The organism is Paenibacillus senegalensis JC66 (assembly GCF_000285515.1).
Lineage (GTDB): Bacteria > Bacillota > Bacilli > Paenibacillales > NBRC-103111 > Paenibacillus_L > Paenibacillus_L senegalensis.
In genome coordinates this window covers 594,858-825,543 of record NZ_HE610957.1, presented here as the reverse complement: position 1 = coordinate 825,543, position 230,686 = coordinate 594,858, and the positions used below count along the sequence as shown (strand labels likewise).

Sequence of the window (230,686 nt, the reverse complement as noted above, 5' to 3'; positions counted from 1 at the left end):
TAAAATGGATTAGATTGAGCTTTTGACTAGATAAAACAGGTTGTGATGAAATGAAACCTTTTGTATATGATTTAACTTTTGAAGAATGGCAGCAATGGGTGAAGGAGCAGGGTCAGCCTTCTTTTCGCGCTGGTCAGATCTTTGACTGGCTGTATGTAAAAAGGGTAGGGTCCTTTGCGGAAATGACGAATTTGCCCAAGCCTTTGCGTGACCTGCTGGCTGAGCAATTTCAATTTGTAACGCTGAAAGAAATTACGCAGCACCAGTCCAAGGACGGCACGGTCAAATTTTTGTTCGAGCTTCAGGATAAGCATGCGATCGAAACCGTAATTATGAAGCACAGCTACGGCAACAGCGTATGTGTCACGACCCAGGTCGGATGTCGGATCGGCTGCACCTTCTGTGCCTCTACATTGGGAGGGCTGAAACGCAATTTAACGGCAGGCGAAATTGTAGCCCAGATAGTACAGTCGCAAAAAATGCTGGACGCATCCGGGGAACGGGTAAGCAGCATTGTCATCATGGGCATTGGCGAGCCTTTTGAGAACTACGAGGCGATGATCAGCTTTTTGAAAATTATGATCCATGATAAAGGCTTGAATATCGGCCAGCGCCATATCACAGTATCGACAAGCGGCATTGTCCCAAACATTTACCGTTTCACCGAGGAGCGGACGCAGATCAATCTGGCGATTTCCATTCATGCTCCGAATGATGCGCTGCGCTCCAAGCTGATGCCGGTCAACCGCCGCTATCCGTTTGCTGATCTGATCGCGGCCTGCAAGCATTATGTAGAAGTGACGGGAAGAAGACTGACTTTTGAATATGCTTTAATGGGCGGGGTTAATGATCAGCCGGAGCATGCGGAAGAGCTTGCGCAGGTGCTCAAGGAAATTCCGCTGTGCCATGTGAATTTGATTCCCGTGAATTTCGTGGTGGAGCGCAATTTTGTGCGGACGGAGCGGGATGACATCTTTACTTTCCAGCGCATCCTGGAGAAGCACAAAATCACCACCACCATACGCAGGGAGCAGGGCAGCGACATTGCCGCTGCCTGTGGACAGCTGCGGGCCAAACATTTGGAAGCGGGTAAGAGGTGAGCGTCTATGAGAATGGCAAATAGAAGCGATGTCGGCTTGATTCGCATGGTCAATGAGGACCGCGCTGCAGCGATTCCCGATTATAACGGTTACTCCCTGGCGATCGTTGCCGACGGAATGGGCGGACACCAGGCAGGAGACACGGCCAGTCAAATGGCTATAGAGACGGTTCAGGAGCAGCTGCAGGCCGCTCTTAAGCCGGGTATGGATGGTCAGGCCAGGGCGGACGCCATCGAGCAGGCAGTGCTGATGGCCAATAAGAGAATTTATGAGGAGGCCATGAGCAAGGAGCATTTAAAGGGCATGGGAACTACCGTTGTGGTAGCGGTAGCCGATCCGACCGATCTGGTCATCGGCAATATTGGCGACAGCCGCGCTTATTTATTTGATCCCGAAGGAATGAAGCAGCTGACAGAGGATCATTCCTTCGTCAATGCGCTTGTAAAATCAGGCCAGCTCTCGCAGGAGGAGGCGGACCAGCATCCGCGCCGCAACTTTCTTACCCGGGCTCTCGGCACGGATGAAGAGGTGGCGGTAGATATCGTTCATCGTACATGGCGGGAGCACGATATCGTCATGCTTTGTTCCGATGGGCTGAGCGGGGCCGTTCCGCAGCATCGGATGGAATCTATTTTGCAGTCAGACATCGATCTCAACGATAAGGCGCAGCAATTAATCGACGAGGCTTTAAAAGCCGGAGGAGACGATAATATAACGGTCGTGCTGTTGGAGAACGAATCCATGACAGCTCAAGAAACGAGGTGATGGGCGGATGACTGGACAGGTTCTCGGCGGAAGATACGAAATCCTGGAAAGAGTAGGCGGGGGCGGCATGGCCATCGTTTACAAAGCTCATGACCTGCTTCTTAACCGTCATGTGGCTGTAAAGATTTTGCGCCAGCAGTATGTTCACGATGATGAGTTTATCCATCGGTTTGGTTGGGAGGCGCAGTCGGCGGCTTCCTTGTCTCATCCGAATGTGGTCAGTATTTATGACGTGGGCCAGGAGGATGAAATTCACTATATCGTTATGGAATATGTGGACGGCATGACGCTGAACGATCTGATCAAGCAGCGCGCTCCGCTTCAGGTGGAGGAGGCGGTCCATATCGCATCCCAGATTTGCGATGCGCTCGAGCACGCCCATGCTAATGAAATTATTCACCGCGATATTAAGCCGCACAATATTTTGATGGGGCGCGGCGGCCGTGTGAAAGTAACCGATTTTGGCATCGCCCGTGCGGAAACATCTACCGGGATTACGCAGACAGGCTCCGTTGTCGGCTCGGTCCATTATTTCTCTCCGGAGCATGCCAAGGGCGTGGCGGCCGGCGCCAAATCGGACTTGTACTCCTTGGGCATCGTGCTGTATCAAATGCTCACCGGCAAGCTTCCATTTATCGGCGAAAGCCCGATTAGCGTTGCCTTGAAGCATTTGCAGGAGCATGTTGAAGACCCGCGCAAGGTTAATCCGATGATTCCGCAGAGTGTGGAGAACATCATTTTGAAGGCACTGCGCAAGAGCCCCGAGCACCGCTACCAGTCGGCAGGGGAAATGCTTAAGGATTTGGAGACCTGTCTTCTGCCGGAAAGAAGGCATGAACCTAAGCTGCCAGCGGAAGGCTCGGAGCACGATGACGATGATTTCGATCATGAGAAGACGAAGGTCGTTCCGGCAATTCGTGCCTCACAGATTGAGGCTGATGATTATGAAGAGGATGAGGATGAATATAAACCGAAAAAGAAAGGCGGCTGGAAAAAGCCGGTTTTGCTAACGGTTATTTTCCTTGTTATCGTTGGTTTATTGCTGGGAGGTATAGCTTACTTACGGGAAAATATGATTCCGAAAGATGTCAAAGTTCCCGATGTAATTAACAAGCATGTCGCTCAAGCGGAAGCGGAGCTGAATGCGCTTCAGCTGAAGGTAGAAGTGCTGCAAGAGACCCACCCTGAGACTGAGGTGGATCATGTATTTGAACAATCTCACCGCAATATTACGGTTAAAGAGGGCACGACCATCACCTTGAAGGTCAGTCTGGGTGTCGAGCTGGCAACCATGAACAGCTATGTCGGCCAAAAGTGGGATGATGTCGTCGTTTTGTTGAATGAAATGGGAATCGGCGAGGACCAGATCGAACTGGATATGCGTAATGATGAATCTTCCGAAGGGACGATTCTCAATCATTCTCCGCGGCCTGGCGAGCAGTATGATCCTGCAGATGTGCAGTTTAGTTTTACCGTGAGCGAAGGCAAGGAGAAATTTCTGATGCCGGATTTGACCGGTCAAACTATTGAAAGCGCCGATGCGCTGCTGCTGAAGCATGATCTTAGCCGTCTGCAGGGGGATGAAGGCATTATCCGCCAGCCGTCGTTTCAACAGGAAGAAGGCAAAATTTTCGATCAATGGCCGTACAAATCCGGCCAGCTGGTAGAGAAGGGTACGAGCAATATTATTTATTATGTGAGTACGGGGCCGCCTGAAGACGCAGCGCAAATGCTGGTGACTCTTCCGGTGCTGCATCCCAAGGAGGAAGGAACCAAATCAGCGTTCAAGATCATTATCACCGATGCGCAGTATGACAATTATGAGTATCGGGCGTTTGAAATTTCCAAGCCGGAGACGCTGAACGTACCGGTAATCGTGACCCGGGAAAAGAATGCGGTCATTCAAATTTTCCGCGATAATGAAAAGTATGACAATGAGACGGTAACCTATAGCGATTATGAGAACCAGAACCAGCACCAGAATCAGAACCAGTCGCCGCCTCCGGATGAAGAGGAACCAGTAGAATCCCTTCCTCCGGATCCGGGCGCAAACGAGGAGGATGAGGACTCTGAACAGAACCATGGTTCCACTCAAGGTGAGGGTGGAGATGAGTAAAAGCCTATGAGCCAAGGAACGATCGTAAAGGCGCTGAGCGGATATTATTACGTTCTGCCGGACGGCCAAGGGCCGGGCGATCCCCGGATCCAGTGCCGGGGGCGCGGAATATTCAAGAAGAAAAAAATTACGCCGCTGGTCGGAGACAGGGTGGAATTTGCCTTAACCGAGAACGGGGAGGGGACGGTGACCGAGATTCTGCCCCGCAGCTCGGAGCTGATCCGGCCGCCGGTGGCTAACGTAGAGCTGGCCGTGCTCGTTTTTTCCATCGCGGAGCCCAGCCTGAATCTGCAGCTGCTGGACAAGTTTTTGGTTCATGCCGAGCATGCCGGTCTGGACGCGCTGCTGGTTCTGTCCAAGCACGATTTGCTGTTATCCGGACACGTAGACGTAGAGCTAGAAGAGGTGGAAGCGATTCGGACTATGTACGAAGCGATCGGCTATCGGGTGGTGATTTCCAGCTCCAGCGAAAGCCGGGGACTGGATGAGATCCGGGAGTATCTGAAGGGCAGGATCAGCGTGTTCGCAGGACAATCGGGTGTAGGCAAGTCTTCGCTGCTTAACGCGATCATACCCGGCTTGTCCCTGGACACGAATGAAATTAGCCAGAAGCTCGGGCGAGGCAAGCACACCACCCGTCACGTGGAACTGATTGCCCTGGAGCCCAGCGGCTGGGTGGCCGATACTCCGGGCTTCAGCCAGCTTGACTTCAGCCCCATTGAAGCGGAAGATCTCGCAGCCTGTTTCCCGGAGATGGCTTCCCGTGCTCCCGGCTGCCGTTTTCGCGGCTGCCTACATCTCAATGAGCCGGGCTGCAGCGTGCAGGAAGCGGTCGATGCGGGAGTCATTCCCGCCACCCGCTATGAACATTATCAGCTCTTCCTAGCGGAAATCAAAGAGAGAAAAAGGAGGTATTAATTTGTCCGAGCTGCTTATTGCCCCGTCGATTTTGTCCGCCGATTTTGCCAAGCTGGGAACAGAAATTCAAGAGGTCGAGACAGGTGGAGCGGACTGGATTCATGTCGATGTCATGGACGGTCACTTTGTCCCCAACCTGACACTAGGGCCGCTCATTGTGGAGGCGATTCGCCCGCATACCCGGCTCCCGCTGGACGTTCATTTAATGATCGAAAAGCCGGAGCGATACATAACCGATTTCGCCAGGGCCGGTGCCGATTACATCACCGTGCACGCAGAAGCGTGTCCCCATCTACACCGCACTCTTGGGCAAATCCGAGAGACCGGTGCGAAAGCGGGGGTGGCGCTCAATCCTTCCACGCCGCTCAGCACGATCCGTTATGTTCTGCAGGAGGCTGACTTGATTCTGATCATGACGGTCAATCCCGGATTTGGCGGCCAAAAATTTATCTCTGCCATGCTGCAGAAGCTGCAGGAGCTCCGCCGCATGATGGCGGAAGCCGGAATTGACGCCCGCGTGGAAGTGGATGGCGGCATAACCGCTGAAACAGCGCCTCTTGTAGCTGAAGCGGGCGCGAATGTGCTTGTGGCCGGCAGTGCTGTATTTGGCCAGGACGACCGGGCGGCTGCCATTTCGGCGATCCGCCGGGGGAGGGCTGCCCATGGCTAAGTTCAAGCTTTTTTTGTTTAGTGTCGCCGCAGGGATTTTGATGTCCATATTTGTTTTGTTGAACACGGGAGTGTTCCGTCATTTTTTTTCTCTTGGAGCGGTGCTTATCGGAATTTATGTGTTCAAGACCTATGAAGGCAAGTGGAGCCGGATTTCATTTATTTTGCTAACGATCGTTTTTTCATTCTTTTTCCGCCGATCTATGTAGTTCTCGCTTATGCCTATGGATGGCCTGTAGATCCGCAATTTTTTGACGGCATTGAAGACGCCGTTCCCTAGACGGCCCCGTATGGACAGCGGTCCAGCATAATTCCTATAAGCCTCGAATAGACTAAAGTTGCAAAGCGAATGCTATTGCAGCTTTTTTCATTTTTATGCTGAGCAAGCAGCCCCCCGCAAGTATGTGCACCGCTGCAAAGCCAGGCTCCGCTTAACGGGTAATTTTATTAAGAAAATAGATTAGGCCAGGCACTTTTTGAGCAGCTAGGGAATAGAGTAATAGTAATGGATGATTGGAAATGGGGATGCCTTGCCAAGGATGAATAAGCGATCTGCTTCGGGGAGGAATGCCGTAGAACTGAAGCACATTTTTGTTAGGAGGGGTAGAAAAAATGAAATTTTACACTATTAAGCTGCCGAAATTTCTGGGAGGGTTTGTCAAAGCGATTTTGAATACGTTCAGTAAAAACTAGATAAGCAGGTAGATACTACAGACAGCTCATCCCCGGCTAAGAATGAAAAAAAAGCACCTCTTGGCCAGGTGCTTTTTGTTTGCGACATTCGTAATCAACGTTCTTAAACGCGGGTTACTTTACCCGATTTAAGAGCACGAGTGCTTACATAGACACGCTTGGGTTTGCCGTCAACGAGAATCCGTACTTTTTGAACGTTAACTCCCCAAGTTCTTTTGTTCTTGTTATTGGCATGGGACACATGGTTCCCGGTCTTGGGAGCCTTGCCAGTGATATAACATTTACGAGCCATGAACATTCCACCTCCTCCAAAACAATCAACAGCACACAAATGCTATTGCTCCAGTAACAAACACACCATACTATAATAGCACAGAAAAAAGAAATCAGTCAACGATGCGAGCGGCGAAAAGATGCCGCGGAACGTTAGAAAAACAGCGATTTGCATTTATTTCTCTGTTTTATTATAGTACAATGAGACTTAGTCCCTATACTTTTGTGAAAAGGGTGGTAGCACGTGTCAATTCAAATGGCAAATGAGTACGGCAAAATTTATGTTGGCGATGAAGTGATTGCGGTCATTGCAGGTTCAGCCGCTTTGGAATGTTACGGTTTGGTCGGCATGGCTTCACGTCAGCAATTAAAGGACGGAATCGCCGAGTTATTGGGACGCGAAAACCTGGGGCGCGGGGTGGAAGTACGAAGGCTGAAGGATGATGCGATTGACATCGACCTTTACATCATTGTCAGCTATGGCACCCGGATTTCAGAAGTGGCCCATAATGTGCAGAATAGGGTTAAATACGTATTAAGCGAGATTGTAGGTCTTCAAGTGGAACACATTCATATATTTGTGCAGGGAGTTCGCGTAACTCGGTAGTCAGGAAGGAGAATTTGTTTGAGTAAGCGCTTTAATACGATTGACGGTGCAGATTTCATTCATATGATGACAATGGGTGCAGCACGGCTGGAGAGTCAGGTGGAGCAGGTGAATGCTCTTAATGTATTCCCGGTACCGGATGGAGATACCGGAACGAACATGAATTTAACGATGTCGTCCGGAATCGATGAATTACATAGGAAGCCAAGCGAGCACTTGGGTAAAACTGCAATGGCCCTTTCCAAGGGGCTGCTTATGGGCGCGCGCGGAAATTCGGGTGTCATTTTGTCACAGCTTTTTCGCGGCTTTGCCAAGTCCGTGCAGGAAGAGAATGCGATTCATCCCCAGCAGTTTGCGGCCGCCTTGCAGCAGGGAGTGGATACCGCCTATCAGGCGGTGGTCAAGCCCGTAGAGGGCACTGTGCTGACGGTTGCCCGGGAATCTGCCAAGGAGGCCACTTCCTATGCCAGGAAAGCCGGCGATATTGCCGACCTGCTGGAGCATACGCTGCGGAAAGCGGAGGAAGTGCTGGCGAGAACGCCGGACATGCTGCCTGTGCTTAAACAAGTCGGGGTCGTAGATGCCGGCGGCAGGGGGCTCGTCTTGATCTATGAGGGGATGCTGCAGGCCTTAACCGGAGAACAGCCGCCGCTGCCGGTTGCGGAGACGGCTAAGCCGGCAGCCATACCCCAGCAATCGCTGCATGATATGGTCAGCGCCCAGGCTCATATGGCTACGGAAGATATTGAATTCGGTTATTGTACCGAATTTATGGTCAAGCTGTCCCCAGATAAAGTCCCGGGACTGCAATTCGATGAAGGGGACTTCCGCCATGAATTGGAGAAGTTCGGCGACTCCCTGCTGGTTGTGAGCGACGAAGACCTGGTCAAAGTCCATATACATGCCGAATATCCGGGCGAAGTTATGAACTACGCGATGAAATTCGGAGATCTGACCCGCATCAAGATCGAAAATATGCGTGAGCAGCATGAGCATATTATCCAGGCGGAGGAGGCCGGTCGTGCCAATGCATACCTGCACGCTCCCGCCATACAGGAACAGCCAGCGGTGCCGGAGGAGCAGGAAGTCGAGCTTAAGCGCTTCGGCTTTGTCACGGTATCGGTAGGGGACGGAATCAGCGAAATTTTCTCCAGTCTCGGTGTTGATCAAGTGATCGCCGGAGGTCAGACGATGAACCCGAGCACGGAGGATATTGTCAAGGCGATTATGAAGACGCCCGCTGATACGGTGTATGTTCTCCCGAACAATTCCAACATTGTAATGGCGGCTGAGCAGGCCAGAGAGCTGGTAGAGGAGAAGCAGGTCATTGTAATCCCTAGCAAGACGATTCCCCAGGGGATGGCCGCTCTGCTGGCATTTGTCGACAATGCCACCTCGGAAAGCAATACAGATGCGATGACTGCGGCGCTGCAAAACGTCCGGTCAGGACAAATTACCCAGGCAGTCCGCGATTCCTCAATTGATGGGATGGACATTAAGGAGAATGATTATCTTGGCTTGATGGACGGGCGAATTGCTGTAGCCATCCCGGATTTGTCCGCAGCGTGTCAGCAACTGCTGGATCAAATGATTGGCGAGGACGGAGAAATTGTAACGATTCTCGCTGGTGAGGAAGCGGTGGCGGAGCAGACTGCCGCGATTGAAGCCTACCTGGCCGAGCACCACCCGAATGTCGAGGTGGAGGTTCATAGTGGAGGACAGCCGCTCTATGTTTACCTGTTCTCGGTAGAATAGTTCGGGATTTAATTTATAGTGAGGTGATCGGGTTGAGCAAGATTCGTATCGTTACGGACAGTACTGCAGATATTCCCGCGGAGATTCGGGAGAAGCTTGGAATTTCCATGGTTCCATTAAAGGTTCATTTCGACAAAGAAACCTATATCGATTCGGTAACGATTCAAGCCGACGAGTTCTATAAGAAGCTGGCGGCTTTCTCCGGCCTGCCTACAACTTCACAGCCATCGCCAGTTGATTTCGTGGATATTTACAAGGACATTTTGAAGGATGATCCGGACACTCATATTATTTCGATCCATTTGTCTGCCGCGATGAGCGGAACCTATCAGTCGGCCGTGCTGGCCAAGTCGCTTCTTGAGGAGCAGGGGGAGCAGGTCACGGTAGTGGATTCCAAGTCGGCTTCCTACGGCTTCGGATGGCTCGTTGTGCTTGCTGCAGAAGCGGTAAATGAGGGCAAGAGCAAAGAAGAAATTTTGGATATCATTTATAAAAACCGAGAAGAGATGGCGCTCTATTTTCTAGTCGATACGCTGGAGTATTTGCAAAAGGGAGGACGGATCGGTAAAGCCGCTGCTTTCCTGGGAACTTTGCTCAATATCAAACCGATTTTGTCGATTGATGACGAGGGTGAAGTAACGTCGGTTGAAAAGGCAAGAGGCCAGAAAAAAGCGATGAATCGCTTGATTGAGCTGACAAGGGCCAAGCATGGCGATAAGGAAGTGAATGTCATTATCGCGCATGCCGCTTCGCTGGGAACAGCCGAGGAGCTCAAGGAGCTGGTACAAGCCCAATTGAAAGTGAAATCAGTATCCTTTACTACGGTTGGGCCTGTAATCGGCACGCATGCCGGTCCGGGTACGATTGCCATCTTTGCTCTTCCGGGGTAAGGTCCGATGAAGCTGAGTGAGATTGCAGTTAAGCAAATCAAGGGTGTTGGCCCTAAAAAGGCGGAGGATTTGGAGCAGCTCGGCATTCATACCGCCCAGCAGCTGCTCGAATATTTCCCGTTTCGTTATGAAGATTACCGGATTCGTGATTTGGCTCAGGTAGCGGATGGAGAGAAGGCGACTGTAGAAGGGAAAATATACGGCACCCCTTCGCTGCAAATGTACGGCCGCAAAAAGTCCCGCCTGACCTGCAAAGTGGTCGTGAACGATGTAATGGTCACAGCCGTATGGTTTAACCGGCATTTTATTAAGGATCAGCTGCAGCCGGGCGAAACTATAGTCCTGAATGGAAAGTGGGATTCCCGGCGCCAGCAGCTTACTGTTTCCGAGCATGAGTTTCCCGCCAAAGCCAGCCGTCAGGGACCCCGCAGCGGCACTCTGCAGCCCGTCTATTCCGTGGCTGGTCCGATTAGTCAGGCCTGGATGCGTAAAACGATTAAGACTGCGCTGGAGCGTTATGGTTCTTACGTAGAGGAGCTGCTGCCGGAGGAGCTGCTCGGCAAGTACAAGCTGATTTCCCGCAAAGAGGCTGTGGCTCATGTGCATCGGCCGGACAATTTCGAGGATGGCCGGCAAGCTCGAAGACGGCTTGTTTATGAGGAGCTTTTTCTTTTTCAACTGAAAATGCAGGCATATCGCGCCCTGAACCGGGGCAGAACAGACGGGGTTGCCCATGCACTGGATATGGAAGCGATCCGCTCCTTTATCCGTTCCCTGCCGTTTGAACTGACCGATTCACAGAAAAAGGTGCTCGCTGAAATTTTCCGCGATTTGAAGGAGCCCTATAGTATGAACCGACTGCTGCAAGGCGATGTCGGCTCGGGCAAAACGGCCGTAGCGGCCGTTTCTTTGTTTGCTGTAGTCAAGGCAGGCAAGCAGGGGGCGCTTATGGTGCCTACGGAAATATTAGCCGAACAGCACAAGCGGTCGCTTGAGGAGATGTTTGCCCCATTTGGCATTCAAGTCGCTTTGCTGACGGGCAGTCTGCGGGAGAAGGCGCGCCGCGAAACATTGGCCTCCTTGCAGATGGGACTCACAGATCTGGTGATCGGTACTCATGCACTCATTCAGGAGGACGTGGTGTTTCGCAGTTTAGGGCTGGTCATTACCGATGAACAGCACCGGTTTGGCGTCAATCAGCGCGGCATCCTTCGCAGCAAGGGGCTTAACCCCGATGTGCTGACGATGACGGCTACGCCAATTCCGCGAACCCTGGCGATTACAGCATTCGGGGATATGGATGTTTCTACGCTAACGGAGCTGCCTAAAGGGCGCAAGCCGATCAAAACATACAGCGTCTCCCATGATATGCTGCCGAGGGTGCTCGGCTTTATTCGCAAGGAGGTATCCCAGGGCAGGCAGGCGTATGTGATTTGTCCGTTGATTGAGGAATCGGACAAGCTCGATGTGCAAAATGCGATAGATGTCCATACGCAGCTGGCCCAGCATTTCCCGGACCTGAAGATCGGTCTCCTGCATGGCCGCCTGACCAACATGGAGAAGGATGAAGTGATGCAGCAATTTAAGGACAACGATGTGCAGGTCCTTGTTTCCACAACTGTCGTGGAGGTGGGGGTGGATGTGCCGAACGCCACATTAATGATCGTCTATGATGCGGTTCGTTTCGGACTGTCCCAGCTTCACCAGCTGCGGGGAAGAGTGGGCCGCGGAGCGCACCAATCGTACTGCATTCTGCTTGCCGATCCGAAGAACGAGGTCAGCAAAGAGCGGATGAAGGTCATGACCGAAACAAACGACGGCTTTGAGATCGCGCGGCGTGATCTGGAGCTGCGGGGACCGGGGGATTTTTTCGGAACAAAGCAAAGCGGGCTTCCGGATTTTAAGCTGGCGGATCTGATGAGCGATTACGAGATCTTGGAAAAGGCCCGTGAAGACGCCGCTGCCCTCGTGCAGGAGCCGGACTTTTGGACAGCAGCCCGCTATTTGCCGCTGCGTGATTACCTGCAGCAGCAGCAGGTATTCCGTGCGGGCCGCTTCGATTAAATACGCTAAGCCGGGTATTTTTCTGCTAATAGACACATTCCCCCTCCGATTCTCATAGACTAGAGAATGAGGGTTCGGAAAAGGGGTGGATACATGAGCTATCAGCAGTACGGCATTGACCCCGGACTGGTGGAGCGGATTAAACGGAAAATGAAAAACCCGCTCACGAAGGAACGGATTAAGGCGATGCTTCACGGAGTCAGCAAAGCGGATTTACAAAATCCGGCCAAGGTTCGCTCGCTTCTTAACCGGGCAGCCAAGGTGCTGGGCGAATCATTAACAGAGCGGCAATCGGCTCAAATTGTACAATTTGTGATTGCTCAAAAAATCGATCCTAATAACACGTTTCATCTCTTAAAGCTATGGGGGATGTTCCGCTAGCGCTAAGAGCGCGTACTAAAAAACACCGGGTGCTGGAATAGCCTTCCGGTGTTTTTTAGTATACCTTAGTTTTGGAAAAACGCGCGGTTTTTCTCGATAAACTCTTGCTCGTCCGCAGGAACATCATCTTCTTGGTAAATAGCCGCTACGGGACATACCGCTTCACATGCTCCACAATCAATGCAAATATCCGGGTCAATATAGTATTGATCTTCCCCTTCTTTAATGCAATCGACCGGACAGGCCTCTACACAATCTGACGCTTTCTCCCCAATACAAGGCGATGTGATAACAAAAGCCATGTGAGAACCTCCTTTGCTCAGTAATGAATAAGTAAGATGGTATGAGAAAAACTCCTTAGTCAAAACTATGCGGGAACAAGCCCGTTCATTCTGACACCCTATCGTCCTGATCTGATCAGGGCGGAGTCCTTCGGGGATAGCGACCGCTTTCAAGCAGCTGGTCGAGTTCTGTTAGTTGCCGTTATCCGCAAGTATAACAGGGGTTAAGCAACATAGCTTGACCGCCTGTCCTTCAAGATGAAACAGCAGCTGCTCTACCGGCACAATCCTACGTCCATTATCACTTTTTTTTCTTCACAAATCAACTGAAAGATTGTCCGGGTGCGACAAAACCCCCTCTGCTTTCCCCGCATTCTACTATAGCTCCCGGCTGGTATTTACTCTGCCCGCAAATATGTGATTAAATATCGATTCCCATCCATGGCTCCGCTTGTGGGAGTATTTTACATAAATACTAAATGCTCTTAAACTGTGACAAGCCCCAGCATTTAGGCAAAAAAAGAGATATTTTTCCACTTGAAACGGGAATAAATGTTCTTATAATTAATAAAATAAGAACATATGTTTCCTGTGTGCATAATTCCTTAGTTTGGGGTGATTGTGATGGCATGTCCGACTGAGCGGACGATTATGCTGGCGGATTGTTTATCGTTTTACGCCAGTGTGGAAAAGACAGCTCATCCTGAGTTCCGCGACCGCCCGGTTGTTGTAGCGGGAGATCCTGCACGCCGCAGCGGCATTATTTTGGCAGCTTGTCCAGTGGCTAAAGCCCAGGGAGTTAAAACGGCGGAAACATTGGGCGAGGCGATGGGCAAGTGCCCACAGCTGATCGTTATCCGTCCGCGAATGCAAACCTACCTGCAGGTTTCCTTGCAAATTACGGAAATTTTGGAGCAGTTCAGCGACCGCGTGGAACCCTTCAGCATTGATGAGCAGTTTATTGATGCAACTGGAATATGGCCCCGTTATGGATCGCCCGAGAGAATGGCTGCTCAAATTCAAAGATACATTATGCTGCAAACAGGGATATGGGCTCGCTTAGGCATCAGTTCGACCAAGGTGCTGGCTAAGATGGCCTGCGATATTCATGCGAAGAAGAATGAGAGCGGGATTTTTCATTTGCAGACTGCGCAGATTGCCTCCCAGCTATGGCCCAGGCCGGTGCATAACCTGTTTGGGGCAGGCTCGCGTATGACTCGCCATTTTGCCCGTATGGGGCTGTACACAATAGGCGATATTGCGCAGACCCCGCTGCCTCGCCTGAAGGAGATGATGCGGGCACGCATGGGCAAAAACAGCGATATTCAGGCTGAGGTCTATTGGCGTACCGCTAACGGCTTGGACGATAGTCCGGTAACGCCGGGCACTCATGATGTCCAGCAAGCGGTCGGCCACCAGATGACACTGCCGCGCGATTATCGCACCCCGGCCGAAATCGATCTGATTTTGCTGGAGCTCAGCGAAGAAGTGTGCCGGCGCTGCCGGTCCAAGGGGTACGCCGGATGGGTGGTGTCGGCAGGCGCCCAAGGGGCGGACTTTGACCGGCCCAGCGGGTTTTACCGGCAGCAAAAACTGCCTGATCCGACTAATATTACGCGGGAGGTTTATACAGCTGCGCGCCGTTTGTTTTACCGGTTTTGGGACGGTCAGCCGATCCGCCGGGCGGGCGTGACTCTGTCCCAGCTAACCGATGCCAGCAGCTATCAGCTGACTTTATTCGGCAATCGGGAAAAAGCTCGCAGTCTGGAAAAAGCAACGGATGCGATTAAAAACCGTTTTGGCAGCACCGCGATTTTGCGTGCCTCGTCTTTAATGGAGCCGGGGCAGGCCAGGGAGCGCAGTGCGAAAATAGGAGGGCATTATAAGTGAATACGAAAGCCAGGGAAGGAGGGGTGACATATGGGCAAGAAGCTGAGCGGCAACGGCTTATGGGAATCAAGCCGAATGATGCTTCCCGAGCACCGGGAGATACTTGTTGAGCGGAGAAAGTACCCGGCGGCAAACGACGAGGGAGCTTTGCAGCCGGCCGACCGGCGGCTCGTCCGGCAATCGGTTGTACTTCCGGTGGCGCTATCGATTACCCGGGGTAATTTCAAGCGCCTCAAGGCATTTCCCACTCCTCTGCACAAGCTGTATGTTCAGGCGACTATGCTCCTGATCGATTGTCTTCATCGGGATGAGGTGAAGATAAGGCAGGAGCTCGCTGCTAAAGGAATCGAAGTGCGGCAGGAAAGCGCGGAAGATGCGCTTCACTGCCGCTGGATGTATCGTGGGGCTGAAGAAAGCTTCACTTTTACCCGAGATGCGCTAAGACAAGAGGTGGCGCTGCAGCTGCAGAATTATATTACGGCGCTGTTTTCTTCCGCCAATGCTCGCCAGAGCTAAAGACGCTCTTGCAGCAAAGAAGGTTTTTCGTCTATAATAGGAACATATGTTCTATTATGTCTGGAGGCGGACAGGTTGAGAAATGTGCCAACGAAGGAAGAGCTGGAGATGATCCGGGACTATTGCTTGCTTCCGATTATGCTCGCGATTGTGGAGAACAGCCGCAAACAGATTGAATATTCGGTAGCGCTGTCGATCAAGCAGCTGTATTTGGCAGCAACTGACGCTTTGCTGTACCGGATTCGGGCTGACTTGACCGCGGTGAAGAGCGGCTTGCGTGAGCACGGTATCAAGGTGTTCGAAGACGAACGGCAGGACAAGAACGGCCGGTATTACCGGTTTGTTTGCCGCGGATACGAGGATAAGTTTGCGTTGATTCGCGACCTGATCCGGGCTGAGGTAAGTGTCCGTCTAGGAAGCTATATTGCTGAAGTGATCAGGGAGGCTGGCCAAACAAGCAAGACCAACTAAACAAACAAGACTTTTTCAACGGCCGATGCCCTGGAGCACGGTTCTTCCGTTAGAAAAGTCTTGGTCAAGGTAAAACGTTCATATAAATCGTCTCTTTAAGTGGCCAGCCGGCGGCCGTCATGCTGCGAAGCCCGTGCGCCGGGAGCTGGCGTGTGTGTGAAGACTTGCCGTCTGATTAACTGCTCTGCAAACGCTGTACAATTTCAAGCACAGAGGTGCGGCTAAGCTTGCTCTTACCGGCCGCCAGCGCTTCCAGAGTTCCTGAAGCGAGCGCCAGCGGGATGCGGCAGAAGTCCAGCACCGGCCCTGGCTTCAGATCCTCAATATAGGCTTGTCCTAACTGCAGGTTGCGGCGGGTGTAAGCGAACATATCCTGCAAGTCCCAGCCATCCGGGAAAAAGTCGACGCCCCGCTCCAGGTCTTCCTTGCGGTTGCGGACGATGTTCACGGTTTGCAGGCCGCGGCCAAATCCGGTTGCTTCCTCATAGTCGGTTTCCGTGCCATCGTACCAGTTCCAGATGTCAGATAACAGGACGCCGACCGCTCCGGCTACGCAATAGGTGTAATCATCCAGATCCTTCTCCGTTCGTATGACCCAGTTTCTCTCGACCCAGTCTGCCATGCCTGCCGCCATCTCGGCAGTGGCTGCCCATACGGTCGGGGCAATGGTGCTTGGGCAAAAGAGTGCCCAATCGGCGAGCTTCAAGGTTACTTTGGGTAAAGATTTTTTGTAATTAGCAAAAATAACTTCCGCTTCCCGGGGATCGAGCTCTGCGTTTTTTAAGAAAACAGCGACTTGACGCAGCAGTTTGATTTTATCCGGAGCGGGCAGATGCGGGTCGTCTTCAATTTCGTCTATCGCGCGCATACAAAGGTAGGCCGAGGCTACAGCTTCCTGTAATCCGGGGACCAACCGGCTGATCGGGATGTAGAAGGTGCGGCTTGTAGCGGCCAAAGACTTCATTGCTTCTTTGTGTTGTGCGGATTTACCCATGAAAAAATACCTTCCCTTCTAGTTGACTAAACCTGACTGAACGATATGGACTAATAGTAAAAAGTATACCCTTCCGGGAAGCAGAAGTAAAACCGCAGAGTATCAGAAAACATAATATTTAGGATAGTTCCTTGGCAATAAAACTAGGGAATTAGCAAGCTGGTAACAAAAGGGGGCATCCGGTACGCCGGAGACGTAATCATTCCTTCGTTCACGGTCAGTAGCTGTGGGCGTTTTTGATGTTCTTGTTATATTGACAACAACATAAAATCAAATCATAATCGTAGTTGTAAAACAATTGCAATACAGGTTCCAGACGTATACCTTTTTGTCACATGGTATGTCGGATTCGAATTTGTTGAGAGGGGTGTTACCGTGCCAACAACATACAGCGAGATCGGACAACCGTGCAGGAATTTCAACATTTTGGCGACAGAAGTTCTGACTGATCCTTTGGATGGAAAGGATAAGTTCGTGTTATCCAATTTTGCGATGGGAGGAACCGGGAGTATTATTCTAATTGATGCGGCGACGGGGGAGGGGGAAACATTTGAATTGCCCGTAGGAGCCGGGGCCTGGGGATTGGTGAACTGGAGAAATGAGAAACTGGTTGTTGGCACATGTGTGCAGCAGGCTTATTTGCACGTGTTTGATTTGAAAGCGCGTTCTTGGGCGAAACCGCTGCAGTCTCCGGGAGAAGAGTACTTTTGGAAGATGGCGCTGGGCTCTGATGGAAAAGTGTATGGGGGAACCTACCCCGGTTGTGCTTTAATGCAATATGATCCGCTCACGCATTCGCTTATCCGCCTCGGACGGGTATCTGACAATGAGAAGAATTTATACAGCCGCCCGGTTTGGGGAGAGGCGGAAGGCCGCATTTTTGTTCAATATGGCTTTGAGACGAACGGCAACAAAGTATACGACATTGCAAGCGGTGAGTTTGCCTCTTTTGCGAGCCCTGGCGAAGAGATCAAGGAAGTATGCAATGAATTTGTGTGCACGCAACAGGAAGGCCGGTTGCGCTTTTACGATCCGCAGACACTGCGGCCGCTCGATCCGTCAGGTCTGGAGCAGCGTCTTGAGTTCACTGCGATCGAACTGGCGAATGGCCAGAAAATCAGCGTAAAACGCCTTCCTTCGGGCAAGCTGGCGGGGGTGAGGGGACAGGACTACTTTATCATCGAAGCCCCGTCGTCCGCCGCTAACTGGCAGCAGCCTTTGGAGGTGGAATTGAAACGAATTCCATCCGAAGCCCCGCCGACCTCGATACATACTTTGCAAACGGATACAACAGGAAATGTATGGGGTGCGAGCGGTTTTGGACAAACGATTTTCCGCTTTACCCCTCAAAACGGGCAGTTTTGGAATTCGCCGGCTGTTTGCAATCGCGGCGGTGAAGTATACGGTATTGTAAGTACGGAGGATAGATTGTTTTTTTCCAGTTACGTTGGCGGCGATCACATCGTCTACGATCCTTCCGCACCCTGGGATCAGTTGAACAATGTTAATCCGCAAACACTGCGCTCTGTTGCGCCGCAGCTGATCCGTCCCGAAGGGCGAAGCGTATTAGGGCCGGACGGTGCTGTCTGGACCGGATGGTCGGCGAAATACGGCACGTATGGCGGCGGTCTGTCGAGAGTAGACCCGCAAACGCTGGAAGTAACGAGCTGGTATGATCCGATACCTGAGCAGCAGGTGGCAGGCATAGCCGCAGACGATGAATATATTTATTTTACGACCAATGGAGGGGCCAGCGGCCTTGCCTATCGCGACGTAGACTGTCATCTTGGCGTATGGAAGCCGGGAACGGGAGTGATTCATCAGGAAACTTTTGAACCCGCTGAGCGCACGGGAAAAGCCATTATTGCGCTGGGCGGTGAAGTTCTTTTCGGGGTAGGGAAAACGCTGCGTATTTTTGACAAGCAAAAATTAGAGCTGACAGAGACGATTCCTTTACCGGCACCCTGCAGTTGGCTGGTGGCTGTGGGTGATCGCAAAGCGGCCGTGTTCAGCGGGAATAGGCTCGGAGAAATAGATATGGACAGTCGGGTCATTACATGGGCGGCAGAGCTGCCCGGCCAAGTCCATGCCGCGGCGGCGGCTGATTCAGGAGAATTGTATTTTGCGGTAGGCTCTACATTGTTTGTTACGGATAATTACAAATAGAAATGAAGCAGAGCAAACGGCAGGCACAAACGTCCTGCCGTTGTTTTGTATAGCAGGTTCGAAAGGGGGAATATATTTTGACATGGTTTAGTCGCCTGACGCTCGCTTCCAGCAAAAAGCGCAGAAGTGTGTTCCTGATCATTCTATCTTCCTATTTTCTTGTCCTGCTGCTGCCGCTGTTAATCGGCAGCTTGCTCTACATAAGAGTTCAATCGGTTATGGTAGAAAATGCTTCGCATGCGAATCTCGGCTTGCTGGAACAGATCAAGCAGGCTGTGGAGAAGGAATTGGAAGAAATCGACCGGTTAACGGTTCAAATTTCGGTTCACCGAAGCTTAACTGGCTGCTTGGAGCAAGCAACGAGGAAATGCAGCACGAGCCATTTCAGGTGATCGATTTTACAAGAGAGTTGAGAAACTATCGGAATATTAGCAGCTTGAAAAGCGATTTTTATATTTATCTTGAGCAGCAAAATGTCGTCATTAGTTCTACCGGCAAAACGGATGCCAACAATTTTTTTCAAAATTTAAGAACCTACGAACAGATGTCGGTCGATGATGTTTATAACTCTATGCTCTCTGGTGTGCGGCAGCAGGCATATGTGACGACAGACCGGGTAAACGGAAACCGCAACATCATTTTTGTGCAGTCGCTGCCAATATGGAGCCGGACGAATGTGCAGGGCTATTTGGTCATTCATTTCGATGATAGTCATTTAAGAAGAATGCTTGAGCGGCTGAATGGAGTGTACGGCGGGGATATCCATATTTTCGATCATGAAAACAAAGTGATTGTCAGCAATGATGCCTCAGCTGGGGACGGCATGTTTTTGCAGCTGCCGGAAGATATGGGGTACGAAATGATCCATCACGGAGGAGAAAGCAAGATGCTTTCTTACACCCATGGCAAAAACGATTGGAAGTATGTCTCAGTCGTTCCGCGGGACACTGTGATGAAGGATGTTGACGAAATTAAAAACCGGGTGCTGCTTGTCATCGGCATTGGCCTTTTGATCGGGCTGGCAACGGCGCTGATCATGACTTACCGGCATTACACCCCGATTAGAACGGTCGTCAACGAAATTTTGAAGGTCGAAAACAACAGCGAGAAGGATGTTGTCAACGAGTTGGAGTTTATCCGGCAATCGGTCAGTCGTTCGCTGAGCAAGGAAAAAAGCATGAAACGAGTGCTCGAGCGCAATCAGCCGATGATTCAGGCTCATTTTTTGAGCCGATTTATGAAAGGATACTTAAAAATTGCCGATGTGACCGAAGACTCGCTGGGATTTATGGATGTGAGGCTTGATAAAGACGGTTTATTTGCCGTTGTGCTGATCGAGCTGGACGAGGGAAGCGATTTTTTTCACGGCGATTCGGAGAAGGAGTGGGGACTCGCTCGCTTTACCATCTCGAATCTGGCTTATGAGCTTATACAGGAGAACGGTTATGTGATCGAGATGGAGCGTTCCCGTCTAGCGATTCTTTACGCGGACGAAGGTAAGGCAGCCGATGTCGCTGCTGCGCGCGATCAATGGATTCGTTTGCTGCAGGATACGCTTCATCAGCGCTTTCGCATGAACGTCACATTGGCGGTGAGCGGCATCAAAGCAGGGCTTGAAGAAATCCCGCAGTGCTATCGCGAGGCTTTAATGGCGATGGATTACCGGATGATTTACGGGACAAATGCGGTCATCCATTATGAAATGGTTGGCGATATTGGCCAGCAGACATATCAATATCCGCTGGAAACCGAGGTGCAGCTGATCAATCATGTGAAGAGCGGTGACTGCGAGGAGATGCAGAAGGTGCTGCGGCGAATTTATGAAGTGAATTTTGTTACGCATAATATTTCCCCTGAAATGGGCAGGTGTTTGTTTTTCGATATGACAGGCACCATCTTGAAGCTGATGAATGGACTCCATATAGACAGCGAAACGCTGTTTGAAGACGCCGATGATCCGCTCAAGACTTTGTCCGACAGCTTTACAGTGGAGGAGATGTTCGCGCACACGACAGCGCTTTATACAAAACTGTGCCGGTTGGTAAGGGAGGGACGCACGGATCGCAGCGAGCAGTTGTATCGGGACATAGTCCATTATATAGACGAGCATTTTGGCGACAGTAATCTCAGTTTATCCTCTATGGCTGACCACTTTGGCATAACACCGCAATATCTTTCTACCTTTTTCAAACGACATAGCCGGCAAAACTTGAACGATTACGTGGCTCAAGTGCGCATCCGGGAAGCAAAAAAACTGCTCGAGAACACTTCCCAGCCTTTGGCGCAAATTGCCGGGCGGATAGGCTACGCCAACGATATCGGATTTATTCGCTTGTTTAAAAAGCACGAAGGGATTACTCCCGGCAGCTACCGCAAAAATAAAAAGCGCCAGCAATTTGAGGAAAGCTGACAAACCAGGGCACTGTTTAAGCTTAGATAGTCAAGATGAAAAGCAGATAATTGCGGGGAATCTTACTGCCGCACCGTTTTCCATAACTTGTATAGTCGATGTGTAGGATAGGCAATAGGCAAATGGCAGACGCAATTCCTACAGTAAAAGAGCAAGGAGATCACCTCAGCAGAGAAAGGAGATATGGTCAATGTACGCAAAAAGAAAGTCGCTTCACGCTTTGCTCGCACTGCTTCTGTCTTTAGCCCTGCTTGCAGCATGTTCGTCAAACAAGGGACCGGTCAGCGAAGGGGGAGGAACAGAAAATGGAGTTGACGATGGAATACCCGAAGAAAGAAAAACGCTCAGCATGTTTATGATCAATTCGGGTTTGGCGCACCCGGACAATGTTGACCCTTCTGACAATCCGTTTATCAACATTATTGAAGAGGAAGCGAATGTCGATCTAAGGCTGGATGTTCCTGCCTATTCGGACTGGGAAACGGTGTTCCGGCTGATGCTGGCGTCTGGTAAACTGCCCGACATCGTTCATTCTCCCGGGCTTCATTCGGAAATTTATCAGGCTGCAAATGAAGGCGCTTTCATTGATTTAAAAGAATATTACGACAATTCGCCGATCGTCCAGGCGGTCATTTCTCCGGAAATGATGGAGCTCGCCAAGGATATGGACAGCGGGCACTATTGGCGCATTCCGATGAATTATGAATCTTCTCCGCCAGGGTCAGGCTTGTTTACACGCTATGATTTGGTGGAGAAATATAACGATGGCATATGGCCGAGGTCGGTCGATGAGTGGGTGGACCTGATGCGCAAGATCAAGGCTGACGATGAGAGTGCGTTGATCTTGACGACCCGGCCGGTAGGAGACCAGCTATTTCATTATGGGGGCAGGGTTATTTACGATATGTACGGTGCGGATCCGTACGGTTGGCGTGTGATGGATGGCGAAATTATCCCTAATGTATTGCTTCCTGAATATCGCGCGGCTACGCAAAAAATGCGGGAGCTGTATGCGGAAGGCTTGCTTGATCCGGAATTTGCGACTAATGATTCGGCCATTTACTTTCAAAAACTGCAAAACCAAGGCATTTTAATGCAGTGGAACACTGCCGATCAGCTTCCAAATTTTGCAAGACAATATTTGGTCAGCCCCGATTACGCTGATCAACGCCATTATAAGTGGGTATTCGCGCCGCCACTAGAGGAATATCCAGCAGAGCTGGCTGATCCGAAATACGCCGCAGGACCGAAAGGGTCTCCGATTACCGGGCACGGTCTGTACATTTCTGCTGCTGCTTCCGACCCGGATCGCGCCTGGAGAGTCATTGAAGCGTTCGCTTCGGAAAGATTGTACGAGGCGATTTTCTGGGGAGAGGAAGGAGAAACCTATACGGTTGTAAACGGGGAGAGAGTGCCTGACGCGGATGCTTTGGCGAGCCAGGACCGCAGGTGGACCCTGCATCTGGCACTGCTGTGGGGCTTCCAGAACGGTCAGGAAGTCCAGCGGGCGATTAACGAGCAGGTGCTGGGTGAGGATTATGCGAAGCTGGTCTATGACTCTTTAGATGTATTGCAAGAAAAAGCCGAAGAAAGAGGACTTCATCAGTTAATCGGGTATAACGCCTCCGGTGAGGCGGCAATGAAAGGATCAGAATCGATGCAGGCGATTAACCGCTTTACTGTAGAGGCGATTACCGGACGCATCTCCATGGAGCAGTTTGACGCCGAGGTGCAGAAATGGGAGCAAACTTACCGCAGCATTATATATGATCCGATGCAGCGCTACATGGATGAAAATAAGGATTTCCTCCGGTCTGTTGGCTTCAAGGCAGTGGACTGGTAATTTATACGAAATAAATGCATGCCGGGAACGGGATATCCGTCGGGAGTGACAGCCGGACGGATATCTCTTCATTAAGCTGATGAGGAGGAGACTGATGAACCAAACCATACCCAAATCTCCGCTTGAACTGGGAACTTTCCGCAAAAGAGGAGTGCGCCGCAAAGTACCTTTCAAAAAATGGTTTCCTTTATACTTGCTGCTGACTCCGACAATCGTGTCCTTGTTTGTGTTTAACTATATCCCCATGTACGGAATCATCATTTCCTTTCAGGATTATTCTGTATTCCGCGGTATTCTTGGCAGTGAATGGGTGGGCTTGAAGCACTTCATCTATTTTCTCAACGATGCGCGCTTTTGGATGGTCATGCGAAATACACTGATTATTAATTTTTATGACCTGATCTTTGGCTTTACAGCGCCGATTCTCTTTGCTCTCTTGGCCAACGAAATTCACCAGCGCATGTTCAAGCGTGTGATTCAGACGGTGTCTTATTTACCGCATTTTTTATCCTGGGTCGTCGTCGCAGGGATTTTTTATCAGTTTTTGGCGCCGCATACCGGTTTGTTTAATATTTTTATGTCCAACGTATTCGGCATGACGCCCATTGATTTTATGACCGATAAAAGCATGTTTCGCGGGCTGCTGGTCATTGCCGACATTTGGAAAAGCACAGGCTGGTCGGCTATTTTATATTTTGCTGTAATTGCAGGCATAAACCGCACTTATTATGAAGCGGCCTGGATCGATGGAGCAAATCGTTTTCAACAAGTACTGCACATAACACTGCCGCATATGACACCGATGATTGTGCTTTTGTTTTTGCTAAATTTGTCTCGCATATTTGGCATCGGTTTTGAACGGGTGTTTTTGATGCAAAATCCGCTTGTTTACGACGTATCCGATGTTATTTCAACTTATGTTTATCGCGTCGGTCTCGAGCAGGCTCAATACAGCTTTACGACCGCGATCGGATTGACTCAGAGCATTCTCAGCTTTGCCCTGCTGGTCGGGTCGAACTGGCTGTCGAAAAAATGGGTGGGCATGGGCCTGTACTAATCACAGACTGGAGGCGTTGACATGAAGCAGTATCGCACCCCGTCCCGGACGGTGTTTCAAATTTTCAACTACAGCTTTTTCATTCTTTTTTCCATTACGATTCTCGTTCCGTTTATAAATGCAGTTGCCATCTCATTCAGCAGCTCCGCAGCCGCCAGAAGCGGCTCGATTGGATTATGGCCGGTCGACTTCCAATTAGACGCCTACCTCATGCTGATGAATAGCGCCACTTTTATCCGTTCGTTTGCCAATACAGTGTTTTTAACCGCCATTAACACTATCCTGGTGATTATCGTTTCGCTGTCGACTGCTTATGCATTATCGAGCAAAAATATGGTGATGCGCAGGACGGTGTTCTATTACATTATTTTCACGATGTTTTTCAGCGGAGGATTAATTCCCACCTATCTTCTCGTGAACAATCTGGGGATAACGAACTCTTACTGGGCGCTGATTTTGCCCGGAATTGTAAACGGCTTTTATGTCATTGTGTTCAAAAATGTAATTGACCAATTGCCGGGAGAACTGCTGGAAAGTGCGGAGATAGACGGAGCGGGAGATTTTCGCATGCTGTTCCAAATGGTGCTCCCGTTGGTGCTGCCGATGACGATGGCTTTTACGATTTTCAGCGCAGTCGCCTACTGGAATGAATGGTTTGGCGTCTTGCTGTATATACGCGATTCCCAATACTGGACCCTGCAGTTCCAGCTGCGGGATATTTTGGTCACGTCCACGGTGTCTCAAGATTTCAACACGGATTTGCGGGAGCAATTCGGACTCGCTGTCCACCCCGAAAATTTGAAAATGGCAGCTTTAATGATTACCGTGCTGCCGATCATTGCAATTTATCCGTTTGTGCAAAAATATTTTATTCACGGCCAGCTCGTTGGCGCGGTGAAAGGATAATGAGATGAAAACAAGGAGCACATATTACACGCCAAGGAAAAAGGCCGCTGCCCGCAGCAAACTGCAGCATGCAATGTGGGCCCGCAAGCTGCGTGATGAAGCTGTGAGCAAGGCGGAGGCTTATTTGCGTCAGGGGCATGACTGGCTGTGGAGCCTGGTCACGTCCCAATCGCTGCCGCGAAGCATCATGGTGCATCTTACTTTGGGCTCGCCGGGCTCCGGGCCTGAATTGACCCGGCTTTATGGCAACTACGGATGGCTCGCCGATCCGTTGAATGATCCGTGGAAGCTAACCGACCCGGTTAGCGGCATGCGGTTTCCGAGCAACGACTTTGCTTCCTATTATGCCAGCGGCCTTAACGCCAAAGGAGAGTTCAACGCCGCGCTTGCCGATCCGCAGTTTCTGGTCAATGAGCTGTATCCGCACAAAGGAGAGCATTGGGCGGTTGACGACGGCTATGGCTGGATCGACGACCAGGGAGAGCGCTGGGGCTTTATCGCTTACTACAATCACTGGCATCTCTGGTATGGAAAAGGGATGATTGTGGATGCGCTTGTCTCCTTTAGAGACGCTTATTTGCTTACCGATGACGCCCGATATGGGGAAGCGGGAGTCATTTTGCTGGATCGCGTGGCGGATGTGTACCCGCAAATGGACATCTCGGCTTATCGCTGGGATGACGGCTACTACAATTCGCACGGCTTGAGCGGCAAAGGCAAAGTGGTCGGCTGCATCTGGGAAACGGGCTTGGCCAGTGATCTGCTGACCTGCTTTGACGCCTTTTTCCCGGCGATAGAAAGCCCACGAGTGCGGCAATTTTTGCAGAATAAAGCCAGCCGCTGGCAGCTTGGCAGCGAAAAAAGCACAAGTGGAATGATTCGCGACAATATCGAGCGGGGCATTGTGCAGCAAGTTTATCCGGGTGTGCTGGACGGCAGCATTAGAGGAAACTTTGGCATGCATCAAAAGGCATTAGCCTTGGCTGCTGTCATCTCTGACGACGCCGAATCGGCCCGCCGGTGGATCGGCTGGATTTTGCAATCCGGCGGAACGGTGGCCGAAGATTCAATACCGCGACAGACAGGCGGCAATGTGCTTGCCGCTTTGGTTGATGAGGTCGATCGGGACGGCTTCGGCAATGAAGCGGCACCCCATTACAATGGACTGTGGCTGTCACAAATGAGAGTCTTGGCCGAAGTGCTGGAGCTTTCTGAGCTGGAAGATGTTAATTTGTCGAAGCACCCGAAATTTCGCAAGATGTTCCTTACGCCTATCGAGCTGCTGATCGGAAGGTGTAGTATTCCCGCAATTGGAGATTCCTGGCGCACAGGGAATTATCGGATCCCCGGCACAATAGACGATCATTTGTTCGCTTATGAGCGATATGGAGATCCGAAGTTAGCCCAGTACATTTATTTCTTGAACGGCAGCACTTTGGACGGCTTGCCAGGTGATTTGTTTTCACCCGATTCGGACCGGCTGGAGGAAAGCATTGCTCAGGTGCTGCAGCGATGCGGTGAGCTGAAATGTGAGAGCGTAAATTTGACCGGCTACGGCTTTGCCGCGCTGCAAATTGCAGGCGACCTGGCGGGAAGCCCGAACGCTGTGCAAGCGGCGGAACATGCACGATCTAAAGGAGCTGTGCAGGCCGTAAACCATGCTGCAGCAGGCAAAAGCACGGCGGCAGCTGCCGAATTCTCCCGGGCTGTATGGATGTACTATGGCCGCACTGGCGGACATGGGCATAAGGATGCGCTCAATATCGGCATGTTTGCTTTCGGCCATGATCTGCTGCCGGATAACGGCTATCCGGAGAAGGCGGACTGGAATCCTAAGCGGTTAGAATGGGTTGAAAATACGGTCAGCCACAATACAGTGGTCGTGGATAGAGCGAAACAGCAGGCGATCTGGGTAGGACGACCGCTTCATTTTCACGGGGAAGGTCCTGTTCAACTTGTTGATGTGGAGGCGCCGGGTGCTTATCCGCATGTTGACTTGTATCGCCGAACAGTCGTGTATGTGCAGGTGGATGAGATAAACAGCTACGCCATTGATCTATTCCACGTGCATGGCGGGCAGCAGCATCATTACAGCTTTCATGCGGCAGAGGGCGAGGTCAGTACCGAAGGCCTGCGGCTGAGAAGACAGGAAAAGGGCACCTATGCCAGCGAGCAGATCGAATACAGGCCTAGCACGGCAGGAAATGCTCGCGGCTACCAGGGAAGCGGCTTTCATTATTTGTTTAATGTGCAGCGTGATGAGAGTCCCGCCTCGGCGTTCAGTGTCGACTGGCGCATCAGGGAAGAACAATCGAGCGGGGAAGGGGAGCTTCACTTCCGTCTGACGATGCTGGGCGAGTATCACGAAGCCGCGCTGGCTAACGGTGAGCCCCCGCAGGTGCCGGGCAACCCGGATCGATTGAACTATGTGCTCGTGAACCGCCGCGGGAACGCTTTGCGCAGCCGGTTTTTCGCCGTATTGGAGCCGTATCGCCATCATCGCTTTATTCAAAGCATCGATCAGGTTGCGGTGCCGGATGGCGTGTCCGCTGTTAAAATTACGCTGGCCGACGGCAGAGTGGACTATGTCGTTCAATCGCTGAATCCCGACCAATGCTATGACATTGACGGCGTGTTCAGCTTTCAAGGCTTTGCCTGCGTCTATTCGTATCGGATGGAGAATGGCCGGAAGGAGCCGGAAATGGTGTTCGCTCACGGCGCCGCCAAACTGCAGGATCGGGATGTGACGTATATGGATCAGCCGTCCGGTTACGTAACGGGAGAGGTGCTCGATTTTACGAAAAATCTGTCCCTGGACAATTCGATCCGCATTCGAATCAACAGGGATGAACCTAATCAGAACATCCGTGCAGAGGATTTGACGGGCAAGCGGATTTACGTGGAAGACGATGGAGAGAGAAATGCGGTTTACAAAATACATGCGTTGACCATGACTAGTGAGCAGGAGGCCGTTATCGCCATCGGGGACCAGACGCTTATCCGATGCTACAGAAGCAAGGAGGATTTGGCGGCCGGTTTTGTATACGATATCCGTGAGGGAGCGCGCTTTAACATTCCTTTGTCCTTTGTATGGAAGAAGTGAAGGAGTGCATAAAATGAACGATTCTGCTTAAAGCAGCATGGGAGTCGAAGCAGCATAAGAGCGAATGCGGGCTGCCGGCTGTTTGTTGAACGTTTTTCTTAAAATGGAGTAGGTATAGAAATAAATCGGGCGCCCCTTTCGGGACGCCCTTTTCATGGGAGAGGAGAAACCGGATGAAGAACTTATGGGGAAACGTAAGTCTTCTCCACGGTTGTCTACGACATTCTCTAATGTCGATAATTAAAGGATGGCCTTAAATTGTCATTCTTATACATATATGCGGATAATTTTTTTGCGCAGCGGATAACAATGTGGGATAATAAAACACGGATAAGACATGATGAGGATACGAACTATTACAAAGAAGCATAAAAGGCTCGAAGAAGCACTGAAAAGATTCAAAACACAACAAAAAACACCAAAACGCACGAAGAACTACATACAATAACAACGTGTCTGAAGCATGCCGACTTTTAATAGCAGAGCAGGAGGGCAGCCCGTGAGAGTCATTTCAGGTACAGCCCGGGGCAGACCATTGAAGGCCGTTCCGGGGGAGGGGACACGGCCAACTACCGATAAGGTGAAAGAGGCCGTGTTCAGTATTCTTAACCCTTATCTACAAGGAGGATGGGTGCTCGATTTGTTTGCGGGCACAGGCGGTCTGGGCATTGAAGCGTTAAGCCGGGGGATGGACCACGCTGTCTTCATAGATCTGGAACGCAAAAGCGTGGAAGTCATTCGCCATAATATAGATACAGCCGGATTTAGAGAACAAGCGGAGGTTTACCGAAATGAGGCACAGCGGGCGCTTAAAGCGCTAGCGAAAAGAGAGGTCAAATTCGCGCTTGTGTTTTTGGATCCGCCTTACCGGCTAAAAACGATGGAGGAATTGCTGCTTAAACTGGTCGGCTACGAGCTGCTTGAGCCTGAAGCAATAATAGTGGCCGAGCACGACCGGAGCAACCGTTATCCAGAAACGGTGGATGGACTTCAACAGATCCGAAGGGCTGATTACGGGGATACGGCTATTACGATTTACCAGTACCGGGATGCTCCGTCAGCTTCGGTCTGAAGAAAATCCCGCACGGGTGAAATAAAGATATAAGACGAGTGGGAAACATCGGACAAGCCTGCCCGAACCGAAAAGAGGAGCTGAACAAGCATGAAAAAACCAACAATGGAAGCCAATATTGCGGTATGCCCGGGAAGCTTTGATCCCGTAACGTATGGTCATTTGGATATTATCCAAAGGGCCTCCCAAGTATTTGAAAAGGTAATCGTGGCGGTGCTCAAAAACTCAAGCAAAACGCCCCTGTTCAGCATTGAAGAGCGCAAAGCGATGCTGGAGCAGGTAACTCAGGATATCCCTAATGTGGAGGTAGACAGCTTTAACGACCTGCTCATTAATTATATGAATGAACGAAACGCACATGTCATTGTAAAAGGATTAAGGGCCGTCTCCGATTTTGAATACGAGCTGCAGATGGCATCCTTGAACCGCAAGCTGAGCGATCGGATAGAAACCTTTTTTATGATGTCTAGCAACCAGTACTCATATTTAAGCTCAAGCATCGTCAAGCAAATTGCTCAATTCAATGGCCCGGTTTCAGATTTGGTTCCAGATGTTGTGGAGCGGGAATTGCGGCGTAAATACAGCAAAGGATGAATCCGGCCACGAGAACATAACAGGCTGCAGCTGCGCAAGGAAGATGAGATTAGAGCTGGCGGCGGCGGAGTTTTCTTGTGCACAGGATTAACAGTGATGCTAACAGAAGAAGGCCTAGTGCTGTTAAATAAAATTTCCCCATCCAGGGCCAGATGGATGCCGATGAAGGAAGCCAGAGCGCCGACCAGCCGACAGGGGCCATGGAAGAGACAGAGGCGGCGTCTAATGAGTCTGCGCCCAAGAGAAGCATTGCCGGCTTCCACAGCGCAATGGTCAGTACCACAGCCCATCCGGCATGGAGAAGACGCGCCAGCATGAATGGCGGATAACGCAAGCCGGCAGGGGAAGTCAGACTGCGCGCTTGGGCATGCAGGGACAGCCCGCTCCAGCCTAGAATCGCTCCAATCAAGGCGGTCTGGAACAACGCGGAGCTTGTATAATGAGCTGCTGCATACACGCCCAGATGCGGCTCCAGCAGCCCGGCTAACAGCACCTGCAGCAGCTCGGAGGTAAGCCAGGGCTCAATAATGATTTTCACGATTTGGTGAATGACTGAGAATAGCATGATAAATCCGCCCAAGCTGAGTAAGGTTTGGGCGGTTGTCGTCACCGAATCGCCCAGCAGCTTGCCGAAGGTCCGGCCATCCTCGCGCCTTGCTGTGGTCAGCGTGTTCGCTGCGCTTGCCCAGAGGCTGGGATAGACAGCGTTTGACAGCTGGCGCGTCGGGTTTGGCTTCTGTAATGATGAGCGCGGAGCAAAAGCAAGCAGAACCAGAGCGGTTGCAACCGCAGCGGCATAATGGATGACAGCGATAAAAAAGCCTCGCTCCACGCTGCTTAAAAAACCGACGCCAATTACCGCAATCATCAGCATGGGGCTGCATAAATGGCTGACCGACCATAGCCGCTGAGCTTCTGCAGGCTTTAGCTGACGCTGCTTGACGAGCTTGCCGGTGACGCTCGAGCCAGCCGGAAAACCTCCAGCCATGCCCAGCGTGAATGCCCACCCGGCAGCGCCAGGCAAGCGGAAGACGAGCCTCATCCAAGGCTCCAAAAACGCTCCGAGAGCGTGAATCACTCCGAGACCGAGCAAAATTTCGGACAGCATCAGGAAAGGGAACAGGCCGGGAAAGACAAAATCCCACCACAGCTTCAAGCCGGCCAAGGAAGACTGAAATACCTCGTCGGGATGTATAATAATAAAAGCAATTAGAATGACGGACAGCGCGCCAACTAAAAGAGTAAAGGAACGGCTTTGCGGATGGAACCAGCTGGCCATCAGCTTCTCCTCCAATCGTACAAGGTATATTTTTAAGTTTACGCTCACGTTTTCTAATTAGACCAAGCTCTTCCCCCAGCAGAAAGGAGAGAATGGGAGTGGATGAACATAAGCACAACAAAGCCGACGAGCCGAATAATCGGGTGGATGTCAGCCAGGATCATAGAATAGGCTTTCGGCCCGGGCAGGCTTCCGGCAGCTCTCCTTCGCGGTTTTTATGGCCGCTTCTTGTCGGAGTTATCGTTTTTTGCGCCCTTTACTTAATTCCGCTGCCCCTGTATACGTACAAACCGGGCACAGCCGAACCGGTAGGACCGATGGTCCGCATGGAACAGAACTCGGAGACATCAGGCTCTTTCTTGCTTACAACGATTGGATTGAGCGATACCAATCTTGTTGGATTTATTTATGCGAAGTTAAATAGTGACTTGTATGAGCTTCGTCCAAAAAACCAGGTGCATCGTGACGGAGAGTCGGAGAGCGAGTATAACCAGCGGCAGGTATATAACATGAGAGCCTCGCAGAGCAATGCCATTCAAGCCGCTTATGAGTTGGCCGGAGTTTCTTATGAAGTTGTCAATACCGGAGTGCTTGTCCTTCGGGTGTCGGAGGATATGCCCGCTTACGGGAAGCTGAGGGCGGGGGACACCATTCTTTCGATAGATGGTCAATCCGCGAGCCATTCTACCGAAATGCTCGATTATTTGAGCAGCAAGCAGCCCGGGGACCGGGTAGTGGTCGAGATTGAACGGTCTGGAGGCCATCAGCAGATGGAAATCGAGCTGGCCGAGCTCCCCCCCCAGCCAGGGGAAGCATCATCCCGGGCAGGGCTGGGTGTATCGATAGCCAACAAACAGGAAATCCAGCCGGAGGATGAAAAATTCGCAGTTAGTGTGGAGGCCGGTCAAATTGGCGGTCCGTCGGCGGGACTTATGTTTGCCCTGGAAATCTATAACCGGCTTGTCGGGGAAGATATTACTAAAGGGTACACTATAGCGGGTACAGGAGAAATCGATCCCGAGGGCAATGTGGGAGTTATTGGCGGTATTCAGTTCAAAGTGGTCGCAGCAGACCGCGAGGGTGCTGATATTTTCTTTGCCCCGAACGACTTGTACCCGGAGGCTGACGATCATTTTCAACCTATTCTTAATGCCACAATAGCAGAGGAGCAGGTGCGAAACATCAAATCGGACATGGTTGTCGTACCTGTCGGGACAATTGAGGAAGCATTGGAATATTTGCAGTCTCTGCCCCCTAAAGAATCGGACTCTTAGAATTTTTACTTTAGCAAGGTTCCAATAAAAACTTTGGTTTAGCCGGAAGCAGCATACGCACCCTATAGATGAAGAAGGAGGCTGAAGCCTCCTTCTATCTGCCAGCTGCAGCGGACTGTATCGGAGGGCGGTAGTGGTCCTGCAGCAGGTCCTCCCTAGTAGGGACATCATAACCAAGCGCATAGACAGAGGCAGCGCGAATATCCATTTCCAAAAATAGGGATCGATTCCGCGGCAGCTTGACGATGGGCTCGAGTCTTGACTCTGTTCTCATGCGCTTCAACAGCTCCCGACCTTTTGATGAGAAAGCGAGGACGCGCGCATAATCAGGCCCGGCAATCAGCGCTTCACGGCTCAATTCGTTTTTGCGATGACCAAGCAGCAAACGGACAAGCATTCTTTGCAGCTTGGTGCGGGTATAGCGTTTTGTTTTGAGGAGGTCCAGCCAGGACTCGAAAGCTGATGGGCTGCCGGCTCCACCTTGCGTAAGTGCATGCCCGGCGGGAAATTGCCGTAAGGTATGCTTGAGACGGTACTCGAGGCCCTCGCTGAACTCGTAAATCTGTTCCAGCTGCTGTTCAGTCTGGCTGACCACGGTATGAAGCAGCGGCTGCATGAAGCGGTTCCAGTCGATAGGCGCACGGCCCAGTTCCAGTTCACGCTGCAGGATGGAGAAGGTGGATTCCGGGACATATGGCCTGAGAGCCGCAGGATCCCCGTCCCCAATCAGCTTTTGCCGCAGAGCAGTAGCACTGGCAATTCGCCGGTCCGAGAAAGATGTATCATGAAATCCGCTTTTATGGCGGGCAACCGTATATGGAGTAATCTTGCTTTGCAGGCGCTGCAGGGCGATTAAATAATGCAGACCTAACGTATTGTTAGGAGCGGTTAGCTGACCCGGCGAATGCGCGGACTCGCCGAGCCATTCCTGAATGGCCCGGCTGTAAGCGGCAGGGTAACTGATTCCGCTGCTCATATGGCTGTTCAGCAGCGATTGAAAGCCGGAGCTTTCGTCAGCTAAAGACTTGGCCAGCCCGGTGAGCCACCGGATATCACCGCTTTCGCTGCCAAAGCAGAGGCTGTCGACAACACCGATCCGGTCCAGGGTATATACCGCTCCATAGGCAAACCATTCGGCAGCTTGCGCAGAATAAGCTACAGGAAGCTCCAAAACCAAATCAATGCCGGCGGCCAGTGCCATCTCGGCACGAGCCCATTTGCTCAACAAGGCGGGTTCTCCACGCTGCAGGAAGGGGCCGCTCATGACGGCGACAACGGCATCAGCTCCGGTTATTTGCCTGGACTGCTCCAGGTGATAGACATGGCCGTTGTGCAGCGGATTGTATTCGACGATGACGCCAACGGTTTTCAAAGGCGTTCCCTCCTTTCACAAAAAATAGGCCTCCCTGCGGAAACGGCGTTTCGCCGGAGGAATGCCGGGAATTCTTTTTTTACTATAGCATGAACCACACCTGACATGCTTGCTAATTCATGAGCAGACGAGTTAGGGTAAGGCGATCGCTACAAGCAGAAAATGTTGACAAAAGATTGATCCTATCGTTATAATAAACTTTGTTTGTCTGGAGTGAAAATCATGCAGCTCAATCTGAAGGAACTAATCGCTAAAGAGAGCACCGTTCGCTTGAAGGAAACGCTGGACGTATCCGATTTGTTGAAGGGACGCCAGGATTACAACGGTAGCGGCCCCCTTGAAGCGGATTTGCAAGCAACAGCGTCATCGGGTGTGGTCGAGGTTTCGGGCCAGCTGACAATCGATGTCGATATGGCCTGCTCCCGCTGCTTGGAGTCAGCTAGGCAGACACTGCATATTCCTTACCGGGAGTGGTTTGCTGAACGCGAGGAAGCCTTGTCTGAGGAACAAGCGGAAGAAGCCCATGTTGTTGCTGAAGATAGATTGGATCTGAAGCCTTATCTGGTCGAAGCCGTGTGGTTTCAGCTGCCTGTCGTTCCGTTATGTCAAGAAGATTGTGAAGGGTTATGCCCGCAGTGCGGCATTAACCGCAACGAACATACCTGTCAATGCTCGACGGAACGCATCGATCCGCGCTTGGCCGGATTAGCCGACTTTTTTAAAGAAACGGATGCTAAAGAGTAAAGCCGGGCAGCCGGACTTAGAATGCAACCATTTGATTTTGTGAAGGGGGTGGAAATCCATGGCAGTACCTCAAAGAAGAACTTCCAAAACCCGTCGTGACAAACGCCGGACTCACTTTAAATTGGCTGTTCCTGGCATGGTTAAATGCGAGCAATGCGGCGAGTTGAAAATGGCGCACCGCGTTTGCAAAATTTGCGGAACCTACAAGGGTAGAGAAATCATCAGTCAATAAGGCAAGGCCAGCAGCGTTCCATCTTACTAAGAGATGGCACGCTGTTTTTTTAATGCTAAATAATTTGCATAATCATCAACCAGGGCGAATGTTCGTCCGGAATTTTCGGGGTCAGCGGTTTGCTCGGATGAAATTGCAAGTCTTCATTAGGAGATTTAGCTTTCCTTTCTTTGCGCTTTTAGGGTAAAATGAGAAAAGCTATAAATTAGCACCTGGTAATATCATTAAGTATCAATATCCATCGCTGTAAAATCGATTTCACTCTTTGCAGATGGGCATGCATAATTCGAATTCATCTACAAACAGTGTTTCTTGCAGAAAGAATTGAAGAAGGCGGTGCGGCATTATAGAACGCATACCTAAGAGGCTCAGGCAGCAGCAGCTGAGCCAAGTGATAGAGGACAACCCATTTATGACCGATGAGGAACTGACTCAGCGTTTTGGTGTGAGCATCCAGACGATCCGTCTTGATCGGATGGAGCTTGGCATACCTGAGCTCAGGGAAAGAATTAAACAAATGGCAGAGCAGTCGTATGATCAGGTACGCTCGCTTCAGCTTGATGAAGTGATCGGAGATATCATTGATCTTCAGCTGGATAAAAGCGGAATCTCGTTATTTGAAATCCGGGAAGAGCATGTGTTTGCGCGCACTAAAATCGCCAGAGGGCACCATATTTTTGCCCAGGCGAATTCACTGGCTGTGGGTGTCATTAATGATGCCATCGCTTTGACCGCTTCAGCGGAGATTCGCTTCGTGCGGCCGGTTATGCTGGGAGAGAAGTGCGTGGCCAAAGGCTATGTGCGTTCAGTCACAAGAGGCACGGCCAAAGTGGATGTAACCACCACCGTTAATAATGAAATCGTTTTTGAAGGCAGCTTTGTAATCTTTCATTCCAAAAAAGAACGAGGAGAAGGAGGGGCTCCCGATGCGAATAGCGATTGATGCCATGGGGGGAGACCATGCTCCGCAAGCGATTGTTGAAGGAGTGCTGCTGGCCGCCAAGGAATGGAGTGACAGCGAGCTGATTCTGGTCGGGGACTCGGCCAAGCTGGATCCGCTGCTGGCCGCCAAACCTGATAATGTCAAGGTTGTTCATGCTCCCGATAAAATCGAGTCGACTGATGAACCGGCGAAGGCGGTGCGGCGCAAGAAGGATTCTTCTATGGTGGTGGCCGGACGTCTGGTGAAAAACAAGGAGGCCGATGCGCTGATTTCCGCCGGAAATACGGGGGCCTTAATGACTACGGGTCTGCTCGTAATCGGCAGAATACGCGGTATTGACCGCCCTGCGTTAGCGCCGGTCATTCCCAGTATGAAAGGAGCAGGGACGCTCTGTCTTGACCTGGGGGCGAATATGGATTCCTCTCCGGAAAATTTATTGCAATACGCGATTATGGGCAGCATCTACCGGACCAAGGTGAACGGTATGGAGAAGCCGCGTGTAGGCCTGCTCAACGTAGGCACGGAGGAGCAGAAGGGCAATGAATTGACGAAAGCGGCTTTTCCGCTGCTGGCCAATGCTCCGATACATTTTATAGGCAATGTCGAGGCTCGGGATGTTCTTGAAGGCAGCTGTGATGTGCTCGTATGTGACGGCTTTGTCGGCAATGTGCTGCTTAAGGCGCTGGAAGGAACGGCAGGCACAATTTTTTTGGTGTTAAAACAGGAGTTTACCCGATCCTTTGCCAGCAAACTGGCCGCTGCGGTGCTGAAGCCGGGCTTGACGAGGTTCAAAAAGAAGCTGGATTATACAGAGCATGGCGCGGCCCCGTTCCTTGGCATTGACGGGCTCGTATTGAAAAGCCACGGGTCATCCGATGCCAATGCGATTAAAAATGCTGTGCGCCAGGCGCGGACGGCTATAGAGGCGGAACTCGTATCAGCAATTTCCGCAGAAATCAGCAGGAAGTGAGTGGGAATTAGATGAATATATTACCGGTTGGAATTATCGGAACAGGCAAATATGTGCCCGATAAAGTATTGACTAATCAAGATTTGGAACAAATGGTGGACACTAATGACGAGTGGATTTCTACTCGCACAGGGATTAAGGAGCGAAGAATTGCTTCGTCTGAGCAGGCATCCTCGGACCTTGCCTATCAGGCTGCGCAAATCGCTTTGGAGAATGCGGGAATAACCGCACAGGATCTTGACCTTATTATCGTGGCCACGATCACGCCGGATATGGCTTTTCCTTCCACTGCCTGTGTCCTGCAGGAAAAGCTTAATGCGAAGCAGGCAGCTGCTTTTGACCTGTCGGCCGCCTGCTCAGGCTTTATTTACGGGCTGGCTAACGCGGCTAATTTTATTGCTACCGGCACCTATAAATACGCGCTGGTGATAGGCGCTGAATGCTTATCCAAAATTACGGATTATACCGACCGCAATACATGCATTCTGTTTGGCGATGGTGCAGGTGCAGCTGTGCTCGGCGTTGTGCCGGAAGGAAGGGGCTTCCGCTCCTTCGAGCTTGGTGCAGACGGCTCCGGCGGGGAGCTGTTGAAAATTGCCGGGGGCGGCTCACGCAATCCATCTTCGCCGGAATCTTTAGAGCAAAAACAGCATTATATTTATATGGCAGGACAAGAAGTGTTCAAGTTTGCGGTCCGCATTATGGGCTCCGCAGCAGAAGAGGCATTGCGCAAAGCGGGAATGGATAAGGGGGACGTGGATTTGCTCGTACCCCACCAAGCGAATATACGCATTATTCAGTCGTCCCTGAACCGGCTGGAGCTGCCGGAAGAAAAATGCATGATTAACTTGCATAAATATGGAAACGTCTCCGCTGCCTCGATCCCTATTGCATTGGCCGAGGCTGTGGAGGAAGGAAAAGTGAAAGAAGGCGATTGCCTGGTCATGGTCGGTTTTGGAGGCGGATTGACCTGGGGGGCGTCTGTGCTTGTCTGGTAAAGAAGAAAACGAACGAGGACTGAAAATGGTTAACGATATAAAGGAGTCGAACGTATGGGAAAACTCGCATTTGTTTTTCCTGGGCAGGGGGCCCAGGCAGTAGGAATGGGACGCGATCTGTATGATGCGGATGCCCGAACGCGCGAAAGATTTCAGCAGGCTGACGAGGTGCTGGGGTATGCGCAGAGTGAATTGATTTTTAACGGACCGGAGGATCAGTTAAAGCTGACCTATCATACACAGCCTGCGCTGCTTACGACAAGCGTTGCTTTTCTGGAGGCATTAAAGCCTTGCGGAATTCGCCCTGATTATGTGGCAGGCCACAGCCTGGGGGAATATAGCGCGCTTGTTGCTGCTGGCGTGCTCTCCTTTGAGGATGCGCTGAAGGTAGTTCGCCTGAGAGGCGAATACATGGACTCCGCGGTGCCGTCCGGACAGGGAGCAATGGCCGCTGTGCTTGGCTCTGAACGGGAGGTGCTCAGCACCTTGTGCGCCCGCATTAGCGAAGAAGGCTCTGCTGTCGAGCCGGCTAACTTGAACAGTCCCGGACAGATTGTCATTTCCGGGACGAAAGAGGGGGTTGACGCCGTGATTGCAAGGGGCAAGGAGGAGGCCGGAGCCAAGCGGATTATACCGCTTGAGGTCAGCGGTCCGTTCCACTCCTCGCTGATGCGGCCGGCGGCTGACCGGTTGGCGGATGTGCTCAGTCAGACTCCAATGAAGCCGGCTGCTGTACCTGTAATAGCGAACGTGACGGCAAGAGCGGTCGTCGAGCCCGAGCAAATTCGCACTCTTCTGGTGGAGCAGGTATATTCCCCGGTACTATGGGAAGACAGTATCGAGTGGCTTATTCAAGAAGGCGTGGATACGTTTGTTGAAATTGGTGCAGGCTCGGTGCTCGCCGGGTTGATTAAGAAAATCAACCGCTCTGTCCAGGTCGTATCGGTAAACAATGTGACCAGCCTGGAAGCAGCAAAAGCACAGTTTTCAGCTTGAGTCAATTCAATCTGGCGTACATGAATCAAGGTGTACATGATTCAAGAGGAGGTAGGATATGTTAAAAGGTAAAGTGGCCCTGGTTACAGGAGGCTCTCGTGGAATTGGCCGGGCGATAGCTCTGCAGCTCGCCGAAGCGGGGGCGGATGTGGCAGTCAATTATGCAGGAAGTGAAGCCGCTGCCGCCGAGGTAGTCCAAGCCATTGAAACGATGGGGCGCCGCGCTATAAGCCTCAGAGCAGATGTCAGCAGCTCGGAGCAGGCTGATGAGCTGGTGCAGCAAACTATCAGCCAATTGGGGCGTATCGATATTCTAGTGAATAATGCGGGAATAACTAGAGATAATTTGTTAATGAGAATGAAAGAAGAAGATTTCGATGCGGTTATTGCGACCAATCTTAAAGGCGTATTTAACTGCGTGAAGGCGGCTACCCGGCCAATGATGAAGCAGCGCTCGGGCAGCATCATCAATATTTCCTCTGTCGTCGGAGCGACAGGTAATGCCGGACAAGTTAACTATGCCGCTGCCAAAGCGGGAGTAATTGGCTTAACCAAATCAGCTGCCAAGGAATTGGCAAGCCGCGGGATTACCGTTAATGCGGTGGCCCCAGGTTTTATCGTAACGGACATGACCGACAAGCTCAACCAAGAGACAAAGGATGCGCTGCTCGGGCAAATTCCGCTTTCCCGTTTAGGCCGGCCTGAGGAGATCGCCAAAGTGGTGCTGTTCCTGGCCTCGGATGCAGCTTCTTACATGACAGGACAAACGCTTCATGTTGACGGCGGTATGTATATGTAGGCTTCCGGCCGCATGGAGAAGGGCTTTTTAGGATTGTATGGCATTTTATATTTAATTCTCGTATAATACCAAAGAGGAGGTGAACCGGATGTCCGATGTATTGGATCGTGTGAAAAGGATAGTTGTCGATCGCCTTGGGGTGGAAGAGTCAGAAGTAACTCCCGAAGCGTCGTTTAAAGATGATCTTGGCGCTGATTCCCTGGATGTAGTGGAATTGGTTATGGAACTTGAAGATGAATTCGATATGGAGATTTCTGATGAAGACGCAGAGAAAATTTCCAGCGTGGGTGAAGTTGTTGCCTACATAGAATCTCATAAGCAGTAATAAGTTAAGTCCCGTTTTCACATAACGGGACTTATCCTCATTATTTTAATAAGTGATGTCATATATAGAGGTGAGTCCATGGCACAACGAGTGGTTGTAACAGGTTTGGGGGTTATGACTTCACTAGGGCATGATCTGCAAACGTTCTGGAACCATTTAATGGAAGGCAAATCTGGGGTTTCCTTAATTGAAAGCTTTGATGTCAGCGAGTATCCTACACGGATAGCTGCTTCCATTAAGGATTTTTCTCCTGAGGATTATATGGACAAGCGCGAAGCCCGTCGGATGGACCGATTTGTGCAGTTTGCCGTAGCCGCCAGTCAGTTGGCGCTCAAAGATGCCAATTTGGATATAAGCCGGGATACCGATCCGGAACGTGTGGGCGTATTTGTAGGCTCGGGGATTGGAGGGCTGATCACTTGGGAAGAACAGCATAAAATCTTGCTGGAAAAAGGACCTAAGCGAGTGAGTCCTTTCTTTATTCCGATGATGATTGCCAACATGGCTTCTGGTCAAATCTCGATGATGACGGGCGCCAAAGGACCAAACAGCACAGCCGTCACAGCATGCGCTACCGGTACGCACTCGATTGGAGATTCGTACAAGATCATTCAACGCGGTGACGCTGATGTGATGATCTGTGGAGGGGCGGAGGCTACGATCAGCTCGACCGGCATGGCAGGCTTTTGTGCTCTTAGGGCTATGTCAACACGCAACGATGAGCCGGAAAAAGCGAGCCGCCCATTTGATACGGGACGCGATGGCTTTGTGATGGGAGAAGGCTCGGGAATTCTCGTGCTTGAATCTCTGGAGCATGCTCAAAAGCGTGGAGCGACCATCTATGGAGAAATTATTGGTTATGGGATGAGCGGTGATGCTTACCATATGACTGACCCTGATCCTGATGGAGCAGCCCGCTGCATGACCAAGGCGATGAAGGATGCGGGCATCCAAGCGGAAGACGTTGACTATATTAACGCACACGGCACTTCCACTCCTGTAGGGGATATTTCGGAAACCACCGCAGTCAAAAAAGCTTTTGGGCAGCATGCGTACAAGCTGGCTGTCAGTTCGACCAAATCGATGACCGGCCATTTGCTCGGGGCTGCCGGAGGCGTTGAAGCTGTAATTTGCGGGCTAACGCTCAAGCATGGAAGAATTCCTCCGACAATTAATCTGGACAATCAGGACCCGGAATGCGATTTGGATTACGTGCCTAATGTGCCGAGAACGGCAGATGTGCATGTGGTCATGTCCAACTCCTTCGGCTTCGGCGGCCATAATGCGACTATCATCATGAAGAAATTTACCGAATAGGGTTTAGGGCAGAAATAACCTTTTATGAAGCAGGTGTATTTGGATGAACCGGGAGTTTACACAGCTGCAGTCCGCTTTGGGCATAGAATTTCATAATCTGAAGCTCTTAAAGCAGGCCTTCACGCACTCCTCGTATGTTAATGAGAACAGGGTGTCGGGAAGCAAGGACAACGAACGCCTGGAATTTCTGGGCGATGCGGTGCTGGAGCTGACCGTTTCTGAATACTTATATGATATTTTTCCTAATCGGAGTGAGGGAGAACTGACGAAGCTGAGGGCCTCGATTGTTTGTGAGCCTTCTCTAGTCACCTTTGCCGAACAGCTGCAATTTGGCCGCTATGTTTTATTAGGTAAAGGCGAGGAGCTGACCGGCGGGCGCAGCCGCCCGGCTCTCCTCGCGGATGTGTTCGAATCGTTTATCGGCGCGTTGTATCTGGACCAAGGCCTTGAAGTGGTGAAGGCGTTTTTGCAGAAGCATATGTTTCCTAAGCTGTCTGCAGACGGCAAGCCTAGAATTCTTGATTACAAGACGCAGCTGCAGGAATACATTCAACAGCATGGGATGGGAATTCTGGAATACCGGATTGTCGAAGAAAAAGGCCCTGCCCATGAGAAGGAATTTGTGGCCGAGGTCGGTATGGGCGAGCGCCTGCTCGGCCAGGGAACCGGCCGCTCCAAGAAGGAAGCGGAGCAGCAAGCCGCTGCCCAGGCCCTTTCCCGCTTGAATGTGACGATCAGTTAACCCAGGCCATAAAAGGATAGAGAGCAAGACAGTGAAGAGCGAACAGGAAGCAGCCCCAAGGGCTTTTCTGTCCGCTTTTTCTGTGTAATCGTTCCGGGTGCGAGCACTTTTCAATGCCTATAGTTGTGATACAATAGCTATGAGGTGAGACCATGTTATTAAAACGGATTGAATTGTCCGGATTCAAATCGTTTGCCGATAAAACCGAGCTGGAATTTGTGCGGGGAATTACGGCAGTTGTCGGGCCCAATGGCAGCGGCAAAAGCAATATCTCCGACGGGATTCGCTGGGTGCTGGGCGAGCAGAGCGCCCGCTCTTTGCGCGGTGGCAAGATGGAAGATGTCATCTTCGCCGGGAGCGACGCCAGAAAAGCGGTTAACTACGGGGAGGTTTCTTTGACCCTGGACAATACGGATAATGCTTTGTCCCTGGATTTCAGCGAAGTAACCGTGACCCGTCGTGTACATCGCAGCGGTGACAGTGAATATTTCATAAATAAGCAGCCCTGCCGGCTTAAGGATATAACCGAGCTGTTTATGGATACAGGCATTGGCAAAGAGGCCTATTCTATCATTGGCCAGGGACGAATAGAAGAAATCCTGAGCACCAAATCAGAGGACCGCCGCGGTATTTTTGAAGAAGCATCGGGTATTGTCAAATACAAATCCCGCAAGCGCGAAGCTGAAAAAAAGCTTGGGGAAACCGAACAGAATTTACTGCGTATCCATGATCTTGTCGCTGAATTAGAGGATCAAATGGAGCCGTTGCGGGATCAGGCGGAGAAGGCGCGGCAATTCAAAAGCCTGAAGGAAGACTTGAAGCAAATCGAAATATCAGTCTATGTCCAGCAAATCGAGGATTTACATAAGCAATGGACCGGGATGAAGGAGCATCACCAGCAGCTTTCTACCCGGCAGCTGGAATTGGCGCGAGTAGTCAACCAGCATGATGCTTATTTGGAAAAGCACCGCTGGGAAACCCAGCGGCTGGAGCAGGAGCTGCAGCAGCTGCAGGAGCAGCTTTTGCAGATCAGCGAGGAGTTTGAAAAATGCGAGGGCCAAGGTGAGGTGCTGAAAGAACGCAAATCGCACACCCAGTCCTCTATTGCCCAGCTGGAGGAATCACTGCGTCTGCAGGAGCAGCGTCTGGAAGCCAAGAAAGATGAGCTGCGTCAGACGAAGGAAAGCATCGTTGCTGTTTCTCAGCAGCTGGAGGATTGCCGGGATAAGCTGACCGAGGAAGAGGACCGTTTGTTAGGGGTTTCCGGGGGCATCAGCAGCCAGACCGAAGAGGACTTGAAAGCCGAGCTGCTTGAAACGCTCAACCGCGCTGCTCAAAGCCGGAATGAAATCCGATATACGGAGCAGCAGCTGGAGGCGCTGGCCAAACGGGAGAACCGGCTCGATGAAGAGCAGAGCAAGTGGTCCTCCGAGCAGCAGCGTCTGCATGCAAGAAAACAGGAGCTGGAAGCTCTGCTGCAGGAAACCGGCAAACAGCTGGAGCAGTTTCGCGCCCGGTTCGCCGAGCTGACTCAGAGCCAGCGCAAGCGTAATGAACTGCTGGATCAAGCGCAGGCCACGGTTCGCAAATGGGAGCAGAAGCTCGATGCTTTAACCTCCCGGCGCGACACGATGAAGGAAATGCAGAATGACTATGATGGCTTTATGCACGGTGTCCGCGAGGTGCTGCGCGCAGCCAAGCGCCCGGACGGGCTGCAGGGCATCCATGGGGCGGTGGCGGAACTGCTTAAGGTGCCCAAAGAAGTGGAGACGGCCGTGGAGACCGCCTTGGGCGGCGCTTTGCAAAACATAGTCGTGCAGAGTGAAGCTCATGGCCGGCAGGCGATCGCCTTCTTGAAACGGAAACAGTCCGGGCGGGCAACCTTTTTGCCGCTGGACGTTATACGCGGACGATCCATTTCGCATACAGACCGCCGTTCCATTGAAGAAGTCGCGGGATTCGTCGGCATCGCCAGCGAGCTGGTGAGCTTTGATCCCCAGTATGAGGCGATTATGTCCAGCTTGTTAGGACATGTTATTATTGCCGAGTCGTTGGAGCAGGCCAACCGGATCGCTGCCCGCTGCCAGTATCGCTTCCGCGTCGTTACTCTCGAAGGCGATGTAGTTAACCCGGGGGGCTCCATGACCGGGGGAAGCCAGCATAAGAAGACGACCAGCCTATTGGGGCGCAAGCGGCAGGTAGAAGAGCTGGATAAGGAGATTCGCCAGTCTCAGGCCCAATTGACGGATTTGATGATTAAGGTATCCGAAATGAAAAAGGAGCTTGCCGCAGAAAATGAGCAGCTGGAGAAGCTGAGGGAAGAAGGGGAGCAGAAGCGGATTGAGGAAAGACAATATGCCGCCGAGCTGGCTCCCCTAACGAATGAGGCGAAGAAAACAGAGGAGCATGTTGTTCTGTATGAACAGGACAAGCAGGTTCTGCTTGAGGAGCACGAGCAGCTCGTCCATCGTCAGCAGCGGGCCGAGCAGGAGCTTGAGCGGCTGGTGGCCAAGGAAGCGGAATTGCAGCAGTCAATCCGCCAGGCTGAACTGGCCCGCAAGGCGAGCGAATCCGAGCGCGAGGAATTGCTGGAGCAGTTGACTGAGCTTAAGGTGAAGGCAGCTTCTTTCGGGCAGGAGAAACAGTCGCTGGTTGAGCATTACCGGAGACTGCAAAGCGATTTCCAGCAGGCTGAACAGGAACAGGAGCAGGCTAATGCCCAGCTTAAGGAGCTGCGGGAGAGAGACAAACAAATCGCTGAGCAAGAAGTGGAGCAAATCGAGCGGCTTAACTCCCTCAAATTAAAGAAGCAGCATTGTTCTGAAACGATTGAGTTTAAACGCGCTGAGCGTGCCGATTGGATGGAACAGCTGGACAAGGAAGAGAGCAAGACGAAGGAGCAGCGGCAGGCCTTAAAGCAGGTGGATGAGGAGCTTCATCAAACCGAGGTGAGGATGACGCGGCTCGATGTAGAGCTGGACAATCTGCTCAAGAAGCTTTCGGAGGATTATGAAATCAGCTATGAGCTCGCCAAGGAAAGATATCCGCTGCCTGAGGATATGACAGAGGCGCAAAATAATGTTCGTGAGTTAAAGCGCCGTATTTCCTCGCTTGGGGAGGTTAACTTAGGCGCTATAGAGGAATTTGCCCGGGTAAGTGAGAGGTTTGAATTCTTAACTTCCCAGAAGGATGATCTGACCGAGGCCAAAACGACGCTGTACCAGGTTATCCGCGAGATGAACGAGGAGATGTCCAAGCGCTTCCGCACCACCTTTGAAGCGATCCGTTCTCATTTTGTAGTCGTGTTCGCCAAGCTGTTCGGAGGTGGCCGGGCGGATTTGATCCTGTCCGAACCTAGCCAGCCTCTGGAGACGGGTATTGAAATCGTGGCACAGCCTCCAGGCAAAAAGCTGCAAAACCTGCAGCTGCTTTCCGGGGGAGAGCGGGCTTTGACCGCTATAGCCCTGCTGTTCGCTATTCTCCGGGTCAAGCCCGTTCCATTCTGCGTTCTGGACGAGGTCGAGGCGGCGCTGGATGAAGCTAATGTTACCCGGTTCGCCGAGTACTTGAGAGAGTTTTCTAACGAGACTCAATTCATCGTCGTTACTCACCGCAAAGGGACAATGGAGGAAGCGGACGTCCTTTACGGGGTTACGATGGAAGAAGGCGGAGTGTCCAAGCTAGTTTCGGTAAAACTGGAAGAGGACGAGCCGGTATCTGCTTAAGACCGGGGCATTGGGGTTAAGGTATGAAGATAAAAAGCGGTATAAGAGGGAGGCCAGCAGATGAGCTTTTTTAAAAAATTAAAAGAGAGCATTTCCAAGCAAACGGAGGCCGTCACCAACAAGTTTAAAGACGGACTGAGCAAAACAAGAGATGCTTTTATCGAAAAAGTGGAGGATTTGATCATCCGCCGCAAAAAAATTGACGAAGAATTTTATGAAGAACTGGAAGAAATCCTGATCGGCGCTGACGTTGGCGTGACAACGGTAATGGATTTAATTGATGATTTGCGTGCCGAGGTACGCAAACGGAAAATCGAGGATGCTGCCGAGCTTAGACCGGTTTTATCCGAGAAGCTGGTTAATCTGCTGCGCGGAGACCAGGATAGTTCGGTGCGAATGTCCGATAATGATCTTACGATCTTTCTGTTTGTCGGCGTTAACGGGGTCGGCAAAACGACTTCCATTGGCAAGCTGGCACATCGCTACAAGCAGCAGGGTAAAAAGGTGATGCTGGCAGCAGGAGATACATTCCGCGCCGGGGCGATCGAGCAGCTGGAAGTGTGGGGAGAGCGCGCCGGTGTAGAGGTCATCAAACAGCAGGCGGGATCGGATCCGGCTGCGGTAATGTTTGATGCGATTAAAGCGGCGAAAAACCGGGGAGTCGATATTTTGCTATGCGATACAGCTGGACGCTTGCAGAACAAGGTCAATTTGATGGAGGAGCTTAACAAAATTTATCGCGTCATTCAGCGTGAAGTGCCGGATGCGCCTCATGAGGTTTTGCTCGTTCTGGATGCTACCACTGGTCAGAATGCACTGAACCAGGCTAAGCTGTTTGGTGATAAAACAGGCTTGACCGGGCTCATCCTGACCAAGCTTGATGGCACAGCCAAAGGCGGGATTGTCATTGCTATCCGCCAGGAAATGAATATTCCGGTTAAATTCGTCGGACTTGGTGAAAAAATCGACGATCTCGAGCCGTTTAACTCGGAGCAGTTTGTGCACGCTTTGTTTGCCGGACTTGTCACAGAGGAAATAGCAGAAGGGCAGGAGCAGTCCTGATCAGGCTGTGAAAAGTTCAGGTCCTAATTTCACGATGCCATTCCCCATTCACCAAATTATGGAGAGGGCAAAAACCGTTCCCGCGGGCTGTGTGGGAGCGGTTTTTCTAATAAGGAAGGACATGTCTGAAAGGTGTGGGAAGAAAATTGGAGCAGGATATTTACATTTCGTCCACTCCACAAGGAGAGAAAAATCATATAGTAGAGAGAATCATAAAGTAATATAAACAAAGATTGAAAATTTGAGAAAATTCCAGGTCTGGACGATACTAGTCACAGTTGGCAGCATCTTGCCTCGTTTAAAAAGGAGATGAGAACATGCAGAATGGACCCGTTGTTTGGTTTACAGGCTTGTCAGGATCGGGCAAGACAACACTAAGCCGGGAAGTGGAGAAAATGCTGCACGCGCTCAGTATTTCAGTTGAAGCTCTTGACGGAGATACGTTTAGAAAACATCTGGCCTCTGACTTGGGATTTACCCGGCAGGACAGACATACCAATATAGAGAGGGCGGCTTATGTGGCAGGTTTGTTGTCACGGCATCGGATAACGGTGCTGGCCTCATTTATAACGCCCTACCGCTCCATGCACAGTTATTTGAGAGAAAAACTGGATCCTTATATCGAAATTTATGTAAAAAGCTCATTGGAGGAATGCATAAGGAGGGACGTTAAGGGCCTCTACCGCAAATCACTTGCAGGGGAGATTCAAGCCTTCTCCGGCGTAACGGATCCGTATGAGGAACCCGAGCATCCGGATTTAATTCTGGACACAGAGCAGTGCACGCCTGAGGAAGGAGCACGTGAAGTGATAGCTCTGCTGCAAAGGAGACAACTGCTTTACACCGGATCAAAGTCTTAATGGAGGGGTTAGTATGAACGAGACGAAACTGATTGTCTATATTCATATTCCGAAAACTGCCGGAACCACACTTCGTGAGATTATTAAACAGCAATATCCGGAAGGAGTAGCTAGTCTCGAGGTTATGGATCCTGCTGCTTTTCCAGCCCAGCTGCCTCCATTTGTCGATCAGATCACTTCCCCGGGTTCTAAAATCAAGTGGGTAAACGGTCATCTTTCTATGGAAGTAAAGGACTATCTTCCTAAGTCAACGAAGTATGTGACCATGCTCCGAAAACCAACCGAGCAAGTTATCTCTCACTATCATTACATTCGCCGCCAACCTGGACATCCACTTCATAAGCTAGTTCATCCTATGACATTATCTGAATTTATCGAGCATCCGATAACACACTGGAATATTTGCAACCCGCAAACGAGGCAGCTTTCAAGAATGAGGAAGACCGATTTGCGGGAAGCAAGAAGCAATCTCAACCGCTATTTTGCTGTTACCGGCATAGTTGAGCGATTCAAGGAAAGCGTGTTTCTGATGAAGAAAAGCTTCTCCTGGGGTAGAGTTCACTTTAAAAATTACAATGTCACTCCATCCAGACCAGCAGCAGACAGCTACCCGAGTGAAGTTATCAGCCGGATTCAATAGCTGACCGACCTGGATCACCTCTTGTACGAAGAGATGCTGCAGCAGCTGGAGGAAAAACTGGATGCTCTGGGCCGGCTGGAAAAGGTTGAGTTTGAGCGCTTTATGAAAAAGAAGCCGTAACTATTTGCTTATGTCTGTATTTATGCTCGCATCTATGTTCAGCAGCTGCGGAACTGTGACCAATTCATAGTTGTCTTTCTGCAGGCTTTCGATGATGGCAGGCAGCGCTTGAACGGTAGCAGACAAATCCTGGCCATGGCCGCCTGCGGAATGTTGAAGCACAATAGCGCCGGGATGAACGTTGTCAAGCACGTTGGCTTTAATTTCATCCGGGTGAAGTCCTTTCCAATCCAAGGAATCTACATCCCAATTAACGACAAGAAAATGTTTGGAGATGGCCCATTTCAACTGCTCTTCATTGATCGCTCCATAAGGCGGCCTAAGCAAACTGGGCTCATAACCGATCAAAGAGCTCAAAATAGATTGGGTCCGCTCAGTTTGCTGCTCAAATAAAGATGTTGGCAATTTTGGAAAATTAGGATGATTATAGGAATGGTTGCCTATAATGTGTCCTTCTTCTTGAATCCGGCGAACGATTTGGGGATTGTTTTCTGCCTTATAGCCAATAAGAAAGAAGGTAGCCTTCACGTCGTACTGCTTTAGGATATCAAGCACCTGCGGGGTAAAGCGTTGATCAGGACCATCATCGAATGTTAATGCCACCTGCTTGTTGTGGGCCGGACCGCTAAGGAGAAAATCGGTCGGATATTTTGCCCTTAATTCACTTATCGTTTGTTCTGCTTCTTCATTTTTTACTGTCGGTTCACTCTTTGGCTTAGCTTGAACGGTGATGACGGAATTCTGACTTGGCTCAAGCCATGGCTTACCGGTAAAGACGGCAGTGATTATGAATAGCAGCAGTGCAGCTGACCACACGAGACGCTTCGAAAAGTATTTCATTGAACATGGTTCCTCCCTCAAAACCCGGCTTTCCCTTACAAAGCTGTATTTACGCACTGCAAGTACTTATTGTTGTCTAGCTCCACCCGCCAATAGACTAACAATAAAGGGAAAGCATTCTTTTCCTTAGTTTGGGAAGGAGGGGATGTTTTTATCCCTTACTTGACGATCATAACCGGACATCGGACGTGTTTTATTACTTTTTGACTCACGCTCCCGAGCACCAATTCCTTAAGCGAGCCCAGACCTCTGCTCCCCATTACAATTAAATCGAAGCTGTTTTGTTCGGCGTGTTCAATAATAATGGGACCCGCTTCCCCATGCAAAAAAAGAGTCTCGCAAGTAATGCCTTTTTCCCTGCCGAGTTTGAGAAAAGGCTTCATGATAGCCATCATTTCGTCAAGCAGCTCAGTGGACACCTCACCCTCGAGCCCTTCGCGGATACCTATCACATGAAGCAGATAGACGGTAGCTCCCGGAAAACGTTCTGCCAGCTCCAGCGTGTGCTCACATGCTTTCAAAGAATGGTGCGATCCATCAATGGCAACCAAAATTTTTCTATACATATTAAGAGCCTCCCTGAGTACTAAAATAGTCAAGTTACGGATAAGCAAAACCCTTCGCGAGTTATTTTTGGGGGTCCCGCAAAGTACCTGTATTAAGCTTCTGTGCAAATAGCGTGTGCCTTTCGAGGTGATTTTCGATGGAAACCCTGATGCTCACTTTGCAGGGTTCTTTTAGTATGGAAAGAAGTTTGCAGTAATAGACGTTCATTTTTTAAAAAAAGCTGTCAAGGAGAAGATGTTGACACGGCAGAAGTTGTAAAGTAAAATAGTTGAGGTCAGTGTCAAGTGTTTTACCTTAACGGGGGTATGCTGAATGCCCGATATGAATCCATTGGATAAGACAAACCGAATGAATCTGTTATTCGATTTTTATGCCGGATTGTTGACAGAAAAGCAAAGAACTTTTCTGGCCTGCTACTTCCGTGATGATTACTCACTTGGAGAGATCGCTGCGGAATACAGCATCAGTCGTCAGGCTGTATATGAACATATTAAACGCGCCGAGCAAATGCTGGAGGACTATGAGAGCAAGCTTCATCTCCTGCACAAGCACGAACAGCGCGGGCGCTATCTGGAACAGCTCGCTAAAGCAATTGAGGAAGCTGACCCGCTTATGCGCAAGCGGGTTGAACCGCTCTTACAACAATTGTACACTATAGACTAACGGATTGAATCAATCTTCCTTACCCGCAGGATAGACATTTAACAAACAGACAAGCAGTTATAGTTTCGGGAGGTGGGATGGTGGCATTTGAGGGACTTACAAGCCGACTGCAAAATGTTTTCAGCAAGCTGAAGGGAAGAGGCAAGCTGACAGAGGATGACGTAAACGAAGCCCTCCGTGAAGTTAGACTTGCTTTACTGGAAGCAGACGTAAACTTTAAAGTAGTCAAGCAGTTTATAGGCAAAGTAAAAGAGCGTGCCATCGGCCAGGAAGTGCTCAAGAGCTTTACTCCGGGCATGGTCGTTGTTGAAATTGTAAATAAAGAATTGACCGAGCTGATGGGTGGAACCCAGAGCAAGCTGGCAAGGGCGAACAAGCCGCCGACGATTATTATGATGGCAGGGCTGCAGGGTGCCGGTAAAACAACGCTGACAGGCAAGCTGGCCAAAATGCTGCAGAAGCAAAATCATAAGCCGCTCTTAGTAGCTTGTGACATTTATCGGCCGGCTGCAATCAAGCAGCTGCAGGTGCTTGGGGAACAGCTCAACGCCCCTGTATTTACGATGGGAGATCAGGCCAATCCGGTTGATATTGCCCGCGAAGGCGTGCGTCAGGCGAAGGAAAACGGCCACGATTATGTCCTTATTGATACCGCCGGACGGCTTCACGTAGATGAAGCGCTGATGACAGAGCTGAAGCAAATCAGTGCGGAAGTGGAGCCTCATGAAACCTTGCTCGTAGTGGACGCGATGACAGGGCAGGACGCAGTCAATGTTGCCGAGAATTTCCATAAGGAGCTGCAGCTCACCGGAGTGGTGCTTACTAAGCTCGATGGGGATACCCGGGGCGGAGCGGCAATTTCGATCAAGGCTGTTACAGGTTGTCCGATCAAGTTCGCCGGTATCGGTGAAAAGCTTGACGGTCTGGAGCCTTTCCATCCTGACCGGATGGCCTCGCGGATTCTGGGCATGGGCGATATGCTTACTCTGATCGATAAAGCGCGCTCCACTATTGATGAAGAAAAAGCTAAGGAAATGGAGAAAAAGCTTCGCAATGCGGAGTTTACGTTTGAGGATTTCCTTGAGCAGATGGATCAGATGAAGAAGCTTGGCCCTCTGGATCAGATTATGGAGATGATCCCCGGCATGAACAAAGTGAAGGGGATGAAAGATGTCAAGATTGACGATCGCAAAATGGCTCGTATTGAGGCGATTGTCAAATCCATGACGACCGAGGAGAAACGCCAGCCCGAATTGCTGAACGCCAGCCGCCGCAAAAGGATTGCTCTCGGCAGCGGCAATTCCGTTCAAGAAGTGAACCGGCTGATCAAGCAGTTTGAAGACATGCGCAAAATGATGAAGCAGCTTTCCGGAATGATGGGACCTAAGGGACCAAAGGGCGGAATGAAGGGCTTGAAAGGCAAAATGGGCAAAAACTTCAAATTTCCTTTCGGTTAATAGCATCTGTTCGGCTCCGGTTACAGTATAGATCAATCCAATATTATAAGATCATTCTTATGATGGTCATAGAATACCCGATGAACTTTGGCAAGGAGGTGAAAGCAGACATGGCAGTACGTATTCGTTTGAAACGGATGGGAGCCCACAAGGCGCCTTTCTATCGTCTCGTCGTTTCCGATTCCCGCTCTCCGCGTGATGGACGTTTTATCGAAGAGATCGGAACTTACAACCCGCTTACTCAACCGGCTGATGTAAAAATCGACGAAGAGAAAGCTTTGAAATGGCTTCAAAACGGTGCGCAAGCATCCGACACTGTACGCAGCTTGTTCAGCAAAGCAGGGATCATGACTAAATTCCACGAGCTTCGGCAGCAGAAATAATTCTGTTCGGAGGTAACGCTATGAAAGAGCTCATATCCGTTATTGCCAAGGCACTGGTTGATCATCCTGAAGACGTTTCGGTGAAAGTGACCGAAGCAGAACACGCAACGGTTTACGAGCTTTCTGTCCATCCTTCCGATGTGGGCAAAGTGATCGGAAAGCAGGGACGGATTGCTAAGGCTTTACGAACCGTTGTAACATCTGCAGCTGTGAAAGAAAATAAAAGGGTGTCTGTCGAGATTGTTTCTTGACAGACCGTCCCCAGATGAGAAAAGGGAAGGGTACACAACCTGACCCTTTTCTTCGTGTTGGATTAATTTTTTAAGCATAGCTGTTTGGTGTACAATAAATAATTAAGCAGCGCTTAAATGCGTGAGGTTCGGAAGAGGCCAGTGCGATATACATATAGCTTGAAGAAAAGAATTTGTACCACTTCAAATGAATAAATCCGGGAGGCAAGAAGCTAATGGAAAGCAAATTATATAATGTAGGCAAAATTGTGAACACACATGGCATTAGGGGGGAGCTGAAAGTCGTTCCTTCTACCGACTTCGCCGACATTCGGTTTGCAAAAGGCAGCAAGCTGGTGTTGACTGATGAGCATTCAGACCAACACATTCCGGTTGAGGTGACGTCTGCAAGACAGCAGAAAAACGTCTTTCTCATCAAATTGAACGACTGGAATGATATTAATGAGGTGCAAAAATATAAGGGTTGGCGATTAAAAATTGCCGAGTCGGAGTTATCCGAGCTGGAGCCGGGGGAATACTATCATCATCAAATTATAGGCTGCCGTGTCCTTACAGAAGATGGCGAAGAGCTGGGGCAGGTTAGTGAGATTCTTTCCCCGGGCGCCAATGACGTATGGGTAGTCGAGCGTACCCAGGTGTCTCCGGGAGGAAAAAATAGGCCGCTGCTTATCCCTTACATTGATGATGTTGTGCTTGACGTCGATTTGCCGCAGCAGGTCATTACTATTCGGCTGATGGAAGGTTTGTTGGACTTATGAAAATAGATGTACTAACGCTATTTCCGGAAATGTTTACCGGCGTCTTTCAATCAAGCATATTAGGAAAAGCCAGCGACAAAGGACTCGTGAGCTTCCAAACGGTTAACTTCCGCGATTATGCCCATAACAAGCACAATACCGTTGACGATTATCCTTATGGCGGAGGGGGCGGTATGGTGCTTAAAGCGGAGCCGGTTTTTTTGGCTGTAGAGGCATTGACCGCAGGGGACGGGGAAGCCCCCCGGGTTATTTTGATGTGCCCGCAAGGCGAGACCTTTAATCAAGCTAAGGCGGAGGAGCTCGCCAAGCAGGAACGGCTTATTTTTATATGCGGCCATTACGAAGGATATGATGAAAGAATACGTGAGCACTTGGTGACAGACGAGCTGTCCATAGGAGATTATGTGCTTACCGGAGGAGAAATTCCGGCAATGGCTGTCATTGACAGTGTTGTCCGGCTTCTTCCCGGTGTGCTCGGCAACGAATCTTCGGCGCAGACTGATTCTTTCAGTACCGGACTGCTGGAATATCCTCACTATACACGGCCGGCCAAATTTCGTGATTGGGAAGTGCCGCCAGTACTTCTGTCCGGTCATCACAGTCAGATTGAAGCGTGGCGCAGGAAGCAGTCCTTGTATCGCACATTCAAGCGCCGCCCGGATCTGATTCGCCCTGAGCGCTTAAATGATGAGGAAAGGCAGTGGCTGGAGGAGTGGCAGGCAAATGAACAGGATTAACACCCATTGCCAATCATTTTTCTCACCCGAAACAGCACTGTTTTAAAGGCCGCAAGCACTACTTTTTAAAAATTATCACAGCGGTAGAGGGTTTTTGCTGGTTTTATTCATGCACTTAGTGAATCTTTCCGGCAACAGAGGGTAATAATAAATCGCGAGTTATTCACAATTTATTTAGGACAAGCATCTTGCAGAAATCGACAAAATCCGATATTATTATCTGTATAGAGAGGTTTTTTTCAAAAATAATAAAATAATTGAAGAAAAATTCCGATCGAAAATTTCATTTTAAAAAAATGTTCTAAGGGGGAATCAAGCTTGAAACTGAGGAATGTAAAAGCAATGAGTGTCCTGGCTGCAACCGCTTTATTCGTCAGCGCGTGTGGCGGTGGCGGAGGCGGCGGAGGCGGAGGTTCCACAACTCCTGAAGGCAATGGCGATAATGGAGGGTCTAACGCACAGAAGGAAATTACTTTCTGGACCATCTCCTTGAGCCCGGACTTTGATGATTACATCAACGGTGTGATCGATGCTTTCGAGGATGAGAACCCAGGAGTTACCGTGAAGTGGCAAGATATTCCTTACGACACAGTTGAGCAAAGAACCTTGACTGCGGCTGCTTCCGGCGGTCTTGCTGATGTCATGAACCTGAACACTGATTATCTGAAAAAGCTTTCCGCTCTCGGAGCGATTGCTAACATGGATGAGCTGCTTCCAAACGCTAAGGAAGACTTTTTTGAAGGGGTTTGGTCAGCCGGCCAATTTGAAGGCGTAACTTACGCATTGCCTTGGTACTTGTCTAACGGCGTTGTCCTTTACAACAAAGAGCTTCTCGAAAAGGCAGGATTTACTGAGCCTCCGGCTACAGAAGAAGAGGCCTGGGAAATGTCTGCAGCGATTAAGGAAGCTACAGGAGCCTACGGCAATACAATCAAAGATATTCATCTCTATTTGCCTAGACACGGAATTAACATTGTAAGCGACGATTTCAAATCCGCCGCATTTAACGTACCGGAAACGGTAGAAATTTTCAAAAAGTTCAAGGAAAGATATGATGCCGGACTAATTCCGGAAGAAATTTTATTGAATCAGGCCAAGCCGCCAGAATGGTTTGCGCAAGAAAAAATTGCTTTCTGGGGAACCGGACCGCAATTGTTCCGTCAGGTTGAGGATCTTTCTCCTGAAGTCTATGCAAAATCCGATGCAACCGCTGCTCTGACTGGTACTACAGGACTTTCTCACGTGGCCATTATGAACATCGCCGTATCTGAGAAAAGTCAGCATAAAGAAGAAGCGGCTAAGTTTGCTCAGTTCATTACCAATGCAGAGAACCAATTAGCTTTCGCTAAAATTGTAGCTATCCTGCCTTCAGTAATTGAGGCGGCTCAGGACGAGTTCTTCACCCAAGGCGCGGACTCCGATGATCCGACAGAAAAGGGACGTTACCTGGCAGCAAAACAGCTGGAAACTTCTGTTGATATGCTTGCACCGGTTGAAAACGTAAGCTTGATTAACAAAGCAATTAACGAAGAGTTCCACAGAGTTCTGCTTGAAAACAAAGACCCTGCACAAGCTGTTGCAGACGCTGAGGCAGAAGTCAATTCCCTTCTGGGACAATAAGAGCTATATTGCATTGAATTCATCTAGCTGTGCTCACTTGCAGCTAGATGAATCTTTTCCGGAGGTGTATGATGTACAAAACTAGACACGCATGGCTTTTCTTAACGCCGACTTTGCTGCTTCTATTTACGTTTAGCTTGCTGCCTGCAATAATGGCCTTCGTATTGAGCTTCAGTACGTATAATGTATTCCAGCCGATTGACTGGATCGGGTTCGATAATTATTTGCGCGCTTTTAACGATGCGCAGTTCTGGAATGCAATGAAGAACACATTTATTTACTGGCTTCTGGTTACCCCGGCACTGATCGTTTTGCCGATCTTTATCGCGATTTTGGTTAACCAGGCACTCATTGGAATCAAGCTTTTCCGTCTTGTCTATTATTTCCCTGTCCTGGTTTCCGTTGTTGTGACCGCATTTTTATGGCAGTGGATGTTCCAAAGTGACGGAATCTTTAACTATGTTCTTAGTTTGTTTGGCGTTAGCCCGGTTAAGTGGTTGACTAGCACCAGTATGGTTTTGCCTAGTTTGGCTATTGTTACCATATGGCAAGGATTAGGCTATTACATGCTGTTTTATCTTGCAGGGTTGCAATCAGTTTCAAACGATCTTTATGAAGCGGCGGAACTGGACGGCGCGGGATTTATGCGTAAGCATTTGTCCATCACACTTCCATTGCTAAGACCGATTATTTTCTTTGTTGCGGTAATGTCCACAATGTCTGCTTTCAAGGAATTTACATTAATGCTGACGATGACCGAGGGCGGCCCGCTGCGGGCATCTACAACGGTTGTTTATATGGTGTTCGAAAAGGCCTTTACCAGTCTGGAAATGGGTTATGCCAGTGCGATTTCGTTTATCCTGTTCGCTGTAATTCTGATTCTTTCCATTTTGAACCGAGTCTTGATAGAGAAGGAGGATTGATGTAGTGATGGTCAAAACAAGAATACCTAAGCGCAAAATTATTCACAGAACCGTTTCGTACTTTTTTCTTACACTCTTGGCTGTCATTACGATCGTCCCTTTTCTCTGGACCGTTTCAACTTCGCTGAAAGGTCAGAACGAGACGATTTTTTCCATGCCGCCCCAGTTTATTCCAAGTAATTTTACGTTTGAGAATTACTTAACTGTATGGAACTCGCTGCCTATTCCTCTTTACTTGTGGAATAGTGTGATTCTGGCATTCTTTGGTGTCATTTTACCCTTGATTTTCTGTTCGCTAGCTGCTTTTCCACTAGCTAGGATGAAGTTTAAAGGTAGAGAAATTATCTTCTACCTAATAATTGCGACAATGATGATTCCAGGTGAGGTCACCATGATTCCGATCTACCTGATCTTAACTGAATTAAATTTGTTAGGCAGCCATACCGGGGTTATTTTGCCGGGTGCAGTGTCTGCCTTCGGGATTTTCTTGATGCGTCAAGCATTTGTAGGAATACCTAAAGAAATTGAGGAATCGGCTATTATGGACGGAGCCAGTGTTGGAAGGATCTGGTTTTCAATCTTGCTTCCGATGGTGCTGCCGATGATGGCTACATTGGGAATTCTCAGCTTTATCGGCGCCTGGAATAACTTCCTATGGCCTTATCTGGTCCTGGAGGACTCCAGTTTATATCCATTGACTCTTGGATTATATGAACTGCAAGGTACATTTGTGACCAATACCCGACTGGTAGCTGCAGGTACGATGATTGCTTTGATTCCTATTCTGCTGGTCTTTGTATTCTTCCAGCGGTATTTTATTCAAGGTGCATATTCAAGTGCTGTAAAAGGCTAGGCAAATCCAGAGGATCCTTGTTAATCTAGTTAATCTATGGTTACGGGATCCTTTTTGGTGCTGCGGATGAAACCTTGAATTTATGCAGTATACATCTAACAGATTGGCAAGCGGACAACCATTGTATTTCGTGGTTGGATATGGTAGAATATCTCTTGTTGTGTTTTGTTTGACTAAGGTGGTCCTCTACGCTCAACACCGTGTGCAATGATTGGCGGAATGAACACCTGTTTGGAAGGAGGGAGTCAAGTGAGTATTATTCAAGAAATTACGAAAGAACAGCTGCGTACTGATCATCCTAGCTTTCGTCCCGGAGATACTTTAAAGGTGCATGTTAAGGTTATCGAGGGAAGCCGTGAACGTATTCAGGTATTTGAAGGCGTTGTGATCAAAAGACGCGGAGGCGGAATTAGCGAAACCTTTACGGTTCGCAAAATTTCTTACGGTGTTGGAGTGGAAAGAACGTTCCCTCTGCATACTCCGAAAATCGATAAAATCGAAGTGGCCCGTCGTGGTAAAGTCCGTCGCGCCAAACTTTACTATCTGCGTAACCTGCGCGGTAAAGCAGCTAGAATTAAAGAAATCCGTTAAACACATGGGGGGGCTTAAACACAAGCCTCCCTTTGTTTACCGCAATAGAGTGTAAGGTGCCGGATAATTCCGGAAACCGCAACATCATACAGTAGAGTCAAACGATTTAGGGTTTATATCTTGCACCACATGCCGATGAAATTTGAATTACACCCAATGTTTGCTACAACGTTTGAACGTAAACGGTTGGTTGGATACTCCCGAAAGCTGCACGTACTGAAATATAGAAAGCGGGTGCCCGAACGTGGAACAAGAAAAGACTTCGGATAGCCCAAATCCGGTAAAAAACGAAATTTGGGAGTGGGCCAAAGCACTAGTTATTGCAGCGGTCCTCGTGTTGCTGATACGCTGGTTCATTTTCACCCCTTTTATTGTCGATGGGCCGTCTATGCAGCCTAACTTCCATTCGGGAGAACGGCTGATTGTCAATAAAATATTGTACACCTTCCGTGAGCCACAGCGCGGAGAGGTTATTGTATTCCATGCTCCGCAGGGAAGGGATTACATAAAGAGGGTCATCGCTCTGCCTGGAGAGACAATAAAGATTCAAGATAATCAAGTCTATATCAACGGAGAAGAGTTGGAAGAAGAATACATCCGCGAAGCGGTTGAGGCGGCTTTGCAGAATGGCTATTCCTACAATAGTGATTTCGCTGAGCTAACGGTACCGGAAGGTCATGTGTTTGTCATGGGAGACAACCGGGTAAACAGCCAGGACAGCCGTGAGCCGTCCGTAGGTCCTGTGCCTTTTGACAAGGTGGTTGGCCGGGCCGATGTTATTTTTTGGCCGCTGCCGCAAATCAGCATAGTGAAGCATCATTAAGCTTAACTTCTGATCTTGACCGGCTCCGATCCAGACAACGGAGGGTATTTCTATGACCATACAGTGGTTCCCGGGCCATATGACCCGGGCCAGAAGACAAATCGAGGCCAAGCTGAATATCATAGACATGGCGATAGAGCTAATGGATGCTAGAATTCCGCTCGCAAGCCGCAATCCGATGATTGATGATATTTTACAGCGCAAGCCGCGTCTAATTTTGCTTAATAAAGCTGATCTTGCGGACGCCCAAGTCACTGCCCGGTGGGTCAGCTTTTTTCAGGAGCAGGGAATAGAAGCCTTGCCGGTTGATTCGGTATCAGGAACACGTGTCAAGGAGATAGTTCCGGCATGTAAAGCACTGCTGGCAGACAAGATAGAGGCGCAAATCCGCAAAGGAATGAAGCCGCGTCCGATAAGAGCTCTTATTGTCGGCATTCCTAATGTCGGCAAATCCACGCTCATCAATCGGCTGGCAGGACGCAAAGCTGCGATTACCGGAGACCGCCCCGGGGTAACTAAAGGTCAACAGTGGATTCGCATTGGCGGAGAACTGGAATTACTGGACACACCAGGCATTCTTTGGCCCAAATTTGAGGATCAGCAGGTCGGAATTCGTCTTGCCGCTACAGGAGCGATAAAGGATGAGCTCTTGCACCAGCAGGATATTGCGTTTGTCATCATCCGCGATATGTTGGGCACTTATCCTGGCCAGCTGCAGGAGAGGTATGGCCTGGAGTCCCTTCCGACCGATCCGGAGGATAACGAGCAGGTCGTGACAGTTATGGAGCAGATCGGGCGGAAAAGAGGCTGCCTGCAAAGTGGAGGCAGGGTTGACTTGGACAAGGCTTCCACCTTGTTTCTGAACGATCTGAGGTCAGGAAAGCTGGGACGCATCAGCCTGGAATGGCCCTAATGCTCAGGAAAGCGGAAGGCAAAGCTATGCTGCTTTTTAAACTTTGTTAACGGCTGGAGATTGCGATCATTTTTTCCAAAGGTAAGATACAGACGAGGGCTGCCGATAAAGTCCATTTCGAGTAAATAACACGAAAGTAAACCCCAGGAATGTTGATATTACAGCATTCTTGGGGTTTGCTTATTTGGTTATACGGCTGAACCGCCACTGCCCGGACAGTCCCATATTTTTGTTGAAGCTGAGCGGGAGACAGGATTTTGGTTTAACAGGACTGGAAGTCGCCGTCTTTAGAACGTTATACTATGGAGGAGAGGAGGAGCTATAACGTTGTTAACCTACGAAAAAAGCTTATGGGATCGTGGCTACCGCTTGATCGCAGGTGTTGACGAGGTGGGTCGCGGCTGCTTGTTCGGGGATGTAGTAGCGGCGGCTGTTATTTTGCCTCAAGGACTGCTAATTGAGGATATAAACGATTCCAAGAAGCTGTCAGCCAAGAAAAGAGAGGAACTGTACGAGGTCATTTGCAAGGAAGCCGTCGCAGTAAGTACAGGACAGGTTAGTTCGGAGATGATCGATCAGATTAATATAAAGCAAGCAGCCAGACTGGCGATGAAGCAGGCGGTTGAGGGATTGTCAATTATGCCGGATTATTTGCTGATTGATGCTGAACGAATAGATGTGAATATGGAACAGATGGCTGTGATTCACGGAGACGCTTTAAGCCAATCGATAGCGGCAGCCTCCATTATTGCCAAGGTTACCCGCGACCGGATGTGCTTGCACTGGGATCGAGAGTATCCGGAGTATGGAATTGCTATACATAAAGGTTATGCGACCAAACAGCATCGCGAGTCTATTCTGCAGTACGGCCCGAGCCGTCTGCATAGGCGGTCTTTTCTGAGTAAGCTGTTAAATCAGCAGCAGCAATTTCCTTTTTAACAAAGAACGGGTTCATTTATAAAGCTAATTTTCCGATATATACGTCAATCGACCAATTATGAAAACCTTAATTCATAGTGCGGATTATGAAAGCTACTTCATGGTGCGGATTATGGAAACTCTGCTTCATAATGCCGGACGTTTGGCGGACAACTGGCGCATGATATATGAGCAATGGCGCTACATAGGTGTATGAAGTCGAACAGAAGGGTATCTTGGGGGGAAATGAAAGTGAGTGTAGGTCAACTGCTGAGCAGCTTGCTGCAAGGGGCTCAAAGCACTAAGCTGGCTGCCGATGTTGTGGAATTGAAGCCTGGTCAGGTCGTCAGAGGGACTGTGCTTCGATTGATCAGCAACCAAGAAGCGCTTCTGTCTATTCAAGGAGTCAAAGTTCACGCGAAGCTGGAAGCACCTCTTCAGCAGGGAGACTCTACCTGGCTAACTGTGCTTGCGGATAGGGGAGACGGTCAAATCCGTCTAAAGCCGGTTGCGGGCGTACGCTTACAAGGCAGCGGACTCACTGAGCTGCTGAAGGCTCTCGGCCTTCCGGATACGCCTAACAACCGCCAGCTCGTTCAGCTTTTATCGCAGTCGGGACTGCCAATTACGAAGCAAAGTATCGCTTCATTGGCTGCATTATCTGCCCAGCGTTCTGCAGACATCGATGCCGAGCAGTGGAATCAGGCGGCAATTCTTGCGCTTAAACGGGGACTGCCCGCAGAGGCTTCACACGTTGGCGCTTTGCGGCAGGCTATTTATGGCCAGCCGCTTCACCAAATGCTGCTGGACGTCCAGACTTCTCTTGCCCAGCTATTGTCCCGTGCAGGGGCCGGTTTGTCGGCGAACACAATGAAAGCGCTCAGTGATGCCCGCTCTTCTATAGATAATGTCATTCTCCAAAGCAGAGCGCCCAGCCTCGCTGCTTCTCAACAACTAACAGCTTCTCCGCCACTCGCAGCTTCTTCACAGCTCACAGCATCTCCGCCACTCGCAGCATCTCCACAAGCGGTGAGCGGGGGCGCCAGCTCGAATATACAAATAGCGGCCAATTATCAAACAAAAGCTCTCTCGGCTGTGCCCGCAGATCCTGCATCCGTGAATTTGGCAGTATCTGCATTAACTCAGGAAGGCGCATCGCTTTCGGCAGAGCCTTTCCCTCGAGGCGAACGGAGCAGCCAGGGGCATTTGGCAAACCAAGCTATCAATCCGCTGCTCCTGAATGAGGGGGCGGTAAAGCCTGCAGCAGGCCATGCGCTACAGTCCGCGGATGATGAGGGGAAGCCGCTTAATTCGAGCCAGAACGCTTCAGGAGTATCCGCTGTGTCCGCGGCTTCATCTGCCAATGCGGCAGCAGCTTCTCAGGTCGGGAGCGGAATGGCCGCAGCTGCCGAAGGCTGGGTAGCGAAGCTGTTTAAATCCCTTGGGCTTGACCATGAATCCGCTCTGTTGAAAGCAGAAACTCAGCCCGAAGAGTCCGCGAGATCAGCAGGAGGAGGCAAAACGTTCACGGAACAGGATGGCGGAGCAAGATCAGTGCAAACCTTAACTCGCGAGCCGACAAATGGGGGAGCCGGGACCCACTCCCAGCTTTATGGTCCATGGACAGCATCAGCCGAACGGATAGAGATTCCGACATTGAAAGCAGCACTGCTTTCTCTGCTGGCGAATGGAGATTTGCCGGAACCGGTGAGGGAAAGTGTGCAGCAAGTGGTCCAGCAATTGACAGGGCAGCAGCTGCTGCTCGGCGGGGATCGTTCTTCACCGATAACCTATTTTACCCTGGCAATTCCGCTTTTTTCGGAGGGCCATCAACAAACCGCTTCGGTCCATGTTCAATCAAGAAAGACGGCGTCAGGAAGTATTGATGTCGATAACTGCAGACTCTGGTTTGATCTGAACTTGGCTCATTTGGGACACACGCTTCTAGATGTGCAGGTCCTCAACCGGGTGGTCAGCATAACGGTTCATAGTGATTTTGAGCAGCTGGACACGCTTCTCGCCGGTTCCCGGGAGGATTTGAATGAGCGCTTGCAGGATATGGGCTACTCCATGTTGACCATGAAAGTGCAGCCGCTCCCGGAGCGGGCTGCCGCTGCTGACGCCAATTCGCCGGATCTGCAGATGAAAAGCGCTTATTATGATACAAAGCCTTATAAAGGGGTTGACTTACGCGTATGAACTTACCCAGGCCGGCTACAAAAAAAGCGGTTGCACTAACCTATGTCCCCGAACAATCGGCCGCTCCGGTCATATCGGCCAAAGGAAGCGGCGAGGTTGCCGAAATGATTCTTAAAAAAGCGAGGGAGCACGGAATCCCGGTCCAGGAAAATGCTTCTCTCGTAGAAGTGCTGGCACAGCTGGATTTGGACCAGCAAATTCCACAGGAGCTGTACTCGCTGGTTGCTGAAATTTTAACCTTCGTCTACCGCTCAGATCAAAAGGCGGGCGGCTATGAATATTGACATGAAAAAGAATGCCCGGCAGCTGACTGGGAGGATTGGCGAACAAGCAGCAGAGAGGTATTTGCTGCTTAACGGCTACGAAATCGTGGATCGCAACTGGAGATGCAAAACTGGCGAAATCGACTTGATTGTGAGTAAACCAGGCCTCCTGATTTTCGTTGAAGTGCGAAGCCGGCATCAAGGAGACTCATTCGGCACAGCAGCGGAGTCGGTAGATGAGCGAAAGCAGCGAAAAGTTCGCCATACAGCTGAATTTTATCTTCGCCGCTATAACCGTACAGATTCGGCTGTCCGCTTCGATTTGATTACGGTCGAGCTTAATGCGCGCAATCAGGCGGTGAAGCTTGATCATTATCGGAATGCCTTTTAACTTTACTGCTTACTGGGTTATAGGCATGCTTTATTCCTCTGCTAACCGCGCGTTATGAGCAAGCTTAATTCCTCTGCCTCTGCTAACTGCATTATGGGCATGAGTTATTAGCTGCTGGCTGCAGTAACAGTTGAACGTTTAAGTTGGATTCGCGTCTTGTCCTGCTTAAGTTCGGCCTGTCTCGTGCTTAATTAGTGCCTGATCCCTGCTTAATTTCCATTTGATCTCCTCGATCTCCTCGAACTGCTTGATCTCCTTGATCTCCTTGATCTTCACATGATTCCCGATTGTTCCCATAGGGGCCATCAACCGGGATATAAAAAACGGACTGGAGCAGAAAAGCAGGCTAGAGCTGGTTCCGCTCCTTTTTGCGCATGGCCATCTAGACACAGAGTGTATGGAATACCTCTCTCTTATTGGAGCTAAAAAGCCCAGAAAACCGCGATCTGAGCAAAATAAGGACCGTGGCAAACGTTACATTTTTTAACCCCCTGATTTTGCTTAAATAAGGAGCGCTGCGAGCGTTCAATTTTGAAGCAGGCTGCAAACAGCCTTACTCCCTGCTGCACACTTTTAATCACAGATAATCGCGGCTTCACCGAGCGTTAGAATTTACAAACCCCTGATTTTGTTCAATTAATACTACTGTGAGCGTTAAAATCCAGTTCGGACAGAAAGCAGGCAAGTAAGCGGGATATAGGGATGCAGCCTGCAATCTGGTGAAACGATCAGTAAGAGAGATGTGACGGCAACCGGGCTGCAAAGGTCAGTAAGAGAGATGCAGGCTGCAATCTGGCCGGAAGCGGTCAGTACAGGGTTAAAATCAGGCCGCCGTGATGAAAACAAGTACAAACCATGCTCTGTGTACAGCGTTAGAGGTATTTGCGCTGCTAGGCAGCGATGAGCATTCCCGCAGGGTTTCACCAGACTTCCAGTGGGCGCGATGCTTATTCTGGTTTGCGGTCAAGGCTGCGATATTGCAGCGCTTCTGCCAAATGGTTGACGGTTATGGTAGCAGCGCCGTCCAGGTCAGCGATCGTTCTCGCCAGCTTAACAATCCGGTCGTGGGCACGGTAGCTTAACTGAAGCACGTGCATCGATTGCTTCAGCAGCTGCTCGCTAGCTTCATCGAGCGGACAATAGCGTCTTAACAGCCGCCCGGATAGCTGAGAATTCCAGCTAATTGCTGTACCGGCATAACGCTTTTTTTGCTGCTGCTGTGCTTGAAGTACTTGCTCCTTCATTTCGGCAGATGACAGGGCCGCTTGCGGTAATTGCCGCTCGCTGCCTATGCGCGGAACATCGACATGCAGGTCGATGCGGTCCAGCAATGGAGCCGAAATCCGGGCGCGGTATTGGGCGCGCTTGGCAGCGCTGCACGTGCATGGCGATTCGAGCGTTTCAGCCCCATACATGCCGCAAGGACAGGGGTTCATCGCTGCGGCAAGCACAACATCGGAAGGGAATGTATAGACAGCCTTGGCGCGGCTGATCGTAACTTCCCCGTCCTCAAGAGGCTGTCTCAACACCTCGAGCGCGGCTCGCGAGAATTCCGGCAGCTCATCGAGAAATAAAACTCCGCGATGGGCCAGACTAACCTCCCCCGGCCGGGGAATGGCCCCTCCTCCAACCAATCCGGCTGCGGAAATTGTATGATGCGGGGAACGGAATGGGCGTTCGCTTATCAATTGAGCCTTCTTTAACTGCCCGGAGGCGCTATAGATTTTTGTCACCTCGAGCGCTTCCTCATCCCGCAATGGCGGCAGAATCGTAGGCCATCTTCTCGCCAGCATCGTTTTTCCGGTGCCCGGCGGACCAATCAGCAAAATATTGTGCATACCAGCCGCTGCGATCACCAGTGCTCTTTTGGCATGATGCTGCCCGATCACATCGGCAAAGTCCACATTACCGTATTCACTGTTGTTTTGCCCCGGCATTGTTGACCCGCTGGAGGGAGCAGCAGCCGCACGGCGGTAGACTATACAGCGGCTAATGTCCTTTAGATCCGTCAGCCTAGTGACGGCAAACACTTGAATGCCTTCGATCAGCAGTGCCTCCTCTGCGTTCGCTTCCGGCACGATGACATAAGGATAGCCCATCAGCTTGGCTTGGTGTACCATGGGGAGAACGCCTGGCAGTGCCCGCACTTCCCCGTTAAGGGCGAGCTCGCCTATCAACAAAGTTGAATCAGCATGCTCAAGCTCCAATTGTCCGCTTGTAACTAGCAAAGCGGCGGCGATTGCCAAATCAAAAGAGGATCCTTCCTTGCGTAAATCTGCTGGTGAAAGATTAATCGTGATACGATCCATCGGAAATTGAAAGCCGCTGTTTCGGATTGCCGCTCTTACCCGTTCGGTAGATTCCCGCACAGCCGCGTCAGGAAGACCGACCAAATGAATTTGCGGGATTCCTCTGCTAATATCCACCTCAACCTTGACCATTACTCCATCGATGCCATACATGCACGCGCTGAATACATGTCCAAACAAAAAAAGCACTCCTTTCCGCCATAAGGCATGCCATTAATCAGCTTGGGAAAGGTGCTTCCTTATCTCCAAAAATGTTAGCTTCCTAATATTGTAGGAAACATATACAGTGCAAAAAGCTTAAATTTCGCAATATGCATACACAGTTTCAAAGCTTAACATTTGCACTTGCAAGAAGCTCAAGCTTCGCAAGATGCGTCTACTTTGCAAGAGACTCATACTCTAATTCTAGATAAAAAAGAAAATCCCTGCCAGCCCTCTCATAAAAACAGCGCAAGCGGAACATACTAACAGTGAGGTGATAAATAATGGAAAACAAACCTTATTTTTGTCCCAATTGCCGTTCAAACCGGGTGAAATTCAGCCAGATCACGAAATATTCGCAAAGCTTTATAAAGGATGCAATTACAGGAGAAATCGTAGAATCCGGCGAAGCGGTTCCGATTGCCCAATCCGAACCGGAAATTGAATGCTTGGTCTGCCGCGTATCGGGTAATGAAATGAGGTTTATCAAGCAAGCGGAGAGAGAGCCGCGGACGACGACTCCTACAACTCCGACTTATGTATAGCACGCTAAAGTGGATTTGCACCGGCGCACTGTTCTTTCTGGATCAGCTGCGCTATTTTTCTTAAATCTAAGCGAAGGCCGCGGACGTCAAACTTTTCAAAGCTGCCTAAACTCACTGATTCCAGAGTATCCTCATCACTGATCTCAGAGTAACCTCATTGTGATCAACAACCAGCAAGAATTCCGCTTTGTACCGAAAAATGTGCCAAATTAATTACAGTTCATTCATTTTTGTACAAAAAATATGTGAACTAATTACGAAAAATTAAGGAAAGGCTCGAAAAAAAGTGGTACAATAGTTAAGGCTTGTCGAGCGGTGAGACGCGAAACTACATAGGACAAGTGTTTTTTCGGGTGGATAAAACACAGCTTGATTCCTTGAACGTCCAGTAGTTTGAAGGCTATCTTGAATGCGATAGTAAGAAGACTGATAGGAGGAAGTATAGAATGAATATCCATGAGTATCAAGGGAAAGAAGTCCTGAGACAATATGGAGTCGCGGTTCCGGAAGGAAAAGTTGCTTTTTCCGTTGACGAAGCGGTGGAAGCTGCGAAGCAGCTGAGCACTCCTGTTGTCGTTGTTAAGGCGCAAATCCATGCAGGTGGACGCGGTAAAGCGGGCGGCGTAAAGGTGGCCAAAAACCTTGACGAAGTTCGTACATATGCTAGTGAAATCTTGGGCAAGGTGCTCGTCACTCACCAGACAGGTCCAGAAGGTAAAGAGGTTAAGCGCCTGCTGATCGAGCAGGGTTGTGATATTAAGAAAGAGTATTATGTCGGTGTTGTAGTGGACCGCGCTACCGGTCGTGTCGTTATGATGGCATCGGAAGAAGGCGGTATGGAGATTGAGGAAGTTGCTGCCAATACACCAGAGAAAATTTTCAAGGAAGTAGTAGATCCAGCCGTTGGCCTTCAGCCTTTCCAAGCGCGCAAGCTGGCGTATGCGATTAACATTCCTGGAGAACTGATCAACAAGGCGGTCAAGTTTATGATGGCGCTGTATACAGCTTTCGTAGAGAAAGACTGCTCCATTGCAGAAATCAACCCGCTAGTTGTAACCGGTGACGGTGATGTTATGGCTTTGGACGCCAAATTGAATTTTGATTCCAACGCATTGTTCCGCCATAAGGACATTCTGGAATTGCGCGATCTGGAAGAAGAAGATGAAAAAGAAATCGAAGCGTCCAAATATGACCTCAGCTACATTGCGCTGGATGGAAATATTGGCTGCATGGTTAATGGTGCCGGTCTGGCTATGGCAACCATGGACATCATTAAATACTACGGCGGCGAGCCGGCTAACTTCCTTGATGTTGGGGGCGGCGCGACTACAGAGAAAGTTACCGAAGCGTTCAAAATTATTCTTTCCGACAGCAACGTAAAAGGAATTTTTGTCAACATTTTCGGTGGTATCATGAAGTGTGACATTATTGCTAACGGTGTTGTTGAGGCTGCTAAACAGATCGGATTGGACCGTCCTTTGGTCGTTCGTCTGGAAGGAACCAATGTTGATCTTGGCAAAAAGATCCTTAACGAATCCGGCTTGAACATTGTAGCGGCAGATTCCATGGCTGATGGCGCTCAAAAAATCGTAGCGCTTGTTAAATAAGCCTTTTGAACCATACCTTTTAGTTTTGAACCATGCCTTTTTAGTTAGGTGCATGGCTTCTGATATGTACGGTCGTTTTTTTAAAATTAGTAGAGGATGTGAATAATCACCATGTCTATTTTGGTTGACAAAAATACTAAAGTCATTACTCAAAACATGACAGGTAAAACAGGCATGTTCCATACATTGGGCGGTCTGGAATACGGCACACAAATGGTTGCCGGTACAGCTCCAGGCAAAGGCGGAACCCAAGTCGACTTCACGCTTGAGAATGGTTCCACCGTAACCCTGCCAGTATACAATACGGTTATGGAAGCCAAAGAAGCTACCGGAGCTACAGCTTCCGTTATTTACGTTCCGCCTGCATTCGCTGCTGATTCCATTATGGAAGCGGTTGATGCAGAGCTGGATTTGGTTATCTGTATAACAGAAGGCATTCCAGTGCTCGATATGGTCAAAGTAAAACGCTATATGGAAGGCAAGAAAACCGTGCTTATCGGTCCTAACTGCCCAGGCGTTATTACACCTGGCGAATGCAAAATCGGTATTATGCCTGGCTATATTCACGCACCCGGCCATGTTGGAGTCGTTTCCCGAAGCGGAACGCTCACCTACGAGGCGGTACATCAGTTAACAACCCGCGGAATTGGCCAATCCACGGCAGTAGGGATAGGTGGAGACCCAGTTAAAGGCTCCGAGTTCATCGATATTTTGAGCCGTTTTAACGATGATCCGGATACTTACGCTGTCATCATGATTGGGGAGATTGGCGGAACAGCGGAAGAAGAGGCTGCAGAGTGGATCAAGGAAAACATGACGAAGCCGGTTGTTGGCTTTATCGGCGGAAAAACCGCTCCTGAAGGTAAGCGCATGGGTCATGCCGGCGCCATTATTTCCGGTGGCAAAGGTACTGCTACTGAAAAAGTCGCAACTATGGAAAGATGCGGAATTAAAGTTGCCCCCACGCCTTCCGAGATGGGCTCAACCCTCGTTAGCGTTCTTGAGGAAAAAGGCTTGCTGGAAAAATGCACTACCATTAAGTAAGCCATTCATTTTATAGAAGCTGCATATATAGCTTTGCCGAGAAAGGTAAGCAACCTTCTCGTTCCTTAATGGGATGAGGAGGTTGTTTTTTATTTTAAGTTAGAAGTTGTCCAATCCAGTATGAAAGGCGGGACAAAGTGGATATTCGTCAAATTGTTATAGCTTTAAATGAAACCAAAGGGGTAGGATGGCGTACGATAAATCAACTTGAATCTTATCTGGGAGAAGCAGCACAGCTTGCTGCAGCAGATATTCCTTCGTTTTTGGCTCAGCGGCTGCCGCCGAAGCAGGCTGCGATCGTCAAAGAGGAGCTCCAGCTGGGAGCGGCATTGGAGAAAAGGCTCGAAAGCTATCGCCGGATGCAAATCCGCATCGTTACGAAGTGGGATGAAGCCTATCCTGAGCAGCTTAAACAATCCTCTCGACCTCCCTGGGTTCTTTATGCGATGGGACGCAGTGAGCTTCTTAACTGCATGTCCATAGCTATTGTCGGGACGAGAACGCCAACAGCATATGGCAAAAAAGCAGCGGCCACGATCGCAGAGGACCTGGCTCGGCTAGGAATTGCCGTAATTAGCGGACTAGCCCGCGGCATTGACAGCTCAGCTCATGCAGCAGCACTGCCACATCCAGGAGGGACGATCGCTGTTCTTGGCCATTCAATGGAATATGTGTATCCCGGGGAGAACAAAGTTCTATTCCAGCAGATAGCCAGGGAGGGGCTATTGATATCCGAATTTCCGCTTGGGACGCCTCCTCATCCAGGATTATTTCCTCAGCGAAATCGAATTATAGCCTCGCTAAGTTTGGGTACCCTAGTGGTAGAAGCCGCATTAAAAAGCGGTTCCCTTATTACCGCTGACCTGGCGCTGGAAGAGTCCAGGGATGTATTTGCTGTGCCGGGGCCGATCTCTTCACCCAAAAGTGCCGGAACCCATGCGCTTATCCAGCAGGGAGCAAAGCTTGTCACCTCTTTTAGAGATATTCTCGATGAATATTCAGAACGGCTTAATTTCCCTTCACTTGCTGTGGGAAGCTCTTCTGAGGCGGATAGCTCTTTGCAACAGAACGTGCTTTCCGACGAGGAGAGGCGAATTTTGAACCTGATTTCCGTAGAGCCGGTAACAGTTGATGAGTTGTATCAAAAAGCAGAAACAAATTTTGGACATTTGCATACAATTCTGTTATCTTTACTTATGAAAAAAAAGATTGTTCAAATAGCTGGTTCATCTTATGTGCTGAGTTAGCTATAGACCAGCAATGAAATATAGAGGCAAAGTTGACCAGAGGGGAGGAAGATGCACATGGCAGATTCGCTAGTTATTGTGGAATCACCCGCTAAAGCCAAAACCATAGGCAAATATTTAGGCAGTAAATATATAGTTAAAGCATCGATGGGCCATATACGTGATCTTCCTAAAAGCCAAATTGGCGTTGAAGTGAAGCGCAATTTCGAACCGAAGTACATCACGATCCGGGGTAAAGGTTCGGTCTTAAAGGAACTGAAAGATGCTCGCAAAAAAGTGAAAAAGGTTTATCTCGCAGCTGACCCTGACCGCGAAGGGGAGGCGATTGCCTGGCATTTGGCTCATTATTTAGAGCTAAGCGATAGTGAACCTTGCCGGGTTGTTTTTAATGAAATTACCAAACAAGCGGTCAAGGATGCGTTTAAAACGCCAAGACCGATTAATAAAGATTTGGTGAATGCTCAGCAGGCTAGAAGAATTTTGGACCGGCTCGTTGGTTACAAGATCAGCCCCTTGCTTTGGAAGAAAGTGAAAAAGGGCTTGTCTGCAGGAAGAGTTCAGTCCGTAGCGGTGAAGCTAATTAACGACCGGGAGAATGAAATCAAGGGATTTGTGCCGGTTGAATATTGGTCTATTACAGCCCAGTTAAAATCAGGCAAGAGCAAATTCGAAGCCAAGTTTTACAGTCTTGATGGCAAAAAAACCGATTTGAACAATGAGGACGAAGTAAATCAGATTCTGAAAGTGATTGACAAGGAAAGCTTTATTGTTCAGGAAGTCAAGGAGAAGGAGCGCCAGCGCCATCCTTCTGCGCCTTTTATTACCAGTACGCTGCAGCAGGAAGCAGCACGCAAGCTGAATTTTCGGGCAGCCAAGACGATGTCGGTAGCCCAGCAGCTTTATGAAGGCATAGAGCTCGGTAAAGAAGGAACCGTGGGTTTAATCACGTATATGCGTACTGACTCTACTAGAATTTCCCCTGCCGCCCAGGAGGAAGCAAAGCAATTTATCGAGGGCAAATTTGGGGCCGAATTTGTTCCTTCCACTCCCCGCGTGTACTCCAAGAAAAACAGCAACACCCAGGATGCGCATGAAGCGGTGCGGCCAAGCTCGGTTCTTAGGCAGCCAGACGAGATCAAGAGCTTCTTAAGCCGAGACCAGTACCGGCTTTACAAGTTAATTTGGGAACGTTTCGTGGCCAGTCAAATGACTTCTGCAGTGCTGGATACGATGACGGTCGATATAGCTGCTGGAAGCGCGGTATTCCGGGCGGTTGGCTCCAAGGTAAAGTTTCCTGGTTTTATGAAGGTGTATGTTGAAGGCAATGACGATGAGACGACTGAGGAAGACCGCCTGCTGCCGCCATTAGGCAAGGGAGACGAGGTGAATGCTGAACAGATCGAACCGAAACAGCATTTTACTCAACCGCCTCCCCGTTACACGGAAGCCAGACTCGTTCGCACACTTGAGGAATTGGGGATTGGCAGACCAAGCACCTACGCTCCAACCTTGGAAACCATTCAGCGTCGCGGCTATGTTGCCCTGGAGGAAAAGAAGTTTGTACCTACAGAGCTGGGCGAGCTGGTTGTGGAGCTGATGGAGGAATTCTTCCCGGAAATCTTGGATGTGGAGTTTACAGCCAATATGGAGGAAGAGCTTGATCACGTGGAAGAGGGCAAGGAAAATTGGATCAAGGTGCTCGATGAATTTTACCAGTCCTTCGAGAAACGTCTGGAATATGCCGAGGAAGAAATGAAGGAAATAGAAATTCAAGACGAGGTCTCGGATGAAATCTGTGAAAAATGCGGTCAGCCAATGGTTTATAAGATGGGGCGGTTTGGCAAGTTTTTGGCTTGCTCCGGCTTCCCGGACTGCCGCAATACGAAACCGATCATTAAAGACATTGGAGTAGCCTGCCCCAAATGTTCACAAGGAAGAATAGTCGAGCGGAGAAGCAAAAAAGGCAGGGTGTTTTTTGGCTGCGACCGTTACCCGGAATGTGATTTTGTTTCTTGGGACCGTCCAGTTGAGAAGCCATGTCCGAAGTGTGATTCCATGATGGTAGTGAAAAATAGTAAAGCGGGTGCCAAAATTCATTGCACCCAGTGCGATTACAAAGAGGATGCCCCGGAATAAAAAGCTCTGGCAGGAGTCTGTCCGAAAAGTGGCAGTTCAGCCTAATAAAAGCAAATCCGAAGAATGCTGTAATATCAACATTCTTGGGTTTTAATTTTCAGTTTGCTTGAATATGGATTTCCTGGACAGACCCTGGCTATCCTTTCTATGAGATGCTTCGAGGGTCAAGGCGTCAACAATTTCGTCTCTTCGCTCGCAGAAATGTATGCGAAAACCGCATACATTTGCCGCAGCAGCGGGCCTCGAGGCGATTTGTATGCGAAAGTGTATGCGAAAACAGTCATGTCATTGAATTCTCAGGCACAAATCCAGCATGAAGATAGCCAAGGTTGGCGGGGCTCAAGGGCTGCGCGGGCGGCTTTAAGCTATTAAGGAGCTGCAGCCAGTGTTCCATACGAAAATTCGTAAAAGCTGCAGCGGACTCCAAGACCAACTGTATGCGGAAAACCGCATACAGTTGCCGCAGCAGCGGGCCGGAGCGAATTGGGCTGTCCAGAATTATTGGACAGCCCCTTGCCCTTGTGTGGGGAGCTTCAGCCTACCGTAGCTTCAACCTTGTTTCAGCCTGCCGTAGGTATATTAAAAGGAAAGTTGAGCACTTGCCGAGATTCTAGCTGTATCTGTTATCGAGCAAGATTTAGATTAAAAGTGTTCAGTTGCCCATATCTTGTTTTGTTCGACGAATTGCCAGCAGGAGGTTGTGGAGAAGTGCTGATATAGAAAGGAAGTAGGTTGCTATGAGTATACAGCAGAGGGTTACGGTCATTGGAGCCGGTTTAGCCGGCAGTGAAGCTGCTTGGCAAATCGCCAAGCAGGGAGTGCCTGTCACTCTGTATGAAATGCGCCCTGTGCGCAAAACGCCTGCGCATATAAGCGATAAATTCGCCGAATTGGTGTGCAGCAATTCCTTACGGGCTAATGGGCTCACCAATGCGGTAGGGGTGCTTAAGGAAGAGATGCGAATTATGGATTCACTGATTTTGTCCAGTGCGGACAAGCATGCAGTTCCCGCTGGAGGGGCACTGGCTGTTGACCGCGATTTGTTCGCTGGAGAGATTACATCCACCTTGGAGAATCATCCGCTGGTAGAAATCGTGAGAGATGAAGTTACAGATTTGCCCGAAGGAATTACGGTCGTTGCAACGGGGCCGCTCACTTCTCCGGAGCTCTCTGCTAAGCTGCAGGGGCTTATGGGAGAGGAATATTTATATTTCTATGACGCTGCAGCTCCAATTGTAGAGAAGGAATCTATCGATATGGACAAAGTATTCGTTGCTTCCCGGTATGACAAAGGGGAGGCGGCTTATATTAATTGCCCTATGACAGAGGAAGAATTCAATATTTTCTACGAAGCACTTATTCAGGCAGAGGTGGCCCCGATCAAAGATTTTGAGAAAGAAATCTATTTTGAGGGCTGCATGCCGATAGAAGTAATGGCTAAGCGGGGCAAAAAGACGGTTCTCTTTGGTCCTATGAAGCCGGTAGGACTGATTGATCCTCGAACCGGCAAACAGCCTTACGCGGTCATTCAGCTGCGTCAGGATAATGCCGCGGGAACCTTGTATAATCTGGTAGGGTTTCAGACCCATCTCAAATGGGGAGAACAGAAAAAAGTATTTTCTCTCATACCCGGATTAGAGCATGCGGAAATTGTTCGATACGGCGTAATGCACCGCAATACGTTTATTAATTCACCCAAGCTCCTGAACCAGACCTACCAGTTCAAGCGCAGGGACAATTTGTTCTTTGCAGGTCAAATGACCGGGGTGGAGGGCTATGTAGAATCAGCGGCATCGGGATTGATTGCCGGCCTGAATGCGGGACGAATGGCACGGGGAGAAGAATGTCTCGTGTTCCCTGAAGAGTCTGCGCTCGGCAGCATGGCGGCTTATATTACTACAGCGGATTTCAAGCATTTTCAGCCAATGAATGCTAATTTTGGCCTGTTTCCGCCGCTTGCGGAGAAGATTCGCAATAAAAAAGCAAAGAATGAAAAGATAGCTGAAAGAGCGATTCGGAGTATTCAGAATTTTTTACACAAAACAGGCTCTGCGGCTTGTAACTAAATCATGTCCTATGGTACGATAGTACTGCTATATAGCGGAAAAAGCACGGGGACCGGTATAAATAAATATGCCGTTCCCTGTTTGACTGCTCTCGCCCTTATTTTAATTTCGGGCGCTGCAAGCACCATTACGTAGCAAGTTGTCCGCCGGGTAGAGCGGTTAACGCAAGTTCTTTTTTATACGAAGGAGTGAGCAAATGAGCGAATTTCATGCCACAACGATATTTGCCATTCGACATAAAGGCAAGGGGGCCATTGCCGGAGACGGTCAGGTCACGTTTGGCAACAGCATGGTAATGAAAAGCAAAGCTAAAAAAGTCCGCAGATTATACCGGGGAAAAGTTATAGCCGGATTTGCCGGTTCGGTAGCGGATGCGATTACCTTGTTCGAAAAATTTGAAAGCAAGCTTGAGGAGCATCACGGGAATTTGCAGCGAGCGGCTGTGGAATTAGCAAAAGATTGGCGTTCGGATAGAGTGCTGCGCAAGCTGGAAGCCATGATGATTGTGATGGACTCCACGGGCTTGTTATTAATTTCCGGAAATGGAGAAATCATAGAACCGGATGATGGCATTCTGGCTATCGGCTCTGGCGGAAGCTTCGCTCTTGCAGCGGGCCGTGCACTGCAGCGATATTCACCGGACATGGAGGCTGCAGCGATAGCTAGAGCGGCACTGGAAATGGCGGCAGAGATTTGTGTATTCACGAATCACAATATCATTTTGGAGGAAATGGATTGAAGATACATATAAGAAAAACATATCGGATTGGGAGGTAGTTATGACCAGTTCTTCCTTGACACCTAAACAGATCGTTGCCGAATTGGATAAGTACATTGTGGGACAAAAGAAGGCAAAGAAGTCAGTCGCGGTAGCTTTGCGGAACCGCTTCCGGAGAAGCCTATTGGATGAGTCGATTCGTGATGAAATCGTCCCTAAAAATATATTAATGATTGGTCCTACCGGCGTGGGAAAAACGGAAATAGCACGCAGGATCGCGAAGCTGGTCAAGGCTCCTTTTGTGAAGGTGGAAGCGACCAAATTTACAGAGGTTGGCTATGTGGGCCGGGATGTGGAATCTATGGTGCGGGATCTTGTAGAAACGGCTATCCGCACGGTAAAAAGTGAAAAAACAGAATCGTTAAAGGATAAAGCGGAAAAACTGGCGAACGAAAGAATCGTTTCGATTCTGGTGCCGTCCGGCAGCAAGTCCAAGTCCCAGCGCAATCCGCTGGAAATGCTCTTTGGCAGCCAGAACCAGGCTGAGCAGGAGCCGCAGCAGCAGGAGCCGGCAGAGCAAAGCAAACGGGAAGAAGTGAGAAAACGGCTTTTGGCTGGAGAGATGGAGCAGGAGATCATCGAAATTGAAGTGGATGACCATAGTCCCTCCATGCTGGATATGCTGGCCGGGCAAGGCAATGAGCAAATGGGCTTTAACATGCAGGAAATGTTCGGCAGCCTGCTGCCCAAAAAAACAAAAAAGCGGAAATTGCCCATTAAAGAAGCAAGAAAGGTGCTTATCCAGGATGAAGCCAATAAGCTGATGGATATGGATGAGGTCATCCAGGAGGCGGTGAAAAGAGCCGAGCAATCGGGGATTATCTTCATTGACGAAATCGATAAAATTGCCAGCGGTAACCGCGGAAGCGGTCCTGATGTATCGCGTGAGGGAGTGCAGCGGGATATTTTGCCTATCGTTGAAGGATCTACAGTAATGACCAAATATGGGCCTGTGCATACGGATTTCATTCTGTTCATTGCTGCCGGTGCATTTCATACGGCAAAACCATCAGATCTTATTCCCGAACTTCAGGGCAGGTTTCCAATCCGGGTCGAGCTCAGTAATTTATCGCTGGAAGATTTCGTGCTGATTTTGACTGAGCCGCAAAATGCGATAACAAAGCAATACACAGCCTTGCTGGAAACCGAAGGCATCAAGATTACATTCTCCGAGGAGGCTATACGTGAGTTAGCGGCTATCGCGGTCGAAGTTAATCAGAACACCGATAATATCGGTGCGCGAAGGCTGCATACCATTTTGGAGAAATTGCTGGAGGATTTGTCCTTTGAGGCGTCGGATATTAATCTGGAAGAGCTGGTCATTACTCCGGAATATGTGCGGGAGAAGCTGGCGGATATCGCCAAGAACAAAGACCTGAGTCAATATATTTTATAAGTGAGTGCTAAGTAGTAAGCCCTACTTTTAATGGAGGCCTATGAAATGACGTTGTTAGCTAAGACAAGAAGATTAAACCGGCTGCTGCAAAAAGCAGCCGGCAAACCGGTAAGCTTTATGGAAATGGCTGAAGTTTTGAGAGATACGATCCAGGCTGATCTTTATGTGGTCAGCCGCAAGGGGAAAATTCTCGGCTTTGCCAAATTTGAAGCGGACGAATCCGATCGTCTAAGTCAAATGATTTATGAGGACAAACGGTTTCCAAGCGATTTTAACAACCTGCTGCTCAAGATTGAAGAAACCACCTCCAACCTGGAGAAAGACAGCTTGTACTATTCATTTGTACAGCAGATTGAACATGAATTTCATCACCGGCAGCTGACGATCATTCCCATCGTAGGGGGAGGAGACCGTCTCGGCTCGCTTGTGCTTACCCGCAAAGACAATCCCTTCGTGGATGATGACTATATCCTTGCGGAGTATGGTTCAACGGTTGTGGGGATGGAAATTCTGAAGGAGCGCGCCGAGGAAACCGAACAGGAAATGCGCAGCAAGGCTGTAGTTGACGTAGCTGTTGGCTCTTTATCCTATAGTGAATTAGAAGCAGTAGAGCATATTTTTGAAGAGCTGGATGGTAAGGAAGGGTTGTTGGTTGCCAGTAAAATAGCCGACCGGGTAGGAATAACCAGATCGGTGATTGTAAATGCACTGAGAAAATTAGAAAGTGCCGGAGTCATAGAAACTCGTTCTTTAGGCATGAAAGGGACCTATATCAAAATCTTGAATGATCAGTTAATGATTGCTTTAGAAAAAGTAAAAGTTTGACTATTTTTTGTTGAAAAACAGTTCTAAAGGATTATTAAAATAGTCATATATAACTATATTTAGGAAAAGACCTGTCAAAGATAGGTCTTTTTTCTTATTGTCAACATTTCCATTTATATTCAATATAAGAGATGTTTTATGAGATCGAATTTTGTCAGATTTTTCACATACGGTTCAAAAAAATGTCGAAGAGGAGGAAGGATTTGCATATTTTTTGTTGAATACCTTAATCTAAATCTTTGAGAGAGTAGGGAGTGTTAATGATTTTGTTGAATTCACCGACTTTTAACCTAGTCGCCCGTTCTCTTGACGCAGCATCAACTAGGCATCAAGTAATCTCTAACAATGTTGCCAATGTAGACACCCCATATTTTAAAAGGTCCGAAGTAAGGTTTGAAGAACTACTTCGTAGAGAAATGGACCCATCTTTTACTGTGCAGGGCTTTCGCACTGATCCAAGGCATTTTGAAATAGGGCAACCCAGCAATCCGGTCCCGCAAATTATTAAGGACGGTGATTCTACGATGAACAACAATATGAACAACGTAGACATTGACCTGGAAATGTCTTTACTGGCCAAAAACCAGTTGAACTATTATATTTTATCGCAGCAGATCAATCATGAGATCAAAATGGCTCGCTCGGCAATGGGGGTGAGTAACTGATGAAACTGACTAGTGCGTTTGACATAAGCACATCCGCTCTTACTGCCCAAAGAATGAGGATGGATGTGATTTCCTCCAATATTGCCAACGCAGAGACAACACGCACAAGGTTCGTTAACGGCAGATGGGAGCCTTATACTAGGAAGATGGTTGCATTGGAGCCCCAGGCTAAACCGTTTGCACAGCATTTACAGTCAGCGATGAGCGGCGTTTCCGGTGAAGGAGTTAAGGTTACCAGTATTGTAAACGACCCTACGCCCCATAAGCTTGTTTTCAACCCCTCCCACCCGGATGCGAATGAAGAAGGATATGTATTGATGCCCAATGTGGATATTTTGAAGGAAATGGTTGATATGATTTCGGCCACTCGCTCGTATGAGGCGAACGTAACAGCATTGAATGCATCCAAAGCAATGGTCATGAAGGCGTTGGAGCTTGGCGGCAGATAAGGTCGTAAACAAAGCTTGTTGAAAACATAATGAGTAAAAGCGGAAAGTATGTTGAAAAATGGATGAGCCGCAAGACCTAGTTTGTAGAAATTACTGTTAAGGGAGTGGAGAAGAAATGGTTGAAACATTGGCTTCTACAGGACTACAGTCTCTAGGACCAGTACAAAATACCCGGATTAATGTGCCTAGGGAAAATGCAATCGAGCTTTCCGGAAAATTCAATCAGATGGTCAATGACGCGATAGCTAATTTGAATAATCAGCATCACCAGGTTAATCAGCTTAACGAGCAGTTTGTCAGGGGAGAATTAAACGACGTTCATCAGCTGATGATCGCTTCAGCCAAAGCGGAATTAGGCCTGCAGTTAACCGTGCAGGTTAGAAATAAGGCGATTGAGTCTTATCAGGAAATTATGAGAATGCAAATGTAGTTCTTGCTAGTTTTGCTAACGTAGTGGATGAGGTGACGAAGTGAACGAGACGGTTCTCCAATATGTAAACCGGACCAAAGAGATATGGGGGAGGTTCAGCAAAGGACAAAAAATCACATTCATTGCGACGATAGTCCTGCTTATCCTGACACTGATCCTGGTCACATACAACTTTTCCAAAACTGAATACGCAACAGCGTTTACCGAGCTTCAGCCAGGCGATGCGGCAGCGATCAAGCAATATTTGGAAAGCTCCAATATTCCGTATCGCTTAAGTGATGACGGTCGATCTATAGGAGTGCCGAGAACTCAAGTAGCCGCCGTTAAGATTGATGTGGAATCCCAAGGCTTGAACACTAACGGAAGTATTGGTTATGGGGCTTTTCGCGAAAACAGCATGTTTGGGACGACAGATAACGAGTTTAGTATCAAAAAGCTGGATATGATTCAAGGGGAGCTGCAGCAGTTAATTAACTCCAACACAGCAGTAGCCAGCTCTAAAGTTGTCATTACTCTTCCGGAAGATACCGTTTTCCTCCGTAATGAACAAGACCAGCAGTCTACAGCCTCGGTGGTCGTTCACCTTAAACCGGGATATTCCCTGGATCAAAACAAAATAGACACCATGTATCAATTGGTTTCTAAAAGTGTGAAAAACCTCCCGGTGGAGAATATCACAATTTCAGACCAGAGCGGCGATCTGTTGCCCTATTCAAAAAACAGCAGCCCGCACATAGCATCGGCGAATGCAGCAGCGATGCAATTTGAGATTAAGAAGCAGTTCGAAGAAGATCTCCGCAAGGAAATTAAAGCATTGCTCGGAGGCATTCTCGGTCCGGAAAAAGTAATTCCGATGGTTATTGCCACGATGAACTTCGACAAGAAAAACCGGGTGGAAAACTTGGTTACTCCTGTTAATGAAGAAGAGCAGCGCGGTATTGAAATCAGCGTACAAGAATTACAAAGATCCTATACAAGCAGCGGAGCTGATGCCGGCGGCATTGCAGGAACAGGTGCAACCGACATCCCGAATTACCCGGCCTCTTCTGCAACGGGTACAGGTGAATCCGAAGAATTACATAGAACAGTTAATTATGAAGTCAATAGAATTACGCAACAAATTGAATCGAGTCCATTCACTGTAACTGATTTAACCATTTCCGTAGGAATTGAACCACCTGATCGCAATAATCCTGAATCCTTGACACCAGAAATGCGAAACGCGGTTGAAAATATACTGCTTTCCGTAGTGAGTTCCTCGCTTGCTAATAGCGATAAAACGTTTAGCGCTGAAGAGATGGCTTCGAAAGTGAATGTTTTTGACTATACGTTTGCCGCACCCGAGCCTGTAACATCTGCAACCAGTATTAATTGGTTTTGGGTAGGGGGCATCGCAATCGCCGCATTGATGCTGGCAGGACTAGGCGGTTATATGGTGTACCGCAGGAAGAACGGGACTGTCGAAGAAGACGAGGAGCTTCCGGAAGCCGTTCCTATGGAGTACCCTACGATCGATTATGAGAATGTTTCTAAAGATCAACAGGTTCGCAAGCAATTGGAAACTTTGGCTAAGAAGAAGCCGGATGAGTTTGTAAACTTGTTGAGAACCTGGTTGGCTGACGAATAGAGGTGGTCATAAATTGGTAAAAGCCGTATCTTCCCAACCATTAACAGGTAGACAAAAAGCCGCCATACTTCTGATCAGTCTAGGACCTGAAGTATCCGCCCAAGTTTTTAAACACTTGCGCGAAGAAGAAATTGAGCAGCTCACGCTTGAAATAGCAAACGTCCGAAAAGTCGAATCGATTGAAAAGGAATCTATCCTGAATGAGTTTCATCAGATCTGTCTTGCCCAAGAATATTTATCCCAGGGCGGGATCACTTACGCCAAAGAAATATTGGAAAAGGCTCTGGGTTCGCAAAAGGCGATGGATATTATCAACCGTCTGACAGCCACGCTGCAAGTCCGGCCATTTGATTTCGCCAGGAAAGCTGATCCGGGACAGATCTTAAACTTTATTCAGAACGAAAATTCGCAAACGATTGCTCTCGTTCTTTCCTATCTCGAGCCTGAACAATCTGCTATTATCTTATCCTCGCTGCCGCAGGACAAGCAGGCGGAAGTGGCCAAAAGGATAGCAATAATGGACAGCACTTCACCAGAGGTCATCACCCAGGTGGAAAGAGTGCTGGAGCAAAAGCTGTCAGCAACCGTGACTCAAGATTATACTTCCGCCGGTGGTATTGAGGCGATCGTTCATATTCTGAACGGTGTCGATCGCGGGACCGAAAGAACTATACTTGATTCGCTTGAATTTCAAGACCCCGAGCTGGCAGAAGAAATCAAGAAGCGGATGTTCGTCTTTGAAGATATTGTTAATCTGGACAACCGTTCCATTCAACGAATTATTCGAGACATTGAAAACCACGATCTTCAACTCGCCCTCAAAGTTGCCAGCGATGAGGTTAGAGAATCGATCTTTCAGAACATGTCCAAGAGAATGGCAGACACGTTCAAGGAAGAAATGGAGTACATGGGTCCTGTCAGGCTGCGTGATGTAGAGGAAGCACAGACAAGAATTGTAGCCACCATCAGAAGATTGGAAGAATCGGGAGAAATCATCATCGCACGCGGTGGAGGAGATGATATCGTTGTCTAGGTTAATCAAGCCTGAACACTACATATCCGTCGAACAGAAAAAGGTGGTCGAATCACTGTTGGAAGTTGCCCGCTCCAACGCGGCCCGCTCCGGTTCTACGAAGGATTCGTTATCCTTCGAAGAGGCACAGCAAATTCAAGAAGCAAGCGAGCTTAAGGATCAGATTCTTAAAGATGCAGAACAGCTAGCTGAGACTCGCATCCGCCAAGCCTCCGAAGAAGCCGAGAAGCTTAAAGCAGAAGCTAAGCGCGAGATTGATGAGTGGTGGAGCACCCGCAGGGAACAAGACGCGGATGCCGCTGCACAGGCCAGGCAGCTTGGCTATGACGAAGGCTATCAGGCTGGCCTTGTTGAAGCCGAGACAAAAGTAAACGAGCAGTGTGCACGGCAGATAGCGGAATCTCGCGTGCTGCTAGAGCAAGCCTACGAAACGAAACAGCATATCATTAATGAAGCCGAGCCGTTCCTGCTAGAGCTTAGCTGCAGTATTGCCGAAAAGATTGTACAGCGCCAGCTTACGGTCACGCCGGAATGGATTGGATCGATAACGAAGGAAATGCTGGCCCGCAAACGAGAGCGGGGAGTCATTACCTTGTGTGTTGCACCTCAGCAATATTCTTATATGCAGTCGATGCATGAGGAACTGGCACAGGTCATTGACTCGCAGGCTGAATTGCGCATTGTACCGGACTTGACGGTCAAGGATCAGGGCTGTGTGATTCGTTCTGAGCTGGGCAGCATCGATGCTAGAATCCAGACTCAATTAAACGAGATCAAACAAGCTATGCTCCAGTTAGCCGCCGCAGCAGATCAGAGTGTATCGGATGAGCGTTATGCTTAATGCGGCTAAGTACACGGAACTCCTTCAGCAAATGGATCCGGTGCCCATTCTCGGTAAAGTTACGCAAGTTATCGGTCTGACTGTTGAAGCGGAAGGACCGGAGGCGAGTATCGGCGATTTGTGTTACATCTATCCATTCAAGCATGAGAAGCCTTTGCAGGCTGAAATCGTAGGTTTTCGCGGCAACAAGGTCATTCTAATGCCGCTTGGCGAGCTTCATTCCATCGGACCCGGCTGTGATGTGGTCAGCACGGGAAGGCCATTAACGGTACAGGTAGGCCAGGAGCTGCTGGGCAAGGTGCTGGATGGACTGGGCAACCCGCTCGACGGTTCCAAATTATCTGCGAGATTGACGCCTTATTCCACTTACAATAAGCCGAGCAATCCTCTAACCAGACCGCGTGTTCTGCAGCCTATCAGTGTTGGTGTTCGCTGTATTGACGGGCTGCTGACGATCGGCAAAGGCCAGCGCGTTGGGATTTTCGCCGGTTCCGGTGTCGGCAAAAGCACCCTGATGGGCATGATCGCCCGAAACACGGAAGCCGATGTCAACGTTATCGCTCTAGTAGGCGAACGCGGCCGGGAAGTTCTTGATTTTATCGAACGCGATCTGGGACCGGAAGGCTTGGCTAAGTCAGTCGTTGTCGTAGCAACCTCCGATCAACCGGCCTTGATTCGCATTAAAGGAGCCATGATTGCTACGAGCATTGCAGAATATTATCGCGATAAAGGCATGAACGTTATGCTCATGATGGATTCAGTCACCCGCTATGCGATGGCTCAAAGGGAAGTAGGTCTTGCGGTCGGCGAGCCTCCCGCAACGCGCGGCTACACCCCTTCGGTTTTTGCGAATCTGCCCAAGCTGCTGGAGCGTTCCGGAACTGGACCGAAAGGTTCGATCACCGCCTTTTATACCGTATTGGTAGACGGCGATGATATGAACGAACCAATAGCCGATGCGGTGCGCGGAATATTAGACGGCCACATTGTCCTGGATCGCAAACTAGCGAACCAAGGGCAGTATCCGGCTATCGATATTTTGGCCAGCATCAGCAGGGTCATGAAGGAAATTGTTCCGGGCGAACAGCAGGAAGCAGCCAATTTTCTAAAAAGAATGCTAGCTATTTATAGATCTTCGGAAGACCTGATTAATTTGGGGGCGTATCAAGCTGGAACAAATCCAGAAATTGACCTTTCTTTGCAATATATTTCTGCGATTAATGAGTTTATCCGCCAAAAGACCGATGAAAAAGTCACTTATGCAGAAAGCACGGAGCGGTTAATCGATCAATTTTATAAAGGGTGATCATGCGTTATGGCTTTTCGATATTCCTTTCAGAAAATTGTGGATTTGAAATCAAGCGAAAAAACTCAGGCGGAATGGACGCTCTCCACAGCTGTAGGCAGATTGAAAATGGAAGAAGAGGATTTGCAAGGGCTGAGAAGAGAAAGGCAGGCACTACAAAACCAGATTCTTAATGCTGTGGGACAGCAGGTTACGGTATCCGAAATGTTAATTTATCAAAATTATTTATCTCACATTGATTCTCGCATCTCTCGCAAGCGAGAAGAGGTACAAGCTGCCAAGCAGCATGTTGACCAGAAACAGGAAGTGCTTTCGGCGAAAGTGTTGGAGGAAAAAAATTTGGGTGAAAGCACGGGAAAAAGCACAGCGGCAGTTCTTGGCGGAGATGAATAAGAAAGAGCAGGACGCTTTGGATGAATTGGCCTCTACCAGACATCGCAACCTGGTCTGACGTCTTGTGAGAGGAGTGAAGCAGGGTGGAGACGGAACTCGAAAAGTCGGAGACAAGCAATTTTGAACGATTCTTCTATTGGTTTTTAATGCCGGTGGTATTCATAACCGTATTGGCGCTGATTTATTTATATGTATTCGACGAGCCCTTCAAAGAGAAAATGCAGCGCGCTGTCGCTTCCGTACCGTTCGTAGGAGCCTGGTTTGAACCGAAGGATTCAGAAGAATTGCTCCCGGCTTCGGAACCCGGGCAGCAGGAAGCAGATGAGCTTGCTGCTCTGCAGGAGGAACTGCAGGAGCGTGACACGCAAGTAGCGGAACTGCAGGCTATGCTTTCGGAAAAGGAAACGGAATTAGCGGAATTAATGCTTCAAATGGAGTCCTTCACCGAACAGCAGGAGCAGGAAATTGCCAGCGACGAGGAATACCGGCAGCAAATTAAGCAGATCAGCTCCTTGTATGCGAGAATGATGCCCAGTAAGGCGGCTGCTATTATGGAGAGCTTGACTCCGTCGGAAAGAGTGCTTTTTTTGAATGAAATGAGGGCGGATGACAGAAGTAAAATTTTGGAAAAAATGGACCCGGAGCTGGCTGCTGAAGCAACTGTCGGCTTGAAAGACCAGGTAAGCGCTAAGGATCTACAGATTGCAGCACTGCAGGAAAGGCTGCAGCAGACAGAGACGGACACATCCGCTCGCAGCTCAGTGCTTAACGAGGACGACTTAGGCGCTACTTTTGCAAGCATGGCGCCTGAACAGGCGGCTGCTATATTACTGGCCATGAACTCTACTCACCCGCAAAAGGTGCTCGATATTCTTCAAATGACCTCGAATGAGGCGCGTTCAAGAATTGTAGCGGCGATGTCGGAGGAGGATAATTCGCAGACTGCCGCGTTGGTGGCAAGGCTGGCCCCTTAGATGATGAGATGGTCTGTCCTCGCGAAATCGGCTTATACGAAAGGAGGTGAAACTTAACCATGAGCACAATTGCTCCAATGTTGTTTTTTACCATTCCTTCAGATGGCCGTCAAGGATACTCCCCTTTGTTAAACACCAATGACGGAAAGTTTGCTGACGTGCTTAACGATGTCGTCGGCGGCAGAGAAGGAGGACAAGCAGAAGAGCTTGCTGATTCAAGCTTATTGCTTCCATTATTGGCTGCTCTGCGGCAGACCTCTGAATCAGAGGGTAACCTTCCGCTAGCTGAGAAGCCGGCTGCAGAACAGCTGCTGAGAGACTTAATTCAATGGTTGAATGATCCGCAGCTGCTGGAACCAATGACCCGCTTGGAAGGGTTTGAGGAATGGATCGTTCAGACAAATGCTTTGCTTGCAGCATCAGGCTGGATGGAAAGTATTGCTCATAGTGTTCCCGAGATGGAAGGGAGTACGGACAAGCCTATGCAGGTTCAAGCTCAAGCCCAAGTCCAAGCGATACCCCTGGAGATCTCGAGGCAAACTTTGCAGCATTTCTTGACTGCATTGGAGCAGCAGCCAGAGAGCGCCTTGCTGGCCCAGCTGAAAGATAAGTTGGTCGACCTGCTTAGCTCCCTTCCTCGTGAATCAGTTCAAACCGCCGCAGCCCGAAGCGAACTTGGCATGCTGACTGGGGACACCAAAGCCATGGGAGGGAATAAGGTGCAGACACCGGAGATGCCGCAGCTATCTGCCAGCGACGTTTCCAAGTCATCATCAGCTGCAGGGAAAAATGGAGCTGAACCGGCTATCGCTGGGCAGCTGCGGACAACTTTGGAATTAGCTCAGAAGACGGACATGCTGGCTCGACTGGAGGCTCTGTCCTACAGAAACGGGGTTGCGGAACGTCTGTCCACAACCGAAACCGCAAGCTCTTCAAGCACCAGCTCTGCTGCGATGGACACATTATCGCTGAATGGTCCGGCTGCTTTAGACGCTTTCCAGTTGACCTTGTCCAAGCCAGCCGCGCAACCGGCTCAGCCATTACCTACGCTTCCAACGATGGAGCGGTTCTATGGTGATTTGCAAGGATTTGTGCTGCGCAGCTTGTTAACGACTAAAGGCAACGGAGTCTCTGAAGCCAAAATTGCACTCTATCCTGAACATTTAGGACATGTCGATGTCAAGATTACTTTGGCGAATGGACAGCTTACTGCGCAGTTAACCGCCCACACGATGGCCGGAAAAGAAATACTGGAGACACAGCTGGCGCAGCTGCGGGCAAACCTGCAAAACCAGGGGATCCAAGTCGAACGTCTCGATGTCACTCACGCCGACAACAATCTGTCCCATGCCTTCCACGAGCAAAGACAGCAATCGTCTCAGCAGTTTAGCGGTTCTGGCAGCAGAAGAGCTGCCGACAACGATTTTCTGGAAGGGGAATTATCATCAGTTGCGGAACTGGGCAGCATTCAAAAGGAGCTTTACGGTAATGAATTTAATGCAACCGTGTAAAGCAGCGTGAAGAATGAAGGAGTGAGCGTTCATGCCCGATGCAGTAAACACTAGGGTCGTTTGGCCTAATTATGCGGAGCACAATGTTAATCGGCAGCGAGAGCACCAGGAAACGTTAGGCAAGGATGACTTTCTGAAAATTTTATTGACACAGCTCGCCAACCAGGATCCCATGCAGCCGATGCAGGATCGTGAGTTTATAGCCCAAATGGCACAGTTTACGTCGGTCGAGCAAATGACCAATATGGCCAATGAAATGAAGCTTTTGCGCCAATCGATCGGCATGTCACCGGGGCTAATTGGTAAAGAAATACACTGGGTGGAATGGACGACAGGCGGAGATGCCATAAACCGGAAAGCCATTGTTGAAGGGCTGACGTTTAAGGATGGACAGCAGTATGCCGTAGTCAACGGCGACACCGAAATTTCGATGGATCAGATCGTCCGCATTGCAGAGCCTGCTGACAATCCGGGAGTAGTAACGCCTCCGGATGGTGTTGAACCGGAAGCTCCGGAAAGTCCAGAAAGCCCAGAAGGTCCAGAAGGTCCGGATAACGGTTCTGAAGCTCCTGGCGAAGATGACGGTGAAACGGATGGTGGAGCTGTGGAGGAAAGACAATGACCGACCGAATTTCTTTAGGTCAATTGTACCCGCATTCCGTCCATTCTTCTATCCACAGAGCTCCTGGCCATAAACCGGCAGTATCCGCACCAAGGCTGAATACAAGCTTTCAGGAGCTGCTTGACAAGCAATCTGTAAAATTTAGTCATCATGCGGAGACGAGGTTGAAGCAGCGGGGAATTAACATAGGTCCGGATCAATTATCTAAGCTGGCGAATGCGGTGGACAAGGCAGCTGCCAAAGGAGCTAACGACTCCTTGATTCTGATGGGTAATTTGGCACTGATTGTTAATATTCACAACCGCACGGTAGTGACAGCCATGGATCAGGCTAGCATGAAAAACAATGTGTTCACTGATATTGACAGTGCCATCATAGTAATGCCTTAGGCTGGCCCTCAACGAGGAGGCCTATGACTGCTGACCGATTGATGCAGTCTGTGAAAGTGCAGCACAAATAGGTGGCAACATTCGAATTTAGGAGGCCAATTCACATGATAAGATCACTGTACTCGGGTATTTCGGGAATGAGAGGGTTTCAAACCAAACTGGATGTTATCGGTAATAACATTGCCAATGTCAACACGGTCGGCTTTAAAGCTGGAAGAGTCATGTTCGAGGACATTTTGAGCCAGACCATTTCCGGAGTGACTGCACCAATTGAGGGTGAGCGCGGTGGTGTCAACCCGAAGCAAGTCGGACTAGGTGTGGCGATAGCTGCCATTGATACTATGCATACGCCCGGCAGCGCCATGACCACGAACTATCCGCTCGATTTGAGAATTAATGGCGACGGATTTTTCGCTATCAAGCTGACTGAGGATCAGGAAGTGCCGTTCTTAACCCGTGCAGGAAACTTCACCCTGGATGGTAACCGCAATCTTGTCACTAAAGACGGTATGTTTGTGACAGGCGTTGGTGGCAACATCATTCAGTTAGATGAGGAGATCGACTCCTTTATGATTGGTCAGGATGGCCGGATTCTGGCGATTAATGCGGATGGGGATGTCGAAGAAACCGATTTACAAATAGGCGTAGTTAAAGTAGCTAATCCAGGCGGGCTTGAGAAAATTGGCGGCAACCTGTATCGCGCTACTCCGAACGCTCATCCTGAAGATATTGACGTAATGGAGGCTGGAAGTGATGAGAATGGCACAGGCGCCATTATAGCCGGCCAGCTCGAAATGTCCAATGTTGACCTGACTTCCGAGTTTACCGAAATGATCGTTGCTCAGCGTGGATTCCAGGCTAATTCCAGAATCATTACAACTTCGGATGAGCTGCTCCAAGAAGTTGTCAACCTGAAACGATAATACTATCACTACTTAGGAGCTGAGGGGCGTTAACCCGCCCCGGGCTCACTACGGAGGGAACGCCTTGATTACCGTAACCCGTTTGAACGGCAAGCCGATTACGGTTAACGCCCTGCTCATTGAAACGGTGGAAGAAACACCGGATACGATGATCACTTTGACAACAGGTAAAAAAATGACCGTTCTGGAAAGCAGACAAGAAATTATTGAATTAGTCGCCGAGCACATTCGGACGATTGGCTGGATCAACAGCAGTATACATATAACGGATAAGGGGGGGACATAGGTGCTGAAAAGCAAAGTTTTTCAAATCGTTGTAGCCATGCTTATCGTTGTTACCTTGATTCTTACCGCTTCCGTATTGGTGTGGAACCTTCTGGATCAGAAAAATTCGCGTGCAGACTCAGAAGTGCCTGCTGCCGCTTTACCCTCTGAAGTTAAGGAAATGACTTACTTCATGGATGATATCATTACGAATCTTTCGGGCAGCAACCGCATAGTTAAAGTCGGCTTTGCTTTTGAAATGAGCACGTTGAAGGCCAGGGAGGATTTTGAGCATCTGGACTTCAAAGTGAAGGGGATTATTAATCAGACTCTGGCTGATTTAACACCTGATGATATTAATGGGAGCGAAGGACAGGAAAAGCTGACATCGCTGCTCGCTGACCGCATTGCTCCTATTCTGCCGGAAGGCAGTATAACGAATATCTGGATTACGGAGCTGGTTTTTCAGTAACCTGAGCCCGTTTGGATATAAAGGGGGTGCTTAAGATGGTAGAAGTGCTTTCACAACATGAGATTGATACTCTGCTGGCGGCGTTATCGTCGGGAGAAATGGATGCGGAAGAGCTAAAGAAGGAAGACGCCCAGAAAAAAATCCGCATCTATGACTTTAAACGGGCCACCCGCTTATCCAAAGATCATTTGAGAAGTCTGACCAGAATCCACGAGAATTTTGCCAGGTATTTGACCACTTATTTCTCTACACAGCTCCGCACTTTCGTGCAGATCAACGTGGTTCAGGTAGAACAGCTGCCGTATGACGAATTTATTCGTTCCATACCGAAAATGACCATTTTGAACATTTTCGAGGCTGATCCTCTGGAAGGAAGGATGGTACTCGAGGTTAACCCGAATGTAGCCTACGCCATGATTGACCGCCTGCTTGGAGGAATGGGAAATTCACCAGCCAAGATTAGCTCATTAACGGAAATTGAAAACATGATCATGGAAAGAATGTTCGGTCGTGCCTTGGATACACTTCAGGATGCCTGGAAAACGGTTATCGATCTGCAGCCGAGACTTGAAACATTGGAGACCAATCCCCAATTCATGCAAATCGCATCGGCCAATGACACGATTGCCCTGATCTCCATGAACACTCGGATTGGAGATACAACTGGAATGATCAATCTTTGTATCCCGCATGTGGTCATTGAACCTATTATGCAGCGTCTTTCTGTGCATCACATGTTTGTGACCCAGAAAAAGGCGAAGTCGGAGGAAGAATCAGAGATTCTGCACGCGAGACTGACGCAAGCCAAGCTTCCCGTGATTGCCGAGCTCGGACACTCGCAATTATCGGTTGAGGAATTCCTCAGTCTTGCCCCGGGTGATGTCATTACATTGGACAGCCTGGTTGGCGATCAGCTGGCTATCCGCATTGGCGGAAAAGTGAAATTTTTAGGAAATCCGGGCACGTTGAAAGGCAAAGCGGCCGTTCAAATTACAGAGGTTGTCCATGAAGGAGTGGAAGAAGAGGATGACGAATAAAAAAGATTTTCTGTCTCAGGAGGAAATAGATGCGCTGTTGAATCAGACCTCTAGCTCTGGCCTAAACAGTCCTTCCGAAACTCGGGTAGAAGACTATCTGTCCACTCTGGAGCAGGATGCATTAGGGGAAATTGGAAATATTTCATTTGGTAGTGCAGCAACGGCATTATCGACATTGCTAGGCCGAAAGGTGGACATTACTACACCTCAGGTGAGCGCTATTTCCAAGGAACTGTTAAAGGAGGAATTCCCCAAGCCCCACGTTGCCGTGTCGGTTAATTATGTGGAAGGATTTCATGGTGTCAACCTGCTAGTCATTAAGACCCGTGATGCTCAAATCATTGCCAACATCATGATGGGGGGCGATGGGCGAGTGGAGGAAGCCGAGCTTAATGATATTCACATTAGTGCTGTGCAGGAAGCTATGAATCAAATGATGGGTTCGTCAGCAACATCGATGTCTACGATTTTTAATAGGTTCGTCAATATATCCCCGCCAGGGATAGACATTATGGACCTTGCTAATCAAAATGGCAAAGACAGCGTGCCGGATGAGGAAGTGTTTATTAAAATATCCTTTCGCCTGACTATAGAGGATTTGATAGATTCTACCTTAATGCAGCTATTGCCTGTCTCGTTTGCTAAAGATATGGTCAGGACTCTCGTAGGCAGCGGCGGGGAAGAAGCAGCGCCGCAGCAGCCGGAAAGTGTATCAGCAGACCGCATCGAGCCTGCTGCGGTTATAGAAGAGACGCAGAGTCCGATTGAGGACAACACAGCAAGTGCCAGTAGCGATAAGCCTGCAGAGCCGACCTCAGCTCCTGCACCTAATCGTTACGGAACCGCACCAGTCCGCAACGTAAATGTACAACCCGTACAATTCAGCAGCTTTGAAGCGGGGGCGCAAGCTCATGCCGATGACACTAATCTTAATTTGCTGCTGGATATTCCTCTTAAGGTAACGGTTGAGCTGGGGCGGACGCGCAAGGCGATCAAAGATATTCTCGAGCTGTCGCAGGGATCTATTATTGAATTGGACAAGCTGGCCGGTGAGCCGGTTGACATTCTCGTTAATAACAAGCTGATTGCCAAAGGAGAAGTTGTTGTTATCGATGAGAACTTCGGGGTTAGGGTAACTGATATCGTTAACCAGTGGGATCGCATTCCCAAGCTTTAAGAGCAATCATATGCTTCAATGAATCTGTAGTTTATAGCCATCCAGGTTGAAATCATTTTATGAAATGGAATCGGACAACATGCGAATATAGTGGGAGGACTGTTGGACTATGTCAAATCGAATTTTGGTAGTGGATGATGCAGCATTTATGAGAATGATGATCAGAGATATTTTGAGCAAGAATGGCTATGAGGTTTGCGGGGAAGCCAATGATGGCAATCAGGCGATTGAAAAATTCAAGGAGCTCAAGCCCGATCTTGTAACGATGGATATTACGATGCCGGAGATGGATGGAATTCAGGCGTTAAAAGAAATTAAAAAGATGGATCCGGATGCAAAAGTGATTATGTGTTCGGCTATGGGGCAGCAGGCGATGGTTATTGATGCCATACAAGCGGGAGCCAAGGATTTCATAGTCAAGCCGTTTCAGGCGGACCGTGTTATTGAAGCAATCAAAAAAACGATGGGATAGCCTCTAGTGAAACTAATTAATGCATTCTATAAACGATCGTTGGTGGGAAGGTTCAGTTGGATGCTCGGATTAGTTTCCTGCGTATGGGCTGCCCCGGTCTCCGCCATGTCGGAAAGCGGCGAGCCACCGTCCAGCATGGCGGGGATGCTGTTTCAGGTTATTTTGTACCTTGCTGTTATTATCGGCTTATTTTTACTTGCAATTAAGCTTTTAGCCAGAAGAAATACAATTCAGCCGGGCCGCACTATTAAATTATGGGGGGGCACGGCCCTTGGCCAAAACAAGTCTGTGCAGATTGTGGAGATCGGCCGTTCCTTGTATGTGCTGGGCGTAGGAGGAGAAATTCAACTGCTGGATAAAATCAACGATCCGGAAGAGATCGAGTATATCCGCAGCCAAAGTGCGGAAGCGCCGGAGTCATTCAAGGGATTCGGCTGGTTGAAAAAACGGCCAGAATCCGAAGCCCAGCCTGCCCCGCAACAGGAAGGGAAATCTTTTCAACAAGTGTTCCAGCAGCGGATGACGCATTTAACCGGACGCAGTAAACAAGTGGAGCAGTGGATAAGTGAGGAAGAGTATGCCAAACGTGCGGAGAATGATTATGAAAAGTAAAGTCCTAGTTCTGTCCGGGACTGCAATTCTTTGTCTGCTGCTAGCTGCCAGCCCTTACGCAATGGCACAGGAACCGGCTCCCTTGCCTATTCCGAATATCAATATTGACATTGGTTCGAATGATCCGGGAGATCCGTCCGGTGCGGCAAGTACGGTTTCCATTGTCCTGCTCATTACATTATTGAGTCTGGCTCCGTCCTTTCTGGTGATGATGACCAGCTTTGCCAGAATTGTCATTGTGCTTGGCTTTGTGAGGACATCCTTGTCCACTCATCAAATGCCGCCTAATCCAGTGCTGATAGGCTTGGCCTTGTTTCTGAGTTTCTTTGTCATGGCTCCTACCTTCAGTGAAATTAACAGTACGGCCCTGCAGCCATTTCTGAACGGGGAAATCGAGCAGAGTGAAGCGTTAAGCAATGCGGCTATTCCTCTTAAAGAGTTTATGGGGAAGCATACCCGGGAAAAGGATCTAAAGCTTTTCCTGGACTATTCTAACGCGGAACCGCCAGCTACAATCCAGGACGTACCATTAACAGCATTGGTGCCGGCTTTTGCCATCAGTGAACTGAAATCGGCCTTTCAGATGGGTTTTATGATCTTTATTCCCTTCTTGGTGATCGACATGGTGGTAGCCAGCACATTAATGTCGATGGGGATGATGATGCTGCCGCCGGTTATGATTTCCCTTCCATTTAAAATATTGCTGTTTATTTTGGTTGATGGCTGGTACATGGTTGTGAAATCACTATTAATCAGTTTCTCTACCTGACCACTATCCATCCAAGGGAGGGAATAAAACGTGAGTTCAGATTTTGTAATCCGTGTAGCGGGGGAAGCGGTTTACACTATTCTATTAATCAGCGCCCCGATGCTCGTTATCGCTATTGTGGTAGGTTTGATTATTAGTATTTTCCAGGCTACCACCCAAATTCAGGAGCAGACCTTGGCTTTTGTTCCCAAAATTGTTGCTGTGTTGTTGGCTGTTTTGCTGTTTGGTCCCTGGATCCTGACGACGATGGTCGATTTCACCTTTAATTTATTTGACAATTTGCATCAATATATCGGCTAGGAATGATTATGGAGCAAATTTTACTGTATATGCCGAACGCCATGCTTGTTTTTTGCAGAATTACTTCCTTCTTTATAGTAGCACCTGTGTTTACTGCTCGAAATGTGCCGGCGACATTCAAATTGGGACTTTCTTTTTTTCTTACACTAATGGCGCTAGCCGCGGTTGAGGATACTCCGGTTGTCATAGACGGAATGTACATACTGACGATTCTAAGAGAAATTTTGATTGGAGTCTTACTTGGTCTCATTGCTTACTTTTTCTTTGTTGTAGCCCAAATGGCGGGTGCTTTTATTGATCTGCAAATCGGCTTTGCGATAGCTAACGTCATTGATCCAATGACCGGCATGCAAAGTCCGATGATCGGCAATTTTAAATACTTTTTGTCGATCCTGCTTTTTTTGTCTATGGATGGACACCACCTGCTGCTGCGGGCCATTATTGACAGCTATCGATGGGTTCCTTTGAACAATGAACTCTTTGCTCAAATCTATTCGGGTGATGTTTCCAATTTCGTTATTCAGTCGTTCGTGACCGCATTTGCCCTTGCGCTTCAGATGGCAGCGCCAATTGTGGCCTCCCTGTTCCTGGTCGATGTTGGCCTTGGCTTGCTGGCCCGCTCGGCACCGCAGTTTAACATATTTGTGATCGGGATACCGGTTAAAATTTTGATTGGCTTAGTCATGCTCTTTCTGTTTATTCCAGGGCTGTGGAACTTGTTTGCTGAGCTGTTCCAAACCTTATTCGAGCATATGGAAAAACTGCTGGAGCTGCTGGCGGTTCCCTCTGCCTAGTACATGAACTAACAATGATCAATCCAAAAATAAGAGACCAGAATGGGAAGGAGGTTCCCTTCATTGGCTGCCGCTTTCCGATATCGATTGGATTTGCAGACCTTCTCACAAGAAAAGACAGAGCCCGCAACTCCGAAAAAAAAGCAGGATGCCCGTAAAAAGGGGCAGGTAGCCAAAAGCATGGAGCTTCCGGGAGCCTTCGTACTGATGTTTGCCATACTGGCCTTTCTGCTGTTTGGCGCGTTTATGAAAGAAAGATTTTTTCATTTGGTCTCCTTTGTCTTTCAGGATTTCCTGCTTATGAATGTAACTGTGCCCAATGTCAGCGCATTGTTTGGAACGATCATTGCCGATGGCTTGATTATGCTGTCTCCTATCCTGATTTTTGCACTCGTTATGGCATTTATAGGGAATTACCTGCAAATCGGGTTTTTGCTATCAGCGGACCCTCTCAAAATGAAGTTAAACAAACTGAATCCGGTCGAAGGGTTCAAACGAATTTTCGGACTTCGCTCATTGATTGAATTTCTTAAATCGGTGTTCAAGCTGACGATTGTCGGATTAGTGGTGTACTTCATTGTTTGGGGGGAGAAGGAACGGCTGCTTGCCTTATCCCGTTATCCGCTGATCGAAACTTTAGACTACGTGTCGGGCCTAGTAATCAAGATCGGCTTGATAACTGCAATATTGCTGCTGGTTCTCGCGGTTTTCGATTACCTGTACCAGCGATATGAGCATGCCAAGCAATTAAGAATGTCCAAGCAAGACATTAAAGACGAATTCAAGAAGAGCGAAGGGGATCCGCAAATCAAGGCGCGGATCAAAGAGAGGCAGCGCCGGATGGCGATGCAGAGAATGATGCAGGAGATTCCTAACGCTGATGTGATTATTACTAACCCGACCCACTATGCGATCGCCCTAAAATATGAAACTGGAGCGATGGAAGCTCCTAAAGTAATTGCCAAAGGCGCGGATTTCGTTGCCCTGAAAATTAGGGAGAAAGCGAAGGAGCACGGCATAGTCATTATGGAAAACAAGCCATTGGCGAGAGCGCTGTATGATCGGGTGGAGCTTAATGAGACGATACCAGGGGATTTATTTCAGGCCGTGGCCGAAATTCTCGCTTATGTTTATAAGCTTAAGGGAAATGTCAACTAATCGGTAAATGGAGGAACTAACAGTGAAAGTTCGGGATTTGTTTATTCTAATCGGAATCATCGGAATTGTCATGATTATGGTTATTCCGATTCCCATTCCTTTGCTAGATATCCTCCTAATTATTAATATCACACTGGCGCTAACCGTTTTACTGGTAGCTATGAACACAAAGGAAGCTCTGCAATTTTCTATTTTCCCTTCCTTATTGTTAATTACAACTCTGTATCGGTTGTCTTTGAACATATCAACGACCCGAATCATTTTATCTGAAGCAAGAGCGGGTGACGTTGTTGATACTTTCGGTAATTTTGTGTCGGGAAATAACGTTGTGGTTGGGCTGGTCGTGTTTTTAATTCTCGTCATTGTCCAGTTCATTGTCATCACTAAAGGGTCGGAGCGTGTAGCTGAAGTAGCTGCGCGGTTTACGCTGGATGCCATGCCAGGGAAGCAAATGAGTATTGATGCTGACCTAAATGCCGGTTTGATCAATGAAAGCCAGGCGAGGGAAAGGCGTCAAAAAATTGAGCGCGAAGCGGACTTCTATGGGGCAATGGATGGTGCGAGTAAATTTGTAAAGGGGGATGCCATCGCCGGAATTATCATTTTAATAGTCAATTTACTTGGCGGATTGATTATTGGAATGATGTATCACGGGATGTCGATTGCCGAGGCTGCCGAAGTGTTCTCGCGGTTAACGATCGGGGACGGATTAGTCAGTCAAATACCCGCTCTTTTGATCTCGACATCTGCAGGAATTATTGTGACTCGATCCGCTTCTGAGGGCAATCTGGCATCGGATTTATCGGGTCAGCTGCTTAATTATCCTAAACTGTTATACATCGTAGCCGGCACCCTGTTTGTTCTGGGGCTGACACCTATCGGGCTGCTGTCCACACTGCCTATCGCCCTCGTGCTAGTGATCGCTGCCTACCAGATGCAAAAAAATATGCAGCGCAAGCAAGTTGAAGAGCAGCAATTCGAAGAGGAACAGCAAATTGAAGAAGTGCGCAGTCCTGAAAGTGTCATCAGCTTGCTGCAGATCGATCCCATCGAGTTTGAATTCGGCTACGGTCTCATACCGCTGGCCGATGCTCAGCAAGGCGGCGACCTGCTAGACCGCATTATTTTGATCAGAAGGCAGTGTGCCCTAGAACTAGGCATCGTCGTCCCGGTGATTCGCATCCGTGACAATATTCAATTAAAGCCCAATGAATATGTAATCAAAATCAAAGGCAATATTGTAGCCCGCGGCGACCTGCTTCTCAACCATTACCTGGCGATGAGCCCGGGGGTAGAGGATCATACCGTATCGGGAATTGAAACGACGGAGCCCGCTTTCGGCCTTCCTGCCTGGTGGATAGATGAGGAAATGAAAGAGCGCGCCGAGTTGTCCGGCTATACGGTAGTTGATCCTCCTTCGGTTGTTGCCACCCATCTAACCGAAATCATTAAGAAGCATGCTTACGAATTGCTTGGACGCCAAGAAACGAAAGCATTGATTGACAATGTAAGGGAAACTTACCCTGCACTCGTTGATGATCTTATTCCTAATGTCCTGTCTATTGGAGATGTGCAGAAGGTGTTGGTGAAGCTGCTGCGGGAGAAAATTTCGGTACGTGATCTTGTGACTATACTCGAAACGTTAGCAGACTATGGAATGTACACAAAGGACCCCGATATTCTGACTGAGTATGTTAGACAGTCGCTATCCAGACAGATCACACAGCAATATTCCCACGAAGAGGATTCCATGAAAGTGATAACTGTGGGGCCTTCCCTTGAGAAGAAAATTGCGGAGTCTGTACAGCAGAGCGAGCAGGGCTCCTATCTCGCTCTGGATCCTACAGCGTCACAAATGATCTATCATCGGGTAAATGAGCAGGTTAACAAAGCTGTGCAATCCGGGCAGCAGCCCATTATTTTAACCTCACCAACGATACGCATGTATTTACGTCAACTGCTGGAAAGAACACTGCAGGATATACCGGTGCTTTCATACAGCGAGCTGGAGCCTAATGTAGAAATTCAGAGCGTGGGAGTGGTCAACATATGAAGGTGAAGAGATACGTCGTTGATTCCATGCCGGAAGCAATGAGCAAAATTCGCGGGGATTTAGGTAACGATGCGGTCATCCTCAATACGAAAGAGATTCGCCAAGGGGGATTATGGGGCTGGTTCGGCAGCAAAAAAATCGAGGTGATAGCGGCTGCCGATACGGTTCAGGCCACACCTCCTATGCCAGGGAATCGTGGCACTGCCGCTTTCGGGACGGAGGGCTCGCTTGCGCTCCAGCTCTCCAATTCAGAGCCTGCATCCCGGGTAAATGCATTCCCCGTGAATCATGCTCAGCCGGCTGCCAAGAGAGAGGCTTCCGCCCCTGTACCGCAGAAAGCTAATTCCTACCCGGAAGCTCAGCAGCAGCAAACAGCGCTTTATGATGAAATCAGGCAGATGAAACGGCTGGTGCAGCAATTGGCAGAGGCAACGCAGATTGAGCCGGAGCCTTCAGAAGCTTGGCTGGCTATAAAAACACGGCTGCTTGCGCAGGATATGAAGCCGGAGCTGGTCGAGGAAATCATGGAGCCCTTAAAGGAGCAGGAGGCAGATCAGTCAGAAGAGGAGCACAGCGTCCGGATTAAGGTGGAGGAGAAGCTAATCTCGTTATTGGAAAGACCGGGCAGCAAGGCTGTTGAACCGGATACGCAAGTCGTCCATCTTGTCGGACCTACCGGGGTAGGGAAAACAACGACCATTGCCAAGCTGGCGGCGGAGCAAGTTCTGAAGCATAAAAGGAAGGTAGGGCTCATTACTACCGATACGTATCGCATTTCCGCCGTAGAGCAGCTAAAAACTTATGCGACCATTCTGAACGTCCCGTTAGAGGTTGTTTTCTCTCCAGGGGATATGGAAAAGGCGTATGAGCAGTTAAAAGACAAGGACATTATTTTTGTCGATACAGCCGGCAGAAATTATCGCAATGAAATGTACGTTTCTGAATTGAACTCTCTTCTCAAGACAAAAGGGAAATGCGAAACGATTCTGGTTTTGGGCTTAACTGCGAAATATAAGGATATGCAGGTGATTACCTCCCATTTTCTAAATTTCAAGCTGGATAAGGTATTGTTCACCAAATGGGATGAAACCGAATCGTACGGTGCCGTCGTGAATTTAATCAGTGAGTTTCCGCTGAAGCTGTCTTACCTGACATACGGCCAGAATGTACCTGAAGATATCGAGGTTGCAAATGAGCGCAAAATCGTCGCAAGGCTGTTGGGGGAAGCAGAGAATGGATGATCAGGCGCAAGTATTGCGAAGGCTGATGGAAAAAAAATCGTATATTCCTGAAAATCCCCCCAAAAGCACCCGCATCATTACGGTAACGAGCGGCAAGGGCGGTGTTGGCAAATCGAATTTTACTCTGAATTTTGCCCTTGCCTTGCAGGAGATGGGATATCGCGTATTGATTCTGGATGCGGATCTGGGGCTGGCTAATCTGGATGTGCTGATGGGGATCCGCCCCAAGTACAATTTGTATCACATGTTAACAAAGCGGATTTCCGTTTGGGATATTATCCATGAAAGTCATGGTATTCAGTTGATAGCAGGCGGCTCCGGACTATCCGAGCTGGTTGCGATGACCGAGAAGGAGCAGGACCGGTTCGCTGAGCAAATTAGTCTGCTGCATGGACATGTAGATTTTTTGCTGCTGGATACGGGAGCGGGTATATCCGAACAGACGCTTCACTTCGTTTGGTCTTCGGATGAAACGATAGTGGTCACGACACCAGAGCCCACGGCGATAACAGATGCCTATGCGCTGATTAAATCGGCAGCCTTTGGAGAAGGAGCAGCGGCGACAAGCCTTCCATCTATCCGGCTGGTTATCAATCGGATAACCGCCGAGAAGGAAGGCAGGCAGACTGGTGACAAGATGCATTTGGCTGCGAGACGTTTTTTGCAGATGGAGCTGCCCGTTCTCGGATGTGTGGCCGATGATCCATCTGTTGTGAAAGCGGTGAAGCTTCAAACGCCATTGCTGAAGGCTTTCCCTAACAGCAGAGCGGCCAAAAATATTAAGGATCTTGCACTCCGATATACCTCCGCGGCGGGGGCTCACGCTCAAGATAAGCCGCTTCCGGGAGTCAAGGGATTTTTGCAATCGATGATGACCTGGATGAAGGGAGCGGACGGAAATAAGCTGCGGTGATGGACAGAAGGAGGGGGAGACATGCGGGTATGGCGGGTGCTTGTCGTTGACGACTCCATATTTATGCGCAAAATTATTACCGATTTATTGACGAGTCATGCTCAAATAGAGGTGATCGGTGCTGCAGTGAATGGGTTGGATGCTATCGAGCAAGTGCAAAGGTTAAAGCCTGATGTCATAACGATGGATGTGGAAATGCCTGGCATGAATGGTCTCCAGGCGCTGCAAAAAATTATGGAAATACAGCCTACACCGGTGGTCATGTTGAGCAGCCTGACCCATGAAGGCGCGATGGAAACTATTAAGGCACTGGAGTGGGGAGCCGTTGATTTTGTTGCCAAGCCATCCGGCTCCCTGTCCCTGGACTTATATAAGGTCAAACAGGATCTTCTTAGCAAAGTGATAGGTGCCGCACAAGTCCAGGTGAAGAAAATTCATACTGGACCGGCCTTGCAGCCAAAGCGAATACCTGTTTCATCAGCGGAGAAGCAAACAGCTGCCGCGGTATCCCCGGTTGAAACAAAGCATCAGCCGGCAGACCTATTCAAACATTTGATCGCCATAGGGACGTCGACAGGAGGACCAAGAGCTCTGCAGCAGGTGTTAGGCGGACTTCCGGCCGATTTTCCAGCTCCCATAGTAGTCGTGCAGCATATGCCGCCGGTATTTACGAAATCGCTCAGCCAGCGCCTGGATGCAAACTCATCCATAACGGTCGTGGAGGCCAGCGACGGGATGTTAATAGAGGCCGGCACCGCTTATATTGCGGCCGGCGGGTTTCATTTGAAAGTCCTTAAGCAATCGTCCGGGCGGTACAAGCTGAGCTTAACCCAAGAGAGTCCGCGGTCGGGACATCGCCCGTCAGTCGATGTGCTGTTCGATTCACTGGTTTCCTGCAAGGAGCTGAGAAGACATGCCGTACTGATGACGGGAATGGGAAGTGATGGTGCTAAAGGAATGCTGGCCTTAAAGCAATCCGGGGCGGAGTCGCTGATTGCCGAGTCCCAACAAACCTGTGTCGTGTATGGAATGCCGCGAGCTGCGGTGGAATTGGGAGCAACTACTCATGTGCTTAGGGTCCAGCATATTGCCCAAACCTTAAATGCGCTTGTGCAAAGCTAACTTGCGAATTCCATTCACAAACGGTTAAACAATGGAGGTGCAACGTATTGGATGTAAATCAATATTTATCTGTATTTATCGATGAATCTAGAGAGCATCTGCAGGCCATGAATGATCAATTACTCGAATTAGAGCAGCAGCCGGAGGATATTTCTATCGTCCAAACGATTTTTCGCTCGGCACACACCCTCAAAGGCATGTCGGCCACGATGGGGTTTGAGGACATTGCTTCTTTGACCCATGAGATGGAGAACGTGCTGGATATGATCCGCAATGAAAAGCTGTCTATGAACGAAGCAATTTTTGAGGTGCTGTTTCAGGCCGCAGATGCGCTAGAGGCGATGGTAGAAGATATCGTTGAAGGCGGCAGCGGAACATCTGATGTTCAATCTTTGATCGCCGTACTTCAGCAAATAGTCGGTGGCGGAGAGCCGGTTGCGGCAAAGGGAGAGGTGCATCAGACATTGTCACTGGATGAATTCCAGTTGTCTGTTATGCAGCAGTCAATCGCCGCCGGAATGAAGGTGTACCAAATCGAGGTAACGCTTCGCGAGGACTGTGTGCTCAAGGCCGCACGATGCTTTATGGTATTCGGAATCTTGGAGAACAGCGGAGAAGTTGTTGGAAGCGAGCCTAGTGTAGAAGACATCGAACAGGAAAAGTTTGAACAGAAATTTACTGTTTATTTGGTAAGCGAGAGGGATGCTGCCGAGCTGCGCTCGGAAATAGCGAACGTATCCGAAGTCGAGCAGGTCATTCTAGTAAGTGTGACGGAGGAGATGCTGATCCAGGTCAAGGAAGGCCGCAGAGAAGCGGCGGCTGCCAATGCGGCGGCAGCGGTGCAAAGTGAGGAAAAGGCTGCTGCAGGAGCAGTTGGCTCACCCGCCGGCAAAATCCAAAAGACCCAGAAGGATGAGCAGGCGACAGACCGCAAGAATAAAGCGCGAAATGCCAGGGCCTCATCGGCTAACCGCACGATCCGGGTAGATATAGAACGCTTGGACGTGCTGATGAATCTGTTCAGCGAGCTGTTGATTGATCGCGTACGGCTCGAACAGCTTGCAGCGGAAATTGGCAGGGCGGAGCTGTCCGATACGGTCGAACATATGGCCAGAGTTAGCGCTGATTTACAAAACATCGTATTGAAGCTCCGTATGGTTCAGGTAGATACCGTGTTTAACCGCTTTCCACGCATGATCCGCGACATTGCGAAATCTTTGGACAAGAAGGTAGAGCTTGTTATTACAGGCGCAGATACGGAGCTGGATCGCACCGTCATTGATGAGATTGGAGATCCTTTGGTTCATCTGCTGCGCAATGCTATCGACCATGGCCTGGAAGCAACGAACGAACGGATAGCAGCCGGCAAGCCGGAAACAGGGACTATTCAGTTAAGCGCCTTTCACAGCGGCAGCCATGTATTTATTGAGATTGAGGATGACGGCAAAGGAATTAATCGAGACAAGGTGCTGGCTACCGCGATCAAACGCAATGTAATCAGTGAAGAGCAGGCAGAGAAGCTTAGTGACGAGGAAGTGTTCCGTTTGCTGTTCGCCTCGGGCTTCAGTACCGCTGAGCAAATTTCAGATCTATCGGGCCGCGGCGTTGGTTTAGATGTAGTGAAATCCAAAATCGAATCGCTTGGCGGGCAGGTTAGTGTTACTTCCAGATTAGGGCGGGGAACCAAGTTTTCCGTACAGCTTCCTCTTACTCTCTCGATCATTTCAGCGATGCTCGTCCGCATAGGGGTAGAGAAATTTGCGCTGCCTATCAGTTCAATTGTGGAAACGGCCATCGTCTCCCGCAAAGAAATCCGCAAGGTACACGGCAATCAGCTCGTTCCTTACCGAGATCATGTCATACCGGTTATTTTCCTGGATGAGGTACTGGACATCCCTGTGCATGAGGTATCGGCAGACCCTACCTTGGAAATGGTTGTGATTCGCAAAGGAGAGAAGCTTGCCGCTGTTGTTGTCGATGAATTTATTGGTCAACAGGATATTGTGCTGAAATCACTGGGACAATACCTGACTCAATTGTTTGCTGTGTCGGGAGCCACAATATTAGGGGATGGGCAGGTCGCATTAATTTTGGAACCGAACGATTTAATCAAATAGTCATCTTAATGGGGAGGTTGTCGAAATGGCAGAGGATTTAAAAGTGATTGTTTTTGCTCTGGGAAGCGAAAATTACGGTGTCGATGTGGATAAGGTTAAAACCATTGAACGAATGCTGCCCATAACGCGAGTGCCGAAAACACCGCCTTTTGTTAAAGGGGTCATCAATCTAAGAGGTGTTGTTACGCCTGTTATCGATCTGCGCAGCAGATTCGGCTTGGAAGAAAGAGAGTACAGTGAGCAAACTCGGATTATTATTGTCGCTTATCAAGAGATGGAGGTCGGTCTTATCGTCGACTCTGCCAATGATGTCATGGATGTAGAAGGCAATGCGGTAAAAGAGCCCCCGGAAATTGTCGGCGGAATTAAAGCCAAGTATTTGGATGGCATAGCCAAAATCGATGAAGAAAAGCTGCTGGTGCTTTTGAATTTGAAAGAAGTGCTGAATCGGGATGAAATTATCCAACTGGAGAGATTCGAGGTCTAGTGATGAGCTTTATCAATCGCCTGGCAGATTTTCAGATGGACGTTCTTAAGGAAGTTGGCAATATCGGTGCCGGACATGCGGCGACCGCTTTGTCCACTTTATTGAACAAACCCGTCGATATGAGTGTTCCGGCAGTCAAAATCGTATCATTTGAAGAAATATCCGCAAGCGTTGGAGGTCCCGAGCAGCCCGTTGTCGCCGTGTTTTTAAGAGTGGATGGAGAATGCTCAGGAAGTCTGTTCCTGCTGTTTGCGGAGACTTCCGCACGCGTGCTCATGAACCTTCTATTAAATAAGGAAGAAGGCGGGGAAGGAGAGTTTACGGAGATGGAGCTTTCCGTTTTGCTTGAGATCGGCAACATTCTTGCCGGGTCTTACTTATCTTCCTTATCAGAGCTGACCGGGATTCAGCTTTCACCCTCGGTTCCTTCTCTAGCCATTGACATGGCAGGTGCTATTCTCAGCTTCGGGGTGCTTTCCTATGGAGAGATGGGAGATCAGGCTTTATTTATCGATACCGTGTTTTTGGAAGGCGGACATCAGCTTGAGGGCAGTTTTTTCTTTATCCCCGACCCGCATACCTTTTCTCATTTGTTCCAGGCACTGGGAGTACCTGGCTTATGAAGGTGCTCATTAAGGTAGGGATGGCGGACTTGAACGTAGCCGGCCGTGAGGAAAGCTTAAGATCGACCGGTCTGGGCTCTTGCGTAGGGGTGGCTTTGTTCGACCCAAGGGTGAAAGTGGCTGGACTTGCGCATGTTATGCTGCCTCAATCCAGCATTGCGGTGGGCAAAGAGATCAACAAGGCCAAATTTGCAGATACGGCCATCCCGGAGCTGATCCGCTTAATGCAAGAGAAAGGCGCCAAGGCGGAATGCATGGTTGGGAAGCTGGCTGGCGGCTCGCAAATGTTCACATTAGGCAATAGGGAAGATACGATCCGCATCGGTCCCAGAAATGTAGAAACCTGCAAAGCTATATTACAGCAGTATGGGATACCTATCACGGCAGAGGATACGGGAGGAAATTATGGCAGGACAATTGAGCTTGACGGTTCCACGGGAATTCTTCATATCCGAAGTGTTCAACACGGAAGCAGGGAGATTTAAATGATCGGATCCATCCGTTGGAACTTATATATAGGTGCAGCGGCAGCAGTGATCACGTTGCTTTCTTCTTTTTCCAACAATATTTTAACTACTACTTTATTGCGGAGTCTCTATAGCTTTTTATTTTTGTTTGCAATTATGTTTGCATTCCGCTGGTTTATCGGAATGCTGATCGAGTGGAACAGTATGAAACGGGCAGGCTCTGCTGAAGATTCTGCAGGAAAGGGCCAGGCGATTGATTTTACAACACCGGCTGACGAATCGTATTCAAGTACAAGCGATTCCAAGCATGTTTCCGAAGAAAGCCAGGCAATAGAAACCGGCAGACAGGAGGAATCAGGAGATTTCTCTCCGCTGGACCCGCCGAAGCTGACCACCAAAAAGGAGTCTTCTGCTGAAGAAATGGCACAAGCGCTGCGTCATCTTTCAGAAAAATAAGGAAGGTGAATTCAAGTCATGGCACTTCAAAAACAAGCTTCTCATTTATCCAATATGGAAACATGGAGACAATGGAAGGAAGAGAAATCGCCCGAGGCGAGGAAACAACTGCTGGAGAACTATCTTCCACTGGTAGATTACGTGTCTAACCGTTTGGCCAACGGGATGCCGCACAATGTGACCAAGGATGATTTGGCTAGTCATGGAATACTTGGATTAATGGACGCGATCGATAAATTTGACTATTTACGAGGGCTTCAGTTCGAAACCTATGCCTCTTGGAGAATTCGGGGTGCGATTATAGACGGGCTGCGCCAGGGAGATTGGGTTCCACGATCGGTTAGAGAGAAGGCAAAGAAGATTGAAGATGCTTACCAGAAGCTGGAGCAGCAATATTTGCGGTCGGTGACGGATGAAGAGATCAGCCGTTATCTGCAAGTTTCGGAGCATGAGTTCCAAACGATGCTTCAGGATATTACACTGACTACTCTATGTTCTATTGACGAGCCAATTAAAGAAGAAGACTCCGAGACCAGACTATCTCTTTTAATTGATGAAAAGAGCAAAAACCCTGAATATAAAGTGAACGAAATTTTTTTGAAAGAGAGTCTTGCCAAAGCTATTGATCGGTTGACTGAGAAAGAAAGAACAGTCGTCTCGTTGTTTTATTATGAAGACCTTTCATTAAGCGAGATTGCAGAAGTGATGTCTTTATCTCCTTCGAGAATTTCCCAGCTGCATTCCAAAGCCATACTGCGGCTTAGAGGCTCTCTTGGACGATTTAAAATGCAATTATTGAATGAATAGAAGGGATGAGGCCGTATGAACTCATCTTTCGATGGTACTCCATGGCGTATCGAAGTATCTATCTCTTCAGACAAGCTGGAAGCGTACATGGATTTCACTCGATGTGAGGAAACCTTGGAGTGCAGTGTTGATCAGCTGGAAGCGCTTCTGCGCAGCAAGTCGGTCGTATATGGTATCGATTTTGAGCAGCTCGCCCGCATAGCTGCCGATCCCAGGTCATTTCTATCCTCCAAAGTTCCTGTTGCTTTTGGCGAGAAGCCGCAACCGGGAACAGACGGTACGGTAAAGACTACGGTCCAAACTGTTAACAATCGCAAACCTGTGGAGCGGGAGGATGGAAAGGTTGATTATAGAGAAGTCAATACCATGACTAACGTCAAAAAGGGAGAGCGGCTTGCCTTCAGGATCCCGCCGACTGCGGGTGTTCCGGGAAAAACGGTGACTGGAGACAAAATTCAAGCAAAGAACGGGAAGGACGTACGCTTCAAGGTTGGCAAGAATGTGGTGGCCGATGAGGAAAATTTGAATCTATATTCGTTAATTGATGGGGTTGTCAGCATTACAGACAATGGCAAAATCAATGTGTTCCCAATATTTGAAGTGAACGGCGATGTGGATTACAGTATTGGAAATCTTGATTTCGTAGGCACTATCGTGATCCGCGGGAACGTGCTTACCGGGTTTAAAGTGAAGGCTGCCGGTGATATCCGGATCACAGGCGGAGTAGAAGGCGCTGAGCTTGAAGCCGGCGGCTCCATTGTGATTCAGGGTGGAGTGCTGGGCCATAACAAGGGAGTGGTCCGGGCCGGCGGCTCCATTCGCTGCGCATTTGTCCAGGAAGGGCATCTGGATGCAGGTGAGGATGTTGTGATCTCGCAAAGCATCATGCATTCCACGGTGAAGGCGGGGCGGCGAGTGGTCTGCGTCCAGTCAAAGGGGCTGATTGTCGGCGGGAAAATTCAAGCGCGTGAAAGTGTTGCCGCAAGAATTATTGGCAATGCCATATCGACCGGGACCATTATAGAAGTTGGCGTGCTGCCCGAGCTTCGCTCTGAGCTTGCCAATTTAAAAGTGAAAAACAGAAGCTTGGCTGACCATTTGCAAAAAACAGAAAAAGCGTTAAACCTTCTCGACCAGGTTGCCTTGTCAGGCAATCTGTCGTCCGACAAACTGGCCATGCGCATAAAGCTTAATCATACTAAGAAACAATCCTTGGATGAGCAGGAGCAAATACGTGAACGAATTCTGCAGCTTGAAAAATCGCTGGAAGACACGGATAAGGCACGAGTAGAGGTCAATTCCACTATTTACGGGGGAACCCAGCTAGTGCTGGGACGATACCACAGAATGATCAAAGACCCGCTGCAGAAGGTATATTTTCGCATTGAAGGCGGAGATGTCGCTATGTTTCCTCTTTATCCCTGATTGCGGAGCTATTCTTTTCTGCAGGAGGCGAAAGATATGGGCTTTCATTCAATAGATATGCAGCAAGCATTGCACAGAAATCATGATGCTGGTCAGCAGCAGCGGGAATTGCAGCAGAGGCCGATTATGGAGCAAGCGCAGCTCGCCGATCAGACGGCTCGGCTGGCTCAAGCAGAAAGGCACAAAACAACACAGGCTGCTCGATCTAAGGAAGCGGATAACCGTAACCAGGAACATCGAAAGAAGAGAAAAACAGCCGAGCACGGGAAAAACCAAGCAAAGCTGGCCAGTTCATCTGAAGCCAGTCAGCGTCCTGCCCATCCCCCGGCCAAGGGCCGTTACATTGATGTTCAATTATAATGGGTTTCATTTCTTCCTTATCCGAAAAAAAGCAGCTTGAGAAAGGTGAAATTATGGATCAGCCTTGGATCTATCTCGTATTGGTTGGCATCGCCATCATCGTTATGGCCCGATCATTGCCGCAGCAGACCGGTTCGGGCCAGCAAGAGTCTCTGCCGAAGGAAATTGAGGAAACCTTGACTCTGTTTGCAGCAGAAATGGAACAGGACAATGAAAAGCTGCTGCAAACGATTGCCGGGACTAAAAGTGAACAGCAGCAGCATATTCGCGATCTTCAGCTGAAATTGGAGCAGCTGCAGGCCTCCCATGCAAAGCTTGAAAGCAAAGTGGAGTATTTGACGGGCCGAATGGACACCCCTGAAGGCATCGCCAGTCCGGCCATGCTCGCACGTGAGACCCCTGCTCCGGGAAATGCTGACCCTAACTCATCCGGTATGGTGATACACGCTGCAGACGCTGCCGGTTCTGGAGCAGAGGATAAACAGCCTGACGCTATTCGAACAAGATATGCCGAGCTGTTTGCGTTGAGGGAACAAGGAAAATCCGTGGAGAATATTGCTCGAAAGCTGGGCATGAATAAAGGGGAAGTGGACCTTATCATCCAGTTGGCCAAACGGGAGGAAAGCGCATCATGAGCATATGGAAACAGCGTTTCTTTTGGACGGGACTGGGCAGTGGAATAATCGCCGGTGCGCTGCTGCTGCAGCTGATGACGGCCGCGAATAGCCTGCGGCAGCAGGAAAATACGGCACCAGATCTACTGTCTGAGATTCAGAGCTGGAATGAGGAAACGTGGCGGGCTTATGCGGAGCAAGCAGGCTACACTCTTCAGCCGTCGGATACGGTGTCATATTCCCAATCTGAACTGGACGCGGAGATCGAAGCGGCGATAAAAGCGTACAAGGAAGAGATGGCTGCACAGACGGAGAGCGGAGAATCTGACCCATCCACAGAAAACCAGCCTGATCCTGCGCGCGAAGCAGCGGAGCCGGCCATCGTTCAAGTTGGCATCCGCAGTGGAGTTTTAGCTTCTGAAGTAGCGGATTTATTATTCGAACTTGATATTATTGCGGATCGCGATCTGTTCGAACAAAGGATGAAGGATCGGCGGTTAACCCCCAACATACGTACTGGGACGTATGACATTGCGCAAGGAGAAGATATCGACACCATTATCGATCTAATTACGTTTCCCTGACAGGCAGATTTGTCCGAATACGACAAACCTGCCTTTGTTTTCTTCTGAATAAGGAAATACCGTTTAAGAAATGATTAGCTAAAAGGCTTAAACCAGCGTTTTGCGGCGCGAAAAAAGGACGCCGGATTCAGTTGCATAGCCTAATCGATTATGGTATATTTATTGACGGTGTTAAAAAGAACACACGTCTGGTGATCCGGTTAAGGGTGCTCTTTCAGTAGAAGGAGTCTTGTCCGGAGACGACCCGGGCGGAGGGCTTTACCAAAAACCATTTTAGAGGAGGTGTGTGAAGATGGCAGTTATCTCCATGAAACAGCTTCTGGAGGCGGGTGTTCACTTTGGTCACCAAACACGTCGCTGGAACCCGAAAATGGACAAATACATCTTCACGGAAAGAAACGGAATTTACATTATCGACCTGCAAAAAACAGTTAAGAAGGTAGAAGAGGCTTACAACTTTGTGAAGTCTGTTGCTGCTGAAGGCGGTACCTTCATGTTTGTGGGAACAAAGAAACAAGCTCAAGACTCGGTTAAGGAAGAGGCTGAGCGCTGCGGCATGTTCTACATTAACCAACGCTGGTTGGGTGGAACATTAACGAATTTCCAAACTATCCAGAAGCGGATTGACCGCTTGCACGAGCTGGAAAAATGGGAAGAAGACGGCACTTTTGAAGTGCTTCCTAAAAAAGAAGTTATCTTGCTCCGCAAAGAGAAAGAGCGTCTTGAAAAGTTCTTGGGCGGAATCAAACATATGAAAGGGCTGCCTAGCGCCCTGTTCGTAATCGACCCTCGCAAGGAGCGGATTGCTGTTGCGGAAGCCCGCAAGCTGGGAATCCCGATCGTGGGAATTGTCGATACGAACTGCGACCCGGATGAAATCGATTATGTCATTCCTGGTAATGATGATGCTATCCGTGCGGTTAAGCTGCTTACTGCAAAAATGGCCGAAGCCATTATCGAGGCTAACCAAGGCGAGCAAACGACTGCATAATCTAATACAAATTGAAAAAGGGTGGGTTGAAGGTGTAAGAACCTATCGCCGCCCTTTTTTTCACCACAAAACCTAAAAACAGATGCTTGACCACGGCCGGCATCTTGGCTTCCATACATATGGGCGCGGGCCTGGCTAATGGAATTTAATCGAAGCTCTTAATATTGAATAGGAGGAAATGATATGGCCGTAACGGCAGCAATGGTTAAAGAACTGCGTGAAAAAACAGGGGCGGGAATGCTCGATTGCAAGAAAGCTTTGGAAGAGGCTAACGGTGATATTACAAAAGCTTCCCAGATTCTTCGGGAAAAAGGCTTGGCTGCTGCTGCGAACAAAGCAGGGCGGGCTGCTACCGAAGGCTCGGTTCAATCTTATATTCATGCTGGTGGACGCGTAGGCGTTCTGGTCGAAGTAAACTGCGAAACAGATTTTGTGGCTAACACGGATGACTTCAAAGACTTTGTTAAAGACGTAGCTATGCAAATCGCTGCAGCAAACCCTAAATACGTTAGCCGCGAAGAAGTACCACAAGAAGTAATCGCTAAAGAAAAAGAAATTTTGAGAACCCAGGCTTTGAACGAAGGAAAACCTGAAAACATCGTAGACCGTATGGTGGAAGGCCGCATCAACAAATATTACGAAGAGTTTTGTTTGCTTGAGCAATCCTTTATTAAAGACCCGGACAAAACCGTTTCCGCTCTGTTGAACGAAAAAATCAGCAAAATTGGCGAGAACATTTCGATCCGCCGCTTTGCTCGTTTTGAACTGGGTGAAGGGCTCGAGAAGAAACAAGATAACTTCGTGGAAGAAGTTATGTCCCAAGCGAAATTGCAATAGTGATTGGCTTCAATTGTCGGAACACCACTCGTGTTCCTTCTTTTTTAAGCTTTCCGGACAGTCGCTGGTTCCAGCTAAGGCTGGGACCGGCGCGCCGGAGCTAAAAGCCGCTCACATTCTATTTTCAACTGGAGGGACTAATATTGAACGAACCGACCTTTAAGCGAATTGTTTTGAAACTTAGTGGAGAAGCTCTGGCTGGTCAGCAAGGGTACGGAATTGATTCTGCGATGATTTCTTCCATTGCTGAGCAGGTGAAATCCATCCACGAGCTGAATGTGGAAGTAGCTATTGTAGTGGGCGGCGGAAACATTTGGAGAGGCATTGCCGGCAGTGCCAAAGGGATTGACAGAGCAACCGCAGATTATATGGGGATGCTTGCCACTGTGATGAACTCTCTTGCGCTTCAGGACGCTTTGGAGAATGTTGGCGTACCTACCCGTGTGCAAACATCTATCGCTATGCAGCAGGTTGCCGAGCCTTACATCAGACGCAGGGCGATTCGTCACTTGGAAAAAGGAAGAGTGGTTATTTTCGCCGCAGGCACCGGCAACCCTTACTTCTCAACAGATACAACAGCGGCATTACGCGCTGCCGAGATTGAAGCAGAGGTTATCCTCATGGCAAAAAATAAAGTGGATGGGGTTTACTCTGCAGATCCTTTTGTCGATAAAAATGCAGTGAAATATGATACGTTGACTTACTTGGAAGTCATCAGCAATAACCTGGGCGTTATGGATACAACAGCGTCTTCCCTATGCATGGACAATAACATCCCGCTGATTGTCTTCTCTATTACAGATGATCAAAACATTAAGCGAGTGGTGCTTGGTGAAAAAATCGGTACCTTGGTGAAAGGAAGTGTATAGCATGCCTCAGACGATCAAAAAAAATGCGGAAGACCGCATGGAAAAAGCGATTGCTGCGCTGCAAAAGGAGCTGGCTTCCCTGCGTGCAGGGCGGGCTACCCCGGCTCTTCTCGACCGCGTGCTGGTGGAATACTACGGAACGATGACGCCGGTCAACCAGCTGGCTAACATTACAACTCCGGATGCCCGTTCCCTGTACATTCAGCCATGGGACAAAAGCTCGATAGGCGCTATTGAGAAAGCGATCATGAAATCGGAGCTCGGGTTAACTCCTTCTAATGACGGCAGCGCTATTCGGATTGTGCTTCCTGCTTTGACTGAAGAAAGAAGAGCGGACCTGGTGAAAATGACCCGTAAATACGGCGAAGAAGCAAAGGTTGCGATCAGAAATATACGCAGAGATGCTAATGATGAGATCAAAAAAAGAGAGAAAACAGATATTTCTGAGGATGAATCCCGCCGGCATCAGGATGATATTCAAAAGCTGACTGACAAGTATGTAGCTGAAGTCGATAAGATTTTAGCTGTGAAAGAAAAAGATATAACCGAAGTGTAACCGACTGTCCATGTACCCCCTTGGTGGAGGGGGCTTTTGGTTTTTACGGTTTTCTAATCCTTTATGGAGGAAATAAGCATGTCACTGAAGAAAACTTGGTTTGGCAGAAAAAAACGGATTGACAGTCCAGAGCAGTTGATGCACGGTCAAATCCCTCAGCATGTTGCTGTCATTATGGATGGCAATGGCAGATGGGCCAGTAAACGGGGGTTGCCAAGAGTCGCCGGGCATCATTCCGGAATGAAGAATGTCAAGAAAATTACAATTGCTGCCGACGAACTTGGAATTAAGATATTGACGTTGTATGCTTTTTCTACTGAAAATTGGAAGAGGCCAAAGGATGAAGTCGATTATATCATGGGACTTCCTGTCGAATTTTTCCCGCTTGAGATCGAGGAACTGGTGCAAAAAAATGTGCATATTCGGATGACTGGCTGGAAAGAAGGCGTTCCTCCGCACACGCTGGAAGCGGTTGAGAACGCCATCGAACGGACACGTCATAATACAGGTCTCATTTTGAATTTTGCCTTTAACTATGGGAGTCGTAAAGAAATGACGGAAGCGCTCCGCGGAATCGCCCGCGACGTCAAACAAGGAGTGCTTGACCCCGAACAAATTGATGAGCAGGAATATGCCAAACGGCTTAAAACCTCCGATCTTCCTGATCCCGATTTGCTCATTCGCACAAGCGGTGAGCTGAGAATCAGTAATTTTATGCTGTGGCAGCTGGCGTATACGGAACTGTTTTTTACAGATTTGTATTGGCCGGAATTTACGGAAGGCCATTTTTATGAAGCAATATATGAATATCAGCAGCGAATTCGCAGATATGGGGGATTGTAGTTAAAGGGCTGGGGGATGAGCTATGAAAAAAAGACTGTTGACGGGTGTTGTCGCAGGGGCCTTATTTCTGGCAATGCTCACGTTGGGAAGATACTGGTTTGCCGTAACCATTACAGTCATGGCCTGGATTGGCTTTGAGGAATTCATGCGTATGTTCAAATTAACAAAAGTACGTCTGTTGATGTGGACAGGGCGAATTTTTTTACTGCTCTACGTTTTCGTATGGAATATAGGGGAAACCCGACTTAGCGCCAATTTTTCTGTCCTTGTGTGGACTCTGCTTCTGCTATTATTAGTTTATACCGTTGTTTCCAAAAACCGCACAACGATTGAACATGCCGCTTTTACATTCATTGGGCTCATTTATATTGGCTTCGGCTTCCACTATATGATTTTCTCGAGGAATGTGGAGGAAGGATTATACTGGACATTATTGATTTTTGTTTGTATTTGGGCAGCGGATTCCGGGGCTTATTTTTCGGGACGTATTTTCGGCCGGCGCAAGCTTTGGCCGCAGATCAGTCCTAACAAAACGGTGGAGGGAGCCATCGGCGGGATCGCTCTTTCCATCATAGCTGCTATTGGATTTGCCATTTACAATCCGGAATTGCTCTCTGCCGGCTATGCAATTCTGCTGGGAGCCGTGATTTCCGTAGTTGGACAAGCGGGCGATTTGATCCAATCCGCATACAAACGAGTTAAGAATATTAAAGATACTGGCCAGCTGCTGCCCGGTCACGGCGGAGTGCTGGACCGGACCGATAGTTGGTTAATCGTATTCCCGTTCGTTTATCTGTTTTCTCTTATCCCATACTAACGGGAGGAACCTTGATGACACAAAAAATAGCGATTCTAGGCTCAACCGGGTCCATCGGAACGCAGACCTTGGATGTGATTAAGCATAATCCGGACAGCTTTCGGGTAGAGGCGCTGGCAGCGGGCGAGAATTTGACGCTGTTGGCCGAGCAAATACATACGTTCAAACCGAAGAAGGTATCGGTGGCTACAAGGGATTTGGCTGAACAATTGGGGCTGATGGTTAATGAGCCTGTGGACATTTTATACGGACCGGAAGGATTGGCGGAGGTTGCTGCTGCAACCGAGGCGGATACGGTCGTGACTGCTGTAGTAGGCAGCCAAGGCTTAGGTCCAACCTTGCAGGCGATCGAAGCTGGCAAGACGATAGCCATTGCGAACAAGGAGACGCTTGTCAGTGCGGGCCATTTGGTTACGCAGGCTGCCGCCAAGCACGGTGTCAGCTTGCTGCCCGTGGACAGCGAGCATTCGGCCATCTTTCAGTGCTTGAATGGAGAAGAGCGTGCCGCTGTGGCAAAAATTATTTTAACGGCTTCCGGCGGCTCTTTCCGTGACAAGACGCGAGAGGAGCTTGAAGGCGTTACTGTAGAGGATGCTCTAAAGCATCCGAATTGGGCGATGGGCGCCAAAATTACGATCGATTCCGCTACTATGGCCAATAAAGGCTTGGAAGTGATTGAGGCGCATTGGCTGTACTCCATTGATTATGATCGACTGGAAGTACTGCTGCACCCGGAGAGCATTATCCATTCTATGGTACAGTTTGTAGATCACAGCGTGATTGCCCAGCTCGGCAATCCGGACATGAGAGTCCCGATTCAATATGCTCTTTCTTATCCAAACAGAAAGCCTACTCCAACCGAGCCGCTCGATCTGATCAAAATTGGCACACTGCATTTTAAAGAAATGGATTTGCAAAGATTTCCTTGTCTGGCTATGGCGATCGCAGCCGGACGAGCAGGCGGCTCGGTTCCGGCGGTATATAATGCAGCTAACGAAGTCGCCGTTGCGAGATTTCTGGCAGGCTCCATTACTTTCTTGCAGATCGAGGAAACTATCGACAGAGTTTTGGACGCGCATGAGGCTGTTCGTGATCCGAATTTGGATGAGGTGCTCGCCTGTGATCAATGGGCGAGAGAAACCGCACACAATCTTGTTTTTTGACATGCGCAGCGAGTATAAGACATGGATTTGTACATATATTGTCTATAACGGTGACAGCTTGTATTGGAAAAGCAAAACATGTTAATCTTAGAAACATACCGTTAGCTGGGAGGAACTAAGATTGTCGTACGTACAAATCGGATTGCAAATTGTGCTTATGTTCTTTGTGTTGGTCACGCTGCATGAGTGGGGTCATTTTTATTTTGCAAAACGGGCAGGAATTCTGGTCAGGGAATTTGCGATCGGATTCGGCCCCAAACTGGTATCTTTTAGACGCAATGAAACGAAATACACGCTGCGCCTGCTGCCGATAGGCGGATTTGTAAGAATGGCTGGCGAGGATCCGGAAATTGTAGAAGTAACCAAAGGCCAGACGATCGGGCTTACTATTGAAAACGGACAGGTTACCCATATTTATCTGGACAAGTTGGATCAGCGTTCGGATATCATTCTTGGTGAGGTCGCCGAGATTGATATGGAAAGAGAGCTGTTCGTAGAGCTGGCCGCAGAAGGTGACAAAATCCGCTATCCTATTCATCCGCAAGCTATGCTTGTAGCGAGAGGACAGGAGACGCAGATTGCTCCCTGGGATCGCCAGTTTAACAGCAAGCCGGTGAGAAAGCGGGCGATGGCGATTTTTGCCGGACCGCTGATGAACTTTATTTTAGCTTTCGTTTTATTTCTCACCTTTATGTTTCTTAATGGTAAGCCGGTGAACGTGACGATTGGCGAGATTGTACCGGGTTCACCAGCGGAGGCCGCAGAGCTGCAGGCCGGAGATGTGATTGTGCGGGTGAATGGGGAAACGATCGGCATTGAACGGGATCGAATCATGACGTTGATCAGCGAAAATGCGGGTCAGCCCATGACCTGGATCATTGAACGCGACCAGGAGCAGCTGCAGAAAGTGGTGACGCCGCGAACCGAGGACAGCCAAGGAGCTTTGGTCGGGGTAACGCTTGCCTTCGGCACACAGGGCATATCGCTTGGCGAGGCGCTGCCTGGAGCCTGGGACAACATGGTGATGGCCACTGAGCAGATTTTGACCGGCTTTAAGATGCTTCTTTTCGGTCAATTTACATTCGATGATCTTGGCGGCCCGGTGCGTATTGTTGAAGTGAGCGGTGAGTATGCGGCAGCTGGAATCGCACCCATGGTGTTCTGGTCTGCTTTGCTTAGCTTGTATTTGGGGATTTTCAATTTGCTGCCGATTCCGGCATTGGACGGAAGCCGCCTGGTGTTTTTGGGCATTGAAGCGATCCGCAGAAAACCGGTAGATCCGAACCGCGAAAGTCTGGTGCATTTCATCGGCTTTGCCATGCTAATGCTGCTTATGATTGCTGTAACGTATAACGATATTGTCAGATTGATCAAAGGGTGAACGAACGCTTAAACATTATCTCTTAAATCCTAGATGGAATGTTCAGTTTAGCAATAGTTCGCCAGTGAGTTGGGGTGGAGGTAAATATGGCTGAAGACAAACAATTTGTCAAAGAAATTACGCCGCAAAGCGAGGATTTTTCGCGCTGGTATCTCGATGTGATTCGCAAGGCGGATTTAATGAGTTATTCTCCTGTCCGGGGCTGTATCGTTTTTAAGCCGGACAGTTATGAAATTTGGGAGCTTTGCCAGCGTGAGCTGGATGCCCGGTTCAAGGAGACGGGACATCGCAACGCATATTTCCCCCTGCTTATTCCCGAGAGCTTCTTTCAAAAAGAAAAGGAGCACGTTGAGGGCTTTAATCCCGAGCTTCCGTGGGTAACCGAAGCGGCGGGGGAGAAGCTGGAAGAACGTCTCGCGATCCGGCCGACCTCGGAAACGATGTTTGGCCATATGTATGCGGAATGGATTCATTCCTATAGAGATCTGCCTTTGAAAATCAACCAATGGGCGAATGTGGTGCGCTGGGAAAAGAGGACGCAGCCATTCCTTAGAACGAGCGAGTTTTTATGGCAGGAAGGTCATACCGCTCATGAAGATGAAGAGGATGCGCGTAAGGAAACGATGCAAATGCTCGAGATTTATAAGACGTTTGTGGAGGATTTCCTGGCCATTCCGGTTATAGCGGGCAAGAAAACCCCTTCGGAAAAATTCGCGGGGGCAGTCGATACGTTCTCCATTGAAGCTATGATGAAGGACGGCAAGGCGGTACAAGCGGGAACTTCGCATTATATGGGGACGAATTTCGCAGTAGCCTTCGATATTAAATATTTAGACCGCGATAACCAGCAGCAGTTTGTGCACACGACATCTTGGGGGGTGACCACCAGACTTATCGGTGCGATGATCATGGTTCACGGCGATGATCGGGGATTGGTTCTGCCGCCCAAGGTAGCCCCAACTCAAGTTGTCATCATCCCGATCGGGCCGCCCAAGACACGGGATCAGGTGCTGGCGCGGACTAGTGAGATAGCGCAAGAGCTGAAGCAGGCGGGTATTCGCCTAAAAGTTGACGACCGTCCCGATCAAAGTCCAGGCTGGAAATTCAATGAGTACGAGATGCGCGGGATTCCCGTTCGCATTGAACTCGGTCCGCGAGACATGGAGAAGGGACAAGCAGTCCTGGTTTCCCGGGTTAGCGGTGAGAAAAAAATCGTTGATCAAAGCAATCTGGTAGCAGAGGTTCAGCAAATGCTGGAGGATAATCAACGGCAAATGTTCGAGAAGGCGAAGGCTTTCCGCGACAGCAACTTTGCCGCAGTTGATGATCTTGCCCAGATGAAGCAATTTTTGGAGCAGCAGCGCGGATTCGTATGGGCAGGCTGGTGCGGTTCCGCAGCATGTGAGGCCCAAGTGAAAGAAGAAACAGGTGCGACAAGCCGGAACATCCCGTTCGAGGTGCCGGAGGAAAAACCTGTATGTGTTGTCTGCCAAGAAAAAGCCCAACATACGGTTGTCTTTGGAAGGGCATATTAGCTACAATAAAAGGGCAGTGGGTTAACACTCATTGCCCTTTTATTTTGTATCAGGGGGGAGATTATGAGCAGTCAGGGAGACAAGAGGAACCGGTTTGAGCTGTTGATGAAACAGTCGGGAATCTCTCCGGAGCATAAGAACCGCTATTTCGCAGACGGTCACATCGATAAGGTGGAAGTAAGTGCTGCCAATTCGGAGTGGACGATCTATATACATAAAGAAAGTCTCGTTCCGTGTGAGATTTATCGCGAGTTTTGCTATAGAATCAAAAGCAAGTTTGCTCATATTTCTACTGTGCGCTTTGTTTTTCAATATGTTGAAGGATTGGAGCGCTCGCAAATCATTGAAGAATATTGGCCGCTGATGATTGAGTGGCTGCAGCAGCATGTTGTTTCGGTAAACGGTTGGCTGAGCAAGGCCAGTCTAGAAGTTAAGGGCCAGGCCGTCACGTTATGGCTGCTGGACCAGATTGGCCTCGATCTGGCAAAGAAAAAAAATCTGGAGCAGTGGGTTTGCCGCTTCTATGAAGAATTCTTTCAGCTGCCGGTAAAATTATCGTTGGCAGTTAGCGAATCCAAGGAAGAGGAGTATCGCTTGTTCCAGCAAAAAATCGAAGAGGAAGGCAGAACAGTCACCCAGGAGCTGATGGAGAAAGTTGAACGCGAAGAGGAAGAGAGCAGCAAGCCTGATCCTTCTGAAGCGTTAATGATCGGCTATGAAATCAAAGACCAGCCGGTTTCCCTCCAGCTTGTCCAGGAGGAAGAGAAAAAGGTGACGATCCAGGGGATGGTGTTCGATCTTGATCGCAAGGAGCTGAAGAACGGAAGCACGCTTTTCTTGTTTAACCTGACGGATTTCAGCGATTCGATTGCGGTTAAAGCGTTCGCCAAATCGAAAGACGATGTGAAGTTGTACAGCTTGCTCTCCAATGGGAAATGGATAAAAGCGCGCGGCAAGGTGGAGTATGATCGCTTCAGCAATCCGCCAGAGCTGATGTTTGTCCCTCAGGATGTGAATGAAATCAAGCCTCCTCAAGAGAAGCAAGACAACGCTAAAGACAAGCGGGTCGAGTTTCATCTTCACACCAATATGAGTACGATGGACGCGCTGACACCAATAACCGAATACGTAAAAACGGCAGCAAAATGGGGACATAAAGCGATCGCGATTACTGATCATGGAGGCGTTCAGGCATTTCCTGAGGCCAATCATGCGTCCCATAAATTTGAAGATATCAAAATCATCTACGGTCTGGAGGCGAACGTGGTCAATGACCAAATCCCTGTCGTTTATGCTCCCCAGCCGCGGGGGTTGGCGGATGCTACTTACGTCGTATTTGATATAGAGACTACAGGGCTTTCCGTAATGGAGAACAAAATTATTGAGATCGCCGGCGTCAAAATGAAAAACGGGGAAGAGATAGAGCGGTTTACCCGCTTTGTCAATCCGCATGAACGCATCCCGTATCATATTACACAGCTGACGAATATTACGGATGATATGGTGGTTGGCGCCCCCGAGCTCGAGGATGTTTTGCCTGAATTTGTTGAGTTTGTTGGTGATGCCGTCCTTGTCGCCCATAACGCAAGCTTCGATATGGGATTCATTCAGCACAAATTAAAAACAATCGGACATGCGGAGCTTACTAATCCGGCGCTGGATACGCTGGAGATGGCCAGACTTCTCTACCCGGCGATGAAGAACCATCGGCTAAACACGCTGGCGGATAAATTCAAGGTCAGTCTGGAGAATCACCACCGCGCGATTGATGATTCCATTGCCTTGGGGGGCATCTTGTTCCATATGATCAAGGATGCAGCAGAGCGCGAACTTCATGATCTTCCGTCCCTGAATCAGTTCATGGGCCAGAATCTGACCAATACGCGTCCTTTCCACTGCTGTATCTATGCCTTAAACCCTATCGGCAGAAAAAATCTGTATAAGCTGGTGTCCTTATCCCATACGGAGTATTTCCATAGAGTGCCCTGCATTCCGAAACGGGTGCTGGATCAGCACCGGGAAGGGCTGCTGGTCATATCGGGCTGTGAAAAAGGCGAGTTTTTTGAAGCGGTGTTGAATAAATCAATGGAAGAAGCAGAGAGAATTGCCCATTATTATGATGTTCTCGAGATTCAACCGCTCGACTTCTATCTCCATCTCGTGGAAAAGGGACTGGTAGGCAGTAAACAGCAGCTGGAAACGACTATCCGCCGAGTTTGTGAGATTGGCGACAAGCTGGGCAAGCCGGTTATTGCCACAGGAAATGTCCATTACTTGCGGCCGCGGGATAAAATATGCCGGGAGATTACAATACAGGGGATCACCGGCTTCAGTCCGCTCAAAGATATCCGCAAGCCGGATGCCCATCTGCGGACTACGGAGGAAATGCTTCAGGAATTCGCCTTTCTCGGTGAGCAGAAAGCCTATGAGGTTGTGGTCAAGAACACATCCGAACTGGCAGAACGCTTCGAGAAAATGGAGCTGTTCCCGCGCAAAGGCGGTCCTACGGATAACGGGCTGTTCTCGCCAATCATCGAAGGGGCGGATGACGAAATCCGCAACACTTGTTATGCAACGGCAAAGAGCATCTATGGAGACCCGCTGCCGCAAATAGTGATCGACCGCTTGGAGAAGGAGCTTCGTCCTATAATCCAGTACGGCTTCTCGGCCAACTATCTGATCTCGGAAAGGCTCGTGAAGAAATCAAATACGGACGGCTATCTGGTTGGCTCCAGGGGATCGGTCGGATCATCCTTCGTAGCTACGATGTTAGGCATTTCGGAAGTTAATCCGCTTCCCCCGCATTATATTTGCGCGGAATGCAAATACAGCGAGTTTTTTACAGACGGTCGCATCCCGAGCGGCTTTGATCTGCCGGATAAGGAATGCAGCCAATGCGGCGGCAAGCTTCGGGGGGAAGGCCAGGATATCCCGTTTGAAACCTTCCTCGGGTTCAAGGGGGACAAGGTTCCGGATATTGACCTTAACTTTTCCGGTGAATATCAGGCGGAAGCCCATAATTTTACGAAAGAAATTTTCGGTGAAAAAAATGTGTTCCGGGCAGGAACGATTGGAACCGTAGCTGAAAAAACGGCATTCGGCTTTGCCAAGAAGTACGAGGAATTAAAAGGCGCGTCCTGGCGGAACGCGGAAATTCGCAGACTGGCTGCAGGATGTACAGGGGTTAAGCGCAGCACGGGCCAGCATCCTGGAGGCATCGTCGTTGTCCCTGATTATATCGAAGTTGAAGATATCACACCGGTGCAGTATCCTGCGGACGATACTTCCGCCGAATGGAAGACAACGCATTTTGACTACCACGCCTTCGACGAGAACCTGTTGAAGCTGGATATATTGGGACACGATGATCCGACTATGATGCGTATGCTGCAGGATTTAACAGGCGTGGATCCGACTACAATTCCGATGAATGATCCGAAGGTCATGAGCGTATTCCATTCCACCGAAGCTTTGGGTGTGACCCCGGAGCAAATTCGCTCACCCGTCGCCACCTTCGGCGTACCGGAAATGGGGACGAAATTTGTGCGGCAGATGCTTCAAGAGACGCAGCCTTCAACGTTCGCCGATTTATTGCAAATTTCCGGACTGTCGCACGGAACTGGCGTATGGCTGGGAAATGCTCAGGAGTTGATTCGCAACAATACCTGCACGATCAAGACGGTTATCGGTTGTCGTGATGACATTATGCTTTATTTGATCTACAAAGCAGGAATGGATGCCGGGCTCGCTTTCAAAATCACGGAAAGCGTACGGAAAGGTAAAGGACTCACTGATGAGTGGAAGCAGGATATGAAAAAGCATAAAGTACCGCAGTGGTATATAGATTCCTGTGAGAAAATTGAGTACATGTTCCCGAAGGCTCACGCAGCAGCCTATGTCATTTCAGCTGTTCGCACGGCTTATTTCAAGGTTTATCATCCGATTGCCTTCTATGCGACTTATTTCTCGGTCAGAGCTGAGGACTTTGATGTAGAATTGTTCTGCCAAGGCTATGATGCTATACTCCGCAAGCTGCTGGAAATTGAGGAGAAAGGCTTTTCTGCTACTGCCAAAGAGAAGAGCATGATTTCTATTCTTGAAATGGGGCTTGAGATGACGGCCAGGGGCTTTACATTTCGGCCTATTGATTTGCTGCAATCTGATGCTACTCGCTTCAAAATCAAGGAAGATTCCTTAATTCCTCCTTTCTCCGCCGTACAGGGAATTGGAGAAAATGCGGCCAAGCACATTGCTGCGGCTAAAGAGGGCGGCGAATTCTTATCCATGGAAGATTTCCAGGTTCGGGCCAAGGTATCCAAGACCGTGATGGAAATTTTAAACGGGATGGGCTGTTTCCGCGGACTGCCGGAAACAAATCAGCTGTCCTTGTTCTAGGCGGCCAGGGGCGGGAAAGGCCGCCGGGCTAGGCGTGCCTATAGATTTTTCTTGTAAGGAAAACTTTGTTATGCTATAATTTTTTTGGTAATAATGATGATATGCATTCGCTTTTATGAGAGTGGGGAAACCCACTCTTTACATTTTGATATAGCCAAATATCCGCTTAGGACGACCGCAGGCTGTTGAAAGCAAGGGGGGTTGAAGACATGAAGTCATCCATTAAGGATGTAGTTGGAGAAATGGTTACACCTTTTCTGGAAGAAAATCATATGGAGTTAGTGGATGTTGAGTACGTCAAGGAAGGAAGCAATTGGTTTCTCCGCGTGTACGTAGACAAGGAAGGCGGCATCGACATTGAGGATTGCGGCCGGGTAAGCGAATTTCTAAGCGCGCAATTGGATGAAAGAGATCCTATTCCGAGCGCTTATTTTCTTGAGGTGTCCTCACCCGGTGCGGAGCGTCCTCTGAAGAAGCCAAGAGATTACGAGAGAGCGGTAGGCAAACATGTTCTGGTGACCGTCTACGAGCCCGTAGACGGGTTGAAAGAGTTCGAAGGAACGCTAACTTCATATGACGAGACCGGGCTGGCTGTTGCCATTGGCCAAAAAACATACCGGATTCCTGCGGATAAGGTGGCAAGCGCCAGACTGGCTATTGTTTTTTAATATGAAAGGGGGAACAGGGAGTTCATGAACACGGATTTTATAGAAGCGTTGCATGAAATCGAAACAACGAAAGGAATCAGTAAGGATATTCTGATTGAGGCGATCGAAGCCGCATTAATCTCCAGTTATAAGCGCAACTTTAACACAGCTCAGAATGTCAGGGTTGATGTCAATCGTCAGACCGGAGTGATTAAAGTATACGCCCGTAAAACCGTGGCGGAAGAAGTGCTCGATCCTCGCTTGGATATTACGATTGAAGCGGCTAGGGATATTAATCCTAATTATCAGCTGGGGGATATCGTAGAAATCGAGGTAACTCCTAAGGATTTCGGACGTATTGCGGCCCAAACGGCCAAGCAAGTCGTCACACAGCGAATCCGCGAAGCGGAAAGAGGATTAATCTATAACGCTTTTATTGAAAAAGAAGATGACATCGTTACAGGAATCGTCCAGCGGCAGGATACCCGTAATATTTATATCGATCTCGGCAAGGTGGAAGCGGTGCTGCCGTTAAACGAGCTGATGCCTACCGACAAGTTCAAGCATGGTGACCGTATTAAGACCTACATCACTAAGGTGGAAAACACAACCAAAGGGCCGCAAATCTTTTTGTCACGTACTCATCCCGGGCTTTTGAAAAGATTGTTCGAGCTTGAGGTGCCAGAGATTTTCCAAGGTGTTGTGGAGATCCGCTCAGTATCGCGTGAAGCAGGCTTCCGTTCAAAAATCGCCGTGTATTCCCGGGACCCGGAAGTGGATGCTGTCGGTTCCTGTGTAGGACCTAAAGGTGTCAGGGTGCAAGCCATTGTGACTGAGCTAAAGGGTGAAAAGATCGATATTGTTCGCTGGTCGGAGAATGTGGAGGAATATGTAGCAAACGCTCTTAGTCCTTCCAAAGTGATTGAAGTCAATGTCTTTGAAGAAGAGAAAATGTCCCGTGTCATCGTGCCGGACTATCAGCTTTCCTTAGCGATCGGAATTAAAGGTCAAAACGCTCGTCTGGCTGCGAAGCTGACGGGATGGAAAATTGATATTAAGAGTGAAACTCAAGCCGAACAGGAGTTTGGCAGAGAGCGTACATTTTCTGAAGAGATGCCTCAGGATTCGGCCAGCTTTGACTAAGCATTTTACGGCCTAAATCTCTGGGGCTATTCATAAGGCAGTAAAAAAGCGGGTGATAGATATGCGGCCAAGGAAAGTGCCATTGCGGAAATGTGTAGCTTGCCAGCAAATGAAAACGAAGAAAGAACTGATTCGTGTGGTTAAGCCTCCCGAAGGTGAGATCGCAATTGACCTGACCGGAAGGAAAGCGGGCAGGGGGGCCTACTTATGCGGGGCGGTGGATTGTTTCAAGCTGGCTAAAAAAAGCCGGGCGCTGGATAGAGCCCTAAAACAAAGCGTCAGCGATGAGCTGTATGATCAATTGGAACAGGAATTTATCCGGGTGGAAGATGATTTTGCAGCGGGTAAAGGTGATCGCAATGTCGTCGAATAAACTGTTGTCCAACCTGGGGTTGGCGATGCGGGCCGGTCAGCTGGTTACCGGTGATGAAGGTGTGCTTGATGCGATACGAACAGGCAAGGCTTGCTTGGTAGTGCTCGCTGCGGATGCCTCGGAGAAAACGCGTAAGAAGTTTAAGGATAAATGCAGCACGTATCAGGTTCCCATCATCGAATACGGGACTCGGGAGCAGCTCGGCTCCAGTGTCGGTAAAGGGGAACGGGTGATAATGGCAATAACCGATCCCGGATTTGCACGATTGATTGCCAAGCATAAAGCAAATCTAGCGGAGGTGGAGTGATTTGAGTAAAGGCGAAAACAAGGAAAAGTTAAGAGTATACGAATACGCTAAGTCCTTAAATATGAGTAGTAAAGAAATTATTACTATTCTCAAGAGACTGAATATATCGGTGAACAATCACATGAGTGTGATGGAGAACGAGGCGGTCGAAGCGGTTGAAAAATTCTTCCGGGACATTAAAGCCAATGCAGCGGCCAAGCGTGCTTCTGAAGAGCAGGCCGCGATCAGCTCGGCTCCATCCACTCCCAAGAAGCAGGGGGAAAAGCCTTTGGCAGGAGAACAAAAAGAAAGATCGAATCAAAGCAGCCGACAAGGCCAGCAAAATCAACAAACACGACGTAAAACCGGGACAACTGCCAGCTCGAATGCAGGGCAGGGACAGCGTGCAGGCATGGGAGGCCAGCGTGATTCCAAACCGCAGCAGAGCACGCCAAAATCACAGCAGGATAACCGGAATCAGCGAGGCAGGCAGGACTCGGGTGCCGGACGCACGGCTCAAGCTTCGGGTGCAAATCGTCCGGGAGGCCAAGCGAATCGTCCGGCAGGCCGCAACTTCGATGGCAAATTGCCGAAGAGCAATGCTGTGCCGGGTGTAGACGAGCTGGACATTAAGGCTAACGAAGGTGTCAACAATCGTAAGACGAAGCCAAATCAAAGAAGGTTTGACGATAATCGCGTAAGCTCGACCAGAGGCGGCGGCAATCGCAACCAGCGAGGTAATAGAGGGCGGAATCAGCAGCCGACGGTTAAAAAGAAAAATCGATAACACACCTAAGAAAATCATTGTACGCGGCACGATGACCGTAGGCGATCTGGCTAAGCTGCTCCACAAGGATGTGTCGGAGGTTATTAAAAAGCTTCTGTTCCTTGGCGTGATGGCGACCATAAACCAGGAGCTGGATTTGGATACTATTCAATTGATTGCCGATGAGTACAAGGTTGAAGTGGAACTCAAAATCCCTGTAGATGAGGAAAACTTTGAGCTTCAGGAAGAAGTGGATGATGAAGCTGATTTGGAAGTTCGCCCTCCGGTTGTGACCATTATGGGGCATGTCGACCACGGAAAGACGACTCTGCTGGATGCGATTCGTTCCACAAGTGTGACCGAAGGGGAAGCCGGTGGAATTACTCAGCATATCGGTGCATACCAGGTTGAGGCACAGGGCAAGAAGATCACTTTCCTGGATACACCGGGCCACGAAGCGTTCACAACGATGCGGGCACGGGGAGCCCAGGTAACGGATATTACGATCTTGGTTGTAGCCGCTGATGACGGGGTCATGCCGCAAACGGTCGAAGCGATCAGCCATGCCAAGGCAGCTAATGTACCGATCATCGTGGCCGTAAACAAGATTGATAAGCCGGAAGCCAATGCTGACCGGATCAAGCAGGAATTGACCGAATATGAGCTCGTTCCCGAGGAATGGGGAGGGGATACGATCTTTGTTAATGTATCCGCCAAACAGCGGGTCGGACTCGAGCAGCTTCTGGAGATGATTCTTCTTGTAGCCGAGGTTCAAGAACTGAAAGCTAATCCGAATAAGCGGGCCAGAGGTACGGTCATTGAAGCGGAGCTCGACAAAGGCCGCGGCCCGGTGGCGCGCGTACTCATTCAGCACGGAACTTTGAAAGTGGGAGACAGCTTCATAGCCGGGGTATGCTTTGGCCGGGTTCGCGCCATGGTCAATGATAAAGGCAAGCGGCTCAAAGAAGCGGGGCCGTCTACTCCAGTGGAAATTACGGGATTGGCGGAGGTGCCGCAGGCAGGAGACCCGTTCCTGGCTTACGAGGATGAGCGCAAGGCCAGAGCGATCGCCGAGAAACGCGCAATCTCGCTCAAGCAGGCGGAAATTGGCGCCAATACTAGAGTCACCTTGGACGATCTTTACAAGCATATCCAGGAAGGCGAAATGAAAGACTTGTTCGTCATCATCAAAGGGGATGTGCAAGGTTCGGTTGAAGCTCTCAAAGGCTCTCTGGAGAAGATCGATATTGAAGGGGTTAGAGTTAAAATCATTCATACCGGGGTCGGTGCGATTACCGAATCCGATATTATACTGGCTTCTGCGTCCAATGCGATTGTCATCGGCTTTAATGTCCGTCCGGAGCCGCAGGCCAAATTAACTGCAGAACAAGAGCAGGTTGATATCCGTCTGCACAGAGTTATTTACAATGTCATTGAGGAAATTGAATCCGCAATGAAAGGCTTGCTGGATCCTGTATACAGAGAAAATGTTACAGGTCATGCCGAAGTCAGAAACACCTTTAAAATATCTAAGCTTGGTACTATTGCCGGCTGTATGGTGACCTCGGGTAAAATTACGCGTAATGCTGAAGCTCGCCTCATACGTGACGGTATCGTTGTTTATGAAGGCAAGCTGGATTCCTTGAAGCGATTCAAGGATGACGCGAAAGAAGTAGCCCAGGGCTATGAATGCGGGATAACACTGGAGCGTTTCAACGATATTAAAGAAGGAGATATTATTGAGGCGTTCGTTATGGAAACGGTAGAGAGGTGATAAATATGGCCAAAATTCGCACAGGCCGGGTGGCTGAGCAGATCAAGAAAGAGCTCAGCCAGATTCTGCAAAGCGAATTTAAGGACCCCCGGGTCGGGTTTATAACTTTGACCGGGGTGGATGTGACGAATGATTTATCTCAGGCCAAAGTTTTTTTAAGCGTGATGGGAACAGAAGAGCAGAAGGAGGAGAGCTTGCGGACTTTGACGCGCGCCTCCGGTTTCCTGCGCTCGGAATTGGCTAAGAAGATTCGGCTTAGAGTTATGCCGGAATTGTTGTTCAAGGTCGATTCCTCCATCGATTACGGCTCGCATATAGAAAAGCTGCTGCATGAGATTCAAGAAGAGGAACCGGATAAATGAAGGAGTGGCGCAATCTTCCTTATGAGCAGATGCTTAAAGCCGCCACAGCCTTTATCCAAAAGCACGACCGTTTTTTAATTGTTTCGCATGTCAATCCCGATGGCGATGCGATCAGTTCCACTTTGGCTGTCGCCTATATGCTTAAACAGCTTGGTAAAACGTATATAGCAGTCAATGAAGATGACATTCCTGAGCGCTTTCGTTATTTGTGGGGGTATGAGGATTGGCTAAGGACCGAACAATTGCCGCCCGATGCAGTCTACGATGCGGTCATCAGTGTGGATTGTGCGGATTATGCCCGAATCGGGACTTTGAAAGATAGACTTTCCCCTGCAACGCCTCATCTGAATATTGATCATCATTCGACCAATAACGGGTTTGGTTCGGAAGTATTGATTCGCGAAGAAGCGGCCGCAACCGCTGAAATATTGGATGACTTGGCGGATTTCCTTGGAGTGACATGGAGCAAGGATTTGGCGGATTGCATCTATACTGGACTGCTTACCGATACAGGAGGATTCCGGTATTCCAATACAAGTCCCGCTGTTCTCCGCAAAGCCTCCAGGTTGGTAGAGAGAGGAGTTCAAGCGAGCGAACTGGCCCAATGCTTGCTTGAGCAGATTACCTCAGCCCATGTACAGCTGCTGCAAAGAGCATTGTCTCGCTTGGCTTTTGAGTTTGACGGCAAGCTGGCATGGATCTATGTTACCCTTCAGGATATTGCCGAGACAAAAGCATCTAACGAAGACCTGGAGGGACTGGTAAACTACCCTAAAAACATAGAGGGGGTAGAAACCGGTATGCTATTGAAGGAAGTTTCGGAGGGTGTGTATAAGGCCAGTTTGCGCTCGCATGCCATAGTCGACGTGGCCAAGGTCGCCCAGCAATTTGGCGGTGGCGGGCATAAACGTGCTGCGGGATGCACCATTGAAGGGACATTGCAGGAAGCAGCCGAACAATTGGTTAAGGAAGTAGGTTTGGTTCTTAAATGAGTCTTGAAGGGGTATTACCGGTGCTTAAACCGGTAGATTATACTTCACATGATGTTGTTGCCAAGGTTCGCAGGCTTTCGGGCCTAAAGCGGATCGGGCATACCGGTACGCTCGATCCCAAGGTGACGGGCGTGCTTCCTCTGTGTCTGGGCAGAGCGACTAGAGTGGTAGAATATATTCAAGATATGCCCAAAACCTATGAAGCCCAATTAACGATTGGCCTGGCTACGGATACAGAGGATCTTACCGGCGAGATCATTGACAGATGTGAGAAGGTGCAGGTTACCCGGGAGCAAATTATTGAAACGCTGCAAAGCTTCAAAGGTACGATAGAACAGATTCCTCCTATGTATTCGGCAGTAAAAGTAAACGGTGAGCGCCTGTATGATCTGGCCCGTAAGGGCAAGCATGTGGACAGGCCGTCCCGACAAGTTACCTTGTATGATATTGAACTGCTAGACATTGATTTGGAGAAGGATTATCCGGAGATTCGTTTTCGTGTGCAATGCTCCAAAGGCACTTACATTCGAACACTGTGCAGTGATATAGGCAAGAAGCTGGGGTACCCGGCAGTGATGTCTCATTTAGTGCGGACTTCGACAGGCTCCCTTTCTCTTGCCGACTGCTTGACCATAGATGAAATCGAGGCCCATTGTTCTCGTGGAACACTTGGTACAGTCTTGATTGCGACAGATAAGGCGATTCCCCATATCCCGGCCGTTAACGTCACAGATCAACTAGCGGTACATGCCTTGCAAGGAAAGTCGATTTCTGCTGGCGGCTCCTTGGCCGATCCAATCGATCAGGCTTTGTATCGTATCTATTCCGATGCGAACGGTTTTTTGGGCTTGTTCCGCTGGGATGCAGGAAGCGAGCGTCTAGTTCCAGAGAAAGTTTTTAATTGAAACAATGAGCCCAATCAAGCGAGTGGGCTGCTCCGATCTGTCGTCCAGCAGGGAGAGCAGGGAACAACTGAATGGCAGGTGAAAACACTAGATGAATACATTTCCTATTCGTTACCCGGGTGCTCCCTTGCCGCAAGCTGGGATGCCTGAGCAGGTGGTGTTAGCTATTGGTGATTTTGATGGGGTGCATCAAGGTCACCAGCAAGTAATTCGCCGGGCGGTGGAGCGAGCGAAGCAAGCGGGTCTTCCATCCGCTATGATGACGTTCGATCCCCACCCACGGCTTGTTCTCGGGCACACCCAGTACGAAGCTTGTTTGACCCCGTTAACGGTCAAGCTTGAAATCATGGAATCACTGGGACTTGATTATGCTTATGTCGTAGATTTTCACGAGCAGTTTTCCCGGCTGACCGCTGCTCAATTTGTTGAAGAAGTGCTGCTGCCCTTAGGTGTGCATTCTGTTGTCGTTGGCTTCGATTTCTCATTTGGCTATCAAGGCAGGGGAACACCGGATACTTTGGCCGAAATGGGGCACAAACAGTTTGCGGTCGAAGTGATAAGACCCTTTCATCTTCATGGGGAAAAAGTGAGCAGCACACGGGTACGGGAGAATTTGCTGAGCGGACGGGTCAAGGAAGCCAATGAGCTGTTAGGCCGTCCCTACAGGATGAGAGGCAAGGTTGTTACAGGCGAGCAGAGAGGACGCAAGCTGGATTTTCCAACTGCTAATATTGAGCTTGCGGAACCGTATTTTCTTCCCCCTAACGGTGTCTATGCCGTGACCGTTACTTATGAAGGGGAAAAAAGTATGGGGGCCGCCAACTTAGGGATTAAGCCGACATTCTCTGATCAGCGAATTCTTCCCGTATTGGAAGTCCATCTGCTGGACTTCTCCGGAGATTTGTATGGCCAAACATTGGATGTGGAGTTCCATGCTTTTATCAGGAAAGAAAAGAAATTTCCATCTATTGATCATCTGGTCTCACAAATCCGTAAAGACGTTCGGCGGGTAAGGGAAGAGCTGTCCTTTGTGCTGAGCCAGAAGGAAAGCGGATAACAGTTAGGCCATGATCAGAGACTCATTGCTTGCGGCAAGCTTCAACGGGAGTATAGCTGTCTGAAATAATTTTGCTTCGAGCTCTCTGGTGTGATATACTGAGTTGTGGTCATAGGAGCTGGCCTGCTAACCAGCAGGCTCCATTGATCCATGATCGGAACCACAGCATGGAGGCTAGCTGCTCCGGCGGTTTCTGGGCTGTTGGCGATTATTATTGAACGATTAGAGGAGGTGACAGGATGGCACTTACGCAAGAACGCAAACAAGAATTGATTCAAGAACATAAGGTGCACGACTCGGATACCGGATCTCCGGAGGTTCAAATCGCTATCCTTACAGAGAACATTGTCAATTTGACGGATCATTTGCGCACACATAAGAAAGACCACCATTCCAGACGCGGTCTGTTGAAGATGGTTGGTCAGCGCCGTAAGCTCTTGGCTTATTTGAAAAACAAAGATGTCAAGCGCTACAGTGCACTGATTGAAAAGCTCGGTCTGCGCAGATAAATTTAACAGGGGAAAGCAACCTTTGTTTCTTCATGCAGTTCATCTGCATAGATGACAGAAGGTTGCTTTTTCTCATATCCTCGGATAGACCTGACTGGCTGCCGCCAGACAGCTGTCTTTTAAGTTGATGCATGTATTGGATGCGGATGTTTTTGCAAAAACAGACGAATTGCAAAGTATAATTCCTTAAGGAAAGTCAATCGTAGATAGTAAGAAGGAATATAGGGTTTACATGCAGAATGTAGATACATCCCATCATAGCAGGAGGTTTATATGGAGAAAAAAATACATATGGAGCTGGGAGGAAGACCTCTCGTCCTAGAAACCGGGCGATTGGCCAAACAAGCAAACGGAGCGGTTATGGCTCGTTATGGCGATACAGCTGTGCTTTGTACTGTTACTGCTTCATCTGAGCCCAAGGATCTGGATTTCTTTCCTCTAACCGTAAATTACGAGGAAAGGCTGTATTCCGTTGGGAAAATTCCCGGAGGCTACCCGAAAAGAGAGGGCAGGCCGACCCAAAAGGCGATTCTTGCGAGCCGTCTGACAGACCGCCCGATTCGCCCGCTGTTTCCGGAAGGGTTTCGTAATGATGTGCAAATTATGAACATAGTGATGAGTGTCGAGCAGGACTGTTCACCGGACATCGTCGCCATGATTGGCACCTCAGCCGCATTGAGCATATCTGATGTGCCATTCAACGGACCTATCGGAGGCGTTATTGTTGGCCGTGTAGACGGTGAGTTCGTTATCAATCCAACCGTCGAGCAATCGGAGAAGACGGAGCTGTTTGTAGTAGTTGCCGGAACGAAAGACGCCGTTATGATGGTTGAGGCAGAAGCGCATGAAGTACCAGAAGAAGTTATGCTTGAAGCCATCATGTTCGGTCATGAAGAAATTAAGAAGATCGTCGACAAAATTGCTGAATTCGCGGAGGAGAATGGTAAGCCGAAGATGGAAGTTGTTCTCCACGAGGTTAATCAGGAAGTGAACGCTGCAGTTCGCGCCTATGCTTCCGAAAGATTAATTGAAGCTGTGCGCATTGAAGAAAAGCATGCCCGTCAGGATGCGATTGACGCGATTAATGAAGAAGCGATCGAGCATTTCACCACCGTGTACGAAGAAACCCCTGAATATCTTGCCGATGTTCGTGAGGTTCTGTATGACATCGTGAAGGAAGAGGTTCGCCGTCTGATTACTCATGATAAAATGCGTCCGGATGGAAGAAAGCTCGATGAAATTCGTCCGATCGAATGCGACACGGGACTGCTGCCAAGAACGCATGGTTCGGCGTTATTTACACGTGGACAAACCCAAGTATTAAGCAGCTGTACATTAGGGGCTTTAGGGGATGTTCAACTGCTTGATGGACTCGATTTGCAGGAAACCAAGCGGTTCATGCACCATTATAATTTCCCTCCGTTCAGTGTAGGAGAAGCCCGGCCATTACGAGCTCCTGGCCGTCGTGAAATCGGACATGGGGCTCTGGGAGAAAGGGCTTTGGAAATGGTCATTCCTGATGAGCAGCAATTCCCTTATGCGATCCGTCTTGTTTCCGAGGTGCTCGAATCGAACGGCTCCAGTTCGCAGGCCAGTATTTGCGCCAGCACGATGGCATTGATGGATGCAGGGGTTCCAATCAAAGCACCGGTTGCCGGTATTGCTATGGGCTTGATCAAGGATGGCGATCAGTTCTCGATTCTTACCGATATCCAAGGCATGGAAGATCACCTGGGTGATATGGACTTCAAGGTTGCCGGAACGGATAAAGGTGTTACTGCCATTCAGATGGATATCAAAATTGCCGGCATTAACCGGGAAATTTTGCAAGAGGCGTTAAACCAAGCTAAAGAAGGCCGGTTATTTATTCTGAACAAAATGCTGAGTCAGATTGAAAAGCCGAGAACCGAGCTGTCTCCATATGCCCCTAAAATCACTACCTTGCAGATCAATCCGGACAAAATCCGTGATGTCATTGGCGCCGGCGGTAAAATCATTAATAAAATTATTGATGAGACCGGGGTCAAAATTGATATTGAGCAGGATGGAAAAGTGTATATTGCCTCCTCCGATGCTGCCATGAACGAAAAAGCAAGGAAAATTATCGAAGATATCGTTCGTGAGGTTGAGGTGGGAGAAACGTATTTGGGCACAGTGAAGCGTGTTGAGAAATTTGGCGCATTCGTAGAGGTGCTGCCTGGCAAAGAAGGTCTGGTCCACATTTCCCAGCTATCTACAGAAAGGGTTGCCAAAGTAGAGGATGTTGTTTCGGTCGGCGACTCGATTACAGTTAAAGTTACGGAGATTGATTCGCAAGGAAGAATCAACTTGTCACGTAAAGCTACGCTCAACCAATAGTTTGTCACTTAAAACAAAATACGTTAAAATAAAGAGTCAGATCTATCTGTCTCTTTTTTCAATGTTATCGTAGTTTACGCAAAGGATTTCAATTTGCCGGTATTTCCAAATAGGTTCACCTGAGAACCCGCTTCTAAGCTTGACCCTTACCGCATACAATGGGACAAACCGAGTGCTCGTTCTTCTGACAAATTCTAAAGCAGAGGAACGAAACACCAAAACGCATGTCCTGGGGTGAAAGGTATGGGAAAACATAAACCTATGGCTATTTTGTTGTCCTTTACAGCGGCATTATTATTTTTATTCGGACAGCTTCCGTTCATGGACGAATTTTTTGGCCAGCTGAAACCGGGTGAACAGGAGAGCTGGCCCGCTGCGGCTTTAATAACTAATGGCCAGCGGCCAGTGCCTTCTACGGAAAGGGACGCTGTAGACCAGGAGCTTCTTGCAGCAATTCACAAGGAGGCCGAGCGCGGCAACGTGGCGCCAATTGATGCGTCTATTGATCGGGTGTGGAAAGCCATTCCCGGGTATAACGGCAAGGAAGTCGATGTGGAGAGATCTTTACAGCTGTCGAAGGATTGGACTCCGGGAGGTAAGCTGTCGTTGGTATGGAGGGAAGTCAGACCTCAGGTATCATTGGAGGATCTGCCTGTAGAACCAATCTACAAGGGCAATCCTAATAAACCTATGGTTTCTTTGATGGTTAATGTGGCTTGGGGAAATGAGTACCTGCCTTCCATGCTTAAAACGTTGGATGATGAAAATGTCCGGGCTACATTCTTTTTTGACGGAACCTGGCTGAATAAAAATATAGACCTGGCAAAAGAGATTGCCGAGAGAGGCCACGAAGTATCCAATCACGGATATTCCCATAAAGATATGAGCAGGCTGGGCCGTCAGCAGGCGATAGAAGAAATTGCAAAGACCGAAAAGCTCTTAAAAGAGGAGTTAGGGGTGGAAAATCAATGGTTTGCTCCCCCCTCAGGTGATTTTGATCAGGAGACAGTAGAAATTGCCCACGAATTGAAGCTTAGAACCGTATTGTGGACTATCGATACAGTGGATTGGAAGAAGCCGTCTCCAGACAGTATTGTCAATAAAATCAGTCGCAGACTGGAGCCGGGTGCCTTAATTTTGATGCATCCGACAGAATCGTCTTCCGAGGCATTGTCATCCATCATTCGTGAAGTCAAGGCGAGGGACATGGTGCTCGGTACCGTAAGTGAGCTCTTGTCTACGAATCGGGTACCGGACAAGGAAGATCGCTTGTTCTACGGGATTAACAATTAGGAGGAACAACAGTGATAAAAAAGCATCTTTCGAACGGAGTCAGAGTCGTCCTGGAGAAGATTGATTCCTGCCGGTCGGTGTCATTTGGCATATGGGTAAAAACAGGCTCACGCAATGAGAGCCCGGAACTAAACGGGATCTCGCATTTTATCGAACACATGCTTTTTAAAGGAACGGAGCGGTATTCGACCAAAGAGATTGCTGAAGTATTTGATGGCATAGGCGGCAATGTTAACGCATTCACTACAAAGGAATATACTTGCTACTATGCTAAGGTATTGGATGAGCATCTGCCGATAGCGGTCGATGTTCTGGCTGAAATGTATTTCAAATCCGTGCTGGATGAGGGTGAATTAACCAAGGAGCGGAATGTGATTCTTGAGGAAATTTCCATGTATGAAGATACACCGGATGATTTAGTGCATGATTTATTGGCTAAAGCCTCATATGGAACACATTCGTTAGGTTACCCTATTCTGGGCACAGAAGCGAATTTGCAGGCCATGACCTCGGCAACGCTGCGTGAATATATGAGCAAGCATTATACGGTAGAGAATACAGTAATCAGCGTGGCAGGGAATATTGATGATAATATTCTTGATTTGCTGGAAAGCCATTTCGGGTCTTTTGAACCGCATAACTCGGAGAGCGTAATCGTTCCCCCTGTGTTTGTGGCGGACTCCATCTATCACGAAAAGCAGACCGAACAGAATCATATCTGTTTGTCCTTGCCCGGGCTTCCCCTGAAGGACAGCCGTTACTACGGGATGATTCTGCTGAATAATACGATTGGCGGAGGGATGAGCTCCCGGCTGTTCCAGGAAATTAGAGAAAAGCGAGGTCTGGCTTACTCCGTTTATTCCTATCATAGCGCACATCTGGACAGCGGTTTGTTCACTATTTATATGGGGACTGCACCTAAGCAGACCGAGGAAGTACTCAAGGTTACTATGGAGCTGATGGAGGAACTCGTAGCCCGCGGGATAACCGACAAGGAACTGAGAAAGGGCAAAGAGCAGCTGAAAGGCAGCCTGATTCTCAGCCTGGAAAGTACCAGCAGCCGAATGAACCGGCTTGCCAAGAATGAAATGATGCTTGGCGAGCAAACCTCCATAGATGAGGTTCTTGAGCGGATAGAAGGCATTACCCTGGAACAAATCCAGGAAGTGATTACTGAACTATGCTCGCATCCGTTTGCTCTTGCGATGGTGGGGCAATCCGATGCGGCTTTGAGGACGTTTAGGAGGGATCAGCTTGTCAATACACGTACAAATTAAACGACTGCCCGGAAATGAGGATATTCCGCTTCCGAGTAAAATGTCGTCTTTGGCTAGCGGAATGGACATATATGCTGCGGTTACGGACAGTATTACCTTGCAGCCTGGAGAGCGGGGTCTCGTGCCGACCGGTTTTTGTCTCGCTATGCCAGCCGGGCTCGAGGCACAGATTCGTCCGCGCAGCGGGCTTGCCTTAAAGCACGGAATCACATCCTTGAACTCCCCGGGAACAATCGATGCGGATTACCGCGGAGAAGTTAAAGTGCTGTTAATTAATCATGGGCAGGAACCATTTGTCATCGAGCGCAAAGACCGGATTGCCCAAATGGTGTTTCAACAGGTTCCGGATGTAGAATTAATGGAGGTGGAGGTATTGTCCGAAACAGAGCGGGGAGAAGGCGGATTCGGACATACGGGAACGCAATAACGATAAGCGTGCGTGTTGAAAATAAAAGGGGACAAGCCTATTTAGCGAAACGATTATTAGAGCGGGTACAAAGAAACCTTACCCTTAATTCCAGCAAACATCCTGAGCAGATGGCTCAGGGTGTTTTTTTGCTTTCCGGGCAGATATCTTTATAGACTCTTGTACAGTCACCCCTCATTAGGCGCAAGCATAAACTGAGTTATCGAGATTGGAGAGGAAAAGGGTGTTAAACCGATGCTCACCGGATTACAAGTAACCTTTATTGGCGGTGACGCCAGACAGTTGGAAGTGATAGAGCGCCTGACGGAACTGGATGCTACGGTCCAGCTTATTGGTTTTGACAATCTGCAGTCTTCGTTTAGCGGGGTGGTGCGCGCCAAGCTGACGCCGGAAGCCCTTGTTTCCACCGACGCTGTTATTTTGCCTGCTTCAGGAATGGAAGAGGACGGTCAGGTAATGACTATCTTCTCATCGGAAGAACTTGTGTTGAAAACAACACACTTGGAGGCTATTCCTAAAACTTGCAAAATATTTACGGGTATTGCCAAGCCGGCTCTAAAGAAGCTGTGTGAGACTTATTCTATAGAAGTCGTGGAGCTATTCGAACGGGACGATGTGGCGATCTACAACTCCATCCCTACAGCCGAAGGTGCGCTGATGATGGCAATCCAGAATACGGATTTCACCATACACAACTCCAAAAGCATGGTTCTTGGTATGGGGAGAACGGGATTGACCATGGCAAGAACCTTAGCAGGACTCGGTTCCAAGGTGAAGGTTGGGGTTCGCAAGCCGGAGCATTACGCTAGGGCCTGGGAGATGGGCTTTACTCCTTTCTATACAAAGGATTTAGCCGATCACGTCAAGGATATTGACTTGATTTTTAATACTATACCGTCTATGATAATCACAGCGCAAATCATAGCTAAAATTCCTCATCGTGCTTTGATTATCGACCTGGCCTCCAAGCCCGGCGGCACCGACTTCCGTTTCGCGGAAAAGCGGGGAGTCAAAGCATTGTTGGCACCGGGATTGCCCGGAATCGTCGCACCGAAAACTGCGGGGCGTATTATTGCTAACACCCTTGGCCGTCTGTTAATGGAAGATTCGGAAAAGGGAGGAAGATGAGGAATGGATTGGCACGGAAAAACAGTAGGGTTTGCTTTAACGGGGTCTCACTGCACATTTGAAGAGGTCATGCCGCAAATCCAACGTTTTGTCGATTTGGGTGCGAAGGTCATCCCGATTGCATCCAACACTTTAATGACAACGGACACTCGCTTTGGAACTTCACAGGAATGGCAAAAACAGTTGAAAGATATTACCGGGAATGATATTATTTCTACGATTGTTGAAGCGGAGCCGCTTGGTCCGAGCAAGCTTCTGGACATATTGGTTATTGCTCCCTGCACGGGAAATACAACCAGTAAATTGGCCAACGCGTTAACGGAAAGCCCGGTGCTAATGGCCGCCAAGGCTCAGATGCGGAATCAAAGGCCTTTGGTAATCGCCATTTCAACCAATGATGGTTTGGGGCTGAATGCAGCGAATATCGCTAAACTTCTCGTCACCAAAAACATCTACTTCGTACCGTTTGGCCAGGATGCGCCGGAGGTAAAGGCGAATTCACTGGTGTCCCGCATGGATTTGATTGAGGCAACATGCGAAGCCGCTCTACAGGGCAAGCAGCTGCAGCCGCTGCTCATTGAACGTTTCAATTATTAATAGTTGCCTCAGTATTTTGCGCTCCCCGATAGAATTCGTCAGAAGCGTAGGTTGCTGCCAAGCTTTAATGCCGCTAACGCGAATGAAAGACGGCTTTCAAAGCATTTTACCATTGGCGGAAAGGGCGTTTAACTATACAATAGAAATTGATCTCCTAATATGTGGAGGTGAGCAGGGTGCCTGTCTTGGTGCAGAAGTATGGAGGAACATCCTTATCGTCCTTCGAAGCACGCCGGCATGTAGTCCGGCATATCCGACAAGCACTCGCACAAAACTACCGGCTAGTCGTCGTAGTATCGGCTATGGGAAGAAAAGGAGAACCTTACGCTACAGATACTTTATTGGACTGGATCAGCCATAACGGCAACAGCCTGCCCGCTAGGGAAAAAGATTTATTGATGGGATGCGGCGAGATCATATCGGCTGCTACCCTTTGCAGCCTTCTGCATGCTGAAGCTATACCTGCTGTTGTCTTGACAGGGGGGCAGGCGGGGATCCTGACTGATGATATGTTTGGTGATGCAAAAATTGTCGAGATTGATCCTCACCCGATTGAAGAGCAGCTTGCTCAAGGTCATGTAGTCATTGTCACCGGATTCCAAGGCCGCAATGCGGATCATCAGGTAACTACCCTCGGCCGCGGCGGCAGTGACACATCGGCAACCGCTCTGGGAGCTGCTTTGCGAGCGGAATGTGTCGAAATTTTCACAGATGTCGAAGGGATTCTTACAGCAGATCCCCGAATCGTCCGAGAGGCTCGATTGCTGGAAACGGTCACGTATGCGGAAATTTGCAATATGGCCAATCATGGGGCTAAAGTCATCCATCCACGAGCCGTTGAGGTCGCCATGCAGGCGAATATTCCAATCCGCGTCCGTTCGACATTCAGTTCGGAGGCGGGAACGCTAGTTACCCGTCCGCGCACCGAACGCCAGGCGGTTATCGACCGCTGCGTGACGGGAATTGCCCATATGGCCAATGTTACGCAAATCCGCGTATCTATTGCCGAAGGAAGGTATGATGCTCCGAGGGCGATTTTTCAATCGATGGCACAGCACCGGATCAGCATTGATTTTATCAATGTGAATCCATCTGAGGTCATCTACACCGTATATGATCATGTAGCCGAGCTGGCTGTAACCAAGCTGAAGGAATTAGGGCATGAGCCTACAATTTTGTCTCATTGTGCCAAAGTAGCCTTAATCGGTGGTGGAATGAATGGTGTGCCCGGGATTATGGCGAAAATTGTCGAGGCTTTGACTGAGGCTGATGTAACGATCCTCCAGTCGGCCGATTCGAATACAACCATTTGGGTTCTTGTGCCGGGAGAGCAATTGCAGCTAGCCGTCAGGGTACTTCATCAAAAATTCGATCTTCATAAATAACATTATTCAATATAGAAGTTGTAGGAGGAATGGCAGTGGAATTCGGGACATTAATTACGGCTATGGTCACTCCATTTGATGACCAAATGCAGATTGATTGGTCACAAGTAGAGAAGTTGATCGATTATTTAATCGAAGAGCAGGGTAATGACAGCCTTGTTATAAGCGGCACAACAGGCGAGTCACCGACGTTAACCGATGAGGAGAAGCTTCGCCTGTTCGAGGCAGCAGTGCGTCATGCTAGAGGGCGCTGTAAAATAATTGCCGGGACCGGAAGCAACGACACCGAGCATAGCATTCATTTAACCAAAATGGCAGAAAAAGCTGGCGTTGATGGGATTCTCCTTGTGAATCCTTATTACAGCAGACCCTCGCAGGAAGCGGTCTACCAGCATAGTAAAGCCATAGCCGAGTCCACGACATTACCTGTTATGCTGTATAATGTGCCGGCGCGAACCGGATTTTACATGGAGCCTGAAACGACAATAAGGCTTGCGCAAATTGATAACATCGTTTGCACTAAGGAAGCCCATAATAACCTGGAGGATGTTACTGCCATTATCGCTAACGCACCGGATACCTTTAAGGTGTATTGCGGGGAAGATTCGTATACGCTGCCTTATTTAGCTATCGGGGCTTACGGTGTAGTATCAGTAGCTGCCCATGTGATCGGGAAAGAAATGAAGGATATGATTGCCGCTTACCAGAGCGGAGATACGAGGGCTGCAGCTAAACAGCATGGCGAACTGATGCCAGTGTTCAAGGGCATGTTCTTATGTCCGCATCGTGTACCGAGCCCTGCGCCGGTTAAATATGCCCTGTCTCTTAAAGGGATAAATGCAGGAGGCCTGAGAAGGCCGCTGCTGCCGGTGACGGAAGATGAGAAGCGCTTTATTGAGTCATTATTTGACAAATAAGGACAATCGATGCCGCTCGGGCATCGGTTTTCTCTTTTTTGGGGAAAATAGCCCATATGGAATTAGCTTGTAATTTATGTTTTTGATCATGTATAATGATGGCAAGTGACTGGTGCGGTTCTTTTTGATTTGTAAATGTAAAATCGTCGTCAAACTAATAAGGAGGAATAGAATTGTCTAAAAAGAATATGGATAAACTATCGGTTTTTGCCCTTGGCGGCGTGGGTGAGATCGGTAAGAATATGTATGTCGTTCAGTATGCCAACGATATTGTCGTGGTCGATGCAGGCTTGAAATTTCCCGAGGAGGATATGCTCGGTATCGATATCGTCATTCCTGATATCTCCTATTTGGTAGAGAACCGGGATAAAGTGAGAGGAATTGTGCTGACCCACGGACATGAAGATCATATTGGCGGTTTGCCTTATGTGCTTAAGCAGTTGAATGTACCTGTGTACGGCACAAAATTGACGCTCGGTTTGGTGGAAGCCAAACTGAAGGAAGCCAATATGTTAGGTGATACAAAACGAATGCTAATCAATGCGGACTCGGAATTGAAACTTGGAACGATTCGAGCGAGCTTTTTCAAAACCAATCACAGTATTCCTGATTCAGTTGGAGTATGTCTTGATACTCCGGAAGGAACAGTTGTTCATACAGGCGACTTCAAGTTCGATCAGACTCCTGTCAATGATCAGTATGCAGATTTGCACCGGATGGCTGAAATCGGCCGCAAGGGAGTCCTCATGCTGCTGTCCGACAGCACCAACGCAGAGCGCCCGGGATTTACCGGGTCAGAGCGGAGTGTAGGAGCAGAACTGGAAGAAGTATTCCGCAAAGCTAGACAAAGAGTAGTAGTTGCCACGTTCGCATCTAACATTCACCGGATTCAACAAGTTATCGACGCAGCTGAGACAACGAGGCGTAAAGTGACCGTTATTGGTCGGAGTATGGTCAATGTTGTCACCATTGCGTCTGAGCTGGGCTATTTGCGCATACCGGAAGGAATGCTGATTGAACCGGAAGAAGTTAATCGCATGGCAGCAGACCGGGTCGTCATTCTTTCAACGGGCAGTCAAGGGGAACCTATGTCTGCATTGACCCGCATGGCCCGCTCTACTCATCGTAAAGTAGATATTTTGCCTGGAGATACCGTAATCATTGCGGCAACACCAATCCCAGGCAATGAAAAATTTGTGGGACGAACTGTCGATGAATTGTTCCGCCTGGGCGCCAACGTTATCTATGGTCCCGGCTCAGTTTCCGGTGTCCATGTATCTGGACATGGCAGTCAGGAAGAACTGAAGCTCATGCTCAATCTGATGAAACCGAAATATTTTGTGCCTATTCATGGGGAATACCGTATGCTTCGACAGCATGGATTACTGGCTGAATCTGTCGGTGTCAACAAAGAAGATATCTTCATTGTAGACATCGGGGATACCGTGGAGGTCCAAGGCGGCATCGCGCGTAAAGGCTCCAAGGTTCAATCAGGCAATGTACTGATTGACGGTTTGGGAATCGGTGATGTAGGGAATATTGTTCTGAGGGACCGCAAACTGCTTTCCCAGGACGGTATTTTAGTTGTTGTGGTAACCCTAAGCAAAGAACAAGGAACGATCCTCTCCGGACCGGACATTATATCCCGTGGCTTTGTATATGTGCGCGAGTCAGAAGGCTTGCTGGATGAAGCAAATCGGATTGTAACCAGCACACTGAATAAACTAATGAATGAGAACGTAAATGAATGGGCTTCCTTAAAGACCCATGTGAAAGACGCTCTCGGACGATTCTTATATGAACAAACAAGAAGAAGGCCTATGATCCTTCCAATTATTATGGAAGTCTGATTCACGCATTAAGTCACTTACCTCATAAAGAGCCTTGCCGCTACTCCACTCATGGGGGCGCAGGGCTCTTTGTTTCTGTTTCCCGCCTTTTAGTTGTCATCGCTTCAGGAAATGGCTGACGCCAACTTGTTATGAATGAACGTCTGGCTCCATACTCATACTATGCTGTAAATCGATTAAATCTTGTATGAGCAGGAGGAAGCAATTATGAATCCGTCAGATCGAACTTATCGTCAGGCCGGACCTGATCAGCCACCTGTAGAACCGACATCCCCCCCGGTCCAGCCTCCCGTACAGCCGCCGAGCCAGCCTGCTTTGGAGCCGAGAAAAAATGCTCCTTTAGAAAACATCCAACAGCTGGGCCAAACCCAGATTCCCACAACAGAATCCAATGTGTTCTGCTTAACCATTATCGGACAAGTCGAAGGGCATTTAATTCTGCCTCCTCAAAACAAAACAACAAAGTATGAGCATCTTATTCCTCAGCTGGTTGCGGCTGAACAAAATCCAAAGATTGAAGGGATTATGGTCATTCTGAATACTGTAGGGGGAGATGTTGAAGCGGGTCTGGCGATAGCCGAAATGCTCGCTTCTGTATCCAAGCCAACAGTTACTCTGGTGCTGGGAGGGGGACACAGCATTGGAGTGCCGATTGCGGTATCCTCGGATTATTCGGTGATTGCCGAATCGGCTACCATGACGATTCATCCCATCCGCATGAATGGCATGGTCATAGGTGTTCCGCAAACGTTCGAGTACATGGATAAGATGCAGGAAAGAATCATCCAGTTCATTACCCGGCATTCACGCATTACCGAGGAGAAGATCAAGGAGCTGATGTTTAAAACAGGTGAACTTACACGCGATATAGGGACGACAGTCATAGGCCAGGAAGCGGTCACTTATGGCCTGATTGACACAGTAGGCGGTGTAGGAGAAGCAATGTCCGAACTGAACCGAATGATTGAGGAGAGAAGACAAGCCCAGCAAGGGAGTGTTATGCAATGACGATTTACTCTCCAATGCCAGAGGAGCTAATCTTTCAGGGGATGGATGAGGCCAATTATGAATTCCAGCACATTCAGCTTGATGGAATAGACATCCAGGTGCAGATGGTGAACGCAAATCAGGCCAAAATTGTACGAATCTTCAGTCCGATCGCTGATCATTATCTCAACCCTTCCTATTCGCCGGGCACGATCATTACCTTTCCGCCAGCGTATTCATAGTTCCCTGCCTTGTTTACGCCCCCTGAAGCAGCCTGTTCGCTTGCGCCGAGCGGGCTGCTATACTTTGTCCTCACGTGTGTTATAATAGGGGCGGAGGTGGCTTTTGTTGGCAAAACGCAGGAAAAAGAAGGGCGATGGCAAGCTGGCCATTAAATTTGAACTTTACGGGATAGCTATTATCATTTTGTCCGTAATCGCTCTATCTCGTCAAGGCTCAGTCGCTCGGGTCTTGACTTATATGTCACGTTTTTTAATCGGGGTGCTCGACTTTGTCATCCCGCTCATTTGTATTTATGTTGCGGTTTATATCATGATCAATCGTGCCTGGCCGAAGAAATGGACTTCCAAGAAGACGGGAATCCTTCTGGCCATAGTTGGTCTCATATTGCTTAATCATATGTCAATGATGACCATTGTCGAGACTCAGGGCAATCCTGTAAACTCCTCGCTCATTATTACGGAAACGTGGGAGCGTATGATTGCCGGCATTGGAGCTGAGGATGCCAGTCTGCTGTTGACCTCGCCGGTAGGCGGAGGAATGATCGGTGCTTTTCTATATGCCGCCTTACATATGCTGTTTGGAGTTTGGGGCTCGAGACTGATTGTCTATGCCATTTTTGCAGCTGCCTTTATTCTTGTTACGGGGATCTCTTTGGTCGATGTGTTCAAAAAAGGTTCTGCCTGGTTAACCTCAGTGAGAGATAAGCTGATTAAAAGGTTTTCCAAGCCGTCCGGCAGCAAGAAGAAGAAATTAAACACTCGGCAAATTCCTTCCAGCAAGCTGAAAAAACCTGTGGAAGTGATTGTAGCGGACGAGGAGGACGAAGAGGAGGCAATAGAAAGCCCAATTATCGAGCCGGACGAGAAGAAGCCTTCAGTTTTTGTGCAATTATTATCGAAAAAAGAGAAGCCTGCAGAAAGAGACGCCTCCCCTGTGAATTTGGCGGAACAGATGGGAATTAAACAGGAGGAAGAGGCGATTCCGGTTATACGGGATTTCCGGGATCATCTTCAGCAGGAAGAAGCTATTCCTCCGAAGCCGCTGGAAACCAAGGCTAAGCCTGCAGAGACAACGGAAGGAGCCGCTGACCAGGAGGAGCTTGCGTTCAGCAATGCCTCTGAGGAAGCGCGGGAGAAGCCTTACCAGCTTCCCGACTTTGGACTTCTGTCCAAGCCTATCGGTGTTGGCCGAGGTTCAAACCATTTGGATAACAAGGCAAATGCCAAGAAACTGGAAATGACCCTGGAAAGCTTCGGTGTTAGGGCTAAGGTGCTGGACGTAGTTATCGGTCCTGCTGTTACCCGTTATGAGATCCAACCGGATACCGGAGTCAAGGTCAGCCGAATTGTCGGCTTAACAGATGATATTGCTCTCGCTTTGGCCGCGAAGGATATCCGGATGGAGGCGCCGATACCGGGCAAATCGGCTATTGGAATTGAGGTGCCCAATACGGAGGTATCGATGGTGACTTTGCGCGAGGTAATGGAAAGCACCGCTTTTTACGATTCGGATGCTAAGCTGTCCATTTCCCTTGGCCGCGATATAACCGGACAGCCGATTGTCGCCAATCTGGCCAAGATGCCTCACCTTTTGGTAGCAGGAGCTACAGGATCGGGGAAATCGGTATGTATCAATGGGATTATTACGAGTATTTTGTACAAAGCGAAGCCATCAGAGGTCAAGTTTCTAATGATCGACCCGAAGATGGTCGAATTGAATGTGTACAACGGGATTCCGCATTTGTTGGCTCCGGTTGTGACCGATCCGCGGCGGGCGTCCTTGGCCTTGAAGAAAGTCGTTGTGGAGATGGAAAAAAGATATGAGCTGTTTTCCAAGAGCGGAACGCGTAATATCGAAGGCTACAATTCATTGATTGCCGATGAAGCGAGCGATACGAACGGGGAACCGCTGCCTCTTATCGTCGTCATTGTCGATGAGTTGGCGGATCTTATGATGGTTGCGGCTAATGATGTTGAAGATGCCATCATCCGTCTGGCTCAAATGGCCCGCGCTGCAGGAATTCATCTAATTATTGCGACTCAGCGTCCATCGGTTGATGTCATTACCGGGGTTATTAAAGCGAACATTCCATCGAGAATAGCGTTTGGCGTATCATCTCAGGTCGATTCCCGTACCATTCTGGATATGGGAGGCGCGGAAAAGCTGCTGGGGCGGGGAGATATGCTGTTTATGCCTGTTGGAGCATCCAAACCGATCAGGGTGCAAGGGGCATTCCTTTCGGATAAAGAAGTCGAGGCCGTTGTGAAGTTTTGTAAAGATCAGGAGTCGGCTAATTATCAGGAAGAAATGGTTCCGGAAATTGAAGAGGTTGCAGATCAAGGCGAAGAATTCGAGGATGAATTGTTCGAGCAGGCGGTACAGATCGTACTGGAAGCGAAGCAAGCATCCGTTTCTCTGCTGCAAAGAAGGATGAGGGTTGGTTATACAAGGGCTGCCCGGTTAATTGATTCCATGGAGGCCAAAGGAATTGTCGGTCCTTATGAAGGAAGCAAGCCGCGGGAAGTGCTGGTAACTATGGAACAATTTCAACAAAGCCGTATGAGTTCCTAACGCAGTCCATGAATTATAGAAACAAAGGACATTCGGAGAGCATTTCATAGGCCCAACCGCAAAACAAGTGTTCGCTCTCTAGGTCGAATAGATATTGCCGAGGATCGAGCCCGAAAAGCTGCTCATCCTGTATCAAACAAGCTGTTTCCCAAGTCGTTACGGGCTGCGGACAGCTTGTTTTTTTGTGAACGGGCCAAGAAGCAGGCCAGCTGTCTCCTAAGCTTTTGCCATGTACAAAAACCTTATTTTCGGCCAAAAGTGCGACTAGCGCCGGATACTATCTATAGGAGCAAATAGCAGCCAGATACAATCTGCAGGTGCAAATAGCAGCCAAATACCATCTTGTAAGAGTTATAAAAGCAGCTGCTGTATTCTTCATGCATTTAACTTGGGCAGACGTATAGAAGCGACTTGCGTTTCAAATAATAAACTCAACTTACAGCACTTACACAAAACAGAAAGGTTGGGCAGAAATGAATAAACGGCTAATATTTATTACTTGTTTGCTCCTAGTGGCCTTTTTTTGTACCATGGAACTTAAGCCTGAAGCCACGACCGAGGTTTTCAGTCAAAATGTAATTAAATATGGGAATAAAGGCGATGATGTTTACGAGCTGCAGGGCAGGTTAAAATTTCTTGGATTCTATAATTACAATATCGATGGCGATTTCGGTTATCGGACGTTAAAGGCTGTCAAGTGGTTTCAAGGTGAGTTTGGCTTGACAGTGGACGGAGTTGTAGGAGCGAAAACGAAAGATATGCTGTCCCGCGCTACAAAAAATTGGAGCCCTTCCGCACCCGGAGGCGGGGGAGGCACTGCCGGCGGTGGTGAAGCTGCAGGAGATAATGCCAATCTAACGACTTCTCCTCGTGCAAATGTAACAGAAAACGATATTCAGATTATGGCTAATGCTGTCTATGGAGAAGCTCGTGGAGAGCCTTATGTAGGTCAGGTAGCCGTTGCTGCTGTCATCCTGAACCGGTTGAAATCAGCAGATTTTCCCAATACGATTTCAGGAGTCATTTTCCAGCCGGGAGCCTTTACTGCTGTAGCAGATGGACAAATTTGGCTTACTCCTAACGAAACAGCGAGGAAGGCCGTGATGGATGCTCTAAACGGCTGGGATCCATCCAATGGCTGTGAATATTATTTTAATCCCGATACCGCTACTTCAGCCTGGATTTGGACGCGGCAACAGGTTAAGAAAATCGGAAAGCACATTTTCTGTATATAGAATAATCAAAGGATGGAAGCAGCCGGGTCCGGTTGCTTCTTCTCATTACGAAGGAATATAATGGGTATTAGCAAGGGCGATAAGGAATAAAATTGTTGATAGTACGCAATTATTTACGCCCCAGAGCAGAAGGGAGCAAGTATAAAATTGAATCATTCTACCTTTCAACGCAGTGAGATTCAGCAAATCCGACTGCATGTCCTGCCTACTGACCGCTTTAAGACCTATGCGATCAGCGCATTCATAGGTGCTCCGTTAAGAGAAGAACAAGTTACCTCGACGGCATTAATTCCTTTTGTGCTGAGAAGAGGAACACAGTCTTATCCGGAAACAAGGCAGTTCAGACAAAGATTGGATGAATTATATGGAGCCGGGTTTGGCTTTGACATTTATAAGCGTGGAAATTATCAGATGATCCAGTTTCGTCTGGACATCATTGAAGAGCGTTACATTTCCGGATCGGATTCACTGCTGAAACAGGGTCTTGATTTCCTTGGTGAAGTCATTACGCTGCCTGCCGAAGAGAACGGAAAATTTCTATCCAAGTATGTGGACTCGGAGAAACAAACGCTGGAAAAAAGAATAAAATCGATTATTAATGATAAAATCCGCTATGCCGCAGAACGTTGTCTGGAAGAAATGTTTAAAGGAGACCCTTACCGGCTGCATCCGCTGGGCCGGCTGGAGGATCTTCCGGAGCTGGAACCCGATCAGCTGTATCAAGCGTATCAGCAGTGGCTCGCTGAATCGCCTATTGATCTTTATGTCATAGGCAATACGACTCTTGAAGAGGTGGAGGCAATGGTCTCCAAGAGCTTCCAAATTCGGCGCGCCCAAAATCCGGCATACGACATTGCTCCGGCAGAACCAAGAGAACAGCGCGAAATAAATGAAGTGGTGGAAAGGCTCGAGGTAAGCCAGGGTAAGCTCAATATGGGCTTGAAAGGAAGCGTCACCTATGCAGAGGACGGATATGCCGATGCTTTAATGTATAATGGAATATTGGGCGCCTATCCTCACTCCAAGCTATTCATTAACGTAAGGGAGAAGGCGAGTCTGGCTTATTACGCTTCCTCGAGGCTGGACGGCCATAAAGGCATTCTGACCATTCAATCAGGGATTGAGATCGAAAATTTTGAAAAAGCAGTGGATATTATCCGCAAGCAATTGAATGCAATGAGCCAGGGTGAAATCAGTGAACTGGAGATGTCGCAGACGAAAGCGATGATCGTTAATCAATTAAAGGAAATCAAGGATGCAGCATTCGAAATTATCGCCTTTGATTTCAATAATATTTTATCCGGCCGCGAACGCACAGTAAATGAGCTGATTACCGATATCAACGGCAGCACACTGGAATCGGTCCGCGAGGCAGCGAGCCGCATGCAGCTGGATACGATATATTTTTTGCGGGATAAGGAGGGGAAATAACCGATGCAGAAGATCAATTACGAGAGATTGAACGAAACCCTCTACACAGAACAGCTTGATAATGGCCTTAAGGTATATATCCTCCCGAAACCGGGATTCCAGAAAACATACGCCACCTTCTCTACTAAATACGGCTCTATTGACAATCATTTTCAGGTTGAGGGCCAGGACAAAGTGAAGGTTCCCGACGGCATCGCCCATTTTTTAGAGCATAAAATGTTTGAGGAGCCGGAAGGGGATATTTTTTCGCAGTTTGCCTCCCAGGGAGCTTCAGCCAACGCGTTTACAAGCTTTGATCGGACCGTATATTTGTTTTCGGCTACGGGTCAAATCAGTGAAAATCTGGAGACGCTAATTAATTTCGTGCAAAATCCATATTTTACAGATGAAAATGTAGAAAAGGAAAAGGGGATTATCGGCCAGGAGATTAAAATGTATCAGGATCATCCCGATTGGCGGGTGTATTTCGGACTGATTGAAGCGATGTATCATGAGCACCCCGTGCATATTGATATTGCCGGGACCGTGGAATCAATTGCCCAAATAACTAAAGAAACCTTATACGAATGCTACCATACGTTCTATCACCCGGCGAATATGAGCTTATTTGTTGTTGGCGGTGTCGATCCTGAGGCCATCATCGAGCAGGTACGGAGCAATCAGCAAGCCAAATCAATAGCTTCTCAAGGTGCTATTCACCGTTACTTCCCGGTGGAGCCAAGCGAAGTTAAGGAGCAGATAAAGCAAACCCATCTGCCGATATCGGAGCCTAAATGTATGTTTGGCTTTAAAGAACCGGTTACTCCGTTATCAGGCAAGGAATTGCTGCAGAAAGAACTTGCAACTAAAGTTATGCTCGATGTGCTGCTTAGTCAAAGCTCCACGATATATCAAACGTTATATGATGAGGATTTGATTTCGGACAGCTTCGGGTTTAATTACAATATCAGCTCCGAGTATTGCTTCTCCATGATCGGCGGCGATACACCTAACCCGGAAAAGCTAATTGCTCGCTTCAAGGAGCTGCTCGAACCTGTACTGGCAGCCGGATTAGAGAAGTCTGACTTTGAACGCAGCCGGAAGAAAAAGATCGGCAATTATTTGCGTATGCTTAATTCACCAGAGGCGATGGCCAACGAGTTTACGAATTATTTATTTAAGGGCAGCGACTTCTTCGGGATATTGCCAGTGTATGAGAGCCTGACGCTGGAGCAAATTAACGACAGAATGCGGGAGCACTTCCGCTGGGAGCAGATGGCCGTATCGATAGTCAGGAAAGATGAAGAATGAACGGAAAGCCGTTTCCTTCCCAAGCCATACTGATTACAGGGGCAAGCGGAGGAATTGGCGCGGCGATCGCTGAACGCTTTGCCAAATCCGGCTTGAACATCATTCTCCACTATCGCCAGTCGCATGAACAGGTTAATGAGGTCGCTCGTGCATGCATGGCCCATGGAGCCCGTGTGCTGACTGTTTCCGCCGACTTGCGGGACAAGAGCCAAGTGGAGAGAATGAAGGAAAAGCTGGAAAATCACCAGCTGCTGCCGGACATCCTTGTCAATAATGCGGGGGTTTCCCACTACGGACTTTTGGCCGATGTGTCGGAGGAAGAATGGGATGAGGTTATGAGTGTAAACTTGAAAGGTACTTTTTTATGTACTCAAGCATTCATGCCTCACATGGTTAGCCAGAGATATGGCCGTATTATTAATGTTTCCTCCGTCTGGGGAATTACCGGAGCTTCCTGTGAAGTGCTGTACTCGACCACCAAAGGAGGAATCAATGCTTTTACCAAGGCTTTGGCTAAGGAGCTTGCCCCATCTGAGGTGACCGTCAATGCCATCGCTCCAGGCGCTGTGCAGACCGCAATGCTGTCCCGGTTCGACGAAAGTGAGCTTGCAGGGATCAGGGACGACATTCCCGCAGGCAGGCTAGCTCTTCCTGAAGAGATCGCTTCTTTAGTATATTTTCTTTCCTTGCCCGAATCGGGTTACATCAACGGTCAAATCATTAGTCCCAATGGGGCCTGGCTGACTTGACGGAAGCTTGTCACAGCTGTTCTCCGGGCTTCAAGTCTTTTCCTTATGAAGTTTTTCAGCTATGCGTATATTTCCCCGGTTTATTGCAGATATTACGGAATGTCTAGATAAACTTCTTAGGAGGAAATACAATGGAGACAGCTGTACTTAAATCATTTGAGAAGTGGAAAGAATTCCTTTCGGATCGTGTCCAAGAAGCGGAAAACAAAGGGATGAGCGAGGAGACGATTGCTAACCTGGCTTATGCTATCGGAAATTTCCTTGCAGATAAAATTGATCCGGAAAACAAAGAGGAACGTGTTCTTAAAGAATTATGGGATGTGGCCGATGACAGTGAACGCCATGTTATTGCCAAACTGATGATGAAATGGGTTAAACAATCATAAGTTTCTAACTTATAACGGGCCTCCTGTATGGGAGGTTTTTCTTTTGCAACCATGGTATACTAAACTTAGGTCAAAAGCACGATTTGCATGTTGAACGTTACAACTGCTTTTTGTACAATGAATAAGTAATACCGCACGAACGGTGTCGTAATCTGTCACAATAAGGAAGTGCGGTCAGGATGGGTGAGGTGATGGGACTTGGAAATGAAGCAGTGGTACATGGAATACAAAATACATAAAAACCGTCCCGGATTGCTAGGGGATATTGCCTCGCTTATGGGGATGCTGGAAATAAATATTATTACGATAAACGGTGTGGAGGACCGCACCAGAGGATTGCTTTTACAGACTAATGATGAAGAAAAAATAGAAGTCATGGGAAAAATGCTAAGCAAAGTTGATAACATCACGATAAATGCGCTAAGACCGCCAAAGCTGGTGGATATTCTTGCTGTACGGCATGGACGCTATATTGAAAGGGATTCAGATGACCGGAAAACGTTTCGTTTTACTCGGGATGAATTAGGCCTGCTGGTTGATTTCCTCGGGGAAATATTCAAACGGGAGGGCAATCAGGTTATTGGCCTTCGCGGAATGCCGCGGGTAGGCAAGACCGAATCGATTATTGCAGGAAGTGTATGCTCTAACAAGAGATGGACATTCGTGTCATCTACATTGCTTAGGCAGACCGTAAGAAGTCAATTGTCCGAGGATGAGATGAGCCCTAACAACGTCTTTATTATTGATGGCATTGTCTCCACTTTGCGTTCCAATGAAAAGCATTATATGCTTCTTCAAGAAATTATGGCGATGCCTTCAACTAAAGTTATCGAGCACCCGGATATTTTTATTCGGGAATCCCAGTATGATTATAACGATTTCAATGTCATAATCGAGCTGCGCACGACCCCCGAGGAGGAGATTTCCTATGAGGCCATTACTTCGGGCTATGTCGATTTTTAAGTCTTCATAACCTTGCTTCGTATTGTCAAGTGTGCAAGCATGAAGAGACCAGAACAGGGATAAGGCTAAGAACAAGGCTAAGAACAAAGATAAGAACAAGGCTAAGAATAAAGATAAGAGCAAGGCTAAGAACAAAGATAAGGATAATCGGACAACCGGCGGAACATCAGCTGGTTGATTTGTACTATTTTCGGGAGGTGAATTTGTGCACGAGTTGGGTCAACTCCTCAAGGAAGAACGATTGAAAAGAGGATTGTCGCTAGAAGATTTGCAAGAATCCACAAAAATAAGAAAACGGTATTTGGAAGCGATTGAGGAAGGCAACTTCAAGGTGCTCCCGGGAAATTTTTATGTGCGGGCCTTTGTGAAAAATTATGCGGAAGCGGTTGGCCTGGACCCTAACGAACTGCTAAAGCTGTATCATAATGTGCTGCCGTCAACGGAGCCGGAGCTGGCCGCGGAGCCTATAACCCGGAGTCGTGTCAGTACAAAGGCATCGGAGCGCTGGGGAAGAGTGGCTTCGGGCATTATGTTATGGGCTTTTTTAATTCTGATTATTGCGCTGATCTGGTTCTTCGTAAGTAAGTATAACGTTGACAATTCCGGAAGCGGTGAGGATTCCAGGATTACTGATCAGCATACGTCCGATATTAACAATCCGGATTCTACTTATTCTCCGTCACCGTCTACACCGACGCCGAATGTGACGCCTGAGCCTACTCCAACTCCTACGCCTCAGCCAAAGGTTGAATTTGTGAGAAGTGAAGGCGGAAGGGATTACTATGTCGTTAACGGAAGCGATACGATAAAAATCGAGGTTAAAGGAATCGGTAACCGGGAATGCTGGATCGGCTTGGAATCACCAGTTGGCCATACGCTGACTCAGTTTAATCTGGCCGCCGGCGAAGAAAGAGAATGGGAGCTTAATGAATCTGCGTATATCGTGATTGGAGCTCCGCCTGAAGCCCAATTGATCGTAAACGGTACAGAAATTAATGTCGGGGATACTTACAATCCCAAACGAATCCAGTTTGACTTCGCAGAGCAACCTGCCGAAGAGGACAGCCTGGAGGGCGAAGGCGAAGAGCAATCTAATGGCGAGGGACCCGATAACAGCCGCAGCAATACTGCCGAATAGTGCGAAGCCGCCGAATAGCGGAGCTTGCTGAATAGGGAAGCTAAAGCGAAGCTTACCGATTATGAAACTGTCGAATAGGGAAGCTGTCGATGATGGAGAAAGGCGGTTGGGATCGCAGGTAGGCCGCCGCTGCTTGAAGCCAGGTAGGTACAGTGCTGCAGCGAAAAACCGCGCGCTGGGAGCTGAGTGCGGTGCGAAATAACGCATAAGTGACCAGGTTGGCGCGCGAAATGCGCCCTGTTTACAGTCAGTTTGCGTGCTTGAGTGGCCTTGCTTGCAGCACGGTTTGCGGTCAGTTTTTCCGCTGATTGCGGCTAGTTATCGCTCGGTTCGGCTTCTAGCGTTTGCAGGGATGCTCGTATGAGAAGCTTCGCAGCGCTAGCTCGCTTGAGAAGCTCCGTAGCGCTAGCTCGCATGATCTCGCAGCGCTAGCTTGCAGAGCAGCGTATATCGACAATAGTCATTTACATAAATTGGCTGCCTGGCAGTACCTGCAGCTGCTGCAGGCGGGCTTAGCCGTAACAAATAGAATGAAAGGATGATGTCATCATGGCTTCAGAATATTCTTTTGACATTACTTCCAAACTGGATATGCAAGAATTAAACAATGCCATCAACCAGGCGGAAAAGGAGATTGCAAACCGTTTTGACTTTAAAGGCAGCAAAAGCCGAATCGAGCTGCAAAAAGACGAGCTGGTCATCGTTTCAGATGATGAGTTAAAGCTTAAGAATGTTATTGATATTTTACATTCCAAAATGGCCAAACGAGGAATCTCTTTGAAGAATCTGGAGTACGGAAAAGTAGAACCCGCAGCTCAAAGTACGGTCAAGCAAACGGTAACGTTAAAGCAGGGGATCGATCAGCCCAATGCCAAGAAAATCAATCTCCTGATTAAGGAAGCCAAAATCAAGGTAAGCAGCCAAATTCAAGGAGATCAGATTAGAGTATCTGGTAAAAACAAAGATGACCTGCAAAAAGCTATTCAGCTGATCAAGCAGGCCGATTTGCCGCTAGAGCTGCAATTTACGAATTTCCGCTAGAGCCCAATTTACGAACCGTTAGCGCTGCAATTTACGAATTTCCGTTAGCGCTGCAATTTACTAAATATCGCTAGCCCGCAGCCCGCTGGAATTGCCCTTGAATACCAGAGGCTCATAATGAGCCTTTGGACAAGGATTTTTTTTATATGTTTTATGGTCCTGGAAAAGTACTTGATCAGACATTGAAGCTTAAGGCCCCGCTTATTGGGGTTATCTTGCTTTTTTGACACAGCATAATGCATTAGTTATACTTGGAAACAGAAGTCGGGAGCTTGGACGGAGTTTTTCATGTCAGGAAGTGCCCGGCTCAAGCCTAGATAAAACCGAATGCACGGTGTTCCCGCGAAAACAAAACTTGCAGGGTGGGTTCTAAGCAGGTTTAGGGAAGGTTGCGGAATTAAGACTGCAGGCCAGTCAGAACACCTTGCTTCTGAACGTTTAAATTCGTTAGCATCTTAGTGTAGAATTTTGCTTTGAAGTTTATTAATTTGTTAGTCACTGGGGGATTACAGGCATGTCTGAAAAAATTATGGTGGTCACACTTGGGTGTGAGAAGAATAGAGTAGATTCGGAAATCATGTCCGGACTAATTCATGAAAGAGGCTACTCATTAGTCGAAGAGAAGGAAGAGGCCACCGTTATTATAGTCAATACTTGCGGGTTTATTGATGCCGCTAAAGAAGAATCCGTCAATACGATTTTGGACATGGCGGAATTGAAGCAGACGGCCAATTTGAAGGCATTGATTGTATCCGGTTGTCTTACCCAACGCTATAAAGAAGAGCTGATGAAGGAGATGCCGGAGATCGATGGCATTGTCGGTACAGGCGATTTCGTGCGGATTAATGAAATCGTTGACGAGGCTCTGGCCGGGAAGAAGCCAATCATGGTCGGCAATCCGATCTTCAATTACGAGCAGGTTTTGCCTAGACGGATGGGTACCCCCCGCTACACCGCATATGTAAAGATCGCTGAGGGATGTGACAATGCTTGTACATTCTGCAGCATCCCCATTATGCGCGGAAAGTTCCGCAGTCGTTCCATTGAGTCAATCCTCACGGAGGTCGGCCAGCTAGCTGAACAGGGTGTAAAGGAAATCAGTCTGATCGCTCAGGATTCAACTAATTATGGCACTGATCTATACGAGAAGTTCATGCTGCCCGAGCTGTTGAACAAAGTAAGTGAAGTTCCAGGCATCGAATGGGTGCGGCTGCATTATGCCTATCCGGGCTTCTTTACCGATGAGTTGATTGATGTAATTGCCAACAATCCTAAAGTGTGTAAATACGTCGACCTTCCTCTACAGCATAGCGAGGATTCTATTCTCAAAAGAATGCGCCGGCCGGGAAGACAAAAGGATGCGCGTGAATTGATCCGCAAGATTCGTTCAAGAATCCCTGATGTAGCTTTGAGAACCTCTATTATTGTCGGTTTTCCAGGCGAAACGGATGAAGATTTTGCCAATCTGATGGAGTTTGTGCGGGAGATCGAGTTTGATCGTCTGGGAGTTTTCACCTACTCTATGGAGGAGGATACACCTGCTTCCCGTCTGCCAAATCAAGTACCGGAGGAAGTTAAGGAATACCGCGCCAATACATTAATGGAGCTGCAAAGAGAAATTTCCGCAAAGAAAAACGGCAGCCGCATAGGCAAAGAAATAGACGTACTGATCGAAAGATATGATGGCCGCAATGATGTCTATATTGGCCGTTCACAATATGACGCACCCGAGATTGATGGAGAGGTGTTTGTTTCCAACTGCAGCGGCAATATTGGGGAATTGGTCAAGGTGAAAATTTCTCATACATTTGAATATGATTTATCCGGGGAGGCTATAGCATGAACCTGGCCAACAAAATAACACTGGCGAGGATTTTTCTGGTTCCCATCATCGTCTTCTTTTTATTGGTCAACATTCCTTTCCCGGAAATTCAAGTTGAGCAATTCAGCATCACATATAATCAGATAATAGCTGTCCTTATATTTATCATTGCGGCGAGTACGGACAGCTTGGACGGTTATATTGCCCGCAGCCGGAAAATGGTATCGAATCTGGGCAAGCTTCTCGATCCGCTGGCGGATAAGCTGCTTGTATCAGCGGTTCTCGTTTCATTGGTGGAAATGGGCAAGGTGGACGCCTGGATTGTTATCATTATAATCAGCAGAGAATTTGCGGTAACGGGCCTTAGACAAATTGCCGCTCTGCAAGGCTCGGTAATGGCCGCGGACAAATGGGGCAAATGGAAGACGGGCGTGCAAATAACTGCGATTATAGCGCTGCTCATCAACAACTTTCCATTCGCGTTTGTCGGGTTTCCCTTTGACGTGGTAGCCAGCTGGCTTGCTGCGATCATTACGATGTACTCCGGGTTTAATTATTTTGTGAAAAATAAGCATGTTTTAAATATCGATTGAATGATCAAAAAACAATAGGGCAACCTATTGTTTTTTGGGCTGCAGACGGAAATCCGAAAGAGGGAGATGGAAAGATGAAAGCTGAAATTATTGCTGTGGGCACAGAACTGCTCTTAGGTCAAATTGTTAATACGAACGCCCAATTCATATCTCAGCAATGTGCTGCCTTGGGGGTTAATGTTTACTTTCAAACCGTGGTCGGTGATAACGAGGAACGGCTGCAGCAAGCTTTTGCTCATGCAAAAGAGCGGGCGGATCTCATTATTTGCACAGGCGGGCTAGGACCGACTCAGGATGATCTGACCAAGGATGTGCTCGCCGCCTTCACCGGCCGCAAGCTGATTATGCATGAGCCTTCCTTGGATAAAATCAAAGAGCTTTTTTCTAACAGAAATATGCCGATTGCTGAAAGCAGCGCCAGACAAGCGCTTATGCTGGAAGGGAGCGATCCGCTAGCTAACGATGCAGGACTGGCGGTAGGGGTTGCGCTGGAGCATGACGGAACGTTTTTTATGCTGCTGCCCGGACCTCCCAGGGAAATGAAAACGATGTTTGAGCACTATGGTAAAGATTGGATTGCGGGGATTAGCAGGGACAGTGATCCACTGTACTCTAAGATGCTTAAATTTGCCGGAATTGGCGAATCCGCGGTGGAGAAGGAGCTCTTGGATTTGATTGAAGTGCAGAGTGATCCAACGATAGCCCCTTATGCCAAGGAAGGCGAGGTGACTATCCGTCTGACTACAAGGGCGAAATCTCCGGATGAAGCAATACAACGCCTGTCTCCGGTCGAGGAGGAAATCCGGTCCCGATTGTCTGCTTATTTATATGCCGATGAGGATAAGCCGATTGAGGAAATTATCAGTCAACAGTTGATTGAGCATGGAAAAACGCTAGCAGTAGCAGAGAGCTGTACTGGCGGCCTGATCAGTGAAATGCTGACCTGTGCGCCTGAGGGATCAAAGATGTTTAAGGGCGGTGTGGTCTGCTATACAAACTATGTGAAGCATAAGCTGCTCGCTATCCCCATGGAACAATTGGAAGGAGACGGGGCGCCAGGTGCCGTCAGCATACAAACGGCAGAAAGTTTAGCGGCTAATACGCTGGAAATTTTCGATTGCGATTATTCTCTGGCGGTAACCGGAGTGGCCGGCCCCGGAACGATGGAAGGCAAGCCGGTAGGGCTCGTGTACATTGGGATCGGCGAAAGAGGAAAGCCGGTAGAAGTAATTGAAGGCCGTTACTCGGGCAATCGCGATCAGGTTAAGCTGAAAGTGGCGAAAACCGCATTCTATCATTTATGGAAGCGGCTGAACGGTTAATCGGCCGGCATTTGGAAAAGGTCATGGAAGCACCTTATAGGATATAATTCTTATAGACGCAAACCCGAAAAAGGAAGTATACTTCATTTAGTGGAAGAACCGCAGAGAAGATCATTTGCTGCGGTTTTTTTGTTTCCGCTATCAGCATTTCACATGAATCCCGGTGCTGCTTCTTATCCAGCCAAGCTATAGAAGCATATAGTTTTTGCTTCCCTATATCTTGCTAGCGCCTGTGGACGGATTCGAATTATACAAAATACTCTCAAAAAAACGAATGTATGTTCGAAAAATGCTTGGCAGCGGCATGAAAAAAAGGTATCATAGTATTATAATAACAGAAGGAAGTGATTGGATTGTCAGATCGGCGTGCAGCGTTGGACATGGCATTAAGGAATATAGAGAAGATGTTTGGTAAAGGCTCTGTCATGAAGCTCGGAGAATCTACACATATGCAGGTGGAAACCGTCTCCAGCGGGTCCCTGGCATTGGATATTGCACTCGGAATCGGCGGCTTTCCGCGAGGGCGGATTATCGAAGTTTACGGCCCCGAATCATCAGGTAAAACCACAGTAGCTCTGCATGCCATTGCCGAAGTCCAGAAGATTGGCGGACAAGCCGCTTTTATTGATGCGGAGCATGCGCTGGATCCTCAATACGCGAAGAAGCTTGGAATTGATATAGATGAATTGCTGTTGTCCCAGCCGGATACGGGAGAGCAAGCTTTGGAAATAGCGGAGGCGCTTGTGCGCAGCGGAGCGGTGGATATTATCGTGATTGACTCCGTAGCGGCTCTTGTTCCTAAGGCCGAGATCGAAGGAGAGATGGGGGATTCCCACGTTGGACTTCAAGCCAGACTGATGTCCCAGGCGCTGCGCAAGCTTTCCGGGGCAATTAACAAATCCAAAGTTATTGCGATCTTCATTAATCAGCTCCGTGAAAAAGTAGGTGTAATGTTCGGTAACCCTGAAGTAACGCCCGGTGGACGGGCGCTTAAGTTCTATTCAACGATTCGCCTGGATGTACGCCGTGTCGAGACATTAAAGCAGGGTAACGATATGATCGGTAACCGGACTCGGATCAAGGTCGTTAAGAATAAAGTAGCTCCTCCATTTAAACAGGCCGATATTGACATCATGTATGGAGAAGGAATTTCCAGAGAAGGCAGTATTATTGATATCGGAACCGAAATGGACATTGTTGACAAAAGCGGGGCCTGGTATTCATTTGAAAATGAACGCTTAGGGCAAGGCCGTGAAAATGCGAAGCAATACTTACGGGAAAATAGCAAAATTGCCGAGGCCATTGAGAAGAAAATCCGTGAAGCCAGCAACTTGAATCAGCCGGTTATGGTAGAACAGGAAGATGACGACGACGAAGAGGAGTTCCTGTTAACTCACGAAAACGGATAAACCGATTCTGACGCATAGTACTCCGCACCTCACCAGGTGCGGAGTTTTATATTTATAGCTAACCCGGAATTTGCCTTATGTGTTATCATGGGTTTGGATTTACTGATACGCGCAGGATTAACTCGGAAACAGTGAGACCTGGAAACTAAAAGAAGGGAGGAGCATGATTACATTGATTAAAACCATTACCCGCGTGGAACGAGCAAAAAAAAATTCCTCCCGTTATCACATTTATTTGAATGAAGAATACTCATTTTCCATTCATGAGGACTTATTGATTAAACATCACTTATTCAAAGGCAAGCAGCTTGACGAGGCAGAAATGAAATCGATCGTCTATGAAGATGAGGCTCATCGGGCTTATCTGCATGGCCTTCAGCTAATTGGCCGTCGACCGCATGCGGTGCAAGAGCTGGTGACCAAGCTGGTCGACAGAGGATATGGAAAACATACGGTGGATGCAGCGGTCATTCGGTTAAAGGAGCTGGGGTATTTGGATGATCTTGTGTTTGCGAAGCTGTGGACGGAGCATCGTTTAATCCGCCAGCATAAAGGCAAGCAATGGGTAAAACAGGAATTAATGCAAAAAGGGGTTTCTTCCAAGCATATTGAAGAAGCAATGGGCCAATTTGCTGAAGAGGATGAATTCGATGGCGCCATGCAATTGGGGGTGAAGAAATGGCGTCAGGTAAAAGGAGATCACCTGGAGAAAAAGAGAAAAACCTCCGCCTATCTTTGGAGAAGGGGATACAGCCCTGCAATCGTGCAAAAGGTTGTCCGGGAATTGATGGAAGCTGAACGATCCGAGGACTGACTACTAGACGAATTCAAGCTATCGCTGCACAGTACCAGCGGGCTGTAATTTTCCGATAGCGCATTCCAAAGTGTAAAAGAAATTGAAGGTCCAGCAGTTCTTATCGCACGGAAGCGACAGAGGATTAATGACATTAAATATTAATGAAACTAATTAAAGTGTGCCAAGAAGCGGCGTGGCTCCAGGCCTTTTGCATCGCCTTAACAGCTTGCTTGACAAGCTTCTTGTGCAAAAGATAAAATGAACATGTATAATTTTCTTCTTATCTTTGTCCGAGAGATTGTGGATATAAGATATTTGGAAGTAAAATCGCCAATTTTACTTTTGAAACTGCCAAGGAAATGTGTTTAGGAAGAGGACTTTCTAACAGAGGAATCTTCCGCAATAAAGTCCAAACCGCTTATACGCCTTATCTTTTAAACGAAGCGTTTGGGCTTGTACTACTGAACAAACCATTTGGGTTAAAAACCGAATCTACCCCAAGCTAATCCCTTGGAGGAAACAACGGGGAGGTGAACAAGATGGAGGATTCTTGGATCATCTGGGTCGTGATCTCACTCGTTGGTGGACTTCTTCTGGGCGCTGGGATTGGCTATTTTATCCGCAAATCTCTCGCTGAGGCCAAAATATCGAGTGCTGAACACGCGGCAGAGCAGATCGTAGAAAATGCCAAGAAAGAAGCGGAAGCACAGAAAAAGGAATCTATTCTTGAAGCGAAGGATGAAATTCATAAGCTGAGAGCTGAGGCCGAGAAAGAAATACGTGACCGTCGAAGCGAATCAGCACGCCAGGAAAGGCGTTTGATGCAAAAAGAAGAATCGCTGGACAAGAAGCTGGAATCCCTGGAGCGCAAAGAAGAGCAAGTTGCCAATAAAGAAAAGCGAATTGAGGAGACCCAGGTTCAGATCGATCAATTGTATAAAGAGCAGGTTAGTGAACTCGAGAGGATTTCCAATCTGACGATGGAAGAAGCGCGAACGGTTATTCTAACTAGTGTAGAACAAGAGGTTCGGCATGAAACTGCTCAGTTGATTAAGGAGATAGAGCAGCAGGCCAAGGAAGAAGGCGACAAGAAAGCCAGAGAGATCATCACATTGGCTATCCAACGCTGCGCGGCTGATCATGTAGCGGAAACGACCGTTTCCGTTGTGACACTGCCTAATGAAGAAATGAAGGGCAGAATTATCGGACGTGAAGGCAGAAATATCCGTGCTCTGGAAACGTTGACGGGAATAGATCTCATTATTGACGACACCCCGGAAGCTGTTATCCTGTCCGGATTTGATCCTATACGCCGGGAAATTGCCCGCAATGCATTGGAAAAGCTTGTGGCAGACGGACGTATTCATCCTGCACGTATTGAAGAAATGGTGGAAAAATCCCGGAAGGAAGTCGATGAACGAATTCGTGAATACGGGGAACAAGCCACTTTCGAAACAGGAGTGCATGGCTTGCATCCGGATCTGATCAAAATATTGGGACGTCTCAAATTCAGAACAAGTTACGGACAGAATGTACTGAAGCATTCTATGGAAGTAGCCTATCTAACAGGACTAATGGCAGGAGAATTGGGAGAAGATGTAACATTGGCGAAGAGAGCCGGACTGCTTCATGATATAGGAAAAGCTCTGGATCATGAGGTCGAAGGTTCCCACGTAGAAATTGGCGTGGAAATAGGTAAGAAATATAAGGAACACCCTGTAGTCATTAACAGCATTGCTTCTCACCATGGCGATGTTGAAGCAACCTCCGTAATTGCTATGCTGGTAGCGGCTGCGGACGCTTTGTCTGCTGCACGTCCGGGCGCACGTAGAGAAACACTTGAAACGTATATTAAGCGGCTGGAGAAGCTTGAAGAAATTTCGGAATCGTTTGACGGTGTGGAGAAATCCTACGCCATTCAGGCAGGGCGTGAAATTCGGGTTATGGTACAACCGGATAAGGTTGATGACACAGAATCTTTCCGATTGGCCCGTGATATTACGAAAAAAATTGAAAACGAACTGGATTATCCAGGTCACATTAAAGTTACGGTTATTCGAGAAACTAGAGCCGTAGAATACGCTAAATAAGTAATTTCAGGAAAAAAGTGGCTGCAAGAAGCCACTTTTTCCTTATGAATAGGATGAATGTGTGCTGTATCCGAAAGCTGCTAAAGAGAGAGGCACACGCTGGAGGAGGAAATTCCCATTAAAGTTATTTTTATAGGTGATATTTTTGGTTCGGTCGGCAGGCAGGCTGCAAAAGAGATGATCCCCAAGCTCAGAAACAAATACCGCCCCGATTTTATTATTGCCAACGGCGAAAACTCTGCTGGAGGCCGCGGAATTACAAAGGCCATTGCAAACCAATTGTTCGAGTGGGGAGTGCACGGCATTACGATGGGAAACCATACTTGGGACAATAAGGATATTTTTCAGTTTATCGATGAGGAACCAAGACTTATTCGTCCGGCGAACTTCTCGCCAGGCACGCCTGGCAAAGGAGCGATGGTGCTGAAAGAAAACAGGAAAGAGCTGGTTGTCATCAATTTGCAAGGCAGAACATTTTTGCCGCCGGGCGACTGCCCTTTTCGGAAAGCGGATGAGTTAGTAGAACAGTATGCATCCGAACACCGGTTCATCCTTGTTGACTTTCATGCGGAAGCCACTTCGGAAAAAATAGCCATGGGTTGGCATTTGGATGGCAAAGTATCTGCCGTTCTGGGCACTCATACTCATGTGCAAACGAATGATGACCGGATTCTTCCCGAAGGGACCGCTTATTTAACCGATGTCGGGATGGTCGGACCGAGAGACGGTATATTAGGTATGGAAAAAACAGCTGTGCTGCACAAGTTCACTACCCAGCTGCCGGCCCGTTTCGAGGCTGATGGCGGTAAATGGCACTTCCATGCTGTCTATATGGAATTCAATGATTCAAACGGCCGGGCCGTGAAGCTGGAAAAGATACGGATTCAGGAAGAGGATTATTGGATGGAATAGATCATGAATTCCGAAAATTCGGAATTTCTCACCTCGAAAAAGCAGGAATTATCGTGAAGATTCACGAATAAGATGGATACTGGAACCAATCCATCATTCCTGAGGAGGTACTTGTCATGGAAGTATTAAAAGTTTCAGCAAAATCCAATCCAAATTCCGTAGCCGGTGCATTAGCCGGAGTTCTTCGTGAGCGCGGGGCGGCTGAACTGCAAGCGATTGGAGCCGGGGCGTTAAATCAAGCTATCAAAGCGGTAGCTATAGCGCGGGGATTTGTAGCTCCTAGCGGAGTGGATTTGATCTGCATTCCGGCGTTTACCGATATTGTTATTGATGGCGAGGATCGCACAGCCATCAAGCTGATTGTAGAGCCGAGATAAAGCTGAAGTATAGAAGTAAAGCGCTTGAGCGTTCTGCATATATTTCAGGCCTGTTTACTTATGTAAACGGGTCTTTGTTCTTTTGCCGCGAAAAAGCCTATTGAAAAGGAAGGCGGATATTTTAGGAGGGGTTTAAAATGAAAATAATTGATGCGCATTGCGACCTGCTCTACAAAATGTATTTGGATCGAAGCATCTCATTTACTGATAATAAAGACGGGGTAGATGTTACGTTTTCTCGATTAATTGACGGAAATATCGCACTGCAGTGGTTTGCCATCTTTTTGCCCTCAGACCCTAGCTATCACCATTTTGATAATGTGCTAACGTATATCGATCTGTATCGTTCGAGAATCGTCAATCATCCTCAAATGGCCATGATTGAAAGCCGAAACGATTGGATAAAGGCGCTGGCTGAAAACAAGATCGGCGCCATGCTCAGTCTAGAGGGAGTGGAGGGATTGGGCGGACGGCTGGAGTGGCTAAGGATTGCTGCCTATCTGGGCGTGCGCAGCATCGGGATTACGTGGAACCCGGCGAATTGGGCGGCAGATGGTGTCGGGGAACCGCGTAAAGGTGGATTTACTGTACAAGGGAAAAATCTAATTAGAGAATGTAACCGCTTAAAGCTAATGCTGGACGTCTCTCATCTGTGCGAAACGGCCTTTTGGGAGCTTGCTGAGTTATCAAATCGTCCGTTTGCCGCAACCCATTCCAACTGCTATTCGCTTTGCCCGCATCCAAGGAATTTAACGAATGAGCAGATAATGTATCTCGTCCGAAGCCAGGGGAGGATGGGAATTACGTTCGTGCCTCATTTTGTCAGTGAGCGCTCACCCGATCTTACCCGTTTGCTGCATCATATTGATCACGTTTGCTCTCTTGGCGGAGAACATATTTTATGTTTTGGCTCCGATTTTGACGGAATTGACAATAAATTGCCCCATTTGGAGCATCCCGGGCAGTATCAGAATCTGGTGGAGGAGCTGGAAAAGCGCTATACAAACCAGCAGGTTCAGCAGTTTTTGTTCGGAAATTGGCATACTTTTCTTCTGGAACAGCTTCCGGAAGAATAAGATCGAAAAGCGATATGCATAAAAAAGCGATCGATCGCAAATTGATATCTATTTGATCTAAAAATACTATCTATTCATTTGTGCGCTAAAGCTTGCTTTTTCCCTATTAAAGTCATAAAATTTGGTTGAAGCAGAAACTTTAACAAAACTTTAATGTTATACTTAAACTGGTTAACTTAAAGTTAATCATTTTTACTAGTGAAGCGTATAGTTTAAAAGGAGTGGGCATTGTGATCGAACAACTGTCTTGGAAGATCGGGGGCCAACAAGGGGAAGGTGTCGAAAGTACGGACCGCATTTTTTCCACGGCATTGAACCGTCTTGGGTATTATTTGTATGGTTATCGCCATTTTTCGTCGCGTATTAAAGGTGGACATACAAACAACAAAATTCGTATCAGTACGAAGCCGATTCGCGCAATTTCGGATGATCTGGATATATTGGTGGCATTTGACCAGGAAAGTATTGACCTGAATGCCGCTGAGCTGAAAGCTAACGGAGTTATCGTAGCGGACGCTAAATTCAAGCCTACTGTGCCGGAGGGAGTCAGCGCCCGCCTGTTTGCCGTGCCAATTACGGCGATTGCGGAAGAGCTGGGAACTTCCTTGATGAAGAACATGGTAGCATCCGGTGCATCTTGGGCGCTTCTCGGACTGCCGCTGGACGTGTTCAATAAAGCTGTAGAAGAAGAGTTTGGCCGTAAGGGCGCTGCTGTCGTGGAAAAGAACGTGGAAGCCGTTAAACGCGGCGCTGACTTTGTTCTGGAGCAAGCAGGAGGACCACTAAGCGAATTCGAATTAGCACCGGCTGACGGGAAGCAAAAGCTGTTCATGATTGGTAATGACGCTATTGCTCTTGGCGCACTTGCAGCTGGCTGCCGCTTCATGCCCGCTTATCCGATCACACCCGCTTCTGAGATTATGGAATATTTGATCAAGGCCCTGCCGAAGTTTGGAGGAACGGTTATCCAGACGGAGGATGAAATAGCTGCTGTAACTATGGCGATTGGCGCTAATTACGGGGGAGTGCGTTCCCTGACCGCTTCGGCGGGACCTGGATTGTCGCTGATGATGGAGGCTATCGGCCTGGCCGGAATGACGGAAACTCCTGTCGTTATCGTTGATACACAGCGCGGCGGACCTTCTACCGGGCTGCCGACCAAGCAGGAGCAAAGTGACGTATTGGCTATGATTTACGGTACTCACGGTGAAATTCCTAAGGTTGTCTTTGCTCCAAGTACAGTTGAAGAGTGCTTCTATGATATGATTCAAGCCTTCAACATTTCTGAACAGTATCAATGTCCGGTTATTGTATTGACTGATCTACAGCTCAGCTTAGGGAAACAGTCAGCCGAAATACTGGATTACAATAAAATTGTTATCGACCGTGGTGCTCTCGTAAACAGTGTGCCTGAGCGCGAGGACAAAACGTTGTTCAAGCGCTACGAGTTTACGGAGAACGGAGTCTCCCCACGCGTTCTGCCTGGAGTGAAGAATGGCATTCACCATGTAACCGGCGTAGAACATGATGAGGAAGGACGCCCATCCGAAAGCCCGGTGAACCGTCAAAAAATGATGGACAAACGGATGGAAAAACTGAAGCACATCAAGTTTGAAAATCCTATTCATGTGCACCATGCAGATGATCAAGCAGATTTGTTAATTATCGGTATGGGATCGACTGGCGGTACGATTGATGAAGCCAGATCCAGATTGGCTGAAGAAGGAATCAAGTCCAATCACATTACCGTTCGTCTGCTGCATCCTTTCCCAGTAGATGAGCTCAAGCCACACCTGGAAAAAGCTAAGAAAATCGTTGTCGTAGAGAATAACGCCACAGGTCAATTGGCATCTCTGATCAAACTGAACGTAGGCTACAGTGAGAAAATTCACAGCCTGCTGAAATATAATGGTAATCCGTTCCTACCTTCGGAAATTCATAAAGAATGCAAGGGGCTGATCGCATGGCAACACTAAAAGATTTTCGCAACAATATTAAGCCTAACTGGTGTCCGGGATGCGGAGATTTCTCCGTCCAGGCTTCGATTCAAAGAGCGGCTGCCAATGTAGGGCTGGAGCCTGAGCAACTGGCTGTTGTTTCCGGTATCGGCTGCTCCGGAAGAATATCCGGCTATATCAATGCTTACGGCTTCCACGGGACGCACGGCAGATCACTCCCGCTTGCCCAAGGATTGAAAATGGCCAACCGCGATCTGACTGTTATTGCTTCCGGTGGTGATGGCGACGGTTTTGCGATCGGTATGGGTCACACGGTTCATGCTATCCGCAGAAACATTGATATGACTTATATCGTCATGGATAACCAGATTTACGGATTGACCAAAGGACAGCCTTCTCCCCGCAGTGCGGAAGGATTTAAAACGAAAAACGCGCCTCATGGAGCGATCGAGACTGCTCTTGCACCGCTGGAGCTGGCACTTGCTTCCGGAGCCACATTTGTAGCTCAATCCTTCTCCAGTAATTTGAAGCAGTTGACCTCGCTTATTGAGCAGGCGATTCAGCATAAAGGGTTCTCGATCGTTAATGTGTTCAGCCCTTGCGTAACTTTCAACAAAATCAATACGTACGATTGGTTCAAGGAAAACATTGTAGATATTGACGACATAGAAGGTTATGATCCGTCGAACCGTATGCTGGCTATGTCCAAGCTTATGGAAACGAACGGTCTGCTGACTGGTCTGATTTACCAAGACACTCAAAAGAAAAGCTACGAGCAGCTCGTTACAGGTTTCAAAGAGGAGCCGCTAGCACATCAGGACTTGAAGATCACCGAAGAAGATTTTCAAAAGCTGCTTGCTGAGTTCAAGTAATCATGGAACATGAGCTTCGCAAATAGATCATAAAGAGCGACACACAAGTTAGCGGTGTCGCTCTTTTTGCTGTTGGTGTTGGGGGCAGCCGGTTAGCATTGGCATCTGAAAATTCCAGGGGCTAAGTTCACGACTTAGACCTTTGTAATCCTCCTGGCTTCAATGGTATAATGACAAGTATGAGATTTTTAAGAGAGGAAGAGCGGAATGACCCAATCGACCAAAACCGATAAGGACTATTCTATATATTTTCAGCCACCTTCCTTGAAGGATGCTAAAAAACGGGGGAAAGAGGACATTCAGGTTCATTATGATTTCTCGATCCCTGAAGAGCTTCAAGGATTTGGTAAAGATAAATATTACATGATCCGAACTTATGGCTGCCAGATGAACGAGCATGACACGGAAACGATGAAGGGCATGCTTGAAGCGATGGGTTTTCAATCAACGGATGACAAGCAGCAGGCTGATTTGATTTTACTGAATACTTGTGCCATCCGCGAGAATGCGGAAGATAAAGTGTTCGGTGAGCTGGGCCACTTGAAAACGCTAAAAACCGAAAGACCGTCACTGCTTCTCGGGGTTTGCGGCTGTATGTCCCAAGAGGAGGCTGTCGTTAACCGGATTACGCAAAAGCATCCTTTTGTGGACATGATTTTTGGTACCCATAACATCCACCGTCTGCCTCAGCTGTTGAAGGAAGCTTACTTCAGCAAAGAGATGGTCGTTGAAGTATGGTCCAAAGAGGGGGACATTATTGAAAACCTGCCCAAAAAGAGGGAAGGGGTTAAAGCATGGGTTAACATTATGTATGGCTGCGATAAGTTCTGTACTTATTGTATTGTCCCATATACCCGCGGTAAGGAAAGAAGCCGGCGTCCCCAAGATGTGTTGGCGGAAGTGAGAGACCTGGCCCGGCAGGGGTTTCAAGAAATAATGCTGCTGGGACAAAACGTAAACGCATATGGCAAGGATTTTGATGATATTGATTATCGCTTTGGCGATCTGATGAATGACATTAGTAAAATAGACATTCCCAGGGTTCGCTTTACAACCTCGCACCCGCGTGATTTTGACGACCATCTGATTGAAGTGCTCAGCCGCAAAGGCAATCTGATGGAACATATCCATCTGCCCGTCCAATCCGGGAGCAGCGCTATTTTGAAGAAAATGAGCCGCAAATATACCCGGGAGGGCTTCTTGGAACTGGTTGCCAAAATCAAAAAAGCGATTCCGGATGTCGTGTTGACAACAGATATTATCGTCGGATTCCCGGGAGAAACGGATGAACAGTTTGAGGAAACGATGTCTCTGGTGAGAGAGGTCCAGTTCGACTCCGCCTTCACCTTTATTTACTCTCCAAGGGACGGTACACCGGCTGCTGCGATGGAAGATAACGTTCCTGAAACGGTGAAAAAAGAGCGGCTGCAGCGGTTAAATGAGCTGTTGACAGAGCTCAGTCTTCAAAGCAACCAGAAGCTGCAAAATCAAATTGTGGAAGTGCTTGTAGAAGGTCAGAGCAAGAATAACCCGGATATGCTGTCGGCTCGTACGCGTACGAATAAGCTGGTTCATTTTAAGGGCGGGCTCGAGCTGGTAGGCAAGCGTGTCCAGGTTCTAGTTAACGAAGTTCAAACCTGGCTGGTCAAAGGCGAATTAATAAAGAAATCAGACAAGCAAGCGATATGATTATAAAGTCTTTCTGATAACGGTATACGCTATTTGACTACGCTGACAATAAAGGGGAGGATCCATATGGCTAAAGCTAAAGAAGTAAAGCGCTCTGCCTGCGGTATGGAGCAATATGATACAAGGGATTTGATCGTCACAGAGGATATCATGAAAAAAGCGAAGGAACTGGCTCAACTGATCTCCACTTCGGCTGAAGTAGACTACTACAAGCGAGCTGAAAAGCAGATTAATAATAATGAGCATGTACAAAGCTTAATCAAGCAGATCAAGAAAAAGCAGAAGGAAGCAGTAGCTTTCGAGAAAACGTTCAAAAACGAAGAAATGGTTAAAAAAATTGAAGCGGAGATTGAAGCGCTGCAGGACGAGCTGGATAGTATTCCAATCGTCAGCGAATTTCAGCAATCACAAAGTGATCTCAACTACCTGCTGCAGCTGACATTGGGTATAGTCCGGGATACTGTAGCGCAAAAGATAGAGCTGGATCAATCTCAGCCAGAAGAAGAAACGCCTTCTATTCAATAAGGATTCAAAGAACAACTGGCGGTAGAACCGTTAGTTGGTCGTAATAGCGGCACGACGATCAGTAAAACAGCACTTAAGGGGATGAGCGGTTCCTTTAGGTGCTGTTTATTTAACCATCTGAAAGTAAAACGAGCGGTAACAATTTTGTAGAGATAAGGGAGCAAGGCTCATATGGGGAATCCGTCTTCACTGTCCTATAAGCTGAATGATAAACCTAGAGGAACCGTGCTCTTTTTTTCCTCCTTGCAATGGTTTGTTTTTATGTTGGCAAATTTCGTTACTGTACCAGTCGTGCTTGGTCAGGCGCTCGGCTTGGCCGAAGCTGAGCTGGCTTTGTTTGTAAGCCGTACTTTGTTTCTATGTGGTGGGATTGGCGCCCTGCAGGTATTGTTCGGGCACCGGCTGCCTATCCTTGAGGGACCGGCAGGAATGTGGTGGGGCGTCTTTGTCGTCCTCATTGGGTTGCATATGCAAACGGGACTTCCTGCACAAAGCTTAATGCTTGAATTGCAAATGGGCCTTCTCGTTTGCTCTGCTGTCTTCATTCTGCTCGCTCTTTTTAGGCTGCTGCCTAAAGTCTTGCATTGGTTTACTCCAGCTGTTACGGGAACTTTTCTGGTGCTGCTGGCTTTCCAATTATCGCCTAGTTTAGTTCAAGGGGTGCTGGGCATCGGGTACCGGGGCAGCGAACAGGTTATTCCACTTGTTATGAGTATATCAGGGCTGCTCATTGGATTGACAGTAGGCCTGATGCTTAAGGGTCGTGGACTCATTAAAAATTTGGCCGTGCTTATCTCTATAGGGGCGGGCTGGCTAATCTATGCCGCATTGGGTCTAGTGGATCTCCCTGATTCACGCAATACCGATTGGGTAGCGTGGCCGTCCTGGCTTCCTTATGGCCTTCCCCAATGGAATACGGGAGTTGTGCTGACTTGTCTGATTACAGCCGGTATTCTGCTATCTAATCTGGTAGCCAGTATTAAGGTAACGGCAGAGGCTAGTGAAGAGAAGACGGATATGAGTACCTATTCGAGAGGCTCGTTAATCACAGGAGTCGGAACGTTTATGAGCGGGCTGCTCGGAACGGTCGGAGCGGTTCCGCTCACGGCGGCAGCAAGTCTGATTTCATTGACCGGGATTGCTTCCCGGCTGCCGTTTCTGCTTGCTTCCGCTGCGTTTATTGTACTCGGTATGTTCCCCAAGCTTGGACTCCTATTAAGCAGCATTCCTCAGCCAGTCGCTTATGCGGTGCTGTTTGCTGTGTTTGGGCAATTGCTGGGCTTCGGGCTGAGAGACCTCAAGAAGCTTAAGCTGGATCAGAGAGACGTATTCATTGTCGGGCTCAGTCTGCTGGCAGGTGCCGGTGTTTTATTCATCAATGGTGATGCTTGGTCTGTATTTCCTCCTGTAGTAGGTTATTTGGCTGGGAATGGGTTAATTATTGGCGTAGCTTTGGCGATCATTTTAGAGCATGTCATTTTCCGTAATCGTGCAAGCTTAGAAGAAACCAAAGGGGAGGAAAATGAAAATGAATGAGATTCCTGATCATGTAAAGCCAGGATTGTCCATCCTGTTTATCGGGTTTAATCCAAGCCTGCGCTCCGCTGAAACTGGTCACCATTATGCTAACCCTAATAATCGGTTTTACAAGGTGCTGTATGAAGCAGGGCTCACCCCTAGGCTATATACGGCTGATGAAGATCAGGATTTGCTTGAGCTGGGCTACGGCTTTACCAATATCGTAGCGAGACCGACACGAACGGCGGCGGAAATTAAGCCGGAAGAGTACCGGGCAGGGAGAGAAAGGCTGAAGCGGCTAATTGCCGAATGGCAGCCTCAAACCGCCTGTTTTGTCGGTAAAGGGGTGTATCAGCAGTATAAGCCTGCAGCCTCAGCGGCCTGGGGATGGCAGGGGGAGCCGGCCGGGGAAGAAGCCGGACAAACTCGGGAGTTTGTAGCACCATCCACAAGTGGTTTAGTGAGAATGACGGTTCAAGAGATTGCGAGCATTTATCGCCAGCTTCTAAAGTGAAGGAAGTCCAGTGTGAGATTAAAGGAGGAATAAGGAATGAAGCTTGGAATTGTCTCGGACACCCATATGCCGCGAAGCGCAAAAACTTTGCCCAAAGCGCTAGTCGAAGGATTTCAGGATGTCGATAGAATCCTGCATGCCGGAGACTGGCAATCCATGTGGGTTTATGAGGAGCTTAGCCTGCTGGCCCCGGTCGAAGGAGTAGCGGGAAATACGGACGGATGGGATATTGCAGACCGGTTTGGACAGCGGAAAATCCTTACCCTTAATGGGTGGACCATCGGGTTGATCCATGGGGACGGTATTGGGAAAACAACGGAAATGCGCGCTTATGACGCTTTTCAAGGGGATGGAGTCGACCTGATTATTTTTGGCCACTCACATATTCCCTTAAAGGTTGAGCATGGCGGAGTACTGCTGTTTAACCCCGGGTCTCCCACAGATAAGCGAAGACAGCCGCAGTATTCATTTGGTTTGATTACATTGGGAGAAACGATCCAGGCGGAGCATGTGTTTTTTGACGATAAATCGTGACAGGCTGAACTTTAAAGCAGCGACAATTGTATTCCGCCCCGAATCTCCAGGTGGTATAATGGGTTGGAATTCACAGGCAGGATAATTAAAAAGGCAACAAGGGAGCGTGAGTTAGCTTATGGCCCATCATGATGAGTCCATAGTAGGTAATCAGGAACGATTATCGAAAGCTTTTTCCTTGCTGGATGCTGCGGCAGCAGACCGATTGATTCCGGGAGCCGTGGCCGCGGTCCTGCATCGAGGAGAGCTTATAGGCGTATATGCGACGGGCTATGCCGTTGATGATGGGGTATCGCGGATCGATACGTCAATCGACACAATTTATGATTGCGCTTCCTTGACTAAGGTAGCGGTAACACTGCCCCTGCTCCTGATTTGTATAGAAAAGGGCCTGCTCGACTTAAATGAGCCTGTTTCGGCATTTATGCCTTCTTTCGCTGCAGCGGGAAAAGGTGAGGTTACAGTCCGTCATTTGGCCAGTCATACTTCAGGCCTTCCAGGACATCTTCCCATTCATGATATGAACGTTACTCCCCAAGAAGCTGTGGAATATATAGCCGCTCTTTCTTTGGTAGCGCCTGCGGGAACTCAAGTCATCTATAGCGACCTGGGCTTCATTGTACTTGGTCACATTTGCGCTGAGCTGTTGGGGCTTTCTTTACCTGATGCTGCGGCACGGTATGTCTTTGAACCTCTAGGCATGTCCAGTACGGCATTTAATCCGCCTGCGGAATGGAAGAGCCGCATAGCCGCTACGGAATACTCCAATACTCTCGGAAGGTGTTTACATGGGGAAGTTCATGATGAGAATGCTTATGCTCTGGGCGGGGCGTGCGGCCATGCGGGTTTATTCTCCACAGCAGATGATCTGGTTAAGGTGGCGTTGGCTTGGCTTCGGGGCGGGCGTCATGAAGAAGAGAGGTGGCTATCACCTTTAGCTGTCCAAGCGGCGCTCCAGCCGCAAACAAACGGGCTGAACGGCTGCAGAGGACTCGGCTGGGTGCTGCGCGGGGATAGCCAGGACGTTGCCGGAGACTTGTTCAGTTCCTTAGCTTTTGGCCATACCGGCTTTACAGGTACCAGCATGTGGATGGATCCCGTACATCAATTAGGTGTCGTGCTGTTGACCAATCGGGTTCATTATGGAAGGGGGCAGTCCCTCACCCGACTGAGAGCCCGCTTTCACAATGCGGTTGCCGCTTGCTTGGAATACGGGCAGGATCTGCCTTAAGTTATCAATTGCTTGAATTTGGGCGGGGCTTTAAATCCAACAAGATATAGCTCAAACACGATTTTTGTTTGACTATATCTTGTTATCGCGGGCAGGCTACCCGTCTGGATGGGGGGGGCCGCTCTTTTTGCGAAAATAGTTAAAGAAATTTCATGATTTTTTCACATCTTGATAGGGACAATTTACCCGCTAAGCAGTAAAATCAAAATAGGTCCCTGGCAATCTCAGCTAATTACGGTTAGTGACCGGCAGCGGTCAAGAAATTACTTGGACCCGGTGGCTTCCAATCTGACCAATGATCCGGCGGTTTTGTCCGGAAACTCTGAAAAGATAGTGGTAGTCCGGATTCGTGGCCTGGCTCATTAAATATGCGCTCCTGCTGGCCCCCCAGCGCCTGTTCTCATTAAGGATGCGGATAATTTCAGCAGCATTGCGAACACCGATGCCATGGCCGAAATACTGCCCGTTGCTGAGATCGACAACGTTGACGCCCTGCCACTCGATCGTGGCCGGATTTACATCGGGATTGTCAAAATAAAGAACGTCGCCGGGCACGAATTGGCTGGTCCGTACGGTACGTACTCCGAGGTCTTTGTCGAACTCCCAGCTGTACAGATACAGATCAGAGAACAGGGAGTTAAACAGAGGGTCTGGCAGAACATTGAGTACCGCTTTGTAATAAATGATAATAATTGCCGTAGCGCATTCAAATGCATATAGCCAGCCATTCTGGTAAATATCACGAATGGCCGCAGCTGGGGGCACGGAAGGTCTCAGCAGAAATCCGCCTTGGCTGGTCAGCATCCAATAGGCTTCGTTGCAGCGCGCGGCCGGGAAATCTGCGAAGGAAGCACCGCTTTCGCCGAGCTCCAAAGCAGTTTGCATAATCGAATTGCGTAAATTTACTTCAAATTGCAGGGCAGAGAGGTTCGGATAACTATAATTGCTGCTATTTGCAATCATAGCCGACAGAATTTGGCGGGCGTAACCTGCCATTGCCCAAGTACCTTGCAGCTGATTTGGCCCTACGGGTGTTCCGGCAATTGAAATCATAGGCTTCCTCCGGATATAATGATAGTGTTTAACAAATCATATGTGAAACATTAGTGATTCTGACCTGTTTCCTATGATTTTTGCCTGATAATCAATTTTATTTGCTTTACAGGTAACAAACGAGTGCTATTCCTGCACTGCAAACTCATGGTCGTTATTCACGATCATGCGGCTGTCTGCTCTCTAATACTATGTACAGCAGCCTTAATTATGGATATGATTACAGTAAGGGAGGGACAAACATGCACAAATGGGCGATGCTGGCGCTGTGCTCCTTAGCTATTGTATTGGGAGTTACTGCACTGCTTATCGAAGTGAACAATCACTCTAAAGAATATGCGGCAGAGCGAGAAGCTGAAAATGCACCTATCGATGATACTCCGGTTGATCCTGAAGCCGCTGAATCCATCTACAAAGCTTCCTGTCTAAGCTGTCACGGTGTGGATTTAGAGGGTGGCGTAGGACCAGCACTGAATAGCATTGGTTCCGAATTGGATCGCCGTGAAATTCATAATGTCATTATGAATGGTCAAGGCAATATGATGCCGGCTTTCCGTTCTTCGTTATCCGATGAAGAAATTTCCAATTTGGCCGGTTGGCTAGCAGAAATGCAGTAACAACGGCGTACTTACACGAGCAGAGAGCAAAGAGAACATTCCCCCGCTGAATTGCAAGAGGAAATAGGACTTTCGCTAACTCTGCCCGAATCTGTGAAAAAGCGCAAGTTCCGAGGATGGATCAGTCTCGGCGCTTGCGCTTTTTTTACCACGTCAAAAAGTATAATAAAGAGCATAAGCTCATCCTAACTTTGCAGTAGAATTCATGCAGAAAGAACGAGGTGCCTATGAATGTAAACCAATGGTCGGGAGACATGACTGTCATCGAGCGCTGTGATACACCAAGAGGCGAGCTGCAGCTTCGGCAAAGAGGACAGCATTACGAAATTATAAGCAACGGCACATTTTTGATGGCGACCTATAATGGCGATTCCGAACGGCAGCTGGTCAGAGTGCCCTTAGAGGCTTGTTGTGAACCAAAGCGTGTGCTAATTGGAGGCTTGGGCGTCGGATTTTCTTTACAGGAAGCGCTGCAGGATCGTCGGGTCGAGCAGGTGACGGTTCTGGAAATTGAAAGCACGATTATTCGTTGGAACAGCTCCATTCTAGCCTGGGTCTCGGATTATTCTTTGAACGATAAACGGACACGAGTTATTGAAGCAGATTTGGTACAATGGTTGAATGAGACGGATGAGACTTTTGATGTGATCTGTCTTGACATTGATAATGGTCCGGATTGGACGGTCTTTGAACCCAATCGGCAGCTATACACCGCGGAAGGCCTGCTGCAATTAAAGAAGCTGTTGAACGAAGGAGGAGTTTTGGCTTTCTGGAGCGCCGCTTCGTCTCCGCATTTCGCAGAGCGTCTGCGGGAGGTTTTCGGACATGCCCATCAGGTTGCCGTGGAACAGGAGCGGGGAGAGCCTGATTATGTATTTTACGTTCATAAACGAGAATAACTGCTGTAGCCAAACTTAATTCGCAAACTAACAGGATCGCCTAAAAGCCCCGTATAGCGGGGCTTTTCTGTTGTTTGCAGAGAGCACAAAGTATTTTTACCCAAACCTTCGAGCGTTGAAACAATTATTTTTTTTGTTTTATAAACCTCGAGCAATTGGGAGGAAAAGGGAGGATTTGGGAAGAAAAAAAGGCATCTGTCAGGTAATGTTCCCAGGTCATGGCAGAGTGCGATTCTCCCCATCTTAGGCTGGGAGGCTAAGGGTGTGCTCAAAATTTCCCCATGTTACCATAAATAACGTATCCATTACAGAAGGGAGATTGAGATGAAAAAAAATTAGGAATTTGGGTCATGGCAGCTTGTTTAGGTGTCATGGTCGGATGTGGAGATGGCAGCGTTAATGGCGGCAATGGAACAGGAAATGGTGAAGCTGGAGGAGAAAACGGCGGGGATCAGGAACCGACTGTCCAAGAAACGACGCTGGAGAGAGCGCAGAGAGAAGGATATGTGACAGTTGGCTTTGCGAATGAAGCGCCATATGCTTACGCCACTCCGGACGGTACGATTACCGGAGAAGCTGTGGAAATCGCCAGAGTCATTCTGCAAAATCTCGGAATTGAAGAAATGAATGGCATTGTCACGGAATTCGGATCGATGATCGCCGGGCTGAATGCCAACCGGTTCGATATTATTACGGCCGGGATGTTTATTAACGAGGAAAGAGCTCAGCAGGTAGCATTTGCCAATCCGGAATACAGCATCGGAGCTGCGCTTGGTGTAGAAGCAGGCAACCCGTATGGGCTGCACAGCTATCAAGACATCATTGATAACCCGGACGTAACCGTTGCCGTTATGGTTGGGGCCGCAGAACACGGATATATGCAGGAACTGGGTGTGCCGGATAGCCAAATTCTAACTGTACCTGATCAGCCTTCAGCAATTTCTGCCCTGCAGGCTGGTCGTGCCCAAGCCGTCACCATGACGGGGCCGGCTTTGCAAGCCGCTCTAGGATCAGCTAATGATGATAATCTTGAGCGGGTGGAAAATTTCGAGCAGCCGATTATCAACGGGGAAAGTGTGCGCGGATATGGCGCAGCAGCTTTCCGGCATGAAGACGATGACTTTAGAGAAGCCTTTAACGAAGAGCTGGAGAAGCTGAAGGAATCCGGACAGCTGCTTGAAATTCTAGAAGAATTCGGCTTCACAGAGGATGAGCTTCCGGGCGATGTAACGGTGGAGGATCTGGTCGGCGGTTAAGCTGGCGGCTAACCTGAAGTGAAGCGAAAGGGAGTTTAAAAGAACGGTAAAAAAAGCTGCAACAGCTGCAGAATCGTTCTCCCGTGCAAGGGAAGATAGGAAAAGCGGCAACTCAACACGTCATTGAAATTTAGGGAGCGAATAGGAAGGAGTGATTGTCCATCGAATATATAGTTGAATTCATGCCATCGCTACTGCGTGGAGCAGCAGTGACGTTGGAGATCACTCTTTATTCACTGGTAGCAGCGTTTGTATTGTCGTTTATTGCTGGGTTAGCCAGGCTGTCCAAGTGGCGGATCATCCGCTTTATTGCCGCAGCTTATGTGGAGGTTCTCAGAGGAACCTCCCTCCTGGTCCAGCTGTTCTGGATTTACTTTGCCTTGCCCGTGCTGCTCGATATCAATTTGACAGCTATGCAGGCAGGGGTGCTGGCATTAGGTTTGAATTATGGAGCTTATGGGTCAGAAGTGGTTCGCAGCTCCATCCTCGCGGTACCAAAAGGGCAAACTGAAGCTTCAATTGCCCTGAACTTCACCCCATATCAAAGAATGAGGTATATCATTCTGCCTCAAGCGATCAGAAGTATGCTGCCTTCCTTCGGCAACTTGCAGATCGAGCTGCTGAAGGGAACCTCGTTAGTGTATCTGATTACAATTACAGAGCTCCTGTACGCAGGTATGCAATTAAGAACTTATAACATGTCGCAGACAACACTAATCTTTACGTTATTGCTCGTCATTTATTTTGTCATTGCATTTGCGTTCAATACCATCATTCGATTAATAGAACGCAAAGTGTCAGTAGGGAGGTCGTAATCATGTGGGATTGGGATTATGCGATTTCCGTACTGCCTGATTTACTCAAGGTGCTTCCCTTAACAGTTGCTGCTACGTTTATTGGTTTCGGGATATCGGTTGTTTTCGGACTGCTGCTTGCTTTAATGAGTCGATCCTCTATTAAGATGGTCCGCTTTCCGGCCAAAGCTTTTGTCGAGTTTGTTAGGAATACTCCTTTGCTGGTGCAAATTTTCTTTATCTATTTTGTTCTTCCGCTATACGGAATTTCATTATCTGCCTTTACCTGCGGAGTTATTGCACTAGGACTGCATTACAGCACCTACTTGTCTGAGGTGTACCGCTCGGGCATTGAGGCAGTAGATAAAGGACAGTGGGAGGCCTCCACAGCCTTGAACTTTAGCAAGAGCCAAACATGGCTAAGGGTTATTTTGCCACAGGCTGTACCGCCGACTATACCAGTAATGGGCAACTACCTCATTGTTATGTTTAAGGAGACTCCCCTGCTTTCCGCCATTTCGGTTGGCGAGCTGTTGATGACGGCTAAAGGGTTAGGATCAATGTCATTTAAATATGTAGAGCTATACACATTGATAGGCGTTCTTTTCCTGGTACTAAGCTATCCCTGCTCATTGTTGGTCAGGGCTGCGGAGAAGCGCCTGGCAAGGAAATAAATGTAAAGAAACGATTGAGGTACCAAAATATAAACATAAAGAGCATATGTGTAAATATAAATAGCAACTAGAGTTTCAAAATATAACACAGCGGGTAAGGATCGCTGTTATCATTTTACCCAGTAAACCCATAGTTAAAGGGGGAATATCTTTTGGCCACAAGTTCCAACGCTCCGGCCCCGGTTCGGGATGAGATTGATTTTTCGCCGACGGAACACAACGACCCTGCTTCTGAAAAGCAAGCTGGAGCTATCCATGCAGGCTTGGAACCGATAGTCCGTTATCGTGACATTGGTATTTCCTTTGGAGAGAACGAAGTATTAAAGGGAATTAACCTGGATATCGCTCCGGGAGAGAAAGTAGCTGTGATTGGTCCCAGCGGATCAGGCAAGACGACCTTGGCGAGAATATTGATGACCTTGGAGCAGCCCACCCGCGGCACAATCGAAGTGGATGGGGAGCATCTCTGGCATAAAGAAATGAAAGGTCAACTCGTACCTGCTGATGAAAAGCATCTTCATCGGGTCCGTAAAAAAATCGGAATGGTCTTTCAGCATTTTAATTTGTTCCCGCATATGACCATTCTTCGAAATGTAACAGAAGCACCTATTCGAGTACTGGGCGTGCCCAAGAAAGAAGCGGTGACTCAAGCGGTGGAAATGCTGGAGAAAGTCGGCTTGGCCGACAAGGCAGACTGCTATCCTTCACAGTTATCCGGCGGACAAAAGCAGAGGGTAGCTATCGCCAGAGCCTTGGTCATGCAGCCGCAAGTGATGCTGTTTGACGAAGTCACCTCAGCGCTTGACCCTGAACTGGTTGGTGAAGTGTTGAATGTGATCAAGGATATAGCGGCAGAAGGGCGTATGGCTATGCTTTTAATTACGCACGAGATGGATTTTGCCCGTGACGTGGCAGATCGAGTGATTTTTACTGATGGCGGGCTAATTGTTGAACAGGGACCTCCCTCACAAATTTTTGAGAATCCGCAAAGTGAGCGGTTACAGGCTTTCCTGAGCCGTTTTCGCAGCAACGGATTTGGGGGAGCGTACGGATGAAGGGAAGCCAGCATTTAACCATTCATTACCGAAGGCCGGAGCCGGCAGACGGCAGCAGGATATGGGAAGTAGTGCAGAAGACCGGTGTGCTGGATGTCAATTCTGCCTATTGCTATATGATGATGTGTCGCAATTTTCGTGAAACTTGTGTCGTAGCTGAGAAGGAAGATCAGATTGTCGGTTTTGTAACGGCATATGTGCTGCCTGATCAGCCGGACACCTTGTTCGTGTGGCAGATAGGCATTGCTCCCGATGAGCAGGGGCAGGGAATTGGAAAAAACTTGTTGACTCAGCTAGAACAGCAGCTCAGCCATCGCTCCATTTCCTATTGGGAAACTACTATTTCCCCGTCCAATACTGCTTCGCGGGCACTGTTTGCAAGCTACGCCAAGGCGCGGGGGGCGAAGTGGAACGAGCAGGAAGGATTCCGGGCGGCTCTGTTTCCAACGGATGAGCATGAAGAAGAGAAATGGATTCGCATAGGTCCCTTGTAATCCGGGCCTGTTGCTGCAAGTAAGAAATTGCTCAATAAAAACAGGCTCATACCAGGAATAAGTGCTTGCCATCATAACTGTGCAGAAGTGGAGGGGAAGAGGGAGACAGGAGAAGGGAAGCGCTCGCCTTTGTCCCCGGATTTCAACCGTTGAAGTGGTTATCATCAAGAAATCTGGGGTCAACGCTTTCTGGGAGAAAGCGTACTTCGGGAGCATATGCTAACAGCGATCGGAAGACTCCTCATTCCCCGCAGCGGTATCTCTGATGGAAGTCAAGCACTGATTTTTAAGACAGAGCCTAAAAAATGAGACTTATAGGAGGAATGCCCTTACCATGATTTATGTAGCGGAAGAAGAGAAGTCAACGCTGAGTGTGTTTGATCGATTGGAGTCTGAAGTGAGAAGTTACTGCCGCAGTTTTCCAACGGTTTTTGCCAAGGGGAAAAATGAGAAGCTGTGGGACCGGGAGGGTAAGGAGTACATTGATTTCTTCGCCGGAGCGGGTGCTCTAAACTACGGTCATAACAATCCCAAGCTGAAGGAAAAGCTGATCGAATATTTGATGGAGGACCGGGTGACTCACAGCCTGGATATGGCTACAGAAGCCAAGGAGCATTTGCTGAAGCGGTTTAATGATGTGATATTAAAGCCAAGAAATATGGACTATAAAATCATGTTCCCGGGCCCAACTGGAGCTAACTCGGTAGAAAGCGCTCTGAAACTGGCACGCAAAGTAACCGGCAGACAAACGGTCATGTGCTTTACTAATGCATTCCACGGGATGACACTTGGTGCTTTGTCTGTGACCGGTAATAAATTTAAGCGTAAAGGAGCCGGTGTTCCGCTTACCCATACCGTAAGCATGCCGTTTGATAATTATTACGGGGATGAAGTGGATACCGTGGAATATATTGAACGATACCTGGAGGACAGCGGAAGCGGTGTGTCTCTGCCAGCTGCGATTATTCTGGAGACTCTGCAGGGAGAGGGCGGAATTCATGTGGCCAGCACGGAATGGCTGCAAAAAATTGCAGCGATTTGCAAACGCTACAAGATTTTGCTGATTGTAGACGATGTGCAGGTGGGCTGCGGACGTACCGGAACCTTCTTCAGTTTTGAAAAGGCTGGAATTAAGCCGGATCTGATCTGCCTGTCCAAATCTATCGGCGGCTTTGGCCTTCCGTTTGCTTTGACGCTTATTAAGTCGGAGCTGGACATCTGGGAGCCGGGTGAACATAACGGAACGTTCAGAGGAAATAACCTCGCATTTGTAACTGCAGCGGAGGCTCTTTCCTATTGGGAAGATGACAAACTGAGCAGGGAAGTGGAGCAAAAAGGCGAGCTGCTGCGTGAGCGCTTAAGAGAAATGGCGGCTAGCCATCCGGAGCTTATAGCTGAAGTAAGAGGACGCGGCCTTATGCAGGGAATGGCTTTTAAGGATGAAGGCGTGGCGGAGGAAATCTGCGCAGAAGCTTTTCAACGCGGATTAATTATGGAGACTTCCGGTCCGGACAGCGAAGTCGCCAAAGTGATGCCGCCGCTTACGATCGATAAAGCTTTGCTCGATAAAGGTCTTTCCATCTTGAGCGAAAGTCTTGATGCAGTCAAAGCAAGAAAAACAACCTAACTCTAAAACAACTACAAGACAGAAATTTGCAGACATAGATTTGCAGATATGGTCGGGTTTGCAGTATGGATGGGTTCGCAGATATGGATTTGCAGATGCAAGTCAGACAGGAGGAAATGGGAATGATTGTTAGAAGTGTAGAGGATGTCAAAGGAACGGATCATGAGGTAGATACACCTACCTGGTCCAGCCGCCGGATTCTGACCAAGCAGGATGGAGTGAGCTTTTCAGTGCATGATACTATGATCAAAGCCGGCACTGAGAGCTACTTCTGGTATAAATTCCATGTAGAGGCTGTTTATTGTATTGAAGGCGAAGGCGAAGTGGAAGAGAAGGATACGGGAAAAGTGCATTCTATCAAGCCCGGCACCTTGTACTGTTTGAATGGACATGAGAAGCATTACTTGCGAGCTTTTACCGATATGAGAATGATTTGCGTATTTGATCCTCCGTGTTCGGGAAAAGAAGTTCATGATAAAGACGGGATTTATCAGTTAGGTTGATTCAATGAGCATTCTAAACCACTCAATAAAATTATGATTATATCAAGGAGAGTGTAAACAATGAGCCAAGCAAAATCTGCCCTGCACCCTATAACGGAAACTGAGGATATTTATCCATCGAGAGTCAGCGACAAGCCGTCAATTATTAAGCGGAAAGATCCGGTCGTATACCCGGACCAAGGCTACAAAGGGCTTCTGGAGAAGAAGGATCTTGATTTTTACGAGAAAAATGGCTATTTATTCATGGAGAGCTTCTTTTCCGCGGACGAAGTCAAATATTTGAAAAAGGAATTGGCGGCACTGTGGGATGAAGCCCAGGATCGCCGTGTTCCTGAGGTTATCCGTGAGCCTGGCGGTGATGAGGTGCGTTCGATTTTTGCCGTACACCGGGATAATGAAGTGTTCAAGGAGCTGTCCAAGGATCCGCGGCTGGTAGGAGCTATTCAGCAAATTCTAGGCAGTGAAGTGTACATTCACCAATCCAGAATTAATTTTAAGCCAGGGTTTAACGGCAAAGAATTTTATTGGCATTCTGATTTTGAAACCTGGCATGTGGAGGATGGCATGCCGCGGATGAGAGCCTTGAGCTGCTCTATTGCTTTAGAGGATAACTATGAATTTAACGGGCCGCTAATGGTTGTTCCGGGTTCGCACTACGATTATGTCACCTGCGTTGGGCAAACTCCAGACGAAAACTATAAAAATTCCTTGCGTAAGCAGGAGTACGGCGTGCCTGACCACGACAGCCTGACCCAACTCGTCAATAAATACGGAATCGATACGCCTACAGGCAAGGCTGGCTCTGTGCTTCTGTTCGACTGCAACATTATGCACGGGTCTAACAGCAACATTACCCCATATCCGCGCAGTAATGTATTTATGGTATATAACAGCGTGGAAAATAAATTGATCCAGCCATATTCCGGTCAAAAACCGCGTCCGGATTACATTGCTGAACGCGATTAAGCTGAGCTGGGAGCGATCGAGCTGAGCGGAAGCGATGAAGCTGAGCTGGAAGCGAATATGAAGTTAATTTAGCTGCCCCGCAGTCGTAGATTGCAGGGCGGCTTTTTTGTTGTGGGGAATATACGTAGAAGCGGAGGGGAAGAGGGAGTCCAAGTTTTCCGAAGGAAAGCAACTTCGGGAGCGTGGAAGCGTTCGCCTTTGCCACCGGATAATTTCAACCGCTGAGGCGGCTATGATTAAGAAATCTGGGGTCAACGCTTTCTGGAAGAAAGCGTACTTCGGGAGCATATGCTAACAGCGATCAGAGGTCCCCTCATTCCCCGTAGTGATTTCCTCCTTTGTTGTCAACCACTAGTTTAAGTTTTGAGCCACAATTCCGGCATGAAATAGCCAAGGTTGGCGGGGTTCGAGGGCTTGTTGCCTGCGCTTTGTACGAAGTGTCGTACAAAACATGGGTTTGAAGTGCGGTTCCCGGGGATTTGTATGAAACGTCGTACAAATGCAGGGGTTTAAGGGCTTGCAGCCAGCGTTTTATACGACAAATCGTACAAATGCATGGGATTTAAGTGCGATTACCCGAGATTTGTATGACAAATCGTACAAATGCAGGGCTTTAAGCTATTAAGGAGCTCCAGCCAGTGTTCTAGACGAAATATCGTATAAAGTCAAGTGATTGAGACGCGATTACCCGAGATGGCTCATCATGCGGGGTGTTTTATTTTCACAGAAAAACCGCATAGAAAACGCCCGGAGGGATAAGGAGACTGCCTACGCATTTTTCTGCACAATTCCAATATTGAAAATCGAAAAATTGAAATTATTTTAGATGAAAGAAGTGGGCGGAAAAGGGCATGGCCATAGGGAATAAGCCAGTTTTGGAATTTGACGCTTATGGCGTATCTCAGCACATTCTGTTTCACCAGGAAAATCTACCGTTTAAATGCTACATAAGACGATGCAACAACATTCATTTTCCAAAATTCTAAGAAGATAGTAAGGTGATTTCGATGTTAGGATGGGCAGCAGCATTTTTAATTATTGCGATTGCCGCTGGATTGTTCGGATTTCTTGGAGTTGCCTCTACGGCGGCTTCAATAGCTAAAGTGCTATTCTTTGTTTTCCTGATTCTGTTCGTCATTTCTTTATTTTTAGGCAGAGGCGGTCGAACCAAGGTATAGGCGATTACCTCGATTATTAGAATGAAGCATCGCATAAAGGTTATTCTTCAAGGAACTACACATCAAGGATTTCATCACGGCATTAATTCAAAGTAATGCAATTAGGTATGATTTAGGTATTGCATCACGGTATTAATTCGAAGGATTGCTTTTAGGTATTGATCTAGGAATTGCATTACGGTATTAATTCAAGGTATTGCATCAAGTATATGTCAGATTAAGGAGAGTGAGAGAACAATGGCACAGACTAGAATGAAAGATACTACAGTGTTTATCGTGGAAAATGTAAATGACGTTAGGCGAAAGGTTCAGCAGCTAGTAGCCGAAGGATACAGCAAGGATAACATCTATGTTCTGACTCATGACGATGACCGTACCGGCCGCGTTGCAGACGCCACGAACACGGAAACGATCGGAATTGGAGAAGAAGGCTTTGGCACCGCAGTCGCTAACATTTTCCGTAAAAAAGGAGATGAGCTGCGCGCCAAAATGCAATCCATGGGCATCTCCGCACAGCATGCCGCCCAGCTGGAGAAACAGCTGGATCACGATAAAATCGTTGTAATTGCCTGGAGTGGCAATGAATATTATGGAGATGATTATGATTCCAATGTTCGTTACCATCCGCCAATCTTATAAATGAGCCTGAAGAGTGAAGAGTGAAGAGAAGCCCGCACGGTCAATTCAGGACAAGCCTGAATAGTGAAGAGAAGCCCGCTCGGGCCAAGCGAGGAACAAGCCTGAAGAGAAGCTTGTTTCAGCTTAAGCCTCAGTAAGGCTCAAGTACGATACAAACCGCCCATAAATCATGGGCGGTTTGTATTTGGAGGTGAGGTTGTTGCCGAAATCGAATGGTTTCCGTATATTTTATATCATTATTTTTATTCTGCTAATTGTGTTTCTTTCTACTAAAGTTCCTTTTCTGTTTACCCCAATTGCAGCGATGATTAAATATATGCTGCTCCCGATTGCACTGTCGGGCTTCTTTTATTACTTATTCCGGCCGATTATTGATTACCTGTCATCCAAAAAGCTGAACCGCATGTGCTCGGTACTGCTCCTATACTTGACTATCACCTTGCTGATTGGACTGTTTTCTATAGCCGGGTGGCCGACATTGCAAAGTCAGATAGAGATGTTTCTCGCCAATTTGCCCGACCTTATGAATGAGTTTAATCAACAATGGACTAATTTTCAGCGGGAGCCCTTCGTTTTTGGGGTTCTCGGAGATGAAACGGTGATGACCGCTATTACGGAATACTTAAACAGCGGAATTACTAAAGCTACCGATTATGTCGTCAACTTTGTATCAGCGATTACCCGCTTTGTTATTGTAATCGTGACCGTTCCCGTCATTCTGTATTATATGCTTAAAGAAGGGGAGAAGATGATTCCAGCCATTTTGAAAATGATCCCTAAACGCTTTCGAGCTGACGGTCAGGAAGTTATTGAAGAAATGGATGAGATGCTGAGCAGCTTTATCGTAGGCCGGGTTTTGATCTGCTTTCTTCTCGGAGCTATGGTTTTTATCGGCTTTCTGATTATTGGATTACCTTATGCTCTGCTGCTGTCTATCCTGACTGCTGTATTGAATATGATCCCTTATATCGGCCCGATTCTAGCCGCTATTCCGTGTGTCCTTATTGGATTCATCGAATCTCCCTCTATGGCCGTCTGGACACTGGTCATTATTATTGTAGCCCAGCAGATTGAGAATAATTTGCTGACACCCGTTATTTACGGAAAGCAGATGGATATCCACCCGGTAACCACTATCGTTCTGCTGCTGATTGCAGGCGATATTGCAGGGATTCTTGGTATGCTGCTGATCGTCCCGGTTTATATGATGGGCAAGATCATCTTTCTCAAAGTCTACGATCTGTTTATAAAAGAATGGATGGAGAAGCCGGTGTAACGTATTCATCAACCGTCAAATGTGGAATAACAACATATAATCCAAACCCGCTATTGACGTGACAGGTTTTCAATGGTATCATCGTAAAAATTTATATTTTGCGGTACAAAATCAATCTCATATTGCTGAAAAAGGAGGCTGTTTGGAAAATGGCGCAATATTATATGGAGCCGTCCCGGACGTTTAGTGAGTTTTTGCTGCTCCCTAATTTGACGGAAAAAGATTGTACCCCGGATAATGTAGACTTGAAGACGCCTATTACTAAATTCAATAAGGGGGAGAAGCCGGACATCTCTCTCAACATTCCTTTCTCATCGGCTGTTATGCAATCCGTTTCTGACCATAATATGGCAGTGGCGTTAGCGCGATGTGGAGGGATTTCTTTTATATTCGGTTCTCAGCCGATTGAAGAGCAGGCGGCTATGGTGCGTAAGGTGAAAAGCTACAAAGCAGGCTTTGTAGTCAGCCGCTCGAACTTGACACCGGAGCATACTCTTAAAGATGTGCTGGAGCTGAGAGAACAGAACGGTCATTCTACGGTGCCGATTACCGAAGACGGAACTGCCAACGGCAGACTGCTCGGCATTGTAACCAGCAGGGATTACCGCACAAGCCGTGATTCCCTCGACAAGAAAGTGCATGAATTTATGACGCCCTTCGAGAGCATTATTCATGGACGTTCAGGGATCACCTTGTCTGAAGCAAATGATTTGATCTGGGGACACAAGCTGAATGTTCTGCCTATCGTAGATGAAAATCAGAAATTGCAGCACTTGGTGTTCCGTAAAGATTATGATGCGCATAAAGAAAATCCGCTGGAGCTTCTGGATCAGAACAAAAGCTACATTGTAGGAGCTGGAATTAATACGAAGGATTACAAAGACCGGGTACCGGCGCTGGTGGAAGCGGGCGTGGACATTTTAGTCGTCGACTCCTCAGACGGATATAGCGAGTGGCAGAAAGAAACGGTGCAATACGTTAAGGAAAACTACAACGTCAAAATCGGGGCGGGGAATGTAGTGGACCGTGAAGGCTTTTTATATTTGGTGGAGGCCGGTGCCGATTTTGTTAAAGTCGGGATTGGCGGCGGAGCCATCTGTATTACGCGCGAGCAAAAAGGAATCGGCAGAGGACAAGCATCTGCGGTTATGGAAGTCGTTGAGGCAAGAGACCGCTATTATGAAGAGACAGGTACTTATATTCCGGTATGTTCAGATGGCGGAATTGTGCATGATTACCATATTACACTCGCTTTGGCTATGGGAGCAGATTTTGTCATGATGGGAAGATATTTTGCCCGCTTTGACGAAAGCCCGACCAAGAAGCTAAAGCTCGGTAACAACTTTGTGAAGGAGTTCTGGGGAGAGGGCTCTAATCGGGCACGAAATTGGCAGCGGTATGATTCCGGCGGCAAGCAAACCCTGTTATTCGAAGAAGGGGTGGACTCTTACGTCTCCTATGCGGGAAGCTTAAGAGAAAACCTCGACAAAACGATTAGCAAAATTAAATCAACGATGTGCAATTGTGGCGCGAAAACAGTGGAAGAGCTGCATCGCAAAGCAAGGATAACGGTCATCTCGGCAACAAGTCTTGTTGAAGGTGGAGCTCATGATGTGATGCTCAAGGAAAGCAATTTATCTGGAGAATAGACGGTCGGGGCATCCATCTCCAGCCGCGTCTTGTCCGCACTTGCCTTGAGAGCGGATCTTAGGGCAGGCAAGTACTCCCTAAGGCGGACGTAAACTCTTCTGATTGATTGGACAATCTTTTCTTAGTGCAGGGGATAGCTTTAGCCAGGTAGATAGTACTGGCTAAAGCTTTTTCTTCTAATAGAGACCACGAAGCAGAAGCGTCCGGATCATATTGTTGGTGAATATTCCCGCAAAAGCCGAGTGTATCAGCATATTTTCCTGGATGAGATCAATGGGAGGGAAAAATCTCCTTCCAACACCGTGACCGTTGATTGACTATTGAACAGGGAGAGTAATCTCAAAAGTGATTTTGTCAGCGAATACGTTTGCTTCTATCTCCCCTTTCATCGACTTAATAATTTTTTTGCAATATATAAGCCTAATCCCAAATGTCCCTGAGCATCTAAACTCTCTTCCGTATAAAACCGCTCAAATATCTTTTCGGTCTCACTTGCGGCAAGCACAACTCCATCGTTTTCCACACCATGTCTCAATTCTTGGTTAGGCCTGGGGGATAAAGGGTATATAGTTTTTGCGAGAGGATTCCCGCTGCATAATTCGGTATGTTTAAGATTAGGCGTTTTGCAATGACAACGGTGATTTGTTAAAATTTAATTAGTAAAATATTAAACTCTATAACTAAATTGTTTATTTGTTTTGGCAAATCGATTTCTGTCTATATCTAAGATCCGGGATTCCGATAACGGCATAAGCTTTACCTTATTCGAGAGGAGTTTAGCATTAATGGAGCTAAAGGACATCAAAGGCTGGCAAAGGACCATTCATGAATACCGCTTTGCCTTGCGTGAGCTTGAGACTAAAGTCATGATATTGAATACGGAGTGGAAGCTTCGGGATGGATATTCACCAATTGAGCATGTAAAAGTCCGATTGAAAGAGCCAGAGAGCATTATCAATAAGATGAAGAGGAAAAATTTACAGGTCACAGAGGAGAATATTGTTAACCATATTCAAGATATCGCGGGGATGCGGATTGTTTGTGCGTTTGTAAAGGATATTTATCACATCATTGATCATATGAAGCTGCGTTCCGACCTAAGGATTGTGCAGATCAAGGATTATATCGCGGCTCCGAAACCGAACGGCTATCAAAGTGTACACCTCATCGTACAAGTTCCGCTTGTCTTGTCGGACGGAACCCGCTGGGTTTATGCTGAAATTCAGTTAAGAACGATGGCTATGGATTTTTGGGCTAGTCTTGAGCACATTTTGTATTATAAATTTGACAAGCGCGTTCCCCCTCATGTCCAGCAGGAATTAACCGATGCAGCCAAAGCCGCTTATGAGCTGGATGAGAAAATGCTGCAATTGAGGAGAGAAATCATCCAGTTTGCCGAAGAAGAAGAGAAGTCGGTCGTATAACGGTTTCAGTCTGTCCCCTTAAACAAAGTTTAAGTTCAACGATTAAAGCCTCCCAAATTGGGAGGCTTTATTAGCGTTCATGGACCTGTAGGAATCATATGTATCCGTACTGGAAACATATATAACCGTACAGGAAAACATATATAATAGTAGAAAAAGGTTAGTCGTGGTGAGGTAGAGAAGGCGACTTGGGAACCAGCTCGAATATTTTTCCGTTTTCCAATGTGTCTATTAAACGGTCCAGCCAATCATAATAGCTGACGGCTTCCTCCATTTTTTCCACATCTCCCCGAATAGTTTCTTGCAGCAGCTCATCATCAGGATGCTTATCTGCCAGAGCTTTTAATTCTTTAAGTGAACGATTAAGAGCCTGCAAATTGATTTCCAGCGCCATTCTCCATTTAATTACGAAATAGTCGGCGAAATTTTGATACCAGTCACGCTCCACTTCATAAAGATCCTTGCGGGATCCTTTCCCCCAAACTTTCTTTACCATTTTTAAATCCAAAAGTGTGCGCACACCTGTACTCATACTGGTTTTGCTCATCCCCATTTCCTGGCCCATCTCATCTAAAGTCATCGGTTTGTTCTTAAACATCAGCATTCCGTATAAATGTCCCGTAGAAAGGGTTACTCCGTATAGATCCATATTGTTACCAACGGACTCAATGACTCGTTCCCGTGCTTTATCAATGATTCGGATCTGTTCTTCGTTTAGTTGATGCAAGGAGTCCATCATGTCACCTCTTCATTGTTAGAATGCTCAAACATTCGGTAAGAAAAAGCATAAAATCATCGATTTCATTTACAAATTTGTAAGAATATAACAGAAAGCCTTGGGAATTTTTCATAGAAATATAGATCCGAAAAGCCTAAGGTTCACAGTATAAACTAATTGTAGAGAACGAACAATAAATTGTAAAGCTGCCAGAAAGGGAGGAAATAGGAGGATAACGGAGGATTTATATCATAATGAACGTACAGTTTTTTCTGAACAAACTTTACGTACAATATATATCTTTGACTTCATCCATTAGGTAATCTACACTTGAACAGGTACATACGAAAGCGAGTTTTAGAAAGGGGGTGCTGTCATGGCGGTCATATCCGTAAAGAATTTAACCAAAATGTTTGGCCAGGATGTTCAGAAAGCTTTTCCGCTGCTGGAACAAGGCCTGAGTAAAGCAGAGATTTTCGAGAAGACGAAAATTACGGTTGGGGTCAATCGCATCAGTTTTGATATTGAGCAAGGAGAAATTTTCGTCATCATGGGGTTGTCGGGAAGTGGTAAATCAACCTTAGTCCGCCTGCTTAACCGCTTGATTGAACCGACCTCTGGAGAAATCTACATTAATGGTGAAAATATCGTTACGGCCAACCAAGACAGACTAAGAAATATACGACGCAAAACAATCAGTATGGTCTTTCAGAAATTTGCTTTGTTTCCTCATCGTACCGTTCTGCAGAATGCTGAGTTCGGTCTGGAAGTTCAAGGAGCGGATAAGGAGACGCGCAGTGCAAAAGCGAGAGAATCACTAGAGCTTGTCGGGCTGAAAGGCTGGGAGGATAGTTATCCGCATCAGCTTAGCGGCGGAATGCAGCAGCGTGTAGGTTTAGCCAGAGCTTTGGCCAATGATCCCGATGTGCTGTTGATGGATGAAGCGTTCAGCGCATTGGATCCTCTTATTCGCAAGGACATGCAGGATGAATTGGTCGAGCTTCAAGAAAAAATGAAGAAAACGATCGTGTTTATTACCCATGATTTAGATGAAGCTCTTAGAATTGGCGATCGGATTGCTTTGATGAAAGATGGTTCGATTGTTCAGATTGGCACACCTGAACAAATTATGACTAACCCGGCTAACGAATATGTAGAACGCTTCGTTGAAGATGTAGATCTTTCCAAAGTACTAACGGCCGAGCACGTCATGAGAAGACCGGAAATGATCACCCTGGACAAAGGGGGACCACGGGTTGCTCTTCAATTAATGAAGGAAAGCGGCATTTCCAATTTGTTTGTTGTCGATAAATCCAAGAAGCTGCTGGGTGTCATTACTGCTGAAGATGCCTCAAGAGCAGTCAAAGAAGGAATTGGATTAGCAGACATTGTCATCAGCGATGTTCCTGTCGTCAGGCCGGATACGTTATTAAACGATTTATTCGATATCGTGAGCAGTTCAACCGTTCCAGTAGCGGTGACTGGCGATAACGACAGGCTGCGTGGAGTCATCGTGAGAGGCGCCGTGCTGGCTGCGCTTTCCGGCAATGCAGCTCATAATGAGCAAGGGGGTGAGAGTTAATGCCGCGTATTCCTTTATCGGAATGGGTGACCAGTTTTGTCGCTTTCCTTGGTGACAATTTTCAATTCCTGTTTGACTTCATAGCGAAAATTATCGGCGGAATCGTTGGAGCTTTTGCCTGGCTGTTTCACCTCTTCCCGTTTTATATATGGATAGCCATTTTTGCACTAATCGCTTATTGGGTAGCCCGCTGGGGTTTAACCATTTTTACTATAATCGGTTTGCTGTTAATTGAGAATCTGGGATATTGGAGCAAGACGATGGATTCTCTAGCATTAGTCATGACCGCTACAATCATTTCCGTCATAATCGGACTCCCTATCGGAATTTTATGTTCTCGCAGGGACAGCCTCCGGAATATCGTATCTCCGATTTTGGACTTTATGCAAACGATGCCTGCCTTTGTTTATCTCATTCCGGCGGTTACCTTTTTCTCACTCGGTGTCGTACCAGGCGTTATCGCTTCGGTTATTTTCGCCATGCCCCCCACGATCCGACTGGCGAATCTGGGGATACGACAAGTATCCGCAGAGCTGGTTGAAGCCTCCGATGCTTTTGGCTCCACACCTATGCAGAAGCTGTTTAAAGTTCAACTTCCGTTAGCAGCACCTACGATTATGGCTGGAATCAATCAGACGATTATGCTGTCCTTGTCCATGGTAGTTATCGCATCGATGATTGGTGCTCAAGGGTTGGGTGCTGATGTGTATCGGGCAGTTACCCAGTTAAGAATAGGCGACGGCTTTTCCGCAGGGCTGGCTGTTGTTATTCTAGCTGTCTTGCTCGATAGAATTACCCAAAATTTAAATAAAAAATTACAAAGGGGTTAAGAGAATGAAAACCAAAGGCTTAAAAACAGCTGTCACATTGGCTTTAGGATTTGGATTAATTGCTGCAGGATGTTCCAGCAACGGAAATGGAGGCAGCGAAACTCCTGGAAATACAGAAGAGCCGGGTAATGGGGGAACTCCAGCAGCGATTGGCGAACAGGTGGATTATCAAATCATCGGTATCGATGCCGGTGCCGGAATTATGGAGGCTACCGCTGCAGCTATTGAACAGTATGGGCTTAGTGATTGGACTTTGGTTGAAGGTTCCGATGCGGCGATGACGGCTACTCTGGGCAGAGCTTATGAGAATCAAGAGCCGATTATTGTTACTGGCTGGAGCCCGCACTGGAAATTTGCCAAGTATGATCTGAAATATCTGGAGGATCCTCAAGGTGTGTATGGAGGAGATGAGCAAATCCACACCATTGTCCGCTTAGGTCTGGAGGAAGACAAACCGGGAGTATATGCATTCCTTGATAACTTTGAGTGGACACCGGAGGATATGGAATCCGTTATGGTCGACATTTTTGAAGGCATGGATGAAGAAGCTGCTGCCGAGAAATGGGTAAATGAGAATGAAGAAAAAGTGAACAGCTGGCTCGAAGGTGTACCTGAAGATGAAGGCCAGACGGTTAAGCTTGCTTACGTTGCTTGGGATTCAGAGATTGCTTCCACTAACGTCGTCAAGCATGTGATGGAGTCCCGCCTGGGCTATACGGTAGATCTGCTGCAGGTAGAAGCTGCCGCTATGTGGGTAGGTGTTGCGAACGGAGACGTGGACGGAATGGTTGCCGGATGGCTGCCAGGCACTCATCAAAGACATTACGAAATGCATGAGGGCAAATTCGAGGATCTGGGTCCTAACTTAAATGGTACACGGATCGGATTGGTTGTACCTAAGTATATGGACATTACTTCTATTGAAGACTTGAAATAAAGAATCATTAAGAAGATCAGGGGCTGTCCCATAAGTCCACCAAAATAAAAAGTTGGGCGGAGAATATGTTCTCCGCCCAACTTTTTTGTCATGTTGTTTTGTAAAGGAAATAGCGAGGCGGATGCCTGAACAGGCCCATTTTTTTGCTATGAAAAGCATCACTGCTGTGAACAATTTGTTGCCATTAAGGGATAAACATTGTTTCTTGTATCAAGTATTGTTAAAATCAAACCAGTAACTTAATTCTGGATGGAAATTGTCCAAAGGGAGGATCAATTCATTGGATAGTGAAAGACTGTTTAATATTTTTTATCAGATCCATGCTGGTTCCTGGGCTATTCTGGTTATTTTCTTCCTGTTAACCTGCTTCTTGCGCAAGCAAAAAGTGACAGGAATGATTACCAGACTGTTCTACGTCCTGATGCTGGTTTCCGGCGCTGGAATGCTCTATATGCTAGGATTTCCGATGATGTATGTGATCAAAGGAATTTTGGCAGTAGCCTTGATAGCCTTCATGGAAATGATTCAGGGAAGACTCCGCAGAGGAGAACCAACCTTGATCCATTGGGTGGTAATGGTCATTCTGCTTGCTCTCATCGTCCTCATGGGCTTTGGAGTTATTGCATTCTAATCAAACTATAAACGGGGACTGCAACATGTTTCTAAAACGAGTATGGTATCTGTTATGGACCACGTCGGCGATCAGTCTCGGAGCCGGTATGGTGCTTTGGGGGATTTTAAAAACGATTGAACCCAGCTTTATCTTCATGGATGCGCGCTTCAGCCGATACGAGGTGCTGTCGATGATTCTGGGCACCATCACGATCGCCATCATTAGCCTGGTCGGTTTTTTGGCCAATTTGTTCGCCAGATACTACTTCATAGGCATATTTAAAAACCGCAAAGGGGTTTGGACAGGCTTGCAAATCTTCTTCATCCTGTTGGCGGTAGGGGATTTGTTCTATTTAAGATATAAGCACTTTGCCGCTCCCGGCGAGTCCATGACGGGTTACCTGATTATGCCGTTAGCTATTCTTGCTGTGGGAATTATTGTAGCTTTGTGGAAAAGCCAACTGACGAATGGACAGGCTTTCATTCCTACGCTGTTTTTTATGGTCGTGTTAACCATCCTTGAGGCTATTCCGGCTTTTCAGGCCAATGATTTATTTTTTACTTTTTACATGCTCGCCCTATTATTGATAGGGAATGCCTGGCAGATTCTCATTTTTCACAAGCTGGTGGATACACCGGTGCAGGCGCAGAAATCAACGGGTTAGCTTAGCAATTACTTAGCAATTGCCCAAACATTCATAGGAGAAGCTGCTTTGCTTCTCCAATCCAAAGGGGCCGTTTCCGAAAGTTCAATCTCTGATTGCTGCTTAGGAACGCCCCTTTTCTTTGTTTTCTTTGATTTGCGGCATTTTTTTGTTTATGTTGGTGTTTGTTACAAGCTCCGACTGAGCACATTGTTAATGCAGCATCCGGTTCAGCTCTTCATCCAGCTTAGCCAGATTTTCAATCAGCTTAATCGCGCTTTTGTCATCAATCTTGCCGTGATAGGCGTCATCGTTCTTCATTTGTTCATCTAAGCTCTGTTCCTCATAAGCATCAATGCCTTGCTCGGTCGCGTTTTGATAATCCTGCTGCAAATGCCGCTCGAGCTCAACTGCTTGCTGCTGCAAACCGGCTACCGTTTGCTTGAAGGTTTGCAGGGCTGGCTGATCTGCTCCACTGATGGATTGGAGACGGTATTTTTGCTGCTTCAGCTTCTCGGTTAATTGCTCCCACTCGGCCGAATCGGCATTATGAACTTCCATATGATTCAAAATTTGCAGTGAAGCGTCCATTAATTCCTCTACACGATTCCAGGCTGAATCCATCGTTAAATCTCCCCATTCCTACATTATTTATATACCGTCTATTTTTTTCTTTAGCATCGGGTTTTATTCATGTATGCATGACAGGGTGCTTTTTTGCGTAAGGGCAAAGTCAGAAGATAAAGCTTGTAATAGGTTAAGAGTCTTTCGGCAGATGCTGATGAAAACAAAAAACGTTGTATGGTTTTGGGTGAATAGGTATAATGGATTAAGTTGTTCGCTCTATAATTATTTCAATCCCTATTACCAATGCGGATGCTCAAGGCCGCTATACAAGCTGAAAAAGACAGGTGAATGATTCCAATGAAAGCAGCTAAATACGTTGTTTTATATTTAATTGTTTTGCAGTTTTTAATTCCTTATCTTGTGCCTAATGACAAGGTTTATCACAATCGTATGGACTATCCCTTAACGGCTCTAAAGGAATCCAACAATATCGATCCCGTATTGGCTTACATCAAAAGAGAAATTGACGCCAATCCTCAAGATGATTACATAATAATGCTGGGCGATTCTGTATTTTATGGCAGCCCTGGCAATTCGGATCAGAGTCCAAATGTATTTATGGAAGAGAGAGCGCAAGCTGATCCTAATTCTACTATTAAAAGAGTATATAATCTCGCCTTGCCGGCCAACCAGCTAGGAGATCTGTATGCTATGCTGCTGAAGCTGGATCAATATGAAATATCTACGGACAATTTGATCTTTAATATACGCTATCCTTCTTTTATGCCTAGAGAAGGCTGGCCGCCTACTGTGTTTTGGATGCAAAAACAGTTAAGAGCCAGAGATTCCGATACATTTGAGCACGTCAGTGCACAATTAAAAGCAACTAAATACGAACTGCCGCAATCTTGGTATGACCATTATAAATTTTTTATTTATGAAGAAATCATGCAAAGAATTCCAATGTTCCAATATAAGGACTATCTTCAGAAAGCGTGGGAGCACACGAAGCTGCATGTGCAGGGCAAACCGATCCCAGATGATTCATTGGGCGATCCGATGCCATGGTATACGAAGGGTCACTTGTGGGAGTATATGGAAAATGATGAGATCGTAAACAGCTATACGGATAAGCCGTTTGATTTCAGTGAGACAAGCTTGGATGTTTATTTCCTTGAGCAGATTTTGAAGCACCAGCAGGGGAAAAACACAGTGGTCGTCATGACAGGGGTCAATCAAGAGTTGATGCAGGATTTTGTCAGCAAACCGGGGTATCAAGAAAACATGAAGCAGATCGACCGCTTGTTCGAAGGACGCGAAGTCCGGTATATTAACCTGGAAGGCGTGCTCGATGACGATCTATTTTCCGACCATACGCACTTTACCCCTGAAGGTTATGAAGCACTCGGCAATCTATTATGGGATACGTATATTAATCGATAGGAAGGAAACCAATCATGCTGTTTCACACACCCGAATTTATCGTCTTAATGGTGTTTACCCTGCTGCTCTACTATGTGGTTCCTAGCAGAAGAGTCATTATTTTATCGATAGCGAATATCATCTTTTACGCGGTTGCCGGCATTGGTAATTTGGCCGTATTTGTTCTGGTCTCGATCTTCACCTATTACTGCTCGAAAATGATTCGCGGCAGGTTTGGCAAATGGTTTATGATCGCGGCTGTGCTGGTTAATGTATTAAACTTAGTTTTTTTCAAATACACGGTATTTCTAATTCGCAGTGTCGAGCAGGCGCTCAACATGTCGCTCATCACCGATAACTCCTTCTGGCTATCTATTGTTTTGCCCATAGGGATTTCATTTTACACCTTCCAGATGATCGCCTATGTGGTTGATGTGTACAAGCAAAAAATTGAACCCAGCCGATCACTGCTCGATTTCTGGGTATTTATCGCCTTTTTTGCGAGTCTGATCGCCGGACCGATTATGAGAGGACAGGAATTGCTGCCGCAGATAGAGAATATGAAAGCCATTCGTTTCAATACAGCGAATGTGAGACTCGGGCTTGCTCTCCTAGGCCTAGGGATGTTTAAAAAGATCGTGCTGGCCGATTATTTGGCCGGAATCGTCGACGGGATGCTGCATGATCCTGCCGCTCTATCCGGCGGGGAAGCGTGGGTGGCCATTTACCTGTTCGCCTTTCAAATCTTTTTTGATTTCGCCGCTTATAGCGAGATGGCCGTCGGGATCGGCTATTTGTTTGGCATTAAGCTGGTGCTTAACTTCCAAACGCCTTACTTGAGTGCCAGCGGAACCGAATTCTGGCGCAGGTGGCATATTACTTTGTCAACATTTATCCGCGATTATATCTACATTCCATTAGGCGGGTCGCGTAAAGGAAAATCGCGCCAATATGTCAATCTATTCGTGGCTATGACTATTTCCGGGATATGGCATGGAGCGGCATGGACCTTCGTTGCCTGGGGGATGTTTCACGGAGCACTGCTTATCGGGCACAAGTTTTACACAGAAGTTATGGACAAGATTGGTCTGGGCAAGCTGAGAGCCAGCAAGCTTTATCATGTGTTTGCCGTTATAGTATTTTTTCATTTAACTTGTATCGGCTGGGTATTTTTCCGTATTCCCGGAATCAGCGCCTCTCTTTCCATGCTTAAAAAAATGTTTACAATCTCAGATTTGCATATACCGCCGTCTCTATATAAATATTTGCTGCTGGTTGCCGGTTTGTTTGTCCTTCACCTGCTTGAATACTTCGTCTTTAAGCATGCATCGTCTTTGGATAAGTTCTGGCACAAGTGGTTTCCGGCGCCGGTCAGAGCTGTCGTGTATACTGTAATTATAGCTGTATTGGTGGTCTTCCTGCAGACAGAACAGAGCAGCTTTATCTATTTCCAATTCTAAGTATAAAGCACCCTGTAATGGCTTGGCGCTAAATATTGGGGAATGGAGGATTCAAGCTCCACAGGGTTCCGCCATCCCCAATATTCGCTGCACAGTCTGTAACAGGTAGAGCGAGATATAGTGCGTGCCCCAAAACAGCTATTGCTGGGCATTTTGGGACCCGGATCCTCCGTTAGCACCATTGGAATCCGTGCCTTGGTTATTGGTGGCTTTCTGAATAAAATCGCTGGCCCAGTCAATCATGCCATCCATTAAAATCAGAATTAAATTCACAATATCATCCTGGTTTAGTTTCCCGCTGGAGCGTGAAGTGACGAAACTCGAAGTTTTTGATTCAAGAGTAGTAATCATATCCTTGATCTTGACCAGTTCATCAGCAAGCTGGGGAACCTGCTGAGAGCTATTGTTATTAGAATTGCTCTGCTGGCCCTGGGCTCCCTCCGCATTGGAGTTCTGGCCATCTCCTTGACCGCCGCCGTTTGCCGGGCTGCTGGACTGAGTTTGTGCATTGCCATTTCCCATTCCGCTGCTTTGCTGGAATGACTCTTTATTCATCGAAATACCGTTCGACATAGAATTGTTGCCCGCGGTTTGCTGCTGATTGGTATTAGCGTTTGCCGAGAAAGAATTGCTCTGCTGCAGCAGCTCTTTAAGCTGACTCAGTTCATCGAGCACAGTTTTATTTTGTTTGGCCAGTTCATCGACCTGATCTTTTAATTCCTGGACCTTCATCAATGTGATACACTCCTTGGATGATGATTTGAGTTAGGGTATTTATTCCCTTTTTTCCTTAAAAACATGTAAATCAATCATGATCTTGCTTGATCTAGTACAGTTGTGTTTTTATGCAAAATGGTGATTTTAAGCATGTCTGATGTTAATCGGGCAGGGAGGAGAGGACGAGATGAAACGATTTTGGAAGACAAGTGCTATTGCGGCCGGGATCACTGGATTTCTCTTTGCAGCCGCTCCGGAGCATGCGCATGCCCATTGGCTGTTTGATGATATCGACCGGGTGCCATGGGCAGAAAGCAGTATTATTAACAGCTATCAAATGGAAGTTATCGATGGGATGGAGGAGCGCTTATTTTATCCCAACGAGTCGGTAACCGCGGCACAATTTGTGAAAATGTCTGTACAGGTGCTTGAGCCCTCCAGCCAAACCGAATTTGCCAATTATTCGGGGCCTTGGTGGGAGCCTTATGTGGAGGAAGCGGTCAATTTAGGAATTTTTGCAGGTGACGGTTCAGCTGTTCATGAGCCGATGACGCGCCTCGATATTGCTCATATAGCCGCTAAAGTGGTCAATGAGGAGTTAAGGTTTACAACCTTAAAGGATCTGGATGCGGTCAACGAGGTTACTTCCAAAGGAATCCTGCAGGGACGTTCCAAAGATGACCTTGCCTTGGATGAAGTGCTGACTCGCGCTGAAGCGGCCGTTGTCATTGATCGTTTAATGAGCTATTTGGATTTGTATGGCACTTCCTTAGGCCCTCTCAAAATAACAGTGCAGGCTGGAGATTATCTTGACCTTAACGGACTGAACTTGGGGATGTCGCGTCAAGAGGTGCAAGCCGTCTTAGGAGAGCCTATAAGGACCGCTTACGATATGTATGAAATGGATATCTACAAAGAAGTTTATGTTAACTACGATAAGGATAAGGTCGTATCTATTATTTACAAAGCGTTTGACCCGGCATTAGACAGAGGAGAAGCCGAGCTGGCTGAGGTGGCCGCTCTGTTTGAAGGTTTTGACACGACCTACTATTACTTGCAGGCTAGTGAGCAGCTGTTAATGTCCAAAGACAACAAGATCTTTATCGGCAAGGCAGACGGCAATTTTTATTTCCATATCCGTGATGGAGGGATTGCCCCCAAGAATGCAAAAGCCAGAGCGCTGGATTTAGGATAAACCATCCCGCTTTGCTCGCACACCAGCCCAAAACTCGTGACGAACGCACATTTTGCTCGAGAGTCCAATTTTTTTAACGGCAAATGCCATAAGCTGTGATTAGCTGGAGAGGAAAGGAGGACTCTACTATGGGTGGTTACGTTGGAGGAGCCGGCTATGGAAGCTGTGGCTTCGGTTTTACGAGCGCAGGAGTGATCCTGGTCTTGTTTATTTTGCTGGTTATCATCACTCGGGCTTGGGTCTAATTTGCGGATCAGATTCTCTTTTTCAAGACGCAGTAGCAGGGTCATCCACCCTGCTACTTTTTTTTATGAATGATAGATTAGAATGCGACAGCTGTACTCCGCTTCTGGTGTTCCTTTCAACAGGCCCCGGCTTCTCAACAGCATATCAAATTTGTGCAAGTTTTCTTCGTCTACCTCCATTGTTATAATGCTTGTGGATGTGCATAATGATAATGACTTTAAAAAAAAGTACGAACAGGGGGAAGTTCATTGATTCGCGTAACGGTTTGGAATGAATACAGACATGAAAAGGAAAGCGAGTATGTGGCCAGTGTATATCCGGAAGGCATACATCAAGCTCTTGCAGAAGGGTTGGCATCAGATTCCTTCACTATTCGCACGGCAACACTGGATGAGCCGGAGCATGGTTTGACTGAGGAAATATTGAACAATACGGATGTCTTGATCTGGTGGGGACATAAAGCTCACGGCGAGGTTCAGGATGCAATCGTCGACCGGATTCAACAGAGAGTCCTTCAGGGTATGGGGCTAATCGTTCTTCACTCCGGCCATTACTCCAAAATTTTCAAAAGAATGATGGGCACCACCTGCTCCTTATTATGGAGAGAGGCGGGGGAAAAGGAACGTATATGGGTTGCTAATCCTGCTCATCCGATCGCCCAAGGGATAGGTACATACTTTGAGCTGGAACACGAGGAAATGTACGGAGAGTTCTTTGATATCCCCGAGCCGGATGAGTTAATCTTTTTAAGCTGGTTTCAGGGAGGAGAGGTGTTCCGAAGCGGCTGCACCTTCTACAGAGGGCGCGGCAGAATCTTTTATTTCCGTCCAGGCCATGAAACGTTCCCGACCTATCGCAACGAAAATGTGCTAAAGATTATTAGCAATGGAATCAAATGGGCTGCTCCTGATCCGCAGCTGGTCGTTCCGGAGCACCACCGGGGTCCATCGGCACCGGTTGAGCCGCTGCCTGACCCCCTGAACGTCAACAAGTAAGGTTGGCTTGCTTCCAGCTTGTGCAGCGGCGCTCCCAGCGCGCGGTGTTTCGCGGCATGACGTCTGGTCGGTCATTTATATGGCCTTAATTGTAGTTATGGCTGCTATATAAAAGGGAGGACAAAAAAGCGATGTCTGCGTTAAAAGTAGGTGTAGTAGGTACCGGGAATATTTTTAAGTCCGCTCATTTGCCAGCTTGGCTTGCCCATCCGGAAATTGAATTGACCGCTTTCTGTGATATTAATCAAGAAAGAGCCACTCGCCTGGCGGGTGAACATGGAGTCCCTTATGTCTATGAGCATTATCAGGATTTGATTGCCCGCGAAGACATCGATATTGTCGATGTTTGCTCCGCTAATCTGTATCATTCTGAAATAGCGGTAGCCGCCATGCAGGCGGGAAAGCACGTTTTTTGTGAAAAGCCGGATGCGGTAAATCCGGAGGAAGCCTTGAAAATGCAGGAGGCCGCCAGTGCCAGCGGCAAAGTGCTGATGGTCATGCGGAATAACCGCTTCCGTCCGATTTCCAGATTTGTCAAGCAATATATGGACGAAGGCCATGCGGGAGAAGTGTATACCGGTCGCTGCGGCTGGATTCGCCGCAGAGGGATTCCGGGCAAGGGCGGCTGGTTTACGACCAAGGAGCTGTCTGGTGGAGGGCCGCTGATCGATCTTGGCGTACATTATATAGATTTGGCCCTCTGGTTCATGGGGAATCCGAGACCGGTTGCCGTCAGTGGCGCTACATACCGCAAATTTGCGGATAATTCGCTCTCTGATTCGATTCACAGCAGCTTTGGCGAGAAGCAGGAGGACGGAACCTTTGATGTAGAGGACCTAGCTTCAGGCTATATCCGCTTCGAGAATGGAGCCACTCTGCAGATTGAATTCAGTTGGGCCTCCAACATTGAAGCAGAGACTCAATTTCTTGAATTAAGAGGAACCAAGGCGGGGCTGCAAATGATCAATAACGATGTCAAAGTGTTCACCGAAATAGCCGGAGCTTTATGCGATATTAAGCCTAACCTTCCGAAGGAGAAAACCGGGGGACACGCTGAGAACATCCATCATTTCATCGATGTTGTTCAGCAAAGAGCAGAGCCTATATTTGTACCCAGCCAGGGAGTGGATATGATTAAAATTCTAACCGCTCTTTATCAATCCGCTAAGAGCGGCAAAGAAGTTAGATTGTAAGCTCTCGTTACCCGCTATTGTACATTCCCCAACGATCCCTGCTAGGTTGCAGCCGGGAATCGTGCTAATATAGAAGCTGGGGGGTGAAGCCGGTGGTGCATCCATTGCCCAAGGTGACATTAGCGGGTGATTTTATTTTAGCTCCCGATGCGACAGTTGGCCCCAGAGTTATTAAGGAACACGAGCTGATTTATTTCATCAATCCGCGCCGATTTGTTTACCAGCTGGAGGAGGAAATGTACTCTTTAAATCAGCCCTGTGTTGTGCTGCAAAGACCAGGGATCGACCATCATTATTGGGGTGAAGGAGATATTTCTTTAAGACATCAATTTGTGCACTTTACTCCGGGAGAAATGCTGGGGCATATGCTGCCCAATTGGTCAACACAAAGCTACTTTCCTTTGGAGAATAACAGCTTGATTCCGGAATTGTTTAGTGAACTGCTGCACATTGTTTCCGATAAAGGGTATGGCTGGGAGGAACGCTGCGGCGCTTTAATTTTCGCTATGGTTTCTCATCTGCTAGAGGCGGGCACGGATACCGAGGCCCATAAGCTTCCGATTGAGCTCCAGCATGCTATACACTATATTGAAATTCACCTGGCAGACCCGATCCCGGTTAAAGAGCTGTCCAGGCAGGCCAATTGGTCTCATGAGCATTTTACGAGAATGTTCAAACGATATGTAGGACTAAGTCCCATGCAATATATTTTGTCCAGAAGAATTGAACGGGCATGCCGCTTAATGGCTAATAAACCTTATCATATACGGGAAATTTCGGAAATGTCAGGATTTCAGAGTGAGCAGTATTTCTCCAGATGTTTTCGCAAGTTAAAAGGTATGTCTCCTTCGGCTTACCGTCATAAAATAAGAGAAGTACGTCCTGCGGAAACGGACAGGCTCGATAAAGCATGGAAGGGACGGCATCCTTTGAACACGTATTTTGTGCAGTAAGCAAGCCGCTCATTTCGGCGGCAGAGAGCTGTGAAAACATGACCGCATCTTCACTCTGGAGTGGAGATGCGGTCTTCTTATATAAATAGGAGAGTGTTCGGCGGACCTATTTCGTGTGCGGCAAGCAAGAGAAGGTTATGTTATCGGACAGCGCGAACCGGCCGGACCGCGGGCATCTCGACGAAGTCGTCAGTTTTGCAGGTGAAAACAGCCTTTGGTGTTTCTATAAATTCCTTCAAATAATCGCTCAATGCCTCGTAGGCTTGATAATAGGGAAAGAGCTTATGCAAAGCGGTTGTGTCCGTTCCACATGCTTCCACATCAGGCTTTAACGTTTCCATAACCCAGCTCAAATGCGTCTTTTGTCCTTGTACCGATCTTTCCTGTACTTTGATTACGAGTCCTACAGCACGAATTAGCCTTTTTGCTTCATTGTGTTCCAGGTCAGCTTTTTGTAACGCCTTGATCAAATCGCGAACCCTCTCGACCATGGTTTCATAGGTAGTAAACATAAAGCCGGGATCATTGCCCGCCTGCTTGCCCAGCCATTTGTCCTCGTTGACCAATTGGGCGATTTCCTTGCCCTTTTCAATATAGGTGCGGACTTCGTCAATTTGTTGTCTCATTTGAGGCTTGTAGGGCGTCATCCGTTTGGCCTGCAGATCGAGCTGAATATAGTAGAGCAGGGTGCGCAGCATATTTTCTGATTTGGCCAGCAGCACTTCTTCTCTTTCCCGGTGAACCGGTTTACGCAGCATATTGACCATTGTGCCAACCGTCATGCCAACCAGCACAAGCAGGAATTGGTGATAGGCCGCGCTGCCTGACAGGATATCGGCGGTTCCCATCGTATTGATCGCAATAATGACAGCCAGCGTTAGAGAGGCGGTATTGCGTAAGCGGACGTGGATTGCCATAACGACTAGACAAACGAGCGCGATTAAAATAGAGTAGCTGCCAAGCAGCAGGGCGACGGAAATACCCAAAATGGCAGCAAACAAGGCGCTGGCAATATGCGACAGTGTGTGGCGCAAAGAACGGTACACCGAGGGCTGGACGGCGAGCATCGAGATGACCCCGGCAAAATGCGCCGGATCCAAATGAAGCAGACGGGCAATCCAGATGCTGATTCCAATTGCGATTGCTGTTTTAATAACCCGAAAACCGATCATGCTCTGAATCCCCCTTCGAATTAATTGGAATTTGTAACAAAAACTAACATGTATTTGATGGTTCCGGATTGAATTCCCTATTCCATTACATTTTTTCTTTGATTATAATCCTGATCTGCTAAAAAAGGAATAATTGTGTAAGGTATTTTTTTGTTTCTGACATTATTGAGTGAGGTAATCTTACATTTATATCAATGGTTGTTCCTTGCTCTAACTTGATTGCTCAGAGCTAAATTTGCTGTAAAGTTACGGGCTAATGTTGAGAGTTGCGCGATCTAGAGGTAAACTAATACAGAAGACAACTTATGAAGCCGCCTGTGCTTCGACGAAACGTACAGAAAATGAAATGAATAGCAGTTAAGTTAAGGAGGATTACGGGATGGAATTTAGAATTGAGAAGGATACAATGGGGGAAATAAAGGTCCCTGCGGACAGGCTTTGGGGCGCACAAACCCAAAGAAGCAGCGAGAATTTTAAAATTGGAACCGAAAAAATGCCTATCGAGGTAGTGCGCGCTTTTGCGGTTCTGAAGAAAGCGGCAGCGCTGGCCAACCATAAGCTGGGCAAGCTCGATAAAGATAAAGCGGAAGCGATTGCGGAAGCGGCTACTGAAGTTATTGAAGGCAAGTGGGATGATGAGTTTCCGCTTGTAGTATGGCAAACGGGGAGTGGCACGCAATCCAACATGAACGCGAATGAAGTGATTGCGCGACTTGCTTCGGACAAGCTCGCTCAAAAAGGTAGCACTGAACGCATCCATCCTAATGATGATGTGAACCGTTCGCAGAGCTCTAACGATACATTCCCGACGGCTATGCATGTGGCAGCTGTTCTAGCAGTAGAAAGCCGTCTGCTTCCTGCACTTGCCGAGCTGAAAGGAACGCTTCTCGATAAAGAGAAGCAATTCGCCGATATTGTGAAAATCGGCCGTACGCACTTGCAGGACGCAACACCTTTAACGCTAGGACAGGAAATTAGCGGCTGGAGAACAATGCTGGACAAAACAGAAGAGATGATCCGGCAGAGCCTGGAAGGAGTGCGCGAGCTAGCGATTGGAGGCACAGCGGTAGGGACCGGACTGAATGCCCATCCTAAATTCGGTGAGGCGGTAAGCGAGGAAATAACGAAAGAAACCGGCAGTAAATTTGTGTCCGCCGAGAATAAATTCCACGGGTTAACGAGCCATGACCAGATCGTTTATGCTCATGGCGCGATCAAGGCGCTGGCAGCTAACCTTATGAAAATCGCCAACGATGTGCGCTGGCTGGCAAGCGGCCCCCGCTGCGGCATCGGCGAATTGATCATCCCCGAGAATGAGCCGGGCAGCTCGATTATGCCGGGCAAGGTTAATCCGACGCAAAGCGAAGCCTTGACGATGGTAGCCTGCCAGGTTATGGGGGCTGATGCCGTTATCGGCTTTGCGGCGAGCCAGGGAAATTTTGAGCTTAACGTGTTTAAACCGGTTATCATCTACAATTTCCTTCAATCCGTCAGACTGCTTGCTGATGGGATGGAGTCGTTCAACCGCAACTGCGCAGTAGGTATCGAGCCGAATCATGAAGTAATCCAGAAGCATCTTAACCAATCCTTAATGCTGGTAACCGCATTGAATCCGCATATTGGATACGAAAAAGCGGCGGCTATTGCCAAATCTGCGCATAAAGAAGGCTTGACACTGAAGGAAGCTGCTGTCCGCAGCGGTTACTTGACAGCAGAGCAATTCGATGAAGTCGTACGCCCTGAGCTAATGATTCATCCGAAGGAGTGACATCGATTCCCAATGTGTGCAGCAACTATCCAGCGCTGACCGCAGACGGGGACATGGGTATGGCATGCATGTAGACGTCTGATAAGAATACAGGTCAAAAATATCGGGCTATCCGTAAAGTGGCAATTCAGCCGGATATCTAAAAACACCCCAAGAATGCTTGGTAATATCAACATTCTTGGGGTTTTAATTTCGGTGCCCATTTACCCGGAAATGAGATTTTAGGATAGCCTGCAACTGAGCGAACCGCGAGCGGAGTGCAAGCGCCCCGGGGACGAACCTCGAGCGGAGGTTCAAAGGAAGATGTTTTTCAAATTGTTGAAGGCAAGGACGATCAGAACGGCCAAAGCGATGATCGTCAATATGTTGCGGTTAACCGAATTTTTTAAGGTGCCCATTGCCGCCTTGTCATTCGATACTACGATCATGGCGATACCGATGCCCGGAACAACGAATATAGTTACGGCTTGGGCGAACGTTATGAGCTCTAGCGGTACCTGACCGAAGGCCAGCGAGACTACGGCACCGATAGCCATAACGAGCAGAATGCAGATCCGCACCGGACGGTCACTCAGCTTGCTTCCCAGCCCTAAGGAATCGGACAGCAAAGCGCCGCCGATCGTAGCATTTCCGGTTAAAGAAGAGAAAGAGGCCCCGAATAAGCCGATAATGAATACAATGTTGGCCCAGCTTCCGAATGTAGGCTCAAGCGCCTTTCCCATATCGCCAGCCGATTGGACTTGGATGCCTTGAGGGAACAACACGGCAGCCGAGCTGATCATAATCATCGAGGAGATAAATCCGAGTATGATAATGCCCGTAAAGCTTTCTCGCACACCGGCTTTAAGATTTTCTTTCCGCAACCCCTTTTCCCGGACGAGGTAGGACTGGTAGAAAGCTCCGACGACGCTGAAGGTAGTAGCGGTTAAAGAAATGACCAGCACAAGCGACCCTTCAGGAATGGATGGAACCAGGCCCGACACGATGCCGCTCAGACTAGGTTTTACAATCAAGAGAGTAACTAAAAATGAAATGATCATTAAGGCGACCATGACAAGCATGACTTTTTCCAGCACCTGATAGAAATTTCGGGTAAACAATAGAAGCATCCCTAGTAATGTCGTCAAGATTATCCAGAAGGAGATGGAGGTGCCCGTCAGGTCAGCTATGGCCAGCCCGGAGGCGATAGCATTGCCAGCTTGAAACGAAGCGGTTACGAGAAACGCTCCAAGCCCGATCAGGAACGCTGCTGTTTTTCCCCACTTCTCTCGAATAAGGGTCAGCAGCGATTTATCCGTAGCCATTCCAATCCGCGCACTCATTTCAGTGAAGATAAGCATGAAACAGACAGACAGAACCAGTACCCACAGCAGGTCGTAACTGTACAGGCTGCCTATCCGAGAATTTAAAGTAATGCTGCCCGGACCCAAGACGAGAGCGGCCGTAATTAAGGATGGTCCGAGGGTTTTAAACCAGCCTTTGGTATTTCCGCTGTCGGTGGGATTTAGGTTGGGTGATGGTGTTTTCATAGTAGTAGTCCTCCTTGGTATACATAATAAAAGCATGGTTAAAAACAGCAAAACAGTTTGATAAAATACTGCCTAACCGCAAAGGCTAAAAACAGCGCTTTCATTACTACGTAATTTTAGCTGGAACAAATAATTGAGACAAGTCTTTAAAATGTCCCTAAATAGGAATGACAATCATTTTATCATTTTCTCAAGCGGTTTATGGGAAAGCTACACCCGACTGTCAAACTTGGTTAAACAATACATGGGATATTCTAAATGTATTGAGGAAGATGCAGGATAGAACGGTAAGCATGCCCAGTCTAACTTTACTAGTGGAGTGTTGAAGAAGTACTGAAGAAGTATCAGAAGAAGTACAGTAGGAGTATGGAAAGTGCATGGTTACTTTATATCGCTGGATAAATGAGTAACATCTGTGTAAACCTAGAGCAAACTGCGATACGGAGGAGAATCGGCAATGATCATTAAAGGACATCGTGTTTGGCTGAAAAGCGTGGATGCGGGCGATCATGAGCTCCTCCATTCTTTGATTTGTGCGGAAGAAGATCCGGAGTGGAAGCGTTGGGATGCCCCTTATAATCGCCTGGAAAACGTAAGCCTGGAGAAATTCTCCCGGCAACTGCATAGCCGGCTGGCTGAGGAAAAAATTCCGCCGGTTCTGCTGATCCAAATTAATCATGAAACAGTAGGGACCGTGGTTTACTATTGGCAGCACGCCGAATCCTATTGGCTTGAAGTGGGCGCGGCTATATACCGACCTGAATATTGGGGGCAAGGCTACGGGACAGAAGCTTTGAGCTTATGGATCGAATATTTATTTGCTCATCTGCCTATTGTCCGGGTAGGGCTGACTACCTGGTCGGGAAATGAAAGAATGATGAGATGCGCGGAGAAGCTCGGAATGAAACTTGAAGGCCGGATTCGCCAATGTCTGCTGGTTGAGGGTCAGCTGTATGATTCGATCAAAATGGGAATGCTTCGTGAGGAATGGGAAGAGCGGCGGCCTGCTCAAGAATAGCAATTTACGATCTTAAAAATTTCACTTTTATCGTGCCTCTTGGCAGCTAGTGACTTTGGATAGCCGCAGCTGCTTCGGGGCCATTTTTTTCAAGATCATTTCTAGAAAATTGTCTTTAGAAAATCTTTAGCCAATAGAGGGTTGCGCTTGACGTAACGTCAAGCGATATAATTTGAGATGAACCGATCGGTGTAGAAGTTTTTGTCTGCGAAAGGAAGTGTTCCTTTGAATCAAAATGTTGATCATGGTCCCGTAGAGGCGCGGTATTCCATAGGTGAGTTTGCCAAGCTGACTTCCGTTACGGAAAGAACCTTGCGATTTTATGACCGGAAGGGTTTGCTCAAGCCGACAGCCTATAACTCACAAGGGCATCGTCTGTATACTCAGCAGGATTTGTTCCAGCTGCAAAAAATATTAACCTACAAGTTCCTTGGGTTTTCGCTTGAAGAAATCGGGCGGTTGTTGAACAATTCGGAGGAATCGTTGACCGAAACCTTGGCTAACCAGTCGCAGCTGTTAAAACAGAAAAAGCAAAAGCTGGAGCATATGATTGATACGGTCGATCATCTCCTCAATCTTGTTCCCGAGTCACATGACTACAGCAATGATTTGCTGCTGGCCTTAATCCATTCGATTCAGCATGAAGAAGACCAGAAGCGCTGGCTCTCCCAAATATTACCGAATGAAATCATCGATGGATTGTTTCTGGACCCGCAATCTCCGGAGAGATTGATGTACGACCGGAAAATGGCTGGTCTATTAGGAGAACTGCTGAGATATCGCCGTGAGGACCGCCAACCGGACGATCCCCTTGTATCCGAGAAGGCTTTGGAAATAGTGCAGTTAATATCGGAGATTTTACCGAATGGCGCGTTCCAACAGCTTTTTCAGCATCCGTTAGTTCAAGAGGGAGACAACCCGGACGAGCAGCTTGACCCGTTTTTGTTTCCCAGTGGATTTTCACCGGAAGAAGAACAGTTTTTGTCAGAGGTCTTTAAACAACTGGAGCATGACGAGCAGTTTCAGCTGCTGCTGACTGTTGAATCAGACAACAAAAATGAAGGCCAGGGATAAGGGGATAAGGGGATTTGGCCTCGGCCAGAAATTTTGCAGAAAAAAAGAACTTAGGAGGGGAGTTTATTTGGAGAGAGCCGTTGGGTATGGTAAAGAGACTGCAGTTCCGAAGCCGGGAAGCGAAGCAAAGTCGACAGAGCGAGTAAGCTCATCTCTCGGCTGGAAATCGTTCCTGCGCATGGTTGCCGGGCATCGGCCAGCTGCCTGGATCATTGTTGCAGCTCTGATATTGGGGCTTGGTGAAACTATATTATCGCTATTAATTCCGATGCTAACCATGAATCTGGTTGATCAATTATCTAGTGCCGGCCTGCAAGGGGCTACGATCGTCTGGCTTGTCCTTGTATTTGTTGCACAGGCTCTGTTCTCCGGGGTTTCTTATTACGGAATGAGCTATGTAGGGCAGTATATTATAGCCGGTTTGCGTAGACGTTTGTGGCAGCGGGTGCTGCGTTTGCCGGTTCCGTACTTCGACAGATTTACTTCAGGAGAAACGATGAGTCGAGTGACTCATGACACCAATGTCATTAAAGACTTTATAACGCTTCAGGTCATTCCGTTTGTCTCAGGGCTGACTTCCATTATCGGAGCACTCATTCTCCTTCTGGTGATTGATTGGAAAATGACGCTGCTGATGCTGCTTTCGGTACCAGTTGCCCTGCTCATTTTATGGCCGCTTGGCGCTAAAATGTTCGCTATTTCCAAATCCATGCAGGAGGAAACTGCACAGTTTCAAGGAGATTTAGGCAGGGTATTGACGGAGATTCGGCTGGTCAAATCTTCGCTTGCTGAACGAGTGGAGGATAAGCAGGGAGCCACAAGGATACAAAATTTGTTTCGCTTTGGCCTGAAGGAAGCCAAGATTCAGTCGATTGTTTCGCCTGCAATCATGACCTTAATGCTGTTGATTTTGGTGCTGCTGATCGGTTACGGGGGTGTCCGCGTGGCAGAGAATACTTTAACCGCCGGAGCTCTAGTAGCTATCTTGCTGTACATGTTCCAGATCATTATGCCCTTTACTCAGCTGGCAAGCTTTTTCACGCAATTTCAAAAAGCGATGGGAGCCTCCGAACGGGTACAGGAAATTCTGCTTGAGCTCCCGGAGGAGGAGGCGCAGACGCTTGCTGCGAGTGTCGGCTCAAAAAGACAGGCCCAGTCTGAGGAATTATCCTCTGGAAAAATATCTGACGAAGAGTTCCTTCCGGAGAAGGAGCGAATTGGCTCTTCTCTTGTTGAAGTAACGGCCTTTCGGCAATCCATAACGTTTGACCGGGTGCATTTCGCCTATTCGGAAGACAGACCCATTCTGCAAGACTTAAGCTTTACGGCGCGCTCCGGCCAAACGACAGCATTTGTAGGTCCCAGCGGTACGGGAAAGACTACGCTGTTTTCGTTAATTGAGCGATTTTATGTACCGCAATCGGGTGAAATCCGGTACGGGAACACGTTAATAGCCGATATTCCATTGGAGAAGTGGCGCAGCAAAATTGCCTATGTGTCCCAGGAAAGTCCGGTTATGGCAGGTACGATCAAAGATAATTTGCTGTACGGTCTAGGCTCTGTTGATGAATCGAAAATTGACGATGCGCTTGAGCAAGCTAACTTGACTTCGTTCATTGCTTCTCTGCCGCAGCGGCTGGATACGTCTGTTGGAGAAAGAGGAGTAAAGCTTTCGGGAGGGCAAAGACAGCGTCTTGCGATTGCCCGCGCAATCCTGCGCGATCCCGATATGCTCCTGCTCGATGAAGCGACCGCTCATCTGGACAGTGCTTCCGAGCAGCTCGTCCAAGAGGCATTAGCAAAGCTGATGAAGGAACGCACCACACTCGTTATTGCCCATCGGTTATCGACGATTCGGCATGCCGACCAAATTGTCGTTATGGAAGATGGCAGAGTGAGTGGTTCAGGGACGCATGAGCAGCTGATGGAGGAGCATTCGTTTTACAGAAAACTGGTCAAGCATCAATTCCAGGATGAAAATGAATGATTAGGCTAAACGGAGCATTCGTTTGACCCGAACCTGTAGGGGGGTTAAACGAATCAGCCCGCTCAGGCATAAACTGGTGCCCGACTAGCCACTCTAATGGGGACGGGGCCAGTCAGTTGGCCGCCATGGACTTAATGGACAAAAGGAGGTCAACTCAGGTGAAGGCATTGACTTATCAAGGGATGAAGAATGTAAAGGTAAAGCATGTCGAGGATGCGAAGCTGCTTAAACCGGATGATGTTCTCGTGCGGATAACCTCTACAGCGATTTGCGGGTCAGATCTGCATATATACAACGGCGAAGTTCCAAACATGCCCGAGGATTTCGTCATAGGTCATGAGCCGATGGGGATTGTGGAAGCGGTTGGGCCGGATGTAGTACGGGTGAAAAAAGGGGATCGCGTCATTATCCCTTTCAATGTAGCCTGTGGTGAGTGCTGGTTTTGCAAGCATGAGCTGGAAAGCCAGTGCGACAATACCAATGATTTTTTGCATGGGGATACGGGAGCCTATTTCGGTTATTCCGAAACGTATGGCGGATATGCCGGGGGACAGGCCGAATTGCTAAGGGTTCCGTACGGAAATTTCATCCCTTTTAAAGTGCCCGAGGATGCGGAGCTTGAGGATGAGCAGCTGCTGTTTCTCTCGGACATTTTGCCCACTGCTTACTGGAGTGTGGATAACGGCGGAGTTAAGGGCGATGATACGGTCATCGTATTGGGCTCAGGGCCGGTTGGGCTGCTGACGCAAAAATTCGCTTGGCAAAAAGGAGCCAAACGGGTTATCGCCGTCGACTATGTCAATTACCGTCTTGCTCATGCACATCGGACAAACGGAGTAGAAACCTTTAATTTTTTGGAGACGGATGACCTGAATCATCACTTAAAGGAAATGACCGGGGGCGGAGCGGATGTTGTCATTGATTGCGTCGGGCTTGATGCGAAAAAAACGTTGGTGGAAAAGGTCGAAACCGTCCTAAAGCTGCAGGGCGGGGGGCTGGGTGCTTTTCGTATGGCCGCTGATGTTGTGCGCAAGGGCGGAACTATCCAGGTAACCGGGGTATACGGATTGAATTACAATATGTTTCCGCTAGGGGATTTGTTTAGCCGTAATATAACCGTGAAGCTGGGACAGGCCCCGGTAATTCATTATATGCCGGAGCTGTATCGGCAGATTAAAGCCGGAGAGATCGATCCCACAGATATGATTACTCACCGGTTATCGCTCGATGATGCGGAGCATGGTTACAGAATATTTAATAATAAAGAAGAAGATTGCATCAAAGTCGTTTTGAAACCGTAGCGCGTTAACTTTTCCAAATAATGAGCAATGTCAGTCTAACTGTTGACCTATGCCGGGTTGGCAGTTTTTTTTATCCAAACTATGCTAAAATGAGAGGAGATACCAGAAAAAGGGAAGTGGCAGTACGAAAATGTAGTCATGAAATCGAAAATACTTCTCATAGAATTTGAGGTAGATCAAATTAAGAGAGGGGAAACGCAGGTATGAATCCAGAAAAGAAACGCCTTTATTTGCTCCATGGCCTGATGGGTACGGCTGAGAGTCACTTTGTCCATGTGCTGGAGGGAATGTCGGAATGGTTTGAAGTCATCCCCCTTGATCTGCCGGGACACGGAAATAATAAGGTTGACGCATCAACACCCTACTTTGAGGCAGCAGTGCAATGGTTAATAGAGGAAATCACAGATCGCGGCAAAGGCTGCTGTATAGCGCTGTCATTAGGAGCTTCCCTAGTCCTTCACTCCGCACTCCGCAAGCCCGAAATATATGAAGCTATCATTGTAAGCGGGTACACTCCGCATATTCCTGAAAGTATGGAAGGGACCATGCGCCGGCAGTATGATTATTTAATGAATATCCAGAATCATGATCCCAAATTGGCCAGCCGCTTCCGCGAGATGCACGGTGAGCGATGGTTTAACACCCTGACTTCAGTGCTGGAGGATTTTACTTTCAATTATCCGGTATTCACAGATTCTATGATTAAAGAATTGAAAGTGCCCACTCTGATTCTGAATGGGGCTAATGAAAAGCATGAACGTGATGCGGCGAATCAGTTTGCCGACCTCAACCCGAAAATTTCAGCAGGCTTGATTCCTTCTGCAGGCCAAATGGTAAACGCGGTAAGGCCGGAAATTTATAATCACTTGGCATTAAGTTATTTCCGCTCCACTTTGGACCAGCCTAATCAAACAGTTGAATAGGAGTTCCATATAGAAACAATTGTTGACGAGGTCTGATTAGCATGCTATACTTTCACTTATCCGATGAGACAACTGGGTTTTAGCGCTTGAACGTTAAGCTAATTCACGATCGGATTCCGTATAAGCTACCCCGCCAAGGGAGCTCACTGGTCCGTCCGCTTAACTATTAAGGGCAGGCCATATGTTAAGCCTTAATACCCCAGCTCACTTGATTCTACCGGACAGCCGGAGACATCTTTCATTTTCATGATGTCTTCAGGCTGTTTTTTTATTGCTCAGATTGGCCGTTTTAGACGAGGGCTTACCTCGAGGTGAGGAAAAAGGGGTAGCGGCTCGCATTTTCAACTAGGATAGCAGCAGAATTAAGAAGGGGGCATTCTGAATAGATGAAATATAATCGATTAGGCAGAACAGGGTTGAAAATTTCCGAAGTCAGTCTGGGCACGATGGCATTCGGCCGTTGGATCGATGAAGCGGCTTCCGCTCAAGTGCTGGACTGTGCGTTGGATTATGGAATCAATTTGATAGACACGGCTGATGTATACGGCAAAGGAATGGATCTGAATGATCCGACCCGGCACGGCGACTCCGAGGCTATTCTTGGCGAATTGCTCAAAGGCCGCAGAGATCAGGTTTTGCTGGCAACCAAGGCTCATGCCAGAGTCGGGCTCGGTGTCAACGATGCGGGACAAAGCCGGTATCATCTTATTCGGGCGGTAGAGAACAGCTTGAAAAGGTTGCAAACCGACTATATCGATTTGTTCCAGGTTCACCGCTTCGATGCAGATACTCCGCTGGAGGAAACGCTGCGTGCTCTGGATGATCTGATCACTGCGGGCAAAATTCGTTACATGGGCTGCTCCAACTTTGCTGCTTGGCAAATTGCGAAAGCTCAAGGAATTAGTGAGGCTAAGGGGCTTCACCGATTTGAAAGCGTGCAGCCGGAATATAGTTTAATTTCCCGCGAGATTGAAACCGAACTGCTTCCTTTTGCCCGTTCGGAGAAAACCGGTGTTATCGTGTATAGCCCGCTTGGACGCGGAATACTGACCGGTAAGTATAGCGAAGCACAGGAACAGCCCCCGGCAGGCTCTCGACTGGCGGCGGGAGAAGCCCGGCTCAAGCAATTGCTTAGTAAGAATCCGGGGCTTGCTTTAGTTGAAGCCATTCGTCCGCTTGCTGAAAGCCGCGGTTGGACACTTGCCCAGTTTGCTTTAGTGTGGGTGCTCGGCCGCCCAGGTGTAACGTCAGCCATTCTTGGGGCTTCCAAGCGGGAACAGGTGGAGTCTTCCTTGCAGCATATCGAACATAGACTGAGCATTGAGGAGCTGGAAACGATCGATTCGGCGGCACGGGAGTTAGGCATAATAAAGTGAGCAGCTGCCAGCAGCCTAATAGGAAGTGGAGTATGTACTGTTGCTGCGATCAGACCAGCTCTAATCTAGGCATAACATTCCAGAGTCATTTTATTGTTTCAAACCAAGTATTCTCATAAGCAAAATATGTAATAGTCTATGGTTAATTTCGTGCATTCAAAATAAATATAGAGGGTGTTAAACACATGAGTAAATCCGAACGAGAATTGCATCTGGGGCTGTTTTTATTTGCAACCGGCTATCATCCGGCAGGCTGGAGACTTCCGGAAGGCAAGGCGGATGGGGCTTACCGCCCTGATTTTATAGCAGAAGTGGCGCAAAAGCTGGAAAGAGCCAAGTTTGACTATTTCTTTCTAGGCGACCGCCTGTCCAGCAGCCCGGATATGCAGCATATTTTTCCATCACAAATGACACGGCTGGAGCCGTTTACGATGATTGCTTATGTGGCTGCTGTAACGAAGCAAATCGGTTTGATTGCTACGGCCAATACGACTTATGCAGAGCCCTATCATATTGCCCGGCTAACTGCTTCGCTCGATCATTTGAGCGGTGGGCGTGCTGCGTGGAACATAGTTACCGGTGCTGACCCGACAGCCGCACTGAACTTCAGCCGTGAAGAGCATTGGGATAACGCCCGGCGCTATGATTACGCTGAAGAGTTCGTGGATGTAGTCACTAAGCTGTGGGACAGCTGGGAGGATGAGTCCCTCCCCATGAACAAAGAGAGCGGGATGTTCGCTGATGCAGCCAAGGTTCACAAGCTGCACCATAAAGGAGACTTCTTCTCCGTGGAAGGGCCTCTGAATATTGTCCGCCCTGTACAAGGTCAGCTGCCATTAGTACTGGCAGGAACCTCGGAGCGGGGAAGAGATTTGGGTGCGAAGGTGGCGAATGTTATTTTTACCGCTCAGCGCTCCATTGAAGATGGCCAGGAGTTTTACTCCAGCATTAAAGGAAGGCTCCCCGGGTTTGGCCGTACCCGTGATGAAGTGACGATTATGCCGGGACTTGTGCCCATCGTCGGACGAACCTCTGAGGAAGCACGCGATATCTACCGCAGGATGAATGAACTGCTGGTAACGAATTTTGACTTAAGTGAATTGTCCAGGCGGATTGGGGTTGAGTTATCCCCTGCAGCGCTGGACGACGAGTTGAGTGAGGAGATCATAAAGTCAGTCAATCACGATGGCGCCAACTGGATCAAGCTGGCCCAAAAGGCGAATGGAAGAGAGGCGATCACCGTGCGTGAGCTGTTCTACTATTTTACCGTTACGGTGAGAGGGCATCTGCTCGTAGTAGGCAGCGGCAAAGAAATCGCTGATCTAATCGAAGAATGGTTCGTCGGCGAAGCCGCGGACGGATTCAACGTCTGCCCGCCATATATGCCGGGCGGTTTGGATGATTTTCTCGAATTGGTGGTACCGGAATTGCAGAAGAAAGGCATTTTTCGTAAGGAATACAGCGGGAATACTTTCCGTGATCACCTCGGCCTAAGCCGCCCCGAAAACCGATTCCAGAAGGTTGAGAATGCTTAATCTATAAATTCGTCAATTCCCGATATTAGCAAGTTTGATCAAGGGATAAAAAAGGTGGTGATCAGATATGGATCGCAAGCTCGGTTCATCGCAACCGTCGACGGTGCCCAAATCAGCGCCTCATGCGGAATCTTCCGGGGCTCCGCGGTCGGCAGCTCCTTCCTTGCAAGACAATGCGACTGGAGAAGCAAAGGCAAAGGCGGAGCGCAAAAGATCAAACGACCAATCGACAGCTCGCACTGTTAAACGCAAACGGTTGGCCGGACAGCTCGGATTGCTGATCGTATTTCTAGGGATTTGCGAATTTGTTGTTCGTCAGGGGATCGTAAACAGCTTGTATTTGTCCGCCCCCACGGATGTACTGAGTAAAATTGCCGAGCTGTCTACCCAGTCTGCTTTTTATAGTGCGCTTTACGTAACCTTGGCGGAATTTTTTTGCCGGATATAGTCTTGCGGCTGTGCTGGGGATTGCCACCGGCTTGGTGCTTGTGCTGGTTAAAGGAGCTGAAGCTTTTTTCCGCCCCTATCTCGGCGCATTAATGGCTGTACCGAAGGTCACGATCATCCCGCTGATGATGCTGTGGCTTGGAATCGGGATGCCTCATAAAATCGCCATAGTGTTTCTGTTCTGTTACTTTACAATCGCGTTTAATACAATTACCGGCGTCAAGCAAGCGGCAGAGAATCACTTGAAGGTAGCTCGTGTGTTCGAGGCGACCCCTATGCAGACCGTAACGAAAGTGATTTTGCCTTCGGCGGTTCCCGCTATCTTCGCTGGTTTGCGGGTTTCCGCAGCGACCGGACTGGTAGGAGCTTTATTCGGAGAAATGCTTGGCTCCAAGGACGGTCTCGGTAATTTGCTGGTCAAGGCGACTTCGCTGTATGATACGGCTCAAGCATTTGCTCTGATCACAATCGTAACAGGAGTTTCCGTGCTTCTTCTCACCTGTATTGATCTGCTGGAGAAAAAGGTTTTTTTAAAGTGGAAAAGCGGCTGATCCAAAACTAAGCCTATGCTCCCGAAGAAAGTTTTGCCCAACATTACTATTTCTTCATGTTTATCCAAAACTAAGCCTATGCTTCCGAAGAGAGTTTTGTTCAACATTACTATTTCTTCATGTTTATCCAAAACTAAGCCTATGCTTTCGAAGAAAGTTTTGTCCAACATTACTATTTCTTCATGTTTATCCAAAACTAAGCCTATGCTTTCGAAGAAAGTTTTGTCCAACATTACTATTTCTTCATGTTTATCCAAAACTTTGAGGTGACCCCCCATGAAACCAAACAAAACTATAACGTCAGCTCTATATTTCCTCATAATCTCCCTGTTAATTGCAGGCTGCGCAGGAAACGATGCTCCCAATAACGGAGCGACTGGTCCCGCCAACGGGACAGCAAACAGTGAGCCGCCAGCTGCAGCGCTGGAAAAAGTAACCTACGCTGCCTTTACCGGAGTAAGCGGTCTGGCCGTTCACTTTGGTGCGGAGAAGGGCTTTTTCGAGGAAGAAGGTCTCGATGTCGAGTTCGTTACCCTTAAAGACCCGATAGCCGGGCTGGTTAGCAAAGAGGTGGATGTGGTCGATGTCAACACGACTGCCGCCATTGTATCCGCAGGGAAAGGCGCCCCAATCAAAATTGTATCCTCGATGTTCCGGACGAAGGGCCCCTTCTATCTGATTGCTAACAATGACATTGAATCGATTGAGGATCTGAAAGGGAAAAACGTCGGTTCCGGAGTTTTCGGCAGCGGACTTGATGTGTATACGCAAACGATTTTGCAAGCTCACGGACTGACTGGTGATGATGTGAATTTTGTAGCGAATGGCAGTCATGAAGCAGCCTTTGCCAGCCTGGAAGCAAACCAAGTGTCTGCGACGATCATCCATGAACCGTTCGCATCTTTGGCGGAAAGCACAGGAAAAGGCAAGCTGCTGGCTACCGGTTGGGACTACCTGCCGAATTTTCACACGGGTGTGCTGGCTGCAAATCAGGATTTTATAAACGAAAAACCGGAGCTCCTGGAGAAACTGCTCTGTGCATATTTTAAATCACAGCAATATGCTAAGGACAACCTGGATGAATTCAAAGAATATTATCTTACTAATACAACGATTGAACCGGAAATTCTCGATCAAGCGTTAGAACGCGAAATGGTGCTGTGGGAAAATAATCCCGATGTTAATTTTGACCATTTGGTGGAAACGCAGCAAATTCAATTGGACCTGGGCTTCCAGGAAGAAATCTATGATGTGGAGCAAATCGTGGATTTGCGCTTCATTCCTCAAGGAAATCCGTAAGGAAGTGTGCCCGTAAGGAGGGATTTCACCTATGGCAGGCTTTGAAGTGAAAGATGTCGGTAAAATTTATGAAGGTCATACTCCCGTAGAGACGCTGCAGCATATTAACCTCACGATTCAAGATGGCGAATTTGTCTGCCTACTCGGACCGAGCGGCTGCGGAAAAAGCACGCTTCTGGAAATTCTCGCCGGACTGCAAAGACCAAGCAGCGGGGAGGTGAGGTTCGCCGGGGAAGTGATGAAGGGAACGGATAAGCGGCTTGGAGTTGTTTTTCAGGACCCGTCCCTATATCCTTGGAGAACGGTTTCGCGCAACGTGGAACTGGGCCTGGAAATGCGGGGAGCGGATAAAAAAGAACGGCGCGAGCGGGTGCAAAGTTATCTGAAAATGGTAGGCTTAAGCGGTTTCGAGCAAAAATATCCGCATCAATTATCCGGAGGTATGCGGCAGCGGGCCGGCATTGCCAGAGCGCTGGCGAACGAGCCGGAGGTCCTATTGATGGATGAGCCGTTCGGTGCTGTCGACCATTTGACGCGGCTGCAGCTGCAGGATGATTTGCTGGAGATCTGGAAAAAGGAAAAGAAAACGGTAGTCTTTGTCACCCATGACGTGTCCGAGGCGGTGTTTCTGGGCACCCGGGTTGTCTTGCTTTCAGCCCGGCCTGGGAAAATCAATCAGATCTTCCACATCCCGCAGAAACACCCGCGCAAACGGGACGATCTGGAGCTGTTAAAGGTTCAGAATGATATTTACGCGGCGATCTATGACATTAAGACGCAGGAAGATTTAGAATATATCATTTAGATTCTTATGCTGTCTATGGTGAGTTTAAAAATAAGCCGGCATTTGGACCGGCCATCTCCATGAATGAAAAGGAGGGAACCAAGTTGAGTGCCAAAGCAAGTGCTATCGTAAACGGGGACTGGGTGGAAGCCCGGTTGGAAAAAGGCGGGCTAACTGTGCTGGATGTTCGCTTCGCTCCCGGTAAACCGGACTATGGACGCACATCCTATGAACAAGGTCATCTTCCTGGCGCGGTTTTTGTAGATTTCAAGAAAGACTTGACCGCACCTGCGCAAAAGCATGGGGGACGCAGTCCGCTCCCATCGATTAAACAACTGGCTGATACATTAGGCCAGTTAGGGGTTTCTCGCGATCGACTGGTTGTTGTCTATGATGATGAAGGAGATCCGGCTTCCGCCCGGCTGTGGTGGATTTTGAGCTATTTAGGACATGAAAAAGTTTATGTGCTGGACGGGGGATTTAAAGCTTGGGAGCGGGAAGGGCGCCCATTGTCTACAGAGTTGACAGAGCCAGAGCCGGCTGTTTTCGTTCCTGAACCGCAAGAGGATTGGCTTGCTGATCAGGAGGAGGTTAAGGCAGCACTGGATCAAGACCGGGTTACACTGATTGATTCTAGAGATCTGGCCCAGTATTTGGGGGAGGAAGCTCCTTTTGATCCTGTCGCCGGGCATATTCCCGGAGCGAAGCATTATTTCTGGAAGGATGGCCGGGATGAGCAGGGAAGATGGAAGGCAGCGGATGCGCAAAAGCAGAGGTTTGCTGACCTTCCGCTTGATCAGGAGCTTATCGTTTACTGCGGCTCCGGTATTTCTGCCTGCCCGAATGTGCTGGCATTAAAAGAAGCCGGCTATAAGAACGTGAAGCTTTATTCCGGGAGCTGGAGCGACTGGATCAGCTATCAAGGCAATCCGATCGCGACGGGAGAAGAGTAATAGTTCACTATCCGAATACTGGAAAGAACTAGCACCCTATAATTTGCCGGATATTCCGGGTTATGAACCAGGCTCCCGTGACAGTTGAGACAGACAGAGCCGGCAGTGTCCCGCCCAAGGGCGACGCTCGCAAGCGCAGCGGAGGGCCCAGCGGCCGCCGCCGCAGACGGGGACCAAGTGCTGAGAAGCAAACCTGACAAAGGATAGCTGGGAAATGAGGTAGGACGTTCTCGATAATCTGAGGCACCCATCTTGGGTGCTCTTTTTGTTAAAAATAACCCCCCGCGTAAACTCCCCGCATGATGAGCAATCTCGGGTAATTGTACCTCAATCACATAACTTGCTACGAAATTTCGTCTGAAACACTGGCTGCAGCTCCTTATTAGCTTAAAGCCCTGCATTTGTACGATTTGCCACACAAATATTGGGTAATCTCCCTTCAATTCCTTTCCTTTGTACGATTTGTCATACAAATCTTGGGTAATTGCACTTCAATCCCCTGAATTTGTACGACGTTTCATACAAATCACCCGTAATCGCCCTTCAACCCCTGAATTTGTACGACATTTCGTACAAACTGCAGGAAGCAAGCCCGCGAACCCCGCCAACCTTGGCCAGTTTCATGCCGGAGTTGTGCCAGAACTGAAGAAGACATCACTGTTTTCATTGTAAATCCTCCCAGTGTTCAATTTTAAAATAGCAACCGGCGCGTATTCCGGGAATCGGGAACTGTAGTAGCTTAAAGTTGCATTACAATAAACTTAGAACGTTCGTGTTACATGAAGTCGAGCCATCTTCAAAAAGTGTGGATCTAATGAACGATCTGCCAGGGCGGTTTGGTAATACCGTGTTGCACGCTCCCTTATGATCACACGAACTGGCCACGCATATGAAAGCAGTACTTAAATAGGAATTAATTCCCATTAGCATTTAACAGATGCGTTTGGTGCAGGCGGTTCGCCATTGTAACCTATAGTGAGGTAAAACATACCACAAATAATGACAGAAAGAAGTAGTAGTTAAAATGATATAATGTAGTTAGAATAATGTCATGTCACCCAGTTTTGTGTTCCCGCTGAACTTTAGTTCAGCGGTGTTTTATTGTGTATTATTTGACGAGATCTCTGTATTTATTAATAAAATTTGTTCTTGTGTCACATTCCAGCTAGGCCGCTTCGTAGTAAACAGTAAAGGAGGGAATACAGTTGACTGACTCTGAACTACGTCAAATCATTACCGACGTATTGGGAGGAGATATCGAATCATTCAGCCGCATTGTCCAGGCATACCAAAAGCCCATATATTATTACTGTTATCATATGCTGTCTAGTACAAGTGAGGCAGAGGATTGCGCACAAGAGGTTTTCCTTAAGCTGTTCCACAATCTGACAAGCTATGATCCGAATAAGTCTTTGGAAGCCTGGCTCTACAAGATCGCTTATCATCAATGCGTTGATATTCTCCGTAGACGAAAGCTGACCCGATACCTCCCCTTTTTCTATCAGAGGGACAAGGATAACAGACATGTTGATCTTGAGATTGAAGCCACATATTTCAATGAAGATGTACAGAAAGCAATGTCAAGGTTATCTGCTGAAGAACGAAATCTTTTGATTTTACGATGTGTGGAGGATAAGAGCTACGATGACATTGCCGACATCCTTCATCAGAAGACAGCAAGTCTGCGCAAAAAGTACGAGAGAACAACGGCTAAATTTCGGAAATACTTTGCTGAAGAGAAAGGAGAGAGCCTTAATGACAATGGGGCAGGAAGATCAGGATCTAAGAGAGCTTATTCGAAGAGGACAGCCACCTGAGGTTGATCTCTCCGCTACGGTCATTAGGAGGCTCTCAACAAAACAAATGGAGAAGGGAAGATTTTACATGAAACATAGAGTTAAATTATTGGTCGCTGCAGGAATGCTGGTGGCTGTATCCTCAGCGTTCGGAGCTTCACAGTTCCTTACCTTAAAGGATAGTAAGGGAGAGGTTGTGTACGAAGAAAAATTGGGGTCACAGGCTCCGTTAGTCGATACCTCTAGGATTGATTATCCTCATTTACACCAAAGTAATGAGATTTTGGATAAAGAACTCAGTGATGGAGAAGTCGGTATTCTCTATGTCCTGAAGAATAACCCTGACAATAAGTTGCATCAGCGCTTTAACCCAGAGCAATTTGTAGATTTTGCTTCATTCAATGCCAGGCTGGGTGATGTGGATCTCAACATCCCGAGCGCTCTGGATAGCGGATATGTGTTCGAGCATGGTTCTATTCAATTTGAGCCCGTCCTCGATGTGAATCAGCTATCTGAGGAGGAGAAGCTTGCTATCGTACAAGATCTGAAGGAGCAGGCGGAGCAGGCCGGAGAAGAATATGCGATTAAGCCAGTTGATGTCACGGATGAGTTCTGGAAGACATACAGCCTGTACAAAAAGGGTGACAATCAAATTTCCCTGCAAGTGGTAAACCTGGGCGAGCACTCTGGAGCGGCCTATTGGGATGATACGATCCAAATGACCAAAACGAAGCTGGAGGAAAATGGACAGGAAGCGATTCTTACCAGGTTTTCGGATAGTTCAAGTCTTCAACTTGTATGGATTCAAGAGGATAAAGAGAAAGGTGTTAATTACGAGTATATTATGAACACCAGAGGCGGCGACATTGACGAGGAAGAGCTAAAAGGAATCTGGATGGAGCTAATTCAATAATCTTGGCTGGCTATAAGACACGGGATTAATGAAATTATCCCACTATTGCAAGATTCATGCTTTTTATGAAAAATGTGACTACAAAAAAGATCATACGGCAAAGCATGCCCCGTCTCCATTCTAATTTTGAAAGGAGGCGGGGTTATTGTGTTTGGATCGTACAAATCTTCGCTGTAGATGTTCTTTTTTCCATTTGTCGTGCTCAATTTCAAAACCCGTTTTCTTTGCTCACCTTGCCTTCCAACCTCGACTATGTTCGATACTTGGCCTTTCTAATAACTGCATCCCAACTGTTCGACAAGGCAGCTGCATCGTGCTAAGAGCGGAAGGTTGATGGATGCAGCGAATAATCATCATGCTAGCTGAAAATGGTTGTATGCAGCATCAAGATATGATAAGATACGAGGTATCTCAAGGAATGGAGGGTTGTCCTAAGCTATGGGTATGGCAATAATTTCAGGAAGATTGCGTTTTGTAACTTTGTCCCACTAATTCAATAGTGAACAAAGGCTCTGTCTTGCGTGCGGAGCAAAAACGGAATCAGTCTGCCCATTTTAGGACATCTCTTAAGCATAGATGGCGAAGTCGGGACAGCGTGTCTGTCTCTTTTTTTGTGTTCTTTTACGAGCACTCTTTTTCTCGTCTGGCTTTATGGATATTTTTTGAAAACCCTAAAAATCCTGCTGTCTTGGATTCATAACGGACAACGGGCTGCTAAAATGTGCACTTTTCTTTTCTATTCTTTGATCCGCCGCAGGCATAAGCCTGTCTTTTTTTTGCGTGTCAAAAGGATCGAGGAATAGGAGGAAATGAATCTATGCGCAGACAAAACAAGAAACACAGGAAAATAAAAAAGCACCGGTCAGGTCCAAATTTTACAGCCCAGCATCTGCTGCATCATCCGGGGACCATCAGGCAGTTAATAGATTCAGCACAAGTGCAGTCAGGCGATACAGTTGTTGACATTGGTGCGGGGAAAGGGGGAATTACTTTTCCTCTGTCGCTGAAAGCAAGAAAGGTTATTGCGGTAGAAATTGATGCTGATTTCGTGCAAATGTTAAAGGCCAAAGCCCAAGATTCTCCCCATATTAAGGTGCTTCACTGTGATTTTAGAGCAATGAAGCTGCCAGCTAATCCGTTTTGTGTCGTTGCTAATATCCCTTTTTCGATCACCACTGCGATACTGGAAAAGCTGCTTGGGCCTGAGGGCAAGGCATTTCAACGCGGAGCGTTCATCCTGGAACAAGGAGCCGCTAAAAGATTTACGCAACCGGCTGCCCTTGATCCTCGTTTACTGGCCTGGAGAATGCATTTTGAATTTGAGATGGGAACTGCGGTGCCGAAGCACCATTTTTCGCCGCCGCCACGGGTAGATGCGGCCATGATACGCATTAGCCGAAGAAGCCAGCCGCTGGTTCCTTTCAGGGAAAGCAAAAGATTCGCCGCGTTTGCTGCTTACGCCTTGAGACAGCCGCAGTTGACGGCAGCCGATGCCTTGCGGGGAATTTTTACGCCAGCACAATTAAAAACAGCTTTCAGGACGGCAGGAATCGAACGAATGCAAATAATCGCAGTCCTATCGTTAGAGCAATGGGCAGTGCTATTTCTAACCATGCTTCAGCATGTACCGCATTACCGCTGGCCAAGAAGGTAGCAGAAGAGGCATGAACGGGGACCAGAGTTTTATTGCTGCTAAAAGAACTACGTGGTTCCGGTGACAGTCTGGGATTATACCTTGTTTTCCGAATAAAGCGATATCCTTACAAATAGTGGAACCCGTAAAGCACACCCGCAAAAGACACACGTAAAAGGAACACCTGCGAAAGGCCGCCCATAAAGGAGCGTCTGCAAAAGGGCACCTGGCCTATAGAAATACGCCCGGCCTACAAAGGAACGTCTCACTAAGAACAGCCCCATAAAAGGACAATTACCGTGCCTTTTATGGGGCTGTTTCTATTTACTCCCGAGTTGTAAGGATGAGCGGCTTTATCGGTTCTATATCTTGAGGCGCTTTCTCAGGAAGCGGACTGCTTGTGTTTGAACGTCGTTTGATGCAGCAAAGCACCGCACGCTGGGAAAGTGCGCGCGGTGCTTGCGATGCGTGCGATGCAACCGGTGCTGGCCTTTTCCAGCTAATTAGACCATAATTCCGAACCTCAAAGTGAGCTTTTTTACGGGATCAGGTCAATGGCTTGCTGAGGCACGAACGTTTTTTCGCCGTTAAAGACAGTGACGCCTTCCAAAGGAATCATCGTTCCATTGAACTCGGCAATATTCGTATAAATAGGGAGTCTTAATGTGTCCGAGCCTTTGGTTACGATGACTACAGGGTTTTTCGGATCAGTGATGTCCCATTCTACTTCCGCACCTTTGGCTGTGAACGCCTCTCTAGCAGGTACAAACAGCCGCTCTGTGGTAGCGTTCAAGTCTACACCCAGCGCTTCGGCCATATACACAGCCAGTTCAGTGTTATCCAGAACGCCAGTCAAACGTCCGTTACCCGGAGTGTAAGAGTAGAGAGTTACGTCTCCACCTGTATGCCCGCCTGTTGTCCAGCCAATCATGGCGCGCTTACTGATCATCGGTCCGACTGTGTAATTCATGCTGCCGGGTTTTGTTTCTTGAATAGCTTTTACTTCTTCATCTGTCAGATCAGAAATTCCGTAGTACTGCTCCATCACTTCTTTGACGTTGGAACGATCTTCGTTCAACATCTTTTCCAGGCCTTCGCCGGTTAGCTTAGCTTTTTGCAAAGGGGCGATAAATGTGGACAGCGGCAGCTTGTCATAGGTTCTCGAGGTTTCGGCGTTGCCGATCGTAATGCCGCCATTGCCATGATCGGTAGCGGCCAGCACCATCGTATTTTGATCCTTCTTGGCGAAATCCAGTGCGACTTTAACCGCTTCATCAAAAGCAAGCACGTCACTGATAATACCGATCGGATCATTGGCATGAGCCGCCCAATCCACTTTGCTTCCCTCTACCATTAAGAAGAATCCTTCCTCGTTCCGGGAAAGCACTTCTATCGCTTTGCTGGTCATTTCCGCAAGGCTGGGCTCCTTGGCGGGATCGCGATCCATGTCGTAGGCAAGAGCGGAGGGAGCAAACAGCCCCCACAATTTATCAGCGGTAGAAGCTTTCAGTTCATCGATTGTTGTTACGTAATCATAGCCGGACTGCTTAATGACTTCCAGCAGATCATTTCCGTCTTTGCGTCCATCCGGTACGAAAAACCGGCTTCCTCCTCCGAGAACGACATCCAAGCCATTATAGACCTGCTGCTTGCTGAGTGCATCATAATTGCTGCGGTCAGGATAATGCGCGCTGAAGGCAGCCGGTGTGGCGTGCATAACTTCGGACGTTGAGATTATACCGGTGGACTTGCCGGCCAGTTTGGCTGCTTCTAATACATTGGCCACAGGCCGTCTCTCTTCACCGGCAGGAATCGGATCAACACCCGGCATATCTGCAACATCAGGCAGAACGCCTACATAGCCTGTATGCGACTTGTGTCCGGTAGCAAATGCGGTGCCGGCGGGAGCGGAATCTGCAATAGCCGCATCAGCGGAATGAGTCTTCACCATGCCGCTGGCCATTTCATCCATTGCCAAAGGGGTGCCGCCTTTGTACCATCTGGCCAGTGTAGTGCCATCAACGCCCATCCCGTCAGGTATGAGAATAATTACGTTTTTAGCCGCTGGTACTGAATTGGCGGCAAGTGCTGCGCCGCCTGTTGAAGCAAACGCAGTGAAAGCAATCATTACGGCAAGCATGGCTTTCATCATCTTCTTCATTGTTCGTCCCTCCTACAGTTATGTGTTATCTTTTTCAGAGTAAGGGAGAACTATTTGCTCAATGTCATCGCTGTTTTAAGGTTTTATTAAAGTTTGAAGCATGATAGATTTGGGGGTGTGGAAGATGTGGGAAAATGAAGGAAGGGTGGTTCGTCTGGAAGCAAATCATAGATCTGTTGTGACGGGTGTAATTTGGACGGTTATTTTTTCAGGGATGAGCTTTTATTGGGCTATGGGCGGCCAGCTTGGTCTTAAGTCATTGGGAGGCTCTATTTATGAGATGTCACAAAATCCTGATCCATCCTTTGTTAGAATCGTATGGCTCACAGGATTTGTAAAGCTGCTCGGGATCCCGCTGCTGCTGGGATTGTATGTGAAATGGAAGAAACCAATAGCTGCAAAGGCATTCTATTACGTAACCAAAGCAGCTGGCATATGCATATTTCTATATGGGTTTTTAAACTTCATCACGATCGCTTTAAGCGCCCTCGGTATTTTGGATTTTGACTTGGAGGCCTCAGCAACATTTTGGAGACTGGTGTTCTGGGAGCCTTTCTGGATGATCGGCGGTATGTTTTATTTCTTTGCTGTGAAAAGAGGAAATACTGCCTGAGGCAAGTACGTGGATGGACCGTCAGGCAGGGATATTTCCTCGCCTAATCGCCTATCGTTTAGAAGCTCTTAAAAACCATCAGGTACAAAATAGCAACGGGCAGCAAGGTAGCGGCCGTTCCATAAATTGCCCACTGGGAAGATGCTTTATGGTAAGCCTTCGGGAGGATGCCTGAGCGCATTCCCTCTGCGCTTAGACGGATCATTTTGCGCTGTAAAGGAAGTAGAAAACCGAGCCATATCGCCCCGGTAACCGCCATTAACAGCAGGGAGAGTGTCAGCCAGTTCATGCCGGACAACGTATAGCCGCCTTTGACGGCCATTAGCACGCCAGAAATAAGCAGAAGTGCCAAGCCGGGAAGCGTGAATACATAATCGGCCAGCATAAGATGTTTGGCAGCGCTGTGAATGATGGAAGGATTGTGCTGACGGTCAGACATCACTTTCCAGAAAGCTGCCGTAATGATGTTGCCTACAAAAAGAATCGCTCCAAACAAATGAAGCCATAATAATCCATTCATGAAAAACAGTCCTTTCCTTGTTGAGGTTGCTTATAGATTGCTGGAGAACCCCCTTTAGTCACGCTGCAGGGTATCTTTTAAAAATTGAATATAGTCATTCATTTGAAAGGACGGGTTATGCGCCGGCAGAAATGCACGCATGCGCAGCCCAAGTGCGAGCAGAACAAACAGTTCTCCGCTCTTGTCCTTATCCACTGACAGGGGAATGACCCCATGCTGCTGACCGGAAGCGATCCACTCGCGGGATTGGCGGACGGACTGTTCATAGAATTGTTTAAGCACCTCGTCGATTTCCGGTATGCCGCTTTTGCCGAGCAGATAGACCAGAATTTGATTCATCACATTCCCCGGATTTTCCAGCTCCGAGAATCCGCTTGTAATAGCCTCGAGCGGGCCTTCAAAATTTTTACTCTGCTTGACCCGGTCATAGAAATGCTGGTTGACAATGTTCAAGCCGTCCTGCAGCACCCATGCGAAAATTTCATCCTTGCTTTTGACATAGTGAAAAATAGCCCCCTTGGACAAACCGGAACGGTCCATGATGTCCTTCATCGTAATCGATTCGCAGCCCTTCTCGGCAATTAGTGCTTTCGTAGTATCTAACAGCAGCTGCGTAGTTTGCTGTCTCCGCAATTCCTGCTTCATATTTTATCCCCCGCCTTATATGATTTCCTCATCGGATCTTGACTAAGATTTTTTTGGTTCTTGACTCAATTATAAATACAGACCGTCGGTTTGTAAATAATTTTCTTTATTTATACCAGCACTGCTGTCGTGAAAGCCGGGCAGACCAACTCCGGTAAAAGTGTAAGTCGCTGCAAATAACATAAGAAAGCTACGAGAGGCTTGACCAGCGGCGATTAGGCGAGCAGGCCTATCGGTTATTGACAAACCGAACGTTGTTCTGTTACGATTAGCTCACATACCGAACGCTGTTCTGTCGTGTAATTACCGAACATTGTTCTGGTGCGAACGGCGGCGTATATACCGAACATCGTTCAGCTTTGAATGGAACGGCCTACATGCCGAGCGCTGTTCGGATGAGCTAGGGAGATGATTGAAATGAGCGAAAAAACTTTTAGTCCTACCCTGTATAAATTGCTGGAAACTGCTGAGGAACTGATCAAGGAAAATGGCTGCAAGCAGACAACGATTCGCGATCTGGTAAGCCGGTCAGGGGTATCCATGGGCGGCATTTATCATTATGTGCAGAGCAAGGAAGAGTTGTTTGGTCTTATTTTGGAGCATAAATTGACGCAAATTGACCGGCAATTTTATGAAGCGGTATGCCAAACCGAGCTGGGGGATTTGGAGAAGCCGCTGAAGGCGATAATGGAAGGATTTTTTAAGCATTTGATAGGAGAACGCAAGGTGGCGCCTGCTGTGCTCATTTATTTGGTTAGTCTGCAAAATAATCCAGCCGTGAATGGGATAGTAGGACGTTTTCATCAAAAATGGAAAGATATTTGCGAGGAGTGGATAAGAATCGGCCAGCAGGCACATGCCATACCCGGTGAGCTGGATGTTCGTGCTGCTTCTGCGTTTCTCGTCACGTATTTGTTCGGTCTAATGATCGAAGACCGCGTGAGCCCTGATGGAGTCGTTTTCCAGAATGCTTATGAAATGGTATATCGTCTTTTACAGCAGCCGGCTCGTTAAAGGTATCTTGTGAACTACATGTTTAACGGGGTATTTCCAAGCAATCAATACTGGATAAAACATCCTGCAT

Annotated in this window: 221 protein-coding genes and 1 pseudogene; 203 read left to right on the top strand and 19 right to left on the bottom strand. The window is 48.2% G+C overall.

Annotation, left to right across the window (positions count from 1 at the left end; all coding sequences use genetic code 11):
- Nucleotides 1–50: 50 nt before the first annotated feature.
- From rlmN to spoVM, 7 genes are all read left to right on the top strand, one after another.
- A complete protein-coding gene (gene rlmN, locus PSHG_RS03995; protein ID WP_010269786.1) occupies nt 51–1,100 on the top strand; it encodes a 23S rRNA (adenine(2503)-C(2))-methyltransferase RlmN in 1,050 nt (349 codons plus the stop codon).
- 6 nt (nt 1,101–1,106) lie between these two features.
- The gene (locus tag PSHG_RS03990) at nt 1,107–1,865 is read left to right on the top strand and encodes a Stp1/IreP family PP2C-type Ser/Thr phosphatase (protein WP_010269782.1); all 759 of its coding nucleotides are present in this window, start codon (nt 1,107–1,109) and stop codon (nt 1,863–1,865) included.
- Between the two features lie 7 nt (nt 1,866–1,872).
- Nucleotides 1,873–3,981: a Stk1 family PASTA domain-containing Ser/Thr kinase gene (gene pknB, locus PSHG_RS26545; RefSeq protein WP_010269777.1), complete on the top strand. Its 2,109-nt coding sequence runs from the start codon at nt 1,873–1,875 to the stop codon at nt 3,979–3,981.
- A 6-nt stretch (nt 3,982–3,987) separates the two neighbouring features.
- Entirely contained in the window at nt 3,988–4,899 is a 912-nt protein-coding gene (rsgA, locus tag PSHG_RS03980; RefSeq protein ID WP_010269773.1) for a ribosome small subunit-dependent GTPase A, read from the top strand.
- A gap of 1 nt (nt 4,900) precedes the next feature.
- On the top strand, nt 4,901–5,569 hold the full coding sequence (rpe, locus tag PSHG_RS03975; protein ID WP_010269770.1) for a ribulose-phosphate 3-epimerase: 669 nt from the start codon (nt 4,901–4,903) through the stop codon (nt 5,567–5,569).
- On the top strand, nt 5,562–5,777 hold the full coding sequence (locus tag PSHG_RS03970) for a hypothetical protein (protein ID WP_010269767.1): 216 nt from the start codon (nt 5,562–5,564) through the stop codon (nt 5,775–5,777). The genes rpe and PSHG_RS03970 overlap by 8 nt, the downstream gene beginning before the upstream one ends.
- Before the next feature lie 403 nt (nt 5,778–6,180).
- On the top strand, nt 6,181–6,261 hold the full coding sequence (gene spoVM, locus PSHG_RS26540; protein WP_010269764.1) for a stage V sporulation protein SpoVM: 81 nt from the start codon (nt 6,181–6,183) through the stop codon (nt 6,259–6,261).
- 103 nt (nt 6,262–6,364) lie between these two features.
- On the opposite strand, the gene rpmB is transcribed toward spoVM, so the two are convergent.
- Nucleotides 6,365–6,553, bottom strand: a complete 189-nt coding sequence (gene rpmB / locus PSHG_RS03960; protein ID WP_010269761.1) for a 50S ribosomal protein L28 — start codon at nt 6,551–6,553, stop codon at nt 6,365–6,367.
- A 237-nt stretch (nt 6,554–6,790) separates the two neighbouring features.
- Between rpmB and PSHG_RS03955 the strand changes: the two genes are divergently transcribed.
- The 5 genes from PSHG_RS03955 to PSHG_RS03935 all read left to right on the top strand — a co-directional run bounded on the left by PSHG_RS03955 (nt 6,791) and on the right by PSHG_RS03935 (nt 12,231).
- The gene (locus PSHG_RS03955; RefSeq protein ID WP_392392010.1) at nt 6,791–7,141 is read left to right on the top strand and encodes an Asp23/Gls24 family envelope stress response protein; all 351 of its coding nucleotides are present in this window, start codon (nt 6,791–6,793) and stop codon (nt 7,139–7,141) included.
- Nucleotides 7,142–7,159: 18 nt separating this feature from the next.
- Nucleotides 7,160–8,896: a DAK2 domain-containing protein gene (locus PSHG_RS03950; RefSeq protein WP_010269756.1), complete on the top strand. Its 1,737-nt coding sequence runs from the start codon at nt 7,160–7,162 to the stop codon at nt 8,894–8,896.
- Nucleotides 8,897–8,928: 32 nt separating this feature from the next.
- On the top strand, nt 8,929–9,786 hold the full coding sequence (locus tag PSHG_RS03945; RefSeq protein WP_010269753.1) for a DegV family protein: 858 nt from the start codon (nt 8,929–8,931) through the stop codon (nt 9,784–9,786).
- A 6-nt stretch (nt 9,787–9,792) separates the two neighbouring features.
- Nucleotides 9,793–11,850 carry an ATP-dependent DNA helicase RecG gene (gene recG / locus PSHG_RS03940; protein ID WP_010269749.1) on the top strand — a complete coding sequence of 686 codons (2,058 nt, stop codon included), beginning with the start codon at nt 9,793–9,795 and terminating at the stop codon, nt 11,848–11,850.
- Between the two features lie 93 nt (nt 11,851–11,943).
- Nucleotides 11,944–12,231: a stage VI sporulation protein F gene (locus tag PSHG_RS03935; protein ID WP_010269743.1), complete on the top strand. Its 288-nt coding sequence runs from the start codon at nt 11,944–11,946 to the stop codon at nt 12,229–12,231.
- A gap of 65 nt (nt 12,232–12,296) precedes the next feature.
- Here the strand turns inward: PSHG_RS03935 and PSHG_RS03930 are convergent, their stop codons facing one another.
- Complete coding sequence (locus tag PSHG_RS03930; RefSeq protein WP_010269739.1) at nt 12,297–12,533, bottom strand: indolepyruvate ferredoxin oxidoreductase subunit alpha; 237 nt, start codon at nt 12,531–12,533, stop codon at nt 12,297–12,299.
- Nucleotides 12,534–13,136: 603 nt separating this feature from the next.
- Here PSHG_RS03930 and PSHG_RS03925 point away from each other — a divergent pair.
- The 3 genes from PSHG_RS03925 (at nt 13,137) to PSHG_RS03915 (ending at nt 15,389) form a co-directional block, all read left to right on the top strand.
- Nucleotides 13,137–14,402, top strand: a complete 1,266-nt coding sequence (locus PSHG_RS03925) for a DNA polymerase IV (RefSeq protein ID WP_010269735.1) — start codon at nt 13,137–13,139, stop codon at nt 14,400–14,402.
- A gap of 30 nt (nt 14,403–14,432) precedes the next feature.
- Nucleotides 14,433–14,918, top strand: a complete 486-nt coding sequence (locus PSHG_RS26535; protein WP_010269732.1) for a hypothetical protein — start codon at nt 14,433–14,435, stop codon at nt 14,916–14,918.
- Between the two features lie 84 nt (nt 14,919–15,002).
- Complete coding sequence (locus PSHG_RS03915) at nt 15,003–15,389, top strand: hypothetical protein (RefSeq protein WP_392392009.1); 387 nt, start codon at nt 15,003–15,005, stop codon at nt 15,387–15,389.
- A gap of 175 nt (nt 15,390–15,564) precedes the next feature.
- Here the strand turns inward: PSHG_RS03915 and PSHG_RS03910 are convergent, their stop codons facing one another.
- On the bottom strand, nt 15,565–16,383 hold the full coding sequence (locus PSHG_RS03910; protein ID WP_010269725.1) for a squalene/phytoene synthase family protein: 819 nt from the start codon (nt 16,381–16,383) through the stop codon (nt 15,565–15,567).
- 426 nt (nt 16,384–16,809) lie between these two features.
- On the opposite strand from PSHG_RS03910, the gene PSHG_RS03905 reads away from it, so the two are divergent.
- From PSHG_RS03905 to coaD, 9 genes are all read left to right on the top strand, one after another.
- Nucleotides 16,810–18,549: an NHL repeat-containing protein gene (locus PSHG_RS03905; protein ID WP_026021182.1), complete on the top strand. Its 1,740-nt coding sequence runs from the start codon at nt 16,810–16,812 to the stop codon at nt 18,547–18,549.
- A 77-nt stretch (nt 18,550–18,626) separates the two neighbouring features.
- Nucleotides 18,627–18,941 carry a hypothetical protein gene (locus tag PSHG_RS03900; RefSeq protein WP_026021181.1) on the top strand — a complete coding sequence of 105 codons (315 nt, stop codon included), beginning with the start codon at nt 18,627–18,629 and terminating at the stop codon, nt 18,939–18,941.
- Nucleotides 18,917–20,959, top strand: coding sequence for a helix-turn-helix domain-containing protein (locus tag PSHG_RS03895; protein ID WP_026021180.1), 2,043 nt, complete (start codon nt 18,917–18,919; stop codon nt 20,957–20,959). Before PSHG_RS03900 ends, PSHG_RS03895 begins: the two co-directional genes overlap by 25 nt.
- A 190-nt stretch (nt 20,960–21,149) precedes the next feature.
- Nucleotides 21,150–22,802 carry an extracellular solute-binding protein gene (locus PSHG_RS03890; protein WP_010269721.1) on the top strand — a complete coding sequence of 551 codons (1,653 nt, stop codon included), beginning with the start codon at nt 21,150–21,152 and terminating at the stop codon, nt 22,800–22,802.
- A 94-nt stretch (nt 22,803–22,896) separates the two neighbouring features.
- Nucleotides 22,897–23,859, top strand: a complete 963-nt coding sequence (locus tag PSHG_RS03885; RefSeq protein WP_010269718.1) for an ABC transporter permease — start codon at nt 22,897–22,899, stop codon at nt 23,857–23,859.
- Between the two features lie 21 nt (nt 23,860–23,880).
- Nucleotides 23,881–24,765, top strand: a complete 885-nt coding sequence (locus PSHG_RS03880; RefSeq protein ID WP_010269716.1) for a carbohydrate ABC transporter permease — start codon at nt 23,881–23,883, stop codon at nt 24,763–24,765.
- A 4-nt stretch (nt 24,766–24,769) separates the two neighbouring features.
- Nucleotides 24,770–27,868, top strand: a complete 3,099-nt coding sequence (locus tag PSHG_RS03875) for a heparinase II/III domain-containing protein (protein WP_010269714.1) — start codon at nt 24,770–24,772, stop codon at nt 27,866–27,868.
- A 499-nt stretch (nt 27,869–28,367) separates the two neighbouring features.
- Entirely contained in the window at nt 28,368–28,940 is a 573-nt protein-coding gene (rsmD, locus tag PSHG_RS03870) for a 16S rRNA (guanine(966)-N(2))-methyltransferase RsmD (protein WP_010269711.1), read from the top strand.
- Nucleotides 28,941–29,030: 90 nt separating this feature from the next.
- Nucleotides 29,031–29,534 (top strand): pantetheine-phosphate adenylyltransferase, encoded by a 504-nt coding sequence (gene coaD / locus PSHG_RS03865; RefSeq protein WP_042121110.1) that lies wholly within the window; start codon nt 29,031–29,033, stop codon nt 29,532–29,534.
- 49 nt (nt 29,535–29,583) lie between these two features.
- On the opposite strand, the gene PSHG_RS26530 is transcribed toward coaD, so the two are convergent.
- Nucleotides 29,584–30,813, bottom strand: coding sequence for a nucleoside recognition domain-containing protein (locus PSHG_RS26530; protein ID WP_010269706.1), 1,230 nt, complete (start codon nt 30,811–30,813; stop codon nt 29,584–29,586).
- A gap of 98 nt (nt 30,814–30,911) precedes the next feature.
- On the opposite strand from PSHG_RS26530, the gene PSHG_RS03855 reads away from it, so the two are divergent.
- Complete coding sequence (locus PSHG_RS03855) at nt 30,912–32,087, top strand: SepM family pheromone-processing serine protease (RefSeq protein WP_010269703.1); 1,176 nt, start codon at nt 30,912–30,914, stop codon at nt 32,085–32,087.
- A gap of 94 nt (nt 32,088–32,181) precedes the next feature.
- On the opposite strand, the gene PSHG_RS03850 is transcribed toward PSHG_RS03855, so the two are convergent.
- Nucleotides 32,182–33,459: a nucleotidyltransferase gene (locus PSHG_RS03850; protein ID WP_010269700.1), complete on the bottom strand. Its 1,278-nt coding sequence runs from the start codon at nt 33,457–33,459 to the stop codon at nt 32,182–32,184.
- A 222-nt stretch (nt 33,460–33,681) separates the two neighbouring features.
- On the opposite strand from PSHG_RS03850, the gene PSHG_RS03845 reads away from it, so the two are divergent.
- The 14 genes from PSHG_RS03845 (at nt 33,682) to PSHG_RS03780 (ending at nt 47,812) form a co-directional block, all read left to right on the top strand.
- The gene (locus tag PSHG_RS03845; RefSeq protein WP_010269697.1) at nt 33,682–34,203 is read left to right on the top strand and encodes a YceD family protein; all 522 of its coding nucleotides are present in this window, start codon (nt 33,682–33,684) and stop codon (nt 34,201–34,203) included.
- A gap of 58 nt (nt 34,204–34,261) precedes the next feature.
- Complete coding sequence (gene rpmF, locus PSHG_RS03840; RefSeq protein ID WP_010269692.1) at nt 34,262–34,435, top strand: 50S ribosomal protein L32; 174 nt, start codon at nt 34,262–34,264, stop codon at nt 34,433–34,435.
- 355 nt (nt 34,436–34,790) lie between these two features.
- Nucleotides 34,791–35,378 carry a transcription factor FapR gene (gene fapR / locus PSHG_RS03835; protein WP_081505048.1) on the top strand — a complete coding sequence of 196 codons (588 nt, stop codon included), beginning with the start codon at nt 34,791–34,793 and terminating at the stop codon, nt 35,376–35,378.
- Nucleotides 35,362–36,348, top strand: a complete 987-nt coding sequence (gene plsX / locus PSHG_RS03830) for a phosphate acyltransferase PlsX (protein ID WP_010269687.1) — start codon at nt 35,362–35,364, stop codon at nt 36,346–36,348. Before fapR ends, plsX begins: the two co-directional genes overlap by 17 nt.
- A gap of 11 nt (nt 36,349–36,359) precedes the next feature.
- A complete protein-coding gene (locus PSHG_RS03825) occupies nt 36,360–37,346 on the top strand; it encodes a beta-ketoacyl-ACP synthase III (RefSeq protein WP_010269686.1) in 987 nt (328 codons plus the stop codon).
- A 54-nt stretch (nt 37,347–37,400) separates the two neighbouring features.
- Nucleotides 37,401–38,342 (top strand): ACP S-malonyltransferase, encoded by a 942-nt coding sequence (gene fabD, locus PSHG_RS03820; RefSeq protein ID WP_010269684.1) that lies wholly within the window; start codon nt 37,401–37,403, stop codon nt 38,340–38,342.
- Nucleotides 38,343–38,400: 58 nt separating this feature from the next.
- Nucleotides 38,401–39,141, top strand: a complete 741-nt coding sequence (gene fabG, locus PSHG_RS03815; RefSeq protein WP_010269679.1) for a 3-oxoacyl-[acyl-carrier-protein] reductase — start codon at nt 38,401–38,403, stop codon at nt 39,139–39,141.
- An 88-nt stretch (nt 39,142–39,229) separates the two neighbouring features.
- Entirely contained in the window at nt 39,230–39,466 is a 237-nt protein-coding gene (locus PSHG_RS03810; protein ID WP_010269675.1) for an acyl carrier protein, read from the top strand.
- A gap of 78 nt (nt 39,467–39,544) precedes the next feature.
- A complete protein-coding gene (gene fabF / locus PSHG_RS03805) occupies nt 39,545–40,783 on the top strand; it encodes a beta-ketoacyl-ACP synthase II (RefSeq protein WP_010269672.1) in 1,239 nt (412 codons plus the stop codon).
- A 43-nt stretch (nt 40,784–40,826) separates the two neighbouring features.
- On the top strand, nt 40,827–41,525 hold the full coding sequence (rnc, locus tag PSHG_RS03800) for a ribonuclease III (RefSeq protein ID WP_010269671.1): 699 nt from the start codon (nt 40,827–40,829) through the stop codon (nt 41,523–41,525).
- 152 nt (nt 41,526–41,677) lie between these two features.
- Complete coding sequence (smc, locus tag PSHG_RS03795) at nt 41,678–45,250, top strand: chromosome segregation protein SMC (protein WP_010269668.1); 3,573 nt, start codon at nt 41,678–41,680, stop codon at nt 45,248–45,250.
- A 60-nt stretch (nt 45,251–45,310) separates the two neighbouring features.
- Complete coding sequence (gene ftsY, locus PSHG_RS03790) at nt 45,311–46,312, top strand: signal recognition particle-docking protein FtsY (protein ID WP_010269665.1); 1,002 nt, start codon at nt 45,311–45,313, stop codon at nt 46,310–46,312.
- 317 nt (nt 46,313–46,629) lie between these two features.
- Nucleotides 46,630–47,172 (top strand): adenylyl-sulfate kinase, encoded by a 543-nt coding sequence (gene cysC / locus PSHG_RS03785; RefSeq protein WP_010269664.1) that lies wholly within the window; start codon nt 46,630–46,632, stop codon nt 47,170–47,172.
- Nucleotides 47,173–47,185: 13 nt separating this feature from the next.
- Nucleotides 47,186–47,812: a sulfotransferase family protein gene (locus tag PSHG_RS03780; RefSeq protein ID WP_010269663.1), complete on the top strand. Its 627-nt coding sequence runs from the start codon at nt 47,186–47,188 to the stop codon at nt 47,810–47,812.
- A gap of 120 nt (nt 47,813–47,932) precedes the next feature.
- Here PSHG_RS03780 and PSHG_RS03770 read toward each other — a convergent pair whose 3' ends face one another.
- A complete protein-coding gene (locus tag PSHG_RS03770; protein WP_010269661.1) occupies nt 47,933–48,772 on the bottom strand; it encodes a polysaccharide deacetylase family protein in 840 nt (279 codons plus the stop codon).
- A 158-nt stretch (nt 48,773–48,930) separates the two neighbouring features.
- Complete coding sequence (locus PSHG_RS03765; protein WP_010269659.1) at nt 48,931–49,338, bottom strand: universal stress protein; 408 nt, start codon at nt 49,336–49,338, stop codon at nt 48,931–48,933.
- Nucleotides 49,339–49,651: 313 nt separating this feature from the next.
- Between PSHG_RS03765 and PSHG_RS03760 the strand changes: the two genes are divergently transcribed.
- From PSHG_RS03760 to PSHG_RS03680, 16 genes are all read left to right on the top strand, one after another.
- Entirely contained in the window at nt 49,652–50,002 is a 351-nt protein-coding gene (locus PSHG_RS03760; protein WP_010269657.1) for a putative DNA-binding protein, read from the top strand.
- 77 nt (nt 50,003–50,079) lie between these two features.
- Nucleotides 50,080–51,459, top strand: coding sequence for a signal recognition particle protein (gene ffh / locus PSHG_RS03755; protein WP_187373790.1), 1,380 nt, complete (start codon nt 50,080–50,082; stop codon nt 51,457–51,459).
- Nucleotides 51,460–51,569: 110 nt separating this feature from the next.
- Complete coding sequence (rpsP, locus tag PSHG_RS03750; RefSeq protein WP_010269654.1) at nt 51,570–51,842, top strand: 30S ribosomal protein S16; 273 nt, start codon at nt 51,570–51,572, stop codon at nt 51,840–51,842.
- Nucleotides 51,843–51,862: 20 nt separating this feature from the next.
- The gene (locus PSHG_RS03745) at nt 51,863–52,093 is read left to right on the top strand and encodes a KH domain-containing protein (RefSeq protein WP_010269651.1); all 231 of its coding nucleotides are present in this window, start codon (nt 51,863–51,865) and stop codon (nt 52,091–52,093) included.
- A 215-nt stretch (nt 52,094–52,308) separates the two neighbouring features.
- A complete protein-coding gene (gene rimM / locus PSHG_RS03740) occupies nt 52,309–52,851 on the top strand; it encodes a ribosome maturation factor RimM (protein WP_010269649.1) in 543 nt (180 codons plus the stop codon).
- The gene (gene trmD, locus PSHG_RS03735) at nt 52,848–53,588 is read left to right on the top strand and encodes a tRNA (guanosine(37)-N1)-methyltransferase TrmD (RefSeq protein ID WP_010269647.1); all 741 of its coding nucleotides are present in this window, start codon (nt 52,848–52,850) and stop codon (nt 53,586–53,588) included. The genes rimM and trmD overlap by 4 nt, the downstream gene beginning before the upstream one ends.
- Before the next feature lie 318 nt (nt 53,589–53,906).
- Nucleotides 53,907–55,208 carry an ABC transporter substrate-binding protein gene (locus tag PSHG_RS03730; RefSeq protein WP_010269645.1) on the top strand — a complete coding sequence of 434 codons (1,302 nt, stop codon included), beginning with the start codon at nt 53,907–53,909 and terminating at the stop codon, nt 55,206–55,208.
- A 68-nt stretch (nt 55,209–55,276) separates the two neighbouring features.
- Nucleotides 55,277–56,131: a carbohydrate ABC transporter permease gene (locus PSHG_RS03725; protein WP_235782006.1), complete on the top strand. Its 855-nt coding sequence runs from the start codon at nt 55,277–55,279 to the stop codon at nt 56,129–56,131.
- A 7-nt stretch (nt 56,132–56,138) separates the two neighbouring features.
- Entirely contained in the window at nt 56,139–56,984 is an 846-nt protein-coding gene (locus PSHG_RS03720; RefSeq protein ID WP_010269639.1) for a carbohydrate ABC transporter permease, read from the top strand.
- A gap of 219 nt (nt 56,985–57,203) precedes the next feature.
- Entirely contained in the window at nt 57,204–57,575 is a 372-nt protein-coding gene (rplS, locus tag PSHG_RS03715; protein WP_187373789.1) for a 50S ribosomal protein L19, read from the top strand.
- A gap of 244 nt (nt 57,576–57,819) precedes the next feature.
- Complete coding sequence (gene lepB / locus PSHG_RS03710; protein ID WP_010269634.1) at nt 57,820–58,398, top strand: signal peptidase I; 579 nt, start codon at nt 57,820–57,822, stop codon at nt 58,396–58,398.
- A gap of 52 nt (nt 58,399–58,450) precedes the next feature.
- On the top strand, nt 58,451–59,311 hold the full coding sequence (gene ylqF, locus PSHG_RS03705; RefSeq protein WP_010269631.1) for a ribosome biogenesis GTPase YlqF: 861 nt from the start codon (nt 58,451–58,453) through the stop codon (nt 59,309–59,311).
- A gap of 327 nt (nt 59,312–59,638) precedes the next feature.
- Nucleotides 59,639–60,250, top strand: coding sequence for a ribonuclease HII (locus PSHG_RS26525; protein WP_010269628.1), 612 nt, complete (start codon nt 59,639–59,641; stop codon nt 60,248–60,250).
- A gap of 231 nt (nt 60,251–60,481) precedes the next feature.
- The gene (locus PSHG_RS03690; protein ID WP_026021176.1) at nt 60,482–62,428 is read left to right on the top strand and encodes a hypothetical protein; all 1,947 of its coding nucleotides are present in this window, start codon (nt 60,482–60,484) and stop codon (nt 62,426–62,428) included.
- On the top strand, nt 62,425–62,712 hold the full coding sequence (locus PSHG_RS03685) for an EscU/YscU/HrcU family type III secretion system export apparatus switch protein (protein WP_010269621.1): 288 nt from the start codon (nt 62,425–62,427) through the stop codon (nt 62,710–62,712). The genes PSHG_RS03690 and PSHG_RS03685 overlap by 4 nt, the downstream gene beginning before the upstream one ends.
- Nucleotides 62,702–63,082 (top strand): YraN family protein, encoded by a 381-nt coding sequence (locus tag PSHG_RS03680; RefSeq protein WP_010269618.1) that lies wholly within the window; start codon nt 62,702–62,704, stop codon nt 63,080–63,082. Before PSHG_RS03685 ends, PSHG_RS03680 begins: the two co-directional genes overlap by 11 nt.
- A 165-nt stretch (nt 63,083–63,247) precedes the next feature.
- On the opposite strand, the gene PSHG_RS31680 is transcribed toward PSHG_RS03680, so the two are convergent.
- Both PSHG_RS31680 and PSHG_RS03670 read right to left on the bottom strand, forming a co-directional pair.
- Nucleotides 63,248–63,379, bottom strand: a complete 132-nt coding sequence (locus PSHG_RS31680) for a hypothetical protein (RefSeq protein WP_262362335.1) — start codon at nt 63,377–63,379, stop codon at nt 63,248–63,250.
- Between the two features lie 650 nt (nt 63,380–64,029).
- The gene (locus PSHG_RS03670; protein WP_010269617.1) at nt 64,030–65,571 is read right to left on the bottom strand and encodes a YifB family Mg chelatase-like AAA ATPase; all 1,542 of its coding nucleotides are present in this window, start codon (nt 65,569–65,571) and stop codon (nt 64,030–64,032) included.
- 305 nt (nt 65,572–65,876) lie between these two features.
- Here PSHG_RS03670 and PSHG_RS03665 point away from each other — a divergent pair, with 305 nt between their 5' ends.
- The 103 genes and pseudogenes from PSHG_RS03665 to PSHG_RS03150 all read left to right on the top strand — a co-directional run bounded on the left by PSHG_RS03665 (nt 65,877) and on the right by PSHG_RS03150 (nt 173,428).
- Nucleotides 65,877–66,137: a hypothetical protein gene (locus PSHG_RS03665; protein ID WP_010269614.1), complete on the top strand. Its 261-nt coding sequence runs from the start codon at nt 65,877–65,879 to the stop codon at nt 66,135–66,137.
- A 446-nt stretch (nt 66,138–66,583) separates the two neighbouring features.
- A complete protein-coding gene (sucC, locus tag PSHG_RS03660; protein ID WP_010269612.1) occupies nt 66,584–67,744 on the top strand; it encodes an ADP-forming succinate--CoA ligase subunit beta in 1,161 nt (386 codons plus the stop codon).
- Between the two features lie 111 nt (nt 67,745–67,855).
- Nucleotides 67,856–68,788 (top strand): succinate--CoA ligase subunit alpha, encoded by a 933-nt coding sequence (sucD, locus tag PSHG_RS03655; RefSeq protein WP_010269610.1) that lies wholly within the window; start codon nt 67,856–67,858, stop codon nt 68,786–68,788.
- Nucleotides 68,789–68,925: 137 nt separating this feature from the next.
- On the top strand, nt 68,926–70,035 hold the full coding sequence (gene dprA / locus PSHG_RS03650; RefSeq protein WP_010269608.1) for a DNA-processing protein DprA: 1,110 nt from the start codon (nt 68,926–68,928) through the stop codon (nt 70,033–70,035).
- 57 nt (nt 70,036–70,092) lie between these two features.
- Complete coding sequence (gene topA, locus PSHG_RS03645) at nt 70,093–72,171, top strand: type I DNA topoisomerase (RefSeq protein ID WP_010269604.1); 2,079 nt, start codon at nt 70,093–70,095, stop codon at nt 72,169–72,171.
- 737 nt (nt 72,172–72,908) lie between these two features.
- Nucleotides 72,909–74,237 carry an FADH(2)-oxidizing methylenetetrahydrofolate--tRNA-(uracil(54)-C(5))-methyltransferase TrmFO gene (gene trmFO, locus PSHG_RS03640; protein WP_010269600.1) on the top strand — a complete coding sequence of 443 codons (1,329 nt, stop codon included), beginning with the start codon at nt 72,909–72,911 and terminating at the stop codon, nt 74,235–74,237.
- 196 nt (nt 74,238–74,433) lie between these two features.
- Entirely contained in the window at nt 74,434–74,976 is a 543-nt protein-coding gene (hslV, locus tag PSHG_RS03635) for an ATP-dependent protease subunit HslV (protein ID WP_010269597.1), read from the top strand.
- Between the two features lie 40 nt (nt 74,977–75,016).
- Nucleotides 75,017–76,411: an ATP-dependent protease ATPase subunit HslU gene (gene hslU / locus PSHG_RS03630; protein WP_010269595.1), complete on the top strand. Its 1,395-nt coding sequence runs from the start codon at nt 75,017–75,019 to the stop codon at nt 76,409–76,411.
- Between the two features lie 45 nt (nt 76,412–76,456).
- Nucleotides 76,457–77,236, top strand: coding sequence for a GTP-sensing pleiotropic transcriptional regulator CodY (codY, locus tag PSHG_RS03625; protein WP_010269593.1), 780 nt, complete (start codon nt 76,457–76,459; stop codon nt 77,234–77,236).
- 260 nt (nt 77,237–77,496) lie between these two features.
- Nucleotides 77,497–77,901 carry a flagellar basal body rod protein FlgB gene (gene flgB / locus PSHG_RS03620; RefSeq protein WP_010269591.1) on the top strand — a complete coding sequence of 135 codons (405 nt, stop codon included), beginning with the start codon at nt 77,497–77,499 and terminating at the stop codon, nt 77,899–77,901.
- Nucleotides 77,901–78,350 (top strand): flagellar basal body rod protein FlgC, encoded by a 450-nt coding sequence (gene flgC / locus PSHG_RS03615; protein WP_010269588.1) that lies wholly within the window; start codon nt 77,901–77,903, stop codon nt 78,348–78,350. Before flgB ends, flgC begins: the two co-directional genes overlap by 1 nt.
- A 115-nt stretch (nt 78,351–78,465) precedes the next feature.
- Nucleotides 78,466–78,780 (top strand): flagellar hook-basal body complex protein FliE, encoded by a 315-nt coding sequence (fliE, locus tag PSHG_RS03610; RefSeq protein ID WP_010269585.1) that lies wholly within the window; start codon nt 78,466–78,468, stop codon nt 78,778–78,780.
- Nucleotides 78,781–78,820: 40 nt separating this feature from the next.
- Nucleotides 78,821–80,407 (top strand): flagellar basal-body MS-ring/collar protein FliF, encoded by a 1,587-nt coding sequence (fliF, locus tag PSHG_RS03605; protein WP_010269582.1) that lies wholly within the window; start codon nt 78,821–78,823, stop codon nt 80,405–80,407.
- Nucleotides 80,408–80,420: 13 nt separating this feature from the next.
- Nucleotides 80,421–81,440, top strand: a complete 1,020-nt coding sequence (fliG, locus tag PSHG_RS03600) for a flagellar motor switch protein FliG (RefSeq protein WP_010269579.1) — start codon at nt 80,421–80,423, stop codon at nt 81,438–81,440.
- A complete protein-coding gene (locus PSHG_RS03595) occupies nt 81,433–82,281 on the top strand; it encodes a FliH/SctL family protein (protein WP_010269576.1) in 849 nt (282 codons plus the stop codon). Before fliG ends, PSHG_RS03595 begins: the two co-directional genes overlap by 8 nt.
- Nucleotides 82,265–83,587: a flagellar protein export ATPase FliI gene (gene fliI, locus PSHG_RS03590; RefSeq protein WP_010269574.1), complete on the top strand. Its 1,323-nt coding sequence runs from the start codon at nt 82,265–82,267 to the stop codon at nt 83,585–83,587. Before PSHG_RS03595 ends, fliI begins: the two co-directional genes overlap by 17 nt.
- A 9-nt stretch (nt 83,588–83,596) precedes the next feature.
- Entirely contained in the window at nt 83,597–83,980 is a 384-nt protein-coding gene (gene fliJ, locus PSHG_RS26520) for a flagellar export protein FliJ (RefSeq protein ID WP_010269571.1), read from the top strand.
- Nucleotides 83,981–84,063: 83 nt separating this feature from the next.
- On the top strand, nt 84,064–84,954 hold the full coding sequence (locus tag PSHG_RS03580; RefSeq protein WP_010269569.1) for a magnesium transporter MgtE N-terminal domain-containing protein: 891 nt from the start codon (nt 84,064–84,066) through the stop codon (nt 84,952–84,954).
- 59 nt (nt 84,955–85,013) lie between these two features.
- Nucleotides 85,014–86,465: a flagellar hook-length control protein FliK gene (locus PSHG_RS29165; protein ID WP_010269565.1), complete on the top strand. Its 1,452-nt coding sequence runs from the start codon at nt 85,014–85,016 to the stop codon at nt 86,463–86,465.
- A 31-nt stretch (nt 86,466–86,496) separates the two neighbouring features.
- Nucleotides 86,497–87,087 (top strand): flagellar hook assembly protein FlgD, encoded by a 591-nt coding sequence (flgD, locus tag PSHG_RS26510; protein ID WP_010269560.1) that lies wholly within the window; start codon nt 86,497–86,499, stop codon nt 87,085–87,087.
- On the top strand, nt 87,084–87,476 hold the full coding sequence (locus PSHG_RS03565) for a TIGR02530 family flagellar biosynthesis protein (RefSeq protein ID WP_010269556.1): 393 nt from the start codon (nt 87,084–87,086) through the stop codon (nt 87,474–87,476). The genes flgD and PSHG_RS03565 overlap by 4 nt, the downstream gene beginning before the upstream one ends.
- Before the next feature lie 104 nt (nt 87,477–87,580).
- Nucleotides 87,581–88,399, top strand: a complete 819-nt coding sequence (gene flgG, locus PSHG_RS03560) for a flagellar basal body rod protein FlgG (RefSeq protein WP_010269553.1) — start codon at nt 87,581–87,583, stop codon at nt 88,397–88,399.
- A 64-nt stretch (nt 88,400–88,463) separates the two neighbouring features.
- The gene (locus tag PSHG_RS03555; RefSeq protein ID WP_010269550.1) at nt 88,464–88,685 is read left to right on the top strand and encodes a flagellar FlbD family protein; all 222 of its coding nucleotides are present in this window, start codon (nt 88,464–88,466) and stop codon (nt 88,683–88,685) included.
- A complete protein-coding gene (locus tag PSHG_RS03550; RefSeq protein WP_010269548.1) occupies nt 88,686–89,135 on the top strand; it encodes a flagellar basal body-associated FliL family protein in 450 nt (149 codons plus the stop codon).
- Nucleotides 89,136–89,170: 35 nt separating this feature from the next.
- Nucleotides 89,171–90,172, top strand: a complete 1,002-nt coding sequence (gene fliM / locus PSHG_RS03545; protein ID WP_010269545.1) for a flagellar motor switch protein FliM — start codon at nt 89,171–89,173, stop codon at nt 90,170–90,172.
- Nucleotides 90,162–91,349, top strand: a complete 1,188-nt coding sequence (gene fliY, locus PSHG_RS03540) for a flagellar motor switch phosphatase FliY (protein WP_010269543.1) — start codon at nt 90,162–90,164, stop codon at nt 91,347–91,349. The genes fliM and fliY overlap by 11 nt, the downstream gene beginning before the upstream one ends.
- Before the next feature lie 109 nt (nt 91,350–91,458).
- A complete protein-coding gene (locus tag PSHG_RS03535; protein WP_010269541.1) occupies nt 91,459–91,821 on the top strand; it encodes a response regulator in 363 nt (120 codons plus the stop codon).
- 60 nt (nt 91,822–91,881) lie between these two features.
- Nucleotides 91,882–92,433: a flagellar biosynthetic protein FliO gene (locus PSHG_RS03530; RefSeq protein ID WP_010269539.1), complete on the top strand. Its 552-nt coding sequence runs from the start codon at nt 91,882–91,884 to the stop codon at nt 92,431–92,433.
- Nucleotides 92,423–93,202 (top strand): flagellar type III secretion system pore protein FliP, encoded by a 780-nt coding sequence (gene fliP, locus PSHG_RS03525; RefSeq protein WP_026021173.1) that lies wholly within the window; start codon nt 92,423–92,425, stop codon nt 93,200–93,202. Before PSHG_RS03530 ends, fliP begins: the two co-directional genes overlap by 11 nt.
- Nucleotides 93,203–93,232: 30 nt before the next feature.
- Entirely contained in the window at nt 93,233–93,502 is a 270-nt protein-coding gene (fliQ, locus tag PSHG_RS03520; protein WP_010269536.1) for a flagellar biosynthesis protein FliQ, read from the top strand.
- Nucleotides 93,503–93,510: 8 nt separating this feature from the next.
- Complete coding sequence (gene fliR, locus PSHG_RS03515) at nt 93,511–94,296, top strand: flagellar biosynthetic protein FliR (RefSeq protein WP_010269531.1); 786 nt, start codon at nt 93,511–93,513, stop codon at nt 94,294–94,296.
- A 63-nt stretch (nt 94,297–94,359) separates the two neighbouring features.
- Nucleotides 94,360–95,454, top strand: a complete 1,095-nt coding sequence (flhB, locus tag PSHG_RS03510) for a flagellar biosynthesis protein FlhB (protein ID WP_010269530.1) — start codon at nt 94,360–94,362, stop codon at nt 95,452–95,454.
- Between the two features lie 22 nt (nt 95,455–95,476).
- Nucleotides 95,477–97,507, top strand: coding sequence for a flagellar biosynthesis protein FlhA (flhA, locus tag PSHG_RS03505; RefSeq protein WP_010269527.1), 2,031 nt, complete (start codon nt 95,477–95,479; stop codon nt 97,505–97,507).
- The gene (flhF, locus tag PSHG_RS03500; RefSeq protein WP_010269524.1) at nt 97,504–98,748 is read left to right on the top strand and encodes a flagellar biosynthesis protein FlhF; all 1,245 of its coding nucleotides are present in this window, start codon (nt 97,504–97,506) and stop codon (nt 98,746–98,748) included. Before flhA ends, flhF begins: the two co-directional genes overlap by 4 nt.
- On the top strand, nt 98,741–99,661 hold the full coding sequence (locus PSHG_RS03495) for a MinD/ParA family protein (RefSeq protein ID WP_010269521.1): 921 nt from the start codon (nt 98,741–98,743) through the stop codon (nt 99,659–99,661). Before flhF ends, PSHG_RS03495 begins: the two co-directional genes overlap by 8 nt.
- Nucleotides 99,662–99,682: 21 nt before the next feature.
- A complete protein-coding gene (locus tag PSHG_RS03490; protein ID WP_010269516.1) occupies nt 99,683–100,783 on the top strand; it encodes a protein-glutamate methylesterase/protein-glutamine glutaminase in 1,101 nt (366 codons plus the stop codon).
- Nucleotides 100,784–100,830: 47 nt separating this feature from the next.
- Nucleotides 100,831–102,900 (top strand): chemotaxis protein CheA, encoded by a 2,070-nt coding sequence (locus PSHG_RS03485; protein WP_010269514.1) that lies wholly within the window; start codon nt 100,831–100,833, stop codon nt 102,898–102,900.
- A 25-nt stretch (nt 102,901–102,925) separates the two neighbouring features.
- Nucleotides 102,926–103,387, top strand: a complete 462-nt coding sequence (locus tag PSHG_RS03480) for a chemotaxis protein CheW (protein WP_010269513.1) — start codon at nt 102,926–102,928, stop codon at nt 103,385–103,387.
- Nucleotides 103,388–103,389: 2 nt separating this feature from the next.
- Nucleotides 103,390–104,010 carry a chemotaxis protein CheC gene (locus PSHG_RS03475; protein WP_010269510.1) on the top strand — a complete coding sequence of 207 codons (621 nt, stop codon included), beginning with the start codon at nt 103,390–103,392 and terminating at the stop codon, nt 104,008–104,010.
- Nucleotides 104,007–104,495, top strand: a complete 489-nt coding sequence (locus tag PSHG_RS03470; RefSeq protein WP_010269507.1) for a chemotaxis protein CheD — start codon at nt 104,007–104,009, stop codon at nt 104,493–104,495. Before PSHG_RS03475 ends, PSHG_RS03470 begins: the two co-directional genes overlap by 4 nt.
- On the top strand, nt 104,496–104,933 hold the full coding sequence (locus PSHG_RS03465; protein WP_010269504.1) for a hypothetical protein: 438 nt from the start codon (nt 104,496–104,498) through the stop codon (nt 104,931–104,933). It abuts the gene before it with no gap.
- Nucleotides 104,934–104,951: 18 nt separating this feature from the next.
- Nucleotides 104,952–105,740, top strand: coding sequence for a FliA/WhiG family RNA polymerase sigma factor (locus tag PSHG_RS03460; RefSeq protein ID WP_010269501.1), 789 nt, complete (start codon nt 104,952–104,954; stop codon nt 105,738–105,740).
- A 15-nt stretch (nt 105,741–105,755) separates the two neighbouring features.
- The gene (locus PSHG_RS03455) at nt 105,756–107,165 is read left to right on the top strand and encodes a FapA family protein (RefSeq protein WP_010269497.1); all 1,410 of its coding nucleotides are present in this window, start codon (nt 105,756–105,758) and stop codon (nt 107,163–107,165) included.
- 36 nt (nt 107,166–107,201) lie between these two features.
- Entirely contained in the window at nt 107,202–107,525 is a 324-nt protein-coding gene (locus PSHG_RS26505; protein WP_010269494.1) for a hypothetical protein, read from the top strand.
- Between the two features lie 53 nt (nt 107,526–107,578).
- The gene (locus tag PSHG_RS03445) at nt 107,579–108,160 is read left to right on the top strand and encodes a DUF6115 domain-containing protein (protein WP_148497627.1); all 582 of its coding nucleotides are present in this window, start codon (nt 107,579–107,581) and stop codon (nt 108,158–108,160) included.
- Entirely contained in the window at nt 108,157–108,723 is a 567-nt protein-coding gene (locus PSHG_RS03440; RefSeq protein ID WP_010269486.1) for a hypothetical protein, read from the top strand. Before PSHG_RS03445 ends, PSHG_RS03440 begins: the two co-directional genes overlap by 4 nt.
- Before the next feature lie 292 nt (nt 108,724–109,015).
- Nucleotides 109,016–109,714 carry a 30S ribosomal protein S2 gene (gene rpsB / locus PSHG_RS03435; protein WP_010269484.1) on the top strand — a complete coding sequence of 233 codons (699 nt, stop codon included), beginning with the start codon at nt 109,016–109,018 and terminating at the stop codon, nt 109,712–109,714.
- 183 nt (nt 109,715–109,897) lie between these two features.
- A complete protein-coding gene (gene tsf / locus PSHG_RS03430) occupies nt 109,898–110,551 on the top strand; it encodes a translation elongation factor Ts (protein ID WP_010269481.1) in 654 nt (217 codons plus the stop codon).
- A 143-nt stretch (nt 110,552–110,694) separates the two neighbouring features.
- Entirely contained in the window at nt 110,695–111,420 is a 726-nt protein-coding gene (gene pyrH, locus PSHG_RS03425; RefSeq protein ID WP_010269477.1) for a UMP kinase, read from the top strand.
- 1 nt (nt 111,421) lies between these two features.
- Nucleotides 111,422–111,976, top strand: a complete 555-nt coding sequence (frr, locus tag PSHG_RS03420) for a ribosome recycling factor (RefSeq protein ID WP_010269474.1) — start codon at nt 111,422–111,424, stop codon at nt 111,974–111,976.
- Nucleotides 111,977–112,054: 78 nt separating this feature from the next.
- Nucleotides 112,055–112,819, top strand: coding sequence for an isoprenyl transferase (locus tag PSHG_RS03415; protein ID WP_010269472.1), 765 nt, complete (start codon nt 112,055–112,057; stop codon nt 112,817–112,819).
- Nucleotides 112,820–112,841: 22 nt separating this feature from the next.
- Entirely contained in the window at nt 112,842–113,636 is a 795-nt protein-coding gene (locus tag PSHG_RS03410) for a phosphatidate cytidylyltransferase (protein WP_010269469.1), read from the top strand.
- Nucleotides 113,637–113,650: 14 nt separating this feature from the next.
- On the top strand, nt 113,651–114,799 hold the full coding sequence (locus PSHG_RS03405) for a 1-deoxy-D-xylulose-5-phosphate reductoisomerase (protein WP_010269467.1): 1,149 nt from the start codon (nt 113,651–113,653) through the stop codon (nt 114,797–114,799).
- A gap of 121 nt (nt 114,800–114,920) precedes the next feature.
- The gene (rseP, locus tag PSHG_RS03400; protein ID WP_010269465.1) at nt 114,921–116,180 is read left to right on the top strand and encodes an RIP metalloprotease RseP; all 1,260 of its coding nucleotides are present in this window, start codon (nt 114,921–114,923) and stop codon (nt 116,178–116,180) included.
- A gap of 86 nt (nt 116,181–116,266) precedes the next feature.
- Nucleotides 116,267–117,715: a proline--tRNA ligase gene (proS, locus tag PSHG_RS03395; protein ID WP_010269463.1), complete on the top strand. Its 1,449-nt coding sequence runs from the start codon at nt 116,267–116,269 to the stop codon at nt 117,713–117,715.
- A gap of 63 nt (nt 117,716–117,778) precedes the next feature.
- Nucleotides 117,779–122,110, top strand: a complete 4,332-nt coding sequence (locus PSHG_RS03390) for a PolC-type DNA polymerase III (protein ID WP_010269461.1) — start codon at nt 117,779–117,781, stop codon at nt 122,108–122,110.
- Nucleotides 122,111–122,319: 209 nt separating this feature from the next.
- Nucleotides 122,320–122,778: a ribosome maturation factor RimP gene (gene rimP, locus PSHG_RS03385; RefSeq protein ID WP_010269459.1), complete on the top strand. Its 459-nt coding sequence runs from the start codon at nt 122,320–122,322 to the stop codon at nt 122,776–122,778.
- A gap of 24 nt (nt 122,779–122,802) precedes the next feature.
- On the top strand, nt 122,803–123,900 hold the full coding sequence (nusA, locus tag PSHG_RS03380; RefSeq protein WP_010269458.1) for a transcription termination factor NusA: 1,098 nt from the start codon (nt 122,803–122,805) through the stop codon (nt 123,898–123,900).
- A gap of 61 nt (nt 123,901–123,961) precedes the next feature.
- Nucleotides 123,962–124,273: an RNase P modulator RnpM gene (gene rnpM, locus PSHG_RS03375; protein ID WP_026021172.1), complete on the top strand. Its 312-nt coding sequence runs from the start codon at nt 123,962–123,964 to the stop codon at nt 124,271–124,273.
- Nucleotides 124,260–124,580: a L7Ae/L30e/S12e/Gadd45 family ribosomal protein gene (locus PSHG_RS03370; RefSeq protein WP_010269456.1), complete on the top strand. Its 321-nt coding sequence runs from the start codon at nt 124,260–124,262 to the stop codon at nt 124,578–124,580. Before rnpM ends, PSHG_RS03370 begins: the two co-directional genes overlap by 14 nt.
- Before the next feature lies 1 nt (nt 124,581).
- Nucleotides 124,582–127,099 (top strand): annotated as a pseudogene (infB, locus tag PSHG_RS26500) (translation initiation factor IF-2).
- Nucleotides 127,100–127,104: 5 nt separating this feature from the next.
- Complete coding sequence (rbfA, locus tag PSHG_RS03360) at nt 127,105–127,461, top strand: 30S ribosome-binding factor RbfA (RefSeq protein WP_010269455.1); 357 nt, start codon at nt 127,105–127,107, stop codon at nt 127,459–127,461.
- On the top strand, nt 127,458–128,453 hold the full coding sequence (locus PSHG_RS03355; protein WP_010269454.1) for a DHH family phosphoesterase: 996 nt from the start codon (nt 127,458–127,460) through the stop codon (nt 128,451–128,453). Before rbfA ends, PSHG_RS03355 begins: the two co-directional genes overlap by 4 nt.
- Nucleotides 128,450–129,358: a tRNA pseudouridine(55) synthase TruB gene (gene truB, locus PSHG_RS03350; protein WP_010269452.1), complete on the top strand. Its 909-nt coding sequence runs from the start codon at nt 128,450–128,452 to the stop codon at nt 129,356–129,358. Before PSHG_RS03355 ends, truB begins: the two co-directional genes overlap by 4 nt.
- Before the next feature lie 91 nt (nt 129,359–129,449).
- Nucleotides 129,450–130,415: a bifunctional riboflavin kinase/FAD synthetase gene (locus PSHG_RS03345; protein ID WP_010269449.1), complete on the top strand. Its 966-nt coding sequence runs from the start codon at nt 129,450–129,452 to the stop codon at nt 130,413–130,415.
- 239 nt (nt 130,416–130,654) lie between these two features.
- Nucleotides 130,655–130,924, top strand: coding sequence for a 30S ribosomal protein S15 (gene rpsO / locus PSHG_RS03340; RefSeq protein WP_010269443.1), 270 nt, complete (start codon nt 130,655–130,657; stop codon nt 130,922–130,924).
- Between the two features lie 273 nt (nt 130,925–131,197).
- Nucleotides 131,198–133,282, top strand: a complete 2,085-nt coding sequence (gene pnp / locus PSHG_RS03335; protein WP_010269440.1) for a polyribonucleotide nucleotidyltransferase — start codon at nt 131,198–131,200, stop codon at nt 133,280–133,282.
- Between the two features lie 243 nt (nt 133,283–133,525).
- Nucleotides 133,526–134,575, top strand: a complete 1,050-nt coding sequence (locus tag PSHG_RS03330) for a polysaccharide deacetylase family protein (protein ID WP_042121093.1) — start codon at nt 133,526–133,528, stop codon at nt 134,573–134,575.
- An 11-nt stretch (nt 134,576–134,586) separates the two neighbouring features.
- Nucleotides 134,587–135,852, top strand: a complete 1,266-nt coding sequence (locus PSHG_RS03325) for a M16 family metallopeptidase (RefSeq protein ID WP_010269433.1) — start codon at nt 134,587–134,589, stop codon at nt 135,850–135,852.
- Nucleotides 135,830–136,279 carry a dUTP diphosphatase gene (gene dut, locus PSHG_RS03320; RefSeq protein WP_010269430.1) on the top strand — a complete coding sequence of 150 codons (450 nt, stop codon included), beginning with the start codon at nt 135,830–135,832 and terminating at the stop codon, nt 136,277–136,279. The genes PSHG_RS03325 and dut overlap by 23 nt, the downstream gene beginning before the upstream one ends.
- 234 nt (nt 136,280–136,513) lie before the next feature.
- Entirely contained in the window at nt 136,514–137,407 is an 894-nt protein-coding gene (dpsA, locus tag PSHG_RS03315) for a dipicolinic acid synthetase subunit A (RefSeq protein ID WP_010269426.1), read from the top strand.
- A gap of 3 nt (nt 137,408–137,410) precedes the next feature.
- Nucleotides 137,411–138,004 carry a dipicolinate synthase subunit B gene (locus PSHG_RS03310; protein ID WP_010269422.1) on the top strand — a complete coding sequence of 198 codons (594 nt, stop codon included), beginning with the start codon at nt 137,411–137,413 and terminating at the stop codon, nt 138,002–138,004.
- Between the two features lie 176 nt (nt 138,005–138,180).
- Nucleotides 138,181–139,389, top strand: coding sequence for an aspartate kinase (gene dapG / locus PSHG_RS03305; protein WP_010269418.1), 1,209 nt, complete (start codon nt 138,181–138,183; stop codon nt 139,387–139,389).
- Between the two features lie 29 nt (nt 139,390–139,418).
- Nucleotides 139,419–140,306, top strand: coding sequence for a 4-hydroxy-tetrahydrodipicolinate synthase (gene dapA / locus PSHG_RS03300; RefSeq protein ID WP_010269414.1), 888 nt, complete (start codon nt 139,419–139,421; stop codon nt 140,304–140,306).
- A gap of 173 nt (nt 140,307–140,479) precedes the next feature.
- A complete protein-coding gene (locus PSHG_RS03295) occupies nt 140,480–142,156 on the top strand; it encodes a ribonuclease J (protein WP_010269412.1) in 1,677 nt (558 codons plus the stop codon).
- Between the two features lie 207 nt (nt 142,157–142,363).
- The gene (locus PSHG_RS03290) at nt 142,364–143,164 is read left to right on the top strand and encodes a ClpP family protease (protein ID WP_010269410.1); all 801 of its coding nucleotides are present in this window, start codon (nt 142,364–142,366) and stop codon (nt 143,162–143,164) included.
- Nucleotides 143,161–143,385 carry a YlzJ-like family protein gene (locus tag PSHG_RS03285; protein ID WP_010269408.1) on the top strand — a complete coding sequence of 75 codons (225 nt, stop codon included), beginning with the start codon at nt 143,161–143,163 and terminating at the stop codon, nt 143,383–143,385. The genes PSHG_RS03290 and PSHG_RS03285 overlap by 4 nt, the downstream gene beginning before the upstream one ends.
- A 106-nt stretch (nt 143,386–143,491) precedes the next feature.
- Complete coding sequence (locus PSHG_RS03280; RefSeq protein WP_010269406.1) at nt 143,492–145,957, top strand: FtsK/SpoIIIE family DNA translocase; 2,466 nt, start codon at nt 143,492–143,494, stop codon at nt 145,955–145,957.
- 473 nt (nt 145,958–146,430) lie between these two features.
- A complete protein-coding gene (gene sleB / locus PSHG_RS03275; RefSeq protein ID WP_026021170.1) occupies nt 146,431–147,192 on the top strand; it encodes a spore cortex-lytic enzyme in 762 nt (253 codons plus the stop codon).
- 147 nt (nt 147,193–147,339) lie between these two features.
- Nucleotides 147,340–148,623 (top strand): EF-P 5-aminopentanol modification-associated protein YfmF, encoded by a 1,284-nt coding sequence (gene yfmF, locus PSHG_RS03270; RefSeq protein WP_010269402.1) that lies wholly within the window; start codon nt 147,340–147,342, stop codon nt 148,621–148,623.
- A 3-nt stretch (nt 148,624–148,626) separates the two neighbouring features.
- Entirely contained in the window at nt 148,627–149,913 is a 1,287-nt protein-coding gene (yfmH, locus tag PSHG_RS03265) for an EF-P 5-aminopentanol modification-associated protein YfmH (RefSeq protein WP_010269399.1), read from the top strand.
- Entirely contained in the window at nt 149,910–150,662 is a 753-nt protein-coding gene (ymfI, locus tag PSHG_RS03260; RefSeq protein WP_010269397.1) for an elongation factor P 5-aminopentanone reductase, read from the top strand. Before yfmH ends, ymfI begins: the two co-directional genes overlap by 4 nt.
- Nucleotides 150,663–150,793: 131 nt before the next feature.
- Entirely contained in the window at nt 150,794–151,048 is a 255-nt protein-coding gene (locus PSHG_RS03255) for a DUF3243 domain-containing protein (RefSeq protein WP_010269390.1), read from the top strand.
- Nucleotides 151,049–151,246: 198 nt separating this feature from the next.
- Nucleotides 151,247–152,011 (top strand): DUF3388 domain-containing protein, encoded by a 765-nt coding sequence (locus tag PSHG_RS03250; protein ID WP_026021169.1) that lies wholly within the window; start codon nt 151,247–151,249, stop codon nt 152,009–152,011.
- A 205-nt stretch (nt 152,012–152,216) separates the two neighbouring features.
- Entirely contained in the window at nt 152,217–153,149 is a 933-nt protein-coding gene (locus tag PSHG_RS26495) for a helix-turn-helix domain-containing protein (protein WP_010269384.1), read from the top strand.
- A 549-nt stretch (nt 153,150–153,698) separates the two neighbouring features.
- A complete protein-coding gene (locus PSHG_RS03240) occupies nt 153,699–154,190 on the top strand; it encodes a YajQ family cyclic di-GMP-binding protein (protein ID WP_010269383.1) in 492 nt (163 codons plus the stop codon).
- Between the two features lie 514 nt (nt 154,191–154,704).
- Nucleotides 154,705–156,033, top strand: coding sequence for a 30S ribosomal protein S12 methylthiotransferase RimO (rimO, locus tag PSHG_RS03235; protein ID WP_010269380.1), 1,329 nt, complete (start codon nt 154,705–154,707; stop codon nt 156,031–156,033).
- Complete coding sequence (pgsA, locus tag PSHG_RS03230) at nt 156,030–156,605, top strand: CDP-diacylglycerol--glycerol-3-phosphate 3-phosphatidyltransferase (RefSeq protein WP_010269378.1); 576 nt, start codon at nt 156,030–156,032, stop codon at nt 156,603–156,605. Before rimO ends, pgsA begins: the two co-directional genes overlap by 4 nt.
- Before the next feature lie 74 nt (nt 156,606–156,679).
- Nucleotides 156,680–157,927: a competence/damage-inducible protein A gene (locus tag PSHG_RS03225; protein ID WP_010269376.1), complete on the top strand. Its 1,248-nt coding sequence runs from the start codon at nt 156,680–156,682 to the stop codon at nt 157,925–157,927.
- Nucleotides 157,928–158,280: 353 nt separating this feature from the next.
- On the top strand, nt 158,281–159,336 hold the full coding sequence (gene recA, locus PSHG_RS03220; protein WP_026021168.1) for a recombinase RecA: 1,056 nt from the start codon (nt 158,281–158,283) through the stop codon (nt 159,334–159,336).
- A gap of 163 nt (nt 159,337–159,499) precedes the next feature.
- On the top strand, nt 159,500–160,150 hold the full coding sequence (locus PSHG_RS03215) for a regulatory protein RecX (protein WP_010269370.1): 651 nt from the start codon (nt 159,500–159,502) through the stop codon (nt 160,148–160,150).
- A gap of 521 nt (nt 160,151–160,671) precedes the next feature.
- Nucleotides 160,672–162,222 carry a ribonuclease Y gene (gene rny / locus PSHG_RS03210; RefSeq protein ID WP_010269369.1) on the top strand — a complete coding sequence of 517 codons (1,551 nt, stop codon included), beginning with the start codon at nt 160,672–160,674 and terminating at the stop codon, nt 162,220–162,222.
- Between the two features lie 117 nt (nt 162,223–162,339).
- A complete protein-coding gene (locus tag PSHG_RS03205; RefSeq protein ID WP_026021167.1) occupies nt 162,340–163,134 on the top strand; it encodes a TIGR00282 family metallophosphoesterase in 795 nt (264 codons plus the stop codon).
- 116 nt (nt 163,135–163,250) lie between these two features.
- Nucleotides 163,251–163,511, top strand: a complete 261-nt coding sequence (locus PSHG_RS03195; protein WP_006286829.1) for a stage V sporulation protein S — start codon at nt 163,251–163,253, stop codon at nt 163,509–163,511.
- Nucleotides 163,512–163,648: 137 nt separating this feature from the next.
- Complete coding sequence (locus tag PSHG_RS03190; protein ID WP_010269313.1) at nt 163,649–164,587, top strand: dipeptidase; 939 nt, start codon at nt 163,649–163,651, stop codon at nt 164,585–164,587.
- A gap of 230 nt (nt 164,588–164,817) precedes the next feature.
- Nucleotides 164,818–166,563: a 2-oxoacid:acceptor oxidoreductase subunit alpha gene (locus tag PSHG_RS03185; protein WP_010269310.1), complete on the top strand. Its 1,746-nt coding sequence runs from the start codon at nt 164,818–164,820 to the stop codon at nt 166,561–166,563.
- Nucleotides 166,551–167,417: a 2-oxoacid:ferredoxin oxidoreductase subunit beta gene (locus PSHG_RS03180; RefSeq protein ID WP_010269307.1), complete on the top strand. Its 867-nt coding sequence runs from the start codon at nt 166,551–166,553 to the stop codon at nt 167,415–167,417. Before PSHG_RS03185 ends, PSHG_RS03180 begins: the two co-directional genes overlap by 13 nt.
- A gap of 207 nt (nt 167,418–167,624) precedes the next feature.
- A complete protein-coding gene (miaB, locus tag PSHG_RS03175) occupies nt 167,625–169,106 on the top strand; it encodes a tRNA (N6-isopentenyl adenosine(37)-C2)-methylthiotransferase MiaB (RefSeq protein WP_010269304.1) in 1,482 nt (493 codons plus the stop codon).
- Between the two features lie 66 nt (nt 169,107–169,172).
- On the top strand, nt 169,173–169,631 hold the full coding sequence (locus PSHG_RS03170) for a YlbF family regulator (protein WP_010269301.1): 459 nt from the start codon (nt 169,173–169,175) through the stop codon (nt 169,629–169,631).
- Nucleotides 169,632–169,802: 171 nt separating this feature from the next.
- Nucleotides 169,803–171,167 carry a purine/pyrimidine permease gene (locus PSHG_RS26490; protein WP_010269298.1) on the top strand — a complete coding sequence of 455 codons (1,365 nt, stop codon included), beginning with the start codon at nt 169,803–169,805 and terminating at the stop codon, nt 171,165–171,167.
- The gene (locus tag PSHG_RS03160; RefSeq protein WP_010269295.1) at nt 171,160–171,663 is read left to right on the top strand and encodes a mismatch-specific DNA-glycosylase; all 504 of its coding nucleotides are present in this window, start codon (nt 171,160–171,162) and stop codon (nt 171,661–171,663) included. Before PSHG_RS26490 ends, PSHG_RS03160 begins: the two co-directional genes overlap by 8 nt.
- 36 nt (nt 171,664–171,699) lie before the next feature.
- On the top strand, nt 171,700–172,197 hold the full coding sequence (locus tag PSHG_RS03155; RefSeq protein WP_010269292.1) for a metallophosphoesterase family protein: 498 nt from the start codon (nt 171,700–171,702) through the stop codon (nt 172,195–172,197).
- Between the two features lie 118 nt (nt 172,198–172,315).
- Nucleotides 172,316–173,428, top strand: coding sequence for a serine hydrolase domain-containing protein (locus tag PSHG_RS03150; protein WP_010269290.1), 1,113 nt, complete (start codon nt 172,316–172,318; stop codon nt 173,426–173,428).
- 255 nt (nt 173,429–173,683) lie between these two features.
- On the opposite strand, the gene PSHG_RS03145 is transcribed toward PSHG_RS03150, so the two are convergent.
- Entirely contained in the window at nt 173,684–174,481 is a 798-nt protein-coding gene (locus PSHG_RS03145) for a protein-glutamine gamma-glutamyltransferase (RefSeq protein ID WP_010269288.1), read from the bottom strand.
- A 242-nt stretch (nt 174,482–174,723) separates the two neighbouring features.
- Here PSHG_RS03145 and PSHG_RS03140 point away from each other — a divergent pair, with 242 nt between their 5' ends.
- The 14 genes from PSHG_RS03140 (at nt 174,724) to PSHG_RS03070 (ending at nt 188,108) form a co-directional block, all read left to right on the top strand.
- Entirely contained in the window at nt 174,724–175,098 is a 375-nt protein-coding gene (locus PSHG_RS03140) for a c-type cytochrome (RefSeq protein ID WP_010269286.1), read from the top strand.
- A gap of 227 nt (nt 175,099–175,325) precedes the next feature.
- A complete protein-coding gene (locus PSHG_RS03135) occupies nt 175,326–175,997 on the top strand; it encodes a spermine/spermidine synthase domain-containing protein (RefSeq protein WP_148497622.1) in 672 nt (223 codons plus the stop codon).
- 350 nt (nt 175,998–176,347) lie between these two features.
- Nucleotides 176,348–177,253 (top strand): ectoine/hydroxyectoine ABC transporter substrate-binding protein EhuB, encoded by a 906-nt coding sequence (gene ehuB / locus PSHG_RS03130; RefSeq protein WP_010269284.1) that lies wholly within the window; start codon nt 176,348–176,350, stop codon nt 177,251–177,253.
- A 155-nt stretch (nt 177,254–177,408) separates the two neighbouring features.
- Entirely contained in the window at nt 177,409–178,068 is a 660-nt protein-coding gene (gene ehuC, locus PSHG_RS03125) for an ectoine/hydroxyectoine ABC transporter permease subunit EhuC (protein ID WP_010269282.1), read from the top strand.
- A 2-nt stretch (nt 178,069–178,070) separates the two neighbouring features.
- Nucleotides 178,071–178,721, top strand: coding sequence for an ectoine/hydroxyectoine ABC transporter permease subunit EhuD (gene ehuD / locus PSHG_RS03120; RefSeq protein WP_010269280.1), 651 nt, complete (start codon nt 178,071–178,073; stop codon nt 178,719–178,721).
- A gap of 251 nt (nt 178,722–178,972) precedes the next feature.
- Nucleotides 178,973–179,776: an ectoine/hydroxyectoine ABC transporter ATP-binding protein EhuA gene (gene ehuA, locus PSHG_RS03115; RefSeq protein WP_042121351.1), complete on the top strand. Its 804-nt coding sequence runs from the start codon at nt 178,973–178,975 to the stop codon at nt 179,774–179,776.
- Complete coding sequence (ectA, locus tag PSHG_RS03110; protein WP_010269276.1) at nt 179,773–180,270, top strand: diaminobutyrate acetyltransferase; 498 nt, start codon at nt 179,773–179,775, stop codon at nt 180,268–180,270. Before ehuA ends, ectA begins: the two co-directional genes overlap by 4 nt.
- Nucleotides 180,271–180,604: 334 nt before the next feature.
- Complete coding sequence (ectB, locus tag PSHG_RS03105; RefSeq protein ID WP_010269275.1) at nt 180,605–181,897, top strand: diaminobutyrate--2-oxoglutarate transaminase; 1,293 nt, start codon at nt 180,605–180,607, stop codon at nt 181,895–181,897.
- Nucleotides 181,898–182,019: 122 nt separating this feature from the next.
- Complete coding sequence (locus tag PSHG_RS03100) at nt 182,020–182,400, top strand: ectoine synthase (RefSeq protein ID WP_010269271.1); 381 nt, start codon at nt 182,020–182,022, stop codon at nt 182,398–182,400.
- Between the two features lie 60 nt (nt 182,401–182,460).
- Nucleotides 182,461–183,366: an ectoine hydroxylase gene (gene thpD, locus PSHG_RS03095; protein WP_010269269.1), complete on the top strand. Its 906-nt coding sequence runs from the start codon at nt 182,461–182,463 to the stop codon at nt 183,364–183,366.
- A gap of 1,007 nt (nt 183,367–184,373) precedes the next feature.
- Nucleotides 184,374–184,544 (top strand): DUF1328 domain-containing protein, encoded by a 171-nt coding sequence (locus PSHG_RS03085; RefSeq protein WP_010269267.1) that lies wholly within the window; start codon nt 184,374–184,376, stop codon nt 184,542–184,544.
- Nucleotides 184,545–184,781: 237 nt separating this feature from the next.
- Nucleotides 184,782–185,183, top strand: coding sequence for a general stress protein (locus PSHG_RS03080; protein ID WP_010269265.1), 402 nt, complete (start codon nt 184,782–184,784; stop codon nt 185,181–185,183).
- A gap of 190 nt (nt 185,184–185,373) precedes the next feature.
- Nucleotides 185,374–186,459 carry an AI-2E family transporter gene (locus PSHG_RS03075; protein ID WP_392392008.1) on the top strand — a complete coding sequence of 362 codons (1,086 nt, stop codon included), beginning with the start codon at nt 185,374–185,376 and terminating at the stop codon, nt 186,457–186,459.
- Nucleotides 186,460–186,608: 149 nt separating this feature from the next.
- Nucleotides 186,609–188,108: an IMP dehydrogenase gene (locus tag PSHG_RS03070; RefSeq protein ID WP_010269261.1), complete on the top strand. Its 1,500-nt coding sequence runs from the start codon at nt 186,609–186,611 to the stop codon at nt 188,106–188,108.
- A gap of 386 nt (nt 188,109–188,494) precedes the next feature.
- Here the strand turns inward: PSHG_RS03070 and PSHG_RS31940 are convergent, their stop codons facing one another.
- The gene (locus PSHG_RS31940) at nt 188,495–188,644 is read right to left on the bottom strand and encodes an ATP-binding protein (RefSeq protein ID WP_392391991.1); all 150 of its coding nucleotides are present in this window, start codon (nt 188,642–188,644) and stop codon (nt 188,495–188,497) included.
- A 250-nt stretch (nt 188,645–188,894) separates the two neighbouring features.
- Between PSHG_RS31940 and PSHG_RS26485 the strand changes: the two genes are divergently transcribed.
- Nucleotides 188,895–189,533, top strand: a complete 639-nt coding sequence (locus tag PSHG_RS26485) for a GTP pyrophosphokinase (RefSeq protein ID WP_010269258.1) — start codon at nt 188,895–188,897, stop codon at nt 189,531–189,533.
- Nucleotides 189,534–189,693: 160 nt separating this feature from the next.
- Here the strand turns inward: PSHG_RS26485 and PSHG_RS03060 are convergent, their stop codons facing one another.
- Nucleotides 189,694–190,269 carry a GbsR/MarR family transcriptional regulator gene (locus PSHG_RS03060; RefSeq protein WP_010269254.1) on the bottom strand — a complete coding sequence of 192 codons (576 nt, stop codon included), beginning with the start codon at nt 190,267–190,269 and terminating at the stop codon, nt 189,694–189,696.
- A 358-nt stretch (nt 190,270–190,627) separates the two neighbouring features.
- On the opposite strand from PSHG_RS03060, the gene PSHG_RS03055 reads away from it, so the two are divergent.
- From PSHG_RS03055 to PSHG_RS03035, 5 genes are all read left to right on the top strand, one after another.
- Nucleotides 190,628–191,833: a quaternary amine ABC transporter ATP-binding protein gene (locus PSHG_RS03055; RefSeq protein WP_010269253.1), complete on the top strand. Its 1,206-nt coding sequence runs from the start codon at nt 190,628–190,630 to the stop codon at nt 191,831–191,833.
- A complete protein-coding gene (locus PSHG_RS03050; protein WP_010269251.1) occupies nt 191,833–192,663 on the top strand; it encodes an ABC transporter permease in 831 nt (276 codons plus the stop codon). The genes PSHG_RS03055 and PSHG_RS03050 overlap by 1 nt, the downstream gene beginning before the upstream one ends.
- A gap of 4 nt (nt 192,664–192,667) precedes the next feature.
- Complete coding sequence (locus tag PSHG_RS03045; protein ID WP_010269250.1) at nt 192,668–193,600, top strand: glycine betaine ABC transporter substrate-binding protein; 933 nt, start codon at nt 192,668–192,670, stop codon at nt 193,598–193,600.
- Nucleotides 193,601–193,880: 280 nt separating this feature from the next.
- Nucleotides 193,881–194,231: a DUF1516 family protein gene (locus PSHG_RS03040; protein ID WP_010269249.1), complete on the top strand. Its 351-nt coding sequence runs from the start codon at nt 193,881–193,883 to the stop codon at nt 194,229–194,231.
- Nucleotides 194,232–194,256: 25 nt separating this feature from the next.
- Nucleotides 194,257–194,877: a KinB-signaling pathway activation protein gene (locus tag PSHG_RS03035; RefSeq protein WP_010269247.1), complete on the top strand. Its 621-nt coding sequence runs from the start codon at nt 194,257–194,259 to the stop codon at nt 194,875–194,877.
- A 192-nt stretch (nt 194,878–195,069) separates the two neighbouring features.
- Here PSHG_RS03035 and PSHG_RS03030 read toward each other — a convergent pair whose 3' ends face one another.
- Nucleotides 195,070–195,480 carry a hypothetical protein gene (locus PSHG_RS03030; protein WP_010269244.1) on the bottom strand — a complete coding sequence of 137 codons (411 nt, stop codon included), beginning with the start codon at nt 195,478–195,480 and terminating at the stop codon, nt 195,070–195,072.
- 300 nt (nt 195,481–195,780) lie between these two features.
- On the opposite strand from PSHG_RS03030, the gene PSHG_RS03025 reads away from it, so the two are divergent.
- On the top strand, nt 195,781–196,866 hold the full coding sequence (locus tag PSHG_RS03025; RefSeq protein WP_010269242.1) for an SGNH/GDSL hydrolase family protein: 1,086 nt from the start codon (nt 195,781–195,783) through the stop codon (nt 196,864–196,866).
- 14 nt (nt 196,867–196,880) lie between these two features.
- Nucleotides 196,881–198,305: an MBOAT family O-acyltransferase gene (locus tag PSHG_RS03020; RefSeq protein WP_010269238.1), complete on the top strand. Its 1,425-nt coding sequence runs from the start codon at nt 196,881–196,883 to the stop codon at nt 198,303–198,305.
- Between the two features lie 138 nt (nt 198,306–198,443).
- Here PSHG_RS03020 and PSHG_RS03015 read toward each other — a convergent pair whose 3' ends face one another.
- Entirely contained in the window at nt 198,444–199,040 is a 597-nt protein-coding gene (locus PSHG_RS03015) for a hypothetical protein (protein ID WP_148497620.1), read from the bottom strand.
- Between the two features lie 169 nt (nt 199,041–199,209).
- On the opposite strand from PSHG_RS03015, the gene PSHG_RS03010 reads away from it, so the two are divergent.
- The 5 genes from PSHG_RS03010 to PSHG_RS29160 all read left to right on the top strand — a co-directional run bounded on the left by PSHG_RS03010 (nt 199,210) and on the right by PSHG_RS29160 (nt 203,604).
- Nucleotides 199,210–200,217: an S-layer homology domain-containing protein gene (locus PSHG_RS03010; protein WP_010269233.1), complete on the top strand. Its 1,008-nt coding sequence runs from the start codon at nt 199,210–199,212 to the stop codon at nt 200,215–200,217.
- Nucleotides 200,218–200,345: 128 nt separating this feature from the next.
- Nucleotides 200,346–200,462 carry a sporulation protein YjcZ gene (locus tag PSHG_RS29825; protein WP_081505046.1) on the top strand — a complete coding sequence of 39 codons (117 nt, stop codon included), beginning with the start codon at nt 200,346–200,348 and terminating at the stop codon, nt 200,460–200,462.
- A gap of 249 nt (nt 200,463–200,711) precedes the next feature.
- A complete protein-coding gene (locus tag PSHG_RS03000; protein ID WP_010269232.1) occupies nt 200,712–201,458 on the top strand; it encodes a ThuA domain-containing protein in 747 nt (248 codons plus the stop codon).
- Nucleotides 201,459–201,589: 131 nt separating this feature from the next.
- On the top strand, nt 201,590–202,651 hold the full coding sequence (locus tag PSHG_RS02995; protein WP_010269229.1) for a Gfo/Idh/MocA family protein: 1,062 nt from the start codon (nt 201,590–201,592) through the stop codon (nt 202,649–202,651).
- Nucleotides 202,652–202,743: 92 nt separating this feature from the next.
- Nucleotides 202,744–203,604: an AraC family transcriptional regulator gene (locus PSHG_RS29160; RefSeq protein WP_010269227.1), complete on the top strand. Its 861-nt coding sequence runs from the start codon at nt 202,744–202,746 to the stop codon at nt 203,602–203,604.
- Nucleotides 203,605–203,744: 140 nt separating this feature from the next.
- Here PSHG_RS29160 and PSHG_RS02985 read toward each other — a convergent pair whose 3' ends face one another.
- On the bottom strand, nt 203,745–204,776 hold the full coding sequence (locus PSHG_RS02985; RefSeq protein WP_010269225.1) for an FUSC family protein: 1,032 nt from the start codon (nt 204,774–204,776) through the stop codon (nt 203,745–203,747).
- A gap of 379 nt (nt 204,777–205,155) precedes the next feature.
- Here PSHG_RS02985 and fumC point away from each other — a divergent pair, with 379 nt between their 5' ends.
- Entirely contained in the window at nt 205,156–206,544 is a 1,389-nt protein-coding gene (fumC, locus tag PSHG_RS02980) for a class II fumarate hydratase (RefSeq protein WP_010269222.1), read from the top strand.
- 293 nt (nt 206,545–206,837) lie between these two features.
- On the opposite strand, the gene PSHG_RS02975 is transcribed toward fumC, so the two are convergent.
- Entirely contained in the window at nt 206,838–208,073 is a 1,236-nt protein-coding gene (locus PSHG_RS02975) for an Nramp family divalent metal transporter (protein WP_010269219.1), read from the bottom strand.
- Between the two features lie 457 nt (nt 208,074–208,530).
- On the opposite strand from PSHG_RS02975, the gene PSHG_RS02970 reads away from it, so the two are divergent.
- The 15 genes from PSHG_RS02970 (at nt 208,531) to erm (ending at nt 225,684) form a co-directional block, all read left to right on the top strand.
- Entirely contained in the window at nt 208,531–209,091 is a 561-nt protein-coding gene (locus PSHG_RS02970) for a GNAT family N-acetyltransferase (protein WP_010269216.1), read from the top strand.
- Nucleotides 209,092–209,316: 225 nt separating this feature from the next.
- Nucleotides 209,317–210,165, top strand: a complete 849-nt coding sequence (locus PSHG_RS02965) for a MerR family transcriptional regulator (RefSeq protein WP_010269213.1) — start codon at nt 209,317–209,319, stop codon at nt 210,163–210,165.
- A gap of 67 nt (nt 210,166–210,232) precedes the next feature.
- Complete coding sequence (locus tag PSHG_RS02960; RefSeq protein ID WP_010269210.1) at nt 210,233–212,152, top strand: ABC transporter ATP-binding protein; 1,920 nt, start codon at nt 210,233–210,235, stop codon at nt 212,150–212,152.
- 158 nt (nt 212,153–212,310) lie between these two features.
- Nucleotides 212,311–213,453, top strand: a complete 1,143-nt coding sequence (locus PSHG_RS02955) for a zinc-dependent alcohol dehydrogenase (protein ID WP_010269207.1) — start codon at nt 212,311–212,313, stop codon at nt 213,451–213,453.
- Nucleotides 213,454–213,656: 203 nt separating this feature from the next.
- Nucleotides 213,657–214,376, top strand: coding sequence for an alpha/beta fold hydrolase (locus tag PSHG_RS02950; RefSeq protein ID WP_010269203.1), 720 nt, complete (start codon nt 213,657–213,659; stop codon nt 214,374–214,376).
- Between the two features lie 386 nt (nt 214,377–214,762).
- Entirely contained in the window at nt 214,763–215,752 is a 990-nt protein-coding gene (locus tag PSHG_RS02945) for an aldo/keto reductase (protein WP_010269200.1), read from the top strand.
- A 185-nt stretch (nt 215,753–215,937) separates the two neighbouring features.
- Nucleotides 215,938–217,287: an LLM class flavin-dependent oxidoreductase gene (locus PSHG_RS02940; RefSeq protein WP_010269197.1), complete on the top strand. Its 1,350-nt coding sequence runs from the start codon at nt 215,938–215,940 to the stop codon at nt 217,285–217,287.
- Between the two features lie 67 nt (nt 217,288–217,354).
- The gene (locus PSHG_RS31375) at nt 217,355–217,735 is read left to right on the top strand and encodes a hypothetical protein (protein ID WP_010269194.1); all 381 of its coding nucleotides are present in this window, start codon (nt 217,355–217,357) and stop codon (nt 217,733–217,735) included.
- 10 nt (nt 217,736–217,745) lie between these two features.
- Nucleotides 217,746–218,285 (top strand): ABC transporter permease, encoded by a 540-nt coding sequence (locus PSHG_RS31370; protein ID WP_010269190.1) that lies wholly within the window; start codon nt 217,746–217,748, stop codon nt 218,283–218,285.
- Between the two features lie 276 nt (nt 218,286–218,561).
- Nucleotides 218,562–219,584, top strand: a complete 1,023-nt coding sequence (locus PSHG_RS02930) for an ABC transporter substrate-binding protein (protein ID WP_010269187.1) — start codon at nt 218,562–218,564, stop codon at nt 219,582–219,584.
- A 31-nt stretch (nt 219,585–219,615) separates the two neighbouring features.
- Nucleotides 219,616–220,389: an ABC transporter ATP-binding protein gene (locus tag PSHG_RS02925; protein ID WP_010269184.1), complete on the top strand. Its 774-nt coding sequence runs from the start codon at nt 219,616–219,618 to the stop codon at nt 220,387–220,389.
- Nucleotides 220,390–220,472: 83 nt separating this feature from the next.
- Entirely contained in the window at nt 220,473–221,321 is an 849-nt protein-coding gene (locus PSHG_RS02920) for a sulfurtransferase (RefSeq protein ID WP_010269181.1), read from the top strand.
- Between the two features lie 1,205 nt (nt 221,322–222,526).
- Nucleotides 222,527–223,138: an RNA polymerase sigma factor gene (locus PSHG_RS02910; protein WP_010269179.1), complete on the top strand. Its 612-nt coding sequence runs from the start codon at nt 222,527–222,529 to the stop codon at nt 223,136–223,138.
- A 67-nt stretch (nt 223,139–223,205) separates the two neighbouring features.
- Nucleotides 223,206–224,030, top strand: a complete 825-nt coding sequence (locus tag PSHG_RS02905; RefSeq protein ID WP_148497618.1) for a hypothetical protein — start codon at nt 223,206–223,208, stop codon at nt 224,028–224,030.
- An 817-nt stretch (nt 224,031–224,847) separates the two neighbouring features.
- Complete coding sequence (gene erm / locus PSHG_RS02900) at nt 224,848–225,684, top strand: 23S ribosomal RNA methyltransferase Erm (RefSeq protein WP_010269175.1); 837 nt, start codon at nt 224,848–224,850, stop codon at nt 225,682–225,684.
- Between the two features lie 517 nt (nt 225,685–226,201).
- Here erm and PSHG_RS02895 read toward each other — a convergent pair.
- The gene (locus tag PSHG_RS02895; protein ID WP_010269171.1) at nt 226,202–227,824 is read right to left on the bottom strand and encodes an alkaline phosphatase; all 1,623 of its coding nucleotides are present in this window, start codon (nt 227,822–227,824) and stop codon (nt 226,202–226,204) included.
- Between the two features lie 124 nt (nt 227,825–227,948).
- On the opposite strand from PSHG_RS02895, the gene PSHG_RS02890 reads away from it, so the two are divergent.
- Nucleotides 227,949–228,437 (top strand): DUF3995 domain-containing protein, encoded by a 489-nt coding sequence (locus PSHG_RS02890; RefSeq protein ID WP_010269168.1) that lies wholly within the window; start codon nt 227,949–227,951, stop codon nt 228,435–228,437.
- A 58-nt stretch (nt 228,438–228,495) separates the two neighbouring features.
- Here PSHG_RS02890 and PSHG_RS02885 read toward each other — a convergent pair whose 3' ends face one another.
- Together PSHG_RS02885 and PSHG_RS02880 are read right to left on the bottom strand one after the other, a co-directional pair.
- A complete protein-coding gene (locus PSHG_RS02885; protein ID WP_010269165.1) occupies nt 228,496–228,957 on the bottom strand; it encodes a DUF2269 family protein in 462 nt (153 codons plus the stop codon).
- Nucleotides 228,958–229,011: 54 nt separating this feature from the next.
- The gene (locus tag PSHG_RS02880; RefSeq protein ID WP_010269162.1) at nt 229,012–229,602 is read right to left on the bottom strand and encodes a TetR/AcrR family transcriptional regulator; all 591 of its coding nucleotides are present in this window, start codon (nt 229,600–229,602) and stop codon (nt 229,012–229,014) included.
- 417 nt (nt 229,603–230,019) lie between these two features.
- Between PSHG_RS02880 and PSHG_RS26470 the strand changes: the two genes are divergently transcribed.
- Nucleotides 230,020–230,616, top strand: a complete 597-nt coding sequence (locus PSHG_RS26470; protein WP_010269159.1) for a TetR/AcrR family transcriptional regulator — start codon at nt 230,020–230,022, stop codon at nt 230,614–230,616.
- Nucleotides 230,617–230,686: the final 70 nt, after the last annotated feature.

Excerpts from the sequence above, each read along its gene's own strand:
- rlmN (WP_010269786.1), top strand. The coding sequence starts at position 51 with ATGAAACCTTTTGTATATGATTTAACTTTTGAAGAATGGCAGCAATGG.
- PSHG_RS03990 (WP_010269782.1), top strand. The coding sequence starts at position 1,107 with ATGAGAATGGCAAATAGAAGCGATGTCGGCTTGATTCGCATGGTCAAT.
- pknB (WP_010269777.1), top strand. The coding sequence starts at position 1,873 with ATGACTGGACAGGTTCTCGGCGGAAGATACGAAATCCTGGAAAGAGTA.
- rsgA (WP_010269773.1), top strand. The coding sequence starts at position 3,988 with ATGAGCCAAGGAACGATCGTAAAGGCGCTGAGCGGATATTATTACGTT.
- PSHG_RS03970 (WP_010269767.1), top strand. The coding sequence starts at position 5,562 with ATGGCTAAGTTCAAGCTTTTTTTGTTTAGTGTCGCCGCAGGGATTTTG.
- spoVM (WP_010269764.1), top strand. The coding sequence starts at position 6,181 with ATGAAATTTTACACTATTAAGCTGCCGAAATTTCTGGGAGGGTTTGTC.
- rpmB (WP_010269761.1), bottom strand. The coding sequence starts at position 6,553 with ATGGCTCGTAAATGTTATATCACTGGCAAGGCTCCCAAGACCGGGAAC.
- PSHG_RS03955 (WP_392392010.1), top strand. The coding sequence starts at position 6,791 with ATGGCAAATGAGTACGGCAAAATTTATGTTGGCGATGAAGTGATTGCG.
- recG (WP_010269749.1), top strand. The coding sequence starts at position 9,793 with ATGAAGCTGAGTGAGATTGCAGTTAAGCAAATCAAGGGTGTTGGCCCT.
- PSHG_RS03935 (WP_010269743.1), top strand. The coding sequence starts at position 11,944 with ATGAGCTATCAGCAGTACGGCATTGACCCCGGACTGGTGGAGCGGATT.
- PSHG_RS03930 (WP_010269739.1), bottom strand. The coding sequence starts at position 12,533 with ATGGCTTTTGTTATCACATCGCCTTGTATTGGGGAGAAAGCGTCAGAT.
- PSHG_RS03925 (WP_010269735.1), top strand. The coding sequence starts at position 13,137 with ATGGCATGTCCGACTGAGCGGACGATTATGCTGGCGGATTGTTTATCG.
- PSHG_RS26535 (WP_010269732.1), top strand. The coding sequence starts at position 14,433 with ATGGGCAAGAAGCTGAGCGGCAACGGCTTATGGGAATCAAGCCGAATG.
- PSHG_RS03910 (WP_010269725.1), bottom strand. The coding sequence starts at position 16,383 with ATGGGTAAATCCGCACAACACAAAGAAGCAATGAAGTCTTTGGCCGCT.
- PSHG_RS03895 (WP_026021180.1), top strand. The coding sequence starts at position 18,917 with ATGCAGCACGAGCCATTTCAGGTGATCGATTTTACAAGAGAGTTGAGA.
- PSHG_RS03890 (WP_010269721.1), top strand. The coding sequence starts at position 21,150 with ATGTACGCAAAAAGAAAGTCGCTTCACGCTTTGCTCGCACTGCTTCTG.
- PSHG_RS03885 (WP_010269718.1), top strand. The coding sequence starts at position 22,897 with ATGAACCAAACCATACCCAAATCTCCGCTTGAACTGGGAACTTTCCGC.
- PSHG_RS03880 (WP_010269716.1), top strand. The coding sequence starts at position 23,881 with ATGAAGCAGTATCGCACCCCGTCCCGGACGGTGTTTCAAATTTTCAAC.
- PSHG_RS03875 (WP_010269714.1), top strand. The coding sequence starts at position 24,770 with ATGAAAACAAGGAGCACATATTACACGCCAAGGAAAAAGGCCGCTGCC.
- coaD (WP_042121110.1), top strand. The coding sequence starts at position 29,031 with ATGAAAAAACCAACAATGGAAGCCAATATTGCGGTATGCCCGGGAAGC.
- PSHG_RS26530 (WP_010269706.1), bottom strand. The coding sequence starts at position 30,813 with ATGGCCAGCTGGTTCCATCCGCAAAGCCGTTCCTTTACTCTTTTAGTT.
- PSHG_RS03845 (WP_010269697.1), top strand. The coding sequence starts at position 33,682 with ATGCAGCTCAATCTGAAGGAACTAATCGCTAAAGAGAGCACCGTTCGC.
- rpmF (WP_010269692.1), top strand. The coding sequence starts at position 34,262 with ATGGCAGTACCTCAAAGAAGAACTTCCAAAACCCGTCGTGACAAACGC.
- plsX (WP_010269687.1), top strand. The coding sequence starts at position 35,362 with ATGCGAATAGCGATTGATGCCATGGGGGGAGACCATGCTCCGCAAGCG.
- PSHG_RS03825 (WP_010269686.1), top strand. The coding sequence starts at position 36,360 with ATGAATATATTACCGGTTGGAATTATCGGAACAGGCAAATATGTGCCC.
- fabD (WP_010269684.1), top strand. The coding sequence starts at position 37,401 with ATGGGAAAACTCGCATTTGTTTTTCCTGGGCAGGGGGCCCAGGCAGTA.
- fabG (WP_010269679.1), top strand. The coding sequence starts at position 38,401 with ATGTTAAAAGGTAAAGTGGCCCTGGTTACAGGAGGCTCTCGTGGAATT.
- PSHG_RS03810 (WP_010269675.1), top strand. The coding sequence starts at position 39,230 with ATGTCCGATGTATTGGATCGTGTGAAAAGGATAGTTGTCGATCGCCTT.
- fabF (WP_010269672.1), top strand. The coding sequence starts at position 39,545 with ATGGCACAACGAGTGGTTGTAACAGGTTTGGGGGTTATGACTTCACTA.
- rnc (WP_010269671.1), top strand. The coding sequence starts at position 40,827 with ATGAACCGGGAGTTTACACAGCTGCAGTCCGCTTTGGGCATAGAATTT.
- smc (WP_010269668.1), top strand. The coding sequence starts at position 41,678 with ATGTTATTAAAACGGATTGAATTGTCCGGATTCAAATCGTTTGCCGAT.
- ftsY (WP_010269665.1), top strand. The coding sequence starts at position 45,311 with ATGAGCTTTTTTAAAAAATTAAAAGAGAGCATTTCCAAGCAAACGGAG.
- cysC (WP_010269664.1), top strand. The coding sequence starts at position 46,630 with ATGCAGAATGGACCCGTTGTTTGGTTTACAGGCTTGTCAGGATCGGGC.
- PSHG_RS03780 (WP_010269663.1), top strand. The coding sequence starts at position 47,186 with ATGAACGAGACGAAACTGATTGTCTATATTCATATTCCGAAAACTGCC.
- PSHG_RS03770 (WP_010269661.1), bottom strand. The coding sequence starts at position 48,772 with ATGAAATACTTTTCGAAGCGTCTCGTGTGGTCAGCTGCACTGCTGCTA.
- PSHG_RS03765 (WP_010269659.1), bottom strand. The coding sequence starts at position 49,338 with ATGTATAGAAAAATTTTGGTTGCCATTGATGGATCGCACCATTCTTTG.
- PSHG_RS03760 (WP_010269657.1), top strand. The coding sequence starts at position 49,652 with ATGCCCGATATGAATCCATTGGATAAGACAAACCGAATGAATCTGTTA.
- ffh (WP_187373790.1), top strand. The coding sequence starts at position 50,080 with ATGGTGGCATTTGAGGGACTTACAAGCCGACTGCAAAATGTTTTCAGC.
- rpsP (WP_010269654.1), top strand. The coding sequence starts at position 51,570 with ATGGCAGTACGTATTCGTTTGAAACGGATGGGAGCCCACAAGGCGCCT.
- PSHG_RS03745 (WP_010269651.1), top strand. The coding sequence starts at position 51,863 with ATGAAAGAGCTCATATCCGTTATTGCCAAGGCACTGGTTGATCATCCT.
- rimM (WP_010269649.1), top strand. The coding sequence starts at position 52,309 with ATGGAAAGCAAATTATATAATGTAGGCAAAATTGTGAACACACATGGC.
- trmD (WP_010269647.1), top strand. The coding sequence starts at position 52,848 with ATGAAAATAGATGTACTAACGCTATTTCCGGAAATGTTTACCGGCGTC.
- PSHG_RS03725 (WP_235782006.1), top strand. The coding sequence starts at position 55,277 with ATGATGTACAAAACTAGACACGCATGGCTTTTCTTAACGCCGACTTTG.
- PSHG_RS03720 (WP_010269639.1), top strand. The coding sequence starts at position 56,139 with ATGGTCAAAACAAGAATACCTAAGCGCAAAATTATTCACAGAACCGTT.
- rplS (WP_187373789.1), top strand. The coding sequence starts at position 57,204 with ATGAACACCTGTTTGGAAGGAGGGAGTCAAGTGAGTATTATTCAAGAA.
- ylqF (WP_010269631.1), top strand. The coding sequence starts at position 58,451 with ATGACCATACAGTGGTTCCCGGGCCATATGACCCGGGCCAGAAGACAA.
- PSHG_RS03685 (WP_010269621.1), top strand. The coding sequence starts at position 62,425 with ATGAACTTACCCAGGCCGGCTACAAAAAAAGCGGTTGCACTAACCTAT.
- PSHG_RS03680 (WP_010269618.1), top strand. The coding sequence starts at position 62,702 with ATGAATATTGACATGAAAAAGAATGCCCGGCAGCTGACTGGGAGGATT.
- PSHG_RS31680 (WP_262362335.1), bottom strand. The coding sequence starts at position 63,379 with ATGGGAACAATCGGGAATCATGTGAAGATCAAGGAGATCAAGGAGATC.
- PSHG_RS03665 (WP_010269614.1), top strand. The coding sequence starts at position 65,877 with ATGGAAAACAAACCTTATTTTTGTCCCAATTGCCGTTCAAACCGGGTG.
- sucC (WP_010269612.1), top strand. The coding sequence starts at position 66,584 with ATGAATATCCATGAGTATCAAGGGAAAGAAGTCCTGAGACAATATGGA.
- sucD (WP_010269610.1), top strand. The coding sequence starts at position 67,856 with ATGTCTATTTTGGTTGACAAAAATACTAAAGTCATTACTCAAAACATG.
- topA (WP_010269604.1), top strand. The coding sequence starts at position 70,093 with ATGGCAGATTCGCTAGTTATTGTGGAATCACCCGCTAAAGCCAAAACC.
- trmFO (WP_010269600.1), top strand. The coding sequence starts at position 72,909 with ATGAGTATACAGCAGAGGGTTACGGTCATTGGAGCCGGTTTAGCCGGC.
- hslV (WP_010269597.1), top strand. The coding sequence starts at position 74,434 with ATGAGCGAATTTCATGCCACAACGATATTTGCCATTCGACATAAAGGC.
- hslU (WP_010269595.1), top strand. The coding sequence starts at position 75,017 with ATGACCAGTTCTTCCTTGACACCTAAACAGATCGTTGCCGAATTGGAT.
- codY (WP_010269593.1), top strand. The coding sequence starts at position 76,457 with ATGACGTTGTTAGCTAAGACAAGAAGATTAAACCGGCTGCTGCAAAAA.
- flgB (WP_010269591.1), top strand. The coding sequence starts at position 77,497 with ATGATTTTGTTGAATTCACCGACTTTTAACCTAGTCGCCCGTTCTCTT.
- flgC (WP_010269588.1), top strand. The coding sequence starts at position 77,901 with ATGAAACTGACTAGTGCGTTTGACATAAGCACATCCGCTCTTACTGCC.
- fliE (WP_010269585.1), top strand. The coding sequence starts at position 78,466 with ATGGTTGAAACATTGGCTTCTACAGGACTACAGTCTCTAGGACCAGTA.
- fliI (WP_010269574.1), top strand. The coding sequence starts at position 82,265 with ATGAGCGTTATGCTTAATGCGGCTAAGTACACGGAACTCCTTCAGCAA.
- fliJ (WP_010269571.1), top strand. The coding sequence starts at position 83,597 with ATGGCTTTTCGATATTCCTTTCAGAAAATTGTGGATTTGAAATCAAGC.
- PSHG_RS29165 (WP_010269565.1), top strand. The coding sequence starts at position 85,014 with ATGAGCACAATTGCTCCAATGTTGTTTTTTACCATTCCTTCAGATGGC.
- flgD (WP_010269560.1), top strand. The coding sequence starts at position 86,497 with ATGCCCGATGCAGTAAACACTAGGGTCGTTTGGCCTAATTATGCGGAG.
- PSHG_RS03565 (WP_010269556.1), top strand. The coding sequence starts at position 87,084 with ATGACCGACCGAATTTCTTTAGGTCAATTGTACCCGCATTCCGTCCAT.
- flgG (WP_010269553.1), top strand. The coding sequence starts at position 87,581 with ATGATAAGATCACTGTACTCGGGTATTTCGGGAATGAGAGGGTTTCAA.
- fliM (WP_010269545.1), top strand. The coding sequence starts at position 89,171 with ATGGTAGAAGTGCTTTCACAACATGAGATTGATACTCTGCTGGCGGCG.
- fliY (WP_010269543.1), top strand. The coding sequence starts at position 90,162 with ATGACGAATAAAAAAGATTTTCTGTCTCAGGAGGAAATAGATGCGCTG.
- PSHG_RS03535 (WP_010269541.1), top strand. The coding sequence starts at position 91,459 with ATGTCAAATCGAATTTTGGTAGTGGATGATGCAGCATTTATGAGAATG.
- PSHG_RS03530 (WP_010269539.1), top strand. The coding sequence starts at position 91,882 with ATGCTCGGATTAGTTTCCTGCGTATGGGCTGCCCCGGTCTCCGCCATG.
- fliP (WP_026021173.1), top strand. The coding sequence starts at position 92,423 with ATGAAAAGTAAAGTCCTAGTTCTGTCCGGGACTGCAATTCTTTGTCTG.
- fliR (WP_010269531.1), top strand. The coding sequence starts at position 93,511 with ATGGAGCAAATTTTACTGTATATGCCGAACGCCATGCTTGTTTTTTGC.
- flhF (WP_010269524.1), top strand. The coding sequence starts at position 97,504 with ATGAAGGTGAAGAGATACGTCGTTGATTCCATGCCGGAAGCAATGAGC.
- PSHG_RS03495 (WP_010269521.1), top strand. The coding sequence starts at position 98,741 with ATGGATGATCAGGCGCAAGTATTGCGAAGGCTGATGGAAAAAAAATCG.
- PSHG_RS03490 (WP_010269516.1), top strand. The coding sequence starts at position 99,683 with ATGCGGGTATGGCGGGTGCTTGTCGTTGACGACTCCATATTTATGCGC.
- PSHG_RS03480 (WP_010269513.1), top strand. The coding sequence starts at position 102,926 with ATGGCAGAGGATTTAAAAGTGATTGTTTTTGCTCTGGGAAGCGAAAAT.
- PSHG_RS03475 (WP_010269510.1), top strand. The coding sequence starts at position 103,390 with ATGAGCTTTATCAATCGCCTGGCAGATTTTCAGATGGACGTTCTTAAG.
- PSHG_RS03470 (WP_010269507.1), top strand. The coding sequence starts at position 104,007 with ATGAAGGTGCTCATTAAGGTAGGGATGGCGGACTTGAACGTAGCCGGC.
- PSHG_RS03465 (WP_010269504.1), top strand. The coding sequence starts at position 104,496 with ATGATCGGATCCATCCGTTGGAACTTATATATAGGTGCAGCGGCAGCA.
- PSHG_RS03460 (WP_010269501.1), top strand. The coding sequence starts at position 104,952 with ATGGCACTTCAAAAACAAGCTTCTCATTTATCCAATATGGAAACATGG.
- PSHG_RS03455 (WP_010269497.1), top strand. The coding sequence starts at position 105,756 with ATGAACTCATCTTTCGATGGTACTCCATGGCGTATCGAAGTATCTATC.
- PSHG_RS26505 (WP_010269494.1), top strand. The coding sequence starts at position 107,202 with ATGGGCTTTCATTCAATAGATATGCAGCAAGCATTGCACAGAAATCAT.
- PSHG_RS03445 (WP_148497627.1), top strand. The coding sequence starts at position 107,579 with ATGGATCAGCCTTGGATCTATCTCGTATTGGTTGGCATCGCCATCATC.
- PSHG_RS03440 (WP_010269486.1), top strand. The coding sequence starts at position 108,157 with ATGAGCATATGGAAACAGCGTTTCTTTTGGACGGGACTGGGCAGTGGA.
- rpsB (WP_010269484.1), top strand. The coding sequence starts at position 109,016 with ATGGCAGTTATCTCCATGAAACAGCTTCTGGAGGCGGGTGTTCACTTT.
- tsf (WP_010269481.1), top strand. The coding sequence starts at position 109,898 with ATGGCCGTAACGGCAGCAATGGTTAAAGAACTGCGTGAAAAAACAGGG.
- frr (WP_010269474.1), top strand. The coding sequence starts at position 111,422 with ATGCCTCAGACGATCAAAAAAAATGCGGAAGACCGCATGGAAAAAGCG.
- PSHG_RS03415 (WP_010269472.1), top strand. The coding sequence starts at position 112,055 with ATGTCACTGAAGAAAACTTGGTTTGGCAGAAAAAAACGGATTGACAGT.
- PSHG_RS03410 (WP_010269469.1), top strand. The coding sequence starts at position 112,842 with ATGAAAAAAAGACTGTTGACGGGTGTTGTCGCAGGGGCCTTATTTCTG.
- PSHG_RS03405 (WP_010269467.1), top strand. The coding sequence starts at position 113,651 with ATGACACAAAAAATAGCGATTCTAGGCTCAACCGGGTCCATCGGAACG.
- proS (WP_010269463.1), top strand. The coding sequence starts at position 116,267 with ATGGCTGAAGACAAACAATTTGTCAAAGAAATTACGCCGCAAAGCGAG.
- PSHG_RS03390 (WP_010269461.1), top strand. The coding sequence starts at position 117,779 with ATGAGCAGTCAGGGAGACAAGAGGAACCGGTTTGAGCTGTTGATGAAA.
- rimP (WP_010269459.1), top strand. The coding sequence starts at position 122,320 with ATGAAGTCATCCATTAAGGATGTAGTTGGAGAAATGGTTACACCTTTT.
- nusA (WP_010269458.1), top strand. The coding sequence starts at position 122,803 with ATGAACACGGATTTTATAGAAGCGTTGCATGAAATCGAAACAACGAAA.
- rnpM (WP_026021172.1), top strand. The coding sequence starts at position 123,962 with ATGCGGCCAAGGAAAGTGCCATTGCGGAAATGTGTAGCTTGCCAGCAA.
- PSHG_RS03370 (WP_010269456.1), top strand. The coding sequence starts at position 124,260 with ATGTCGTCGAATAAACTGTTGTCCAACCTGGGGTTGGCGATGCGGGCC.
- rbfA (WP_010269455.1), top strand. The coding sequence starts at position 127,105 with ATGGCCAAAATTCGCACAGGCCGGGTGGCTGAGCAGATCAAGAAAGAG.
- PSHG_RS03355 (WP_010269454.1), top strand. The coding sequence starts at position 127,458 with ATGAAGGAGTGGCGCAATCTTCCTTATGAGCAGATGCTTAAAGCCGCC.
- truB (WP_010269452.1), top strand. The coding sequence starts at position 128,450 with ATGAGTCTTGAAGGGGTATTACCGGTGCTTAAACCGGTAGATTATACT.
- PSHG_RS03345 (WP_010269449.1), top strand. The coding sequence starts at position 129,450 with ATGAATACATTTCCTATTCGTTACCCGGGTGCTCCCTTGCCGCAAGCT.
- rpsO (WP_010269443.1), top strand. The coding sequence starts at position 130,655 with ATGGCACTTACGCAAGAACGCAAACAAGAATTGATTCAAGAACATAAG.
- pnp (WP_010269440.1), top strand. The coding sequence starts at position 131,198 with ATGGAGAAAAAAATACATATGGAGCTGGGAGGAAGACCTCTCGTCCTA.
- PSHG_RS03330 (WP_042121093.1), top strand. The coding sequence starts at position 133,526 with ATGGGAAAACATAAACCTATGGCTATTTTGTTGTCCTTTACAGCGGCA.
- dpsA (WP_010269426.1), top strand. The coding sequence starts at position 136,514 with ATGCTCACCGGATTACAAGTAACCTTTATTGGCGGTGACGCCAGACAG.
- PSHG_RS03310 (WP_010269422.1), top strand. The coding sequence starts at position 137,411 with ATGGATTGGCACGGAAAAACAGTAGGGTTTGCTTTAACGGGGTCTCAC.
- dapA (WP_010269414.1), top strand. The coding sequence starts at position 139,419 with ATGGCAGTGGAATTCGGGACATTAATTACGGCTATGGTCACTCCATTT.
- PSHG_RS03290 (WP_010269410.1), top strand. The coding sequence starts at position 142,364 with ATGAATCCGTCAGATCGAACTTATCGTCAGGCCGGACCTGATCAGCCA.
- PSHG_RS03285 (WP_010269408.1), top strand. The coding sequence starts at position 143,161 with ATGACGATTTACTCTCCAATGCCAGAGGAGCTAATCTTTCAGGGGATG.
- sleB (WP_026021170.1), top strand. The coding sequence starts at position 146,431 with ATGAATAAACGGCTAATATTTATTACTTGTTTGCTCCTAGTGGCCTTT.
- yfmH (WP_010269399.1), top strand. The coding sequence starts at position 148,627 with ATGCAGAAGATCAATTACGAGAGATTGAACGAAACCCTCTACACAGAA.
- ymfI (WP_010269397.1), top strand. The coding sequence starts at position 149,910 with ATGAACGGAAAGCCGTTTCCTTCCCAAGCCATACTGATTACAGGGGCA.
- PSHG_RS03255 (WP_010269390.1), top strand. The coding sequence starts at position 150,794 with ATGGAGACAGCTGTACTTAAATCATTTGAGAAGTGGAAAGAATTCCTT.
- PSHG_RS03240 (WP_010269383.1), top strand. The coding sequence starts at position 153,699 with ATGGCTTCAGAATATTCTTTTGACATTACTTCCAAACTGGATATGCAA.
- rimO (WP_010269380.1), top strand. The coding sequence starts at position 154,705 with ATGTCTGAAAAAATTATGGTGGTCACACTTGGGTGTGAGAAGAATAGA.
- pgsA (WP_010269378.1), top strand. The coding sequence starts at position 156,030 with ATGAACCTGGCCAACAAAATAACACTGGCGAGGATTTTTCTGGTTCCC.
- PSHG_RS03225 (WP_010269376.1), top strand. The coding sequence starts at position 156,680 with ATGAAAGCTGAAATTATTGCTGTGGGCACAGAACTGCTCTTAGGTCAA.
- PSHG_RS03215 (WP_010269370.1), top strand. The coding sequence starts at position 159,500 with ATGATTACATTGATTAAAACCATTACCCGCGTGGAACGAGCAAAAAAA.
- rny (WP_010269369.1), top strand. The coding sequence starts at position 160,672 with ATGGAGGATTCTTGGATCATCTGGGTCGTGATCTCACTCGTTGGTGGA.
- PSHG_RS03195 (WP_006286829.1), top strand. The coding sequence starts at position 163,251 with ATGGAAGTATTAAAAGTTTCAGCAAAATCCAATCCAAATTCCGTAGCC.
- PSHG_RS03190 (WP_010269313.1), top strand. The coding sequence starts at position 163,649 with ATGAAAATAATTGATGCGCATTGCGACCTGCTCTACAAAATGTATTTG.
- PSHG_RS03180 (WP_010269307.1), top strand. The coding sequence starts at position 166,551 with ATGGCAACACTAAAAGATTTTCGCAACAATATTAAGCCTAACTGGTGT.
- miaB (WP_010269304.1), top strand. The coding sequence starts at position 167,625 with ATGACCCAATCGACCAAAACCGATAAGGACTATTCTATATATTTTCAG.
- PSHG_RS03170 (WP_010269301.1), top strand. The coding sequence starts at position 169,173 with ATGGCTAAAGCTAAAGAAGTAAAGCGCTCTGCCTGCGGTATGGAGCAA.
- PSHG_RS26490 (WP_010269298.1), top strand. The coding sequence starts at position 169,803 with ATGGGGAATCCGTCTTCACTGTCCTATAAGCTGAATGATAAACCTAGA.
- PSHG_RS03160 (WP_010269295.1), top strand. The coding sequence starts at position 171,160 with ATGAATGAGATTCCTGATCATGTAAAGCCAGGATTGTCCATCCTGTTT.
- PSHG_RS03155 (WP_010269292.1), top strand. The coding sequence starts at position 171,700 with ATGAAGCTTGGAATTGTCTCGGACACCCATATGCCGCGAAGCGCAAAA.
- PSHG_RS03150 (WP_010269290.1), top strand. The coding sequence starts at position 172,316 with ATGGCCCATCATGATGAGTCCATAGTAGGTAATCAGGAACGATTATCG.
- PSHG_RS03145 (WP_010269288.1), bottom strand. The coding sequence starts at position 174,481 with ATGATTTCAATTGCCGGAACACCCGTAGGGCCAAATCAGCTGCAAGGT.
- PSHG_RS03140 (WP_010269286.1), top strand. The coding sequence starts at position 174,724 with ATGCACAAATGGGCGATGCTGGCGCTGTGCTCCTTAGCTATTGTATTG.
- PSHG_RS03135 (WP_148497622.1), top strand. The coding sequence starts at position 175,326 with ATGAATGTAAACCAATGGTCGGGAGACATGACTGTCATCGAGCGCTGT.
- ehuB (WP_010269284.1), top strand. The coding sequence starts at position 176,348 with ATGGCAGCTTGTTTAGGTGTCATGGTCGGATGTGGAGATGGCAGCGTT.
- ehuD (WP_010269280.1), top strand. The coding sequence starts at position 178,071 with ATGTGGGATTGGGATTATGCGATTTCCGTACTGCCTGATTTACTCAAG.
- ectA (WP_010269276.1), top strand. The coding sequence starts at position 179,773 with ATGAAGGGAAGCCAGCATTTAACCATTCATTACCGAAGGCCGGAGCCG.
- ectB (WP_010269275.1), top strand. The coding sequence starts at position 180,605 with ATGATTTATGTAGCGGAAGAAGAGAAGTCAACGCTGAGTGTGTTTGAT.
- PSHG_RS03100 (WP_010269271.1), top strand. The coding sequence starts at position 182,020 with ATGATTGTTAGAAGTGTAGAGGATGTCAAAGGAACGGATCATGAGGTA.
- thpD (WP_010269269.1), top strand. The coding sequence starts at position 182,461 with ATGAGCCAAGCAAAATCTGCCCTGCACCCTATAACGGAAACTGAGGAT.
- PSHG_RS03085 (WP_010269267.1), top strand. The coding sequence starts at position 184,374 with ATGTTAGGATGGGCAGCAGCATTTTTAATTATTGCGATTGCCGCTGGA.
- PSHG_RS03080 (WP_010269265.1), top strand. The coding sequence starts at position 184,782 with ATGGCACAGACTAGAATGAAAGATACTACAGTGTTTATCGTGGAAAAT.
- PSHG_RS03070 (WP_010269261.1), top strand. The coding sequence starts at position 186,609 with ATGGCGCAATATTATATGGAGCCGTCCCGGACGTTTAGTGAGTTTTTG.
- PSHG_RS26485 (WP_010269258.1), top strand. The coding sequence starts at position 188,895 with ATGGAGCTAAAGGACATCAAAGGCTGGCAAAGGACCATTCATGAATAC.
- PSHG_RS03060 (WP_010269254.1), bottom strand. The coding sequence starts at position 190,269 with ATGGACTCCTTGCATCAACTAAACGAAGAACAGATCCGAATCATTGAT.
- PSHG_RS03055 (WP_010269253.1), top strand. The coding sequence starts at position 190,628 with ATGGCGGTCATATCCGTAAAGAATTTAACCAAAATGTTTGGCCAGGAT.
- PSHG_RS03050 (WP_010269251.1), top strand. The coding sequence starts at position 191,833 with ATGCCGCGTATTCCTTTATCGGAATGGGTGACCAGTTTTGTCGCTTTC.
- PSHG_RS03045 (WP_010269250.1), top strand. The coding sequence starts at position 192,668 with ATGAAAACCAAAGGCTTAAAAACAGCTGTCACATTGGCTTTAGGATTT.
- PSHG_RS03035 (WP_010269247.1), top strand. The coding sequence starts at position 194,257 with ATGTTTCTAAAACGAGTATGGTATCTGTTATGGACCACGTCGGCGATC.
- PSHG_RS03030 (WP_010269244.1), bottom strand. The coding sequence starts at position 195,480 with ATGGATTCAGCCTGGAATCGTGTAGAGGAATTAATGGACGCTTCACTG.
- PSHG_RS03025 (WP_010269242.1), top strand. The coding sequence starts at position 195,781 with ATGAAAGCAGCTAAATACGTTGTTTTATATTTAATTGTTTTGCAGTTT.
- PSHG_RS03020 (WP_010269238.1), top strand. The coding sequence starts at position 196,881 with ATGCTGTTTCACACACCCGAATTTATCGTCTTAATGGTGTTTACCCTG.
- PSHG_RS03010 (WP_010269233.1), top strand. The coding sequence starts at position 199,210 with ATGAAACGATTTTGGAAGACAAGTGCTATTGCGGCCGGGATCACTGGA.
- PSHG_RS29825 (WP_081505046.1), top strand. The coding sequence starts at position 200,346 with ATGGGTGGTTACGTTGGAGGAGCCGGCTATGGAAGCTGTGGCTTCGGT.
- PSHG_RS02995 (WP_010269229.1), top strand. The coding sequence starts at position 201,590 with ATGTCTGCGTTAAAAGTAGGTGTAGTAGGTACCGGGAATATTTTTAAG.
- PSHG_RS02985 (WP_010269225.1), bottom strand. The coding sequence starts at position 204,776 with ATGATCGGTTTTCGGGTTATTAAAACAGCAATCGCAATTGGAATCAGC.
- fumC (WP_010269222.1), top strand. The coding sequence starts at position 205,156 with ATGGAATTTAGAATTGAGAAGGATACAATGGGGGAAATAAAGGTCCCT.
- PSHG_RS02975 (WP_010269219.1), bottom strand. The coding sequence starts at position 208,073 with ATGAAAACACCATCACCCAACCTAAATCCCACCGACAGCGGAAATACC.
- PSHG_RS02970 (WP_010269216.1), top strand. The coding sequence starts at position 208,531 with ATGATCATTAAAGGACATCGTGTTTGGCTGAAAAGCGTGGATGCGGGC.
- PSHG_RS02950 (WP_010269203.1), top strand. The coding sequence starts at position 213,657 with ATGAATCCAGAAAAGAAACGCCTTTATTTGCTCCATGGCCTGATGGGT.
- PSHG_RS02945 (WP_010269200.1), top strand. The coding sequence starts at position 214,763 with ATGAAATATAATCGATTAGGCAGAACAGGGTTGAAAATTTCCGAAGTC.
- PSHG_RS02940 (WP_010269197.1), top strand. The coding sequence starts at position 215,938 with ATGAGTAAATCCGAACGAGAATTGCATCTGGGGCTGTTTTTATTTGCA.
- PSHG_RS31375 (WP_010269194.1), top strand. The coding sequence starts at position 217,355 with ATGGATCGCAAGCTCGGTTCATCGCAACCGTCGACGGTGCCCAAATCA.
- PSHG_RS02930 (WP_010269187.1), top strand. The coding sequence starts at position 218,562 with ATGAAACCAAACAAAACTATAACGTCAGCTCTATATTTCCTCATAATC.
- PSHG_RS02925 (WP_010269184.1), top strand. The coding sequence starts at position 219,616 with ATGGCAGGCTTTGAAGTGAAAGATGTCGGTAAAATTTATGAAGGTCAT.
- PSHG_RS02905 (WP_148497618.1), top strand. The coding sequence starts at position 223,206 with ATGAAACATAGAGTTAAATTATTGGTCGCTGCAGGAATGCTGGTGGCT.
- erm (WP_010269175.1), top strand. The coding sequence starts at position 224,848 with ATGCGCAGACAAAACAAGAAACACAGGAAAATAAAAAAGCACCGGTCA.
- PSHG_RS02895 (WP_010269171.1), bottom strand. The coding sequence starts at position 227,824 with ATGAAGAAGATGATGAAAGCCATGCTTGCCGTAATGATTGCTTTCACT.
- PSHG_RS02890 (WP_010269168.1), top strand. The coding sequence starts at position 227,949 with ATGTGGGAAAATGAAGGAAGGGTGGTTCGTCTGGAAGCAAATCATAGA.
- PSHG_RS02885 (WP_010269165.1), bottom strand. The coding sequence starts at position 228,957 with ATGAATGGATTATTATGGCTTCATTTGTTTGGAGCGATTCTTTTTGTA.
- PSHG_RS02880 (WP_010269162.1), bottom strand. The coding sequence starts at position 229,602 with ATGAAGCAGGAATTGCGGAGACAGCAAACTACGCAGCTGCTGTTAGAT.
- PSHG_RS26470 (WP_010269159.1), top strand. The coding sequence starts at position 230,020 with ATGAGCGAAAAAACTTTTAGTCCTACCCTGTATAAATTGCTGGAAACT.